The organism is Collinsella sp. UBA1693 (assembly GCF_002320115.1).
GTDB lineage: Bacteria > Actinomycetota > Coriobacteriia > Coriobacteriales > Coriobacteriaceae > Collinsella > Collinsella tanakaei.
The window spans coordinates 14,037-244,722 of sequence record NZ_DCJT01000002.1 but is presented as its reverse complement, the minus strand read 5'-3'; the positions used below and the strand labels follow the sequence as shown (position 1 = coordinate 244,722).

General features: G+C 59.9%; 177 protein-coding genes, 7 tRNA genes, 1 other RNA gene and 2 pseudogenes (1 of these 187 running past the window's edge). 91 read left to right on the top strand and 96 right to left on the bottom strand.

The features are described from left to right. Positions 1-121 precede the first annotated feature (121 nt). The 33 genes from B3H65_RS02155 to acpP all read right to left on the bottom strand — a co-directional run bounded on the left by B3H65_RS02155 (position 122) and on the right by acpP (position 38,322). Positions 122-1,363, bottom strand: a complete 1,242-nt coding sequence (locus B3H65_RS02155) for an Nramp family divalent metal transporter (protein WP_286683946.1) — start codon at positions 1,361-1,363, stop codon at positions 122-124. Between the two features lie 74 nt (positions 1,364-1,437). Further along, a complete protein-coding gene (locus B3H65_RS02150; protein ID WP_286683945.1) occupies positions 1,438-3,291 on the bottom strand; it encodes a magnesium transporter in 1,854 nt (617 codons plus the stop codon). 930 nt (positions 3,292-4,221) lie between these two features. After that, positions 4,222-5,658 carry a polysaccharide deacetylase family protein gene (locus B3H65_RS02145; RefSeq protein ID WP_286683944.1) on the bottom strand — a complete coding sequence of 479 codons (1,437 nt, stop codon included), beginning with the start codon at positions 5,656-5,658 and terminating at the stop codon, positions 4,222-4,224. A 272-nt stretch (positions 5,659-5,930) separates the two neighbouring features. Further along, positions 5,931-7,328 carry a polysaccharide deacetylase family protein gene (locus tag B3H65_RS02140; protein ID WP_286683943.1) on the bottom strand — a complete coding sequence of 466 codons (1,398 nt, stop codon included), beginning with the start codon at positions 7,326-7,328 and terminating at the stop codon, positions 5,931-5,933. A gap of 60 nt (positions 7,329-7,388) precedes the next feature. Beyond that, the gene (locus tag B3H65_RS02135) at positions 7,389-8,378 is read right to left on the bottom strand and encodes a PRC-barrel domain containing protein (RefSeq protein WP_286683942.1); all 990 of its coding nucleotides are present in this window, start codon (positions 8,376-8,378) and stop codon (positions 7,389-7,391) included. Further along, the gene (locus tag B3H65_RS02130) at positions 8,379-8,765 is read right to left on the bottom strand and encodes a YtxH domain-containing protein (protein ID WP_117680402.1); all 387 of its coding nucleotides are present in this window, start codon (positions 8,763-8,765) and stop codon (positions 8,379-8,381) included. It abuts the gene before it with no gap. A 476-nt stretch (positions 8,766-9,241) separates the two neighbouring features. Continuing rightward, the gene (locus B3H65_RS02125) at positions 9,242-9,910 is read right to left on the bottom strand and encodes a hypothetical protein (RefSeq protein WP_286683941.1); all 669 of its coding nucleotides are present in this window, start codon (positions 9,908-9,910) and stop codon (positions 9,242-9,244) included. 15 nt (positions 9,911-9,925) lie between these two features. Further along, positions 9,926-11,359, bottom strand: coding sequence for a hemolysin family protein (locus B3H65_RS02120; RefSeq protein ID WP_286683940.1), 1,434 nt, complete (start codon positions 11,357-11,359; stop codon positions 9,926-9,928). Between the two features lie 156 nt (positions 11,360-11,515). Further along, entirely contained in the window at positions 11,516-12,565 is a 1,050-nt protein-coding gene (trhA, locus tag B3H65_RS02115; protein ID WP_286683939.1) for a PAQR family membrane homeostasis protein TrhA, read from the bottom strand. A 259-nt stretch (positions 12,566-12,824) separates the two neighbouring features. Then, the gene (locus B3H65_RS02110) at positions 12,825-13,325 is read right to left on the bottom strand and encodes a hypothetical protein (protein WP_286683938.1); all 501 of its coding nucleotides are present in this window, start codon (positions 13,323-13,325) and stop codon (positions 12,825-12,827) included. Continuing rightward, positions 13,322-14,182 (bottom strand): DUF3990 domain-containing protein, encoded by an 861-nt coding sequence (locus tag B3H65_RS02105; RefSeq protein WP_286683937.1) that lies wholly within the window; start codon positions 14,180-14,182, stop codon positions 13,322-13,324. The genes B3H65_RS02110 and B3H65_RS02105 overlap by 4 nt, the downstream gene beginning before the upstream one ends. A gap of 441 nt (positions 14,183-14,623) precedes the next feature. Beyond that, on the bottom strand, positions 14,624-15,847 hold the full coding sequence (locus tag B3H65_RS02100; protein ID WP_286683936.1) for a DUF362 domain-containing protein: 1,224 nt from the start codon (positions 15,845-15,847) through the stop codon (positions 14,624-14,626). A 620-nt stretch (positions 15,848-16,467) separates the two neighbouring features. Further along, the gene (locus B3H65_RS02095; protein ID WP_286683935.1) at positions 16,468-17,040 is read right to left on the bottom strand and encodes a 4Fe-4S binding protein; all 573 of its coding nucleotides are present in this window, start codon (positions 17,038-17,040) and stop codon (positions 16,468-16,470) included. A gap of 6 nt (positions 17,041-17,046) precedes the next feature. Continuing rightward, complete coding sequence (locus B3H65_RS02090; protein ID WP_286683934.1) at positions 17,047-18,141, bottom strand: nickel-dependent hydrogenase large subunit; 1,095 nt, start codon at positions 18,139-18,141, stop codon at positions 17,047-17,049. A gap of 2 nt (positions 18,142-18,143) precedes the next feature. Beyond that, positions 18,144-18,881 (bottom strand): NADH-quinone oxidoreductase subunit C, encoded by a 738-nt coding sequence (locus tag B3H65_RS02085; RefSeq protein WP_286683933.1) that lies wholly within the window; start codon positions 18,879-18,881, stop codon positions 18,144-18,146. 10 nt (positions 18,882-18,891) lie between these two features. Next, the gene (locus tag B3H65_RS02080; RefSeq protein ID WP_286683932.1) at positions 18,892-19,401 is read right to left on the bottom strand and encodes an NADH-quinone oxidoreductase subunit B family protein; all 510 of its coding nucleotides are present in this window, start codon (positions 19,399-19,401) and stop codon (positions 18,892-18,894) included. A gap of 27 nt (positions 19,402-19,428) precedes the next feature. Then, a complete protein-coding gene (locus B3H65_RS02075; RefSeq protein ID WP_286683931.1) occupies positions 19,429-22,305 on the bottom strand; it encodes a proton-conducting transporter membrane subunit in 2,877 nt (958 codons plus the stop codon). Between the two features lie 230 nt (positions 22,306-22,535). Then, the gene (locus B3H65_RS02070) at positions 22,536-22,889 is read right to left on the bottom strand and encodes a hypothetical protein (RefSeq protein WP_286683930.1); all 354 of its coding nucleotides are present in this window, start codon (positions 22,887-22,889) and stop codon (positions 22,536-22,538) included. 330 nt (positions 22,890-23,219) lie between these two features. Beyond that, positions 23,220-24,404 carry an FprA family A-type flavoprotein gene (locus tag B3H65_RS02065; protein WP_286683929.1) on the bottom strand — a complete coding sequence of 395 codons (1,185 nt, stop codon included), beginning with the start codon at positions 24,402-24,404 and terminating at the stop codon, positions 23,220-23,222. 280 nt (positions 24,405-24,684) lie between these two features. Further along, entirely contained in the window at positions 24,685-26,751 is a 2,067-nt protein-coding gene (locus tag B3H65_RS02060) for an elongation factor G (RefSeq protein ID WP_270242984.1), read from the bottom strand. A 973-nt stretch (positions 26,752-27,724) separates the two neighbouring features. Next, positions 27,725-28,498 (bottom strand): GNAT family N-acetyltransferase, encoded by a 774-nt coding sequence (locus tag B3H65_RS02055; RefSeq protein WP_286683928.1) that lies wholly within the window; start codon positions 28,496-28,498, stop codon positions 27,725-27,727. Beyond that, on the bottom strand, positions 28,491-28,970 hold the full coding sequence (locus tag B3H65_RS02050) for a MarR family winged helix-turn-helix transcriptional regulator (protein ID WP_009142069.1): 480 nt from the start codon (positions 28,968-28,970) through the stop codon (positions 28,491-28,493). The genes B3H65_RS02055 and B3H65_RS02050 overlap by 8 nt, the downstream gene beginning before the upstream one ends. Positions 28,971-29,026: 56 nt before the next feature. After that, positions 29,027-29,467, bottom strand: a complete 441-nt coding sequence (gene fabZ / locus B3H65_RS02045; protein WP_286683927.1) for a 3-hydroxyacyl-ACP dehydratase FabZ — start codon at positions 29,465-29,467, stop codon at positions 29,027-29,029. A gap of 1 nt (position 29,468) precedes the next feature. Further along, a complete protein-coding gene (gene fabF, locus B3H65_RS02040) occupies positions 29,469-30,707 on the bottom strand; it encodes a beta-ketoacyl-ACP synthase II (RefSeq protein ID WP_286683926.1) in 1,239 nt (412 codons plus the stop codon). 25 nt (positions 30,708-30,732) lie between these two features. After that, complete coding sequence (gene fabG, locus B3H65_RS02035; RefSeq protein WP_286683925.1) at positions 30,733-31,491, bottom strand: 3-oxoacyl-[acyl-carrier-protein] reductase; 759 nt, start codon at positions 31,489-31,491, stop codon at positions 30,733-30,735. Next, the gene (locus B3H65_RS02030; protein WP_286683924.1) at positions 31,484-32,431 is read right to left on the bottom strand and encodes an ACP S-malonyltransferase; all 948 of its coding nucleotides are present in this window, start codon (positions 32,429-32,431) and stop codon (positions 31,484-31,486) included. The genes fabG and B3H65_RS02030 overlap by 8 nt, the downstream gene beginning before the upstream one ends. Continuing rightward, positions 32,432-33,457 carry a nitronate monooxygenase gene (locus B3H65_RS02025; protein WP_286683923.1) on the bottom strand — a complete coding sequence of 342 codons (1,026 nt, stop codon included), beginning with the start codon at positions 33,455-33,457 and terminating at the stop codon, positions 32,432-32,434. A gap of 16 nt (positions 33,458-33,473) precedes the next feature. Next, positions 33,474-34,430, bottom strand: coding sequence for a beta-ketoacyl-ACP synthase III (locus tag B3H65_RS02020; protein ID WP_286683922.1), 957 nt, complete (start codon positions 34,428-34,430; stop codon positions 33,474-33,476). Further along, positions 34,427-35,281 carry an acetyl-CoA carboxylase carboxyltransferase subunit alpha gene (locus tag B3H65_RS02015; protein WP_286683921.1) on the bottom strand — a complete coding sequence of 285 codons (855 nt, stop codon included), beginning with the start codon at positions 35,279-35,281 and terminating at the stop codon, positions 34,427-34,429. Before B3H65_RS02015 ends, B3H65_RS02020 begins: the two co-directional genes overlap by 4 nt. Further along, on the bottom strand, positions 35,274-36,194 hold the full coding sequence (gene accD / locus B3H65_RS02010) for an acetyl-CoA carboxylase, carboxyltransferase subunit beta (protein WP_286683920.1): 921 nt from the start codon (positions 36,192-36,194) through the stop codon (positions 35,274-35,276). Before accD ends, B3H65_RS02015 begins: the two co-directional genes overlap by 8 nt. A 6-nt stretch (positions 36,195-36,200) precedes the next feature. Continuing rightward, positions 36,201-37,577 carry an acetyl-CoA carboxylase biotin carboxylase subunit gene (gene accC, locus B3H65_RS02005; protein WP_286683919.1) on the bottom strand — a complete coding sequence of 459 codons (1,377 nt, stop codon included), beginning with the start codon at positions 37,575-37,577 and terminating at the stop codon, positions 36,201-36,203. An 8-nt stretch (positions 37,578-37,585) separates the two neighbouring features. After that, positions 37,586-38,047, bottom strand: coding sequence for an acetyl-CoA carboxylase biotin carboxyl carrier protein (gene accB, locus B3H65_RS02000; RefSeq protein ID WP_286683918.1), 462 nt, complete (start codon positions 38,045-38,047; stop codon positions 37,586-37,588). Positions 38,048-38,088: 41 nt separating this feature from the next. Then, complete coding sequence (acpP, locus tag B3H65_RS01995; RefSeq protein ID WP_286683917.1) at positions 38,089-38,322, bottom strand: acyl carrier protein; 234 nt, start codon at positions 38,320-38,322, stop codon at positions 38,089-38,091. 409 nt (positions 38,323-38,731) lie between these two features. Here acpP and rlmD point away from each other — a divergent pair, with 409 nt between their 5' ends. Further along, positions 38,732-40,096, top strand: coding sequence for a 23S rRNA (uracil(1939)-C(5))-methyltransferase RlmD (rlmD, locus tag B3H65_RS01990; protein WP_286683916.1), 1,365 nt, complete (start codon positions 38,732-38,734; stop codon positions 40,094-40,096). A gap of 247 nt (positions 40,097-40,343) precedes the next feature. Here the strand turns inward: rlmD and B3H65_RS01985 are convergent, their stop codons facing one another. From B3H65_RS01985 to tilS, 8 genes are all read right to left on the bottom strand, one after another. Further along, positions 40,344-41,717: a lipase family protein gene (locus B3H65_RS01985; RefSeq protein WP_286683915.1), complete on the bottom strand. Its 1,374-nt coding sequence runs from the start codon at positions 41,715-41,717 to the stop codon at positions 40,344-40,346. A 400-nt stretch (positions 41,718-42,117) separates the two neighbouring features. Then, complete coding sequence (locus B3H65_RS01980; protein ID WP_286683914.1) at positions 42,118-42,714, bottom strand: FmdE family protein; 597 nt, start codon at positions 42,712-42,714, stop codon at positions 42,118-42,120. Between the two features lie 171 nt (positions 42,715-42,885). Continuing rightward, positions 42,886-43,707, bottom strand: a complete 822-nt coding sequence (locus B3H65_RS01975; protein WP_286683913.1) for a phosphatase — start codon at positions 43,705-43,707, stop codon at positions 42,886-42,888. A 157-nt stretch (positions 43,708-43,864) separates the two neighbouring features. Next, positions 43,865-45,046: a pyridoxal phosphate-dependent aminotransferase gene (locus B3H65_RS01970; protein ID WP_286683912.1), complete on the bottom strand. Its 1,182-nt coding sequence runs from the start codon at positions 45,044-45,046 to the stop codon at positions 43,865-43,867. Between the two features lie 27 nt (positions 45,047-45,073). Continuing rightward, positions 45,074-45,898 carry a hypothetical protein gene (locus B3H65_RS01965; RefSeq protein ID WP_286683911.1) on the bottom strand — a complete coding sequence of 275 codons (825 nt, stop codon included), beginning with the start codon at positions 45,896-45,898 and terminating at the stop codon, positions 45,074-45,076. A gap of 123 nt (positions 45,899-46,021) precedes the next feature. Then, positions 46,022-48,355 (bottom strand): ATP-dependent zinc metalloprotease FtsH, encoded by a 2,334-nt coding sequence (gene ftsH, locus B3H65_RS01960; protein ID WP_286683910.1) that lies wholly within the window; start codon positions 48,353-48,355, stop codon positions 46,022-46,024. A gap of 1 nt (position 48,356) precedes the next feature. Further along, positions 48,357-48,905, bottom strand: coding sequence for a hypoxanthine phosphoribosyltransferase (hpt, locus tag B3H65_RS01955; RefSeq protein ID WP_009142050.1), 549 nt, complete (start codon positions 48,903-48,905; stop codon positions 48,357-48,359). A gap of 174 nt (positions 48,906-49,079) precedes the next feature. Beyond that, on the bottom strand, positions 49,080-50,630 hold the full coding sequence (gene tilS, locus B3H65_RS01950) for a tRNA lysidine(34) synthetase TilS (RefSeq protein ID WP_286683909.1): 1,551 nt from the start codon (positions 50,628-50,630) through the stop codon (positions 49,080-49,082). A gap of 48 nt (positions 50,631-50,678) precedes the next feature. Between tilS and B3H65_RS01945 the strand changes: the two genes are divergently transcribed. Further along, positions 50,679-51,617, top strand: a complete 939-nt coding sequence (locus tag B3H65_RS01945; protein WP_286683908.1) for an MBL fold metallo-hydrolase — start codon at positions 50,679-50,681, stop codon at positions 51,615-51,617. A 513-nt stretch (positions 51,618-52,130) separates the two neighbouring features. Here the strand turns inward: B3H65_RS01945 and B3H65_RS01940 are convergent. Further along, positions 52,131-52,565, bottom strand: a complete 435-nt coding sequence (locus tag B3H65_RS01940) for an Hsp20 family protein (protein WP_009142047.1) — start codon at positions 52,563-52,565, stop codon at positions 52,131-52,133. A gap of 316 nt (positions 52,566-52,881) precedes the next feature. Here B3H65_RS01940 and B3H65_RS01935 point away from each other — a divergent pair, with 316 nt between their 5' ends. Together B3H65_RS01935 and B3H65_RS01930 are read left to right on the top strand one after the other, a co-directional pair. After that, on the top strand, positions 52,882-53,343 hold the full coding sequence (locus tag B3H65_RS01935; protein ID WP_286683907.1) for a hypothetical protein: 462 nt from the start codon (positions 52,882-52,884) through the stop codon (positions 53,341-53,343). Between the two features lie 53 nt (positions 53,344-53,396). Then, a complete protein-coding gene (locus B3H65_RS01930; RefSeq protein WP_286683906.1) occupies positions 53,397-54,644 on the top strand; it encodes a cysteine desulfurase family protein in 1,248 nt (415 codons plus the stop codon). A gap of 141 nt (positions 54,645-54,785) precedes the next feature. Here the strand turns inward: B3H65_RS01930 and B3H65_RS01925 are convergent, their stop codons facing one another. The 7 genes from B3H65_RS01925 to B3H65_RS01895 form a co-directional block, all read right to left on the bottom strand. Further along, on the bottom strand, positions 54,786-56,480 hold the full coding sequence (locus B3H65_RS01925; RefSeq protein WP_286683905.1) for a phospho-sugar mutase: 1,695 nt from the start codon (positions 56,478-56,480) through the stop codon (positions 54,786-54,788). A gap of 260 nt (positions 56,481-56,740) precedes the next feature. Then, a tRNA-Lys gene (locus B3H65_RS01920) sits at positions 56,741-56,816 on the bottom strand. Between the two features lie 99 nt (positions 56,817-56,915). Further along, positions 56,916-58,196, bottom strand: coding sequence for an aminopeptidase (locus tag B3H65_RS01915; RefSeq protein WP_286683904.1), 1,281 nt, complete (start codon positions 58,194-58,196; stop codon positions 56,916-56,918). 165 nt (positions 58,197-58,361) lie between these two features. Next, complete coding sequence (locus tag B3H65_RS01910; protein ID WP_117680317.1) at positions 58,362-58,946, bottom strand: hypothetical protein; 585 nt, start codon at positions 58,944-58,946, stop codon at positions 58,362-58,364. Beyond that, entirely contained in the window at positions 58,947-59,834 is an 888-nt protein-coding gene (locus B3H65_RS01905; RefSeq protein ID WP_009142041.1) for a phosphoribosylaminoimidazolesuccinocarboxamide synthase, read from the bottom strand. A gap of 76 nt (positions 59,835-59,910) precedes the next feature. Beyond that, entirely contained in the window at positions 59,911-61,578 is a 1,668-nt protein-coding gene (locus tag B3H65_RS01900) for a sensor histidine kinase (RefSeq protein WP_286683903.1), read from the bottom strand. Beyond that, a complete protein-coding gene (locus tag B3H65_RS01895; RefSeq protein WP_009142039.1) occupies positions 61,578-62,309 on the bottom strand; it encodes a response regulator transcription factor in 732 nt (243 codons plus the stop codon). Before B3H65_RS01895 ends, B3H65_RS01900 begins: the two co-directional genes overlap by 1 nt. 255 nt (positions 62,310-62,564) lie before the next feature. On the opposite strand from B3H65_RS01895, the gene B3H65_RS01890 reads away from it, so the two are divergent. Then, positions 62,565-63,191 (top strand): GNAT family N-acetyltransferase, encoded by a 627-nt coding sequence (locus B3H65_RS01890; RefSeq protein WP_286683902.1) that lies wholly within the window; start codon positions 62,565-62,567, stop codon positions 63,189-63,191. A 6-nt stretch (positions 63,192-63,197) separates the two neighbouring features. Here the strand turns inward: B3H65_RS01890 and B3H65_RS01885 are convergent, their stop codons facing one another. The 5 genes from B3H65_RS01885 to B3H65_RS01865 all read right to left on the bottom strand — a co-directional run bounded on the left by B3H65_RS01885 (position 63,198) and on the right by B3H65_RS01865 (position 68,635). Beyond that, a complete protein-coding gene (locus B3H65_RS01885) occupies positions 63,198-64,415 on the bottom strand; it encodes a hypothetical protein (RefSeq protein WP_286683901.1) in 1,218 nt (405 codons plus the stop codon). A 4-nt stretch (positions 64,416-64,419) separates the two neighbouring features. Next, a complete protein-coding gene (locus B3H65_RS01880) occupies positions 64,420-64,680 on the bottom strand; it encodes a TIGR03905 family TSCPD domain-containing protein (protein WP_009142036.1) in 261 nt (86 codons plus the stop codon). 268 nt (positions 64,681-64,948) lie between these two features. After that, positions 64,949-65,626, bottom strand: a complete 678-nt coding sequence (locus B3H65_RS01875; protein ID WP_009142035.1) for a cytochrome c3 family protein — start codon at positions 65,624-65,626, stop codon at positions 64,949-64,951. Positions 65,627-65,647: 21 nt separating this feature from the next. Further along, positions 65,648-67,897: an aldehyde ferredoxin oxidoreductase gene (locus B3H65_RS01870; protein ID WP_117680320.1), complete on the bottom strand. Its 2,250-nt coding sequence runs from the start codon at positions 67,895-67,897 to the stop codon at positions 65,648-65,650. A 15-nt stretch (positions 67,898-67,912) separates the two neighbouring features. Continuing rightward, positions 67,913-68,635 (bottom strand): 4Fe-4S binding protein, encoded by a 723-nt coding sequence (locus tag B3H65_RS01865; protein WP_009142033.1) that lies wholly within the window; start codon positions 68,633-68,635, stop codon positions 67,913-67,915. A 455-nt stretch (positions 68,636-69,090) separates the two neighbouring features. Between B3H65_RS01865 and B3H65_RS01860 the strand changes: the two genes are divergently transcribed. Further along, on the top strand, positions 69,091-70,455 hold the full coding sequence (locus B3H65_RS01860; RefSeq protein WP_286683900.1) for a coproporphyrinogen III oxidase family protein: 1,365 nt from the start codon (positions 69,091-69,093) through the stop codon (positions 70,453-70,455). An 85-nt stretch (positions 70,456-70,540) separates the two neighbouring features. Here the strand turns inward: B3H65_RS01860 and B3H65_RS01855 are convergent, their stop codons facing one another. Further along, entirely contained in the window at positions 70,541-72,097 is a 1,557-nt protein-coding gene (locus B3H65_RS01855) for a helix-turn-helix transcriptional regulator (RefSeq protein ID WP_286683899.1), read from the bottom strand. A 164-nt stretch (positions 72,098-72,261) separates the two neighbouring features. On the opposite strand from B3H65_RS01855, the gene B3H65_RS01850 reads away from it, so the two are divergent. From B3H65_RS01850 to purB, 3 genes are all read left to right on the top strand, one after another. Then, on the top strand, positions 72,262-73,053 hold the full coding sequence (locus B3H65_RS01850; protein ID WP_286683898.1) for a hypothetical protein: 792 nt from the start codon (positions 72,262-72,264) through the stop codon (positions 73,051-73,053). A gap of 122 nt (positions 73,054-73,175) precedes the next feature. Further along, complete coding sequence (locus tag B3H65_RS01845) at positions 73,176-73,769, top strand: iron-sulfur cluster assembly scaffold protein (protein ID WP_286683897.1); 594 nt, start codon at positions 73,176-73,178, stop codon at positions 73,767-73,769. Positions 73,770-73,854: 85 nt separating this feature from the next. Beyond that, a complete protein-coding gene (purB, locus tag B3H65_RS01840; protein ID WP_286683896.1) occupies positions 73,855-75,204 on the top strand; it encodes an adenylosuccinate lyase in 1,350 nt (449 codons plus the stop codon). Between the two features lie 183 nt (positions 75,205-75,387). On the opposite strand, the gene B3H65_RS01835 is transcribed toward purB, so the two are convergent. Continuing rightward, positions 75,388-75,462 (bottom strand) — tRNA-Gly (locus tag B3H65_RS01835). Between the two features lie 348 nt (positions 75,463-75,810). Here B3H65_RS01835 and B3H65_RS01830 point away from each other — a divergent pair. Together B3H65_RS01830 and B3H65_RS01825 are read left to right on the top strand one after the other, a co-directional pair. Beyond that, complete coding sequence (locus tag B3H65_RS01830; RefSeq protein WP_286683895.1) at positions 75,811-79,809, top strand: isopeptide-forming domain-containing fimbrial protein; 3,999 nt, start codon at positions 75,811-75,813, stop codon at positions 79,807-79,809. A gap of 54 nt (positions 79,810-79,863) precedes the next feature. Next, positions 79,864-80,751 carry a class B sortase gene (locus tag B3H65_RS01825; protein WP_286683894.1) on the top strand — a complete coding sequence of 296 codons (888 nt, stop codon included), beginning with the start codon at positions 79,864-79,866 and terminating at the stop codon, positions 80,749-80,751. On the opposite strand, the gene B3H65_RS01820 is transcribed toward B3H65_RS01825, so the two are convergent. After that, the gene (locus B3H65_RS01820) at positions 80,718-80,984 is read right to left on the bottom strand and encodes a hypothetical protein (protein WP_009142024.1); all 267 of its coding nucleotides are present in this window, start codon (positions 80,982-80,984) and stop codon (positions 80,718-80,720) included. The genes B3H65_RS01825 and B3H65_RS01820 overlap by 34 nt on opposite strands. A gap of 182 nt (positions 80,985-81,166) precedes the next feature. Here B3H65_RS01820 and B3H65_RS01815 point away from each other — a divergent pair, with 182 nt between their 5' ends. Next, positions 81,167-81,406 carry a glutaredoxin family protein gene (locus tag B3H65_RS01815; RefSeq protein ID WP_286683893.1) on the top strand — a complete coding sequence of 80 codons (240 nt, stop codon included), beginning with the start codon at positions 81,167-81,169 and terminating at the stop codon, positions 81,404-81,406. A 76-nt stretch (positions 81,407-81,482) separates the two neighbouring features. Here B3H65_RS01815 and B3H65_RS01810 read toward each other — a convergent pair whose 3' ends face one another. Then, the gene (locus B3H65_RS01810; RefSeq protein WP_286683892.1) at positions 81,483-85,007 is read right to left on the bottom strand and encodes a M28 family peptidase; all 3,525 of its coding nucleotides are present in this window, start codon (positions 85,005-85,007) and stop codon (positions 81,483-81,485) included. A 139-nt stretch (positions 85,008-85,146) separates the two neighbouring features. On the opposite strand from B3H65_RS01810, the gene B3H65_RS01805 reads away from it, so the two are divergent. Further along, positions 85,147-86,181 carry a helix-turn-helix transcriptional regulator gene (locus tag B3H65_RS01805; protein WP_286683891.1) on the top strand — a complete coding sequence of 345 codons (1,035 nt, stop codon included), beginning with the start codon at positions 85,147-85,149 and terminating at the stop codon, positions 86,179-86,181. Next, positions 86,174-87,118, top strand: a complete 945-nt coding sequence (locus B3H65_RS01800) for a helix-turn-helix transcriptional regulator (protein WP_286683890.1) — start codon at positions 86,174-86,176, stop codon at positions 87,116-87,118. The genes B3H65_RS01805 and B3H65_RS01800 overlap by 8 nt, the downstream gene beginning before the upstream one ends. A 187-nt stretch (positions 87,119-87,305) precedes the next feature. Here B3H65_RS01800 and B3H65_RS01795 read toward each other — a convergent pair whose 3' ends face one another. Continuing rightward, complete coding sequence (locus B3H65_RS01795; protein WP_286683962.1) at positions 87,306-90,182, bottom strand: helicase C-terminal domain-containing protein; 2,877 nt, start codon at positions 90,180-90,182, stop codon at positions 87,306-87,308. 29 nt (positions 90,183-90,211) lie between these two features. Then, on the bottom strand, positions 90,212-91,171 hold the full coding sequence (locus B3H65_RS01790) for a D-alanine--D-alanine ligase family protein (protein WP_286683889.1): 960 nt from the start codon (positions 91,169-91,171) through the stop codon (positions 90,212-90,214). A 145-nt stretch (positions 91,172-91,316) separates the two neighbouring features. Between B3H65_RS01790 and rlmN the strand changes: the two genes are divergently transcribed. Further along, on the top strand, positions 91,317-92,375 hold the full coding sequence (rlmN, locus tag B3H65_RS01785; RefSeq protein ID WP_009142017.1) for a 23S rRNA (adenine(2503)-C(2))-methyltransferase RlmN: 1,059 nt from the start codon (positions 91,317-91,319) through the stop codon (positions 92,373-92,375). Between the two features lie 165 nt (positions 92,376-92,540). Here rlmN and B3H65_RS01780 read toward each other — a convergent pair whose 3' ends face one another. The 9 genes from B3H65_RS01780 to rpmH form a co-directional block, all read right to left on the bottom strand. Next, positions 92,541-92,795: a hypothetical protein gene (locus B3H65_RS01780; RefSeq protein WP_286683888.1), complete on the bottom strand. Its 255-nt coding sequence runs from the start codon at positions 92,793-92,795 to the stop codon at positions 92,541-92,543. Then, the gene (locus tag B3H65_RS01775) at positions 92,788-93,615 is read right to left on the bottom strand and encodes a ParB/RepB/Spo0J family partition protein (protein ID WP_286683887.1); all 828 of its coding nucleotides are present in this window, start codon (positions 93,613-93,615) and stop codon (positions 92,788-92,790) included. Before B3H65_RS01775 ends, B3H65_RS01780 begins: the two co-directional genes overlap by 8 nt. Before the next feature lie 43 nt (positions 93,616-93,658). Then, positions 93,659-94,459 (bottom strand): ParA family protein, encoded by an 801-nt coding sequence (locus tag B3H65_RS01770; RefSeq protein ID WP_286683886.1) that lies wholly within the window; start codon positions 94,457-94,459, stop codon positions 93,659-93,661. 1,409 nt (positions 94,460-95,868) lie between these two features. After that, the gene (gene rsmG, locus B3H65_RS01765) at positions 95,869-96,642 is read right to left on the bottom strand and encodes a 16S rRNA (guanine(527)-N(7))-methyltransferase RsmG (RefSeq protein ID WP_286683885.1); all 774 of its coding nucleotides are present in this window, start codon (positions 96,640-96,642) and stop codon (positions 95,869-95,871) included. A 106-nt stretch (positions 96,643-96,748) separates the two neighbouring features. Further along, a complete protein-coding gene (locus tag B3H65_RS01760) occupies positions 96,749-97,315 on the bottom strand; it encodes a protein jag (RefSeq protein ID WP_117680446.1) in 567 nt (188 codons plus the stop codon). Between the two features lie 30 nt (positions 97,316-97,345). Next, the gene (locus B3H65_RS01755; RefSeq protein WP_286683884.1) at positions 97,346-98,122 is read right to left on the bottom strand and encodes a YidC/Oxa1 family membrane protein insertase; all 777 of its coding nucleotides are present in this window, start codon (positions 98,120-98,122) and stop codon (positions 97,346-97,348) included. Between the two features lie 3 nt (positions 98,123-98,125). Further along, positions 98,126-98,353, bottom strand: a complete 228-nt coding sequence (gene yidD, locus B3H65_RS01750; RefSeq protein WP_232205058.1) for a membrane protein insertion efficiency factor YidD — start codon at positions 98,351-98,353, stop codon at positions 98,126-98,128. A 22-nt stretch (positions 98,354-98,375) separates the two neighbouring features. Further along, the gene (gene rnpA / locus B3H65_RS01745) at positions 98,376-98,714 is read right to left on the bottom strand and encodes a ribonuclease P protein component (RefSeq protein WP_009142010.1); all 339 of its coding nucleotides are present in this window, start codon (positions 98,712-98,714) and stop codon (positions 98,376-98,378) included. A gap of 14 nt (positions 98,715-98,728) precedes the next feature. Then, a complete protein-coding gene (gene rpmH, locus B3H65_RS01740) occupies positions 98,729-98,872 on the bottom strand; it encodes a 50S ribosomal protein L34 (protein ID WP_009142009.1) in 144 nt (47 codons plus the stop codon). Positions 98,873-99,204: 332 nt separating this feature from the next. On the opposite strand from rpmH, the gene B3H65_RS01735 reads away from it, so the two are divergent. The 8 genes from B3H65_RS01735 (at position 99,205) to B3H65_RS01700 (ending at position 113,354) form a co-directional block, all read left to right on the top strand. Then, entirely contained in the window at positions 99,205-100,629 is a 1,425-nt protein-coding gene (locus B3H65_RS01735; protein ID WP_286683883.1) for an ATP-binding protein, read from the top strand. A 25-nt stretch (positions 100,630-100,654) separates the two neighbouring features. Then, positions 100,655-102,517: a chromosomal replication initiator protein DnaA gene (locus B3H65_RS01730; RefSeq protein ID WP_286683882.1), complete on the top strand. Its 1,863-nt coding sequence runs from the start codon at positions 100,655-100,657 to the stop codon at positions 102,515-102,517. Between the two features lie 279 nt (positions 102,518-102,796). After that, positions 102,797-103,900 carry a DNA polymerase III subunit beta gene (gene dnaN, locus B3H65_RS01725; protein ID WP_270480786.1) on the top strand — a complete coding sequence of 368 codons (1,104 nt, stop codon included), beginning with the start codon at positions 102,797-102,799 and terminating at the stop codon, positions 103,898-103,900. 6 nt (positions 103,901-103,906) lie between these two features. Then, positions 103,907-105,010 (top strand): DNA replication/repair protein RecF, encoded by a 1,104-nt coding sequence (gene recF, locus B3H65_RS01720; RefSeq protein ID WP_286683881.1) that lies wholly within the window; start codon positions 103,907-103,909, stop codon positions 105,008-105,010. Next, a complete protein-coding gene (locus B3H65_RS01715) occupies positions 104,994-105,626 on the top strand; it encodes a DciA family protein (RefSeq protein WP_286683880.1) in 633 nt (210 codons plus the stop codon). The genes recF and B3H65_RS01715 overlap by 17 nt, the downstream gene beginning before the upstream one ends. A 106-nt stretch (positions 105,627-105,732) precedes the next feature. Beyond that, a complete protein-coding gene (gyrB, locus tag B3H65_RS01710) occupies positions 105,733-107,754 on the top strand; it encodes a DNA topoisomerase (ATP-hydrolyzing) subunit B (protein WP_286683879.1) in 2,022 nt (673 codons plus the stop codon). 91 nt (positions 107,755-107,845) lie between these two features. Then, positions 107,846-110,599: a DNA gyrase subunit A gene (gene gyrA / locus B3H65_RS01705; RefSeq protein ID WP_286683961.1), complete on the top strand. Its 2,754-nt coding sequence runs from the start codon at positions 107,846-107,848 to the stop codon at positions 110,597-110,599. A 214-nt stretch (positions 110,600-110,813) separates the two neighbouring features. Then, on the top strand, positions 110,814-113,354 hold the full coding sequence (locus B3H65_RS01700; RefSeq protein ID WP_286683878.1) for a glycoside hydrolase family 3 C-terminal domain-containing protein: 2,541 nt from the start codon (positions 110,814-110,816) through the stop codon (positions 113,352-113,354). 148 nt (positions 113,355-113,502) lie between these two features. Here B3H65_RS01700 and B3H65_RS01695 read toward each other — a convergent pair whose 3' ends face one another. After that, positions 113,503-114,003: a bifunctional nuclease family protein gene (locus B3H65_RS01695; RefSeq protein ID WP_286683877.1), complete on the bottom strand. Its 501-nt coding sequence runs from the start codon at positions 114,001-114,003 to the stop codon at positions 113,503-113,505. Between the two features lie 354 nt (positions 114,004-114,357). Here B3H65_RS01695 and B3H65_RS01690 point away from each other — a divergent pair. The 4 genes from B3H65_RS01690 (at position 114,358) to typA (ending at position 117,177) form a co-directional block, all read left to right on the top strand. Continuing rightward, positions 114,358-114,434 (top strand) — tRNA-Ile (locus B3H65_RS01690). A gap of 60 nt (positions 114,435-114,494) precedes the next feature. Beyond that, positions 114,495-114,570, top strand: a tRNA-Ala gene (locus tag B3H65_RS01685). Positions 114,571-114,789: 219 nt separating this feature from the next. Next, on the top strand, positions 114,790-115,257 hold the full coding sequence (locus tag B3H65_RS01680; RefSeq protein WP_286683876.1) for a hypothetical protein: 468 nt from the start codon (positions 114,790-114,792) through the stop codon (positions 115,255-115,257). 90 nt (positions 115,258-115,347) lie between these two features. Beyond that, positions 115,348-117,177 (top strand): translational GTPase TypA, encoded by a 1,830-nt coding sequence (gene typA, locus B3H65_RS01675; protein ID WP_286683875.1) that lies wholly within the window; start codon positions 115,348-115,350, stop codon positions 117,175-117,177. Positions 117,178-117,366: 189 nt separating this feature from the next. On the opposite strand, the gene B3H65_RS01670 is transcribed toward typA, so the two are convergent. After that, entirely contained in the window at positions 117,367-118,254 is an 888-nt protein-coding gene (locus tag B3H65_RS01670) for a trimeric intracellular cation channel family protein (protein WP_286683874.1), read from the bottom strand. Between the two features lie 220 nt (positions 118,255-118,474). Here B3H65_RS01670 and B3H65_RS01665 point away from each other — a divergent pair. The 15 genes from B3H65_RS01665 (at position 118,475) to B3H65_RS01595 (ending at position 132,495) form a co-directional block, all read left to right on the top strand. Further along, positions 118,475-118,565 (top strand) — tRNA-Ser (locus B3H65_RS01665). A 52-nt stretch (positions 118,566-118,617) separates the two neighbouring features. Further along, positions 118,618-118,710, top strand: a tRNA-Ser gene (locus B3H65_RS01660). Positions 118,711-118,902: 192 nt separating this feature from the next. After that, entirely contained in the window at positions 118,903-119,442 is a 540-nt protein-coding gene (locus B3H65_RS01655; protein ID WP_286683873.1) for a hypothetical protein, read from the top strand. An 8-nt stretch (positions 119,443-119,450) separates the two neighbouring features. Then, complete coding sequence (locus tag B3H65_RS01650) at positions 119,451-120,686, top strand: DUF4013 domain-containing protein (protein ID WP_286683872.1); 1,236 nt, start codon at positions 119,451-119,453, stop codon at positions 120,684-120,686. Between the two features lie 373 nt (positions 120,687-121,059). Next, the gene (rpsF, locus tag B3H65_RS01645; RefSeq protein ID WP_009141869.1) at positions 121,060-121,353 is read left to right on the top strand and encodes a 30S ribosomal protein S6; all 294 of its coding nucleotides are present in this window, start codon (positions 121,060-121,062) and stop codon (positions 121,351-121,353) included. Positions 121,354-121,416: 63 nt separating this feature from the next. Then, positions 121,417-121,890 carry a single-stranded DNA-binding protein gene (locus B3H65_RS01640; RefSeq protein WP_286683871.1) on the top strand — a complete coding sequence of 158 codons (474 nt, stop codon included), beginning with the start codon at positions 121,417-121,419 and terminating at the stop codon, positions 121,888-121,890. An 89-nt stretch (positions 121,891-121,979) separates the two neighbouring features. Further along, positions 121,980-122,246, top strand: coding sequence for a 30S ribosomal protein S18 (rpsR, locus tag B3H65_RS01635; protein ID WP_009141867.1), 267 nt, complete (start codon positions 121,980-121,982; stop codon positions 122,244-122,246). Between the two features lie 22 nt (positions 122,247-122,268). Continuing rightward, a complete protein-coding gene (locus tag B3H65_RS01630) occupies positions 122,269-123,246 on the top strand; it encodes a DUF2232 domain-containing protein (RefSeq protein ID WP_286683870.1) in 978 nt (325 codons plus the stop codon). 53 nt (positions 123,247-123,299) lie between these two features. Further along, positions 123,300-123,815 carry a 50S ribosomal protein L9 gene (rplI, locus tag B3H65_RS01625; RefSeq protein WP_286683869.1) on the top strand — a complete coding sequence of 172 codons (516 nt, stop codon included), beginning with the start codon at positions 123,300-123,302 and terminating at the stop codon, positions 123,813-123,815. Positions 123,816-124,556: 741 nt separating this feature from the next. Next, positions 124,557-125,942 carry a replicative DNA helicase gene (dnaB, locus tag B3H65_RS01620; protein WP_009141863.1) on the top strand — a complete coding sequence of 462 codons (1,386 nt, stop codon included), beginning with the start codon at positions 124,557-124,559 and terminating at the stop codon, positions 125,940-125,942. Between the two features lie 229 nt (positions 125,943-126,171). Then, complete coding sequence (locus tag B3H65_RS01615; protein WP_286683868.1) at positions 126,172-127,455, top strand: adenylosuccinate synthase; 1,284 nt, start codon at positions 126,172-126,174, stop codon at positions 127,453-127,455. A 121-nt stretch (positions 127,456-127,576) separates the two neighbouring features. Beyond that, positions 127,577-128,881 carry a phosphoribosylamine--glycine ligase gene (gene purD / locus B3H65_RS01610; RefSeq protein ID WP_286683867.1) on the top strand — a complete coding sequence of 435 codons (1,305 nt, stop codon included), beginning with the start codon at positions 127,577-127,579 and terminating at the stop codon, positions 128,879-128,881. Positions 128,882-128,908: 27 nt separating this feature from the next. Next, positions 128,909-129,553, top strand: a complete 645-nt coding sequence (locus tag B3H65_RS01605) for an NUDIX domain-containing protein (protein WP_286683866.1) — start codon at positions 128,909-128,911, stop codon at positions 129,551-129,553. A 136-nt stretch (positions 129,554-129,689) separates the two neighbouring features. Further along, on the top strand, positions 129,690-131,462 hold the full coding sequence (locus B3H65_RS01600) for an ABC transporter ATP-binding protein (RefSeq protein WP_286683865.1): 1,773 nt from the start codon (positions 129,690-129,692) through the stop codon (positions 131,460-131,462). Positions 131,463-131,586: 124 nt separating this feature from the next. Further along, the gene (locus B3H65_RS01595; RefSeq protein ID WP_009141858.1) at positions 131,587-132,495 is read left to right on the top strand and encodes a hypothetical protein; all 909 of its coding nucleotides are present in this window, start codon (positions 131,587-131,589) and stop codon (positions 132,493-132,495) included. A 331-nt stretch (positions 132,496-132,826) separates the two neighbouring features. Here the strand turns inward: B3H65_RS01595 and B3H65_RS01590 are convergent, their stop codons facing one another. Then, positions 132,827-133,720, bottom strand: a complete 894-nt coding sequence (locus tag B3H65_RS01590) for a pyridoxamine kinase (protein WP_286683864.1) — start codon at positions 133,718-133,720, stop codon at positions 132,827-132,829. A gap of 327 nt (positions 133,721-134,047) precedes the next feature. Here B3H65_RS01590 and carA point away from each other — a divergent pair, with 327 nt between their 5' ends. The 4 genes from carA to B3H65_RS01570 all read left to right on the top strand — a co-directional run bounded on the left by carA (position 134,048) and on the right by B3H65_RS01570 (position 145,386). Beyond that, entirely contained in the window at positions 134,048-135,457 is a 1,410-nt protein-coding gene (carA, locus tag B3H65_RS01585) for a glutamine-hydrolyzing carbamoyl-phosphate synthase small subunit (RefSeq protein ID WP_286683863.1), read from the top strand. After that, entirely contained in the window at positions 135,450-138,746 is a 3,297-nt protein-coding gene (carB, locus tag B3H65_RS01580; RefSeq protein WP_286683862.1) for a carbamoyl-phosphate synthase large subunit, read from the top strand. Before carA ends, carB begins: the two co-directional genes overlap by 8 nt. Before the next feature lie 724 nt (positions 138,747-139,470). Next, positions 139,471-142,734, top strand: coding sequence for a TIM-barrel domain-containing protein (locus B3H65_RS01575; protein WP_286683861.1), 3,264 nt, complete (start codon positions 139,471-139,473; stop codon positions 142,732-142,734). A gap of 18 nt (positions 142,735-142,752) precedes the next feature. Further along, positions 142,753-145,386 carry a discoidin domain-containing protein gene (locus B3H65_RS01570; protein ID WP_286683860.1) on the top strand — a complete coding sequence of 878 codons (2,634 nt, stop codon included), beginning with the start codon at positions 142,753-142,755 and terminating at the stop codon, positions 145,384-145,386. 206 nt (positions 145,387-145,592) lie between these two features. Here the strand turns inward: B3H65_RS01570 and B3H65_RS01565 are convergent, their stop codons facing one another. After that, positions 145,593-146,897, bottom strand: a complete 1,305-nt coding sequence (locus B3H65_RS01565) for a putative ABC transporter permease (RefSeq protein ID WP_117679706.1) — start codon at positions 146,895-146,897, stop codon at positions 145,593-145,595. Positions 146,898-147,086: 189 nt separating this feature from the next. Between B3H65_RS01565 and purE the strand changes: the two genes are divergently transcribed. The 3 genes from purE (at position 147,087) to B3H65_RS01550 (ending at position 149,642) form a co-directional block, all read left to right on the top strand. Beyond that, positions 147,087-147,560 carry a 5-(carboxyamino)imidazole ribonucleotide mutase gene (gene purE / locus B3H65_RS01560; protein ID WP_009141851.1) on the top strand — a complete coding sequence of 158 codons (474 nt, stop codon included), beginning with the start codon at positions 147,087-147,089 and terminating at the stop codon, positions 147,558-147,560. Positions 147,561-147,635: 75 nt separating this feature from the next. After that, positions 147,636-149,174, top strand: coding sequence for a class B sortase (locus B3H65_RS01555; RefSeq protein WP_286683859.1), 1,539 nt, complete (start codon positions 147,636-147,638; stop codon positions 149,172-149,174). Between the two features lie 63 nt (positions 149,175-149,237). After that, entirely contained in the window at positions 149,238-149,642 is a 405-nt protein-coding gene (locus B3H65_RS01550) for a molybdenum cofactor biosynthesis protein MoaE (RefSeq protein ID WP_286683858.1), read from the top strand. Between the two features lie 79 nt (positions 149,643-149,721). Here the strand turns inward: B3H65_RS01550 and B3H65_RS01545 are convergent, their stop codons facing one another. Then, on the bottom strand, positions 149,722-152,004 hold the full coding sequence (locus tag B3H65_RS01545; protein ID WP_286683857.1) for a hydratase: 2,283 nt from the start codon (positions 152,002-152,004) through the stop codon (positions 149,722-149,724). Between the two features lie 260 nt (positions 152,005-152,264). Here B3H65_RS01545 and B3H65_RS01540 point away from each other — a divergent pair, with 260 nt between their 5' ends. The 15 genes and pseudogenes from B3H65_RS01540 (at position 152,265) to B3H65_RS01470 (ending at position 170,316) form a co-directional block, all read left to right on the top strand. After that, positions 152,265-153,911 carry an amidophosphoribosyltransferase gene (locus tag B3H65_RS01540; RefSeq protein ID WP_286683960.1) on the top strand — a complete coding sequence of 549 codons (1,647 nt, stop codon included), beginning with the start codon at positions 152,265-152,267 and terminating at the stop codon, positions 153,909-153,911. Positions 153,912-154,495: 584 nt separating this feature from the next. Beyond that, positions 154,496-154,909, top strand: a pseudogene (locus B3H65_RS01535) (ATP-binding protein); the annotation flags it as partial. Positions 154,910-155,014: 105 nt separating this feature from the next. After that, positions 155,015-155,281, top strand: a complete 267-nt coding sequence (locus B3H65_RS01530; protein WP_286683963.1) for a GntR family transcriptional regulator — start codon at positions 155,015-155,017, stop codon at positions 155,279-155,281. Positions 155,282-155,328: 47 nt separating this feature from the next. After that, on the top strand, positions 155,329-156,435 hold the full coding sequence (purM, locus tag B3H65_RS01525; protein WP_286683856.1) for a phosphoribosylformylglycinamidine cyclo-ligase: 1,107 nt from the start codon (positions 155,329-155,331) through the stop codon (positions 156,433-156,435). After that, entirely contained in the window at positions 156,425-157,192 is a 768-nt protein-coding gene (purN, locus tag B3H65_RS01520; RefSeq protein WP_286683855.1) for a phosphoribosylglycinamide formyltransferase, read from the top strand. Before purM ends, purN begins: the two co-directional genes overlap by 11 nt. Positions 157,193-157,556: 364 nt before the next feature. Next, positions 157,557-158,807: a peptidylprolyl isomerase gene (locus B3H65_RS01515; RefSeq protein WP_286683854.1), complete on the top strand. Its 1,251-nt coding sequence runs from the start codon at positions 157,557-157,559 to the stop codon at positions 158,805-158,807. A gap of 124 nt (positions 158,808-158,931) precedes the next feature. Then, positions 158,932-159,375 (top strand): GatB/YqeY domain-containing protein, encoded by a 444-nt coding sequence (locus B3H65_RS01510; RefSeq protein WP_286683853.1) that lies wholly within the window; start codon positions 158,932-158,934, stop codon positions 159,373-159,375. A 473-nt stretch (positions 159,376-159,848) separates the two neighbouring features. Next, positions 159,849-160,571, top strand: coding sequence for an amino acid ABC transporter ATP-binding protein (locus B3H65_RS01505; protein WP_181973347.1), 723 nt, complete (start codon positions 159,849-159,851; stop codon positions 160,569-160,571). Between the two features lie 103 nt (positions 160,572-160,674). Next, the gene (locus B3H65_RS01500; protein WP_286683852.1) at positions 160,675-161,529 is read left to right on the top strand and encodes a transporter substrate-binding domain-containing protein; all 855 of its coding nucleotides are present in this window, start codon (positions 160,675-160,677) and stop codon (positions 161,527-161,529) included. 162 nt (positions 161,530-161,691) lie between these two features. Beyond that, the gene (locus B3H65_RS01495) at positions 161,692-162,438 is read left to right on the top strand and encodes an amino acid ABC transporter permease (protein WP_009141839.1); all 747 of its coding nucleotides are present in this window, start codon (positions 161,692-161,694) and stop codon (positions 162,436-162,438) included. Between the two features lie 3 nt (positions 162,439-162,441). Next, entirely contained in the window at positions 162,442-163,089 is a 648-nt protein-coding gene (locus tag B3H65_RS01490) for an amino acid ABC transporter permease (RefSeq protein WP_009141838.1), read from the top strand. Positions 163,090-163,251: 162 nt separating this feature from the next. After that, positions 163,252-163,998, top strand: coding sequence for an AAA family ATPase (locus tag B3H65_RS01485; protein WP_286683851.1), 747 nt, complete (start codon positions 163,252-163,254; stop codon positions 163,996-163,998). A gap of 683 nt (positions 163,999-164,681) precedes the next feature. Further along, a complete protein-coding gene (locus tag B3H65_RS01480) occupies positions 164,682-164,930 on the top strand; it encodes a hypothetical protein (protein WP_286683850.1) in 249 nt (82 codons plus the stop codon). Between the two features lie 147 nt (positions 164,931-165,077). After that, complete coding sequence (locus B3H65_RS01475) at positions 165,078-167,369, top strand: SpaA isopeptide-forming pilin-related protein (RefSeq protein ID WP_286683849.1); 2,292 nt, start codon at positions 165,078-165,080, stop codon at positions 167,367-167,369. A 55-nt stretch (positions 167,370-167,424) separates the two neighbouring features. Next, positions 167,425-170,316 (top strand): Spy0128 family protein, encoded by a 2,892-nt coding sequence (locus tag B3H65_RS01470; protein WP_286683848.1) that lies wholly within the window; start codon positions 167,425-167,427, stop codon positions 170,314-170,316. 360 nt (positions 170,317-170,676) lie between these two features. On the opposite strand, the gene gltA is transcribed toward B3H65_RS01470, so the two are convergent. Together gltA and B3H65_RS01460 are read right to left on the bottom strand one after the other, a co-directional pair. Next, a complete protein-coding gene (gltA, locus tag B3H65_RS01465) occupies positions 170,677-172,083 on the bottom strand; it encodes an NADPH-dependent glutamate synthase (RefSeq protein ID WP_009141835.1) in 1,407 nt (468 codons plus the stop codon). Beyond that, on the bottom strand, positions 172,068-172,907 hold the full coding sequence (locus B3H65_RS01460; RefSeq protein WP_117679718.1) for a sulfide/dihydroorotate dehydrogenase-like FAD/NAD-binding protein: 840 nt from the start codon (positions 172,905-172,907) through the stop codon (positions 172,068-172,070). Before B3H65_RS01460 ends, gltA begins: the two co-directional genes overlap by 16 nt. Positions 172,908-173,288: 381 nt before the next feature. On the opposite strand from B3H65_RS01460, the gene B3H65_RS01455 reads away from it, so the two are divergent. Continuing rightward, positions 173,289-174,368 (top strand): Gfo/Idh/MocA family protein, encoded by a 1,080-nt coding sequence (locus B3H65_RS01455; protein ID WP_286683847.1) that lies wholly within the window; start codon positions 173,289-173,291, stop codon positions 174,366-174,368. A 3-nt stretch (positions 174,369-174,371) separates the two neighbouring features. Next, a complete protein-coding gene (locus tag B3H65_RS01450) occupies positions 174,372-175,112 on the top strand; it encodes a DeoR/GlpR family DNA-binding transcription regulator (RefSeq protein WP_117679720.1) in 741 nt (246 codons plus the stop codon). Positions 175,113-175,129: 17 nt separating this feature from the next. Here B3H65_RS01450 and pth read toward each other — a convergent pair whose 3' ends face one another. Then, complete coding sequence (gene pth, locus B3H65_RS01445) at positions 175,130-175,759, bottom strand: aminoacyl-tRNA hydrolase (RefSeq protein WP_009141831.1); 630 nt, start codon at positions 175,757-175,759, stop codon at positions 175,130-175,132. 235 nt (positions 175,760-175,994) lie between these two features. On the opposite strand from pth, the gene B3H65_RS01440 reads away from it, so the two are divergent. Further along, positions 175,995-176,525, top strand: a complete 531-nt coding sequence (locus B3H65_RS01440; RefSeq protein WP_270480817.1) for a GNAT family N-acetyltransferase — start codon at positions 175,995-175,997, stop codon at positions 176,523-176,525. Positions 176,526-176,978: 453 nt separating this feature from the next. On the opposite strand, the gene B3H65_RS01435 is transcribed toward B3H65_RS01440, so the two are convergent. Next, positions 176,979-177,965 (bottom strand): ribose-phosphate diphosphokinase, encoded by a 987-nt coding sequence (locus B3H65_RS01435; protein WP_286683846.1) that lies wholly within the window; start codon positions 177,963-177,965, stop codon positions 176,979-176,981. Positions 177,966-178,026: 61 nt separating this feature from the next. Beyond that, positions 178,027-179,421 carry a bifunctional UDP-N-acetylglucosamine diphosphorylase/glucosamine-1-phosphate N-acetyltransferase GlmU gene (glmU, locus tag B3H65_RS01430; RefSeq protein WP_286683845.1) on the bottom strand — a complete coding sequence of 465 codons (1,395 nt, stop codon included), beginning with the start codon at positions 179,419-179,421 and terminating at the stop codon, positions 178,027-178,029. A 262-nt stretch (positions 179,422-179,683) separates the two neighbouring features. Between glmU and B3H65_RS01425 the strand changes: the two genes are divergently transcribed. Continuing rightward, the gene (locus B3H65_RS01425) at positions 179,684-181,531 is read left to right on the top strand and encodes a hypothetical protein (RefSeq protein WP_286683844.1); all 1,848 of its coding nucleotides are present in this window, start codon (positions 179,684-179,686) and stop codon (positions 181,529-181,531) included. On the opposite strand, the gene B3H65_RS01420 is transcribed toward B3H65_RS01425, so the two are convergent. Beyond that, entirely contained in the window at positions 181,528-182,361 is an 834-nt protein-coding gene (locus tag B3H65_RS01420) for an exodeoxyribonuclease III (RefSeq protein ID WP_286683843.1), read from the bottom strand. The two genes, B3H65_RS01425 and B3H65_RS01420, sit on opposite strands and share 4 nt — an antisense overlap. 134 nt (positions 182,362-182,495) lie before the next feature. Between B3H65_RS01420 and B3H65_RS01415 the strand changes: the two genes are divergently transcribed. Both B3H65_RS01415 and B3H65_RS01410 read left to right on the top strand, forming a co-directional pair. Beyond that, complete coding sequence (locus B3H65_RS01415) at positions 182,496-183,380, top strand: hypothetical protein (RefSeq protein WP_286683842.1); 885 nt, start codon at positions 182,496-182,498, stop codon at positions 183,378-183,380. A 72-nt stretch (positions 183,381-183,452) separates the two neighbouring features. Next, complete coding sequence (locus B3H65_RS01410; RefSeq protein ID WP_286683841.1) at positions 183,453-184,205, top strand: NAD-dependent protein deacylase; 753 nt, start codon at positions 183,453-183,455, stop codon at positions 184,203-184,205. On the opposite strand, the gene B3H65_RS01405 is transcribed toward B3H65_RS01410, so the two are convergent. Then, positions 184,202-185,254, bottom strand: coding sequence for a LacI family DNA-binding transcriptional regulator (locus B3H65_RS01405; RefSeq protein WP_286683840.1), 1,053 nt, complete (start codon positions 185,252-185,254; stop codon positions 184,202-184,204). The two genes, B3H65_RS01410 and B3H65_RS01405, sit on opposite strands and share 4 nt — an antisense overlap. A 192-nt stretch (positions 185,255-185,446) precedes the next feature. On the opposite strand from B3H65_RS01405, the gene B3H65_RS01400 reads away from it, so the two are divergent. Both B3H65_RS01400 and eda read left to right on the top strand, forming a co-directional pair. Then, positions 185,447-186,520: a sugar kinase gene (locus B3H65_RS01400; protein ID WP_286683839.1), complete on the top strand. Its 1,074-nt coding sequence runs from the start codon at positions 185,447-185,449 to the stop codon at positions 186,518-186,520. 74 nt (positions 186,521-186,594) lie between these two features. Continuing rightward, on the top strand, positions 186,595-187,236 hold the full coding sequence (gene eda / locus B3H65_RS01395) for a bifunctional 4-hydroxy-2-oxoglutarate aldolase/2-dehydro-3-deoxy-phosphogluconate aldolase (protein WP_281694836.1): 642 nt from the start codon (positions 186,595-186,597) through the stop codon (positions 187,234-187,236). A 266-nt stretch (positions 187,237-187,502) separates the two neighbouring features. Here the strand turns inward: eda and B3H65_RS01390 are convergent, their stop codons facing one another. Next, a complete protein-coding gene (locus tag B3H65_RS01390; RefSeq protein WP_286683838.1) occupies positions 187,503-188,531 on the bottom strand; it encodes a LacI family DNA-binding transcriptional regulator in 1,029 nt (342 codons plus the stop codon). Positions 188,532-188,661: 130 nt separating this feature from the next. Then, on the bottom strand, positions 188,662-189,303 hold the full coding sequence (locus tag B3H65_RS01385; RefSeq protein ID WP_270242556.1) for an RpiB/LacA/LacB family sugar-phosphate isomerase: 642 nt from the start codon (positions 189,301-189,303) through the stop codon (positions 188,662-188,664). A gap of 317 nt (positions 189,304-189,620) precedes the next feature. Here B3H65_RS01385 and B3H65_RS01380 point away from each other — a divergent pair, with 317 nt between their 5' ends. The 5 genes from B3H65_RS01380 (at position 189,621) to B3H65_RS01360 (ending at position 195,249) form a co-directional block, all read left to right on the top strand. Further along, complete coding sequence (locus tag B3H65_RS01380) at positions 189,621-190,808, top strand: glycoside hydrolase family 88 protein (protein ID WP_286683837.1); 1,188 nt, start codon at positions 189,621-189,623, stop codon at positions 190,806-190,808. A 14-nt stretch (positions 190,809-190,822) separates the two neighbouring features. Continuing rightward, positions 190,823-191,326, top strand: a complete 504-nt coding sequence (locus B3H65_RS01375; RefSeq protein ID WP_286683836.1) for a PTS sugar transporter subunit IIB — start codon at positions 190,823-190,825, stop codon at positions 191,324-191,326. Positions 191,327-191,384: 58 nt separating this feature from the next. After that, on the top strand, positions 191,385-192,170 hold the full coding sequence (locus tag B3H65_RS01370) for a PTS mannose/fructose/sorbose/N-acetylgalactosamine transporter subunit IIC (RefSeq protein ID WP_286683835.1): 786 nt from the start codon (positions 191,385-191,387) through the stop codon (positions 192,168-192,170). Then, the gene (locus B3H65_RS01365) at positions 192,157-192,996 is read left to right on the top strand and encodes a PTS system mannose/fructose/sorbose family transporter subunit IID (RefSeq protein WP_278563142.1); all 840 of its coding nucleotides are present in this window, start codon (positions 192,157-192,159) and stop codon (positions 192,994-192,996) included. The genes B3H65_RS01370 and B3H65_RS01365 overlap by 14 nt, the downstream gene beginning before the upstream one ends. A 153-nt stretch (positions 192,997-193,149) precedes the next feature. After that, the gene (locus B3H65_RS01360; RefSeq protein ID WP_286683834.1) at positions 193,150-195,249 is read left to right on the top strand and encodes a heparinase II/III family protein; all 2,100 of its coding nucleotides are present in this window, start codon (positions 193,150-193,152) and stop codon (positions 195,247-195,249) included. Between the two features lie 152 nt (positions 195,250-195,401). On the opposite strand, the gene B3H65_RS01355 is transcribed toward B3H65_RS01360, so the two are convergent. The 4 genes from B3H65_RS01355 to B3H65_RS01340 all read right to left on the bottom strand — a co-directional run bounded on the left by B3H65_RS01355 (position 195,402) and on the right by B3H65_RS01340 (position 200,393). Continuing rightward, the gene (locus B3H65_RS01355) at positions 195,402-196,193 is read right to left on the bottom strand and encodes a hypothetical protein (RefSeq protein ID WP_286683833.1); all 792 of its coding nucleotides are present in this window, start codon (positions 196,191-196,193) and stop codon (positions 195,402-195,404) included. 144 nt (positions 196,194-196,337) lie between these two features. After that, positions 196,338-197,162, bottom strand: coding sequence for a gluconate 5-dehydrogenase (locus tag B3H65_RS01350; RefSeq protein WP_286683832.1), 825 nt, complete (start codon positions 197,160-197,162; stop codon positions 196,338-196,340). A gap of 240 nt (positions 197,163-197,402) precedes the next feature. After that, complete coding sequence (locus tag B3H65_RS01345) at positions 197,403-199,502, bottom strand: acyltransferase family protein (RefSeq protein ID WP_286683831.1); 2,100 nt, start codon at positions 199,500-199,502, stop codon at positions 197,403-197,405. Between the two features lie 342 nt (positions 199,503-199,844). Beyond that, entirely contained in the window at positions 199,845-200,393 is a 549-nt protein-coding gene (locus B3H65_RS01340; RefSeq protein ID WP_009141808.1) for a LemA family protein, read from the bottom strand. Positions 200,394-200,696: 303 nt separating this feature from the next. Here B3H65_RS01340 and B3H65_RS01335 point away from each other — a divergent pair, with 303 nt between their 5' ends. After that, positions 200,697-201,281: a TetR/AcrR family transcriptional regulator gene (locus tag B3H65_RS01335; RefSeq protein ID WP_286683830.1), complete on the top strand. Its 585-nt coding sequence runs from the start codon at positions 200,697-200,699 to the stop codon at positions 201,279-201,281. Positions 201,282-201,332: 51 nt separating this feature from the next. Here the strand turns inward: B3H65_RS01335 and B3H65_RS01330 are convergent. Then, positions 201,333-201,422, bottom strand: a tRNA-Ser gene (locus B3H65_RS01330). Positions 201,423-201,473: 51 nt separating this feature from the next. On the opposite strand from B3H65_RS01330, the gene tadA reads away from it, so the two are divergent. Both tadA and B3H65_RS01320 read left to right on the top strand, forming a co-directional pair. After that, positions 201,474-203,273 (top strand): tRNA adenosine(34) deaminase TadA, encoded by a 1,800-nt coding sequence (gene tadA, locus B3H65_RS01325; protein WP_286683829.1) that lies wholly within the window; start codon positions 201,474-201,476, stop codon positions 203,271-203,273. Positions 203,274-203,359: 86 nt separating this feature from the next. Beyond that, positions 203,360-204,601, top strand: coding sequence for a MalY/PatB family protein (locus B3H65_RS01320; protein ID WP_286683828.1), 1,242 nt, complete (start codon positions 203,360-203,362; stop codon positions 204,599-204,601). A 167-nt stretch (positions 204,602-204,768) separates the two neighbouring features. Here the strand turns inward: B3H65_RS01320 and B3H65_RS01315 are convergent, their stop codons facing one another. Continuing rightward, positions 204,769-206,055, bottom strand: coding sequence for an MFS transporter (locus tag B3H65_RS01315; RefSeq protein WP_286683827.1), 1,287 nt, complete (start codon positions 206,053-206,055; stop codon positions 204,769-204,771). Between B3H65_RS01315 and B3H65_RS01310 the strand changes: the two genes are divergently transcribed. Together B3H65_RS01310 and ffs are read left to right on the top strand one after the other, a co-directional pair. Next, positions 206,054-206,224, top strand: coding sequence for a hypothetical protein (locus B3H65_RS01310; RefSeq protein ID WP_286683826.1), 171 nt, complete (start codon positions 206,054-206,056; stop codon positions 206,222-206,224). The genes B3H65_RS01315 and B3H65_RS01310 overlap by 2 nt on opposite strands. Before the next feature lie 278 nt (positions 206,225-206,502). Then, an RNA gene (ffs, locus tag B3H65_RS01305) (signal recognition particle sRNA small type) lies at positions 206,503-206,596 on the top strand. 54 nt (positions 206,597-206,650) lie between these two features. Here the strand turns inward: ffs and B3H65_RS01300 are convergent. Next, entirely contained in the window at positions 206,651-207,961 is a 1,311-nt protein-coding gene (locus B3H65_RS01300) for a helix-turn-helix domain-containing protein (protein WP_286683825.1), read from the bottom strand. A gap of 169 nt (positions 207,962-208,130) precedes the next feature. On the opposite strand from B3H65_RS01300, the gene B3H65_RS01295 reads away from it, so the two are divergent. Both B3H65_RS01295 and B3H65_RS01290 read left to right on the top strand, forming a co-directional pair. Next, positions 208,131-209,918 carry an ABC transporter ATP-binding protein gene (locus B3H65_RS01295; RefSeq protein ID WP_286683824.1) on the top strand — a complete coding sequence of 596 codons (1,788 nt, stop codon included), beginning with the start codon at positions 208,131-208,133 and terminating at the stop codon, positions 209,916-209,918. A 1-nt stretch (position 209,919) separates the two neighbouring features. Continuing rightward, positions 209,920-211,860, top strand: a complete 1,941-nt coding sequence (locus tag B3H65_RS01290) for an ABC transporter ATP-binding protein (protein WP_286683823.1) — start codon at positions 209,920-209,922, stop codon at positions 211,858-211,860. 569 nt (positions 211,861-212,429) lie between these two features. Here B3H65_RS01290 and B3H65_RS01285 read toward each other — a convergent pair. Beyond that, positions 212,430-213,050, bottom strand: a complete 621-nt coding sequence (locus B3H65_RS01285; protein WP_286683822.1) for a helix-turn-helix domain-containing protein — start codon at positions 213,048-213,050, stop codon at positions 212,430-212,432. A 430-nt stretch (positions 213,051-213,480) separates the two neighbouring features. Between B3H65_RS01285 and B3H65_RS01280 the strand changes: the two genes are divergently transcribed. The 6 genes from B3H65_RS01280 (at position 213,481) to B3H65_RS01255 (ending at position 220,214) form a co-directional block, all read left to right on the top strand. Then, positions 213,481-213,858 (top strand): GntR family transcriptional regulator, encoded by a 378-nt coding sequence (locus tag B3H65_RS01280; protein ID WP_286683821.1) that lies wholly within the window; start codon positions 213,481-213,483, stop codon positions 213,856-213,858. Between the two features lie 84 nt (positions 213,859-213,942). Continuing rightward, positions 213,943-214,869, top strand: a complete 927-nt coding sequence (locus tag B3H65_RS01275) for an ABC transporter ATP-binding protein (protein ID WP_286683820.1) — start codon at positions 213,943-213,945, stop codon at positions 214,867-214,869. Between the two features lie 83 nt (positions 214,870-214,952). Continuing rightward, positions 214,953-215,669: an ABC-2 transporter permease gene (locus tag B3H65_RS01270; protein WP_286683819.1), complete on the top strand. Its 717-nt coding sequence runs from the start codon at positions 214,953-214,955 to the stop codon at positions 215,667-215,669. A gap of 271 nt (positions 215,670-215,940) precedes the next feature. Next, complete coding sequence (locus tag B3H65_RS01265) at positions 215,941-216,711, top strand: tyrosine-protein phosphatase (protein ID WP_286683818.1); 771 nt, start codon at positions 215,941-215,943, stop codon at positions 216,709-216,711. A 322-nt stretch (positions 216,712-217,033) separates the two neighbouring features. Further along, a complete protein-coding gene (locus B3H65_RS01260) occupies positions 217,034-219,253 on the top strand; it encodes an LTA synthase family protein (RefSeq protein ID WP_286683817.1) in 2,220 nt (739 codons plus the stop codon). A gap of 157 nt (positions 219,254-219,410) precedes the next feature. Beyond that, positions 219,411-220,214: a nitroreductase family protein gene (locus B3H65_RS01255; RefSeq protein WP_286683816.1), complete on the top strand. Its 804-nt coding sequence runs from the start codon at positions 219,411-219,413 to the stop codon at positions 220,212-220,214. A gap of 770 nt (positions 220,215-220,984) precedes the next feature. Here the strand turns inward: B3H65_RS01255 and B3H65_RS01250 are convergent. Together B3H65_RS01250 and rlmKL are read right to left on the bottom strand one after the other, a co-directional pair. Continuing rightward, complete coding sequence (locus tag B3H65_RS01250) at positions 220,985-223,120, bottom strand: KUP/HAK/KT family potassium transporter (RefSeq protein ID WP_286683815.1); 2,136 nt, start codon at positions 223,118-223,120, stop codon at positions 220,985-220,987. 283 nt (positions 223,121-223,403) lie between these two features. Beyond that, positions 223,404-225,794 carry a bifunctional 23S rRNA (guanine(2069)-N(7))-methyltransferase RlmK/23S rRNA (guanine(2445)-N(2))-methyltransferase RlmL gene (gene rlmKL, locus B3H65_RS01245; RefSeq protein WP_286683814.1) on the bottom strand — a complete coding sequence of 797 codons (2,391 nt, stop codon included), beginning with the start codon at positions 225,792-225,794 and terminating at the stop codon, positions 223,404-223,406. A 177-nt stretch (positions 225,795-225,971) separates the two neighbouring features. Here rlmKL and B3H65_RS01240 point away from each other — a divergent pair, with 177 nt between their 5' ends. Further along, positions 225,972-226,844 carry an HAD family hydrolase gene (locus B3H65_RS01240; protein WP_286683813.1) on the top strand — a complete coding sequence of 291 codons (873 nt, stop codon included), beginning with the start codon at positions 225,972-225,974 and terminating at the stop codon, positions 226,842-226,844. A gap of 212 nt (positions 226,845-227,056) precedes the next feature. On the opposite strand, the gene B3H65_RS01235 is transcribed toward B3H65_RS01240, so the two are convergent. The 3 genes and pseudogenes from B3H65_RS01235 to B3H65_RS01225 form a co-directional block, all read right to left on the bottom strand. Continuing rightward, positions 227,057-227,434 (bottom strand): DUF4143 domain-containing protein, encoded by a 378-nt coding sequence (locus B3H65_RS01235; RefSeq protein WP_286683959.1) that lies wholly within the window; start codon positions 227,432-227,434, stop codon positions 227,057-227,059. Between the two features lie 243 nt (positions 227,435-227,677). Further along, positions 227,678-229,591, bottom strand: coding sequence for an ABC transporter ATP-binding protein (locus B3H65_RS01230; protein WP_286683812.1), 1,914 nt, complete (start codon positions 229,589-229,591; stop codon positions 227,678-227,680). Next, positions 229,584-230,686, bottom strand: a pseudogene (locus B3H65_RS01225) (ABC transporter ATP-binding protein) (it continues 781 nt past the right edge of the window). Before B3H65_RS01225 ends, B3H65_RS01230 begins: the two are co-directional and overlap by 8 nt.

Sequence of the window (230,686 nt, the reverse complement as noted above, 5' to 3'; positions counted from 1 at the left end):
CCGCACGTTAATCTATCTCGCGGCGCGCAAAACCTGCCGCAAAGGCGTCGATGCGAAATGAGGGGCAGATGGGAGCATGAGCCCTCCGCAGGGTCAGCACCCCAGAACCAGCGCCCCGGGGCTAGTATCCCAGCGCCTGCAGGCCAAACATCACCGCGGTAAGCACGGTAATGAGGACGATGGTGCCCCAGGTAAGGATGTTCCACACGCGTCCGTTGCGATATTTGCCCATGATGTGCTTGTCCTGGGCAATGAAGACCAGGAACACCAGCAGGATGGGAAGCAGCACGCCGTTGATGACCTGCGCGCTCATCATGATCTGGAACAAATCCACGCCGGGCATGATGACCAGCAGCGCGGAAGCCGCGATGATCGCCGTGATGAGACCGCGATAGATGGGAGCCTCCTCCCAGTTGCGGTCCGCACCGCGCTCCCAGCCAAACGCCTCGCAGATGGCGCTGGAGGTGACTCCCGGCAGCACGCAGGCCGCCAGGAAGCTCGCCGCTACCAGGCCGGAGGCGAACAGGATGGTTGAGAACTCGCCGGCGATGGGCTCCAGGGCCAGAGCGGCATCGGCGGCGTCCGCCACCTCGATGCCGGCGGGATGCAGCACGGCACCGGTGGTGACGATGATGAACCAAGCGATGGCGCAGGCGATGACGGAGCCGGTGGTGGTATCGATGCGCTGGAGGATGATGCCGTCCTCCCTGATGTTCTTATCGACCACGTTGTTTTGCGCCAAGAAGATCATCCACGGAGCGATGGTGGTACCAATGGTCGCCACCAGCAGCGACACGTAGCGCGGGTCGCTGGCGATATGCGGGGTCACCGTAGCGAGAGCGACCTCGCCCCAGTTGGGGCCCGCCAGAAACGCCGCGACTATGTAGGTGACAAAAACGCAGCTGACCAGCAGCAAGATCTTCTCGATGCGGCGGAAGCTGCCAGACATGGTAAGCATCCACACCAACAGCGCCACCAGCGGCACGGAGATGGTCTTGGGCACGCCGAACAGCGCAAGGCCGGACGCAATGCCTGCGAACTCGGAGATGGTGACGGCGGTGTTGGCGATGAGCAGGGCCATCATGGCGAATGCGCTCTTGCGCACGCCGTACTTCTCTCGGATGAGCGACGCGAAGCCCTTGCCCGTAACGCAGCCGCAGCGTGCGGCGGTCTCCTGCACCACGATGAGCAGCAGCGCCATGACGGGCAGCATCCACAGGGTGCCGTATCCGTAGCTGGCGCCGGCGCTGGAATAGGTGGCGATGCCGCCGGCGTCGTTGCCGGAGAGCGCCGCCAGCAGGCCGGGGCCCATGGCTCCCAGCACCGCGGCGACAGTGAGTTTTTGCTTGGTTTCTTGTTGCATGCCTTACAACCCTTAGGTACTACACTTAGGTACTACAGCTTGGTATACGCTGCCTATAAGTTACCGACGAGGCGTTACAGAAGCGGAATGGAGCCAACCACCGTGTAGGCCAGCGCCGCCAGCAGCACAGCGGCGAAGGTGAGCGAGGTACCCGAGGCGACGTTGTCGCGCTCCTCGCCCCGCACCAGCACGGCGAAGTAGATCACCGCGGACGCGTAGGTTGCCGCGATGACGGCCGCCGCACCTTGGAAGCACGCCAAGAAGGTGGGCACCACCCAGGGCTGGGCCGCGGCGAAGATGGTGGTGGCCATGAGCTCGCCGCACAGGTAGACCACGGCGGCCAGCACGACGCCGATGAAGGTGGACTTGATGAAGAAGCCCAGATACGGCTTGGCATCGTCCTCGCGCTCGTCGTACTCAAGGAAGCTGTTCTTCACAAAGGCGGTCATGCGCATGGCCGCAAGCAGCACCACCGGCATGATGGCGATGGGCATGAGGGCCGACAGGCCCTGGGCGGTGATGGCCTGCGCGGTGCCTTGCGGCTCGACCGCGATGGCGCCGATGGCGCACGCAGCGATGGCCCACACCACGATCCAGTACTGGCGCTGGGCGAACCAGGTGAAGGTGTGCACCGACTCGCCCGAGCCGCTCTCGCCCGAGCTGAGGCCGGCGATCTGCAGGTCCTCCTGGTGCTCCTCGGCGATAACGTCCATGGCGTCGTCAAAGGTAACGATGCCCAGGATGTGGCGGTTCTCATCGCAAACGGGAATCGCGACCAGGTCGTACTTGGTCATCTCCTGGGTAACCTGCTCCTGGTCCAAATCCGGGGCAACCCAGACCACGTCCTTGTAGGCAAGGTCGCGCAGGCGAGTATCGTGCTCGGCGACAATAAGGGTGCGCAGCGACAACACGCCGGTGAGCACGCCCGCGGGGTCGGTGGTGTAGACGTAGTAGACGCTCTCGAAATCCTCGTCCAACTTGCGGATCGCATCGATGGCGTCGCCCACGGTAGCCGTGGAGGGCAGGGCGACGAACTCCGAGGTCATGATGCGGCCAGCGGTGTCCTCTTCGAAGCCCAGCAGCTTGCGGATCGCCTTTTCCTCTTTGACGCCCATGAGGCGCAGGAGCTTCTCGGCCTTCTCGTAATCGAGCTCCTCGATAAGGGCGGCGGCGTCGTCCGGGTCCATCATGGCGAGCATGGAAGATGCGTCGCGGTCGGACAGGCCCTCGAGCATCTCGGTCATGAGCTCGTCGTCGTCCAGCTCGGTGATGGCCTCGGCCGCCTGAGCGGTATCCAGCTGCGCGAAGACCTGGCTGCGCAGGCGCGGATCCAGCTGCTCGATGATATCCGCGATGTCCGCCGGGTGCAGCTCGCCCAGCGTCTTGTGCGATACGGAGAGCTTGATCTGCTGGGTGGAGCGCTCGAGCAGGTCCATGTAGGACCATGCGATGATGTCCTCAGCCAGGGGCTTGCCTACCGCCTTGCACACTGCGGCAGCGGCGCGCTCGACCATGGGGTGCACGGCGCGAAGCAGACCGCGGGCGCCCACGTCCGCGCCCAGCAAGCGCAGCTGGTTCTCGCCCGAGCTTGAAAGCTTGATGTCGTTTACGCGCACAACCTTGAGGCCTTGCGTATCGACGATCTGCTTGTTGAGGATGTCGCGCGCCAGCAGGACCTCGTCCGGCTGAAGGTAGGAAAAGCGGATGTCCGTAGCGGGGACGGCCAGGCGCACCGCGTCATTATCGACGCTCTCGACGTACTTGCGCCAGCTGATCATGAAGGGCGTCTTGCCCGGACCCTGGAACGCCAGGGACGTGACGTGCGGAAAGACCTCGCCGGTGGCGATGCCCATATCATTTACAACACCGATCTTCTCGCCAGTCGAATCGATGACGGGAATGCCGAGCATCTCGGACAGATAGTTCATACTGCTCCTTCGCTCACTCGCTCTTATATGTATAGGGGTACGCGACCCCGGAGCGACGGCAAAGGACGCACCCAGGGTCAGCAGCTACTGTGTGGTCGGGGTTTGGATTTCACCATTGGCCTTTCTCTTGACCCTGTGTGCAGATACATGCGCTTGCGCGGGTTGCCCGGGCGGCGCATCAGTAACAAAAAAGACGGCTGCAGCACAAATGTCCGCAACCGCCCCTTACTATAGCATCCCCTTTAGCGTGAAGGCTGATTTTTTATACAGTCATGACAGCTTGCTGACACTTTCGATACGCGGTGGAGTGGCTTCTTGTGCCGAACTTCGCCGCGACGGTGGGGTTTTCCCGCGCCATCGAGGCGCTTGTAAAGGCGCTCCCGTTTGGGATGGTCAATGAGTGCCACGAGGCGGGCGCCTTGATTTTATGCACCCGGAAATGACGGTGGCTGGAGCACCGATTAATCCCTGTTCGGCGACAGCTGACGCGCAATCTTTGGCGTGGAGTGTTTCTCCAACGGGCTTTCACGCCCCTTCAGGGCAAATGCTCCACTTTGAAACTCCAAGTTCGTTGCCTAAGGACCCTTATGAGGCCGTGCTTTACCCGCCTCGTGGCCCCCATTGACCACCTCAAGCGGGGACGGTTTTTGACCTCTCAAATTGCGTGGATAACCCTCTGCGTTTTCGCAGGTAATTGAAGAGGCGGTTGCATACCGCGTCTTCCTTGAACTTCTCAAGTCCCGCAACTACCGGCATGCTTCCTCCCTAAGCTGTGAAACGGCATCGAGCAGGCAGACGCGAAGCAGCAGGAGCTCAGAAAGGCAAAAAAGCCGGCAGTTGACGCAACTTGTCAACGGCCGGCACTAATAAGCCCTCTTCTGGGAACCTTACCCTTCGACTTTCCCACTCCTTGGCCAAAGGGGTTTTACGCTACACCTGCGGCAGCTGCGCATCCTTTGGCATGGTCACGGTACCTTCGACCACCTCTTTGGGGAACTGATCATCATGGCTTAGCAACTCGCTCACGGTAACCAACTCATAGCCAGCGGCCTTAAGGCCGTCGATGATGCCGGGAAGGGCCTCAACGTCTTGCTGTCGGTTTCCGCCGCCGTCATGCATGAGGACAATGGCGCCGCTGAAGGCGTTGTTGAGCACCGCGGCCTTGATGGCGTCCGCGCCCGGGCGCTTCCAGTCCAGCGTATCGATGTTCCACAAGACGTTGCAGCTGATGATGTCGCCCGCACGGCCCCACTCCGTCGACGTGAAGGCGCCGTACGGAGCGCGGATCATCTGGGGGCGCACCCCCGCCGCGCTCTCCAGTGCATCCGCCGCGGACGAGATTTCTGCCCGCAGCGCATTTGCATCAAGGTTGGGCAGGTACTGGTGCGCATTGGTATGGCTTGCCAGCTCATGCCCATCCTCGACCAGCTGCTTTGCGTACTTGCCGTAGTTGGCCTCTTGCGAACCCAGGTTATAGAAGGTCGCCTTGGCGCCCTTGTCTTTGAGGATCTTCAAGATGTCCGGCGTGTAGCCGCTGGGGCCGTCGTCAAAGGTAAGGGCGATGTACTTGCCGCCCGCCGGCTTGACGTTGCGCGACGCGATCACCATGTCCTGGGCGGGATCCACAACTTCCTTGTCCACTTCCTCGCCCGACTCATCGCCCACGGTCACAACCTTTTTGCCGGCGCGCCCCCATTGCGAGACAAACTGGACCGCGCCGCCGGACTCCATCTGCACTGCCGGAGCCAGGGGCACGGTCTTCTCCGTGGAGCCCTCCGTTACGTCCGTGCCGTCAGACACCACGAAGCTGGAGCCGTCCACCACGTTGACGCCCTCCATGTCCTGGGGCGTTTTTTGGTTGCCGTCCAGCGCGACCGAGTAGCGCGTGCCGCCATCCTCGGAAATCACGTTGCCGCCTATGGACAGCTTGCGGCCGGCCTTGGCGCCAAAGTAATCGTTGTCGCGAATGAACTCCGCCGCGGAGGTTCCCACGCGCACCTGCACGTCCCTACCGTTCACCTGTACGTTAAGCGGGCGAAGCATAGTCCAATAGCAGCTAAAAAGAGCCACGCCCAGCATGGCGAGGCCAAGGACCGCAGCGATTATGGCGGTCTTGCCGGATGCCGCGCCCTCCCCTGCCGCGTGATCCGACGCCGCACCAGCAGCATTGGCCGCGGCGCGCCGACGTGTGGTCGCGGGGCGCGGCGGCGTCACATGCGGGGGCTGTGCTGCCCGCTGATGCGCGGCCGGACGCGGAGCCTGCTGCGCCTGATGTGGCTTGTGCTGTTGATGTTGCTGATGGGGAGCCGGCCTAAAATGCGGATGCTGGCCGGTAGTTCCTGGCTTGTTCTGCTGTCCCTGTTCCACGATGATCGCCTCTCGATGGAGCCGTGCGTTTGAGTTTCATTTCGCATTCATCTTGACCCATCGCGCGGACACAATGGGCCTCAGGGGTGATTATGACTAAAGAGTCAAGTTGTTGTGTAACCAATGTCATTTTGCGCGGATGCAGTCGGCAGACGGCGGCAGGCAGGCGATCGCGCGCCTAGGACATTCACCCAAGGTATGGACTCAGGGCACGCACTCGACCCGCGGCGGCCCGTATTGCCTCCCGCACCGCAGCGACAGCCTGCCCGCCGCTACTCGCTGTCACCGCCATCGGCGGCAATCTGCGGCAGCGCAGCGCCCTTGGGCATGTTCACCTTGGTAAGGCTCTTAAGCTCCTCGGCCAAATCCTCGTCCGTCTTAATGAGATCGCTCAGCGATAGCAGCTCATAGCCCGCGGCCTGCAGCTGGTCGATGATCAGCGGCAGCGCCTCGACCGTTTGGGCAGACGTGGACGCGTTGTCGGTCAGCAGCACGATGTTGCCGTTGGAGACGCTGCCCACCACCGTGTCCGCCACGGCCTGCGCGCCGGGCAGCGTCCAGTCGCCGGAATCGATGTTCCATGTCACCACCGCGCTCACCAGGTCCATGGCCTGGGTCCAATTCTCCTGGGTAAAGGATCCGTAGGGCGGGCGCAGCAGCGCGGTCGATGTATCCGACGCCTTGGAGATGGCATCGAAACCGCGGCTGATCTGGCTGCGCAAATCATCGCCCGTAAGAGTAGAGAGGTCCGTGTCGCTGTAGGTGTTGGAGCCAATATCAAACCCGGCCTGCGCGATCGCCTTAACCGCGTCCGGGTACTTTTTAACCATGTCGCCAGAGAGGAAGAACGTGGCGCCCACGCCCTTTTCCTGCAGGATCTTAACGATCTGCTGGGTGTTCTCGCTGGGCCCCTCGTCAAATGTGAGCGCGACATACTTCTTGCCCTTGGCATCCGGGGAAACGGAGCGGCACACCACCTCGCAGTTCACCACTTCTTGCACCACGCCCTTGTCCGCCGTGATGCCGGATTGCTTGCCCACCCAGATCTCGCTGCGACCGGGCACGCCCCACGTCTTGACGTACTTGATGGCACCGCGGCCCTCTACGGTCAGCGTGGGCGCGATCTCCGTTGCCTGCACATCGTGCTCCTCATAGAGGTCGCGGCCGTTATCGACCTCTACCTTGTCACCCGGCTGCAGCTTGGTCTGCTCCAGGTCATTTGCGCTGACACGCTTGCCGTTGAGCTTGACCGACACGCGCTCGCCGCCCTCTTTTTTAAGCACGGAATCGTCCACCGCCAGCAAATTGCCCGGCGTGGGCTCAAGCTGCTGATCTTCTATAAGCTGCTCTATGGACGAGTTGATGCGCGCTTTGGCGTCCGCACCGTTGAGCGTGATGTCGACCTCGCGGTTGGCGTACCAGATGATGCTGGCCACAAAGAACAAAAACGCGCAGCCCACCGCGATGAACGCGTACGGCTTGCGCGAGTTGTTGGTACCCATACCGCGCCCGCCTCGGCCACCGCGCCTGCCAAACCCTTGCGAATGGTTGAGGTACTGCACCCCCGGCTTGCGCTGCTGGCGACGGCGGCCGCCCGGCAAAAAGTCTGTGTTGTTGCGCCGATAATGCGGCTTCTTTTTGGTGGAGTAGGAGATGGTGTAGTTAAGCAATGGTGTTCCCTATTCCGTCCCGCGGCCGCACGCGGCCCCGTGATTATTACGTGCCGGCGCCTATTTGCCGGTGCTCGGCTTCTTCTTGGCGCCCGTTTTAGAGCTGGATTTTGAGCCCGTGTCCGTACCGGCCGCTTTTTTGAACTCGCTAGCAAACGCGGAGAACATACCGCCCGCGCGACCCAGCTGCTTGCCCACGGCGCGCGCTCCGGATCCGGACGATGCCTTCTTGGCCGGCTTGCCGGACGCAGCGCCAGCCTTGGCACCGGTCTTGGCGCTCGCCGCGGAGCTCGCAGACGCCTTCTTGTCCGGGGTCCCCGCCGCCTTCTTGTATTCGGACGAGAACTCCTTGAACGCGCCCGCGGTCTTGCCGATCTGGCGGCCCAGGGCATGGCTGCCCTTCTCGACCGCCTCCGAGCCTTTCTCGTCCAAAACCTTAGCTCCCTTTTTGACGCCCTCGCTTGCCTTGACCGAAGCCTCTGCGGCCTTGGCCGCCGCGCCGCCGGAAAACTCCAGCTGCGAGGCCTCGTCCCTAACCACCATAGCGCCCTTGGCGTAACCCACCAGGTAGCTGGCGGGCATCTCAAGGTAGCCGATCAGCGCGCTGGAGGCTCCGCTGGGCGTGAGCTTGAACATGTCGACCGTGCCGGTGCGGTAGTTGAACGAGGCGTCCGCGCAGTAGCCCAGCTTGGTGCCGGACTTGGTCTGCACGTCCATGCCGGTCCAGATGATGCAGGCGTCCAGGTCGATGCCCAAACGCTTTACCGCCGCGGCGTCAAAAGACTCGCGAACGTCTGCGACCAGCAGGTCGCCGCCATCGTCCACCGCGAACGCATCAAGGGCGACAAAGCGGTCGGGCTGTTTGATCATGCCGGCGATATCCGGCTGCTTGACCATGAAGCCGACGATCCGCTGCCCGTTGGGCGTGAACACCGGAAGGTGGACCTTGCCAAGATATTTTGAGCTAGTTGGGCGCCCATCCTTCTTGTCCTGCTTGCCCTTGGGCTTTGCAAGCCAAACGCGGACGCCCTGAAGGGTTCCTACCAGCATTTACGCCTCTGCAGGAGCCTCAGCTGCCGGAGCCACGCCAGCGGCGGTCTCGACCACAACATCGGCGGCGGGGGTAACGTTGCCGCCGGCGATGGCCTCGTTGAGGGACTCGCGGAGCTGATCCATGCGCTCGCGGGCAAGGTCAACCTTGGCGCGCAGCTCGTCGGTCTTGGCGTCCATCATGGGGCCAAAGTCCGTGGCGGCGGCGCGAGCCTGGTCGACGCCCTGCTCATACATGTCGCGCGCGGAATCCCACGCGTCGTTAGCCATATCCGCTGCCATGGCGCGCGTCTCCGCACCGGAGCGCGGGGCGACCAGGATGCCGATGATCGTACCGGCGGCGGCGCCAAAGACGGCACCTGCTACAAATCCAAGACCTTTACCCATGTTAGGTTCCCTCCCAAGAGTCGAGCGGTATGCACAAATATGTGTTGGTACGCAATTCGCGTAGTTAATCGTCCATTATACCCGCTTGCCGTTGTCTTCACCCATATGGACGCAGGTTGGGTTGCGGGGGCGGGACACAGCGCGGGATGGCGCGGGCGGACGCGTGCGCATTTCATATAAAAAGAAGCAAGAATTGCCAGTTCAAAGGGTGCAATCAGAATAGTACCAGCGAAGCCCGCACTAGGTTAAAACGTCACGGGCGGCGCAAGGTATTATTGGTTAGAGGGGCCGGTTGCCGTCGGCCCCTTCTTTATGCGCAAACAAAAAACGACTGGCAAAAACGGCTGGCGATCGCGAGCTGCTGCGGACATCTGCCCGCCGCCGCACGCAACCGCCAGCCGCGTTATTCTGCTATTGGACCGCCGCTGCCGCAGATACTGCCGCCATCCCGCTGACGACTGCCTCGGCCAGCGAAACTACTGCTGCTGATCGCCGCCCTGCCACATGTCCTCGGCGGCTCCTCCAAACAGCACCTCGCTGCCCAGCTCGTTCACCGCGGCGCGGGCGCCCTCGGTGTCGACCACGGCGGACTCGGCCTCATACGGCAGCTCGTCGCCCACGTACTGCGCGCCCCCATCTGCCTGAGGCGAAAACTCGTCCGGCTCCTCGCCGCGCAGGCGCAGCATAAGATTGCGCAGGGCGACCACGGTACCGGGGAAGTCCGGGGCCACCTGATCCGGGTGCAAGAACGCCCACTGCATCATAAACGTTGCAGAAGACAGGGCGCCCACGGTAAGGGCATCGTCCACGCAAGAGAGCTCGATATCGAACAGGCGCGGGTCATCCGGATTGGGCTTGGTGCGTCCGCTTACCACGTCGCCGGCAAGGCCCGTCTCGTTCAGAATCTCAACCGTAAGGTGCTCCAACAGGTGGGCCACCTCGGTGTCGCTCATGCAATCCTGAAAATGCTCGCCCGCATCGCCCAGGCAGGTGTGCATGGCGATAGCCGGAGCCAGATAGTACACGCGGGCGGTCGCCTCGATGTCCTCAGACGTGCGAACGGGCATGCCCGGGTTTACCAGCACGCGCGCGGTAAGCTTGTCCGCGCCCACCGTGATCTTCATGATGTTGAACAGGTCTGCCATGCTCTTTTTCCGTTTCTACTCGTCCTCGTGCTTATCCTGCTTGGAGCGCAGAACGTATTTGATGGGCGTGGAAGCTTTCTCGGGTTTATCGCCCTTGGCGGCGCCCTTCTTGTCAGCCCTCTTGTCCTTCTCCTCGTCCTGCAGCTCCTCCGGCTTGGGTTCCGGCGCCGGAGCGATAACGCGAATCAGCGAGATGCGCTGGCCGCGCATGGACTGCACTTTGAACTTGTACCCATCGACCTCAAAGACCTCACCGATATCAGGCACGGAATCACACAGATCCAAAATCCAGCCGGCGACGGTCTCGTAGTCGTCGCTCTCCTCGATGGGCCAGCCCAGCTCCTGCGCGTCATCGCAAGAGAAGCGGCCGTCCACCAGCCACTCGCGGCGGGACAGGCGCGTGAGGTACTTGTTATCCGGGTCAAACTCGTCCTCGATCTCGCCCACGATTTCCTCGACGATGTCCTCGACCGTGATGATGCCGGCGGTGCCGCCGTACTCGTCCACAACAACCACAATCTGGTCATGGGCGGTCTGCATCTCGGAAAGCAGGGGCAGGATGTCCTTGGTGTCCGGAACAAAGGTCGCGTCGCGCAGGTGCTCGCGGACGGGCTCGTCGCCCTTGCCGTCCAGGGCCAGGCCAATAAGATCCTTGATGTGGGCGATGCCGGCGATGTCGTCCGGGTCGTCCTTGTAGACGGGCATGCGGCTAAAGCCGGTCTGGCGCATGAGGGTCAGCACGTCGGCGATGGTACGGTCGTCTTCCACCATGGTGACGTCGACGCGGGGCACCATGACCTCGCGGGCCACGGCGTCGCCCAGGTCCATAACCTCGTGGATGATGCGCTTCTCCTCGTCCAACAGCGTGTCCTGCTCGTTGATCATGTACTTGATCTCTTCTTCGGACACGTTCTGACGGTCGTCGCCGCTCTTGATGCGCATAAGGCGGGCCAAGCCGTTAGCGGAAGCCTGGGTGAACCACACCAGGGGGCGGGCGATCTTTTGGAACACGGTCAGCGGCTGGGCCACGCGCTTTGCCATGCCCTCGGCGTCTGCCAGGGCGATGCGCTTGGGCACCAGCTCGCCCACCACAATGGACAGGTAGGAGACCGCCAGCGTGATCAGCACGGGCGAAAGGCCGCGCGCAACCATGCTGAGCGGCTCGATGCCAAAGCTGCACAGCCAGTCTGCCAGCGGGTCGGACAGGTTGGTAGACGCCACCGCGGACGATGCGAAGCCCACCAGCGTGATAGCCACCTGGATGGTCGCCAGGAAGTTGCCCGAGTCAGCCGCGAGCTCGCTGGCGCGCTTGGCGCGGCGGTCGCCCTCTTCCGCCTCATGGTCCAGCACGGCGCGCTTTGCCGTGGTGAGCGCCATCTCCGACATGGAGAAGAAGCCGTTGACTACGGTAAGGACGATGGTGGTGAGAATGCTGATGGTTATGTCCATGGGGACGATTTAAACCTCCAAAAGAGCGGTTGCAAACAAGGGGTGCGCCGGACGCTGTTCGCGGGGGCGCATCGAAACAAGTGCGGACACGGGGTGCCGGAGCCCGTCGCCGGTTGCGCGGCGGCGCGGCCGAGGCGAAACGTAACGGCAGAGTCGCTAGATAACGAAGAGAATCACCGCCATAAAATGAAGCACGCTTCCCGCCAGCACCCACAGGTGCCATACGCTATGCATGTAGCGGATGCGTTTGGCCACGTAGAACGCAGTGCCCGCGGTATAGCACAGGCCGCCGGCGAGCAGCAGGCCAATGCCAATGGGGTTGAGCGCGTGCAGCAGCTGCGGCAAGCGGAACACCACCAGCCACCCCATGATGAGGTAAATGAGGATGGTGACCCATTTGGGCTGGCGTTCGCGCCCAATGAGCTCGAACAGGATGCCGGCGATGGCGAGAGCCCATATCGCCACAAACATGGGGAAGCCGCCGTAATCCGCCAGCGTCACCAGCAAAAACGGCGTGTAGCTACCAGCAATGAGCAGGTAGATGCCGCTGTGATCGAACACGCGGAACACCAGCTTGGCTCCGCGCGCAGGGATTGCATGGTACAGGGTGGAGAACAGGTACTCCAAGATGATGGTGATGCCGTAGACAATGCCCGCCGCCATCGAAGCGGAGTGCGCGGGCGCCACGGCCGCCTTGACTATCAGCAGCACCAGCGCGGCGATGCCCAGCAGCACGCCCACGCCGTGCGTAACGGAGTTGAAGATCTCCTCGCCCACGGTGTAGTGTGGAATGCCGTCGTGCGCCTTTGCCTTCTCGAGCTCGCGTGCCGCGGCGGTCTTGGCTGCCTTGGACGCGGCTTTTGCGGCGGCTGCCATGGCGGCGTCGCGCACGTCTTGGGACACGCCCTGGTCGCGGGCGGCGTTAAGCAGGTCGCGAGTGTCTGCGAGGACGTCTGGGGCAGCGATGTCGTTGCAGGCGGCATCGTCGCAGGAGGCACTGTCAAGCTCATTGGCGTTGCTGGTAGCGGCGAGCTGCGAGGGGCCCTCGTCCAAAGACGCACCGTTTTCGCTGGTATTCAGTTCATCAATGCAGGGGTCTGCACAGCCATCGCTGCAGGCCGGACCCGCCGCTGCGGACCCGGATGATGATACGGGGGACGCCGCGGTATTTGCCCGCGGCTTGGGACTGTCACTCGAATCTGGCATGTGAGCTGTGATTCCTCCAAAAATCGTTTTTGCATACTATAGCAGAACTGCCTAAAAAGGCAGAATGATGCACCGTTTCTGCGTCCATTTGGGCGCGTTCTTTACCTGCCGTTTACCCTGGCGCTTACATCGAGAGTGGCGACGCCCAGCTTGGAAAGCTTGAAAAGCTAAATAATGCTTGAACTTCTAAAACGCAATTGGAGCTTGCCCCGTCGCCAGGATATGCACGATTTCAGCCGGCCAATGAGGCGACGACGTTCTAAGCGGTCCTGCGTTTGGCGTGTTTCGCGCGGATTCGCCTTAGCAACTCCACTTGCTCGTCCAACGTTAAGGGGGCCAGCGAGAACCCCCTTGCCTCCGCAATACGCTCAATCGCCTGTGCAGGATCCAACTTGTGATAAGCAGGATATAGGGTCCGCAGGTCCCGCGCACCAATCTTCTTGTAGATGTTAGAGCTCCTGGTTCCGTAGACATACGCCCAGTAGCGGTACAGATAGCCCATCCAATAGAGCTCGTCCGCCGAGTATCGTTCACTGCCATATGTCGAGGGCCCGTATTGTTTGTCGATCAAATCGAATGCCTCATCGGGTGCCGTCGCCTCATTGGCAAACGTAGACGTATCAAGGTGGGCAGCCACGTCCGAATTCATGAACCTACGAATAAATACCGCGGATCCGCATTCCGTTTTTATGAGCGACCGCTCAAATATGGATGCCTGGTACCTGCAAACCAAAAGGCCGTCTGCGTCAAATTCCCTCATCCCAGCAGCTCCTCTATATACATTCCTTCATTTCTATACTGCCTACGTGCTGCCTTTACTTTGTCCCTGCCGATACGTGAGACGTTCGACTTCTCCGTTAAATAGTCGCGCTTCTCTTGCGAACTCAAGTAACAATGCTCGACGACCTCTAGCGCCCTAAGCGCCTCGTCTGTTTTGATGACGTATTGGCTTCCCAGGTCTGTTGCCGACAGGCAATGTCTGCATTGAACATCTGTCATTTCCCCTTCAGCGAAGCTGTCGATGATTTCAAACATCCGGTTGTCAGCTATTGGCGCAATAACGCAATCAGCCCGCTCGATCCTCGACCTCAAGCTCTCTACGATCGCATGTCCACAATAATCAGCGAGCTTTCCCCTGAACAAAGAAACTGCCAGCATCCAATCACGCTCAACTTTAAACTCGACAATATTGAGGCCTATAGGATTGAAATCGCACATATACAGTGATGCGCCCTCAAACTCCGACACAAACATCGCCGGTTTCTCGAGACGGGTGCCACAATAAAACCCACGACCGAAGTCGCAATTGTCTCTTCCATACTTAAGAGACGGCTTGCCAATCAGACCGTTTTTTGAGCCGTGAAAAAGCGCGACGTGTCCTTGCGCGTCATGCTCTTCACAATAGAGTTGAGCTTTGATTTTATTAAGGCGTATGCCCTTGCTGTATGCGAAATCATACAACGCAGCCAAGCTTTCTTCATTGGGAACAGATTCGCCAGAAGCCCAGCGATAAAGAGCCATACGCGTGACGCCCGTTGCTTTTTCAAACTGGTTGGCAGTTAATCCCAGCAGCTCGCGAATTAGTTCAGCATCCTCAACAACATGATACTCATCCATCACTCTCACCAAACTTCTCTGTAACGCGTGTTATAGAGAAGTTTTACTGCACTTGAATCCAAGTGAAATGCCAGCTTCCGCAGCTTCAATGATTGACGCGCTCCTTTGTACACTTCGGCATCCAAAGGCGTACTCGGTGCCGGAGCGTACATCTGTGACGGTGCGTATGCACGCCGGGGCACCGAGCGTTTATCTGGGTGCCGCTACGTACACATGCGGCAGCTTATCTGTACGCGTGGGCACCCAATATCAAACCGGGTGCCCACGCGTGCAAAAGAAGACAAGAAGGTGTACGTTGCGGCACCTAAATTGCAGGCGGAGGCCCTTTCGGACAAACAGCCGGCCCACCTTCTCTTGGCAGCAAAAAGAGCGAGCGCCGGTTAAGACGCCCGCCCTTGAAAGATTTATAAACACGTCGCCGCTGCGCGGGAGGGCGCGTGGCTACTTGACCTCGATCAGCTCATACTTGCTGGTACCAAGGCCAATCTTCTCGCCATGCTCGATCATGGAACGCCAGTTGGTGTCCGGATGCGTCATGTTGAAGTGGTCGTGCTGGCAACGCTCGGGCACGCCGCCGGCAGCCTCCAGGCGCTCGCGCATCTCCGTGAGCTCGGTGTTGGGCATAGCGGGCATCTGCAGTGCCATGTCGATGCACGCCTGGTCGATAGCGACGGGGTCGAAACTTGCGAACATGCCCATGTCCGGCACGATGGGCGTATCGTTCTCCGCGTGGCAATCGCAGTTGGGGCTTACGTCCATGGCCAGCGAGATGTGGAACTGCGGACGATCCTGAACGATGGCCTGCGTGTACTCGGCGATCTTGTAGTTGAGCACGTCGACCGCGGCATCGTAATCCGGCTTGACGGCGTCCTGGTTGCACGCGCCCACGCAGCGGCCGCAGCCTAGGCAGCGATCATGATCGATGCGGGCGACGGGCGTCTCGACAACCTTACCGTTCTTAAGCGTGCGCTCGCGAGTGGTGGGGAAGCTCACGGCGCCATGCGCGCAGATGCGCTCGCAGGCGCGGCAACCGATGCACTTGTCCTCGTCCACACTAGGCTTACCGGCTGCATGCTGCTCCATCTTGCCGGCGCGGCTGCCGCCACCCATGCCAAGGTTTTTCATGCAGCCGCCAAAACCCGCCTGCTCATGACCCTTGAAGTGGGTGAGCGAGATGACGATGTCGGCATCCATGAGGGCGTGGCCAATCTTGGCCTCCTGCACGTACTCGCCGTTTTTGACCGGGACCAGGGTCTCGTCCGTGCCCTTGAGGCCGTCGGCGATGATGACGTGGCAGCCGGTGGCATACGGGGTGAAGCCGTTTTGGTACGCGCAATCGATATGCTCAAGCGCGTTTTTGCGGCTGCCTACGTAAAGCGTGTTGCAGTCCGTGAGGAAGGGCTTGCCGCCCAGCTCCTTGACCACGTCTACCACGGCGCGCGCGTAATTGGGGCGCAGGAAGGACAGGTTGCCCAGCTCGCCAAAGTGAATCTTGATGGCAACGAACTTGTTCTCGAAGTCGATCTGCTCTATGCCGGCGCGCTTGATGAGGCGCTTGAGCTTGTCGAGCTGGCTCTCGCGACCGTGCGTGCGCAGGTTGGTGAAGTAAACCTTAGCAGGAGCGTCGACGTTGGTTGCAGTGTCAGTTGCGGTGGCATTGGCCATGAGGCCCTCCCTTTCACACAGGCGTTCAATGGTGTATCTAGATTGTACGACTTGAAGTCCGCTCAAACGCAAATGCCGTAGTGGGGTTTTGGGAGCTCCGCGCGATGCTGGTGGCGCGGCCGAGCCTTCAAAGGGCCTTTTGTTGGCGCTCAAATGCAGTCGCGCCCGTTCGGGATGGTCAATGAGGGCCACGAGGCGGGTACGCCGCGGCTTATACATTGGCCAAGGCACGCTGAACGACTTTCTGCGAGCCCTCAACAAGACCTTCGCGACTTCATTTTGTGGACACTCGTTAGCTAACCAACAGTTATTTCCCCGCTGGATCGCTGCGCAGGTGGGCAAATCGCCCACTACGACGCTACTTGGGCGCCGCAGAAGGTGCTTTGGGAGCCGCCCAGCCATTTCGAAAGCGGGCCTTTACCCGCCTCGTGGCCCTCATTGACCATCCCGAACGGGCTCGGTTTTTCGAACCCCAAAACGCGTGCATAAAGTTATCTAAAAACCGCAGGTCAAAGAAAAAGGGAATGGTTCAACGTGAAACCATCCCCTTCCAAAGTTCTTACGCGCGGGCAAAGCGCGTGCCGGCAGCTCGCCAATCCAAGCCAAAGCGCGCCGACAGGCTACTCCGCTGCATCGCCCGCAGCGGCAGCGCCATCGCTCGCGGCAGCGGCGGCCTCCGCCTCAGCTTTCTTCTTGGCTTCCTTGGCAGCGCGGGCAGCAGCCACGCGGGCCTCCTGCTCGGGCGTCAACTTCACCTTGGGCCGCGCAGGCGCGCCCGTGCCTTTTTCTGCCTTGATGGCCCTCTCGCCATCGGCTGCCTTCGCGGCACCCTTGGCGGGAGCAGGCGCCTCGTCCATTTCCTTATGCATCACAATCGCCTCGACATGCGCGGACGCCTCAGGCGGGGTCAGGCCCATGGATAGAGAATCGCGCGGGCATTCTCTAATGCAGTAGCCGCATTGGATGCAGCGGTACGGGTTGATGGTCCACGTGCCCTCTTTACGGTTCACCGCCAACGCCTGAACCGGGCAGGCACGCGTGCACAAACCGCACAGGATGCACTCGTCTATGTCGTTCACCACGTGTCCGCGCATAGCGGGATACGGCTCGCGCTTCTCGAACGGATACTGAACGGTCGCAGGCTTGCTAAACAGCGAGCGCAGCGTCATCTTTCCCAGTTTGAATCCACCCACGTCGTCCTACCTTTCCGTGCAGCTGATGCAGGGGTCGATGGTCAGAATGATCATGGGCACGTCGGCCACATCCACGCCCTGCAGCGCGCGCACCATGCCGCCCAGGTTCTGCGACGTGGGCGTGCGCAGGCGGAAACGCTCCAGGTACTTGGTGCCGTTGCCGGCAACGTAATAGAACGCCTCGCCGCGGGGCTGCTCGATCAGCACGTGCGCGCGGGTTCCCTCGCCGGGCTTCACTTTGGCAAGCGGCGCCTCGCCAATGCCATCGTGCGGGATCTTGGCCACCAGCTCCTTGATGATCTCGATGGACTGGAAAACCTCCTCGCAACGGACCTTGCAACGCGCGTAGCAATCGCCCTCGGTGGCGATAATGGGCTCAAAGTGTTCCAGGTCGCCGTAGGCGCCAAACCCCGTGGTGCGCATATCGTGCTCGATGCCGGAGCCCTTGGCGAACGGACCCACCATAGACAGGTCCAGCGCGTCCTCAAAGCTGATATGGCCAACGCCGCACAAACGGCTGCGCACCGAATCGTCGTGCAGCATGGTGTTGACCACCTCGCGGTACTCGACCTTAAGCTCGTCCAGCTTCTCGCACACACGGCGAAGCAGCGCGTCATCGATATCGTGCGACATGCCTCCCACCATGCAGATGGAAAGGATGATGCGGCCGCCGCACGTCTCCTGGAAGATATCCAAGATGGTCTCGCGCAGGCGCCAGCAATGGTTGAACAAGCTCTCAAAGCCAAAGCCGTCCGCCAGCAGGCCCAGCCACAGCAGATGGGAGTGGATGCGCGACAGCTCCTGCAAAATGCCACGCAGGTACTCCGCGCGGCGCGGGATCTCTATGCCAAGCAACTTCTCCGTGGCGCTGGCGTAGCCGTAGCCGTGGCCAAAGCTGCAGATGCCGCACACGCGCTCGGCAACGTAGATGAACTGGTTGTAGTCTCGCTTCTCAACCAGCTTCTCAAGTCCGCGGTGCACAAAACCAATCTGGGGAATCGCCTCCACCACGTGCTCGTCCTCGACCACCAGGTCAAGATGCACGGGCTCGGGCAGCACGGGGTGCTGGGGGCCAAAGGGCAAAATGGTACGTGTCGCCATGCTTACTCCCCCTCCTTCTTATTGTCTTTGGACGAGGAATCTGCGGGCGCGGCCTTAACGCCCTTGGCAGCCAACGCGGCGCGAATCTTCGCGGCTTTCTCGGGATCCATAGCGGCGAGCTTTGCCTCCATCTTCGCGGCGCGGTCCTCGGGCGATGCCGGGGCGGCGGCGCGCTCGGCAGCGCGCGGTTCGCCAGACGCCGCGACAGGCACGGTGGCGTTCACGGCGGCGACTGCAGCGGCATCCGCTTGGGCCGCGGACGTGTTCAGCGCGCGCTCGGCGCTCGCGGCCTCGGCGGCCTCGCGGGCGGCAGCGGCGGCCTTGGCGGCCTTGGCTTCCTGTGCTGCCTTGAGTTTGGCAGCCTTCTCACGGGCGGCGCGCTGCTCGGGCGAGATGATGGTCATGGGCGATTCCGCGGCCAAGTTGAAGAAGTGCCCGCCAAAGTCCAGCTTCATGTTGATGAAGCGCACGCCGTACAGGTCATGCGTCTCATTCTCATACGAGAACGCGGCGAAGTACATCTCCTGGATCGACGGCACCTTGTCACCCGGCTTCAGCGGCACCACCAGGTTAAGCGCGTTCTCCATGGTCTCGTCGTAGAAGGTGTAGAGCAGGTCGATGTTATCCTGCGAATCCTTCTCGGCGCACATCTGCACAAAGCGAATGCCGTCGTGCTTGAGCGTCTGCACGCGCGTCAGCAGGTCAGACAGCGGCGTCTCCACAAACGTAGTGGTATACATCTACACTCCCCTACTCTTTCGCACCGGACGCGGCGGCGTCTGCAGCGGCAGCGCACGCATCGGCCGCGGCGTCGACCCCGTTGACGGGAAGCCCTTGGCGCATACGTTCGGCCTTCTCGTCCAGAATCTTCACGCCCTGCAGCACCGCGTCGATGATGGTCTCCGGGCGAACGGCGCAACCCGGGGCGTACACGTCCACGGGAATCGCCTTGTCCACGCCGCCCAGCACGTTGTAGCACTCGCGGAACACGCCGCCGGTGCAGGCGCACGCTCCGCACGCCACAACCACCTTGGGCTCGAGCATCTGCTCGTAGATGTGCTTGACCACGTTGATGTTCTGATGGTTCACGGACCCGGTCACCAAGAAGATGTCCGCGTGCTTGGGATTACCGGTGTTGATGATGCCAAAGCGCTCGATGTCATAGAGCGGCGTCAGCGAATCGAGCACCTCGATGTCACAGCCGTTGCAGCTCGATCCATCGTAATGGATCAGCCATGGCGATTTGGATGAGTAGCCCATAGTTGGCACCTCCTTTTAGATGTCTTCTTAGATAAACGGGGTGATAAGGACGTAGAACAGGTTGACCACGCCCATAACCAGCGCCACCAGCCAAGCGGACTTAAGGCACGCCTGCCACTTGACGCGAGCGAAGTTGTTGTCGATCCACACCTCGAAGAACCAGGTGAGCGCCACCACGGCAACCGCGACCGCGATGGAAACCGGAGAGTTCCAGATGAAGAACATGCCCACCCACATGAGGAACAGGATGCTCTCGCACCAGTGCAGGATCTCGATCTTTGCCAAGGTGCGGCCGCTCATCTCCGTAGTGATGCCCTTGACCAGCTCCTGGTGAGCATGATGGCTATAGGACAGATCGAACGGCGACTTGCGAAGCTTGATGGTAAGGATGAACAGCAGGCCTATAAAGATGGGCACCAGCGAGAGGATGATGGGCGCGTCCAGGCGCGTAAGCTGCGCGGTATCGAACGACTGCGTGGCGGTAAAGAAGCCCACCGTCATGATGAGCAGCATGGGCTCGTAGCTCATGACTTGCAGGCACTCGCGGTCGGCGCCGGTGTCCGCATAGGGGGAACGCGCGGAGTACGCAGCGATGATGACAAAGAGCGTGGCGAGCGTTACCAGGAACACGCACATAAGCAGGTTGGAGCCGCTGATGAACATGCCGCCGGCGATGGCGCAGAAGATGAGCGCGCAGGTGATGTACGCCTCATCGATGGCGTTGACGCTGGCCTGCTCCTTTCGCAGCAGCTTGCGAACGTCGTAATAGGGCTGCAGCAGACGCGGGCCCACGCGGCCCTGCATGCGCGCCGATACCTTGCGGTCAAGGCCGTCCAGCAGGCAGCCGGCAACGGGCGCTACCACGGCGAAGACCACGATGCCCAGCAGAATACCCGGCAGCCCCGGTCCCACCAGCTGCACGGTGCGCTCCACAAAGAACGCGCCGCCGGCCAGGAATGAGACATCGAAGATAAAGCATGCGGCAAAGCTCATGAGCATCAAGGCGGCGGTGATCACGGTGCCGGCGGGCGACAGCTTGTCCTCGCCAAAGATATCCGTCATGTACCAGTTGCGCTTGGACGAGGTCATGGTGCGGCCCATGGAGCCGTGGTACTGGCGACCGTCCGGATCCGTGCATGTGCCGCCCAGGTAGACGGCAATGCGCTTCTTCTTGCTGTCGCGGCCCCACGGGGTGAGCAGGACGATGGCGATAAACAGGACAATAGCGACCATGATAACCAGATTGTCCACGTCGATCAGGCGCGGCACCATCTGGAAGACCTCTTGCAGGTAGGGCCCAATCACGTATTGGGAGATCACCGGCAGCAGCAAACAGCAGCCAATGAGCAGGGCGGAGATGGTACCCACGGCAAACCACTCGGTGCGGTGCACGCCGCCCTCGGCGTTCTCAGCCCTCTGCGGCACGCCGGCCAGCTTGCCCAGCCACTTTGCCCAGAAGAAGAACGTGGCGGCAGAGCCAAACGCCAGGAAGATCAAGAAGATGACGTTGCCGGTCTCCGCAAAGGAAACCAGCGTCGCCCACTTGGAGATGAGCATGCCAAACGGCGCGACGAACATGCCCATGATGCCCAGCATCATCAGGCGGGTAAGGCGCGGCAGGCGGGCGAAGAGCCCGTCCATGTCCTCGATGTTGCGGCTGCCGATGCGATGCTCGACCGTGCCCACGCACAGGAACAGCAGCGACTTGGACACGGTATGGAAGATGATGAGGAAGATGGCCGCCCACACGGCCTCGGAGGTGCCCACGCCCGCGCACGCGGAGATAAGGCCCAGGTTGGCGATGGTGGAGTACGCCAGCACGCGCTTGGCGTTGCTCTGCGAGATGGCCATGAAGCTGCACAGCACAAAGGTGATGCCGCCCACGCCCACCACCATAAAGGACGCCACGGGATAGATAAGGTACAGCGGAGCCAGCTTGACCAGCAGGAACACGCCCGCCTTGACCATGGTGGACGAGTGCAAAAGCGCGCTGGTGGGAGTGGGCGCGACCATGGCGCCCAGCAGCCACTTGTGGAACGGCATCTGCGCCGCCTTGGTGAGGCCAGCGACGGAGAGAAGCATCAACGGGATGATCATCGCCCACGAATCCGCGCTTTGGGCAATGGCGGGCATGGCGTTGATGGACAGCGGCACGTGGATGGTGTGCAGGTAGATCACGGCGATGTGGAACGCCAGGCCGCCCACCATGTTGAGGTTGATCTGCAGCAGGGCGTTCTTCTTAGCCTCGGGCGTTTGCGTGTAGCCGATCATAAGAAACGAGCAGACCGTGGTGATCTCCCAGCCGGCGAGGATCCAGTCCATGTTGTCGGAGAGGACGATGACGAACATCGCAGACAGAAAGAGAAACATAAGCGCCAGGAACTTGTTGCGGCGATCATGCGGCTCGCGGCCCTCGCGCGCAGCTGCCGCGTCCTCATGATGCTGGAAATCCTTCATGTAGCCCAGGGCGTAAACGCAGATGACGCTGCCCACGATGCCGACGATGAGCACCATGATGACCGACAGGTTGTCGATGTACATGGGGGCCGCGAATGCGTCCTCCGGCGCCATCGCCAAAGACCCGCACCAGATGGAAGCGACCATCTGCACCGCGCCGATCGCCATGGCGAATGGGTTGCGCCAACGAACCGCGTACACCAGCACCACCGCGCAAAGCAACAGGTCGATGGCGACCGCCACGTAGTTGCCCGTGAGCGACAAGCCCGGAGACATCACGAAAAACTGCGGATTGTTCATATAGAGCACGCCCGTTGCGATAGCCGCAAGCGCCGTCGCGCCCGCGCCCGCAATCGCAACCGGATCGCGTTGGCTGTCCTGCTTGAGAAACAGCATGAGTGCCGCGACCACCAGCGGGATCGCGATCAATACGCCAAGCAAAGCCATAGGGACCCCTCAATCACCCGGTCTTTGAGCCATATGGAGTTATGGTACACCTGTGGAGAGATATCATTTGCCTATCTTTCCGCTTGGGTAACATTTTTCGCTAAGCGGTAGCGCGCCTCCCCAGGCATGCCCCCGCGTGTGCGCTTCGCGGAGGACGGCGGCAGGGTGCGGCAGCGGCGGCGGCGCGAAAGGGGGTCATTTTCTTGAAAACGCCATTTGGACGCTTTTTTCTAAGATTTGCCCCTGAAAAAACGTCCAAATGGCGTTCTCATCAAATGGAGACCGCCCAAGGCGGAGCTCTTCCACAGATGCTTGAGATACCGCACCCCCATATGCAACGCAAACGCGAGAACAAAGCCCATGAGACCAACGAGCAGCGAGCCGCCCAGGACCTCGAGCGCGCCGCATTGCTCCCACAGCGATGGCGCAGCGTTTCCGTAGTCGTCAACCCGCGGGCGGACGCTGGTCCACAGCGCAAAGATGGTTCCCGCCACACCAAAGGCTATGTCGATGAAGAGGGCGATCTTTGCACCGCCGCGCAGGGATCTGCCAAACAAGCGCTCAAACTTATACCTGATTCCCATGGCGACCCTCCGATAACTAGGCGCTATACGCATCTCCTATCCTGGGTTTTCGCAAAGCGGGCGATCCGGGTCAACGGCAGCAGGATGGTTTTTCGGCCGTTGGAAATATCCTGACAGCGCGCTGACCGCCAGCTGGCAAGCGGCTAACAGGACGCGCGGTCGCTCGCAGGCAAACGGTGGACGAAGGCCTCCCTTGCCGCAGGCATGGCGCGCGGTCGCCGCGGCATTTGAGCAAGCGGCATAAAAAACGCGCCGGTCCGTACTCGAACCGACGCGTAGCGACAAGACTTTGGATAAGGGCCTTTAGCCTGCCATCAGGGACGACACGCGCTAAGCGCGGGCATCCTCGATGATCTTCTTGACGGTGGCCTGCAGCTCGGCAAGGTTCTCCTCGCTGGGGATCCACTGCTGGGTGATAACCGGCACGGGCAGGTTGAACTTAGCCTTCTCAAGCTCGTCGTACACCTGCTTGGGACCAAGCGGGGCCCAACCATAGGAGCCAAATGCCAGACCGATGCGCTGGTCGTTCTTGGGCGACAGGCCGCGCATGTAGGTAAGGAAGCTGGCGACGGTGGGCAGCATGTTGGAATTGAGGGTAGGCGAGCCAACGGCAACGTAGCGAGCATCGCACAGATCGGTCATGATATCGGAGATATGAGAGGCCTTGACGTCGATCAGCTTGGCGGAGATGCCCTCGGCAATGAAGGAGTCGCAGATCTCGCGAGCCATCATCTCGGTGGAGTGCCACATGGAGTCAAAGACCACCACGGCCTTCTCCTCGGTCTGGTACGTGGTCCAAGCCTCGTACTTCTCCAGAATCTTGTCGATGTGGGAGCGCCAGATGCAGCCGTGGCTGGGGGCGATCATCTTGAGCTCAAGACCCTTGACCGCCTCGAGCGCCTTGTGCGCCTGCATGCCGTACGGCCACACGATGTTGGCGTAGTACTTCTTGGCCTGCTTCATGATCTCGCACAGGTCGTTCTCGTCATCAAAGCGCTTGGTGGTGGCGTAGTGCTGACCAAAGGCGTCGTTGGAGAACAGAATCTGGTCGACGTCGGAATAGGTGACCATGTTGTCCGGCCAGTGGACCATGGGGGTGGTCACAAAGGTGAGGGTGCGCTCGCCGATGTTCAGGGTATCGCCGCTCTTGACGGGCGTTGCCTCGATGCCAAAGTGGGCCTTGACCTCGTTGACGCCCGCGCCGGCGCTAGCGTAGATCTGCGCGTTGGGAGCGATCTTGTGGATTACGGGCAGGGAGCCGGAGTGGTCCATCTCGACATGGTTGGTGATAACCACGTCGATCTTGGCGGGGTCGACAACCTGGGAGATGCGCTGGACCAGCTCGTTGGAGAAGGTCGCCTTGCAGGTGTCGATCAGCGTGATCTTCTCGTCCATGATCAGATACGCGTTGTAAGTGATGCCGGCCTCGGTGGTGTAGCCGTGGAACAGGCGCTCATTCCAGTCGATGCCGCCAACCCACCAGACCTTGGGCGAAATCTCGATCGCATTCAGCATGTCGTTTCCTCTCTCATGCCTAAACTCAAGCCTAAACTCATACCTTGGGGCAAAGGACGCTCACGGGCGGCCCAAGCCGTTTGAACTGCACACATAATAGCACGTTGATATGGACGCGCTGATGGCTCCTCCATATGCTACTTACGCCATATCCATTTACCATGAATGCGGACGAGAAAGGGGCGGACCCACCAGGGCCCACCCCATCGAGTTGCGAAAACATCTAACGGGACGGCAACGCCATCCAAGCGGAGCGCGACCGGACCGTCCGCCCTGAAACCTAGCGACCCTGCGCGCGGGAGTGCTCGTAGAACTCGACCAGGCGCTTCTGCACGTCATAGGGCACCTGCTCGTAGCCGGCGGGCTCCATGGTGAAGTCGCCGGTGCCGCGGGTGAGCGAGCGCAGGCGGGTTGCGTAGTCAACCAGCTCGGCGTAGGGCACGGTAGCGTTGACCACGGTGTCGCCCTGCTTGTTGGTGTCCATGCCGGTTACGCGGCCGCGGGAGGCGGATACGTCGCCCATCACGGCGCCGGCGTAGCTCTCCGGAATGGTGACCGTGATGTCCATCATGGGCTCGAGGATCACGGGGTCGGCGTCGGCGCAGGCCTTCTTGAGACCAATTCGTGCGGCGGTACGGAACGCCATCTCGTTGGAGTCGACGGGGTGATAGGAGCCGTCGTAGCAGGCGACGCGAATACCCGTGAGCGGGTAGCCGGCGATGATGCCGTCCTTCATGGTCTCCTGGACGCCGCGATCGACTGCGGGGATCAGCGAGCGCGGAATGCGTCCGCCCACAACCTCGTCCACAAACTCATAGTCGGTACCGTCGACAAGCGGCTCGACGCGCAGGTAGCAATCGCCAAACTGGCCGGCGCCGCCGGTCTGCTTCTTGTGGCGACCCTGGGCGCTGGCGACGCGGCGGATGGTCTCGCGATACGGGATGCGGATGGGGACTATGTGGGCCTCGACCTTGGTGCGCTCCTCCAAGCGATTGAGCAGGACGGAAACCTGGGCCTCGCCCACGGCGGAGATGATGGTCTGGCCGGTCTCCTCGTCGCGGTCGATGCTCATGGTGGGATCGGCATCGCACGCCTTCTCGATAAACGTGAAGAGCTTCTCCTCGTCCCCACGGTTCTCCGCCTCGATGGCGATGCGGTACTGGGAGTTGGGGAACTTGAAGGCGGCGGCCTCCACCTTGCCGGAGACGGACAGGGTATCGCCGGTCTCCGCGTTCATCTTGGGAACGACAACGATATCGCCCGCGTAGGCGTGGCCGACCTCGGTCATCTCGCGGCCGCACATAACGTAGAGGTGCGACATGCGGTCGCCCTTGCGGGTGCGGGCGTTGACCAGCTCCATGCCGGGCTCGATGGTGCCGGTGAGGACCTTGATAAAGGACAGTCGACCCTGGCCGGGGTCGTTCAAGGTCTTGAAGACAAAGACGACGGGGCGCTCGTCCTCAGAGGAGATCTTGAGCTTGTCGCCGTCGATAAGGGGCATCTCGCCGTAGTCGGTGGGCGCGGGGAAGTACGACGCGATGTCATCCATAAGGGAGTTGACACCCTGTTCCTTGATGCAGCTGCCGGCAAAGACCGGGACGAAGATGCGCTCGGCGATCGCCTTGGAGAGCAGTCCCTCGACCTCGTCCTGGGTCAGGGCCTCGCCCTCAAGGTACTTCTCCATCAGCTCGTCATCGGCCTCGGCGACCAGCTCGCACAGAGTCTCGTGCGCGGCCTCGGCCTGGGCGCGGTACTCCTCCGGAATCTCGGACTCGGTCTGCTTGGTGCCCTCGCACTGGCGGGCCTTCATGCGGACCAGGTCGATAATGCCGTGGAAGTCATCGCCCACGCCCCAAGGCAGGGTGACGGCGCCAAGACGCATGCCAAAGCGCTCGCGCAGGAGCTCCATGCACGCCTCGTAATCGGCGTTTTCCTTGTCGACGCGATTCACAAAGACGGCGCGCGCCAGGCGAAGATCCTCGGCCGCGTACCAAAGCTTGACGGTAGTGGGCTGCGGGCCGGCGGCGGCGTCGACCACAAACAGGGCGCTTTCAGAAACGCTCATGGCCGCGTAGGCGTCGCCGATGAAGTCGGGATAGCAGGGGGCGTCCAAAACGTTGATGCGGACGTCTTTCCAGTCGATCGGCGCGATAGCGGTCGAGATTGAGAACTCGCGCTTGACCTCTTCAGCGTCGTAATCGAGGGTAGGCTTGGTGCCTGCGTGGCCGCCCAGACGGGCGGTCTTGCCAGAAAGGTGAAGCATGGCCTCCGCGAGCGAGGTCTTGCCCACCCCGCCTTGGCCTACGAGCACCACGTTCCTCACGTTGTCGGTCTTGGGCGCGCCCATAATAACCTCCCTTTCGCCCCGCGCGGCCGCACAAGTGCCCGCGCCAGAGCTGGTCGCGAACGTGCGTGGACGCGGGTGATGGGCGGCTCATGCGCGAAGCCAGGGTCGATTGGGTCTTTAGGGGCACCGGGTCGCCGTCCCCAAGCTCTCCGCGCACGGACGGCGCGTGGGCGGGTCGCCCTGCCGTACCGCGCGGAGCGGGTAAACGCGGATGTACAGGCACCGCGCTGCCAAAAAGCCCAAAAGCCAAGGCCTCGAACGTGCGCCGCTTAACGCCGCGAGCGCACCGTCCTTTTGTCCTATGTGCCCCAGCCTACCCTTATGAGGGCGAGCGCAACCCGTACTTTCGCCAAGCGGTGCGCAGGACGGGCTCTGACGGAAAGCCCTAAGCGCCTTTCGCCAGACATGCATCATGCTAGGCAACCTTCAGCCAAGCTCATTTTGATGAAAAAAGTAGGTGCTCTTTTCATCAATGAAGAGAGCGGGGGCGCCCTTGGTCGCCATCCCCCAGCTCGCGGACCAGGCTCAACAGCCTGCTTGCCCATAGCATGTCGCGCGCTCCAAGGATCGCCCGCGCGCGCCGCATGCTGGACCAAATAATGCGTTAGTGCGATGCGGCCGGTGTGCCAAATAATCGCTTAGTGCGGAGGTTGGGACAAATAGTCGCTTAGTGCGGTTCAAATCGTGTCAAATAATGCCTTAGTGCGGTCCGGACGAGAGATAGCAATGGTACCCTATGAATAGGGCGTCCGCATCGCCCAAGCTAGAAGAATCGGGCGATGCTGCTCGATGTATAAGGCAGGTCCGTCAGATCGCCTTCAATCCGCACTAACGCGCTATTTGACCAAATCTCCGCACTAACGCACTTTTTGACATTCCGCCTTCCCGCACTAAGACGTTATTTTGCACCTCTCCTCTCGCACCGCTTTCAAGCAGCTCGCACCTTGGTCATGAGGCGTATAACTCGCTCCGGTCAGCACACCCAGCACTGCACGCCGGGCAGCACCGTCATCCCCAGCGAGCGCTGCAAGGCAAACGAGGGCTCGTTCCCCAGCACCACCTGCCCCTGGGGCACGCGGCCCGCGGCGAGCATGCGCGCAATCGCCTCGCCCTCCAGCTCGCGGGCGTAGCCGCGCCGGCGATACCGTGCGAGAACCTCGAGCATGCCTATGGTCCCCTCATCATGCTCGCCAATAAATCCCACCAGATCGCCGGCGACGTCGAAGCCTCCGTACACCCAGCCGTCCGCCAGGTGCCGCAGAATATCCTCTCTTGGCAGTCCATCGTACTGGGTGGCGACCGCATCCAGCCACTCCACGCCCAAGCGCTCGATGCGAAGCGACCCCTGCACGGAAGGAGGCTCCGTGCCCTCGTACACGCACACCCGGTAGCGCGTGATCGATTCCTCCGCATAGCCGCACGCGACCGCGTGGTCGGCGTCCGCAAACAGCACCACAGAATCGCCCAGCTCACGGGCCGCGCCAGCAAGCACGCGCCGTGCGGCGGCATCATCCACCGCGGCGTGCAGATAGTTTTGGGACGAGGGCAGGTAGAGCAACACGCCGTCCGCAGACACATGGTCCACGCGCGCACGGCCAAGCCGCAGCGACTCCGTCATGGACACCACCTCGCGCGGGTCCGTCCACGCGGCCAGCCGTTCAAGCGCCTCGCGTACCGCGGGCGCTGCGGGCATCCCGTTCTCGTCGCCCACGCAGCGCGCCGGCGAGCCGGCATCCACCCTACTCATCGCCCTCAGCGCCCTCGCCCTCTCCGGGCAACGCCACCTCGGTCATAAGGTCGCTCATCATCTTGAGCAGGTCGCTTAGGCCATCTAGCTGGTCGGGCGTGAGCCGCTCGCGAAGGCGGCCCATGACCGTGCGCATGTAGTCGCTGCTGATGTTGTAGTAGTCCAGGTATTTCTGGGTGGGCATAAGGTGGTACTCGCGGCCGTCCTCCTCGGACTGGACCTTTTCCACATACCCTTTGCGCACCAAGCTTGCGATCTTGTACGCCGCGTTGGACGAGGACACGCGCATGAAGTCGGCGAACTCCTTCACCGTGGGCGACCCCAGCGCATAGATCGCCTCCATGGCGAACGCCTCCACCGTGGTAAGGCTCGCCTCGCGATTTTGAAACCGCGCGAACGTCTCTTGGTAAAAGTGCAGCTTAAACTTAGAGTACACCACGGCGAACCGCTTCTCCAACTCGTTTTCTGCCATGATGCGCAACCTCGTTTCCGCTTCAACAACTCCCATCGCTTGCAAGGTTTCGCGCGCTACTCCGGCACGGGGCCAAGCGCCAGCGCAAGCTCAACGGTGGCAGCCACCTCATCGTCCACGCGGGCGACACCCTCCACAAAGGCGAAGTCACCGCGTACGCGCGTGATGCGGCTCTCAAGTGTAAGCACGTCGCCGGGGGTGACCTGGCGGCGGAAGCGCGCCTTGTTTACCGAGCCCAGAAAACCAATGCGACCGCTGTTCTGCGGAAGCGAGAGCATCGCCACGGCCGCAACCTGTGCAAGCGCCTCAATTATAAGCACGCCCGGCATTACGTGGTACTGCGGAAAATGCCCCATGAACGCGGGGTCGGCCACGCTGACGCACTTGATGCCGCGCGCCCACTCGCCCGCCTCCCCGTCCACGATGCGGTCGACCATGGCAAGCGGAAACCGATGCGGCAAAACGCTGGCGATCTGGTTGGAGTCGAGTTTGAGCATCTTAGCCCTCCCATTTCTTAAACAGCAGGCAGGCGTTGTGGCCGCCAAACCCCAGCGAGTTGGACAGCGCGTAGCGCACAGGCATGCGGCGCGCGCCCTCCGTCACGTAGTCAAGGTCGCAGGCGGGATCCGCCTCACGGTAGTTGATGGTGGGCGGCACCGCGCCGTCGCGCAGGGCCTGGGCGCACAGCACGGCCTCCACCGCGCCCGCGGCTCCCAGCAGGTGCCCGGTCATGGATTTGGTGGAGCTCACTGCTATCTCGTAGGCGCGCGGACCAAAAAGCGTCTTGATGGCAGCGGTCTCGCAGCTATCGTTGAGCGAGGTGGAGGTGCCGTGCGCGTTGATGTAATCAACTTGATCGGGGGTCACGCCGGCATCGTCCAAAGCCTGCGCCATGGCGCGCGCACCGCCCTCGCCCTGTGGAGCGGGCGAGGTGATGTGATGGGCGTCGCATGTCACGCCGTAGCCCGCAACCTCCGCGATGATTCCGGCGCCGCGTGCCCGGGCGTGCTCCAGCTCCTCCAGCACCAGCATGCCGGCACCCTCGCCCATAACAAACCCGCTGCGTCGGGCGTCAAAGGGAATGGAGGCGCAGGAGGGGTCGTCGCCCACGTGCAGCGCGCGCATGGTGGTGAAGCCGCCCACGCTCAACGGCGTGATCGCTGCCTCCGTGCCTCCGGCGACCATAACCTCGGCGTAGCCGTCGCGAATATGGCGAAACGCATCGCCCACCGCGTTGGAGCCGCCGGCGCACGCAGCCACGGGACAGGTGCACATGCCTTGCAAGCCAAAGGCGATGGCGATGTTGCCGGCGGCCATATTGGAGATGCCCATGGGGATGTAGAAGGGCGAGCAGCGGTCGAAGCCGCGGGCCAAGCAGCGCGTCTGCTGGTTCTCGGTCTCTTCCACGCCGCCGATGCCGCTGGATACAGAGACGCCGGCGCGCGTGCGGTCCACAGCATCCAGATCAAGGCCGCTCGCCTCCACCGCCTCGCGCGCGGCGGCCAGGGCAAGCTGGGTAAAGCGCGCCAGGTGCTTGGACTCCTGCGCGCCCAGGGCGTCGGCCGCGCTCCAGTCTTTCACCTCTGCGGCCAGGTGCACCCTCTGCGCGCTCGCATCGTAGCGGGTGATGGGGCCGATGCCGCACGTTCCCCGCAGCGCCGCGGCCCACGTGTCCTCGGCGGAGTTGCCCAAGGGCGTGATGGCGCCCATGCCGGTGATAACTACCCTGCGTTTCATGGTTGTTCCCTTCTGCCCAGATCGCCTACATCGCCATGCCGCCGTCGACACAAAGCACCTGGCCGGTGATGTACGACGCTTCGTCCGATGCCAAAAACGCCACGGCGCGCGCCACGTCCTGCGGCGTCCCCGCGCGCCCCGCCGGAATGCCCGAGCACATGAAGTCCCTTGCCGCCTGCGGCATGGCCGCGGTCATATCCGTCTCGATAAAGCCCGGCGCCACGGCGTTGACCGTGATGCCGCGAGACGCCACCTCGCGCGCCAGCGACTTGGTCATACCGATGAGGCCCGCCTTACTCGCCGCGTAGTTCACCTGGCCGGCGTTGCCGCGCAGGGCAACTACGCTGCTCAGGTTGATGATGCGGCCCCAGCGAGCGCGCATCATGGGGCGAAGTGCCTCGTGCGCGCACAGAAACGCGCCCGTGAGATTGGTCGCCACCACCTGTTCGAACTCGTCCGCCCCCATACGCGCCGCCAATTTGTCGCGGGTGATGCCGGCGTTGTTCACCAGCACGTCCACCCCGCCAAACGCCTCGCGCGCGGATGCGATCAGCCGCGACGCCGCTTGGGCGCTCACCACATCCGCCTGCACGGCCACGGCGCCGGCGCCCGCCGCCTGGACCAGCTCCACGGTCTGCTGCGCCGCCTGCTTGTTGCCCGCAAAGGAGAACACCACGTTCATGCCGCGCGACGCCAGCTCAACGCAGATCGCTCGTCCAATGCCGCGGCTGCCACCGGTTACCACGGCGGTCCTAGCGCCGGTCTCCTTCATCTCATCAGCCATTGTTGGCTCCCTTCAACTGGACGAGGAGACCCTCCACGTCCTCGCACGTCTCAACCGCTATCGCGCGCATCTGCGGCGCGACCCGGCGCACCAGGCCGCTCAGCACGCGACCCGGACCAATCTCAACCACCGTGTCCACGCCCAACTGCGCCAGGCGCTCGATGGTCTCTTGCATGCGCACCGCGGTTTGCACCTGACGCTCGAGCAGCTCCGGTACCGTGTCGCGCGGGCCCATCTCGCGACCAAGGCAGTTGAACAGCACGGGGATACGCATGGGCCCAAGCTCCATGCCCGCCAACCGCTCGCGAAGCTCGTCGCCCGCAGGTGCCAGAAGCGAGGTATGGAAGGGGCCGCTCACCTTAAGCGGCACGCAACGGCGGGCGCCGGCGGCACGCAGCAGCTCCACCGCGCACGCGACCGCCGAGGCATCGCCAGCGATCACGGTCTGGCCGGGGCAGTTGTAGTTGGAGACCTCTACCACCGCCGGCGCCGCCTGCTCCCCAGCCGCGGCCACGCAGCGCTCTACGTCTGCACGATCGAGCCCGAGGACAGAGACCATGGCCGTATCGCGCCCGGCGGCGGCGCGCTCCATGGCCGCCCCGCGAAACGCCGCGAGCTCCACCGCCTGCGCCCCATCGAACACGCCGGCGCAAGCCAGCGCGGAGTACTCGCCCAGGCTGAGACCTGCCACATAATCCGGTCGCACGCCCAGGCCGTTGAGCACGCGCGCAAGGCCCACGGCAAACGCCACCATGCAGGGCTGGGTGAACTCGGTTTGGGCGAGCGTCGCCTCGTCCCCATCAAACATGAGCGCCTTCAGGTCAAAGGACAGCCGCGGCTCATCCAGCGCGGCGCGAAACTCCGGGTAGGCCTGGTACAGGTCGCGACCCATGCCCGCATGCTGCGAGCCCTGGCCGGCAAAGAGAAACGCGAGGCTCATCTACTCCCCCTCCTCGTTCACATGCGCGGCGGCCGCGGCACCGGCGGCTGGCGCGACACCGACAGCAGGCCCGCAGGCAGCGGCGACGCCCGCGCCCGCAAGCCGCCCAAGCGATGCGCACACGCGACAGCACTCGTCCACCATCTGCTGAAAGATCTCGCGGGCGGGACGAACGCCGTGTACCATGGCCGCCACCTGGCCCGCCATAAAGCTGCCGGTATCTAAGTCGCCATCTGCCACCGCGCGGCGCAACGACCCCAACGTCATCGCCTCGAGCTCGTCACGCGAAGGATTGGCCTGCTCCAGCGCCAGGTACTCGCGGGCCATCTTGTTCTTGAGCACGCGCACCGGCGCGCCAGACGAGCGGCCCGTCACCACGGTGTCGTTTGAGCCCGCCTTGATGACCAGCTGCTTGTAGTTGTCATGCACCGGGCACTCCTCGCTAGCCAGCAGGCAGGTGCCCACCTGCACGCCGCACGCGCCCAGGGCAAGGGCCGCCGCCATCTGGCGACCGTCTGCGATGCCACCCGCCGCGATCACGGGCACGTCGACCGCGTCGACCACCTGCGGCACCAGCGCCATGGTGGTGGTCTCGCCCACGTGTCCGCCGCTCTCCGTTCCCTCCGCGATCACGCCGTCGATGCTATAACGCGCCAGTCGACGGGCCAAGACGGGCGCCGCCACCACGGGGAACACCTTGATGCCCGCCTCTTTCCAGGCGTCCATGTACTTGCCGGGGTTGCCGGCGCCGGTGGTCACCACGCTTACGCCCTCTTCCACCACCACGCGGGCGAGCTCGTCGACGTGCGGGTTCATGAGCATGAGGTTCACGCCAACGGGCCGCGTAGTGAGCGCGCGGGCCTGGCGAATCTGCCGGCGCAGCGCGGGGGCGTCCATGCCGCCGGCTGCCACCAGACCCAGCGCTCCCGCGTTGGACATAGCCGCGGCGAACGCACCGGTGGCGACGTTGGCCATGCCACCTTGGATGATGGGGAACTCGGTTCCCAGCAGCTCGTTGAGCTTCATTGCTATCTCCATTCGTCTAAGCAAGCTCTATCAAGGCGCCCGCCCATGTAAGGCCAGCGCCAAACCCCAGGCACATCGCGCGCTGGCCACCCGCCAGCTCGCCGGAACGCACCAGCTGATCAAGCAGCAGAGGCACGCTGGCGGCAGACGTGTTGCCCACGTCCGCGATGTTGCCCCGGCACCTGGCGGGATCCGCTCCCAGCTTTTTGACAACAACGTCGATGATGCGCTGGTTTGCCTGGTGGAACACATAGCGGTCCACCTGGTCGACGTCCAGCCCCGCGCGGTCAAGCACCTCTTGTGCGCACGCCGGCAGAACGCTGGTGGCAAAGCGAAAGACCGCTCGTCCATCCATATGCAGGTAAGAAGGCGCGGACGAGGACACGCCCGGTACCCACAGCGACTCCGCGTCGCCGCGCGACCCCCACACGCAGCCGAGCGAGGGAGCATCTTCCTGATAGCGCAGCACCGCCGCACCGGCGCCGTCGCCAAAGAGCACGCAGGTGGTACGGTCGGTAAAATCAAGCACGCGGCTCAAGGCCTCCGCACCAACAACCAGCGCATAGGGAGAGCGCGCCGTGGGCAGCAGGCACTGGGCAACGTGCATGCCGTAAACAAAGCCCGCGCACGCCGCATTGATATCTAGGCAAAACGCGTCTTGCGGCAGGCCCAGATCCGCCTGCAGGCGACACGCTACGGACGGCGTTGCCGTCTGCGCGGTAAACGTGGCCACCAGGCACACGCCCACCTGCTGCGGATCGATCCCCGCAGCGTCCAGCGCGCGACGGGCCGCGGTCGCCGCCAGATCAAAATGACCGTCGAGCGAATCCTCGTCCAAAAACCGGCGCTCGCGAATACCCGTGCGCTCAGAAATCCACTCATCAGAAGTGTCGACCATGCGCGCCATGTCATCGTTGGTGACCCTGCGCGCGGGCAGCGCCGACCCCGTGCCCACCAGCTTGACGCCGCTCATACGCGCCCCCTTCTCACCGCGGACGAGCCTATGGCGCGAAACCGCTCCGCGCGCTCGCGAGCCACAGCCGCAGCGCCCTTCTTCTCAAACGCCGCCAGCTCGCGCGTCAACACCGCGTCCAACGTCTGCATAAGCGCCTGGGGGTTGAGGTGCGCGCCGCCGGCGGGCTCGGGTATCACGCCATCGACTACGCCCAGCTCAAGCAGATCGGCGGCGGTAAGCTTCATGACCTCGCACGCCTCATCCGCGCGCGAGGCGTCCTTCCACAGAATGCTCGCGAACCCCTCCGGCGACAGCACGGAATACACCGCGTTCTCCAGCATGAGCACGCGATTGCCCACCGCCAGCGCCAGAGCGCCGCCGCTGCCGCCCTCGCCCATGACCACGCTGATCACGGGCACGCGCAGACCGCTCATCACGCTGATGGTGCGGGCGATGGCCTCGCCCTGGCCGCGCGCCTCCGCCTCTAGACCGGGGTAGGCGCCCGGGGTATCGACAAACGTCAGCACCGGGCGGGCGAACTTCTCTGCATCGAGCATGACTCGCTGGGCCTTGCGATAGCCCTCCGGCGTCGCCATGCCAAAATTGAAGCGCACGCGGTCCTCCACCGTGGACCCCTTGCGGTTGCCCAAGACCGTGACGGGACGGCCGTGGAACAGGGCGATGCCTCCCATGATGCTGGGGTCGTCCGCGCACAGGCGGTCGCCGCGCTGCTCGAAAAAGTCCTCGAATAGGGCATCGACCACTTCGGCCACCCCCGGGCGCTGCGGTTCTCGGGCAAGCGCCACGCGCTGTGCGGCCGTGAGGGGCGCGCCCGGCTGCATCGCGGGCTCGACATTCTCGCTATCCAACGCGTTCAACCTCCCTTCCGTACAGTGCCAGCAGGCGCGCCAGCGTCGCCCTCATGCGGGCGCGGGGCACCACCTGGTCAATAAAGCCGTGCTCTAGCAGGTACTCCGCCGTTTGAAAGCCATCGGGCAACTTCTCACCAATGGTCTGCTCGATCACGCGCGGCCCGGCAAAACCAATGAGCGCTCCGGGCTCCGCCAGCGTCACATCGCCCAAGCTTGCAAAGCTCGCCGTGACGCCACCCGTGGTGGGATTGGTCATAACAGAGATGAACAGCCCGCCGCGCTGGGAAAACTCGCGCAGCGCAACCGTGGTCTTGGCCATCTGCATCAGCGAGACGGCGCCCTCTTGCATGCGCGCCCCACCGCTTGCGCAAAAGACCACCAGCGGCAGGCGCCCCTTGGCGGCGCGCTCAACCAGCCGGACAAGCTTCTCGCCCACCGCAGCACCCATGCTGCCCATCAAAAAGCGCGTATCCATCGCCGCTATGGCGACCTTGCATCCACCAATGCGCGCCGTGCCCGCTACCAGCGCATCTGCCAGGTGCGTCTTTCGCGAAAGCCCGCGAACCTTGTCCACGTACCCGGGAAACTCCAGCGGATCCGTAGTCGCCAGGGCGCGGTCTGCCTCTTTAAACGAGCCCGTATCCACCACCAGCGCGATGCGCTCGCGGGCGGCCAGGGCAAAGTGGTGGCCGCAATAAGGGCACACCAGCCGGTTCTGCGCAAGATCCGCCGCCGCTATATCGCGCGAGCATGCAGGGCAGGCGGTGGACGATGACAAGGACGGCGCCCCGCCCGCAACAGCGCCCGACGGCCCCGCGGCGAGCTCGGCCATACCGCGCGCCGGAATACCCCGACGGAGCCCCTTTAAGGCCACCATCCTGCGACGGCGCTCCTCCAAAAAGCCAGCCATGCGCCTTTACGCCTCCTTGCCATACGAGCTCCACGCAAGCAACTCGTCCAAGTTTTGATCCAAAAACGATGTGTTGTAGCTACCGCGCACAAACTGGGGGTGATACATAATCTGATGCAGCACGTCCACCGTCGTTGCGGGGCCCTGCACCGTGAACTCCTCGAGCGCTCGGCGCATGCGGCGGATCGCCTGAAGGCGCGTTGGCGCGTGGACAATCACCTTAGCCGCCAGCGAGTCGTAATAGGGCGACAGCTCGCAGCCGCTGTACAGCAGCGAATCCGTGCGCACCCCGCAGCCCGACGGCATGTGCACCAGGCCCACATGCCCGGGGCTGGGCGCGAACCCGCGCGCCGGATCCTCCGCGTTGATGCGGCACTCGATGGCGTGGCCGCGCAGCTCAACCTGCTCCTGCGTCACACTGAGCGGCAGGCCCTGGGCGATGCGAATCTGCTCGCGCACCAAATCGATGCCGCTCACCATCTCGGTCACGGGATGCTCCACCTGGATGCGCGTATTCATCTCGATGAAGTAGTACGCACCGGAAGGATCGAGCACAAACTCGATGGTGCCCGCGTTGACATAGCCCGCAGCTCGCGCGGCCGCCACCGCAGAGACCGCCATGCGCTGGCGCAGGTCTTGATCCAGCGCGTGCGAGGGCGACTCCTCTACCATCTTTTGGCTTCTGCGCTGCACGCTGCAATCGCGCTCGCCCAAGTGGACGATGTTGCCCTGCGTGTCCGCAATGATCTGGAACTCGATATGCCGTGGGTTGAGCACCAGCTTCTCCAGGTACATCTCATCGTCCCCAAAACACGCCCGGGCCTCCGCGCGCGCCTCTTCAAAGAGCTGCTCGAGCTGGGCGGGATCGAACACGCGACGCATGCCGCGTCCGCCTCCGCCCGCCGCCGCCTTGATGAGCACGGGGTATCCGATGGCGTCCGCGACGCGCGCCGCCTCCGCCGCCGTGGCAATGCCGCCCTCAGAACCCGGCACCACGGGCACGCCCGCTTGCTGCATGAGCTCGCGAGCCGCAGCCTTGTTGCCCATGGCGCGCATCACGTCGCCGGAAGGCCCCACAAACACCAGGTCCTCGCGCGCGCAGGCATCTGCAAAGTCGGCGTTCTCGGACAAAAAGCCATACCCCGGGTGCACCGCCTCGCAGCCCGTCGCCTTGGCGACCGTGAGCAGCGCATCTTGGTTAAGGTAACTATCCTGCGCGCGGGCGGGTCCAATGCACCAAGAATGCTCGGCCAGCTGCACGGCCAGCGAATCCTTATCCGCTTGGGAATAGACCACTACAGGGTCGATATCAAGCTCTCGGCAGGCGCGCAGGATGCGCACGGCGATCTCTCCGCGGTTGGCGATCAACATTCGCTTGAACATGGGCTCCCCTATACCGTGCGGTAGCGGATGAGCGGCGCTTCATATGAGACCAGCTCGCCATCCGCAACCAGGATCTCTTCTATTACGCAATCGCAGGGGGCCGTGACCTCGCTCATCATCTTCATGGCCTCAAGCAGGCAGACGGTTTGCCCGGCGACCACGCGATCGCCCACGGCAACATACGGAGCCTTGTCCGGGGCGGGGGCGGCGTAAAACGTGCCCACCAACGGCGCGGTGATGCACGGGCCCTGGGGTTCCGGCGAGGGCGGCGCGGCCTCTGCAATGACGGGCGCGGGCTCGGCAGGCACGGGACCGCCCGGCGTCGCGACCGCGACCGTCGCGCCCGGCGCTGCAGCCGCGGCGGCGCAGCGATCCAGCTCGACCGTGGTGCCGCCCGTCTGAACCCTCATATGCGCAAGACCACTTGCGGCAAAGCGCTCGATCAGCTCGATTACCTCTTTGTTGTTCATTTCTCGCCCCCTGAACCACGCCCGCTGCGCACGTGCGCGACTTAAAGCTGGGCCTCTACGTAGTCGGCAAGGTCGGCCACGGTCTTGAACTGGTCAAGCTGGGTATCGGTGATCTCGATGTCAAAAGCCTCCTCAACGGCCATGACCAGCTCCATAGCCGCCAGGGAGTCGGCGCCCAGGTCCTCGTCCAGCTTGGCCTCGCGCACCACCTTGTCGGGAGCGCAGCCCAGGGTCTCGGAAATGATAGAAGCCAGCTTGTCGAAATCGAATGCCATGGTTGGTCCTCTCTCTTGCTCCGGCGCGGTGTCGCCGGCGTCACGGGTCTTCGTTCAAACTTTTTAGTTAAGTATTTTTATCTAAAATATTTGAACTATTGGTTTGGCATGATGCACTTGCTCGCCACCAGTGTCAAGAATCTTTTTTCGTTGCCCTCTCGCCCGCAAGCTCTTTGATGTCCACCCAGCCCACGGTCAAGCCGTGTGACGCCGGGCTGTTTGGGCGGGGCGCCGCGCACCAAAGCCCTTGCTGAAGCTCGCCCAAATCCTGCACCGGCATGCGGCAAGAGCATGGAGCGACGCCACGCGCGCACGCGGCAGCGCGCCCTTTGCTATGCTTAATAAACGCACGTCACACCAGTACCGGGGGCATATTCCCCTTGCAAACACATGAAAGCCGAGGGCACCCATGCCATCCACTAAGCACCCGCACAACGGATCCGGTGCGCGCCACGCATCACGCAAGCCCGCGGATGGTCGCGCACGCGGGCGAGGCGGCAACCCCAAGCATCGCCCCGGCAATCACGCCGCGCAAAAGAACTCCACGCCCTGCCCACAATCCGATGGCCCCTGCCCGCTCATGCGCGCGTGCGGAGGCTGCGAATGGCTGGGCCTTCCCTACCGCAAGCAACTCGCCCGCAAGCAGACCGCTATGCAGGAGCTGTTCCAGCCCGTCCTCGATTCCAGCCGCAGCGATGTTCGCGAGCTGGAACCCATCTTTGGCATGGGCGGACGAGCGGGGGACGGCAAGATCGCGTCACCGCGCGCGTTCCGGTACAAAGCGGCAACGCCCTTCGCGCCCGGCGAGCACGGCGAGGTGCGATGCGGTTTCTTCGCCCGCGGAACGCATCGCATCATCGAAGTTCCCAACTGCATAGTCGAGGCGCCGGGCGCCAGAGAGATCCTCAACGGCGTTGCCCGTATAGCCCAAGAGCTTGGTATTCCGGCATATGACGAGGACAGTCACCAGGGCATCTTGCGCTACGCGGTGCTGCGGCTGGGCTGGAAGACAGACCAGGGCGTACTCACGCTGGTCACCAGCCGCCGCGATGTGCCGCATTTGGACGAGTTGGCGCTTCGCGCTATGCAGCTCGATCCGCGCATCACCTGCGTAGCGCAAAACATAAACCCGCGCGTCACCAACGCCATCCTGGGCGGCGAGACGCGCGTGATAGCGGGCTCCCCCCGCATGCGGGACAAGCTGCTGGGATGCACCTTCGAGATCTCCCCCACCGCGTTCTACCAGACAAACCCACAGCAGACAGAGCTGCTCTACCAATTGGCCATCGATGGTATGGCGCTAACAGAGGGCGATGTCCTCATGGACGCCTATTGCGGCAGCGGAACCATAGGATTGTGCGCCGCTGCAGACGCTCGCGAGCGCGGCGCGTCCATCTCCCTGTTGGGCGTTGAGCGCAACGCCGCCGGCATCATCGATGCGAAGGCGAACGCCGAGCTCAACGGTCTGGCCAACTCGTGCGAGTTCGTCGCCAAAGACGCCACGGAGTTCATGCTGGAGGCCGCGCGGGAGGAGCGCCGCATCGATGTGCTCTCCATCGACCCGCCCAGAGCCGGCTCTACGCCGGAGTTCCTCGACGCGGCCATAAGCCTCGCCCCCCGGCGCATCACGTACATAAGCTGCAACCCCCAAACGCAATGCCGCGACCTGCAGCACCTTATGCAGGGCAGCTATCACTTGGAGCGCCTGTCGCTTGTCGACATGTTCCCGCATACGACGCACGTGGAAACGGTGGCGGTGCTGAGACGCGAGTAATAAAGCCAGCCGGCCGTCTGCGGTAAAGCTATTCGATTATATAGGCAGCGACGACCTATCGGCTACCGACCTCGCTGAGGCAACTGGAAATAGCCGGTCGATTCGAAAGAACGGCCGCCCCGCCTGTGGGGTGTATGCGCTGTCGTACACAAAGACCGGCTCGATGAGGAGTCCTGGCGGGGTGGCCGAGAAGCATTGTCTCGCTACGCGGGAACCGGATTGTTATCATCTGTTTGAGCAGGCAACTTTACCAGTCGACCGTTTGCATCCACGCCATGTAGACGCTGGGATAGTGTCCCAGCAGAAGCGTCGTTGGATCGAGTCTGAGCGCGCAGGTTCCCGCCAGCGTGGCGACGCCCACCGGCGTCATAAGCGCATCCGCCGTGGGGATGGAGCGCCCCAGCTCTTCAACAAGATCATCCATAACGGTCTCTACCTGCGGATCATATGTGCTCTTGTCGCCCGTCAGCTTTGTGAACGCACTCCGCATGGCGGCGTGGCGCTCCTCAAACCCTTCCTCGTCCACAGATGGAAGCCAGACGTCGACGCCGTAGCGCTGGTAGCCCCAGGCCTCCAAGGGCAACTTGGTGACGGGATCGGCGGGGTTCAAGATGTTGAAGATATTGGCGTAGCGCAGAGCCGAATTGCTGGCGCTAACCGTGGTTCTAGGTGACGCGAAGGTATAGGCATAGATATTGTCCCCCTCGCCCGCCAAGAATCCGGCAGCCGCCGCATCGCTTGCGGACTCCTGCTGGTCATCGAGCATGGCGGCGAGCACGCCTGCCGCCGCGCCGCCGCGACTGTGACCGCACAGAAGGATCGATACCTTATGGCCGCGCGCATACGCCTCGCGGCGCCACAACTCGAGCTCGTCCGCAATCTCCATCGCAGCGGCAAGGTAGCCGCTGTGGTCGCCTTCGCGCTCTGCCGCGAGCGATGCTGCCGCGCTTGAAGCCTGAGCGTCAGTGAGGTTGAAGTTGCTGAGCCACTCAGAGCCATAACTGCCGCGTATCGCCACGGCGATTAGCTCGCGCTCGTTACCGTCGCCATCCATGACCTGCTTGCGAGCAAGCGTGTAGGCGATGCCGTCCGACTGCTGGGTCACCACGTCGAGCAGCTCGTCCACCACCTGGCTGCGATATCTGTACGACTCGGTTGACACTTCAAAGAACCCAAGCTCATGAAGGGCGTTTTCCATGTAGGGCAGATTGTTGTCCGCGTCTTGGTAGTAGGCGGATTCCGAGTACGCCAGCGTCGAGAGCGTCAACGCCGCGCGCGCCAGCTCATGGTTGTATTGGGCGGGATCGTTAAAGAACCAGGAATCGTCCCACAGCAGGTCGCTGGTCACCTCTGTGTCGCGATCCGTAGTGCCCGTTGCGCCAAAGCACGTTAACGCGATCTGCTTGGTAAAGCGCCCGGACGCCGGAACGCTGTCTGCATAGACGGTCTCAAGCGCCGACGGAGAATCGATCGCACCCTCGCCCCGGGTCTCTTGCACATGGCGATACATGAGCATGAACGCGAAAGCCGATACGCCCACGGCGAGCATGAGCAACGCCACCAACGGAAGCCGGCGCAAACCGGCTCGCACCGCCGCGAGCGCCGTGTGGTGTTCTGCCATGTTCGCCTCCCCTCGCGCACATGCGCAGGCGCAACAACGCCGGCGCCGCATCAGCGCAATCTTACCTGCAGGCTTCTTGTCCTACCGTTAGTGCTGAGGATATCAAGCGGTCATGGAGCGAGCGTGGGCAGACGCTTACATTTTCATAAGGTTTCGCAGTGCAAGGCGGCTTGCGGGGGCGAGGCGTGCGGGCGGCGTGTGTGAGCGGCGTGCGAGAAGGCAGGGCGGAGGGCAGTACGGGATGGCAGATGGGAAGGCGGCCCGGAGGACGGGCGTGTCAAAAAAATGAGTTAGTGCGGAGGTTTGGTCAAATAATGCGTTAGTGCGGTTCGAAGAGGGGCCGCGCCGACGCCGCGACCGCTCGCTTGCAAACCGTATGGCTAGTTTGGAAATAGTGCGGCTACACGCCCGCGGCGATCTGCTCGGCGGTAAGCTCGGCGCCCTCTACGTAGTAGACGTGCTCGCCGGCGCAGCGCTTGCAGTACACGTGGCCATCCTTCTCGATACCGCGACCGTCATGCACGCGCTCGCCGCACGTCTCGCAGATCTGGGTTTTGCGGGGCTTGCCCGGCAGGTCGTACTCCATGAAGTCGGGCAGCTCGACCTCGTGCACGTGAAACAGCTCGGTATCGCTGAACTGATTGAAAAACGCAACCACGTCCTCGCCCTTAGGGCAGCGGGGAACGTCTTGACGCTGGGAGACGCGAATGGCCTTGCCGCTGGCGATATCGTAGAAGCTCGCCGACATGATGCCGTAGTCATACCACTTGAGGCGGCGCTTGCCCAGGTGGCAGTGAGCGACGGACACCACGGCGTCTGCCAGGCAGCGGTCGCATTCCACAAATGCGATAAGGTCGCGATACGTGTCCGCATCCTCAATGTGGAAGTACTCCAGCGCAAGGCGGGCCATGCGGGTGCCAATCATCTGGCCTCCGCACAGATGACCGTGAAAGGCCACGGCGCGGTCGAGGTCTTCTTGCAGGGTTCGCTTGAGCATTTGGACGAGTCCTTTCGCAAACGGCAGCAGGGGCAGCGTCGGTGACGGTTGCAGTCAATCGGTTGCAACCGCCAAGCGCCGCTGACCGCCTGCTGTTAAAACACTTGTTAAACCCCTTGATAATACGCGAGCGCCGCTTGGGGCGAAACCCTCTTTATTCTCGTCCAAACATTAATTGAGCAGGGCGCGCAGGTCGCAGACACCTGCGAGGGCCATGTGCTCGAGCAGGGATTCGGCACTGCGGTTCGCAATGAGCTCCTGCGGAAAACCTATCTCCTCCAACATAGCGGTCGCTTGTGAGAAACGGCCGATATCGGAAGAGATGTGCGCGTCGGTCGAAACCGTGATGCCAACGCCCAGATCCGCGCAGCGTCGGGCGATATCGCGGCAGGACTGGGTGATCTTGCCGGACCGATCAACCTCTAAGCTGTGCTCGTTGATCTCGATCAGCTTATGGGAATCGCGCGCGGCGGTAAGCACGGCATCCAAGTCAAACGGCACGCCCGCCCGGCCCACATGCCCCAACACGAACACCTTGGGCTGCGCCAACACGTTGAGATACATCTGCGTGGCCTGCTCTATGGTTGCGCCTTTGGCAAACGCGCGGCTGTGCACGCTGGCGACAATGTAATCCAACCCACCCGTCACGCGCTTAAAGAGGTTGGCCGTAGGCTCGCCCTTGGTATCGGCGATACTGTGGTGGCACGGGATATCCATTCCAAACAGATGTCCGTCAAGCGACACGATGTCAGCCTCTGCGCCGCGGAGCAGCACCACGCCATCCTTTTTACGCGGCCAGACGTCCACGTTGAGAAAATACTGGAAGTTGCGGATGTCCTGCTGGGTAAAAAGCATGTCGCTAAAGTGATCGGCAGACCCCAGCACCTGCAGGCCCGCATCGCGCGCGGCTACCAGGTTTTCCATAATGGTCGAGTACGCATGGCGCGAAAACAACGTATGGGTATGGATGTCGCACGTTATCTGGTAGGGCATTCTTCCTCCTTCTTCACCCTTGATACCTTATCTCATAGTCGGCACATGCTCAAAGCAGATGCAGCCCCAAAGCCAAGCGGCGGCCAAGCACCAAAAAAGCGCGGGAACCTTGATTCAAGATCTCCCGCGCTTCACTGCGCTACCGCAGGCATGCGGTCTATTTGTATGTATCCGCCAGGGCCTTCCACGCGGGCAGGGAGCGCTCGATGGTCTCATGGCTCACGCAGTAGCCAATGCGAATCCAGCCCGGAACACCAAAGCTATTAGACGGAACGGGCAGCAGCTCAAACGTGCGCGCACGCTCGCAGAAGGCCTCCGCGTCGTCCTCGAGCGCGCGAACCCACAAGTAGAACGCGCCGTCCGGCTCAACGTAGGTGTAGCCGTACTCGGTAAGCGCGCGGGTGAGGGTCTCGCGGTTGCGCGCGTAGGCCTCAACGTCTGCCGGCTCGTCCACGCAGTCCGTCACAACGCGCTGGAACAGGGCCGGTGCGCAAACAAAGCCAAGGCAGCGGGCGGCGCCGGCGACAGCAGGCATAATCTGATCCGCCAGCGGCATAGTGTTTGGCACCAAGATCCAGCCAACGCGCTCGCCCGGCAACGAGAGCGACTTTGAGTAGGAATAGCACACCACCGTATGCTCGTAGATGGACGGAACCCAGGGAACCTCCGCGCCGTACACCACCTCGCGGTACGGCTCGTCCGAAATCAAAAAGATAGGCTGCTCACGCGCGCCGTTAGCCTGGGACAGCGCCATGGCGAGCGCCTCCAGGTTCTCACGGGTGTAGACGGCGCCGGTGGGGTTGTTGGGCGAGTCGATAATGACCGCCGCGGTATTGGGGGTAATCGCGTCGCGCACGGCCGCTACGTCGATCTGGAAGGTCTCCTGATCCGCCAGGACCTCGCGGCAGACAGCGCCGGCGTTTTCAATCCACACGCGGTACTCGGGAAAGAACGGGGCGATCACAATGACCTCCTCGCCCGGATTCACCAGAGCGTGAAGCGAGCAGGAAACAGACGCCGCAGCGCCCACGGTCATAAAGACGTCCTTAGCCGCATACGCAGTTCCAAAACGGCGGTTGAGCGATGCCGCGACGGCCGCGCGCGTGGCCGGCAGGCCGGGGGCAGGCGTATAACCGTGAAGCTGCTCGCTGGTAAGTTGAGTCAAAGAGCCCTCAATGGAATCGCGCACGGCGGCGGGCGCCGGAACAGACGGGTTGCCCAGGCTAAAGTCAAATACGTTCTGGGCACCAATCTGCTCTTTGCGCTCGCAAGCATAGGTAAAGATCTCGCGGATCACCGAGCTTTCGGCGCCGCGCTGGTACATGGTCTGGTTGATCATGATTCCCCCTTTCGCATACGGGAAAAATCATACCTGTTTGCGGTCGCGCGATCCGCGAACCCGCGGAATGAAACGCGCTGCTAACGAGTTGCTGTCGCGCGTCTTAACGTAGGCGAATCCAATGACGGCAAACACCAGCGCGCCAATAAGGTTGACAATAAGATCCGCCATGGAATCGTGGATGCCAATGTCCAGGTAACCGCCGGGAATCTGGATAACCTCGCCGGACGCCAGCGTAATCTGAGTTGAGACGATATCGCGCACCGGTATGGTGACGTTGGAGTTGGTAGGGTCGAGCCACACCGTGTTGATGGTCTGCACCAGCGTGTCCTTCTGCATGTCCACGCCAATGAAGGAGTCAGCCAGGTACTCAAAGATCTCCCAGCACGCGCCAATGCACATAGAGAACGCCACTGCGGATACGGCCATATACAGAGGCGTCAATTTGATTTTGGACGAGTCGCTACGATTGAGAATATCGAACAACGCAAAGCCAATACCCGCGCACAGGAACCCCCACGTGGTGTGCAGGATGGTATCCCAAAACGGAATGCGAATGTAGAACGCGTCGATCTCGCCCAAAATCTCCGCCGCAAAGATGAACAGCAAGATGATCGACTCAAGCAAGTCTGGCAGCTCGATGTCCAGTGTGTGCTCGATCAGCGATGGCACCAACAATAGCACCAGGGTAAGCACGCACAGCATCATGTGCTCGTAGTGACCCAAAAACGCCGAGCGAACAAGTGTGACAAGCACCAGCGCGCGCAACACAAAGTACAGCACAAAGACCACAGGCTGCTCCGCGCGCTTGCTGCGCATGGTCTCCTTAGCGCGAGAGATAAATCCAGCCATGCGGCCCCTTCCCTTCAGTACAAGCGCCCCACCATAGAGACTCCCTCAATATAGCAAAAGCGGGTCCACATCTGCGAACCCGCTCTGATTGCCCCGCATAGGGGGAAGTATTATTTTTCACCGCTACGCGCGATCCGTCTTCTCAACGTCATCGGTCGCATCGACGGCGGCCATATTCTCTACGGCGCGCTCGCTCTGGTCGCGAGCCTCCTCGGCCTCGTGCTCAAGCTCGGCCGCAACAGCCGCCTCCGCGAAAGCCGCAGCGTCCGCCGCGATCTCCTCGTCGCTCTGACGGGGGCGGCGACGGGGTGCGGGCTTACCGGCGGCACGGGCGTTACGCTCCTCCTTGGCGGCCTTGATATCTCCCTCGCGCTCAAGGTAGGCATCCCACTCGTTATCAAGCAGGGCCGTCACGGCATCGCCCTCGACCGTCTCGCGCTCAAGCAGCACCTGGGCCATCAGGTCCAGCTGGTCGCGGCGGGCGGCGAGGATCTTCTCCGCTCGCTCATGGGCTTCGCGCATGATGCGCTGGACCTCGACATCGATGCGACGGGCCGTCTCCTCGGAGTAGTCCTGGTGGTCGGCGTAGTCGCGACCCAGGAACACCTGATGCTGGGCCTCGCCAAAGACCATGGTGCCAAGCTCCGTGCTCATGCCCAAGCGGGTAACCATTTCGCGGGCCATCTTGGTGGCGCGCTCAAGATCGTTGCTCGCGCCGGAGGTGATGTCGTCGCACATCAGCTCCTCGGCCACGCGACCGCCCAAGAAGACCGCGAGCTCGTCAAGCATCTCGTTCTTGGTCTTCAAGAAGTGGTCCTCGCTAGGAAGCTGCAGCGTGTAGCCAAGCGCCTGACCGCGGCTGATGATCGAGATCTTGTGCACGGGATCGGCGTTGTCCAGCACATGACCAACAAGGGCGTGACCGCTCTCGTGATAGGCGATGGTGGTGCGCTCCTTCTGGCTCATCACGCGCGCCTTGCGCTCCGGACCGGCGATGACGCGCTCCATCGACTCTTCAATCTCGTCCATAGAAACCAGCGAACGGCGGCGGCGCGCCGCAAGCAGCGCGGCCTCGTTCAGCAGGTTCGCCAAGTCGGCGCCGGTAAAGCCCACGGTAAGCTGGGCGAGCTTATCAAAGCGCACGTCCTCGTCCAACGGCTTGTTCTCCGCATGGACGCGCAGGATCTGCTCGCGGCCCTTAACGTCGGGGCGGTCCACGGTGATCTGGCGATCGAAGCGTCCGGGACGCAGCAGGGCGGGGTCAAGGATGTCGGGGCGGTTGGTGGCGGCGATCAAGATGACCGACTCGGTCTCCTCAAAACCATCCATCTCAACCAGTAGCTGGTTCAGGGTCTGCTCGCGCTCGTCATGACCGCCGCCCAAACCAGCGCCGCGCTGGCGACCAACGGCGTCGATCTCATCGATAAAGATAATCGAGGGCGACTGCGCCTTGGCCTCGGCAAACAGGTCGCGCACACGGCTTGCGCCCACGCCCACAAACATTTCGACAAAGTCCGAACCGGAAATGCTAAAGAACGGTACGCCCGCCTCGCCGGCAACCGCTTTGGCAAGCAGCGTCTTACCGGTACCCGGAGGGCCAACCAGCAGCACGCCGCGCGGAATCTTGGCGCCCAACTTGCGGAATCGCTCCGGCTCGCTCAGGAAGTCGCGGATCTCCTCAAGCTCTTCGACCGCCTCATCGATGCCGGCAACGTCCTTGAACTTCACCTTGGGCCGCGTGGCCTCGTTGGTCTTGGCGTTGGTCTTGCCAAACTGCATGGCCTTGTTGTTGGCGCCCATCATCTGCCTCATGAAATAGAACATAAGGAAGACCAGGACCACCGTGGGAAGCAGGCCCAGCAGCATGTTCATAAGCGCATCCGGGTCGTGCGTGTCCACCACATACGTGGTCTCCGGGTGCTTGGCCATAAGCTCGGCCAGGGAATCCGATCCAACGTATGTGGACGAGAACTCCTCGAGCTTGTCTTTGTCGCCAACCTCTTTTTCAGAGGTCCAATAGGTGCCGTTCACCGTGCCGTCAACCACCGTATACGTGGCGCTCGCCACGCGGTCGTCCTTGACGGCGCTTACAAAGTCGCTGGTAGCGAGCTCGCTCGGCTTACCGCCTCCACCCATGGCGTTGCCCATGTTGAAGAACACGTAGGCAAGCAGGGCGCACATCAGCAGCATATAGAGCCAATTAGTACGCGACGGGCCGCGCCCCGGGCGCTTGGGTCCGCCTGAACCCGCGCCACCGGGCTTCTCGCCAAGGAACATGCGGTCAAAGCGACCCATCAAATCATCGTCTTTGGAAAGGCCCTGGTTGGGAGCCTTTTCCCGCTGGTTGCCCCGCTGCGGCGCGGGGTTAGTCTTGTTGTTCTCGTCCCTCTTTGAGCCGTTGCCCTCGGCAAGGAGGGCAACGGAAGGAGCGGCGATGTAGTTGTGTTTGAACGACATCCTAGGCGTAAACCTCCGGCTTGAGCACGCCCACATAGGGAAGGTTGCGATAGCGCTCGGCAAAGTCGAGACCGTAACCCACAACAAACTCGTCGGGGCAGTGCGTTCCTACATACTTGGGATCAATCGCCGTGGTGCGGCCCTCGACGTCCTTCCACAGGAAGGTAGCGACCTCAAGGGAGGCGGGGTGGCGACTGGAAAGGTTCTTCATGAGGTACTTGAGCGTGAGGCCAGAGTCCAGGATATCCTCGACGATCAGGACGTCGCGTCCCTTGATGTCGATATCCAGATCCTTGACGATGCGCACGATGCCCGAAGACTTGGCGCCGTCGCCATAGCTGGAAACGGCCATGAAGTCGATGGCGAGCGGGCAGTCGATGGCGCGCATCAAATCGCCCATGAAAACCACGGCGCCGCGCAGAACCGCGATGAGAACCAGGTCCTTGCCCTCGTAATCCTTGCTGATCTGAGCGCCCATGCGCTTGACCATATCAGCGATGTCCTCTTTGCTGAACAGGACCCTATCGACATCCGGATGCATTGCTTCCATGACAACCCTTTCTTTGGTAGCTGCGCGTGCTTACCGCGTACCCACTTTTGCGGACACCCGAACACGGGGGCGCCGTGGTTACGCGAATAGTTCATTTTACCAGCATAGTTCTCTTTTGCACCCCTCAGTGTGGCGCAATGGCGTCTTTTGAAACCATGCAACACAAGCCCCGCGCTACACCACCCGGCGCATCTCGAGCTTGATCGCGAAGCGCGTTGCAGGCGTGCACTTAAAACGCTCGTCCAAACGAACGCCCGCCACCCACACGATCGTGCCCGCCGGGGCCGTGCGGACCACGGGTACCAAGGAGCGCTCAGCCACTGGGATGCGCGCCGCGCCCAAGATATCCGATACCTTTTTGGTGCGCCCATGCATTCCCAGCGGACACATGATGTCGCCTGGAACAGCGGAATCAACCCAAAGCCTGGGACCTCGTCCGTCCGCCGCATTTCTGGACGATGCCTTGTCGCAACACGCCATCTCCAAATCGCGCGCCGCATAACCCAAAGACTCGGCATCAAGCAGCACCGCGCGCCGGTGTGACCCGCCATCTATATCGCGCGCCATAGCGAGCGGGTCCTCGCCGGAGAGAACGCGCACCAAAGACGCCTCCAGAATGCTCTCGTTCGCAGTGGGAATCATGCCGGGCACGTGCAGCCACGTGGCGACAAGCTCCTCGCGCGCAGATGCGGTCCTAAACGAGAGCGCGCCAAATTCCATGCGAGCATCGATGCCGCCCGGCAACGTGAGCGACCCCTCGCCCGCGCCCACGCGAGCAAGAACGCTCTCGACGTGACGCATCTCCAACCGCACCTCTGGATCGACCATCTTGACGGCAAGTCGCACTATGCGGCGGGCGATCGCGATCTCGCTGGCGGCAACCCTGCGCGCATCCAGCACCACCAGCCCGTCTTGCTGCCTACGCACGCAAGACCTAAACGCCTGGGACGCCAACTGGGACATGAACGCATCCTCGTCCCCTAAAATGTCGCACGCGGCGCCCACCGTCTTTTCAAGATTCCCGTTGCGCTGGGCCGCCACCGGAACCACCTTATGGCGAATGAAATTTCGCAGATACGACGTATCGCTGTTCGACTCGTCCTCGCGCCATGGCTGACCGACCACCTGGAGGTAATGGACCAAATCCGCATGCATCATATCGATAAGGGGGCGGACGATGATGTTGCGGCGGCGCGGAATGCTGGAGAGGCCCGCCGGCCCCGATCCCTTGATCGCGTTCATAAAGAAGGTCTCCGTGCGGTCGCTCGCTGTATGCGCTGTCAGAATCCTTGCAGCCGAGCGAGGTGTCCCGGCCTCTCGGGACAGATCGCGTACGTAGCGGCGGGCGGCGGCGTAGCGCACCTCGCGGGCGGCAGCCTCTAAGTTTAGCCCATCGAGCTGGGTGAATGTTGCATGCTCCACGCAAAGGGGAAGGCCGTAGCGCGCGCAAAGGTCACGCACAAACGCCTCGTCCCCATCCGACGCGTCGCCGCGCAGATGATGGTTGACGTGCAGCACATGCAGGCGCTCCCGCGCGATGCGAGCTCGGCCGCGGCCATCTGCCACATCCAGTTTCGATGTGCAGGCCATAAGCAACAGCGCAGTTGAGTCCGCACCGCCTGATACCATGAGCACCACGGGAGCATTGAGCTCCTCGGCGCCAACAGAGGCAAGCGGCGCCCCCTGCGGGCGATGCGACAGATAATGTTGTGCGACCGTGGGCATACATCCTCCTCCTTGAATCCAGTTGTCATTGTATCCATTGGGAGCCATATGGAACCGCTCGAAACAATCAACGCAGGTGCTAGCACCCTTAAGCAAAACGCCAATGGCTGTAGCGCCGGCGCGCCGGCGCCCGCACGGCTGCACCTGCACATCCTGGGAAGCGGCTCCAAAGGCAGCTGCGCCCTTATCGAGGGGCCGCAGGGCCTCATCATGATCGATAACGGATTTTCCCGCCGTGAAGCGCTGGGCCGCATGCACCAACTGGGACTTAGCGAGCGCAACGTCCACGCCCTCATCATCACGCATGAGCACAGCGACCATGTTAAGGGCGTGGGCGTGTGGACTCGCGCCTTTTCCACTCCAGTCTTCGCCGGGCGCGGCACCATGGCGGCACGGGCCAGCCTTAAGGATATCGACGCGGAAGAATTCGATCCCGGCGACGAGCTTGTTATCGCGGGCGTCCGCGTGCAGACCTTTTCGACCTCGCACGATGTTACCAACCCATGTGGCATGACGTTTTCCCTGGATAGCATCGGCACCCGCTCCGCAGTAAACAGCGCTGGAATCTCCGCAGCCGATTCCATTGGCTTTGTTACCGACACCGGCGTGTTAGGCCAGGACGCCATCTCACTGCTGCACGGATCGCGCATCCTTGCGCTTGAAAGCAACCACGACGTATCCATGCTGCGATGCGGTCCCTACCCGCGCCAGCTGCAGGACCGCATCCTCTCTGACTACGGCCACCTCTCAAACGAGCAGGCCGCCGATGTCGCGACAAAGCTGATTAATGAAAACACGCAGTCGCTGGTAGCCATGCATATTTCCCAGGAGAACAACCGCCCCAGCCTGGCCGTCCGCGCTCTAGCCCATGCGGTCGGGGCACAGCTTGATAACGAGCTTGGTTCTTCCGCCACCCTTGAGCGAGACCGCGGCGAGTGCCTACACGTCCGCGCGGCCGGGCAAAACCGGCCCTTTTCCCTGTTGTAGGAGCGATAACGAAGCTCGCCGGAAGGCCTTATAAGGTCGTACCTATTTGGGATGGCAATTGAAACGCTTCAGGCGGGGATCAATTTCTTTATACATTTCCATATCAAGCGCTATTGGCCAAAATGCTCCGCACATCGTGCTCGCGCGCTCAGTCTAGCGGGAAACAATCGTTAGATAGATTACATATTCGCATTTATCGTCCCGTTGAATGCGCGCCAATTGACCCTCAAAGTCCCTCCTCGGGCATGCAGACGGCCTCTCGGCTATCAATTCCCCTCCAAACGCCCGCTTCCGGAAGCCTCTTTACCCACCTCGTGGCACTCATTGACCACGACGACTCGGGACGGTTTTTTCGGGCACTATTCTCGTGAATACACCAATAGAGAAAGCCCAGCTTTCTAGAAAATGAAATGTATAACGCCTCTCGCCATAAAAATGGGGAGGCAACCCACCCGGGTCGCCTCCCCATTAGGCGTATTTCGCAACCGCGAATACCACACGCGCGGCAATACGCTAATCGATCGCCACCTTGGTGACGTTCTTCTTTTCTACAAACTTGGGCACGCCAACCGTCAGCACGCCATCAGCGTAGCGAGCAGTCAAGCCCTCGCAGGCGGCATCCTTCAGATACACGCCGCGCGTGGCGGAATAGGACACAAACTCCTTCTGCAGGAAGTTCTTATCCTTGTCCTCTTCCTTCTCCTCGACGTTGACGGAAATGGAGAGACGGCCCTCGTTGAGCTCGACGTCAATGTCGTCTTTGCTGACGCCGGTGAGGTACGCCTTCACCTCATAAGCATCGCCCTTATCCTCAACGTCGATAGGGAACGCCTTGGACGCCAGCGGCGAGCTCGCGATATCCATCATGTCATCGAACGCGTCAAAGAGCGAAGCGGGGACAACGGGACGAACACCAAAAACAGAACGATACGGAACCATGCTAGCCATACCTGGTCACTCCTTAGTAATGCCACGTCCCACCTGTGGGGACGCTGGACTTCGTTGACGCTGTTGTTATTCCCGCGCCGCCAAAGCTTAAACGTATCTAGAAAGATTTTTTAAGCGTCACATAGTCATCAAATCTAAGTGTGTATGACTAAGGTTTAAGCTACTACCGATTTGGCGCCTCCATCAAACGATGCGGGGCTGCTGTGGAGAGCGTCGTCCGCTCGCTGCCGCGGCGCCACGGGATGACCGAACAGCGTACAATCTATCTATTCGTAATCGACTGAAGGAACACATGGTCGAACAGGATAGAGCGCAGATGAGCCGGAGCGCAGAAAAACCCGGCACGACCACGGCGGCCAACGTGCCCATGAGGCGCGATGCCGCCCCCTCCCCCAACGCATTCCGCGCAGAGGCACCGCGCGGCAGCCGCCGTCATATGGGCGTCGCCTCTTCCGACCCGCAATACCTCCCGCTCACTCCCCAAGAGCAAGCTCGCGAACGCGCCATGGCGCGCGAACACCAGCGCTCCCAAAACGCAGGCCAGCAGCCCGATGCTCACAACGCCGCCCCTCGTCCCGCCCACCCCATGCAAACCATCCAGCCCGGAACTCACCGCAGCTTGCAGCATTCGGCGCGCTATCTCTCCACCCCAAAGCCCGGCAAGACTATCTTCAAGTCTCGCTATGAGAAGCAGCACCGCCATGCCAAAGCCGTCTTGCTAGCCTTGCTGCTCCTCGCAGCCATTCTCGGCCTTGTCTGGTTCTTTTTCCTGCGCTAAATCGCGTATGCTAGCCACAACTCCATAACGCCCGCCATCAAGGAGGCCCCATCATGGCGCAAGACGCCCACCCCTACATCTATGCCGATAACGCGGCGACCACACCGCTCTCACCCGTCGCCCTCGATGCCATGATGCCCTACCTTACCAGCGAGTTTGGCAATCCCAGTGGCATTCATCGCGTTGCGAGCACAGCAGCTCGCGCACTGGCGGACGCACGCGAGCACTTGGCGGCACTGCTGGGCGCGGCGCACCCAGAGGAGATGTACTTCACCAGCGGCGGCTCGGAGTCTGACAACTGGATCCTACGCGGAGCGGTCCGGCGATTCCGCGACATAAACGGCCCGAACGTGACGCCTCGCGTGATCACCAGCGCCATCGAACACCACGCTATCCTTCATTGCTGCGAGGCGCTCGAGCGCGAGGGCGTGGGCGTTACCTATCTACCCGTTGATGCATGCGGACGAGTTCAACCCGCAGATCTTGAACAAGCCCTCGCCCACAATGAAAACGCAGCGGGCATGGATTCCGGCGCGACCGCGCTTGTCTCCATCATGCTCGCCAACAACGAGGTAGGCACCCTCGAACCCATCGCCGACCTCGCCCGCATAGCCCACGCGCATGGCGTGCCCTTCCATACCGACGCGGTCCAGGCAGTGGGCCATGTACCCGTTAACGTTGCGGACCTCGCCGTCGACGCGCTCTCCCTTTCTGCCCACAAGTTCCACGGCCCCCGCGGCGTTGGCGCCCTCTACCTGCGAGAGGGCTTCTCCATCCCGCCACTCATCGCCGGCGGGGCGCAAGAACGCGGCGAACGCGCGGGTACGGAGAACCTAGCGGGCATCGTGGGGATGGTGGCCGCGCTTCAGCAGCAGGTGGACTCACTCGACCATGTGGACGATGGTCCTTCGCAGCGCATCGCCTCTATGAGAGACGAGCTCATCGACCATATATGCGCCTCCTGCACAGACGTTCATCCCACCGGCGACCCCGACCGCAGGCTCCCCTCTATCGCATCGTTCACCTGCGAGGGCGTTGACGGCGAGTTGTTGGTAGTCCTTCTCGACCGCGCAGGCGTCGCCGCCGCAACCGGGTCCGCGTGCTCAACCGGATCGACCGCCCCCTCGCATGTCCTCACCGCCATGGGCATCGACCCCCTGCGAGCAAAGGGTGCGCTGCGCCTTTCGCTTGCTGATGACATCACGCGCGAAGACCTCGACCTTCTTAAAGACCGTGTTCCCGCAGCGATTGAACGCGCGCGCCTCATGAGCGGCATCACGGGTTCCTGCGCGCGCTATTAAGCATCTACCCGCCAGCGTCTCAAGACTACGCACAAAAGAAGGGTCCACCATCGCTGATGGACCCCTCTTGATTATCGCGTTACATCGCGCCAGCTAGCATCTGCAAGCGCGGCACCTGCGACCGCGGCGCGGCGACGCAAGCTAGGACAGCAGTTTGCGGCCGTCTTCCTCAATAGCGGCGATCAGCGCATCGGCAGCAGCAGCGTCCTCGCCCTTGGCGAAGATATACAGCTTGATCTTGGGCTCGGTGCCAGACGGGCGGACAATCGCCTTGTTACCGCCCTCCAAGTCAAACTCGATGACGTCCGCCGCAGGCAAGCCGTTTACGCACGTAGCGTAATCGACAACGGCCTCGACCTTGGAACCGGCGATCTCGGCAGGAGCCTCGGAGCGCAGGGACTTCATGATGCCAGCCATCTTGGCGGCGCCATCGGCGCCGGGATAGCTCAGAGAAACGGTCTTGTTGTGATAGTAGCCGTGCTTCTCGTACAGGTCGCGCATGGCCTCGACCAGATTCTTTCCCTGCAGCTTGTAGTACTGGGCCATCTGGCAAATCAGCATGGAAGCGTTGACGGCATCCTTGTCACGCACGTGGTCGCCGGACAGGTAGCCGTAGCTCTCCTCAAAGCCAAAGATGAAGCGGTCCACTTCGCCAGCGTCGGAGAGGCCGGTAATGATGTCGCCAATGTACTTAAAGCCAGTCAAGCAGCGGCGCAGCTCAAAGCCGTACTCGGCAGCCAAAGCGTCGACCATAGCGGAGGAGACGATAGTGGTGACGGCAACCTTGTTGGAAAGGTCCTCGCCGCGCTCGGCACGCATCTTGCAGATGTAGTCAAGCAGCAGCACGCCCATCTCGTTGCCGGTCAGCAGCGTATAGTCATCGCCGTCGGCGCAGGCAACGCCCACGCGGTCGGCGTCCGGATCGGTCGCCAGCAACAGATCGGGCTTGACCTCCTGGCAAAGGTCGATGCCCTTCTGCATGGCTTCGCGAATCTCCGGGTTGGGATACGGGCAGGTGGGGAAGTCGCCGTCGGGGTCGCGCTGCTCGGGTACAACGGTAATGTCTGTTATGCCCACCTTATTCAGAACGGTGGTAACGGGAATCAAGCCGGTACCGTTGAGCGGAGTATAGACCAGCTTCAACGGGGCGTTGGCGATCTGCTCATCGGTAAGGTTGTTCACGGACTTATCGGCGACGGCGTCGTAGTAAGCATCCAGCACCTCGTCGTCGATCCACTTGACCAGACCCTGCTCAACAGCGGCGTCGAAATCCATGGTCTTGATGTCCTTAAACGGATCGCACGCATTCATAGCCGCAGAGATGGCGTCGGCGGCCTCGCTGGTGATCTGGCAGCCATCGGGGCCGTAGGCTTTGTAGCCGTTGTAGGGCGCCGGGTTATGGCTCGCGGTCATGCAGATGCCGCCGGAGCACTTAAGATAGCGGGTAGCCCAGGACAGGGTGGGTACCGGGGAGATCTTGGGATATACGTAGGATGTCACGCCGTTCGCAGCAAGAATCGCGGCGGTAGTCTTAACAAACAGCTCGCCCTTGTTGCGGCTATCACGCGCGATAGCGACCGTGGGGTTCTCAAACGCCTTGTTTAGATAATCGGCAAAACCCTGGGTGGCGCGGCCGACCGTGTAGATGTTCATGCGGTTGGTGCCGGCGCCAATGGTGCCGCGCAGGCCAGCGGTACCAAAAGCCAGGTCTTGGAAGAACGCATCGGTAATGGCGTCCTCGTCCCCTGCCTCCTGCATTGCCTTGAGCTCCGCCAGAAGCTCTTCATCCGTAACGTTTTCAAGCCACGTATTCAAAAGCTCGTGCACATCTACCATGGTTGCAGCCTTTCCCTTGTACTCCCAATTGATATGACGCGCCGCCATATTGGCGGTTGATAGGTGGACGAATATTCTTTTGGACGAGAATTACGCCTACCTTTTTGCATCATACGGCAATTGCCCGTAGGTGATAGGGAAATATTGGCAGGCGTTCACGTTTGAGCGGTGAACCAGCGAAGCCCTTGCACAGGGTTAACGCGCTGTAAACGGAAATGGCCCCGCGCAATGCGGAGCCATATCTTTTCCGTTCCAATGGATGGTGGGCCGTCAGGGGTTCGAACCCTGGGCCTTGGGATTAAAAGTCCCCTGCTCTGCCAACTGAGCTAACGGCCCGCAGAGGCATTGTAACACGGTTGGGGACAACTTGGTTTCTCAACACATTCCCCATTTAGCAAGTGAGGCGCCCTTACGTGATCCATCACCGCCTAGCGGCTACTCCCAAGCCCACTGACCGTTAACGAATACGGGGACCTCGGTGCCGTCTTCGCAGATGCCGGTGATATCCATATCATCGGTGCCGATCATGAAGTCCACGTGGGTGGCAGAGGTGTTGACGCCGGCTTCGCGCAGCTCATCAGAAGACATCTCATAGCCGCCCTCGTAGCACTCGGGGAAACCAACGCCCAACGCCAGGTGGCAGCTTGCGTTTTCATCGTACAGCGTATCGTAGAACAAGATCTCGCTCTCGCGGATGGGCGTGTTCTTGGAAATAAGCGCCACCTCGCCCAAGCGACGGGCGCCCTCGTCCGTATCAAGAATGCTCGCCAGCGTATCCTTGCCAATAGCGGCATCAAAGTCGACTACGCGGCCGTTCTCAAAACGCAACCAGAATCGGTCGATCTTGTTGCCGTGACGCACCAGGGGCAGCGCGGAGTACACCACGCCGTTCACCTGGTCGCAATGGGGAGAGGTAAAGACTTCCTCCGTAGGGATGTTGGGGAAGAACGGATGGCCCTCGGGTGTCTCGCACTTTCCTCCCGCCCACAAATGGCCGGCGGGCAATCCAACGGCAAGATCGGTTCCATTGTCAGAGCGGTAATGAAGCGCCTTGAACCGACGCTCGTTTAGCAGGCGAAGGTTCTTCTCAAAGGTAGCGTCATGCAGCTCCCAATCGCTCTCGGGATCCTCTCCGTCAGCACGGGCGACAGAGAGAATCGCGCACCACAAGCGATAGATTGCCACCTCGTCCGCAACACCGGGAAACACGGTACGTGCCCATGCCGCCACCGGCGCGCCGGCGATGCACCAGGGATTGATATTGAAGTCCAAGCCGTGGCGAAAAGAGCTGCACTGGGTGTTGCGCGCCTTGCTCGCAGCGGCGGGCTTAGCGGGGTCGATACCCTTGAGCGCCTCCGGATCGGCTCCTTCGACAAAAATAAAGCAGGCGCCGTCCTCTGCCAGCGAATTAAGCTGGAGTTTCTGCCATTCGGGAACATTCTCAAACCAAGCGGTCTCAACATTCTCATATGTCAGACGAGAAACCTCGTCATCGCCCCAAATCACCGTCACGTGGCCAGCGCCCGCGGCATACGCGCGCTTGACCAGCAAGCGGGCAAACTCCGCGCATTCAACGGGACTTTGCACAACCACTTCTTGACCGGGCTTTACGTTAACGCCCTTGCGCACAACCAGGTTTGCATAGCGCTCGATCGCCGGCGCAAGCTTCTGCATGCCCATACGAGCGTCTTCGCAGGTGTACTCAAGCAGAGACATAGACGGTTCCTTTCCTTCGCGCGCAATCCATGCAAAGCGCGCGGCACGTCAAAAAAACGGGCACGCCCCAAGCCGGTGGCGTGCCCGTCTTTTCATCACTACCAAACAGCGGACTTGAGTTATACCCTCTTTTGTCCGCCGCGTTACATCGCAGCAATGGTGCGATTACTTGCCCTTGCGAGCCTTGCGCTCCGCGTCTTTTGCCATGGCGCGCTCAATAACATCGTTGAGCTTGGCCTCGCTCATGCCCTCAGCGGTAGCACGAGCCTGGTTGCGAATAGGACGGATACGAACCATGTCATAGATAAAGCCGCCAATGATGCACACGTACGCCATCGCGATCGCAGCAAACTCGATCTTCTGGTACATACCGCCGCTATCCTCGCCGTATACCATGAGAAGCGCCCAGCCAATAAGGATGAACACCAAACCAAGGGCCATCACGATCCAAAACTTGGTGCGACGCGGCTTGTACTCGGGATCTTCTTTCATCAGCACGTTGGATGCGCTGTAGATAAGATCTTCCTGGCGACGGAGCTCTGCCTTGCGGGCCTTCTTCTCCTCGCGAGACAAACCAGAGAGGTCCTCGCCGCGCTCAAGCTGCTTGCGCTTGTCCTTGGCGCTCGCCGGAACCACGCGGACGGAAGCCGCGGCGGCGCGGGCGGGCTTGGCGGAACCCGCCGACTTGCGGGTCATACCGCTGCCAGCGTGCTCTTGGTTACGCTTGTTCATGGGACTACGGGTGCTCACTTACGCTTGCTCCTTCATGGATTCGAACTTCTCGCCGGTAATGATCTCATATGCCTCGCGGTAACGGGCGGACGTTCCCTCGATAACCTCTGCGGGCAGATGCGGCGCATCGCCGGTCATGTCCCAGTTGGCCTTCAGCCAATTGCGGACATACTGCTTATCATAGCTGGGCTGGACCTTGCCCTCTTCATAGGTGTCGGCAGGCCAGAAGCGGCTGGAGTCCGGGGTGAGGCACTCGTCGATCAGGGTCACCTTACCGTCGATGATGCCAAACTCAAACTTGGTGTCCGCGATGATGATGCCACGGGTTGCGGCATACTCGGCGGCAGCCGTGTAGATCTTCAGCGACAGGTCACGCAGCTGGCTCGCGATGTCCTCGCCCACAAGCTCAACGCAGCGCTCATAGGAGATATTCTCATCATGGTCGCCAATAGCAGCCTTGGTGGAAGGAGTAAACAGCGGCTCGGGCAGCTTGGAAGCCTCGACCAGGCCCTCGGGCAGCTTGATGCCGCACACGGTGCCGTCCTCGTCATAGGTCTTCTTGCCAGAACCGGTCAGGTACCCGCGGACGATGCACTCGACCATAATGGGCTCGGCCTTCTTGACCAGCATGGAACGGCCCGCCAGGTAGTCGGCGTACTCGGCATACTCCGCAGGGAAATCTGCCGTGTCGATGGAAACCAGGTGATTGGGGACAATGTCCGCAAACTTCTTGAACCAGAACTCGGAGATACGGTTCAGGATCTCGCCCTTGAACGGAATCTCGTCCGGAAGGATGTAGTCAAACGCGGAGATGCGGTCGGTTGCAACCATCAACAGGTTGTCGCCGGTATCGTAGATATCGCGAACCTTGCCGCGGGAATCGGGACGACGCTCCATTGTCGACACAGAGATCAACTCCTTTTATATATGTTGCCACGTAACGCTGCCGCGGCCCCAGCCCGTGCGGGCTGGCCCTTCGCAGCTAATCCACCATTGTAGTTGATGCGCTATCACCTGTGTGCTCGCGCGGCAGATGAATCGTAAAAGTTGTACCCTTTCCAAGTTCAGACTCCACGGAGATGAATCCATGGTGGCGCTCGACAATCTGCTTGGTGACCGCCAAGCCTACGCCCAGGCCCCCCGCTTCGCGCGCGCGGCTGGCGTCTGCGCGCCAGAAGCGGCCGAAGATACGCGACAGGTCCTCTTTTGCAATGCCGATGCCGGTGTCCGAAACCGAGATCATCACGTGACGGCGATCTGCGCGCACCGTCACCACTACCCAACCGTCCTCCGGCGTGTAGCGCATGGCGTTACTCATGATATTGATGACGGCCTGCGTGATCATGTCGGAATCCACCTCTATGGTCACCTGCTTGCCAGCGGTCTCATCCGCAAAGCGCAGGTGCAGGTCGCGCTCGTGGAACAGCGGATGCTGCGCGTCCACAACGTTGCGCACCAGGTTAGAGATATCCACGGGCCGTAGGTTCATGGGGGCCGTACGGTTCTCCATACGCGACAGGTCCAGCATCTGCTGCACCAGGCGAGACAGACGACGGGTTTCGGACGCCACGGTCTCAAGGTGCTCGTCATCGGTGGGCAGCACGCCGTCCTGCATGGCCTCGACCGTAGCGAGCATCGCCATCAAGGGCGTGCGCAGCTCGTGGGCAACGTCGCTGGTTAGGCGCCGCTCATGCTTAAGGTCCTTCTCAAGCGAGGTCGCCATCTCATCAAACGTCTCACCCAACTGGTCGATCTCATCGTCCCCGCGCATGTTGGTGCGGGCGGATAGGTCGCCGTCGCGAATCTGCTTTGCCGTCGACGTGATGCGGCGAATGGGGTTGGTGAGCATGCTGGATACAAAGAAGCCAATAAGCAGGGCGATGGCGATAGCGATAAACGACGCCAAGCCCATGGCGTTAAACGTCTTCTCCCTAAACGCCGTATCCGCCTTGGTAAGCAAAGCGTCGCTGCCCAGAACCCATAGGCGCACGGTGCCGATCTTGACGCCATCGCCGGTAACCACGGGTTCGGACACCGCGCCCTCTTGATCGGTGGGAGCGGTTGAAACCAAACTATGCGGCTTTTCGGACGATGACCCCGCGCTTGCGGAAACCTGTTGCGCATTCGCCGCGGAGGCGTCGGTGGCGCTCGCGGCGCCCTGAGCGGAGGCCTGGTTCTGGGCGGCGGCCTGCGCCTGCTCTGCGGCCTCGCGCTCTTGCTCGCGCTTTATCTCGGCCGCCAGCGAAGCCGCAGGCCAGGTGTCGTCATACACCACGTTTCCAGCAGCGTCCACCACCTGCATACCGATATCGTCTGAAACAAGATTGGACTCGGCGATCGACGCCAAGTCACCGGTAAACCATCCGCCGCTCTCCTCGTATACAGCGGCGATTTTCTGCGCGGTTATCTGAGCGATCTCAACAACGTTAGCGCGCGTGTAGTCCGAAAACGCGCCACCCCACACCACGGTGACAACGCATACCAACACAAGCACCGTCATGAACGACGTCAGCGCAAAAGACAGGGCCATGCGCATACCGTAGCTCATCACGGTGCGAGAATCGGAACGAGGCGTGTTCCAGCTTGCGCGGGAACCCGCCTCGTCGGACTGTTTATGTTTTTGATCGAGGACGAGTCGAGCCGGCAGCATTACTTCGCGCCGTCTTGCTTATCGTCCGCGGGCTTGGCCGGAGCCTCGAAGCGGTAGCCCACACCGTGTACCGTGTAGAGCCACTTGGGGTGCTTGGGGTCATCACCCAGCTTGGCGCGCAGGTTCTTCACGTGGCTATCGATGGTGCGCTCGTAGCCCTCAAAATCGTAACCCAGTACCTTCTCGACCAGCTCCATACGGTTGTACACACGCCCGGGATGGCGCGCCAGGGTGGTCAGCAGCTTAAACTCGGAAGCGGTGAGGTCGACCTCTTTGCCATCGACCAAAATCTTGTGGCCGGAGATGTCGATAACCAGGTCGCCAAAGTCCAGAACCTCGACCTGCGGCTCATCTGCCAAATGGGTACGGCGGAACAGCGCGCGGACGCGGGCAACAAGCTCGCGGGGAGAGAACGGCTTGATCAGGTAATCGTCCGCACCAAGCTCCAGGCCGATGATGCGGTCCTCGACCTCGCCCTTGGCGGTCAGCATGATGATGGGCACGTCCGAGGTATCGCGAATGGCACGGCACACGCGCTCGCCGGAAAGCTTGGGAAGCATGAGATCGAGAACAATGAGGTCAAACTGATGCTTTTCAAATTCCTCAACGGCGGATTGGCCGTCACCTACGCCAACAACCCAATATCCCTCGCGCTCGAGGTAGGCCGCAACGGCATCACGAATCGCCTTCTCGTCTTCAACGAGCAGAATTTTCCTTGCGTCCGAAGCCATATTGAAGCCTCCTTATCTCATAAGATGCGAACCCTACACATTTTATCGTAGAGAGCGGCGCACGGGTTGCCCGGTTGCACATCGCATCGCCAAGCGGCCTTTTACGCGTTGCGGCGCCAAAGCCCCTGCCGACTGTTTCAATATGCGCTCCAAAAACCCATGAAGCGTCTCTAGCGTATTATTATGCCCAACTTTACCAGTTGCGTATCAGTCGCGCATAACATGAGGGGGCATTCTGCGTTGTATAGGATTCGATTGGCAAGCCGTAAAGACGCTGCAGCCGTTCTTGATTTGTACGCGCCCTATGTGACCTCGACCACCGTGAGCTTTGAGGTCGAGCCCCCTTCCGTGGACGAATATGCCGATCGCATTCAGTCCGCCCTCGATCGCTACACGTTCTTGGTATTGGAGCGCCTGGACAATGAGGACGAGGAGGGCCTGGGCACCGCAGGCGAAGCGGCGCCAGCCGGCGCAGGCATTGTTGGGTTCGCCTCGTACGGACCCTTTGGCCACCGCGTGGCATACCAATGGTCGGCAGAAATATCCATCTACCTTAAGCAGGGTCTCACCGGAAACGGACTGGGCGCCCATTTGCTAGACGCCCTCGAGAAGATTATGGCGAGCGCGGGCATCACCAATAGCGAGTCTTGCATTTGCAGCGAAAACACCGGGTCAATTGAGTTCCACCGCCGCCACGGCTACCGAACCTGCGCCGAATTTACCGATTGCGCATCTAAATTTGGACGATGGCTGGGCATACAGTGGCTCGAAAAGCACCTGGCCCCGCATCCCGCAAACCCCCAGCCGCCCCATGCACCCGCACCCCAAGACTGCGAGCGCATCCTTGCCGCGGTCAACGCGCGCCTGGCGAGCAAGAGCTAATTCCATCTAGATCGCAAACAGGCGCGCCGTCACGCTCTGGGGTATGCCCTGGGTGTCGCGCACCGTTGAGTACACCAAAAACTGCGTGGTATGACCCTCGCTCGCCGGGTAATCGCCAAAGCTCAGGGAATGGTCCGGACTCGAGATCGCGTCATACGTGTTCTCAGCCGTATCGACAATGTAGTGTGCGGACTGTGTCTTGATGTAGAAGCGATTTCCGTTAAACGACGTCCACGCGGCGGGCTCGCGGCTAAAGTAAACGTACGGCTCGCCTTCTCGTCCAATATAGGTGCCCATGTTGCCCAAGCTGCCACCGTAGTTGTAGCTTGCCTCAATAGAGAAGACAAACTGCTCGCCCGTGTACACCGCGTCAAACGGCCTGATAGAGGCGGGCAGCACCAGCTGGTCCATCTGCTTGTGCTTGTCATCGTCCAACTCTATGGCCGTCATTCCGTAATACGTGCCCTCTTCATTGAGCACGCGCGGAACAATGGTGAGTATGTTGTCGGAAACGCGCGGGTGCGTGGCGAACCTACCAATGGACTCCCAGATCTCCGAGTCCTCCTTATCCCCCACGTGCCACCGCAAGCAATGGGAGGCGGACGATGATTTTGAACCGGACGCCAAGGGCATCTTTTGCCAAATCACGGAATCGCCCGTAACCGTAAACATGGGAGGCTCCCAGTCCGCGTTACCGGAATCGAGCTCTGCAGGCTCCCCGGTCAGCGTGCCCTCGGAGAAGCCCTGGCCGTACAGCTTCCAGTCGCGCGTGTTGTAGTCGATCTCTACCCATGCAAACGCCGAGCTACCGCAGCGCGCATCAAAAAAGGTGTAAAGCCTACCGTTGATTGCGTCCTCTCGGACCGTGGTGAGCGCTCCGGATGCCAGCGAAAGAACGCCCAGGGTATTGGGATGCAGGGCGCTTTCCGGTGTGAGCATGGCCGCGGCCCAAGAGCCCTCGCAGTGGAACAGCACGGTTCCCAAGGGTAGGGTCCATGTTTGGGCAGCGGCAAGGCCAAAGTCTTGCGCCTTGTAATCATCCAAAACAGAGACAATCGACTCGTCATCGATCTCCTGGGGCTCGCCCGTAGACTTTTTCTTATCCTCATCGCCACCGCAGGCAGAAAGGCCCGTTGCGGCAGCGACCGCGCCCGCGGCGGCTACGCTACCCAATGCAAAACGCCTGCGGCTAAACCCCTTATACTCCCCGTTGAGCAGGCCCATGGACCTACGCCTCCGCAGCGGCTTCGCGCAGCGCCAGGGTCAGCTGGTCCGCGCAGGACGTGGAACGAGGTCCGCAGGTATTGCCCTGCAGCAGCTCGACAACCCTGTTAACCGGCATGCCGGCGACAAGCTTGCCGATAGCCTTAAGGTTGCCGTTGCAACCGCCAACAAAAGACACGCTCTCAACAACCTTGCCGTCATCAGAAAGATCAACGTGAATGGAGCGAGCGCAGACGCCGCGCGGCGTGAAGTCATGGGAAATCATGATGGTCTCCTTGTAAAGGTATTCCAATTTGTTTTGCCTATTATCCCCGCTCGCGCGCCCAAAGGAGAACCTTCTTAAGCAGAGTACACATATATATAAGAGTTAGAAATAAGAAATGGACCTGGCAGCGAATGCTGTGGACGAGGATGCGGCCAAGGTTATCGTCCACGCCCTTTCCATCCAACCATGCGCAACCCATAGCAAAAGAGGCCCCCGGCGGCGCCGGAGACCTCTTTGCAAGCAAGTTTGCTATGCGCGCAAGCGCGAACTACTTGGAGCTGCTGGCCTCGAAGGTGAAGGGGGTTGCCCAACCCTCGGGGACGGCGCCGGTCTTGCCGTTGCCCAGATCCTGGACAACCCAGCCCTCGGGCACGCCGCCCTCGCCTTCCCAAGCGCCAACCTGGTGGCAGGAAGCGCAGGTGAAGACGGACTGATCGTGCATGAGGTGGCAGGAGTTGCACTGCTGCACGCCATGGTAATCGCTATGCGGGTCAAAGCTGAAGTCCTTGGTGGAGGACTCGGTAGCGCCCGGCATCACGCCAGCGCCCAGGTGGCAACCGCTCTGCAGGCAGAAGTCGTTCGAGAAGGTGACCTTGTCGAACGGCTGGGTGTAGTCGCCGGACAGCTGGATCTGGACCTCGTGCACCATCTGGGGCAGGGTTGCCTCATGGCAGCCCAGACACTGGTTGTTGGTAGCAGCGCGGTGCTTGTAAGCCAGGGTGGTGGTGTCCTGGGTGTAGGTCTGGTAGTACTTGCCCATGGTGCTGTGGCAGATAACGTCGCAGCACTCAGGCGTTGCATGCCAGGCCCAACCGGCAACGCCGATGACGGTCACAACGACCACAGCGGCGATGATGATCGGGAGGCGCTTGCCCTTCCAATCAAACTTCTTCTTAGGAGTTGCCTCGGGCGTACCCTCGGTGCTCTCCTTGATCTCGTCAGCCATTGTTTTCTCCTCTCGAGACCACTAGGCGTTCGCGGGGTTATCGCCGCAGTACTTCTTCAGCAGGCCGTCGTACTTGCGCGTACGCTCGTCATAGGCGACTCCGCCGTCGACCAGCAGGCCAAGCTCCTCAAGGTCCTTGGACTCCTGCTCAAGACCCAGGTCTGCCAGGCACTGCTTAGTGGGGCAGCCCAGCTCCTCGTCCCAACCAAAGCGCTTGTAGAACATGGTGAGGGACTTCTTCCAGTCCTCTCGATCCATCTTGTCGGTACCAGCGGTGAAGGGCTTGATGTCGGGATCCTTGGTGAAGACCCACTCGGTGATGACGTCATGGATGTTGCGCATGTCGTTGCAGCCCATCTTGCCGTCCTTGTCCTTCATGCCGCGGACGGTGTTGACGCGCTGGAGGGTCATGATACGCTCGCCGGCCTTGTACAGGTCGTCGATGGTGACCTCCTGGCCGGTGACGGCGGTGTAGAACTGGGCCTCGAGGTCCAGGTCGCCGCGGTAGCTGCGCTCCTTAGCGGGAGCCATGGCCATGGGCCACACCCAGTTGCACAGCGTCAGGGAGTCATGCAGGACGTCGGTGACGATGCTCCACCAAGCGAACTCGACCTTGTGCTCGTTGATGGGGGTGTAGTTCTTGTCCGGATCCATGGCGTCCTCGCCGCCGAACATCTCCTTTGCCATTTCCTTCTTGAGCTCGATGGGAAGACCGCAGCCCTGGAGGTTAACGGCGGAGTGGATCATGTCATCGCGGTTGAAGACCATGTTGTACAGGCCGCCAACCTGGGCGAAGCACTCGATGGCGTGGTGAACCGGCCAGCCGCGGTAGTTGATCAGCGCGGAGGTCTTGTTCTCGAACCAGTCGGGACGGTTCCAGTGATCCTTGTCAGCCCAAACGTACGGACCGTGACCAAGCCAGGAAATGGGCTTGTTCTTGGTGTCGTTGGATGCGATATCGAGGAGGATCTTGATGAACGACGTGGGATCGCCGGACATAATGCCCTCGAAGTTGTACTCAGCCATCTGCTCGGGAGTGCAGTGCTCGGCGAGGATGCCCTCCTTGTAGGTCCAGGCAAGGTCGCGATAGAGCTGAGCATAGTTGCACCACAGGCCAAGGTCGTCGACCGTGACGGAGATCAGCTGGTTGTAGAAGACGGACAGGTCGGTGAGCGTCTTGTTCTCGCCCTCCTGGATGCCCGGAACCTGCATGATGGGCTGCATGTACGCGGAGAACGGGAAGTTGGGAACGCAGGTGTTACCCGAGGACTCGTAGCCGGTGGCTTCCTGAACCTGAGGGACCTTCACCTGGGCGTAGCAACGCACGGGGCAGCCGTGGCAGCCGGCCATCTTCACGGTGTACTTCTCAGCTGCGGGGCCAAGGTCCTTGGTGGACTTCATGCAGCGATAACCCATGGTGTTGGGCTCGAAGGGCTTGGGCTCGCCGGTCTCGATGGGGCCGCCCTCGGCAGCTGCCCAGTAGAGGCCCTTCTTGGCGGTCCAACGAGAACCCTTGTCGTAGTACTCGGCCCAGGACTGCTGGGTGGAGGGGACGACATGGTTGTTGTTGGAGCCAAGGACCTGGGCGATCATGTAGTCGGACAGGTCGGCAACCATCTGCGGGTCGGCAACGTTAACGGCCTTGGTGCCCTTGACGACGACTGCCTTGACCTTCTTGGAGCCCAAAACGGCGCCCAGGCCAGCGCCCGCGGAGTGGGAGCGGCTGTTCATGACGCACGCATAAGGGAGCAGGTTCTCGCCTGCGGGACCGATGGCGGCGACGCAGCACTCAAGGCCGTGCTTCTTGCACAGGGCCTCGGTGGTCTCGCGAGTGCCCTTGCCCCAGAGAGCGGAGGCATCCTCGATGCTGATCTTGTCATCGTTAATGAAGATGTAGACCGGGGTATCGGCCTTGCCCTCGATGATCAGGCCGTCGTGACCGGAATACTTGAGCATGGCGCCCAGCTGACCGCCGCAGTGGCAGTCGACAACCAGGTGGTCCTGGGTAAAAGTGGACAGGGTAGCCCACGTAGAACGACCGGCCAGGGGAACGCCGGCGCCGGTGAGGGGGCCAACGGCGAGAACGGCCTTGTTCTCCTCGTCCATCCAGTCGACACCTGCGGGGACCTCGTCGTACATGATCTTGTTAGCAAAGCCCATGCCGCCGATGTAGTCCTTCTGCATCTCGACATCGGACTCTTCGGTGATAGCACCGCTCGTAAGGTTGACGCGGGCGATCCAGCCAGCCCAACCGTAAGAGGTATCAGCCATTTACTTCTCCTATCCTTAACCGATCTTGCCGCCGGCGACGAAGTCCTGCTTCTCGGAGACGAGCGGCCAGGGGTTCTCCTGCTTGGTCGGGCCGGAGGAGTGGCTCACGTCCTCCCACTCGATAAGCTCGATCGCGCCGTTGGGGCACTGCTCGGCGCAGCGGCCGCACGCGATGCACTTAGAGGACTTGCCGGTGACGGTGTTCACCACGGGCATGTGATAGGGGCACGCGGCGACGCAGGTGCCGCAACCAACGCACTTCTCGGCGTCGACGTAGCGGATGCCGTTGTCGTCAGTGAGGATGGCGCCCTGCGGGCATGCGGTCTGGCACAGGGCCGTCTTGCACATGTGGCAGGCGCGGACATTCCACTCGCAAGAGTAGTAGATACCGTCGCCGGACCCAAGCTCCTTACCAAACTGGTAGCCGTCGTGCACGTGGATGCGGGCGGCTGCGGGCTGGGACACGCCATCGTTCTGAAGCGTGCAGCTCATCTCGCAGCGCTGGCAACCGGTGCAACGGGCGCGGTTTACCTTGAGCACGTGGGACGGGGTCGCATAGTAGTCGACCTTACCCTTCGAGCTCGTGGGAGCCGCTGCGGCGGTGTCCGGCAGAAGACCCAGGGCCACCATGCTCGCGACGAACGCGCCAGAAACCTTCACAAACCCGCGACGGGTGAAGAAGGAGTCGAGGCGATCCGCGCCGGAGCCAACCTGCTCCAAAGCGGTGTTCTCTTTCATAGTTCCCTCCCCTTACTGCATTACGCGATACGCCCAAGGGACGGCGCATCGCACCTTTACTTTGGCGGGACCGTTGGCGATACAGTCTCCGCCGTTAGTATGCATTGTGGGTCAAGGCGCGATCTTCGACTCACCTTGTTATGGGTATCTTTGAAAAATAGTCCGCGATTGGCCTAAAACCTTGTCACCTGTTATAGGGTATACGCTGTACCTGCGGGTTTACATTTGATAACCAGTGTCGTTGAACCACTGCAAACGCTTTATTTTGCTAGAGTTTCTATATTCCCCATTGTATTTATAGGTTGATTTTCTCGTCCACTATATTCATATGGGAGCGCTCTTCATAACGTTTTGCTTGTGTTGCAAACAAACCTTGTGGCAGCGAGGCGCCAATCGATGCACAATAGACTGGTTCAACAGTCACTCAAGAAACGCGACACCCACGGAGGTCGTCCATGCTATCCGAACGCCTACTTTCCAAAACCGTTGGCATAGGAGCCCGTCAGCTCTTCCGCTCTAAGGACGAGTGCGCCCGCACGCTGCCCGCGCCGGAGGCGGGGCACGAGTACCTGCTCTACGTTCACATCCCATTCTGCGACGTGTTGTGCCCGTATTGCTCCTTCACACGCTTCCCCTTCCGCGAGGAGGCGGCGCGCCGCTACTTCGAAGCGCTGAGGCGCGAGCTCAAGATAATCCATGACCTTGGCTATCAACCGCCCAGCGCCTACATTGGCGGCGGCACGCCTACCATTATGATGGACGAGCTCGAGCGCACCATCGATTACATGCGCGAGCTGTTCCCCACCATTAAAGAGGTTTCCAGCGAAACCAATCCGCCGCACCTTGACCGCGAGCGCCTCAAGCGACTGAGCAATATGGTCCAGCGATTCTCCGTTGGCGTGCAGAGCTTTGACAACACCTTGCTCAAGCGAATGGACCGCTACAACAAGTACGGCAGCGCCGAGGAGATTGTCGAGCGTATCCAAAGCGTGCACGACATGTTCGACACCTTCAATGTGGACATGATCTTCAACTTCCCGGGCCAGACCCCCGAGATGGTCTCGCGCGATATCGACGTGTTCCGCACCACCGGCGCCAACCAGATCACCTACTATCCGCTGATGGCCTCGCCGGGGTCCGAGAAGCTCATGCAAACTTGCTTCCACGGACAGGTCGATTACAACCTGGAAAAGGATCTGTACAACACGCTGTTTGACAAGATGACCGCACCGGTTGAGAAGGGCGGCGTGGGCTTCTACGCTACGGACGTCTACACCTTCGCCAAGGACCGCGACGCCATGATCGACGAGTACGTGGTCGATTACGGCGAGTACGTGGCGGCAGGCTGCGGCGGCTACTCCTTCTTGGGCGATGACATCTACACCAACGACTCCTCGCTGGATGGATACTGCCGCCGTATCGAAGAGGGAACCATGAGCGTTGCCTCCCATATCTCCATGGGCCACGCCAACGGCAAGCGCTATCGCATGGGTCGCGAGCTGTTTGGCCTGCGCCTGGACAACCGCGCTTGGAGGCGCGACTTTGGCAAGTACATTCAGTACGACATGCCCGTCGAATACGGCTACCTAGCCGCCAACGGCGCCTTTGATAAGAATAATGCGGACGAGCTGACCCTTACCCGCAAGGGCCGCTACCTTGTCTTGGTTATGATGCGCCAGATCTTTATTGGCATGAATACGGAACGCGATCGCCTGCGCACCTTGCTGCCCGAGTGCGAGCGCAAGATGTTCGCCGACTCCGCCGCAAAGCAGATCGCGGCGGCGAAGGCTGCCGACGAAGCGGCGGGCGCGGACCAATAAGCGGCCGTCAGCCTACAGGGCAGCCCATTCTAGGTGACTAAAAAACGGAGGCGGACAAGCGCGGTCTGCCTCCGTTTTTGTTTCTTTACGCTCCGTGCGTGCCGTATTCGGCAATATAGTCCAGAATCTCTTGGCGAGAATGCAGGTCCGTCTTGTCGTAGATGCGCTTGATATGCGTATGCACCGTGTTGGGCGACAACTTAAGCTCCTCGCTTACGCGCGCTTGGGTGTGACCCAGGGTGTAGAGCGTGAGCACCTCTACCTCGCGGCCCGTAAGTCCAAAGGTCTGTGCCATCTCCATGACCGACGTCGCAATGTGCACGTTGGGCTTTTGGTTCACCATGGGAGCCTGGGCCTGCGGAGAGATGGCAAGCACGCCCATCAGGGGGATGCGACGCACGTCCGCCTCTGTAATGGGCCCCTCGGCGCGGCTGCTCTCCGTTTGCTCGGACGGCGCTGCCAGCAACTTGGTAAACACCACCTGCGTGGCCACCAGCACAAAAAAGCTCATGATCGATATGATGACCGGCGCGTTGCTGGGCATCACGCGAGTGATAGCCGTATCGAATTTCATACCTGCGACGGCCAGCATATTGCTCGCCACCCACGCCGCAGATGCGTAATAGAACGAATCTCGCCAGCCAAAGCTAATGAACGCAATGGTCAAATACCAGATAAACGCGTTGAGCACCAGCGAGGCCGCCATGACAAACGAGGCGCCGATGCTGATGGTCTTGGGCCAGATCGCAAAAAAGATGGCGCCCAGCGCGATGAGGATCTCCATAACAACCCAAATGCTGGTGGTCAGCGCGCGCATGCGCGACTTAAGGCCGTTTCGCACCCACAGTGCGGCGACCACCCATACAAAGATCATGATGAGAAAGCGCGGCACCGTGCTCATGTAGATAGGGTCGCCAGCGGGAAATCCTCGTCCCATACCAATGGGGATGGAGATGAACCATATGCCCACGGCGGCCACCACAAGAAAGCTGCGGTTAGAAAAGCGATTCTCGTCCGTACCAAAATACGATTCGGACACAGCGGGAAACGAGTCGCTAGGCGCATCCATGGTGCGCGAGATCTTGATGGCGATCATTTGGGCCGCCGTAAACAGGGCGCCCGCGGCATACCACACAAGCTCGCTGGAGAAGCTCAGCATAAACGTGGCGGTCTCGGAAAGGGCCAAAGCGGCAAACACTACAACCACCGCGGCCTGGGCGGAAACCCCGCGCAGCTTTCGCAACCAGTAAAACTCAAGGTAGGTGCTGCCCACAGTAATACCAACGCCCAGCAGCAGAACCATCCAGGGCAAGGGCGCCACGCCAAGCACCTCGAGCACCGCAGACGCCAGCGAGCACGCACCGGCGAGCACCACCGCACCGGCCGTAGTGGACGAGATAAAACGCTTATCAAAGCGCTTGACCACCAACGTCGACAAAAAGAGCAGCGAGATTATCACAGCGGAGATAAACATGGTGAAGCCGGAGAACGTAGAGGTGCCCGTGGTGGCGTGCGCAACCTGAATGCAGATATTGACCACGGTCGAGCTCAGCGCAAGGCCGAATATCGAAGGTAGCAGCACCTTGTAGGCATCAAAGCCCAATGGCGGCATAACCGTCTGGTCCGCTTTTTCCTGCGACACGCTCTCTCCCCTTTTTGTTCCTTTGGAGCCGTTGGCGCGACTACGCTTCTACGCTGCCATAACGTTTGCTCCAAAACCATCTCTGGCGATGGTTTAGTATACCTTGTACTACACTGGTTTGCATGGACCTAACAACATATGAGCCACACATTGAAAGGCGCGCAATGACCGACACTTCCGATCAGCAGCCAACAATTCCACCCGCCGCGCTGGAAAGCGACACCTCGCCCGCCGAGGATGCGGAAAAAGACGCCCCCCAGCTCACGGATGAGCAGCGGGCGGAAATTCACCAGCGCAACGCCCTTGTTCGCGCATGGGATAAAGCCCTTACCGACATGCGACAGCGCTCTTATGAGGGCAAGCTCACCACGCCCGCGCGCTGGAAGCGCCTTGCCATCGCCCCGCAGGAGATGGATGCCGCGGCGTTCGAGGCGGGCCTTATGGACTACATCGAGAGCAACCCTCATGCCGATGATTCCCCCGCTATCGGCCACATGGAGGCTCCCAAGCCCTTGGATGTGCTGCTAGAAGGCCAGGATGTGGACGAGGACACGCCCCTGCCCAATCCGGACGTGTCCGATGTGGTGCTTCTCTACGGCAAGAAATCCGTCTACCTCTATTCCAAGCCGCTTCTCTCTAGCAGCTTTGCCCACGCACTGTTCATCACCACGGAAAACGACGACTTCTCGACGTTTATCGACGTAGTGCGCACCGAGTCGCGCGTGTACCCCCGCCCTGTATCCATCCTCGACTTCATGAACCCACCCTACCTGTGGTCTATCGAGAAAACCCGCAGCCTTTTTGAGAGCATTGGGGACGAGGAGGCTTTTGCAGACATCCATTCCTGTAAGACCAGCTTGGATGAGACCTTCTTCTACTCCACCAGATTCCTCAGCGACGCCCAAGGCAAAGCCCTGGCGGAATTCTATGGCGTTGAGAAGGGCCGCAACCCCTAAAGACCGGGTGCGCGGCGATTACTTGCCCAGCCCGCCTTATCCACACCGCTCTTACCGCCCGAGCTTGCCGTAACGTCTCACGTACCGCAACGCCTACGCACCACCCACCCGGAAGGAATACCATGGCCAAACAGCGCCTTACCCAAGACACCCCGTTCCTGCGCACGCCGGACATGTACCAAATTGAGAACGACGCCCCCATCACCGAGTACGCCGACGCCACCCTTGACCTTATTGCGGATGCTGCCAACTGCGGCATCCCCGATGGCGCCAACGCCTTTTGCAGCGTGGGCAAGGAGAAGCGCGGCACGGTTCAAATGCAGCTCTTCGCCCGCATTGATCCGGATACCGAGACTTTTGAAGAGGTGGGCTTTCGCAGCCACGGATGCCTAGCCGCCATTGGCTGCGCGGCCCTGCTGGCAAACAAGCTGCCCGGTAAAACCTTTGAGCAAGCGCTCTCCATCACCAAGGAAGAACTTGATGAGGAGCTGGGAGGGCTTCCCAAGAGCCGCATCTACACGCTGGTATTTGGCATCGAGGCGGTTCGCGCGCTCATTGGCGACTACTGCCTGCGCATCAAGGGCTACTCCCTGGCACAGCTCACCCAGGAGATTCCCTGCGATTATATGTGCGTCAACTGCCTGCTCACGGAAAACTGCTCCCTGCGCGACGAGCGCGTTGACCAAGAGATGCGCGAGCTGGGCGAAATCGAGTAGCGCAAGGGTTGCCAACACCCCGTCACGCTACAATGAATGTATCTGACCTGCGCGGCGCGCGCCGCTTGTACAGAAGGAGTCGCCGGTGATCGACCGCTACACTCGCCCCGAAATGGGACACATCTTCTCCCTTGAGAACAAGTACGCCATCTGGCAGGAGATCGAGGTGCTCGCCTGCGAGGCCCATGCCGAGATGGGCAAGATTGGCATCACGCGCGAAGAGGCCGCGTGGATTCGCGAGCACGCCAAGTTCAACAAAGAAGAGGTTGACGCCATCGAGGCCGTCACCAACCATGACGTCATCGCGTTCCTCACCAATATGGGCGAGTATATCGACGCCGAGGTGCCCGAGGGCGAGCCCAAGCCAAGCCGCTGGGTGCACTACGGCATGACCAGCTCCGATCTGGGCGACACCGCCCTGTGCTATCAGCTGGTCCAGGCTACCGATATCATTATCGAAGACGTTCGCAAGCTGGGCGAGATCTGCCGCCGCCGCGCCTTTGAAGAGCGCGAGACCCTGTGCGTTGGCCGCACCCACGGCATCCACGCCGAGCCCATGACCTTTGGCATGAAGTTTGGCAGCTGGGCATGGGAGCTCAAGCGCGACCTGGATCGCCTGCTCGATGCACGCAAGAACGTCGCCTTCGGTGCGATCTCCGGTGCGGTGGGCACGTACAGCTCCATCGACCCGTTTGTTGAGGAGTACGTCTGCGAGCGCCTGGGCCTGGCCCACGACCCGCTGTCCACCCAGGTCATCTCGCGCGACCACCACGCCTATCTGGCCGGCGTTCTGGCAACCACCGCTGCAACCTGCGACCGTATCGCCACGGAAATTCGCAACCTGCAGAAGACCGATACCCTTGAGGCCGAAGAGCCGTTCAAGAAGGGTCAAAAGGGCAGCTCTGCCATGCCCCACAAGCGCAACCCCATCACCCTGGAGAAGGTCTGCGGCCTGTCTCGCGTGGTGAAGGCGAACGCCCAGGTCGCCTTTGACAACGTCGCCCTGTGGCACGAGCGCGACATCTCGCACAGCTCCGCCGAGCGCGTGGCCCAGGCAGACAGCTTTATCGCCCTTGACCACATGCTCAACTGCCTTATCCGCATCGTCGACGGACTCATCCTGTACCCCGCGCGCATGCAGGCGAACCTCAACCTCACCCGCGGCCTCATCTTCTCTTCCAAGGTCCTGCTGGCCCTGGTCGACACCGGCATCACCCGCGAGGACGCCTACAAGATCGTCCAGCGCAACTCCATGGCGGTCTGGGACGATGTCCACGCCGCGGTCGACGGCCCCAACCTGCGCGAGCGCCTGGAAGCAGACCCCGAATGCACTGTTTCTTCCGAGAAGCTGGATGAGATTTTCGATCCCTGGGATTTCCTCACCCGCATCGACGTGGTGTTCAAGCGCCTGGAAACGCTCTCCTTTGAGGAGTAAAGCCTCCCTTATATGCATCTGCCAAGGCCTCGGGGCACATCCCGGGGCCTTTTTCATGCCCCGCTCCTCGCATTTGAATCGATCTTATAACCCTGGTAGAGCATGCCGGCGCGCCCTATACGCCCAGCACGCTGACCGCGCATGAAAAACCCGGCACCTTGCGATACCGGGTTAAACAATCTCTGGAGCGGGCAACGGGACTCGAACCCGCGAGTGTCAGCTTGGGAAGCTGATGCCTTACCACTTGGCGATGCCCGCAAAATGAAAGCCATCTCTGGCCGTTTGATAAGTATATCCCGCACCACCTGAGGCGGCAAGACTTCATTTCCCGACCGCGGAGTTCCTTTATTTCTCCGGGTTGGAACATACAAAGCATACTTTTGAACTACCGGCGTGCGCTTTTGATGATAAACCGCACCCCTTGATAACGGATATAGAATCCAAGCACCGTGCTCGGCAGGCATCGACCTGCACGTTCGTTATACCTGTAAGAATCTTCGATACGCACGCCTACACATTTGGAACGTTCCATATCACCTTGGGGTGCAAAGACGCGCTTAGGCTCCTTTCTCATCCGCACACTATACGCGCGAGAAAGGACATGCCATGAACCACCACCCACCCAGCTGCAGACAATCGCTTCTCACCCTCATGCCTTCCTTTAATCCGCCCGCAGCGATTCTAGGCCTTGTCATCTTTGCCGCAGCCATTGTGGGTAGCCTTACACCCATTTTCCACCTTGTGGCTGCAGACACCGGTAAGGCAAAGATCATTGAAGTTGCCGAAAATGAATTTGAGGACGAGGGCTACGCCCCATCTATCGACTTCGACACCATAACAATCGAAAACGGCTGGGTGGAAGAGACCGATGTTTCCAAGTACTACAGCACGTCTGGAGGCACGGAACCCAACCCTGACGGCTCCAGACCGGTTGTGGCACCACGCGGAAAAGGCTATGCCTTCTTTATCGATGAGAGCACACCGAAGGATTCTCGTCCAACCCTGCGCTATTCCGGCGGATCATACGGAAAAGACAACGTAGACGCGCTTGTTACGCTGGTAGATTGGGATTATCTAGAACCAACCTGCGGTTGGGACGAGTTTCCCGAGGTTAAGGATCAGTGGTTTGAGGAATTCCGCACTGGCGTCTTTGTAAGCGACCTCTGGCGCTCTGGTGCAGACGATGAGACCGGTTATCAGAATTTCAACTTCTACACCGTGGGACTCGCCAACATTCGCGTCGATGTCTCCTGGGTCTACGCGGGAACCAATACGCCTATTGAGCTCAAGGGGCATATGACCTGCATGGATCTGGACGTTAGTCAGTCGTTTGGATTTGGCGGATCCGTTACCCAGGCGCGCGTTGTCTCCAACAACGACCATCTGTCGATCACCGATGACCAAACGCGCGTTCAGAGCGAGAACACCGCGCTTGATGATCAATACAAGCGCAACCCAGAAGAATATCGCATGGGTCTAGTGGGTGCGTATTACGACACCACGGCGGAAGGAAAGCTCAAGACACCCACCGAGCTCTACTTTGGTGCCAGCTGGCGGGGCCTGGGAACAACCTGCGTCTCCTTCTTCGCCATGACCTCGGAGTTCCTCACACTGCCCAACCCAGAAGACGACATACCGGAGAATCCGCCCGCACCCGTGAAATCCGCCGACAAGACCAGCGGCGTCTCCCTTGGCGACCAAGTCATCTACACCATCGATTTCACCGCGCACGAGCAGGGCGTTAATTGTCGTGGCGGATACCGATATACCAATCTCGACATCATCGATGTCTTGCCGGATGAGATGCGCTACGTCGACGGCTCCGGCTACCTCACCGATGAAAGCGGCGCCCGCATAGAGAATGCCGGTCGCGTCATCTACGAAGGCGATAACGAGAACCCAGTGGAAAACACGGTTCGCTTCGAGTTCTACCCCGATTACCTGCAGACTATGAAGATGGAGGGCGAGCATTACTTCTTTATCTTCAAAGCGGAACTGACCGAATACCCAAAAGGCGGCAAGCGGCTGGACGGCCACCTCTTTGTTCGCAACTCCAGCTATGCGCTCATCAACCAAAGCGGCAAGCTTCCCTCGAACAACGTGAACACGCTGTTGGTAGAACCCGTGCTCTCCGTCGACAAAACCGCAGACAAGTATGAATACCAGGTGGACGATACCATCACATACACCGTTGTGTACAAGCAGACCGCCAAGAACGCCCAGGCGCGAGAAGCCATCATCTCTGACAACCTCCCTGAAGGCCTTGAACTTATAGCCGACTCTGTCAAGGCAACCGGCTTGAAAGACCTGCCCGATCCAGATATCAACGAGAACAAATGGTCCTACTCGTTTGACAAGTTCAACTATGGCGACACCATCACCGTTACCTATCAGGCACGGGCGACAAGCCACGGCAACGGGCAGGAGATTGTCAACAACGCCTCGATCCACGCGAACAACGCTGCCGACCAAGATGATCCAGCCGAAGTATGGATCAACTCCGCCGCCCTCGACATAACAAAGGAAGTCGATAGATACGAAGGCTATGTTGGCTCGTCAGATATCGACCCGGGATTTTTCGAATACACCGTGACCCTTAAGAACGCCAAGCGCGGAACCATCGCGAACGATGTTGTGATAAGCGATGATTCGCTTCCTAAAGAGATGCCGGTAGGTAGAAATAACGACGGAGCGCTGCGCGTCGAGGTGAAGGTGGACGATGGCTCTGACAACACCATGACATGGGTTGGAGATAGGGCCGAAGGAAGCTTTGCCGACGTAGCATATCCCATAGGCGACGATGATACCGTCCACAACCAAACGGCGCCCCAACCCGTTACCTGGAACCTCGACCCATCGGGCACCGGATGGAAGCTGTCCTTTGACCATCTGAACGATACAACCACTGTGACGGTCACTTACCGTGCCTACCCGCAAGACGCCGCGTCTGGCTGGGAGGTTGAAAACAAAGCTATCGCCCAGGCGGATAACTCAAGCAAGGATGAGGATACCGCGCTGATCTGGATCAACCAGCCCCACCTCGCTGTTGATAAGGAAGCTAACCTTGAGTCCTTCTCCGTTGGCGACCATATTGTCTACCACGTGACGGTAACCAATGAGACACCCGGTACCCTTGGTCGCGACCTGGTGATTTCAGACCTTGCCCACACCGAGGGCGTCGAGTTGATTCGCGGATCGATACGCGTATACGACTCACGCAATGAGGACATCACCGATGAGTGCACCATTTCTAACAAACACGGCCAGGAAACCTTTATTGTCCAGACGCATCGCGACATCATCAACAAGTCGGACTCCAGAAGTCTATGGAAGGAGGGCGAGCTGCAAAACGCAAAGGGGCGCAATCCCCTCGACGGTGATGGAGAGACCTCTATAACGGTCGAGTACCAAGTTGCAATATCGGACGCTAAGCTTGCAGGCAAGGCCATCGACAACACCGCGCTCGCCGTCACCGATGAGCCCAACACGCAGACAACGGATGACGAAGTGGTGAACGTTGATGGCGCCAGGCTGATTGTTGAGAAGTCATCCGACAAGCCAACTTATCACGTTGGAGATGTGGCTGAATACACCCTGGTGATTCGCCAAACGCGTGAAGCGGGAATCGCACGGAAGGTTGTGATACATGATGCTTTTGACCAGGTAGATCTTGCATCTATTGTTGAGGGCAGCATTGTGGTCACCGGCCCAGACGGCAACGCGGTTGATGTTGAGCCGGAGTTTATCGTCCAAAAAGATGAGCGAATCACCGGATTCGAAATACCCACCGGCATTGATCTGGAGGACGAGCAAGCAATCACGGTCTCTTACCAAGTCAACATGGAGGCTCCCGCCCAGATGCTCGACAACAAGGTGAGAGCCCAAGCGGAAGGATCATTGGAAGGCGTAGACCAACACAGCGTAGAAATTCTTGAAGCAAAGCCTCAGGCCTCAATCTCCAAGACCGTACAAAACGAAAATCTCGCACTTAATGAAACCGCACGTTATACGGTAAAGGCAACGCTGAGCTCCGCCAAAGCTGATAACGCCGTCATCTCTGACACAAGCCTGCCAAAAACGACCCCTATCGATTTCGATAGCATCACGGTTACCAAGAACGGGACCCTGCTTGAGGACGAGGTCAAGCATGCTGACAATGGATTCAGCATCGCATGCGGAAGCCTGGCGGCAGGGGATGAGATCGCGATATCCTACAACGCAACGCCATCCGACCCTTCGCTCAAGGGTGCCTCCATTGTCAACGTGGCCACCTTGGACTTTGATGGTCTTGATGAGCCGCTAGCAGACGACGCCGTTATTCATATCGAAGACGATACGGACGATGAGCCGGGAGATCCGGACACCCCGGATAACCCGGCTCCCGACCGCCCAGACAATCCTAATGGCCCGAACGATGTCGATGAGCCCAGTAATCCCGATCAGCCTGACACGCCGGGAACCGATGATCCGGATAAGGACCTTGGTAAAGACCTTGGCAAAACCGGTGATTGGCTCATGAGCAATCTACCCACGGTAACGGTTCTTGGCGTTGCGATATGCATATGCCTCGCCGCCATCATCACCCACAAACGTCCCCGTCACTAATCAAAGGGTGCGCCTGGCAACCGCTGGGCGCACCCCGCTTGGATAAGGGAACCTATGCATTCAGTAACCCATAGAGCGCTTCGATTCTTGATATCAGCATGCGCTGGCTGCGCCGTTATGGTATCGGGCTTTTTCGGATGGTACCTGCAACCGCTCATCTCAGCCGACATAGAATATGAACGCTTGAGAGCGTTCTCCAAACCGATGGACCCAAACGCAATCGATAATCGATCGAACTCACGCGAGAACGGTCACGATGCCAAGGACACGGGTGCCCCTCCGCGTCCAAGCGCTGAGTTATTGGAGAACAGCAGGCACATTGATTGGGATGCGCTCTCGGCTATAAACAAAGACGTTATCGGCTGGATCTACGTCCCCAATACGCCAATCGACTACCCTATAGTGCAAGCACCCGTGAACGATTCGGAAAAGTACCTGCGAACCACCTTTGAAGGCTCCGTAGCCTACCCCAACAACCAGGGAGCAATTTATCTGGACTCAGACAACGCTGACGATGGTCTCTCCTCTTCCGCCCCCGTCATATACGGCCACTACCAGCTCAACGGCTCGATGCTCTCATCCTTCTCAAAGAATGATTCGGTCGACGAGCTTTCAAGACATGACCAGGTATTTCTCTATACTCCTACCACCATGTTTCACGTAGAACTATTTGCGGGAAATATCGTTGACGCATCGACGGAGAAGATTAAGACATCATTCACCAGTCGGCAGGCACTTGCTTCATGGATAAAGGAAAAGCTGGACGAATCGGAGGCCGTTCTATATCGGCCATCCTCAATCGACCAGCTCTTCACGTTTGTAACGTGCTCATATAGCAGATGGAAGGATCAGCGAACGTTAACGTACGGCATGGTTATAGAGTCAGCATCAGCAGAGGCCGTTGAATACTACTCTGCGGATGAACCGGCGTCGGTTGATTGAGCGTCAGCCGCCTGGTCCGCATCCAATGAATCGTCAACGTTTTGACTCTCGTCGCCAGCCATCTCATTGCGCTCCGCGGCATCCTCTGCATACGCCTCCTGCCGTTCCGCGCGAACGTCCTCTGGAGTGGACCATTTAACGCCAAGAACATAGGAAACACCAAAGCCCAGGGCAACGGCTGTGGCCGCCCCTATAAGATATGCAACCCAATGTTTACGGATAAAGGCGAACACGGTACCTCCTGCCTTCGGACTTCCTCTATGCTATCAGCTTTTGCTGACATGGTAGCAATTACTCGCAGTGGACACACAAGCCAAAATATAGATGTGCTCAATCAGAAAAGTGGGTAGACGGCTTTCAATACATGTTGAACGGGATGAGTGCCTGTCACCTCTCACTACCGAAAGGATCCGCCATGAATCAGCCCTCCTACGAGCTCTTCATCATGCCTACCTGCCCATTTTGCCTTAAGGTTCTTTCGTTCATGAAGTCCAGGGGGATCGAGCTGCCACTCAAAGACACCACGGCCGACCCCGTCGCCCGCCAGAGACTTCTTGATGTTGGAGGCAAGACCCAGGTCCCCTGTCTCTTTATCGATGGTAAGCCCTTGTATGAATCGAACGATATCATCGACTACCTCGACAACGCCTTTTAACAGATGATCTTGATAGCAAAGGACCCCACTTGCGAGCGGGGTCCTTTTTCTCGGCGCAAATGCGATGGAGCGCTAGTTAGGAACGCCTGATGACCTCGGTCACCACATCGGCAACCTTGTTGATGTTCTCATCGTTCACGTTGTAAGGCATGTCTTCCTCACTGTGAGAACAGGCGAAATGCGCGCCCTCGATACCGGCGATGGTCAAAGAGCGCAGGCTCATATTCATCGCCGCATGTGCGTCCGTATTCACATACGGCATATCGACGGCGCCGATTTCATGATGGAAATCGCTAGAAACCTGCTGAACGAGCTTCATGATGCGCTTATCACCCTTGAGAGCTCGGGAATCGCCTTCGGATGCAAGCATTGCAACCTGGCCGGCGCCGACGCTCTCGAGGTTAATCAGAAAAACGCCGCGCAGCTTATCGCGATGAGTCTCAAGGAACGCCTTGAGACCGGCGTTGCCGCACTCGGAGGCGCCAGTGGCAACAAACCAAATGTCATGGCCAAGCAGCTCATCATCACCCATGGAGGTGATAGCGTCGCGAAGCTCAAGCTCAGTTACGCCGTCGACGCCCGTCGCGCCGCCCTTCCAGCCGTTATCATCTCCGTCGAAGTTGTCCCAAGAGCCAATTTCACCGCCGCTGCGCTTAGCGTCGAAGTCATCATCGACTCCAAGCCACTCGCTCATGCTTTCCTGCTGCTTCTTCTTGCGACCAAACAGGCCGCCCAGGCCGCGGCGCTGCTTCTTGGGCTGCGGGGCGGGGGCCTTAATAGTCTCAAAGACCTGCTGTTCTTGTACGGGAGCGGGAGCGGGCGTGGGCTGGGGAGCTGAGCTCACAACGGAGAAGCCCCTGCTGGCTGCAGACGTGGTGGAGGGGGAAGCCGACGCAAAGGGATCGGCGGGCTTCACCGAGGGGTCGGGCAAATCAAACAGCGGAGACCTGTTCTGCGACGCATTCTGTTGCTGGAACGCCTCGATGCCGGGAACCGCGGGGATACGGCGGGCGTTCGCGGGAACAGAGATATCCGGCACGTTGATTGAGCGCGGCGGAACATGAACCGCGGGCTGCGGCTGTGCGATCTGGGCCATAAGGGAATCCACCGTCTCCACGGGGCGACGAGGCATCGTGTGCTTGGTGGCAGTCGGCATGGGCATAGCTTGAGTCGCACCCGGCTTCATGACGTTTTGCGGCATCTGGAACAGCTGGGTGTCAGCCGTCACGTCAACCATGGGCTGCTCGACAGGCTGAGCCTCGCTCTGACCATCGACCGTAGAATCACTCGGCTCGACCGATTCGGCATCCCCATCGGACCCTACGCTCGACTCGTCTGCAGAATCGCCTTCCTCGACAGCGTCGATGGAGACAGACTCAGCAACTTCCTCTTCCATATCCACAAGCTCGGACTCGGATACAACGCCCTCGCCATTGAAGGAGTTTTCGCCCTCCACTTCATCGCCATCGCAAGCTTCAGCTTCCTCTGCAGGCTCCTCCTCAGAAGCGCCCTCGGTATCAGCGTCCTCATCATCGATGTCGAAATCACTTGCATCGGCGTCATCGACGGCGTCAATTACCTCATCGATATCAGAGGCTGCCTCGTCGTCATCAACGATTTCGTCGTCCTGCAAGACCTCCTCAGACGCCTCTTCAGCGGCGACGTCCTCAACACTTTCATCGATCTCGTCATACATGCCGTCGTCGATGATTTCGTATTCAGCTTCAAGAATATAGTCATCCGCATCATCGGCGTAATCAAGGTACGCGCTATGCATGGACTGGTCGGACTCATCTTCATACCCATCAAACGAGTCCTCGTCGTCCTGCTGCCCCGTCGCCTCATCCTCTGCGTAAGCGGAGGAGCCGCCAAACTCTGCCGGAACCGCCCACATGGACGTTTGGTCGACGCGCTGGGGTTCAAGGTCCTCCTCGATGGGCGCCTCTTCATAAGCAGCGGATTCAACCGTCTGAGACTCATAGCTCTCATCCGTAAGAGGCGTGTAGGCCTCATCGTCCTCATACTCAGAAGCGGGATTATGGGAAGCGGGCACGCCATCGCCGTCCACCGGCGTCGGCGCAACCTCATGGTAGCCAGCAACGGGCGCGGGCACATCTTCTACTTGACGCGCGGAGCTCTCGACCGGCTGAAGCACAGGCTGAACAGCAGCCGGCACCGCGGGCTGGACAGCCGGCTGGACAACGGGCTGGGGCTCCGGCTTCACGGGAGGAACAGCGGAAGCTCCCGCCTCGTACTCGATTGCGCACGCGGACGAAACCATGCCAAGGGCGCGAAGAACCTCAACGCCATAGCGAATATTGCCCGATGCGTTGATGGGGAGAGCGGGGCCCTCGGGCTCGGCAGATACTGCGGGTGCAGCGGACTGCGCCTCGGGCGCAACCTCAAACGCAACGGTTTTATCAGCGGAAGCGGCCTGCGCAGAGCCCTCCACTTGGACGTCGGTATTAAGCAGAGCCGCGGCAAACTGCTCGGAGGTCATGGCGACGGTGGAGCCCGGGTCAGCCACGGGCTGAGATACGGGCTGCACGGCAGCGGCGGCTTGGTTCGCACGGCGGGCGGCCTCGACGCCCGCAGCTACCATGGTCTCGGCATCAAGTGCGGACCACATGGCGGTGGCGGCAGCGTCGGAAGACTCCTCGTCCTCATCATAAGCAGCGACGGACGGGGTAGACGCATCAACGGCGCTTGCCTCATCCTGCTCCTCAACCTGCTCGTCCGCAGGGGCGGCCGCGCCATACTCATCCTCAAAGTCCGCATCCACGGCGTCTTGGTCAACCAGCTCCATAACGGGGGCGTAAGAGCGCTGCTCTTCCATGTACTGGTCAAACGGAACGTCGCCGGGGAACTCGTTGACACCCTGGTACGGGGAGACCGCATCCATAACGCCAAGCATGGCGGCAACGGAAGACTTGTTGCAGACGGAACCGGACGTGTACGGAAGCACAAACTTGTTGGCTATGATCGCCACGGCGTTGGCAAGGGGAACCAGCGCGACAATGATGGCGAGGATCCAAAGCACGATCTTTGCCGGGGCGGGCACTGGCAGAAGGCGCACCACAGCCAAAATCGCGGGGGCGATCATGGCGAAGGGCAGCAGCTTCACCAACATGGGCCGATAAGAAGCATAGGGCTCCTGCGACAAAAGGTCCGCGCGCGGGGAATCGTAGTGGGCGACCACCACAACCGGGCGGTTACGCGGAGACGCCAGGGGGCCAGAGGCCTTGTGGTATGCGATAACGTTTTGACTCAAGCCGCCGGCTCCCATGTTGGAGAGCACGGGATGGCCGGAGCGCTCCATGACAAACAGCACCGCGCCGGCGAGCGCGATGATGACGCCCACAATGCCGACGGCGCCGCCGATGCCCATAAGGACCGCGCCCACAAAGACCATGATGCCCATAGCTGCTTGGGCAACCTTTTCGCTGGAAGAAGCGCTAAATTCCTGAATCTCGGGCTGAAAGCCATGGTCTCTGAAGATATCGGCAACGATGTCAGCGGCTGCACGCTCCTCCTCGCTGCATGCCGGCGTGATGCCGGTGTTCTGCAGCAGGTGGTTGAGATACTTTTGGGTATTCGCCATGAGGGCTCCACATCATCTTATAGTTACATGTAGGCACACCGCTCCCACGGTAAGCCTGTATATAGTCGAAAGTATACCCTTACTTATTGGTAGCTGCAGCAATTCGCAAGAACGCTTGATTCTGTAGAAAGGTCCTCCTATGACAAAAACGCCCACGCCCCCAGCCGGGCGCGAAGTGCAGCAATCCGCCCGCGAGAACGACCGGCAGGACGCCGTCCACCGCATTCTCAACCTGCTCTTTATCCTCAATGCTTCGCGCATACCCCTTACCACCAGCCAGATTTTGGACGATGAGGAGCTTGGATACTCGGCCGCAAAGCGCGAGTCCGCCATGAAGCAGTTCAAACGCGACCGGCAAAAACTTGAAAGCCTTGGCATTGTAGTCGCCGAGGTCAAAGAGCGGGGAGCGTCTGAACGCGAAGAAAGTTCTTGGGCGATCGACCAGGAACGCACGCACGCCGTGCCGCGCCTTATCACCGCGGACGATGCCGACCTGCTTGCAAAGGCGCTGACAGACCATCTCTTAAGCCCCGGCCTGCCCTACAGGCGCCCGCTCGAGCACATTGTCGCAAAACTCACCTCTGCGCGCGGACTCACGCCGCCGGACCTTCCGGGGCTGCTGGACGCCTCGCAGGACAACGTGCTCGAAGCAGTGTGGACCGCCTTTTCGCTGCGCCTTAAGCTCACCTTTGAATATGAAAACGCGCGCGGCGAGGCGACCAAGCGCACCGTATGCGTCTACGGGCTCTTCTCCGTTAAGGGCGTGTCGTACCTCGCGGGCTTGGACGAGAAGAGCTCGCAGGTGCGCACCTTTAGAATCGACCGCATCCAGCGCGTATGGAAACCAAAGGGCACCTACTCCGTCCCCGCGGACTTCGATGTCACGGATTTCCTCTTCTTCACGTTTGACTTCGAGGGAGCCTCGTCCACACCCGCCGCGCTCAGTTTCCCCGCCTCTGTTCCCCGGGCAGAAATCGAAGCGGTCACCCATGGCAGGGGAACGCTCGCACCCCATGCCGACGGCGTGCGCTGGGACATCGACGTGCGCGACCTCGACGCTGCCGCAGGCTTTTGCCTGGAACACTCTCAGATGGGCATGACGCCCCTGGAGCCACCGCTCCTTATCGACTGTTGGCGAAATCGTATCTCAAAGGCGGTGCAAGCCCATGCCTAGAAAACCAGCTCTACACGGCGATGCCCTTATTGGCACCTGCATCGAGTTGCTGCAGGTGCTGAGCGACTCGCCCACCCAAACCGCGCCGTTTGCACAGACGGCGATGTTGCTGCAGGTCAGCGAAGACCAGCTCACCTCTGCCGTGGACACCCTCTGCGGCCTGGCCCACCGTCAATCCGGTGCGCGCGTGGCCGTCTTCATCGAGGACGATACCATCTCTTTGCTGGGCGATGTTGCGACCTTCCATGCCATCCGCCTGTCGCTGCAAGAGGGCATGGTTCTCGCACATGTGCTCAACCTCCTCAACATCGACGCCAGCGTGCGCGAGCGCGTTGAGCGGGCCATGCTCCCCCTTGAAACCGTCGATGCGACGCCCCAGCCCGACACCATCGGCTCCGTCTCCATCTACGGGCGCTTCTACCAGCAAATCGAAATCGCTATCCAAGACTGCGTCCGCCTTATCCTCACCTATAGAAGCTCGAACGATACCGCGCCGCGCCCCAGAACGGTCGACCCCCTCGCTATCAAGCAGGACCGCGATGCCGCTTACTTGATTGGCTGGGATGTGGAGAAGGACGCGCAACGTCTCTACCGCCTGGATCGCATCGATAACGTTGCCTACACCGATGACTCCGTAGAGATTCATCCTTGGGAGAACGCCAGCATCCAGCAGAGCCTTACCGCCGGTGCGCTCAAAGCGACCGTCTCATTCCCCAGCAAAGAAACCCTCGAACAGGCCGGATGGGCAGGCATAGCGGATACAGACGGCGATGCCGATCAAAACGGCAGGGCACGGGCGACCGTTTACATCGCGGACGAGGAATGGCTGTTTGACCGCGTGCTTGGCTCCGGAGGTCAAATCATCATCGAATCGCCTTCAGACCTGCGCCAGCGCCTGGTAGAGTACGCGCATCGCTTGGCGTCGAGAATCTCTTAAAGCCATATTTTGACGAACGACCGCAAGGGACAAGTAACCCAGGAAGTACCGCCCATGCAAAGAGGGGCCCGGCCGGACCCCTCTTTTTGCTAGCCATCTTGCCCGCTATCCAGCTGTTCCTCGTCCGCACCCGCAAGCAACGCGAGCGAGAGGCGCGACCTTACCCTAGACTTGCCGCGCGCTGCGCCTATTCGTGTGAGGCGCGCCACAGCTTGATGTAGTGACCAACCTGCTCCGCATCAATCCGCTGGAATTGGGACGGAAGCGAAGAGAGAAACTTCTTGCCGTACCCCTTGCTCAGCAAGCGCGAGTCCGCCAGAACCAAGACGCCGCGGTCGGTCGAGGTCCTAATCAACCGGCCTGCCGCCTGCTTAACCTCAAGCACGGCGTCCGGAAGCGAATACTTGGCCCACGCCCGCTCCTCGCGAACGTTGCGCTCGCAAGACAGCGGTTCCGTAGGGTTGGCGAACGGCAGCTTGGGGATCACCACGCAACGCAACGTATCGCCGGAAGCGTCAAAGCCCTCCCAAAATGCCTTGAGGGCGAAGAGGGACGATGACTCCTCGGAAAGGAATCGGTCGCGCAGGCGCTTCACACTTGTTCCGCGCAGCTGGCAGGCAAGCTCCAGCCCCTGGCGCGACAGGCGAGGCTCCACACGGCCATAGAGATCCTCCATGTCGCGGCGATTGGTGAAAAGGGTGAGCGTTGAGCCACCCATCGCCATATGCACATCCACCAGCAAATTCTCCATCGCCGCAAGATACGCATCGCGATCTCTCGGATCCGGGATATCGCCCGCCACCACAACTGCCATGTTCTCCTGGAAGTTATAGCTCGACTCCAGCTGGACGCATGAGAAGCTCCCTTTGGGAAGGCGATCCAGACCAACGGAGTGATTGAAGTGGTCAAACGAGTTGGAGACCGTCACGGTTGCAGACGTAAACACCACGCTGTGCATCTCGGGCAGCCATTGCTCCGCCAGCGCCTCGCCAATGTCCATGCGCTCCGCCGTAAGGGCTTCTCCACCCGCACGGCGAGCCTTGTTGACCTGCAGGGAATAGACGTAATGCTCGTCCGCTCCCTCGAGAACAAGCGATAGCGTGGCCTTCATCTCTTTGATGCGTCGAGCTCCGTCAGCCACCTCTATGACCATCTCCGGATTCTCCGCCCCAACCGACTCCGCAAGCGAGGAAAGGTTCTTTCCCGCCTCGTCCAGCGCATCGATAGCGGTGCGCGCCGTCGGCTCAAAGTACTCCCAGCCACGGTGCTCCCTCAACTCGGGCCCTATCCAGATGTTGGCGTCCGCATAGCCATCCGCCTTGCCGTTTCGGGATAGCTCTCGCACGGCCTCGAAGAGCTCCGCCATTGCAAGCGACGCCCTTGAGGCGCTGCTCGTCGCCTTGGCACCCAGGCCCAGAAACAAGGTGGCGGCGTCGGAGGAGGCCAGAGCATGCGTCAGCCTTCCCAGTGCACCCGACTGAGCCCCGCCCAAGCGCTCGAACACCATGCGCGACTCATCTGCCGAAACGCTTAGCGCCCACTGGCGACGGGCCTCCTTCTCAACCGAATGGGCCTCGTCGATAATCCAATGGCGAATGGGCGGCAAAATCTTGCCATCAGCTGCAACGTTTCTAAACAGCAGTGAGTGATTCGTAACAACAATGTCCGCCTTTGCAGCACGCCGGCGAGCGCAGCGCACAAAGCAGCCCCTGTTAAAGAAGCGGCAATTCCCGCGGGCACATTCCCTTGATGAGGTGGTGAGATCAGCCCTGTTGACGCTCCTCCACCTAATGCCAAGCGAATCCAAGTCACCCGTGGGGGATTGGCAGGCAAATGCATACAGCACCGCTATGGCGGTCAGCGTATCCGCCGGATCTCGGCTTGTAGTGATCTCCCTGCCAGCAGCCAGGGACTCGAGTTTGAGCAGGCACGGGTAATGATCAAAGCCCTTAAGCGCGCAAAACGAGAGCCCGCCATCTAGCTCACGAGCAAGTTTTGGCAGCTCTTGATACATAAGCTGGTCGGTAAGGTTGTTCGATTTGGTCGCGATGCCAACTGTGATCTTGTTCCTTTTCGCCGCCTCTGCAGCTGGGACTAGATAGGCGATTGATTTTCCAACGCCCGTTCCCGCCTCGATGACCCGGTGCGTCGACGTTGCGAACGCATCGCGCACCTCAGACGCCATCACAATCTGCTCCGCGCGGGGCTCGTACGAGGAGTACATGTCGTTCACCAGGCCGCCGGGGGCGTACCTCAGCTCGATCTCATCGCGTCGAGGCATGGTAAGACCCGGAAGCTCGTCCGCATCGATGTGGTCCGGCTCAGCATCCGCCTGCATAACCTGCGCCCTCGCCGCCTCTAGAGAGAACGTCTCGCCCTGCCGCTCGCCAGCAAGGAACGAGAAGATGGGTCGATACGGCCAGCGCACGTCAGGATGCATATCGGCCAGCAGCCTCATCAGACCTCCGGGAAGATCCGTGAGGGCGCACAGCAAGATGCGCCAGACTCCGCAAAGAGCCTCGACATCATCTGATGCGCGGTGAGATACGGCCGAACACCCAAACAGCTCGGCCATGGTTGCCAGCTTATGCGAACTCAAACGGGGCAAAGCGATGCGCGAAAGCGCCAGCGAGTCAATCCAGATATCGCTCACCCTCACGCCGCCCTTGACCGACTCGATAAACGAGCGGTCAAACGTGGCGTTGTGGGCGATAACCGGGCATCCTTGGACAAACTCCTCAAGCGCGGCAACGGCCTCTTCCGCGCGCGGGGCGTGCGCCACGTCAGCGTTGGTAATACTAGTGAGCTCGGTAATCTCCGGCGGGATTAGACCGTTGGGATGCACAAAGGTGTCAAAGCGATCCACCACTTCGCGGCCGCGCAGACGCGCTGCGGAAATCTCTATGAGCTCGTTTTCCGCGCATGAAAGCCCCGTGGTCTCCGTATCAAGAACGATCACATCGTCCTCGATAAGGCCAAAGGAGCGATTCTTGGCGCGCTCGGCAAGCGTTGCGTACTGCTCGATAACAAAGCCGGGGGTGCCCGGAAGCACCACCGCGGCCATGTTGTTGTAGGTGTTGGCGTTCAGATGTATCACTTCTCAGCGCGGTCGATGGCCATCTGGATAAAGGAGGCGCAGACTTCAGGGAACGTCAGATCGTCCGTATGGCGAATCTCATCAGGATAAAGCGACGTATCCGTCATGCCGGGGATGGTGTTGGTCTCAAGGATAACCGGGCCCTCCTCAGACACAATAAAGTCGCTTCGCGATACGCTCATGCAGCCCAGCGCGCGATGCGCGGCGCACGCGAGTTCCTGTGCGCGGGCGTAATCCTCCTTAGAGATCTGAGCGGGAATACGGTGGATTTTATCGGGCGAGATATACTTCACGCGAAGGTCGAAGAAGTCTGCGTCCTCCTGCTTGAGGATCTCGACAATGGGCAGGGCGCGCAGGTTATCGCCGCCGTATACGCCCACGGTGATCTCGGTGCCCTCTATGCGCTTCTCTATAAGAACCTTGTCGCCAAAGCCAAAGGCCACATCGATTGCCGCCTGCAGGTCTTGGGCCTTCTTCACATAGGTGATGCCATAGCTCGAGCCGTTAACAGCCGGCTTCACAAAGCAGTGGTCGCTCACCATCGACAGAATCTCGTCCAAATCATACGACTGGCCGCGGACCAGCGAAACTCCAGGCGCAACGGGAATCCCCGCGCGCTCGTACATCACCTTGGAAAGGTCCTTATCTGCCGCAAGGGCGCTCGACGTCACGTCAGATCCGGTGTAGGGGATTCCGCAGAAGTCCAAAACGCTCTGGATCTTACCGTCTTCTCCACCCTCGCCATGCAGCGCGATAAAGGCCACGTCAAACGAACCACCCGTCAGGTCGCTCAAAAACGTCTCAGAAGCGGGGTCGAGCATCTCAACCTCGCCAAAGCCGGCGGTGCGCAACGCATCGACCACGTTTTTTCCGGACGAGAACGAGATCTCTCGCTCGCTCGAACGTCCTCCAGCAAGCACTGCTACGCGCATCTCGGCACGATTGATCTCTGCCATGAGAGCACCCTCCACCTTTCTTGATAGATAGCATGCGTCCAATCTAGGCGTTTTCGCTGTTTTACACGATACGCAGGCGCATCTTTATTTCGCATCCCTTATTGTATAAGCATCTTTACCTATTACCCCCTTTGAAAGGCCGCTAATGGAACGTACAAAACCCCTGCGCGACATTCGATCCCTTTCCGAAGATGACCTGGTCGCCCTCACTAAGGAACTTGGCCAGCCTGCTTTCCGTGCTAAGCAGCTTCGCGAATGGATCTTCGATAAGAACGTATGTTCGTTTGATGATATGACCAATCTGCCTAAAGTCTTTAGGGAGAAGCTGGCTGAATCCTATGGCTTCAACATCCCCGTCGAACGCGCCAAGCAGGTTTCACGTGACGGTTCCCGCAAATACCTGCTCCAATTCAGTGACGGCGTCTCCGTTGAGACCGTTGGCATGCCCAGCAAGAACAAGCTCGCTGTCTGCATTTCTTCTCAAGCTGGCTGTGCTATGGGATGCGCATTTTGCGCTACCGGCATGAACGGCCTCACCAGATCTCTCACCGATCAAGAAATGGTCGATCAAGTCCTTCACGTCTCCCGCGACTTTGGTGAACGAGTGACCAGCGTCGTCTTCATGGGCCAAGGCGAGCCCTTTGCAAACTTCGACAACGTTGTATCTGCACTTCGCAAGCTCAATGCCCCAGGCGGCCTTGAGATCGGTGCTCGCCATCTCACCGTTTCCACCTGCGGTGTCATCCCTGGTATCAAGCGTTTTGCCGAGCTACCCGAGCAGTTCACTCTGGCAATCTCCCTGCATTCCGCCGTGCAGTCCACCCGCAATAAGCTTATGCCGGGTGTAAAGAAGCACACGCTCCTGCGCCTCCACGAAGCTATTCAGGACTACGTCGAGAAGACCGGTCGCCGCCCCACGTACGAATACGCCATGATCGACGGCGTAAACGACAACAACCCCGAGATGCAGGCTCTCATAGACTTCTGTCAGGGCACGCTATGCCACGTCAACTTGATCCAGCTAAACGATGTCCCCGACAGCCCCCTCAAGCCGTCGCCCATGGAGAAGGTCGAGACCCTTCAGCGCCGCCTCACCATGCACGGCGTCGAGACGACCATCCGCAATTCTCGCGGCAATGACATCGACGCCGCCTGCGGTCAGCTTAAGCAACGTTTCGCAGTTAAAAAATCCTCCGACCAGTAGGGGACTCAACATAGAACTGCTCTAAGGACCTGGAGTTTCTCTCCGGGTCCTTTTTCGTTAACTCTACATCAAGCTCGTTGAAAGCAGTGTCACGTATGCGTACTAAAAAGCGGGGACCCTCTTCAAGAGATTCCCCGCAAAGCAATCTGATAATTAGGTACCTAATTAAATCATATCCCATTGTCTCTCAACCCACTCTTGGTTGATTTTAGGATTATGAGTGAGTTTAGCGGTCTTCATCGCCACTTCTTCCGTCATTCCACCCATACGGCTACGAGAACCGGCGAGAAGGTCGCTTTTTATCTCGGTGAGCCTCTCATGAATCTCATCCTTATTTAATGCAACCAGAATGGCAATGCCCGCAGATACCAATGCACTTACTGAGAACACTGCCAATGCAAGCTTCTGATCCCTATTCATCGTCATCACCAGATACCATTGAAGACAATATTCTCGTAAGCTCTTCCTCGTCCTTGAACTCTATCTCAATCTTATTCTTACCACGTGAAGACTTTACCTTGACGTTGGTATTCAATGCCTGACGCAGAACCCTTGCAGCTCTCTTATACGATTGCGGCATAACAGGACGAGGAGTCCTTGGCGTTTCTCCGACCGAAAACAACGGAGCAAGGTTTTCAGTCGCTCGAACCGACAATCCTTCCGCGACCACCTTATCGGCCAACTTGATTCGCTGCTCTTCATATGGGACGGCGAGAATTGCGCGTGCATGTCCGGCAGTAAGCCTTCCATCAAACAAATACTGTTGCACTGGCTCTGGCAAATCCAAAAGTCTCAGGGAGTTTGTGATGCTCGAGCGCGACTTTGAAACTGCCTTTGATAATGCCTCCTGGGTCATGCCGCTCGCTTTAATGAGCTGCCTATAACCCTTAGCTTCTTCAATCGGATTAAGATCGGACCTCTGAAGATTCTCGATCAAAGCAAGCTCGAGCATCTTCTGATCATCGACTTCTTTGACGATCACGGGAAGCTCTTCAAGGCCGGCTATCTTAGAGGCTTGATATCTACGTTCACCTGCAATGATTTCATAACCCTTACCCTTCCTCCTCACCAGAAGAGGTTGAAGGACACCGTTCTCACGAATAGAATCCGCAAGCTCATTCAAGAGCGTTTCATTGAAATGCGTTCTTGGCTGATTTGGATTAGGATTAATCCTATCAATGGGAACCTTGGTTCCTTCCTTCTGCTCAACAAAGCCAGTCTCAGACTGGGCTTCACCCATAAGGGATCCAAGACCTCTTCCCAATGCAGGTTTTTTCTTAGGGCTAGGCACGACGAATCACCTCTCTTGCAAGGTTCATATATGCACGGGCTCCCTTATTGCTGGGAGAATACTTAATAATCGGTAATCCATATGACGGAGCTTCAGAAACCTTCACAGAACGAGGAATCAATGTCTTAAATGCGAGATTCCCGAAGTAACGCCTCACTTCCTCAACAACCTGATTAGAAAGCGATGTACGCGAATCGTACATCGTAAGAAGAACACCAAAGGTATCAAGATCCTTGTTGATGCGGCCCTTAACCATTCTCATCGACTCAAGAAGCTTTGTAACGCCTTCAAGGGCATAGTACTCACATTGAATTGGAATGAGCACGCTATCAGCAGCAGCGAGCGCATTAATGGTAAGCAATCCAAGAGAAGGTGGACAATCGATAAAGATGAAGTCAAATTCACCCTTGATAGGGTCGATCATGTCTTTCAATCGAGTTTCACGCGCCATTGCAGAAACAAGTTCTATTTCAGCCCCAGCAAGCTGTATTGTTGCAGGGACAACGAACACTTTTTTGCAAGATGTTTCCTGGATAATCTCTTCTGCCGGCACATCATGCAAGATAGCGTCATATACGCACTGGGTAAGCTCCTCTTTATCAATTCCAAAGCCACTCGTAGAGTTTCCCTGCGGGTCAAAATCTACAATAAGAACCTTGCGGTTCTGCTCACCAAGCGCTGCAGCAAGATTTACTGCAGTGGTAGACTTTCCAACACCGCCCTTCTGGTTGATAATCGCGATTACGCGCGTATCTTTTTCACTTTTCGAACGGCTAATGTCGCGAAACCCCACGTTGTCCTCCTATTATTCATTACTGCATTTGGCCCCATGGAATATGTTTCACGTGAAACATGCTCAGGTTTAACTCCTATAGAATACAACGTTTCACGTGAAACATTCAATCAAAACTGACTGCTCTTTCGTGAAGTAGGTCCAGATTGGCAATTACAGATAATCGACTAGGTCGATATGAGCAAGCAGAATCCATTCGATAGTCAGTTAACGAACAACGTTCGATGAATTCAGTTATTGAGCAAAGCTATTCAGAGCATAAATAAGTGAAGTACAAAACGAAATCACACTACAAAAGCTATCGACATTCTTTTGCGTAAGATTAACCGCGGTATATTGAACGTCAACTAAATAATCAGCGCATATTTCTTCAAGCTGAAATCGTACAATCTAACTTCTTACTACGATTCATTATAGCAATGTTGCCAAAAATAGAACCATAAATATCGTATCCAACCGATTATAGCTAATGGATTGCAAAGTAATTGACAAATACGGGCAACAAAATTATATAAATGCGCAAGTAGCTTACAACATACAGTTATCATGAGTTGATACTATTGATCTTAAGATTCAACAGTAAAATATAGCGAGTGATAAATTGTATGAAACTTCGCAATGCACATATAGAGTCCTAATCAAACAACAATTCATCTATATGCGATTTACCTTAAGACAAAATCGAATACGCCAAATCAAACATCTATATAATAGCTATACCATTTTTAGTAAATCAATCATCAGCAAATTGGTTATTTCTTAAATCATTAAAACGCGACCGGAAATAACAGTGTGACGTATAGCTGCTAATACAAATCACAGCGCATCTAGTCATCGTCCATACTTAAACTAAGTAAATACATGGAATCAAAACACTCTGCGATAGATATTTACGCGAATATTCATTTTATCTGGCTAGACAAGACGCTGCCATTCAACTCAGTGAAATGATTGGTCTCTTCTTACGATCTAAAATTTGAGATGAGACAGAGATATCGCGTTGCAAACTGAATAGATTAGATAACAATCTTCAATTTAATACATAGTGCTATTAATGATATTAAGTTGTTCAATACCGGAGTAAACAATCCAGCAAACATGATTTAAGCCGTTAACAGGAATCTCAGTAATTGGTTCTTTGATTACTATGAATAAGATAAATATCTATTCATTTACATAGATACAATCATGATCAATTCCATACAAATAAGCATTACCTCGATGCATCGATTCAAACAGGAATCAATGAAGGATCGTCCAGATTATAGTTAATTTGCCGATTTACAAGAGCTGAGAGCATCGAGGTTTAAGAGGAAACAAATCTAAGCAGGCGATCAAAGACACATCCTTTGATTGATAATAAATAAGCCGGCAAGATGCCGGCTATTGGAAGCGTTTCACGTGAAACATTATGCAAGCGGGGCCTTTCGAGCTAGGCCGTTCTGCCTAGGAAGTTTAACCTTGGATTTAGAAACCACTTTAAAAGAGAAAATAACTCGGTGACCAAGATCATGAGGAAGATCAAACTCCTGGCGGTCAACGAGTTTGAAGCCGCATATGGAACAAGCTTTCAAGCCAGACGAGACTTCAGATTCATCAGGAAGACCCTTGCTGACGAGAAGAGTACCACCCATTTTTAAGAATGGTCGAGCATACTCAATCAGAACCGGAAGAGAAGCGAGCGCTCTAGCTGTAACAACATCAAACTGACCAGCTTTATCTTTCGCATAGGTCTCAAGCCTATCAGATACACAAGTAATATCTGAAACAAGAAGAGCGTCAGCGATTGCAGAGACTACATTCATCTTCTTGGACACTGAATCCAGTAGAGTAGCCGAAACGTTAGAGCAAGCATGAAGAGGAAGGCCAGGGTATCCAGGGCCCGAACCCATATCAAGAAGCGTATCTGATCCTTCAGGTATAAAAGGTAGGAACAGCAAAGAATCGAGAATATGAAGGACAAGAGCATCGTCAAGATTTGTAATGCGAGTGAGATTGATATAGTGATTAACCTGTTCAACATACAGAAGATGAAGAACACAAAGGCACAGGCGATCCTCATCAATATCAATACCAAAAGAAGGGAGGTAAGAAGAAAGCTTGAACACAAGCTGATCTACAAACTCGGAGCTGGGGTCGATGGTTTCCAGTTCAATAGAACGTGCACCAGAAAAATCGGACATTGAAATCCTTTCAGAGACTTAATGACTGAAATCAGTGTAACAAGAATTTGAGTCAAAAAAAGGGGACGCACAAAGTGCATCCCCTTAAGAGGCTATAAACAACCAGTTAAAGCGCATTGATAACAACACGACGCTCGGGATCGACACCCTCAGAGTGAGTCTCAACAGCATCGTTCTCCCTCAAAGCAATATGAACAAGGCGGCGCTCATAAGCATTCATAGGAGGAAGAGAAACGGAGCCATGCTGACGAACAGCACGAGATGCAGCAGAGTGAGCCATAGAAACAACCTTGTCATGGCGGCGACTCTTGTAGCCTTCCACGTCAACAACAACTGGATACCTGAAACCAAGCTTACGGCTAACCAGGAGAGAAACGAGAACCTGCAAGGATTCGAGAGTACGTCCATGACGTCCAATTAGGACAGCAAGATCAGGAGCAGTAACATCAAGAATAAGCTCGCCGTCATCACCATCGTACTCATCAATAGGAGAGGATTCGGCATCGAAATGAGTAAGGATAGAGCGGAGGACAGACACGGCAACGTCCGCAACAGTATCGAGTTCCTCGTCCGTAAGCTGCTCACCAGCCTTATAACGCTGAGCGATCTCCGGATACTCACCGGAAGTAACGGAAGAATCCTCGGCAAGAACCTCAGTAATTTCCTCAGACATCATAAACTCCCTTATAAGTAAGGTACCTTATTAGCTCTTCTTGTGCGGGCGGGGCTTGCGCTCACGGCGAACAACGTCTACTTGAATGGGAGCATTCGCCATGCGCTCCTCTTCTTCGGCCTTCGCCTTCTCAATAACCTTCTGCGTGACGAAAAGCTGCTGGACAACCTGCCAGAGCGTGGAAACGTCGTAGTACAGAAGAACACCGGCGGGCAGGCCCCAACCAACAAACAGCATCATGAGGGTCATGACGACGGACATCATCCTCATGCTCTGCGCCTGAGCGCCGGTCTGGTTGCGAGACTGCATAAGCTGAGGAATCAGGGTCAGAACAGAGAACAGAATAAGCGCGATGAGATACGGGAGGCCCGCGGTGAAGCCCTCTGCAAGGCTTGTCGCAGGAGACGCCGTAAGGTCAGGCAGGATGTTGAAGAACGAGAAGACGCCTTCATGATCCGGGAAGTACTTGGGCAGGTCACGAAGAAGCGTGAAGAGCGCAAGAAGGATGGGCATCTGGATCAGCAGGGGCAAGCAACCGCCAAAGGGATTGAACTTGTTCTCGCTGTAGAACTTCTGAAGCTCTTCAGCCTGACGCTGGGGGTCGTCCGCGTACTTCTCCTGGATCTCCATCATCTTGGGCTGGAGAACCTGCATGCGCGCAGTTGCTTTAGTCGACTTAAGCAGCAGCGGCGTAAGGATAATACGGACGATCAGCACCAAGATGATGATCGAAAGGCCCCAGTCAACAGCAAACTGCTGAATGAACTGCAGGACCACAAATAGAATGTTGACGATCCAATCCCACATGTTTTAGTTCCTCCGATACGGATGCGGCCTCGAGGGCACGGGGTCGTAGCCGCCGACATGCAAGGGATTGCAGCGCAGAATCCTTTTTGCAGCAAGCCAACAGCCACGCATAACACCATATGATTCAATAGCTTCAACAGCATACTGTGAACAAGTCGGGAAGTATATACACGAGTCAGGTAGAAGGGGCGATATGCCCTTTTGATACACGTGTATGAGGGCGACCGCCATCCCCTTCAGAAGTCTTTTGATACTACCGAACAGAGACATGCAGATCGGCCCTCTCACAGAGCTTGCAAAGCGCTTCAATCATTTGTTGCGGCGAAGAGTCGCGAGTGCGAGGGGTAGCGAACAAGATAATGTCGTATCCATCGACGGGAAGCTTCACGGCGCGGGCGGCCTCGCGGAGCACGCGCTTGGACCGGTTGCGTACAACGGCGCAACCAAGCCTTTTTGCAGCAACGAAGGCGACCCTACCCGGATCGCCTTCGTTAACTGCATCACATATAACCATTCTAATCAGGGGATGGTTATAGCGCCTTCCCTGAGTGAACGCACGCTCGAACTCCAGCCGAGACTTCAATGTTCTCATGCGAGTTGCGTGAGTTATTTGTCGCTCACCGTGAGACGCTTGCGGCCCTTGGCGCGGCGACGGGCGAGAACGGCACGGCCGCCCTTGGTCGCCATACGGGAACGGAAGCCGTGGGTCTTGGCGCGCTTGCGCTTGTTAGGCTGGTAGGTACGCTTCATGGTTAATATCCTCCTGCTGCATTTCGTCTGCTCACATAGACACGTGAGCTTAGAGATTGTATGGAATAAGGTGCAAGAATGTCAATGTATCTTGCCTGAAAGATTGGCAAGAAACCAGTGATTTTCACTGTTCGTCCAACTCTCACCATTTCTTCAAGAAGCGTTTCATGTTCTTCCACGGACTTTTCCACAGGTTGTTGGCATGTTGTTAATAACTTTTCGGTTCTTTTCTTCACTTTTCAACCGATTGGGAAAAGTTGTTGAAAGGTGCGGAACCTTTCGCAACAAGCTGATATTCTTGAGAGACGTCACGAAAGATTGAGAAACGCACCATGGCAGATGACTTCTATCCCTTTGTGGATTCGGGCGATCCGGCACCGGACAACGCCCATTTAAATGGAATAACCTCACCGGCGGGGACCCAGGTTGGAGCTCCCGCTGCCGAGTCGTATACCACTCGGATCGCGGTATACGACGACATGCTCTCCACGCCGCGCGTGGTAGTCATCACTCAAAACGACGTGAGGGCATATCTGGAGGAGGTTACCAACACCGTATATAGATGTATGAAAGAGCAGGGTGGAAACATCTCCCTCATGGTGATCCGCGAGATTGTGGAGAACTTTATCCATGCTCGCTTCATGGAGCCGATCATCTCCGTGCTTGATGGAGGCTCCACCATCCGCTTTGCAGACCAAGGTCCCGGCATCGCCGACAAAGAGCGGGCGTTTGACTTTGGAGTGACCTCGGCGGACAGGGAACAGAAGCGCTATATCAGGGGGACCGGAGCTGGGTTCCCTATGGTCCAGCAATACCTGGAAAACGTTGGCGGAGCCATCTCGATAGAGGACAACCTTAATAAGGGGACCGTCATCACCGTAAGCGTTGACCCCGCACGGGTCGCCGAGATCGAAGCGGCGAGCGCGAGGGGAGCGGCGGTGCGCAGCGGACACCCGGCGGTAAACGCCAACGTGGGGCAGCACGTCCAGCCCGCCCCCTTTAACCAGCAGGCCGCGCCGCAGCAGCCAGTACAACCCTATGGAGCAATGCCCCAAGGTCAGATAGCGCCCGAAAGCGGCGCAGGCGCTCAAGACGCCATGCAACGCGCCGTGGATGCGACAGGCGTGCAACATGACGCATCGTCCGCCTACCAAGACTACGGCGAACCCGCGCAGCAAAACCCCTATGGCGTCGCATGGCAAAACGGACAGACGACGGGGGGCTACCAACAACAGGGCTGGGGAGCCGCTGCAGGCGAGCCCGGAACGGCAGGAGCAGGGATGCCGGCAGCGGGACCCAGCCCGTGGGGGCAACAGCACCCGCAGCAGATGCCGCAGCAGCCGCCCCAGCAATATGCAAACCAGTACCCGCCGCAATTCCAACAACCCTACGCGCCGGGATACCCCTATCCGGGGTATCCCCCGCAAATGGGACAAGTTCCCCCCATGGGAATGGGGTATATGTCCGCGCAGACGCCCTACCCGACATATCCGCAAGGTATGGGTCAAATGGGGCGGCCCCAGCCGCAGGTAAACGGCGGCATGCCGTATATAAACGAGCGAGGGCGAGAGGCGTTGCAGTACCTGGCGACATATGAGATGTGCGGCCCTACGGACCTCACCACGGCGTACGGACACTCCAATGCAACATGGTCGCGCGAGCTCAACGCGCTTACGGCGGCCGGACTCGTGGCAAAGCACGGCCAGAAGCGAATCCTCACCGACATGGGGCGCTACTGGCTACAGGAAAACCAATAGGTCGGATAGCTGATACAGGAGACTCATGGAAAGCGAAGCTCAGATACTTCTTGATGACGCCATCGCGTTCTGTCAGCGCGACGGCCAAAGCGATCGGCTTGTCAACATGCTCAGCCAGTCAACACCGGTGGAGCTGGACGATGAATCGCTCTATATAGAAGCGCCCAGCAGGTTTGCGGTGGCGTTTCTTGAAAAGAACCGCTCAGTTGTCGAAGCCTACCTGGAAGAGATAGCGTTTATGCCCATCTCTCTGGTGGTGCAGGCTCCCGCCGGCTCGCATACCGGTGCGGTGAGGCCGACCATACCGGCAGCACCAGCGGCGGCGTCGCAGGACACGTCTGTGATGGCCACGACGGAGGTTCCTCGTCCACATCAAAACAATGCGATGCCGGAGGCGAGCGCTGCAAACGCGGCGATTGCCGCCAACGCGGCCGGGGTGGATATGCCCCAAATGGCGGCGCCGCACATGGCGGTCGAGCCGGTTGAGAAGCCAATTGAAAACCCCTTTGACCTGGAAGCCGTCTTTGCAAAGCCTAGGGTAACTGTGGAAAGCGACGCTGCGGGATTCGCCACGGCACCAGGTCCCATGTCATTCGCCCCCGCAGGGGAGCATGGCGGCGTAAACGTGACCAATACCATGTCACGCGACCAATTCAACAGAATGTTCGCCCAGATGAAGGGCGTCGAGACCGGACAGACGGTGCAGAAGAAATCGATCGAGCCAGCAGGAAGCGGCGCTCCGATGGCGGGCGCAAGCGATCAGCCCGTCGCCAACCCCATAGGATCCAAGTTCACGTTCGACAACTTTGTCTACGGAGACGAGAACAAGCTCGCGTACCACTCCGCCATGCGGTTCGCGGCGTTTGCGGACGAGCCCGGCCAGTACAACTCGCTATTCATCTACGGGGGAAGCGGGTTGGGTAAAACGCACCTGCTCCTGGCCATCAAGAACCACCTTGCCGCCAACAAGCCGCATATCAAGGTAAAGTACGCCAATTCGCAGGCCTACATCGACGACTTCATCAACGAGATCGCCCGCCAAAAGACCGAGGGCCGCGCGATACTGCGCGAGTACCACGAGGCAAACGTCCTGATTATCGACGATATCCAAAACATCATTGGTAAGCAGGCGAGCATCGAGTACTTCTTCAGCCTCATGGACGAGTTCATCCGCGAGAACAAGAAGGTTGTCATCGCATCGGATCGCGCGCCCAAGAATCTTGGTATGGACGAGCGCCTGACTAGCCGCTTTAACGCGGGCATGCTGTGCCTGGTGTCCGAACCGGGCTTTGAGATGAAGTACATGATCTTGAAACGCTACTACGAGAACACCATCAAGGGCGGAGACGACCTCAACGGCATGAACGTGGACCCGTCGCTTTTGGGCGCATTCCAAACAAACGACGGCACGCTCACCGACGAGCAGCTGCGCCATATGGCAGAGATCTCCGGCAACAACATCCGTGAGCTGGAAAGCTACTGCGAACGATGCGCGAGCCTCTCATTTGAGCGCGAGCAGCAGGGAGGCGAGCTCACCACCGAGGATATCGAGAAGGTTGCCAACGAGTACTTCGATACCGCGCGCAAGATCATCCGCATCGACACCGTCCAAAAGGTGGTGGCGGACTTCTATCACCTGCAGCCGGAGGATCTCAAGGGCACCAGGCGCACCAAGGAGATCGCGTTCGCGCGCCATGTGGCCGTCTACCTGTCGAACTCCCTGTGCGAAATGACCTCGTCCGCTATTGGCGCGGAATTTGGCGGGCGCGACCATTCGACCGTACTCAACAGCCTTAAGGTAGTCGAAAGCAAGATCAAGGAAGATCGCCGCATTTGCGACGACCTACAGAAGCTAAAGAATAAGATTGTCCTTCAGTCTCAGTCATAAACAGGCAGGAGTATCCAAACTCACCGCCGCAAAAGCGCCTGAAAGCCCGTGAAAGGCGGTGAAAAGCTTGTGCAAACCCGCGGGAAAGGATGTGAAAGAAACGGCCTACTCGGTGGGAAAAGAACCCACACCCTTTGACCTGTTGATAACTGACTGAGTTTTCAACAGGTCAAAGCGCACTGTTTTTCAGTCCCCTACCTGCAGAAATATTAGTAATCCACAGCGTCCACCGACTTATTACTATTATTAGATATATATCTATATAGAGAGGAATAAAAGATGAAGTTCACCGTTAGCCAATCCGCTCTCTCCGAGGCACTGGCAACCGTAATGAAAGGCATAGCCGGAACCTCTACGCTTCCCATCCTCTCGGGTGTGCTCATCAAGGCGGTGGACGGAGTCTTGGAGTTCCAGACTTCTAACTACACCATCGCCATTCGTCATCGCATCGCCGCGCGTGTGGACGAGGAGGGGGCAATGGTGGTTCCGTGCAAGATGCTCTCTAACATCACCAAGACCCTGCCGGATGCGGCGGTGACGTTTGAGGTCGAGGAGCGACAGGTAAGCATCACGTGCGAGAAAAGTTCCTTTAGGCTCAACACGCTTGATGTGGGAGACTTCCCGGAGTTTCCTACCTATGCGCTTGAGAGCACGGTGGAGCTGCCGGCGAACATCTTGTCCGAGATGGTGAGTCGCGTGTGGCGCGTGACGTCCACGGATAAGAACCGTCCCGTCCTCAACGGAGTCTATATGACGGTCGAGAACAACACCATTCGCCTGGTGGCTACGGACTCCTACCGTCTGGCGGTGTGCGACACGCAGGTGGAGACGTCCTCGCTTGAGGGCAGCTTCGAGCTCAACGTGCCCGCGGAGGCGTTCAACGACGCCCTTTCGATCACCGGCGGCCAAGGCACCATCATGATTGGCTCGACCGACACCCAAGTTGTCTTTGAGGCGGGCAACACCACGTACGTGTCGCGCCGCATCGAGGGCATGTATCCCAACTACAAGGCGCTGCTGCCCCAGACGTGCACCACGACGGTCAAGATCGACGTCGACGCATTCTCGTCCGCATTGAAGCGCGTGGCCGTCATCGCCCAAAACAACTCCGCCGTCAAATTCGACATCAACGTCGAGGACGGTACCCTGGGTCTCTCCGCCATCTCCAACGACCAAGACGTTGCACGTGAAACCGTGGACGTGGAGGTCGAGGGCGACAGCGGCGTCATCGCGTTCAACTACCACTACATCTTTGGCTGCCTCAACGTGCTGTCGCGTGAAAAGGAGATCACGCTCGAGCTTCAGTCTTACGCGCAGGCGGGCGTCTTCAAGAGCTACGACAAGATTAACTACCTCTATCTGGTCATGCCGGTTCGCATCTAGTCGCCCATGAGCATTCGCGTCTCCAGTTTGTCGGTATACAACTTTCGCAGTTTCGCCGCGTACGACCTGTCGCTCGGCGAAGCCGTTAACGTGCTTGTTGGTCGTAACGCCGCGGGCAAGACCAACCTTGTCGAGTGCCTGCAGCTGCTGACGTCCGGCCAGTCGTTCAGAAGACCCTCGCCCCGCGACCTGGTCCGACAGGGCGCCGAGTCGTGCCGCGCGCAGTGCACGCTTGAGGGCGAGGGACGCTTGCTTGAGATGGGGCTGGCGGTGGCGGGGTCGCGCCGCACGTTTTCGCGCAACGGCAAGAAGGTGACCGCGGCTGGTGTGCGCGGCGTTCTGCCCAGCGTGCTGTTCTGCCCCGACCACCTTGACATGGTGAAGCGCTCTGCCAGCGTGCGCCGTGCCGCTCTTGATGACTTTGGCGTTCAGCTCAACGAGCAGTATGCGCGCTTGGTCTCGACGTATGAGCGCACAGTCGAGCAGCGAAACAACCTGTTGAAAGAGCCCTACGTGGATCGGGGCCTGCTGGCGGCGTGGGACGAATCGATCTCTGCGACCGGCGCCGCCCTCACGGTGCACCGCATGTCGCTTTTGGCCCGCATCCGCGAACATGCCGCCCGTGCATATGGCGCCATCGCCCCGGGCGAGCTGCTGGGCATCTCCTACTCCCCTTCGATATACGGGGACGAATATACGGCGGGGGACAAGATCCCGCAGCGCGGGGAGGTACAGGAGCAGTTCTTGCGCGCGCTTGATGAGCGGCGGGACGAGGAGCTTCGCCGCGGCATCACCCTGACCGGCCCCCATCGCGATGAGATCCTATTCACCATAGACGGGCGCGACGCTCGGTCGTTCGCCTCGCAGGGTCAACAGCGCTCCGTGGTGCTGGCGTGGAAGATCGCCGAGGTCGCCGTCACGCGCGATATCCTGGGCCGTCCGCCCTTGCTGCTGTTGGACGATGTGATGAGCGAGCTTGACGCATCGCGCCGCGAGTCGATCATGCATTTCATAGAGGATGGCGTTCAGACCGTTATCACCACTACAAACCTGGGTTACTTTAGCGATTTGGTGATGGAGGAGGCGAAAGTCGTTGAGGTTGGCGAATAGGGACGAGATGAGCGGCGAGACCCGCGGCCTGGGTGGATACCTGGCGGAGGAGCGCAGCCGTTTGTTTGACGGCGCCTCGCCAAAAAAGCGCGAGCAGATGCTTGCCGCAGAACGGACGCGCGAAGTCTACCGGGCGTGGAACGCGGTGTGCGCCCACACGCGCGAGGGGTCGCATGCGACCGGCTTGCACTACAGGCCGGAGACAAACGAGCTGATTGTTTACATGGATTCCGCGGCGTGGACGCAGGAGATGACCATGTTGCGTGAGATTATCCGTGCGCGCATGGCTGCCACGGGTGTAGACGTGGCGGGTCTGGTGTTCATGACGTCCAAGGAGGGCTACGCGAGCCGCGCTTCGTCCGCCGCCGCTGCAGGGACGGCCGCAGGGACGAGCGGTTCGGCAGATTCGCCCGCAAAAGGCACCGCGGGCTCATCGTCCGCACGCAGGGCTGCAAAGACTCCGCCCCCGCATAAGGACCTCACCCCGGCGGAGAGCGCCGTGATTGACCGCGAGGTCTCTGGGATCAAAGACCAAAGATTGCAGGAGGCGCTCAAATCGGCCATGAAAGCGAGCTTTGAGTGGAGGAAGGGCTTGGATGCCCAAAACAAGGCGTAAATGGGCGCTGATGGGCTTGTAGAGCTATTTGGTAGTTACGTAGGCTCCCATTTCAAGCGTGTATCATAGTGACGTTAGTCTTTTATTTGAATGAGAGGGAGTTCGCGTGGCGAAAGAGGAAGAATACGGTGGAGGCGAGATCAAGGTCCTTGAGGGTCTTGAGGCCGTCCGCGTCCGTCCCGGCATGTACATCGGTTCGACCAGCTCGACGGGCCTGCACCACCTGGTGTGGGAGATCGTCGACAACGCGGTCGACGAGGCCATGGCTGGCTTCTGCTCCAAAATCGAAGTCACCGTTCATGGTGACAATTCCATTACCGTCGTCGATAACGGCCGAGGCATTCCGGTCGACATGCACCCTGTGAAGAAGATCCCCACGCTTGAGGTCGTCATGACCATCCTGCACGCCGGCGGCAAGTTCGATAACTCTGCATATAAGGTTTCCGGCGGCCTGCATGGCGTTGGCGTCTCCGTTGTAAACGCGCTGTCCAAGAAGATGGTTGTCCAGGTTGCTCGCGACGGCAAGATTTACGAGATGCAGTTTAGCCGCGGCAAGACCACTCAGAAGATGGAGGAAGTCGGCACTTCCGACCATACGGGCACTACCGTCACCTTTTGGCCGGACGAGGAGATCTTCGAGACCACGGTCTACGACTACGACATCTTGCACGACCGCCTGCAGCAGACGGCGTTTTTGAACAAGAACCTCAAGATCGTCCTGACCGACGAGCGCGAACTTTCTCCCCACGCGGAAGAGTTCTGCTACGCCGGCGGCATCATCGACTTTGTGAAATTCCTCAACCAGGGCAAGGACATCCCCGACGGCCTCAAGGACCCCATCTACCTGTCCGGTGCCTCCGAGCCGGATGCCCCCGTCGAGCGCACCGGCGAAGTCGAGGTCGCCATTCAGTGGAACTCTTCCTACTCTGAGACTGTGATGAGCTTTGCCAACGATATTCGCACCATCGAGGGCGGCATGCACATGGAGGGTTTCCGCACGGCGCTTACCAGCGTGATCAACGATTACGCCCGCAAGAACAGTATTTTGAAGGAAAAGGATGGCAACCTCACCGGCGATGATGTGCGCGAGGGCCTCACCGCCGTTGTGTCCGTCAAGCTGGCCGACCCGCAGTTCGAAGGCCAGACCAAAGCCAAGCTCGGCAGCTCCTTCATGCGCGGACTGGTCCGCAAAATCGTCTCCGACGGCTTGGCCGATTACCTGGAAGAGCATCCCAAGCAGGCGCGTGAGATTATCAAGAAGGCCCAGCAGGCGTCCAAGGCTCGCAACGCCGCTCGCAAGGCCCGCGAGGCGACCCGCCGCAAGAGCCTGTTGGAGACCGCGAGCCTTCCGGGCAAGCTGGCCGACTGCTCGGTTCGCGACGCCGAGATGACCGAGCTCTTCATTGTCGAGGGCGACTCGGCAGGCGGTTCTGCTAAGGACGGCCGCCGCCGAGACATCCAGGCGATTCTGCCCCTGCGCGGTAAGATCTTGAACGTTGAGCGCGTGGGAGACCACCGCGCGTTTTCCAGCGATACCATCCAGTCTCTGATCACCGCCATTGGCACCGGCGTCACCAACGGCACCGGCGACGGCGGAGACTTCGATATCACCAAGGCCCGCTACCACAAGATCATCATCATGACCGATGCAGACGTCGACGGCGCGCACATCCGCATCCTGCTGCTGACGTTCTTCTACAAGTACATGCGTCCGCTGATCGACGCCGGCTACGTCTACGTCGCCTGCCCGCCCATCTTCGGCATCAAGGTACGCAACAAGATTCACTACGTGTACCCCAACGGTCGCCAGCCCGAAGAGGAGATCTTGCGCGATACCATCGTTGAGCTTGGCCTCAATCCGGACGACGACGGCGATGACGCTTCCGGCAAGGTGACCAAGAAGCGGCGCGGATATACCGTCCAGCGCTACAAGGGTCTGGGTGAAATGGACCCCAAGCAGCTGGCGAGCACCACCATGGATCCCAAGACGCGCATTCTGCAGCGCGTGACCATCGAGGATGCCGCTATTGCCGATCGCGCGGTCCGCGAGCTGATGGGAAATCAGGTCGAGTTCCGCCGCGCCTACATCGAGAAGCACGCGCACGACGCCCGCTTCCTCGATGCCTAGGGCAACTGCTTTTGGCAATCCCCTGCGCGACATACGCGCGCTGAGCACTGAATGACCACGAGAAACCAGGAGGTCTTACGTGGCAGACGATATGAACAACGAGATTGGCGGCGACGAGACCGCGGGCCTGCCCGACGATCTGAAGCGCTTGCTGGCCCGTGCCGAGGATGATGGCGACGCTGCGGCCTACGACCCAGACGTCGATTCGGACGAGGAAGAAGATGACGAGGAGCTGGAGGAGAGCTTTGGCGCGGTAGATCGCGGCGAGGCCGCTGGCGAAGACGTTAACGGCGGCTCCCTGCAGATCAGCGAGTTCGGCCGCGAGATGAAGCAGTCCTTCATCGAGTACTCCATGTCGGTCATCACCGCGCGCGCCCTTCCGGACGTTCGCGACGGTTTGAAGCCCGTTCACCGCCGTATCCTCTACGCAATGAACGAGAGCGGCATCTTCCCCAACCGCCCGCATAAGAAGTCCGCTTGGACGGTCGGCGAAGTTATCGGTAAGTACCATCCCCACGGCGACTCCGCGGTGTACGACACCATGGTCCGCCTGGCGCAGTGGTTCTCCATGCGCACCCCGCTCATCGACGGCCACGGTAACTTTGGCAACATCGACGGCGACTCCGCCGCGGCCATGCGCTACACCGAGAGCCGCCTGGCCAAGCCTGCCATGGAGCTGCTTCGCGACCTGCAGAAGGACACGGTTGACTGGGGTCCCAACTACGACGAGTCCCTGGCAGAGCCCAAGGTCCTGCCCGCCCGCTTCCCCAACCTGCTGGTCAACGGCTCTTCCGGCATCGCGGTTGGCATGGCTACCAATATTCCGCCCCATAACCTTTCCGAGGTTATCGAGGCCACCTGTATGCTTATCGACAACCCGGACGCCACCTGCGAGGAGCTCATGACGGTCCTGCCGGGACCGGACTTCCCCACCGGCGCCCTCATCATGGGTACCTCCGGCATCCGTCAGGCTTACGAGACCGGTCGCGGCTCCATCACCGTGCGCGCCAAGGCCCATGTTGAGTCCACCAAGACTGGTCGCAGCCGTCTGGTCTTTACCGAGATCCCCTATCAGGTCAACAAAGGAACCCTGCAGGAGAAGATCGCCCAACTGGTGAATGAGAAGCGCATCGAGGGAATCTCGGATATGCGCGACGAGTCTACCCAGAAGGGCATCCGCCTGGTTATCGAGCTCAAAAAGGGCGTTATTCCGCAGGTGGTTCTCAACAACCTGTACAAGTACACCTCGCTGCAGAACACCTTTGGCGTGAACAACCTCGCCTTGGTCAACGGCGTGCCCAAGTGCCTGTCGTTGCGCGAGATTCTTTCCCACTACATCGACCACCAGGTCGACGTGGTTACCCGCCGCACCCGCTTTGACCTCAAGAAGGCGCAGGCCCGTGCACATATCCTCGAGGGCTACCTTATGGCTCTCGACCATATCGACGAGGTCATCTCGATCATCCGCTCCTCCCAGACGGACGCCGAGGCCAGTTCTCGCCTGATCGAGCGCTTTGGCTTCAGCCCCGAGCAGACCACCGCGATTCTCGAGATGAAGCTGCGCCGCTTGACCGGCCTCGAGCGCGACAAGATCGAGGACGAGTTGGCCGGCCTGCGCCGCGCGATCGCCTACTACGAGGACCTTCTCGCCAACGAGCACAAGATCCTGGGCGTCATCAAAGAGGAGATGCGCGAGATCTCCAAGAAATTTGGGGATAAGCGCCGCACCGAGATCACCCGGGCGGAGAGGGACCTGGACGTCGAGGATCTCATCGCGGACGAGGACATGGTCGTCACCATCACCCATACCGGCTACGTCAAGCGCATTCCCGTCGAGACCTACCGCTCGCAGAAGCGCGGCGGCAAGGGCGTGACCGGCGTCAACCTCAAAGAGGACGACGTCATCGCTGAGATGTTTATCGCCAGCACCCACGAGTACGTGCTGTTCTTCTCCAACAAGGGCAAGGTCTACCGTTTGAAGGTCCATGAGCTGCCCGTTGGCAGCCGTCAGGCGCGCGGTACCGCAATCGTCAACCTGCTCCCCTTTGAGGAGGGCGAGAAGATCGCCAGCGTCATCTCCTGCCGCGAGTTCCCGGGCAACGAGTACCTCATGTTTGCCACCGCCAATGGCATGGTGAAGAAGACGGTCATGAGCGCTTACGACCGCAGCCGCCGAGACGGCATCATCGCCATCAACCTCAAGAACGGTGACCGCTTGCTTGATGTTCGCCGCGTGCGCGAGGGCGATAAGGTCATCATGGCCACCACGTCGGGCAAGGCGATTGTGTTTGCCGAGGACCAGGTGCGCGCCACCGGCCGCGATACCAGCGGCGTTCGTGGCATCACTATGAAGGATGGTGCCGAGGTGCTGGGCATGGAGATCTCCAACGGTACCGGCGACCTGTTCGTCATCACCGAGCGCGGCTACGGTAAGCGCACTCCCGTTGCGGACTATCCCGAGCAGAACCGCGGTGGGCAGGGCGTTTATACCATCCAGATGACCGACCACAAGGGCAGCCTCGCCGCCATGAAGACGGTGGGACCGCAGCACGAGCTGTTCATCATCACCGAGGGCGCCACGGTTATTCGCGTGAAGACCGAGGACGTGTCTCAGACCGGTCGTGCCACGCAGGGCGTCAAGATGATGAGCGTTATCGATGGCGACCGCGTTACGGCCGTGGCCCGCATGACCAGTTCGGAGGAGAAGGACAAGACTCCCGCCGAAGCGGACGACCAAGTTGACCTTGATTCCAGCGATGCCGATGACGAGATGCCCGCGTCCGATGACGAGCGCGTGGATGTTGACGCCGCCGACGAGGCTCCGGAGGGCCCGCTCGAGGAGTAGGGGTTCCAGAGGGATATATCGCGCGGGCGCATTTGAGCGATTGGCCGCGACGCCGCCGCAGGGAAAAACGAGTGACGGGAGGGGTGCTTCGGCGCCCCTCCTTTTGCGTTTGGCGACAATTGTGTATGCGCGCGCCCGCCGCCAGGGGTATAAAAGCTCAATGTGACGGCCAATGCGATGGCGGCTCACGGCAAGAAATCAAAAAGGGGGCTGCATGGATAGTTCTTCGATGCTTCAGCAGATGACCCTGCAGCAAAAGGCCTCCTTATTGGCGGGAGCGTCCCATTGGGACACCGTGCGAGTGGACGAGGTCGGGCTTGAGTCTATCGCGCTGTCCGACGGCCCCCACGGCCTGCGCCATCAGTTGGGCGCCGCGGATCATCTTGGTATCAACCAGAGCGTTCCGTCAACCTGCTTTCCCTCTGCCTCGGCCCTCGCCTGCTCTTTTGATCCCAATCTGGTTTTATCTGTGGGCGCCGCTATTGCAGATGAGGCGGTCGACCAGGGCGTATCGGTTGTGCTGGGGCCCGGTGTCAATATAAAGCGCAGCCCTTTATGCGGGCGTAACTTTGAATATTTCAGCGAGGACCCCCTGCTTTCCGGCGAGCTGGGTGCCGCCATGGTCCAAGGCATCCAGTCGCGCGGCGTCGCGGCGTGCCTCAAACATTTCGCATGTAACAACCAAGAGCTCGCCCGCCTGGTAAGCGATTCGGTTGTGGACGAGCGGACCCTGCGCGAAATCTACCTCCAGCCCTTTGAGCGTGTGGTCAAAAAGGCACGTCCGTGGTCGATTATGACGGCGTACAACAAGCTTAACGGCACGTATTGCTCGCAAAATGCTTGGTTGTTGCAAACCGTGCTGCGCGAAGAATGGGGCTTTGACGGCGCCGTGATAAGCGACTGGGGCGCCGTGAGCGGCGTGGCCGAGTCCATCGCCGCCGGTCTAGACCTCTGCATGCCCGGCCCTCGTCCAGATTACGCCCCTACAGCCCTGGCGGCCGTGCGCGACGGAGCGCTGGATGAAAGGTGCGTGGACCGCGCCGCAGGCCGCGTGATCGATCTTGTGGAGCGCACGCGCCCGTCGCGCCGCCCTCGAGCTTCCTCGTCCGCAACGACTGACGGCGACCCTGCGGCGGGCGAGTCGGTCTACAAGAGGAGCGCCCGCCTCGCCGCCCGCGCCGCGCGTGAAAGCGCGGTATTACTTGAAAACAACGGTATCTTGCCGCTTGACCCAACCAAGACGGTCGCCGTTATAGGCGCCTTTGCAAGGGAGCCGCGCTTCCAAGGTGCTGGCTCGTCCAAAATCAATCCCCGTGAGCTCGATTGTGCGCTGGACGAGTTCAAACGCCGCGGTATCTTGGTCTCGTTCTCCCCTGGATATGATGCGTATTCTGGCGAGGCGTCCGACATTCAAGTTGAGCAGGCGGTCGAGGCGGCGCGCACGTATGACGTCGCCGTGGTGTTCGCCGGCTTGCCGGATAGGTTCGAGTCCGAAGGATTTGATCGCAAGCTCATGGTGATGCCGCGCGGCCACTGCAGCTTGATCGAGCGCGTGTGCCGTGAAAACCCCAACACCGTGGTGGTTCTGCAAGGTGGTGCCCCCATGGAAGCGCCCTGGAGACGCATGTCCGCCGCGATTATGGCGATGTACCTGTCAGGATGTCATGGCGGCTCCGCAACGGTTGATTTGCTATACGGCGATGCGAATCCGTGTGGAAAGCTTGCCGAAACGTGGCCGGAGCGGCTGGGGGATACCGCTTTGGGTGCGAGCTATCCCGACTTTGACCGCGAGGTTCTCTATCGCGAGGGCATCTACGTGGGGTATCGCTATTTTGATGCGGTCGGCGCGCGACCGGCATGGCCGTTTGGCCATGGTTTGTCCTATACCGCGTTTGCCTACGGCCGGCCAAAGCTTGCCATGCCCCTTCCCCGTGGTGGATCTGCCCGCCCGGCCGTCTTCCGCGTTGAGGTTGATGTGGAAAACGCTGGTTCCATCGCCGGCGCCGAAGTGGTGCAGCTCTATGTTTGCCCGCCTTGCGAGTGTGCCTTCCATGAGCCGCGCCGCCTTGCCGCGTTTGCCAAGGTGCGCCTTGCGCCTGGCGAGCGCTCTCGCGTGACGCTTGAGTTTGGCGAGATGGAGCTTCGATATTGGGACGCCGCGCGTCACGCGTGGCGCGTGGATCAGGGCGACTACGAGCTTTTGGTTGGCTCTTCAAGTCGCGATATCCGAGGGAACTGCTCCCTTCACCTCGCAGCCGATACAGCGCCGTTTCCCGTGTCTGCCTGCCGTCCTGTCCTCCTCGCCGACCGCTCGGCGCTCGCGGCGTACTGGTGCCCCGATGCCACTCGGTTTGATGAGGAGTCTTTCAAGGCGCTTTACGCGGGTCCTCTTCCCGCTCGCACGCCCATCGCGCCGTTCACCATCGACTCGTCCGTGTCAGAGATGGCCTCCACGCCTTTTGGTCGACTAATGGTTCGCGTGGTGGAGCATGTTATGGATGAGCCCGTGAAAAAGATGGACGAGGACACCAGGCGCATGATGCATGAAATTGTCTCTGATCTGCCTTTGCGCCAGCTCATCTCAAGCGGATTTTCAATGCGGACCGTCCATGGCTTGGTCGATATGCTCAACGGTAGGTATATTCGCGGCTTTACGCGCGCGGTGGGTACGTACAGGCGCATCAAGAAGGCCCTGCGAGAGCATGCGCCCGCCTTGAGCGCGCACTTCGACCGCTCGGGCGATAGCGAGGAGTGAGCTCCGCGAGGCTCCCGGGTCCGCGCGTGCAAAAGAGAAAGCCCCGCGACTGCATGGTTGCGATCGCGGGGCTTGATGGCGGCCGGCATGTGGGTGGCCGATGCGTCGATAATGAGGTGCGAAGAGCAGCGTGCGGATTTTCGTCCGCTTAGAAATCATCCGGAGAAAGCGTCTGGACAAATTCGTCGAATCGCTCGATCTCTTCTTCGGCGTTGTCGTCCGAGCGGGCCGAGATGCTGCCGGCGCGGTTCATGACATCGTCCTCAACGTAGATGGGGGCGTTGACGCGCACCGCCAATGCGAGCGCATCGCTTGGCCGCGCGTCGATAGAGAGTTCCTTGCCGTCTTTGTCGAGAACCACCAGGTCCGCAAAGAATACGGGAAGGTCGACGCGGTTGATCTCCACGCGCTCGACCTTGGCGTCGAGTGCCGTAAGGGCGGCATTCATAAGATCGTGCGTGATGGGGCGCGGCTCCTCCGTGCGGTCAATTCCACGGCTGATGGCCGCCGCCTCGAATGATCCGGTTTGAATGGAGAGCGCGCGCGGCGCTGCTCCGGCACCCACGGACTCGTTGCGCTCGCGCAGCACGATAACCGAGGGGACGGGGCCGGCGGCCATAATAATGGTTTCGATATCAACGCGAATCATTATGGCACCTCCTCCAGGTTAGAAATCATAAGGGTTGGCTGGGTCTCCCATCCCAAGCCGGGTAGTAATAGTACCCAATTCCAACGTGGATGCTATGGGAAACATGGCAACGACACGCGACGGCAAGCTTTCTGCTAAACGGATGGGCGGGGCTTGGCTTTGCGGGTGTCGAGGGACCGCGATGGAGCGAGGCGGGCCTTGCGTTGGGCGACATTTAGCTGCCGCATGCGAAATTTGAAAAGAAAAATGCCTTGTGAACTGGGAGAATAAGAGAGTTGGAAAAAGATTCCAACTTTTTTGGAAAAAGTCGTTGACTCTGATTCCAACAAAGGGTTATTATACCACTCGTGCGATGGACCTGTAGCTCAGTTGGTTAGAGCGTCCGGCTGATAACCGGGAGGTCACAAGTTCGAATCTTGTCAGGTCCACCATTTTTCTTTCGCAATAAACACCCCAGCGAGAGCCGAGTCGCCGCTGGGGTGTTTATTAATGGGGGTTTAGCTCAGCTGGGAGAGCGCGGGCTTTGCAAGCCTGAGGTCAGGGGTTCGATCCCCCTAACCTCCACCATTGAATGTATGAGGGCATCCGTAAGGGTGCCCTTTTTTCATGCACGTCGCACATGCTTGAATATCGGCATCGAGTGACTATGGCGATGGCTGTTTGGGCTGTGCTTTCTAAAAAGGCGCATGTAAACGAGCCCAAGTGGTGCTACATGCACTATAGTTTGCGATGGATATATAGAGTGCGCCGCTGGGAACCGCCGGCGCAAAATGTGCAGGGAGCGACATGACCGCGAACAGCCAGCAGCAAGAAAACCAGCCCGGATACGTTTCTCCCGAGCTCGACCGCATGTCCTGCGACATGATGAGCGAGTTTCTGGACGCCCTCGCCGAGGGGGACGTGCCGGGCGTAGTGGCGTGTGTGGAGGACGCGGGCGGCAACCGCGCCGCCGTGGCTTTCTCTGAGGACGGCGACGAGGCGTGCTTGAACGCCGCAGACGACTTTGTAGTTTCCGCAGGCCGCAATGGTTCTCCTGAGGACGGGGTTGGCCCCGCTGTGCGCTATGCGATTTTGTACCTGGGCTGCATCCAGGAGATGGATGGCGCTTACAACGATGCCATGATTACCGTGTTTGGCGAGAAGGGCTCCGCGAGCGCGTATTCCGCCTTCACATTGGTGAAAGGCATGGGCCAAGGCGAGAACTTCATGTGGAGTGACCCTGAACCTGCAGGAGAAGAGCAACTTTTGTTGTAACACTCGCTAAAATTGAGCGGTTACGGTGAAAAACCGACCGTACGCCTAATTCTCATCACGTAACCGTTTCAAGGGAACGAGGACCCATATATGCGCGTTGATAACCTAAGGAACATCGCCATCATCGCCCACGTCGACCACGGCAAGACTACCCTGGTTGACAAGCTCCTTCGCGCCACGGATGCTTTCCGTGCGAACCAGCAGGTGGAGGAGCGCGTGCTCGACTCCAACGATCAGGAGCGCGAGCGCGGCATTACCATTTTGGCTAAGAACATCTCCATCGAGTACAAGGGCGTGAAAATCAACGTCCTCGATACCCCCGGCCATGCCGACTTTGGCGGCGAGGTCGAGCGCGTTTTGCGCATGGCGGACGGCGCCCTGCTTTTGGTCGATGCGTTCGAGGGCCCCATGCCCCAGACCCGCTTCGTTTTGCGCCACGCCATCGACACCGGTCTTTCGATCATGGTTGTCATCAACAAGATCGATCGTCCCGGCGCCGAGCCCGAGCGCGCGTTCAACGACTGCCTCGACCTCATGGCTGACCTGGGTGCCACCGACGAGCAGCTTGAGTTTGCGATGGAGCACGTGGTCTATGCGAGCGCTGTGAACGGCTTTGCCCGCCTCGACCCCGAGGACGGCAACATGGATATGTTCCCGCTGCTCGACATGGTCGTTGACGACATGCCCGCCCCCGACGTCGACGTGGACGGTCCGTTGGCGATGCAGTGCGTCACCATCGACCACTCCAACTTCGTCGGCCGCATCGGCATTGGTCGCGTCTACTCCGGTACCATTCACCAGGGCGAGCAGATTTTGGTTGTAAAGAATGGCGGCGAGCGCGCCATGGCCACCGTCAAGCAGCTCTTCACCTTTGACTACCTGGGTCGCACCGAGTGCAGCGAGGTTGGCGCGGGCGATATCGCCGCCGTGGTCGGTGTCGACTCCACCGACATCGGCGACGTCTACACCGATCCCGAGAACCCCGTCGAGCTCGATCCCATCGAGATCGATCCTCCCACCCTGTCCATTGTCTTCGAGGCGTCCACGTCTCCGCTGGTCGGCCGTGACGGCGACATCGTTGGCGCCCGCCAGCTCAAGGAGCGTCTGTTCACCGAGCGTGAGAACAACGTGACCATGCGCATCGAGGAGCTTGCCGACAAGAGCGGTGTCGAGGTCTCCGGCCGCGGCATCCTGCATCTCTCCGTTCTTATGGAAACCCTGCGTCGCGAGGGCTATGAGTTCCAGGTTGGTCGTCCGCGCGTTCTGTTCAAGAAGGACGAGAACGGCAACACCGTCGAGCCCATCGAGCAGGCCGTCGTCGAGTGCCCGGACGAGTACGCCGGCAAGGTTATCGAGGTCTTCGGCAATGCCGGTGGCACCATGACCAACATGCAGGCCGGCTCCACCGTCACCCATGTCGAGTTCCGCATCCCTACTCGCGGCATCATGGGTCTTAAGAACCGCGTGCTCAACGTCACTCATGGCGAGGGCGTTTTCTACCACACCTTCTTGGAGTACGGACCCTATGCTGGCGAGATTGGCGGCCGCAACAACGGCGCCATGATCTCCATGACGACTGAGAAGGCCGTCGCCTACGCTTTGGGTACCCTGCAGGAGCGCGGCGCTCTGTTTGTCGAGCCCGGCACCGAGTGCTACGAGGGCATGCTGGTTGGCGAGCGCAACAAGCCCGGCGACATGGTGGTCAACATTGCCCGTACCAAGAACCTGGGCAACCAGCGTTCTTCGACCTCCGATATCTCCGTCCAGCTGGTTCCGCCTCGCGTCTTCTCCCTTGAGGAGGCTCTTGAGTACATTGCGGATGACGAGCTGGTTGAGATCACGCCCAAGAACATTCGCCTGCGCAAGCGCCTTCTGAACGCGATCGACCGCAAGAAGGCCGCCGCCCGCGCGATGAAGTAGCGCTTTGGGCATCACTGTCTTAAGAACGAAGAAGAGGCTCCAGAGGATTGCTCCTTTGGAGCCTCTTCTTTCAGTGGTTGAAGGCGCGGATTGGCTGGTTCGGGTTGCCTTGCCGCCGAGTTCAGAGACGCCCGACATCCCGTAAGATTTGCATTCAAGGTGGCGCGATGCGCGCGCCCTGAGGATTTCCTAGCGGTGTTTCTCCCAGAAAGCGCGGCGCTTTTGGGCAACTTGCTGCTTGCGCTCCTTGCGGCGGCGTTGCTTGATATCTGCCTGCACGCGTTCGCGGCGCTCGTCCAGGGCGCGCTCCGATGGCACCCGGTGCACGGGTTTTGAGACGGCTTCAACGGCCTTGTTGCCGAACTGCCTGATGGGCCGCGCGACACGGTCAAGATTGACCTCTGTTGGCGTGAGGATGTTGTAGTGCAGCGAGATCCACCGCAGCGCCATGGTGATGATTACGCAAACCACCAGAGCAAAGATATTGGGGGCGTGGAAGTTCTCGACAAGGGCGACGTAGGATGTTGCTCCCGCGATGGCGGTGATGGCGTAGAAGTTGCCCCGCTGGAAGATGCCGGGCGTCTGCCCCAAGAAGACATCGCGCAGCATGCCGCCGCCGACGGCTGTAAAGAAGCCCATCATTACGCAGACCATAGGCGAAAGCTCGTACACCATCGCTTTGTCCGCGCCGACGGCGGCGTAAAGGCCCACGGCGAAGATGTCGAGAATGGCGATGAGGCGATCGGGTTTCTCGAAGATAACGGGGAAGACAAAGGCGATGGCGGCGGTGGCGACGGACATGGGCAGCGCGAGCGGCTGGTCGAGAATGTAGACGGCGCCTTTCTGCAAGATGACGTCGCGGATGATACCGCCGCCGAGTCCGCAAGCGACGGCGAGACCGATAGCGCCAATGAAATCGAGTTTGTGCTCGCGGGCGGTAAGCACGCCCGACACGGATGCAACTACAACAGCGAGCATCTCAAGCCAGATGGGGATGGAGACCTGTTCGCCCGCGGCTCCCCCCGCGGTCGTCATGGCTGCGACCACCGGTGCGAGCAATATAGTAGTAAGCGTCACGGACCCCTCCAAACAATGCGTTGATTGGCCTTATCTTACCTATCTACAGACGTCTGGCTTTCGGTAAATAAGGCCAAAATGAAGCACCTTTAAGGTCGGGATGAGTGAGAAAAGAATTAATTTAAGCCTTCTACCTGCATAAACGAGATTATCGAAAAAAAGTTTAAGAAAAAGCTTTGCGAGTACGGAAGTCTGGGTTACAATTTCTCCTGCATTCGTTGGAGAGTTGTCCGAGTGGCCGAAGGAGCACGATTGGAAATCGTGTAGGCGCCAAAAGCGTCTCCAGGGTTCAAATCCCTGACTCTCCGCCAGTTAACTCTCATGGCGCGTCCTCAATTGGGTGCGCCATGTTTCACTTCAAACGGAGGAGTGGCAGAGTGGTTGAATGCGGCGGTCTCGAAAACCGTTTACCCGGTGTTCCCGGGTACGAGGGTTCGAATCCCTCCTCCTCCGCCATTTGACTTGCTGGGCCCGTAAGGGCTTTTTTCATATATAGATACTAATGGAATAGCGCGGTAGGGCGACGGCGAGCGTTTCGTAATGTGTCCTTAAGAGCACTTAAGGGCCGCTTAAAACGCGATTACGAGGATGCTCGCCGCGTGCCGTGCGGATACACTGCTAAAAGAAGGCCTACCAAGAGGAGTGGATATGAACAAAGGGATCGCATCGGGATCGTTTGAGCTCATGCTGACGGATTCCATGCGGGTGGCGCTTGACCATGCTTTTGCGGACGCCCGCGAATGTCTGGAGGCAGACGGCGGGATGGTGCCGTTTAGCGTTTTGTGCACGTCTGACGGGTTCGATGTATCGGAGCATCCTGGCGAGACGGTGGACGATGTCTACGCCTCGATGAAGGCGCTGGTTGCCCGCGAGATGCCCGAGGCATATGTCTTTTCCTACGATGGCTTTGTTGAAGTTGTTGGTGGACGTGAAGAGGCGATAATTTGCGAGGTCGCTCGCCGCGGTGATGAGCAGGCGACTATTCTTGCTCAAACCTATACGGTGAGTGATGGGTCGTACGAGTTCGCACCTTCCTTTGCGTATGCGGGCGAGACCCCTCAGCTGTATCCAAGCGGTACAAAGCCCATTGTGTCTGGCCTGGTCGCCCTTGCTGCCGAGCGAGAGGCGGCGGCCAAGGGGGATGCTGCGAACGAGGTTGTTGAAGCGATTGTCGAGGTTGCTGAATAGGAGTGCTCATGCTTTCAAATGAATTGGGGTTTACCACCTCATGGAAGATGTTGACCAGGGATAAAGGGTGGATCAAGCCGATACTGGTGCTGACGCTAGTGGGCTGGGTGCCCATTTTGGGTCAGATCGCCGTACTGGGTTACGGGTTGGAATGGGCGCGCCTAACCGCATGGGGAATCGATGCGGCGCCCAAGCAGCGCGGAGTCGATTACGGCAAGGTTCTCACCACGGGCGGCATCGCGTTTCTGGTGAACCTGAGCATGTCTGTCATCGTTGCAATTCTTGGCAGCATGATCTTTGGAACCACGTTTGGCATCGCTAGCATTTTTGGCCCCATTGGGTCGTTATTCTCCAATGTCGTGTCGTTGACGGCTGTGGCCGGCGGCGCTGCTTTTAGTCTTATCGCAGCGGTAGTAAACATCTTTATGAGCACGTTTATCCTTGCGGCGTGCATGCGCTCGACTATCTACGACGGATTTACCGCGGGTTGGCGTGTGGACCGTTTGTTCCAGATGATCATGAAGGACCCGGGCGGCTTTTTCCACGCATACGCCGTGAAGCTCATTGGCGACATTGTGGTCGGAGCGTACTCGGCGATTGTCAGCCTGTTTGGTACGCTGTTTCTGCTGGGCGGCGTGGCGGGCATGATGGCGTACGGATATAGCACCAGCCACTATAGGTATGATCTCGCCGCGCACATCATCAATTCCTTGGTCGCTATGGGCCCGGGGCTGGTCATGGTGATCGTGCTGCTGGTGATTGCAGCCCTATTCGTTGGCGGAGTGATCACCGTCGCCATGCAGTTGGTATCCATTAACGCTATGGGGCAGTGGTTCTGCCGGTTTGACGTCAACCGCTGGGGAACCTCGTCCGCTCCTTTGCCTGATGGAGTCCCGGCGCGCCCGCAGTCTTCCGTGTACGGCGATGGCTCCATTCCGCAGCAGCCCTCCGATGCCTCGCAGCAGCCAGCACAGCCTGCTCAACAGCCTGTGCGCTCTTCTGGGGGCGATCAGGTCCAGCAATCTTCTTCCCAGTCGGTCGAGGAAGTTGCAGGCGAGGCGAAGGACGGGTCCGATGATGTCGCCAAGCTGATTGACGTTGCGCCGGAGCAGTCCGTCGAAGATGGAGAAGAGACGCCTCACCAGGCGATTCCGTTGCCGCCGATTTCAGAAGATTCTCCCGTAGCCGATGATGCCGGCAAAGACGATGAGGGGTCGAGTGGAACCCCCATTGTGGAAGGATAGATGCAGCATAGAGCGACCCTCGATTGTCGGGGGTCGTTTTTTTGTAGAGGTTTGCTGGCGGTTAAACGTATCTAGGCGCGGGTGCGGGCGCTATGAAGGGAAGTGGCACCAACCGTGGTCTGCGCGAACGCCAGGTGTGGAAGATAAGGCGCTATCGGCGGAGATGCTTTGGGGAGAAACGGAGGGTTAAAAGCGAAGAGATGATGTGAAACGCTGGGTCGAGAAAGCTATCTGCGAGGGATTTATGGAGGTAGTGCGTGGTGTGGGCTCGCCGCTTGAGGATGCGGATGATCGCAGCTATAGTTATCCAGTCCTTTCCTGCTTCGGGCGCACCTTCACGACCCGGAGCCTTATGCCCAGAGGAGGTGACCAAATGAAGGCTTATGAACTGCTGTTCTTTGTTGACCCCGCTCTCGATCCCGAGACCCGTCTCGCTGTGATGAAGCGCATCGATAACACGATCGCCGAGGGTAACGGCAAGGTCGACAACGTTGACGAGTGGGGCAAGCGCAAGCTCGCCTACGAGATCAACAAGCTCACCGAAGGTGACTACACCCTCATCAATTTCCATGCAGATCCCACCCAGATCGCCGAGCTCGACCGCGTTCTGCGCATCACCGATGCCGTGGTTCGTCACATGATCGTTCGTCGTGACGACCAGGAGTAGAAACTGTTTTGGAAGCCGGGCGGCATAGAGCCGTAATCGGCAATGAGAGGTAGTGAGTTAAGCATGAGCATCAACCGCGTTAATATTTCCGGAAACCTCACCCGCGATCCCGAGCTGCGCGCAACCGCCGGCGGTACCCAGGTTCTTTCCTTTGGCGTCGCCGTTAACGATCGTCGTCGCAACCCTCAGAATGGCGAATGGGAGGATTACCCCAACTTCGTGGATTGCACGATGTTTGGCACCCGCGCCGAGGCCGTGAGCCGCTATCTCTCCAAGGGGTCGAAGGTCGCGATCGAAGGTAAGCTGCGTTACAGCTCCTGGGAGCGCGACGGCCAGCGTAGGAGCAAGCTCGAGGTCATCGTCGATGAGATCGAGTTCCTCTCTCGCGGTCAGCAGGGTGGCGGCCAGGGCGGCTACGGCCAGCCCGCATACGGCCAGGGCGGCTACGATGCCGCTCTTATGCCCGCTCCTGCCCCGCAGGCGCCCGCTCCGGTTCCGCCTGCAGGCGACGTCTTTGATGAGGACATCCCGTTCTAATCGTCCAAAGACGAGAGATGTTCACCTGATTTAGTGAGAGGCATGCGAGTCTACTAGTGCTTCGCGTGCCAAATGAAAGGTATTTTGACATGGCTAATGATTACTCTGCACGTCAGCCGCGTCGTAAGTACTGCCAGTTCTGCAAGGAGAACACTGAGTACATCGATTACAAGGATACTCAGCTCCTCCGTAAGTACATGACCGATCGTGGCAAGATCAAGCCCCGTCGCGTCACTGGCGCTTGCACGCAGCATCAGCACGACATCGCGAACGCTATTAAGCGCGCCCGCGAGATGGCTCTCCTGCCGTACACCGTTCCCGTGGTTTCCTCCCGTGGTAACCGCGACCGCGGCTAGGAAAGCGAGTTCGATCAGATAGATGGAGAATGGTGTTTCAAACGGCGGACCCCAGACGGATTTAACCAGCAGGGTTTTGGGACGTCCTCCTAAGGAGATGTCCGGCGCCCTGTGGTTTGCGCTTGGATCGTTCGCCAGCTTTGTGATTCCGTTCTTTGGCGTTGTCATGATGGGCTACGGCGCCCGCGAACTTCTAGAAGCACGCGGATCTCGAGGCTTTCTCTTTGCCGTAGCCGAAGGCATCGTCATTACGGCAGTCGCCCTATTTGCCAATTCGGGCATGGGCATGCTGCTTGTTGGTGAAGTTCTTTGTGTTCTTGGCGTTGTGTGGTGCATGCGCAACCACGCCGCAACGTTGGCTGGCATCTGTGCCGTTGTCGTTGCGACCGCGCTTGTGAACATTGGGATCGAGGCTGCTGTTGCAACGGCGGCCGGCTCTTCGCTTTCGCAGGTTGTCGACGGACTACTTGCCTATATGGTTTCCGTGGCTCAAGACGCCGCTGGAACTGGCATACAGGCAGAGCTGATTGTCCGGCAGATCGCGCCCGTGCTTAAAGCGCTTTGGCCGTTCACGTATGTTGCGTCAGCAGGCATGGATGCACTGGCCGCGGGAATTGGATCGTATCTCATGTACGTCCGGACCAGCGGAATCCCCAGGGTTCCCGCTATTGCTGCCTTCGATATGCCTATGTGGCCCGTTGGCGTGCTGATAGCGTCGATTCTTGGCTTGAGTGCCTCGCTCTCTGGTTTTCCGGGAGCAGAGGTTCTGCTTAGCGTTAGCGTTACAGCCCTCATGAGCGTGCGCTTCATCTTCGCCATTCAGGGTTTTGCCGTCGTTCTCACGTTTGCGAATCGTTTTCGATTCGGCTGCTTGGGTAGGACGCTTCTCCTGGTTCTGTCTATCTGGCTCGAGACTATGTTCTTCATTGTGAGCATAGTCGGCCTGATTGATGTCTGGGCAAACTTCCGTAAACTTACGCGGGGTTTCCAGGAATCTTAGGCAAACACGTAAGAAATGCACTGCCAGCGCGGTGCAAGTAGCAAGGAGATCTCATGAAAGTCGTTCTTCTGGGTGAGATCAAGGGCAAGGGTGGCGAGGGTGACGTCGTAGACGTCGCTCAGGGTTACGCCGAGAACTACCTCTTCCCTAAGAAGCTCGCCGTTGCGGCGACCAAGGGCAACCTGAAGCAGCTCGAGGAGCGTCGCAGCAACATTGAGAAGCGTGAGGCCGTCCGCATCGCCGACGCCAACACGCTTAAGGAGACCCTCGAGGGCAAGTCCGTCGTTGTCGACGCCAAGGTTGGCGACGAGGGCGTCCTGTTTGGTTCCGTCACCTCTGCCATGATCGCCGATGCGGTCAAGGCCCAGCTTGGCGTCGAGCTCGATCGCAAGCGCATCGAGCTTGGTAAGCCCATCAAGATGGCTGGTTCTCACGAGGTTGCCGTCTCGCTCTACCGCGAGATCCGTGCCACCCTCACCGTTCTCGTTGGCGTCACCGCTGACGAGGAGGTCGAGGAGGAGGCTGTCGAGGAGACCGCCGAGGCCGAGACCGAGGCTGCCGCTGAGTAGCTTCGCGACTCAAATCGCTCGAACAACCCGGTTACCGCAAGGTGCCGGGTTTTTTTATTGCTCTTTCGCTGCTCGTCCTGGCAACTTGTCCTCCGCTTAGTGCGTTTGAGTGGCCATGTGTTTGTTCACAGGCGCTTTTTGCAATCACGGGAATGTTTATAAGTTTAGACAGATATCAACAGGGTGCATTCGGGCGATTGTGAAGAAGCTGGTTTCTGATTATAGTGACCAATTATGAAATTGCATTTAACCCTCAAGTGCTAGTTGCACCTTTTACCTGCGTAATGTATAAAGCTCATCTGTCTACCTGCACATTCACTAAATCATCACATTAAGAATGTGTAAGAATCCAACAAAACTAGGCTAAATAATGAATATCTGCAGGTGAGCTAAGGTATGTGGATAACTCAAATAATTGTTCTCACCAAATTGTTGATAACGTGGAAAACTACCGTTTTCGCAGGGTGGGACGGCTGCAGTTATACCCAAGATTCTGTGGACGAATAAAAGCGCACGTAGACGCTTTACGGCCCGACTTGACAGATATCTCAGTATCCGATTGACGTTGAGCACTGTCCGTACCGGAGGTTCGCGCCATTCATGGCCCGCGGCTCGATCAAGTTAGTTGTGGACTATATTGGCACCCTGTCGGCCAACCTCTGTTCTGCGCCCATCGGGCCACCCACTGGCTTTAATATTGAATATTCAGCAAGATTCAACGAGAGGGGGCCGTGGTAAACCGTGAGCGATAACGCATGGGAGCCCACCGGGGTTGTTGAGCGAGGTGCTCAGTTGACCCTTCCAAACAACATAGAGGCAGAGGCAAATGTTTTGGCCGCCATGTTGCTTTCTAGCGAGGTGGTCGAGGAAGCGCTTGTTGAATTGCTTCCCGACGACTTTTATCGTCCTGCGCACAAAACGCTGTTCCTCGCTATGCATGACATGTACGATCGCAACCTGCCGATCGACTCCATCTCGCTTATCGACTATCTCAGCTCCATCGACAAGCTTGAGGCCGTTGGCGGTGAGGCGTATATCCTCGAGCTCATGGGCCGCACGCTTTCTTTGGTGAGCTGGCAGTACCATGCGGGAATTGTTCGTCGCGACGCTATGCTTCGTGAAATCATCGGGGCAACCAACCAGATCAACGCGTTGGCATACAATGCCCCCACCGATACCAAAGAGGTTATCGAGCGCGCGGAAAGCATGCTGTTGTCCGTCACCGGTCGCGAGGTGAAAAGCTCGTACAAGCCGCTGACCGACTTTATGGTCGAGGCGTATAAGGAGGCGGAGGCGGTTGCCGCCGCAGGTGGCGAAACTCAGGGCGTTCCCACGGGATATCCCACCTTGGACAAGATGCTCATGGGTTTCCGCGAGGGCCAGCTCATCATCATTGGCGCGCGTCCTGCAGTCGGTAAGACATCGTTCGCATTGAATCTGGCGCTGAATGCCGCTGCGGCGGGTTTTACCGTGGGTTTCTTCTCGCTCGAGATGTCGGGCAAGGAAATCGCCCAGCGCTTCATCTGCGCTCATGCCCAGGTGAACATGTCGAACTTCCGTACCGGCCGCATCTCCGCGCAGGAATGGGCGAATATCAACGAGGCCACGCAGGAGCTTTCCAAGCTCGATATTCTCATTGACGATACGCCCGGCACCACGGTAACCGAAATTCGCGCGAAGGCGCGCCGAATGCTTCACAACAAAGAGCACGCTATCGTTATTTTGGACTACTTGCAGCTGGTCAATCCCCCCGCGGGCCGCCGCGCGGAGAGCCGCGCCGTCGAGGTTTCCGAGATGTCGCGTGCCCTTAAGATCATGGCCAAGGAGCTTAAGATCCCCCTTATCGCCCTGTCGCAGCTGTCCCGTCAGGTCGAAAGCCGCACCGGTAAGCGCCCGCAGCTGTCCGACCTGCGCGAATCGGGCTCCATCGAGCAGGATGCCGACATCGTTATGTTCCTGGACCGTTCAAGCTCGGAGCAGGAGGCCGCTCGGGACGATCGTCCGGACGAGGGCATCACGCGTATTGTTCTGGCGAAGAACCGTTCCGGCCCTATCGGTGATGTCGACCTGGTCTTCCTGCCTTCCTCCACAAAATTCTACGAGCTCAACGAGCATATGGAAGACTAGCGCGCGTCGGTTGCAGAAGACAGCGGAGACGTGGACGCGCCGCGGGTCAACGCCCAAATCAAGTGTGAGCCGCCCGACGGTTTGCCGAGCGGCTCGTAACGATTATGGAAGATTGCGCCCGCCGCGACCAAACGCCTTGCCCACCCGCCTATAATAGGAACGTTTTGGGGGCACGAGCACCCAGGAGTCCTTTTGGGCTCTCAACAGTTGAAACACATGAGGAGAAGACATGACGTCGGCAGTGTTGGTTGGTACCCAATGGGGCGATGAGGGCAAGGGCAAGATTTGCGACCTTATCGCGCCTGATTTTGACTGCGTCGTCCGCTACCAGGGCGGAAACAACGCGGGTCATACCATTGTGGTGGGTGACAAGAAGTACGGCCTGCACCAGGTTCCGTCTGGCATCATGTATCCCAATTGCGTGTCGGTCATTGGCAACGGCTGCGTGGTGAACCCGCAGGTACTGCTTGAAGAGATCGATATGTTCGAGCGTGACGGAATCTCTACCGCCAATCTTAAGGTGTCCGGCAACGCCCATGTGATCATGCCCTACCACATGGATCTCGACGGCGCTTTCGAGGAGCAGCTCGGCGGCAAGAATATCGGCACCACCAAGCGCGGCATCGGCCCGTGCTACCAGGACAAGATGGCCCGCATTGGCATTCGTATGCAGGACCTTTTGGACGAGGATACCTTCCGCGACAAGCTCGCAACGGCTCTTGATCGCGTAAACCCCCAGCTTGAGAAGCTGTTTGACCTTCCCACCTATACCGTTGAGCAGATTTGCGAGACCTACCTTGGTTACGCTGAGCGTCTGCGACCTTATATCTGCGAGACCGGCCTTTTGCTTAACGGCATGGTTGAAGAGGGCAAGTCGATCCTCTTCGAGGGTGCCCAGGCGACCCTGCTCGATATCGACCACGGTACCTATCCGTTTGTCACCTCGTCCAACTGCACCGCCGGCGGCGCCGTGACAGGCTCCGGCGTCGGCATGAAGAACATCGGCCGCGTGCTGGGCATTATGAAGGCCTATATCACCCGTGTTGGCTCCGGCCCCATGCCCACCGAGCTTTCATATGAGGACGAGGCGGGCCACACGCTGACCGAGGTTGGCGCTGAATACGGCGTCACCACCGGTCGTCGCCGTCGCTGCGGCTGGTTCGATGGCGTTATCGCCAACTATGCAGCTCGCGTGAACGGCCTGACGGACATCGCTCTTACCAAGCTGGACGTTCTGTCCGAGTTCGAGACCATCAAGGTCTGCGTTGCCTACGATGTTGACGGCGAGCGCTACACCACCGTGCCCGAGCACTCCGCGCGCTTTGCCAACGCCAAGCCCGTCTATGAGGAGCTGCCTGGTTGGAAGTGCGACATCTCCGGTTGCCGCACCTTTGATGAGCTGCCGCAGAACGCTAAGGACTACGTGGCCTACATCGAGAAGCTCGCCCACACGCGCATCTCGATTGTCGCCGTCGGTCCCGACCGCGAGCAGACCATCATGCGCAGCTGGTAGCGAAGAGCAAAGATATATGGATGAGCCAATTTGGACCGAGTCTGGATTGGCTCATTTTTAGCACGTACGCCCGCGCGGGCGCCATGAAAGTGGAGTCACCCTTTAGTTCCAAGGAGGAACCATGAACGCAGAGACCCAGGTTATCGACATCTTGCTGCTGGGCAGCGGCGGTCGCGAGCACGCCCTGGCAAAGAAGCTCTCCGAGTCTCCCCGCTGCGGCAAGCTCTATATCGCTCCGGGCAACGGCGGTACGCTCAGCGTGGGCGAAAACGTTGCCATAGACGAGGCGGACCCCGAGGTTGTCGCTGACTTTGTAAAGGGCGCGGGCATTGGCCTGGTAGTTATTGGCCCCGAGGCCCCGCTGGTCGCGGGCGTCGCCGATGCTGTGCGCGCTCTGGGCGTGCCCTGCTTTGGCCCGGGTGCCGCGGGCGCCCAACTTGAGGGCTCCAAGCGCTTTTCCAAGGAGCTCATGGACCGCGCCGGCATCCCCACCGCCGCTTACGGCAGCTTTGATAACGAGGAGGATGCGCTCGCCTATGTTCGCGAGCAGGGCGCGCCGCTGGTAGTTAAGGCCGACGGTCTGGCTGCCGGAAAGGGCGTTATCGTCGCCACCGAGCTTGCGGAGGCAGAGAACGCGGTGCACGAGTGCTTCTCTGGTGCGTTTGGTGCCGCGGGTGCCACCGTGGTTATTGAGGAGATGCTGGTCGGCCCGGAGTGCAGCCTGCTCGCCTTTACTGATGGCATCACCGTTTGCCCCATGTCCACCTCGCAGGATCACAAGCGCGCCCTTGAGGGCGATCGCGGCCCCAACACCGGTGGCATGGGCGCTTATTCTCCGGTACCTATCGTTACCCCCGAGGAGCATGCCGAGATGGAGCGCATCATGCGCGTCACCGTTGACCAGCTGCGTTCCGAGGGCATCGACTACCGCGGCTGCCTGTACGGCGGCTTTATGCTGACCGCCCAGGGTCCCAAGGTGCTTGAGTACAACGCCCGCTTTGGCGATCCGGAGACCCAGGTGGTTCTGCCTCGCCTTGAAAATGATCTGGTCGAGGTCATGCTCGCCGTAGCGGAGCAGCGCCTGGCTGACGTTGAGCTGTCCTGGTGCGACGAGTGGGCGGTCACCGTTGTGCTTACCTCCGCCGGTTATCCCGGCTCTTATGAGAAGGGCAAGGTGATAACGGGCACGGACGAGGCCGACGCCATGGACGGCGTTACCGTCTACCACGCCGGCACCACGCAGGAGGGTGACGAGCTGCTGACCTCTGGCGGCCGCGTGATTGCCGTGACCGCTCTGGGAGAGACCTTCGAGGCCGCTCGCGACCTATCCTATGCAGCTTGCGACAAGATTGAATTCGAGGGCAAGACGCTGCGCCATGACATTGGCCTGCGCGCCCTTCGCGGCCGTGAGGCATGGGAGCAGTAAGAGATTCTAGAAGCTGGGTGATGCGATATGACAGAGCTTGATGCGCAGATCGTCGAGGACAATGATGTAGTGGACGAGCAGCCCATGGATGAGGAGCCGTCGCTGGTGTTGGGCGACGAGGACCCCCGCGACGCCGAGCTGCACGAGAAGATCTTGTCTGAGGAGACCGCGTGGCGTGGCAAGATCCTGGACGTTCGCTCTCTTGAGGTTGAGTTGCCCAATGGTCGCCGCACCGGTCGCGACATCGTCCGCCATCCCGGCGCTGCCGCTGTTGTGGCCCTGACGGAGTCTGGCAAGATCGTCCTCGTCCGCCAATACCGCACCGCGCTTGATAGGGTGACGGTGGAGATTCCCGCCGGCAAGCTCGATCCGGGCGAGGATCCTCTGGATTGCGCCCGCCGCGAGCTGCATGAGGAGACGGGCTTTACTCCTCGTCGTATTCGGTATCTCACCACCATAGCCACTACCTGCGGTTTTTGTGATGAGATGATTCATATCTACTTGGCGACCCAGCTGGAGTTCGATGGGGCTAATCCGGACGATGACGAGTTTGTAAACGTTGATCTTGTGCCGCTGCAAGAGCTGATCGACGCGGTTCTTGACGGTAAGATCGAGGATGCGAAAACCGTGGTCGGCGCGCTGGCGCTGGACGCGATCGGTCATCGCCTGTAACGTTACAAAGGGCATTGAGTGAGGGTCGGGGTGCGCTGCGCTGTAAAAGCGGGCCCCGACCCTTTATGTTGGAGCGTCGCACCGCTGCGGGAAGAGGCGGGGCGCGCAAGCATGCGAGGGGGAGAAGAACGCCTAGATGTTCAAGAGATTTATTTCCTATTACGGTCCGCAGAAGGGTCTGTTTATCGCGGATACCATCTGCGCGCTGGTTTACGCGGGCATTGACCTTGCGTTTCCCATTTTGCTGCGCTTTTTGACGGGGGGATTTTTCGCCGAGGGTTCGTCGGCCATCATGGACGGCTTGCTTTGCATAGCGCTTGGCCTGGTGATTATGTATGCCGTCCGCACGGCTTGCGTCTACTTTGTATCTGCCCAGGGCCACATCATGGGCGCGCGCATGGAGTCCAAGATGCGCGAGGATCTTTTTGACCAGTACGAGCGCTTCAGCTTTGCGTATTTCGACGCGCACAGCTCGGGCGATATGATGAGTCGCGTGGTCAACGACCTTTTTGACATCTGCGAGGGCGCACACCATCTGCCCGAGTGGATCATCATCTGCAGCATCAAGATCATCGGCGCGCTTGTAATCCTGTTTACTATATCGCCCGCCCTGGCCGCCGCTCTTACTGCGGTGACGGTGGTCTTTATGGGCATCATGGTGCGCCAGAACCTGCATATGCGCGCGGTGTTTGCTGATAACCGCAAAAAGATTTCTGGCGTAAACTCGCAGTTGCAGGATTCGCTGGGTGGCATCCGCGTAGTGAAATCCTTTGCCGGCGAGGACGTGGAGCGCGAGAAGTTCCGCGTAGCCAATGGCCGCTACCTGCGGTCTAAAGAGGATCAATACCACGTCATGGGCGGTTACCAAGCGACCAGCGCACTTATGACCGGCATGCATTACCTTACCATTGTGGTATTTGGCGGCTATCTGGTGGCAACCGGGCGCATGGCGGCGCTCGATCTGGCAACGTTCGCTCTTTATATCAGCTTATTTACCAGCCCTATCGAGACGCTGGTGAACTCAACCGAGACTTTCCAGAAGGCCATCGCTGGCTTCAGGCGCATGGACGAGGTCATGCGAACGGTCCCCGATATCCAGGACAAGAAGGACGCGCGTCCGCTGGTTGTGACCGAGGGGGCTATCGAGTACAGCAACGTGTGCTTTACCTACCCAGATACGGAGACCTCCGATGATGGGACGGCGCTGGAGCGTCCGGTTATCGACCATATGAACCTGTCCATTCGTCCCGGCGAGACCATTGCGTTGGTTGGACCCTCGGGCGGCGGCAAGTCGACCACGTGCTCGCTGTTGCCGCGTTTCTATGATGTGGCATCCGGCAGCATCACTATCGATGGGCAGGACGTGCGCGATGTGACGCAGGATAGCTTGCGCCGAGCGATCGGCCTGGTTCAGCAGGATGTTTACCTATTTGATGGCACCCTGCGCGATAACATCGCATATGGACGACCTGGCGCTACGGATGAAGAGATCGAGCACGCGGCTCGTCAGGCGAATATCCATGAGTTCATATCCAGCTTGCCCGAGGGGTATGACACGGTTGTGGGCGAGCGCGGTAGCCGTCTTTCCGGTGGGCAAAAACAGCGCGTCGCCATCGCCCGCGTGTTCTTGAAAAATCCGGCGATCCTTATCTTGGATGAGGCTACCAGCGCGCTGGACAACGAAAGCGAAGAGGCCGTGCAGGAATCGCTGGAGCGCTTGGCGCAGGACCGCACCACCATCATCATTGCGCACCGTCTCTCGACCATCAAGAATGCGGACGAGATCGCGACGGTGGAACGTGGCAAGGTGATGGAGCGTGGTACCCACGAGGAGCTTCTCGCTCGCGGCGGCACCTACGCCCGTTACTATCGAATGCAGTTTGAGGGAGCGCGCTCGCACGAGCTTTAAGGTTGTGGCGCCGCCCACACGCGCATGCGTCGGCACGCCGCCAGCTGCCCTCGTCCATATTGTATAAGCGAAGCGCCTCCGCCCTTCAGGGGTGGGGGCGTGAAGTACCACGTTAGGCGAAGCGATGGCTAAGAACCAACCGTTGACATCAGAAGAGGCGTCGAGGCTTTTTAGCGAGATCGATGAGTCGGGCGTTGTCGACCCCGACCGCGCGCGAGAAATTAGTTCTGGCAAAAGGCCGTCGCCGCGCCCTTCGCGTCGTCTTAAAGTGGATCCTTTGAGTGAGGATGACCCGTCTGGATCCAAGGTTGGTCAGACTATCTCCCGTACGGCGATTTTGGTTATTACCCTAGTTTTGCTGGGTATCCTGGGCATGCAGATTTGGTACGGCGTGTCGAGACGTCTTAACACGGCAAACCTGTCCGAGAACGTCGATCGCGATACGGTGGAGCACGCCATGGAATCAGGCGTGGAATGGGGAAACGGCTTTACGCAGTTCCCCGCCACCTTTACGGTCGACGAGGCGGATCAGCGTACGGGTGTGGTAGAGGTTACGGTTGTGGACACCGACTCGCGAAACGAGCTGGAGATGCTTTCGAACTCGCAGATCCAGGCCGCGGCGCTGGCGACCAACGCCCTGCTCAACGATAAGATCGACCGCGTGGTGTATAACGTGTGCGCGCTGGTGAATCGTGCGGGTGATTTCCAGCATGATTCTTTCTTTGGGTTTCTCCCGGCCAAGGGAACGCGCCGCGCAGTGCTGACTTTCATTTGGACCAAGAGCGTCTCGAGCTATTCCAACTACATTGACTGGGAACTCAAGATTGTGGGCATGGATGATCAGACCGCTCAGAAGATTCAGGAGCAGGTCAATTCTGTCAGCGCGTTGATTGAGAGCTCTGAGATCGCGCAGAACAAAGTCGAGGAGGAGCGCGAGGAGATGCAGCGCGAAAAGATGCTGCATGGCTCTGAGATCTTTACCGGCGGCAAACGCGAGAAGAGCATCGAGAGCGTTTTGCCGCCTGAGCAGTAAGGTTTTGCCCGCCATATCGCCGCTGCTTTGCGGGTGCTGCGCGCAGTTGTGAAGGTAAATTGCATCACTTTTGATTATTGTTTTGTATACCAATCTGGTAGCAAATAAGAGACCAGTGGATTTTTCGATTGAAAAATGCGGTCTACTGCGGCTTTTTCAAAATCGATGCAATTATCCTTAAGAATTGCGTGCGGGGACCATTGTAAGGTTGCTTACGACCCGGTCTCAGACAACGGGAGCATCGGCGCTGAGTCAACCCGATGGAAAGTCATAGGTAACGAGAAGGGCCCGCTAGTGCGGGCCCTTTGCAGTAATCGATGCGCAATAAGCTCTATGCGAGAAGGTTCGCCACTTTGCCCAGCGTGGGCTCGAAGGAGACGCCGCGCACCTCAAAGTCAGGCTGCTCGCGGGTGACGCGCATTGCGTCGCGAACAAGCTCGCCTGCGAAGTCGACGGCGTCGTGGAGGCTGCGGCCGGTGTAGATGGCGGCGCATAGAGCGCTCGCGAACAGGTCTCCGGTGCCATGCAACATATATGGAAGCAGCTCGCTTTGCACCTCTTCGATCTTGCCGCCGTCCTGAGCGCTTGCCAGGTAGTTGCGGATAATGCCTTCACCCTCATGGACTACGCCCTTGATGACCACGCTCTTTGCACCCATCTCAAGCAGGGCGTCGACGTTTTTCTGAACAAACGTCTCGTCGACATCCTGACCCTGATAGGGAATACCGGTAAGAATGGAGGCCTCGGTAAGGTTGGGCGTCAGCACATCGGCGCCGTCGACTAGGCTTGCCATGGCTTCGCAGAGTTCGTCGGTGTACGTGGGGTACCTGACGCCGCCGTCGCCCATGACCGGGTCGACAATGCGCAGGGCGCCTGGATATTCCTTGTACAGGCGCTGAATCACCGCAACCTGATCGGCGGAGCCCAAAAAGCCGGAGTACACGCCGTCAAGGTCGATGCCCTCCTGCTTCCAAGCGTCCAGATAGTCATTGAGGATTTCCGTGGTGTCATGCATGTAGAACACGGGAAACTTGGTGTGCGCGGAGAACAGGGCCGTTGGGACGGGGCACACATCGATGCCTGCGGCCGAAAGCACGGGAATGGCAACGCCAAGAGAGCATTTGCCATAGCCGCACATGTCGTGCACAGCGGCAACGCGCGGAATGTAGCTTCCGCTTCGCGTATACAGGATTGCAGATGTGGAGCTGGGAGTGGATTGAGACATAATCATGCCTTCTTTCTTTTCCGCGGACTTATGGACCAGCGTACAAAGCGACAAGATAGCACGATTGAGAAAAAAAGAAACCGTTTCACCCGACTGAAACAAAACGCAGCCGCCTGTCATGGATTTTGTATAGATCGTATCGATGGATGGCGGGTGCGCGGACGCGGCGCAAGCGTCGTTGCGTTTGGTAATACGTATAAATGTTTCAGATATATATCAAAATTTGGATAATCTTACATGTCCTCTCTTTTGGACGAGAAAAGATTTAAAATACCCCAGACCTTATAGGCCTTTAAGCCGGTACAGAGAGACCGAAAAGGAGTGGAAATGAGGGTGAACAACGCTTCCGCGGCGGCAGAATCTGCCACCCCGCTTGCCCAGCGTATGCTCGCGTCGACGAGCAAGGGAGAGTCCGTCCCCGCCGTTCTCATGCTCGAGGACGGTACCGTCTTTTATGGACGAGGCTGCGGTGCCAAGGGTTCCGCGGTGGGCGAGGTATGCTTCAATACATCGCTCGAGGGTTACTTCGAGGTATTGACAGACCCTTCCTACGCCGGTCAGATTATCACCATGACCTATCCCCAAATTGGTAACTACGGCATTGATTTGGACGATGCCCAGCTTTCGTGCGCTCCCGGCGCGTCTTCTCGCCCCGCGTTGCGCGGTATGGTGGTTCGCGACATGTGCCACACGCCGTCCAACTGGCGCTCTTCCGTAAGCGTGCCGGATTACCTCAAGCAGCACAACATCGTTGCCATCGAGGGTGTCGATACGCGCGCGCTGGTGCGCCACCTGCGCGATAACGGCTCTCAAAAGGGCATTGTTTCTACAGAGACCCTTGATTTGGACGAGCTCCGCGCGCAGCTTGACGAGGCACCCGGCCTGGTTGGCCAGAACTTTGTAGAGAGCGTAAGCTGCAACGGCACCTACAGCTTCGGCGTCGCCAACCTGCCCGCGGCCCACTCTTTCGCAGACGCTCCCGCCCCGGCTTCCCGCCATCGCGTGGTCGCCTACGACTGCGGCATCAAGCGCGGCATTCTTGAGGGCCTGGTGCGTGCCGGCTGCGACCTCACCGTGGTTCCGTGGGACACCCCGGCTGAGGACGTGCTCGCCCAAAACCCGGACGGCGTCTTTCTTTCCAACGGCCCCGGCGACCCCGATGCGGTCGAGGGCACTTACACGCAAGTAAAGAAGCTGCTTGGCAAGGTGCCGGTGTTCGGCATCTGCCTGGGCCACCAAATGATTAGCCTGGCTTGCGGCGCTCAGATCGAAAAGCTCAAGTTTGGTCACCGCGGCGGCAACCAGCCCGTTATGAACCTGGTGAGCGGTCGCGTTGAGATCACCGCGCAAAACCACGGCTTCGGCCTGGTATGGGATAGCCTGGGCGAAATAGTGCCGGAGCTTTCCGGTGGCTATGATCAGCATCCGGAAGACGGCGATCTGCGCTTCTGGGTCCGCGCCGGCGTGGCTCCCGCGGTGCGCAATGAGCATTTTGGCCTCATTCGCCTTACGCATGTGAACCTCAATGATGGAACGGCGGAGGGCATCCAGTTGCTGGACGTCCCGGCGTTCTGCGTGCAGTACCACCCCGAGGCCGCACCCGGACCCACCGATGCCCACTACCTGTTCACCGCGTTCGCCCACCTTATGGATGGCGATCAGGATTACCTGAATATCGATATCGCTGCCGACCGCCTCGCTGGTTGGAACTTCGCCGAGGAGGTCTCCCATGCCTAAACGTACCGACATCAAGCGCATCCTGGTCATCGGCTCCGGCCCCATCGTCATCGGCCAGGCATGCGAGTTCGACTACTCCGGCGCTCAGGCATGCAAGGTGCTCAAAGAGGAGGGCTACGAGGTTATCCTCGTCAACTCCAACCCCGCCACCATCATGACCGACCCCGGTTTGGCGGACCGCACCTATGTTGAACCCATCACCCCGGAGTTTATCGAGCGCGTCATCGAGCACGAGCACCCGGACGCCCTGCTGCCCACGCTGGGCGGTCAAACCGGCCTTAACGCTGCCGTCGACCTGGCGAAATCCGGTGCGCTCGAGCGCCACGGCGTCGAGATGATCGGCTGCGACCTTGCCGCTATCGAGCGCGGCGAGGACCGCAAGCTCTTCAACGAGGCTATGGACGAGATCGGCCTGGAGGTCGCTCGTTCCGGCTACGCTTATTCGGTCGAGGATGCGCTGGCCATCGTCGAGCGAGTCGGCTACCCCTGTGTGCTGCGCCCCAGCTTCACCCTGGGCGGCGCCGGCGGCGGTATCGCGCATGACGAGGCAGAGCTCATCGAGATCGTGAGCCAGGGCCTGGAGCTCTCTCCTGCGGGCGAGGTGCTGGTCGAGGAATCCATCATCGGCTGGAAAGAGTACGAGATGGAGGTCATGCGCGATCACGCCGGCAACGGCATCATCGTGTGCTCCATCGAGAACCTGGATCCCATGGGCGTGCATACCGGTGACTCCATCACCGTCGCTCCCGCGCAGACCCTTTCGGACCTCGAGTACCAGCGCATGCGCGTCGCATCGCTCGCTATCCTGGAGAAGGTCGGTGTCGAGACCGGCGGCTCCAACGTTCAGTTTGCCGTCAACCCTGAAAACGGCCGCCTCATCGTCATCGAGATGAATCCCCGCGTAAGCCGCAGTTCCGCGCTTGCCTCCAAGGCCACTGGCTTCCCCATCGCCAAGGCCGCCGCGCGCCTGGCCGTGGGCTATTCGCTGGACGAGATCGTCAACGACATCACCCGTGCCACCCCGGCTTGCTTCGAGCCCTCCATCGATTACTGCGTGGTCAAGGTCCCGCGTTTTGCCTTTGAGAAGTTCAAGGGCACCGATACCACGTTGACCACCCGCATGAAGGCGGTTGGCGAGGTCATGGCTATCGGCCGTACCTTCGAGGAGTCCTTTGGCAAGGCCATGCGCTCGCTTGAGGACGGACACGTGGGCCTTCTTTCCTCTGGTCGCGATGATCTGTCTGCTGTGGTGGACGAGGAGATCGAGCAGGGCGCCGCAACCCCTACCGAGCACCGCATCTTCTACGTGGCCGAGGCGCTCCGCCGCGGCTGGACCACGGAGCGCGTGCATGGCATCACCGGCATCGACCCGTGGTTTATCGACCGCATCGCCGACATGATGGCCGTGCGCGAGCAGATCCGCGGCCTTCGCGTGGAGGACATCGATGCCGACTCCATGCGCCTGCTCAAGCAGTACGGCACGTCCGATGCGGAAATAGCCATGCTCACCGGCAGCGATGAGCGCTTTGTTCGCGCGTACCGCAAGGGGCAGGGCGTAGTGCCTAGCATGAAGACCGTCGATACCTGCGCGGCGGAGTTTTCCAGCGCTACCCAGTACCACTACAAAATCTATGAGAACCTGGTCCGCCCCGGTATGGATGCCAAGAAGGGCGTTGCCGCCGACGAGGTAGCTCCCTGCGACAAGCCCAAGGCGATGATTCTGGGCGCCGGTCCCAACCGCATTGGTCAGGGCATCGAGTTCGATTACTGCTGCGTGCACGCGAGCTACGCGCTGGCGGCCCAGGGGTATGAGACCATCATGGTCAACTGCAATCCGGAGACCGTCTCCACCGACTACGACACGTCTGATCGCTTGTACTTCGAGCCGCTCACCTACGAGGACGTTATGGACGTCATCGACGTGGAGCGCCCGGACGGCGTGGTGGTGACCCTGGGCGGACAGACGCCGCTCAAGCTTGCCCGCCTGCTGGTCGAGTCCGGCGTCAAGGTAATGGGGACCCAGCCCGACGCCATCGATTTGGCCGAGGATCGCGAGCGCTTCAGCGCCGTGCTGGATAACCTTGGCATCATGTACCCGCCCGCGGGCATGGCGACCTCGTTTGAGGAGGCGGAGCAGGTCGCGGCGCGCATTGGCTACCCGCTGCTGGTGCGTCCCAGCTACGTGCTGGGCGGCCGCGGCATGATGATCGCCTACGATTCGACCCATCTGCGCGAGTACATGGCGGAGGCCGCGCGCATCTCGCCTGACTATCCGGTCTACCTGGACCGCTTCTTGGAGGGCGCCATCGAATCCGACGTCGACGCCCTGTGCGACGGCGAAGAGGTCTACATCGGTGGCATTCTGGAGCACATCGAGGAGGCGGGCATCCACTCCGGCGACTCGGCTACGTGCATCCCTCCCTTCTCGTTCTCCCGCTCCCTTCAGGACAAGCTGCGCGACACCACGCGCCGCATCGCCCTCGCCCTGGGCGTGCGCGGCCTGGTAAACGTGCAGTACGCCATCAAGGGCGAGACCGTCTACGTTATCGAGGCCAATCCCCGTGCCAGCCGCACGGTGCCCTTTATCTCCAAGGCTACCGGCGTGCCGCTGGCCAAGGCCGCCGCGCGCATTATGGCGGGCGAGAAGATCGCAGATCTCAACCTGCCGTCTGATGAGCGCGATATGGACTGGTTCTGCATGAAGGAAGCCGTCATGCCCTGGGGCCGTTTCCCCGGCGCCGAGGTCGTGCTCGGCCCGGAGATGAAGTCCACGGGCGAGGTCATGGGTATCTCCCGCAGCTACCCGCAGGCATATGCCAAGACGCAGCTCGCTATCGACTACCGCCTGCCCACGCCAAAGGACGGTAAGGTCTTTATCTCCGTATGCGACCGCGACAAGCGCCACATCCTGTCCATGGCTCGTATCCTGCACTATCTGGGCTTCAAGATCTGCTCCACGGAGGGTACGGCGCGCGTGCTTCGCGGCGGAAACGTCCGTTGCGAGGTTGTCGAGAAGATCAGCGGTGCTCATCCCAACGTGGGCGACATGGTCGCCAACGGCGAGATCGCGTTCATGATCAACATCCCTTACGGACCCGGCTCGCGCGGCGATGGCTATTTGCTGCGCACCGAGGCGGTTCGCCGCGGCGTCACCTGCGTGACCGCGCTTTCCGCCGCCAATGCCTTCGTCGCCGCGCTCGAGGCTGATCGCGAGAGCCGTCTGGGCGAGGTCGAGGACGACGGCATGAACGTCATCGCGCTACAGGATTTGCCCCAGCACGAACTGTAAAGTACCTCAAGATCCACAAGTGTTTTCAAAGGTCCAGTCCCGGTTTTGGGATTGGGCCTTTTTTCGCGGACTGCAAAGCGTCATACGGGTGCTTGGGCACTGAGTATGTGCTGCTGGTTTGTCGTTTAAAAACTTTTGCTCTAGAAAAAAAGAGTAGGCAGTCATCCTGTCATGCGATGGCGGGACGATTTCTCTATTGGGTGCACGGCGCAAACTGCATGTTTTTATTCAGCGCTAGGATGATTGTATTTTCGCGTCTTATCCGTAAAAACCATCCATAGTGCCTCTACCTGCGTGTATTGTGAGATTGATATCACACTAAACCAATTGGTATTGATAAAAGCAACCTCATGGTATGCATAATAGGGAGCCAGTACGATGGCTGTCCATCACGTATGCCGCTCGCAGAAATATGTATATCTCTTACGGATGTACGATAAATAACACATGTCCAAAACAATACTATCCTCTGGCTTTCTCTTTGCTTTAGCGCAATGGATTGCATACCTCTTATCGCTTGGAAACAGGCGCCCAAATCATGTCGCCAATCAGGGCGCAACGTCAGGAAGGAGCCCGACGGGTGAGAAGTAGATGGTATCTCAGCGGTAGAACATGGGGTAGCGCGCTTGCGATTGCGGCAGCGCTTTCCGGGGCGGTAGCCGTTGCACCCCATGTGTATGCGGACAATGCGGCAAAAGCCAGCTTTCAGGGGTCTCTAACCCAGGTGAAGTCCGCGCAGGTTGACTTCAAAAACAAAAACGTGGTCAACATCACGTTCAACAATGACGTTCAGGGAAAGGTCACCTTTCTAGAGGAAGACATCTTCCGCTATAACGTTGATCCTAAAGGTGAGTTCAGCGAGTATGCCGCGCCGCGCAATGAGGCTCACAAGGCCCGTATTCCCCAGCAGCCAGATTCCTCGTCAAATTATAAAAAGCCGCAGGTAACGGTTGAGGATAAGGATGGATCGTTCCTTATCAGCGCGGGGTCGACCACCATTGTGCTGGACAAGGCGACGGCCAAGATGAGCGTTAAGTCCGGCGGCAACGTGGTGATGGCCGAGAAAGAGCCGCTGTCCATTGGTGGTTCTACAACGCAAACCGTTGAGGCCCAAGATGGCGAGATGTTTTTTGGCGGCGGCACGCAGAACGGCCGCTTTACGCACCGCGGTTCGGCGGTGAAGATCTACAACGACGGATGGGTTGATGGCGGCGTTGCTTCACCTAGTCCGTTTTACTGGAGCTCTAAGGGCTATGGCGTGCTGCGCAACACGTTTAGCGACGGCATGTATGATTTTGCCAAGACGGACTCCAAGGCCGTTAGCGCCACGCAGAGCGAATCTGAATATGATGCCTACTACTTTGTGGCGGATGCCAAGGGTAACGAGGCTGTGGCGCAAGATCTCTTAGGCGATTACTTTGAAGTGACGGGCAATCCGGTGTTGCTGCCCGAGTATGGTTTCTATCTTGGACACCTTAACGCGTACAACCGCGACGGCTGGTCGAGCGAAAAGCAGGACGGTGGCAAAGCCTGGACCACCAAGAACGGGGCCCCTGCAGCTGAGGCCGGCTCCACCAAGTACGAGTACGGCATGAGTGCCGGCTATGTGGTTCCCGGCAACCTTACGGCCGAGACCCTCAACGGCACCGGCCCCACCGACGGCGGCCAGAACATGCAGACCAAGAACTTCAGTGAGGAGTTCTCCGCCCGTCAGGTTATCAAGGACTACGAGGCTGCGGATATGCCCCTTGGATGGTTCCTGCCTAACGACGGATACGGCGCAGGCTACGGCCAGAACGGTTTCAACAAGACCGGTGGTGTGAACGAGCAGGGCAAGAGCTCTGCGGAGCGCATCGCCGCGGTGGACGCCAACGTGGAGAACCTTAAGCAGTTCACCCAGTTCGCCAACAGCCATGGCGTGGCAACCGGCTTGTGGACGCAGTCCTACCTCACCCCGGATTCAAACAACGACACCAAGTGGCACCTGCTGCGCGACTTTGAAAAAGAGGTCAAGACCGGCGGCATCTCCACTCTTAAGACCGACGTGGCCTGGGTTGGCCCCGGTTTCTCCATGGCGCTGGACGGTACCAAAACGGCGTACGACACCGCGACCACGGCGGGCGACGTGCGCCCCAACATCGTGACCCTATGCGGTTGGGCCGGCACGCAGCGCTTCGGCGGCATCTGGACCGGCGACCAGACCGGTGGCAACTGGGAGTACATCCGCTTCCACATCCCCACCTACATCGGCCAGTCGCTTTCCGGCAACCCCAACATCGGATCGGATATGGATGGCATCTTTGGCGGTGCGCCCATTATCGCCACGCGCGACTACCAGTGGAAGACCTTTACCCCCATCATGTTGGACATGGATGGCTGGGGGTCATTCCGCAAATCTCCCATGACGCACGGCGACCCTTATACCGGCATCTCGCGCATGTACCTCAAGCTTAAAAGTCAGCTGATGCCCTATATCTACACCTTTGCAGCATCTGCGGCCAACATCAATACCGGCAACGGCGATACCGGCCTGCCCATGATTCGCGCCATGCTACTGAGCGATGACAGCGCTTACGCCGCTAGCACGGATACGCAGTACCAGTACACCTTTGGCGACGCGTTCTTGGTGGCGCCCGTGTACAAGGATACCCGCGCGACCGAGTCTGGCGATGACGTGCGCGACAAGATCTATCTGCCCAACTATGGGGACCAGGACAACCCGACCATCTGGATCGACTACTTCACCGGCAAGCAGTACCGCGGCGGCCAGGTGCTCAACAACTTTGACGCGCCCTTGTGGAAGTTGCCGCTCTTTGTGAAGGCCGGCGCAATCGTCCCCATGTACCATCCCAACAACAACCCGCAAGACGTCAGCGAGACCAATACCAAGGGTCTGGACAAGACGCAGCGCATCGTTGAGTTTTGGCCTGCTGGTAAGACCGAGTACACGCTGTTTGAGGATGATGGCGAGACTATCAAGAACAATCTGACCGAGGTCGAGGGCTACGGTAAGGTGGCCGAGGTTTCCTACGGCGGTCACGTCTCTACCAAGATCACCTCTGAGGTAAAAGACGGCTCCGCTACGCTGGTCATCGGCAAGTCGGAAGGCAGCTATACCGGCTACGATTCCAACCGAACCACCACGGTGGTGGTCAACGTGTCTAAGCTTCCCTCTGGCATCACCTACAACGGCGCCCAGGTGGAGAGGGTGGACGATAAGGCAGCGCTTGATGCGGCGACGGACAAGGCGGTGTGGTGCTACGGTGAGTCGCCTGATCTTAACACCACCACCGAGGACGAGGCTTTTGGCAAGGTTGAGATCAAGACCACGCCCAAGGTGTACGTGAAGCTGCCCAAGACCGATGTCGCCGCCAACGAGCAGAAGGTCGTCGTCAAAGGCTTTGAGAACGACGGGCATTTGGACAAGGATCAGGAGAACGCCGGCCTGGAGGCTCCCTCCCTGCAGGTTCCCGAGGACGGCAAGACGCCTACCAGCCTGAAGCTTACGTGGAGCAAGGTTGCCGATGCCGCGTCGTACGACATCGAGGTCGACGGCCAGGTGTTCTCCATGGGCGATGCCGAGAGCTACGTGCTGACCGACTTGGAGTACCACTCTCAACACGTCTTCAAGATTCGCTCGCGAAACGCAGAGGGCTATTCAAAGTGGAGCGAAGAGGTGAGCGGCCAGACGCTGGAGGATCCGTGGCGCAACGCGCCCACGCCGCAGGCGACTACCTGGACCGGTGACTACTATGCCGGTATGACCGAGGCGCGCGCCCTTGATCACAACCTGGATGCCGACCACTTCCATTCCTCCGAGGGCGCGTTGGGCAAGACGTTGACGCTCGATTACGGCTCGGCGTTCAAGCTGGACAAGTTCGAGTACTATCCGCGCGAGGACGCGGCCAACGGCACCGTGACCAAGATGCGCGTCGAGACCTCCCTGGACGGTCAGCACTGGACGTCCGAAGAAGTTTCTTGGCGCTAGGATAACAGCGTCAAGACCGTGTCTTTGGCAGGTCGGGCCGCCCGCTACGTGCGCTTGACCCCGCTTGAGAGCGTCGGCGGCTTCTTCTCGGCTCGCGAGCTGGCGGTATACAAGGTCGACGGCTCCGCCCCTTGGGCGGTTGGGTCGAGCACCATGTCCGAGTCCGTTTCCGAGGGCGACTACACCAACATGATGAACTACCTGGCGCTCGACGCTAAGGACAGCGATTTCGCCAAGCAGATCAAGGAGCGCTACGCCGACCTCAACGGCAACGATGCCTACGATGTGTACGATCACTCCTTTACCATGGCGGCGCTCGACGGCGGAACCAAGAAGGAAGGCGCCGTGTCCGGCGATCTGCTGGTTGCTCCGGGCAAGACCCATGTCGCCGCCGGCGAGGAGGTTTCGGTAGACCTGATCGCAAGCGATATGGCAAACGCCAACGCGCTGGGCGCTCTCGTGAGCTTCGACTCGTCCAAATTCGAGTTGGTCGACAACAGCATCACCAAGTCCGCCGATCTGCTCGAGATGGAGAATCTCTCCAAGCTCAACAAGAGTAAGGACACGGTGAACCTGGCGTTTGCCAACCGTGGCGACAAGCCGCTCTTCAACGGTTCCGGCGTGGTGGCCAACTTCAAGCTGCGTGCTAAGGCGGAGACCGATGTCAATCTGGGCGCAATATCCATCGCGGTGGGCCCCGCGGGCGACTTTGTCCAGATCGAGAACACGGGCGAGATCACGTTCCCCGAGAAGCCCACGCAGTCTTCCGGCGAGCTTGGTCAGGATTCGTTCAACATCACCATGACCAACGAAGCCCTGCCCTCCGATTCCGGTGACAACGTGAAGGAGCTGGTGCAACAGGGTAGCTGTGCCGCGCTGTTCAACGGGCAGAACGATCGAGGCTTCGAGCTCAAGTACTACTATGCCGACAAACCCTTCGACGAGCGCGTGGGTCTGCCGGTCAATCTCGGCTTCACGCTCAAGGAGCCTCGAGCACCGAATGAGATCGCACTTACCAACGGAGCTGCCGCGGCAAACGGTTCCATCACCAGCCTCAAGGCCATCGTAACCTTTGAGGACGATACCGTTCAGGAGTTCAAGGACGGTGCCTTCTCCTCGCCTGCGGAGGTTTATACCTTCGCTATTTCCGAGGCCAATGCCGCCAAAAAGGTGAAAAGCGTGGTCATCACCCCGCTGACATCCACGGGTAAGGCGACTGGGCTTGAGAGGCCCGACAACCGCATGCTGACCATCGGTGAGATCGACTTCAAGTACACCGACGCCGCTCCCAAGGTGGACGAGGTGAAGCTGGACGATTCCAATGCCAAGGTGTTGTATGAGAACGAGCTGACAAAGGTCGGGGCGACCATACTGCCTGATGTTGGCTACCCGTTCTTCACCGTGGAGAGCGATGAGCCCGACGTCGCAGGCGTGGTGCCTGTTCAGTCCGGCGATTCGGTGACCTGGTATCTGCGCGGCAACGCGCCGGGTACCGCTCGGATTACGGTGAAGTCCGTGCTGGATGAGACCAAGACCGCCAGCTATACCGTGGAGGTCAAGAAGGGCGTGGACGCGTCCGCGCTGGTAGACGCCGTGGAGGCTGGTAAGAAGGTCAAGGCAGACCTATGCGAGGAGCAGAGCTACAAGGCTTTGGACAACGCTGTGAAGGCTGGCGAGTCCATCTTGAAGAAGGAGGGTGCTACCAAGCAGGAGGTGGCAGACGCCGCCAAGGCTATCAACGATGCGCTGGCCGCCCTGGTGTTCCGACCGGTGGACGAGAGCAAGAAGATCGACCTGAAAGCGGACGCCGTCAGTGCATCGAGCTCTGCGTCGGAGTCTCCCGTAGAGGGCGCCGTGGATGGAAATCCCAAAACCTTGTGGCATTCGAGCTATGCCGCCGACGTAACCCTGCCTCAGTTCCTTGTGTTCGATCTTGGCAAGGAGACCTGGGTGAGCGACATCACCTTCCTTCCGCGGCAAGACGTCGGCGTGAACGGCGACATCTTCGAGGCGAAGGTGTATGCGCGCAAGCCGGCCGGGACGCCCGAGGTCCGTACGCTCGATGCCGATGCTGCGTCGGGGGACGACGGGTATGCAAAGGTGGGGACCTTCACATTCAAGAACAACGGGTCTGTGCTCGATAAGCGCGACGAGTACAAGCAGATGACGTTCGAACCCGTGAAGACGTCTGCCATCAAGCTGGTGATCACCAAAGCTGGATCTTCTAACCCAGCGGAGCTCAACAAGTATGCGTCGGCGGCAGAGGTGAAGCTGTATAGCGCAGATGAGCCCACTACCGAGACCCCGGATCCCAATCCTCCGGTTGATCCGGATCCCAATCCGCCCGTGGACCCGGACAAGCCGGGCAATCCCGATCCGGAGAACCCGGACCCCGACAAGCCTGTTGATCCCGATGTGCCCGGCCAGGGCGGTGACCAAGATTCAAACCAAGGTGGACAGCCTGGCGAGCAGGGAGGACAGACCGGTCAGAGCGGTTCTAACCAGGGCGGTTCTGCAAAGCCCAACGGCAAGCCTTCCGGCGGCGCGCTCGCCCAGACCGGAGACCCCGCATTGATGGTTGCGGTTCCGGTCGCTGCGGGCGGCGGCATCCTTGCAGCTATTGGCGCATGGCTGCGTCGCAAGCGCAAGTAGCCGGTTGTTGATGGCGGTGCTATAACAAGCAGCAAGTAATAAGCAAGGGCGGCGCCTCGGTATCGGGGCGCCGTTTGTTTATGGAGATGGGTGGCGGAGCGATGTCCATGTGAGCTGGTCGCCCTTGTCTGTCGGACGGAACGGATGAAAAAAGCCCGGCCACCCCATGTCGAGGGATGGCCGGGCCTAGTTATCGTCCAAAAACGCTACTGAGCGTCTTGCGGCACAGGTGAATCCACGCGGCTGGAGGAATCCGGGTGGATGGTCATGGTCTGGAAACGGTGCGCCATGTACTCGTTATCAAAGTGCTGGGCGTAGAACTCTTCAACGGGGGAGCTGGGCGCCAGTCCGCTTTCGCGGCAGAACCAGCAGTCCAGCGACTGCAGCGTCATAACGCCGTTGACCAGCATAAGGACGGTGACAACGGTGGTAAGCGAGTAGCGCATCTTCCAGGGGATGAGGTTGATGACCTTGAGCAGGCGCGGCAGGCACAGCTTGATCCAGAACAGGCCCAGTATGCCCCACATAATCATGAAGGGGGTAGAGGTGCGCCCGTGGAAGAAGATCGCCATGGGGTCTGGTATGCCGGGCAAGAGCTCGTAGGAGTAACTCCATGCGATGGCGCCAAAAGAGGTTTGCATCCACCAGCTCACCGCGGCTTCGAACACGCCGCCAATGACGGCGCTAACCAAGAAGATGATGAGGAAGTTCTTTTTATAGAAGCGGTTGAGGGCCACCGTAAGAAGTACGGCGCCAAAGCCGTAGATGGGGCTAAAGGGACCAAAGAGCAGGCCCGCGCGGTCCTGGTAGACGCCGGGGTCAACCCAAACCATATGGAAGATGATCTCGATAATAAGGCCTAGCACGCAGCAGACCATAAAGACCCAAAAGAGGTTGAAGAAGTTGAGTTTGATGTAGCCCCCGCCAGTGAGGTCTCGACCAAGCATGCCTTTTTCTGCTGCCTCGCGGTCTTCAAGGTCGCGCAGGCGGCGCTGTAGGTCGCGCTCTTCGTGCAGGGTGGGGTCGATGGTGGCCGACAGGGCCGTGAGGATGGCGAGCTGGATGGCGGGACGAATAAGGTGCACGCCGATACCCTGCAGCATGACGTCGATAAGAATCTGGCCGATGGTCATGACGATGAGCGCATACGCCCAGCGTCCCGCATCACGGCGGTAGCTCTTGATGAGCGTCCAACCAAAAAGGATGAGGGCGACCGAGGCGACGAAAGCCAAGATGGAGCCTATGACCGTCATGCTCACCGTAAGCGTGAGGTCCGTGCCCATGAGAACGTCTTCTTGGCCGATGACCAGGCGATAGACCATGATGCCAAAGTAGGCACCCATAAGCGGTAGCGAAATGATGCCGTCCAGCGCGCACAGGGCACCGTAGACACGGACGATGAGGGGAATGGTTTTTAGCTGCTCGGCGGTAGGGGTCTTGGGGTTGAGATCGTTGCCCGGCAGGCCGTAGTCTGTCCGCGCGGCTTCGATGGAGTCGCTCGAGGTGCTCACAGAGGTGCTCCTTGTTTTGATGCGATGATTGATAACTCGAGGGATTTTACCCGTTTTGCATAGCGCGTACTCTACATTTGGCCTTGCCTGTGGGGTGGAATGCATCCCGTACGCTGTTGGAAGGGTGCTAGTCGGTATACTGAAGGGGTTGAAGAAGCTGTCTATCGACACCGTCTATTGGGAGGCACCATGGCCGAGAATACCGAGAAGACCCCGCTTGTTGGAATCATCATGGGCTCTAAGTCCGATCTGCCCGTTATGGAGGGCTGCACCGCTGAGCTGGAGCGCCTGGGCGTTCCCTACGAGCTGGTCATCGCCAGCGCGCACCGCACGCCGGACAAAGTTCACGAATGGGCGGAGACCGCGGCCGACCGCGGCATCAAGGTGATTGTCGCCGCCGCCGGCAAGGCCGCGCATCTGGGCGGCGTGGTCGCCGCCTTTACCCCGCTACCGGTTGTGGGCGTTCCCATGAAGACGAGCGATTTGGGCGGCATGGACTCCCTGCTCTCCATGGTGCAGATGCCCTCCGGCGTGCCCGTCGCCTGCGTTGCCATCAATGGAGCCAAGAACGCGGCCATCTACGCCACGCAGATTCTGGGTGCTACCATGCCCGAGTATCGCGAGGCGATCGTTAACCTCAAAAACGAGATGGCTCAGGCCTAGCATTCTCGCCCTCTGTAAGCGCGGTGCATCAGCGATGGTGCGCTGCGCTTTTTGCATGATAGGGAGACCTTACGTATGGCAGAAAACAACCAGCGCGACGTCGACCGCCTTGTTGCGGATCTTAGCGTATCGAGCACCCGCTCCAGCCGTGTCCGCATGGTTCCTGCAGGCGGGCACTTTGCCCAGGGCGATGGGGCCGCTGCGCCCGCGCCCACCACGGTTGGCGGCGCCGCAGCCGGTAGGCGTTTTCGCCAGCGCACCGCTATGGACGAGGAAGAGCCGCGGCCTGCCGGTGCGCGTTTTGCCGATTCACGGCCTGCTGGCGCCCGTTTTGCATCCGCCCATGTGGACGAGGGCCATGTGGACGATGGCCGGCCGCAGGTTACCCGTCCTGCCGGTAGCAGGTTCTCATCTTCAAGCGGCGCATTCGGTCCCGTGTCTTCGCGCGTGCCCGCTGTCCCCAAGCACGGTGCCCCTGAAAAGCCGGACGCCGCCTCCGTCACCACCGCGGCGATCGACATCTCCGACTCCCATGCGGCGACCGAGCCTTTGTCCCATGGATCAGAGGTCCTTGCCGCGCCCAAGCCCGCCGACACCGCAGAGTTCACCGCGGCCGCAACCGCGGCCGCTGCCACGCGTTCGCAAGCTCCCGCAGCGGAGCCTTCCGCGCGCGCCCTGGGCGGTGCGGCGACGCTTGCAAGCGGGGCGACGCCGTTGGCACCGGCGTATTCCAAGCGATCCTCGTTCCATGCGCCTGCAGTCAAAGGGGCCCGGCGGCAAGAAAAGAGGGGCGCGAAGGGCGCTGCGAACAATGGCGTGGCCGATAGGCGGGCCTCGTCCAAAAAGAAGGCGCCGCGCGGCTGGCGCGATGTGCTGCCCGTGGTGCTGATTGTTGTCGGTGTGGTCCTGTTGCTGGCCGCCGCCTTTATCTTTGTGCGCGCACAACTGGGGTATCGCGAGGCACAGGCAACGTATGACCAGCTAGAGACCTATGTGGTGACCGATACCGCCGGTGATGACCTGCCAAGCGTGGATTTTGATGAGCTTGAGGCGATCAATCCTGATGTGGTGGGATGGATTTACGTGCCGGGCACGCCCATCAACTACCCGGTGGTGCAGACCACGGATAACACCACCTACCTGCGCAAGCTGTTCGACGGTACGCCCAATGGGTCTGGCACCGTATTCATGGACTGCGATGACACCGCGCCGGGCGGCATCGACCAGCAGACCACGCTGTATGGACACCATACGCAGGACGGCAAGATGTTCCGCGCCATCGATTACGCACTTGACCAGGATAAATTCGACCAGATCGATGCGGTCTACTACATGACGCGCGATGCCACCTACGTGTGCCGACCTCTCATGGATTGCTTGGTGGAGGACACCTTTACGGATGCGCGCATCGCTACGTTTGAGGACGAGGGTGCGTTCTCGAGCCATCTGACGACGATGCGGGGCATGGCTAAGGCCGTGGCGGAAGATGTGGACGAGCGTCAGGCGAGTGCGGAAAACGTGCTGACCCTGGTGACGTGTTCTGGAGAAATCATCCCCCGTACCACCCGCGCCGCCATGGTGTGCACCATCGAGAAGCGGATTGATAGACTATAGCCAGTCAATAAAACTACTAACTCAATAGGTATATATCTGTTGGGAGAAACAGAAGGGAGACCCATGGCTACCATGCCCTCGATCGATGAATGGTTGCGCGAGGCTAAGCAGGACCCTGGATTTCGCAACTGCGGCATGTACCTTGTGCATAACGGAACGGTGCGCGAGACGCCAAAAGCCCAGGCGCGCGGCATCGAGACCGACGGCGTCGCTGCGGGCGAGAAGGTTGCCGGCATGCATTTTGACTACGACGAGCAGCGCGTGCAGGCGGCCGTCGAGGAGGCGCGCGCCCTGCCCGGCATTGAATACGTGCGCGTGTGGCTGAACCGTGGCGAGCTTGAGCTGGGCGACGACATTATGCTGGTGCTCATTGGCGGCGATATTCGTCCCCGCGTGATCGATGCCCTGCAGTCGCTGGTGGGCACCATCAAGAACGAATGCGTGAGCGAGGTCGAGAAGCCCGCGTAGGCTTTAAGGCAACGGCGACGCCACCGAATAGGATGACGTCGCCGTTTTGGTTGCGCGATTAGGCGGGTTGGGCACCGCTCTACTTCTTGTTGCGGTTGAAGTTGATGAGGCAGCCGTCGAGGATGATCTGGCGCTCGTCCGCGGTAAGCGGGGCCATGTACAGGTCGATGGTGCCGCTTACCTGGCCGTTGCGGATGATGTGGCCCGCGAAGCGCTCCTCGCCCGCTTCTACGGCTTTGCGCACGCCGGGGATGAAGACGTAGTCGCCCACCTCGAACTGAGGGGCGTCATCGGACTGCAGCGGCAGCATGCCCCAGTTGATGACGTTGGAGCGATAGCGCTTGGTGGCGTACTGCTCAACGATGTTGGCCACGCCGCCCAGCACGCGCTGGCAGCTGGCAGCCTGCTCGCGGGCGGAGCCATCGCCGGGTTTCACGGCGTAGATCATGCTGCCCATCTCGGTGTTCCCAAGCGATGCCGCGGGCTCGACCTGCTGGGCTGCCGAAAACGCGTCGGCAACCTCGGCGGCAAGCTCGCCCTCAAGACGCTGCGACTCCACGGCGGCGAACGCCTTGGCGCGGCCCACGTACTCCGGGTCGCGGCGGGAGAGCGTGAACTCGGCCAAGCCAAGCGGGTTGGAGCGATAGGACGAGGTCTCGCCGGATGGGATGAGCTCGTCGGTGGTGGTGACGGGGTCCATGATCTTGGAGCAGACTTGCATCAGCAGGTTTTCGCCCAAGGGCTCCATCTGCGGCCAGTCCTTGATGTTGGGGCCGTAGACCAGGGGGTCTTCCTTCTTGCCGCAGCCAAAGCCGCAGAACACGCGGTTGTTGTAAGAGGTGGCATCGAACTCGTGCTCGGGAACGTCGCCCCAGCAATCCAGCGCGTCGGCCCCGGTGAGAACGCCGCCTGCGGCAGCGGTGGCGGCGATGGAGCGGGCGTCCATCAGCGCCACGCCGGACATCTGGCCGTTACCGGGCTTGGAACCCTCGCGGTTGGGGAAGTTGCGGGTGGTGTGACGCACGGACAGGCAGTTGTTTGCCGGCGTGTCGCCCGCGCCAAAGCAGGGGCCGCAGAACGCGGTGCGAACGATGGCGCCTGCCTGCATGAGGTCGTAGACGGCGCCCTTCTTGACCAGGTCCGCGAAGACCGGCTGGGACGAGGGGTAGACGGAGAGCGCGAACTCGCCGGAGCCGCAGCTCTTGCCGCGCAGCGCGTTGGCCGCCTCCATGACGTTGGTGTAGTTGCCGCCCGCGCAGCCGGCGATTACGCCCTGCTGCACGTGGATGCCGGCGGAGTTGACCTTGCTCATAAGATCCAGCGAACCTTCGCGGCCGGCGATCTTGTCCGCCGCGCGCTCGACCTCCGCCAAGATGTCGCGCGGGTTGGCGTTGAGCTCGTCGATGGTGTAGACGTTGCTGGGGTGGAAGGGCAGGGCGATCATGGGGCGGATCTTGGAGAGGTCCACGCGCACGCAGCCGTCGTAGTAGGCGACGTGTGCCGGATCAAGCTGGCGGTAATCGTCCGCGCGTCCGTGGTCGGCAAGGTAGCGACGCGTGTCATCGTCCGTACGCCAAATGGAGGAGAGGCAGGTGGTCTCCGTGGTCATGACGTCCACGCCGTTGCGGAAGTCCGTGGTCATGGTCGCGACGCCGGGGCCCACAAACTCCATCACCTTGTTCTTGACGTAGCCGCAAGAGAAGACGGCGCCAATGATGGCGAGCGCCACGTCCTGCGGGCCAACAAAGGGCTGGCAGGAGCCCTCAAGGTAGACGGCGACTACATCCGGGGTGGCAACGTCGTAGGTTTGACCCAGCAGCTGCTTTACCAGCTCGCCGCCGCCCTCGCCAATCGCCATGGTGCCCAGGGCGCCGTAGCGCGTGTGGGAGTCCGATCCCAGGATCATCTTGCCGCAGCCGGCCATCATCTCACGCATGTACTGGTGGATAACGGCCATGTGCGGGGGTACGTAGATACCGCCGTAGTGCTTTGCGGCGGAGAGGCCAAAGAGGTGGTCGTCCTCGTTGATGGTGCCGCCGACGGCGCACAGGGTGTTGTGGCAGGTGGTGAGCACGTAGGGCATGGGGAACTTCTCAAGACCGCTCGCCTTGGCGGTTTGGACAATGCCCACGTAGGTGATGTCATGGCTGGTGAGGCAGTCGAAGGTGACCTTGAGGCGCGACTCGTCCCCGGAGGCGTTGTGGGCCTGCATGATACCGTGGGCGATGGTGCCGCGGCGTGCTTCCTCGCGGTTGGGCACGCCGCCCGTAAGACCAATCAGTGCCTCATGGTCGTTCTGGGGTACAACGGTGGTGCCTTGTAGCAGGTAGACGCCGCCGTCATAAAGGGTTACGCCGTCCATGTCATCTCCTTGCGCATATCCTCGTCCGCACTTTATGCCGTATGCGTGCGGTCCGAAACGACAAAACAGTTGGTAGTCAATCATATAGCGCATTTTCGCAGCTCTTAAGCAGCCTTATGCGAATTAACGAAGATGAGCGTTTTTAGGCATGCGAGTTGCAGGGGGTACCTAAGGGACGGGTGCGTATAATAAATGGGTATTTCTCGTCCAAGAGGCAGACAGGGGAAGATATGTCTCAAGAAACCGTCCGCGCGGCCAATATGGCCGGGACCGTTACGAGTTGCGAAGTCGACGAGCAGCTTACCGATGAATTGAATGAGGAGTGCGGCATCTTTGGCGTATGGGCGCCCGATCGCGACGTCGCCCGCCTTACGTACTTTGGTCTTCGCGCTCTGCAGCACCGCGGCCAGGAATCCGCCGGTATCGCTTCCGGCGACGGCGGCACGGTGATGGTGCGTAAGGACCTGGGCCTGGTGAGCCATGTGTTCTCCAACGCCGATATCGACGCGCTTTCCGGCCAGCTTGCAATTGGTCACGTGCGCTACGGTACCGCCGGCGCCAAGAGCTGGGAAGCCTCGCAGCCCCACCTCTCCACCATTGGCGACGTCATTGTCGCGCTTGCCCACAACGGCACGCTGGTTAACACGGACGAGCTTCGTCGCCAGTTGATTGAGCTGGGCGTTCCCTTTAACTCCAATTCTGACTCCGAGGTAGCGGTCAAGTTGATCGGCTACTTTACCCAGGAGACCCACCACCTGCGCGAGGGCATTCGCAAGACCATGGAGCTCATCCGCGGTGGTTACGCCATGGCGCTGATCAACGAGGAGGCGCTCTACGCGTTCCGCGACCCCCATGGTATCCGCCCGTTGGTGCTGGGCCGTCTTACCAGCGACGAGGGCGTGGCCGCCGCCGACGCCGCCGCTGCAGCGTCCGCTCTGCCCAGCGACGCCAAATCTGCCGACGACCTGGTTGGTGACGAGGTCGTCGCCAGCGCCGCCGGTTGGGTTGTGACGTCTGAGACTTGTGCGCTCGATATCATTGGCGCCGAGTACGTGCGCGACATCCGTCCTGGCGAGATCCTGCGCATTTCCAAGGAGGGCCTGGTCTCCGAGCAGGGCGTGCCCGCGGCCGAGAAGACCGCTCATTGCATCTTCGAGCAGGTGTACTTTGCTCGCCCGGACTCCATCATGGACGGCAAGTCCATCTACGCCTGCCGCTATGATATGGGTCGCAAGCTGGCGCTCGAGTGCCCGGTCGAGGCGGACATGGTTATCGGTACGCCGGACTCCGGCCTGCCGTCTGCCGAGGGCTACGCCTTTGAGAGCGGCATCCCCTACGGCACTGGCCTGATCAAGAACCGCTACGTCGCCCGCACGTTCATCGAGCCCACGCAGGAGCTGCGCGCCATGGGCGTGCGCCTCAAGCTCAACCCGCTCAAAGACGTTATCGAGGGCAAGCGCATTGTGGTTGTGGACGATTCCATTGTCCGCGGCACCACTATGGTGCAGCTGGTTCGCATGCTGCGCCAGGCGGGCGCCAAAGAGATCCACGTGCGCATCAACAGCCCGGAGGATATCTGGCCGTGCTTCTACGGTGTGGACACCGGCGAGCAGAGTCAGCTGATCTCCGCCACCAAGACCGTGGACGAGATCTGCGAGTTCATCGGTGCGGATACCCTGGCGTTCCTCTCCGTTGACGCGCTGCTTGAGTGCGTACCCAAGGCGGGTTACTGCACCGCGTGCTTCACGGGCGAGTACCCCGTGGCTATTCCGGAGAGCTTTGGCCGCGACAAGTTTATCGAGGGCTACGAGCCCCGTCTGCTGTCCAAGCCCGAGGCCGTCACCGGCCACTGCGTTGTCGATAAGGCGGATGACCGCAGCTGGGAAGAGGAGCATCCCGAGGCGTAGGCGCGGCTAAACTGACTTTTAGGGCGTGGGCAAGATATGTTGTCCACGCCCTTTTTGTTTTTGGCGAGGGCTGGGGCTACGAATATGCATCGAGCCCTTTTGCGACCTGCGTGTTCTTGGGGGAGTATCCACGTGAAAACGAAGGTGAAAAACCGTCTCTTGTCGGGATGGTCAATGAGTGCCACGAGGTGGGTAAGGACGGGCTTGATCGCGGTTCAAACTGGTGTCTTGGTTTCCTCCAAGCGCTGCGCGATTGGTGGTCAGGTAGCTTAAGAGATCTCGGCGGGCTATTCCCGCACGCAATCACTTCGCTTGCATGGATACAAAACGCTATAAACTGTTTGTTAGGCGACATTTGTTGATAGCTGTAGGTCCTCCCACGGTATTTTTCATTGCGAGCTTCGTCCCAAATAAGTCATGTATAAAAATCTGATCCCCACCCCGTGGCCCTCATTGACCAACCCGAAGCGGGACGACTTGTTTTTGGCGTACAGAAAGCTCGATTCCTTCTTCATTTTGAATGAGGGCCGGTCTGCAATTCGAAAAGCGGCGATTGTTCGTGCAGCTATCTATGTAATTAAGTAATGGGTTGCGAACTGGATGGCCCCCGCTTGCCGTTTACTCTCAAATCTGAGAGATATTCTGAGAGTGGAAGGTCGATTCCGAGTGTTCTAAGAGAGGCGCTGGTAAATGCTGTTGTACACAGAGAGTATTCGCCCATGTTCGCTGGTGAGGCGGTGAGTGTCGATATTTATCCGAATAGGATAGAGGTGACAAATCCCGGAGGACTGTGGGGTGGAAAAACGCTAGAGACCCTGGCGGACGGCAGCTCACGGTGTCGAAACGCAAGGCTTATGAGCTTGATGGGCGCTGCTTCTTTGCGGCACGGTGCGGGCTATCTGGTGGAAAGCCAGGGCTCGGGTATCATCACCATGCTTCGAGAAATGGAAGAACATGGCTTGGATGTGCCTATATTTGTGGCGAAGTCGGATTCGTTCAAAGTCATTTTCAAGCGTCAGGAGATGCAGGTTTCCGCAAAACCATGTGAGCCGGCGGGGGCTTCGGGGTTTCCGCAGGGGTGCAAAGAACGGAATAGGGGACAGATGCAGCGTGCGCAAATGGATGTCGACGTGCAGGCGGACATGGAGATTGATTCTTGCGAAGCCATGCGTCCACGCGAGTTGCGCCAGCAGATTGTTGCTTCCATGTCTGACGGCGAGACGCGCGGAGCTCGGGAGTTGGCGAGCATGATGGGCGTTTCGCTGCCCAAGATTCGCTACGCGTTGGCACGGTTGGTGGACGAGGGCGAGTTGATGCCAACCGCTGCAACCACTAATAGAAATAGAAAGTACAAGAAGGTAGAGGTCTAGCTGTTATCATGCTGAAGTAGGAATCCCTGGGTTGAAAGGAACCTGACATGGCCGACACATCCAAGCACGTTACCTACGAGGACGCCGGCGTCGACACCGCCGAGGGCGCACGCGCCGTCGACGCGATCAAGCAGATGGTCGCGGAGACCAATCGCTCCGAGGTAGTCGGCGGCATCGGCGGCTTTGGAGGACTGTTCTCCGCCGCAGCCTTGAAGGACATGGAGGACCCCATCCTCATCAGCGGTACCGACGGCGTAGGCACCAAGTTGGTCCTCGCCCAGCTGCTCGACCGTCACGAAACCGTGGGTCAGGACCTGGTCGCCATGTGCGTAAACGACATTCTCGCTTCCGGCGCCGAGCCCCTGTTCTTCCTCGATTACGTGGCGATCGGCCACATCGAGGCTTCCCAGATGGCCAAGATCGTCAAGGGCGTGGCAGACGGTTGCAAGCTCGCCGGCTGCGCGCTGGTGGGCGGCGAGATGGCCGAGCACCCCGGTGTCATGCGCCCCGATGACTACGATCTGGCGGGCTTTGCCGTGGGCGTTGTCGACCGACCCAAGATGATCGACCCCGCCAACGTACAAGCCGGCGACGTGATCTTGGGCCTGCCCTCCACGGGTGTCCACTCCAACGGCTATTCGCTGGTTCGCAAGGTCATTGGTGTCGACGGCATGGTTCCGGGCACCCCCGAGGCCGAAGCCAAGCGTGCCGAGCTCGAAGTGGTCCGCGAGGACCTGGGCGGCGTTTCTTTGGCAGACGCCTTGTTGGCTCCCACCCGCATCTACGTCAAGCCCGTTTTGGAGCTGCTGCGCGGCGGCGCTCCGGTGCACGCGCTCGCGCACATCACCGGCGGCGGCATCACCGAGAATCTCGACCGCGCCCTGCCCAAGAACGTAGACGCTTTGGTGACGCGCGACGGGGACAAGATGGGCTGGTCCGTTCCCCCCGTCATCACCTACATCTCCCAGCAGGCTCAGCTCGCTCCCAACGAGGCGTGCAAGACCTTCAACATGGGCGTCGGCCTGTGCATCATCTGCGCTCCCGAGGATGAGGCGAATATCGTCGCCGCCCTCGAGACCGTGGGCGAGCGCCCGTTCCGCGTCGGTACCTGCGTTGAGGGCACCGGCAAGGTGGTGTACACGGATGAGCAGTAACGAGCTCATCGGCGCCGAGCTTGAGGCTGCCGGCCTGCGTGAGATCGATAGCGCTGTCGCTACATCGCGCGCCGCGCAGGACGCCTTGGATAACAATGCCCTTCAGCAGGCTATTCGCGAGCGCCGTGCAGCGGGCGACGCCGCTCCTCTCAAGCTGGGCGTGCTTATCTCCGGATCCGGCACCAACCTGCAGGCTATCATCGACCGCATTGCCGACGGAACGCTCAACGCGAGCGTGGAGCTGGTGGTTTCCAGCCGTCCGTCCGCCAAGGGTTTGCAGCGCGCCGAGAAGGCGGGCATCCAAACGCTGACGCTTTCTAAGGACGTCTACGCCGACCCGTTGGCAGCCGATGAGGTTATCGCCTTCGAGCTGTTAAAGCACCAGGTCGATTACGTTGTTATGGCGGGTTACATGCGCATGGTGCACGCACCTTTGCTCCAGCTGTTCAAGAACCGCGTGGTCAACATACACCCCGCGCTGCTGCCTAGCTTCCAGGGCGCCCACGGCATCCAGGATGCATACGATCGCGGCGTTAAGGTGACGGGCGTGACCGTGCACTTCGCCAACGAGGTTTACGATCAGGGCCCCATTATCGCCCAGGAGACCGTGCGCATCGAGGAAGGCATGAGCGTGGATGAGCTCGAGGCCAATATCCATGCTGTGGAGCACGTGTTGTATCCGCAGGTAGTGGACTTGCTTTCTGCGGGCCGCGTACATGTCGATGAGGACAACCGCGTTCAGATTCTGCCCGAGTAGCTTCTCCTGTTTCTTGCGCGCCCCGAGCGATAACAAAAAAGCGATTTTTCTGCGCCCCGTTCAATTAGGATGGGGCGCATTGTTGTTCAAGGTGCATCCATCTTTCCATACAACGCAAAACGCCGTCTGTCAGGGTTTTCGGGATGTGGGGACGGGTGGATTTCTGCCGATAGCCAAGAGAAAATGAGAAACCTCGGTGGTGCTCTGTAGAAATACTGCAGAAATAGCGCTTGCGCAGGATGGATATGCGACAATCTCTGTTTACGTGCGTCGCTAAAAAAGGCGATTCCATGCGAACCGTTTAATCGACTGTGGCGCATTGGCAGGTAATCGCGTATTCCGCCCTTAGGAAAGGGATTCGCCCATGGTGATGAAGAAGAACATGAAGATCAAGCGCGAGGAGAAGGAAGCTCCCAAGCCCACCAAGGCCGAGCGCAAGAAAGAGGCCAAGTCCAAGCTTACCAAGACCGGTAAGATCATCCTGGTCGCGATCGGCGTCGCAGCCATGCTGCTCTCCGTGACCGCCATGGCCTGCTCCGGCATCCTCAACCAGGCAAATTCGACTGAAGAGTATCATCTCACCGGTGGCGTTGCCGCCACAATCGATGGCACCAACATTACCGAGGACACCGTCACCAAGCAGATCATGAGCACTCGCACCTCCGGCGGCTATGACGATGATGCTGCATGGGCAAGCTATCTCAAGGGCCAGGGTAAGACGCCCGAGTCCCTGCGCGAGGAGACCATTCGCTCGCTGGCTGGCAACTACCTGCTGTCCAAGGCGGTCAAGGAGTACAACATCACCGTCTCTGACGACGACGTGAACGAGTCCTTCGAGAACGCCGCCTCCAGCTACGGTGGCACCGAGGCTATGATGAGCATGCTGAGCCAGCTGGGCTACACCGAGGATTCCTACAAGGAGCAGATCAAGAGTAGCCTTGAGCAGCAGAAGCTGAAAGAGGAGGTTGCTCCCGAGAAGGAGCCCACGGACGATGAGGTCTTGACCTACTTCAACGACAACGTCTCCACCTACAACGACGCCCGTCGTTCCTCCAACCTCCTGATCAAGGTTGATTCGGACGCTTCTGATGAGGATAAGGAGAAGGCAAAGGCCACCGCGCAGGAGGCTCTGGACAAGATCAACTCTGGCGAGCTCTCCTTCGAGGATGCTGTCGAGGAGTATTCCGAGGACACCGGTTCCAAGGACGATGGCGGTGACGTGGGCTGGGACAAGCTCACCAGCTTTGTCACCGAGTATCAGGATGCTCTGAGCGCCCTGTCCAAGGATCAGATCAGCGGCATCGTCGAGACCACCTACGGCTATCACATCATCAAGTGCACCGACTACTTCCATGTGGACGAGAAGGCCGATTCCATCGACCAGATTCCCACCGAGATCAAGGACGCGATCGTCTCGAGCCTCAAGAGCTCCCAGGTCGACGAGGACTACAACGCTTGGTTTGAGGAGTACATCGACAAGAACGATCTCAAGATCAACGCCATGCCGGCAGACGTTCCCTATAATGTGGACATGAACGCTGCTGATTCAAGCGACGCCGACAGCAGCTATGACTCCAGCAGCGATGCTGATGCCAATAGCGGTTCGGCCGAGTAAGAACCGCTTACGTCGTCGAGCCTTGTTGCACAAGATCGGTTGATGCGTAGAACGTGCGCCGCGTCCTGCTCAGTGCGGGCCGCGGCGTTTTTACAAGCGCCTCCGCGCGCGAGATTGGAGAGACATGACTAACGAAGAGCTGCATGCGCAGATGGTCGCGGCGATGAAGGCCAAGGACAAGACCCGTCTGTCCATCATTCGCCAGGTTATGACCGAGGTTAAGAACATCGAGGTCAACGAGCGTCGCGATGTTACCGAGGAAGACGTCAACAGCATGATCAAGCGCCTGATCAAGCAGACCAGCGAGACGCTCGAGATGTCCAAGCAGGCCGGCAACAACCAGGAGCGCACCGATGTCCTGACCCAGCAGGTCGAGATCCTCGAGTCCTTGCTGCCCGAGCAGATAAGCGGCGATGCCCTGGTTGCCCTGATCGAAAAGACCATCGTCGAGGTCGGTGCCGAGTCCCGCAAGGACATGGGTCGCGTCATGGGCGCCCTTAACGCTGCTACCGGCGGAAACTTCGACAAGGCTGCTGCTGCCAAGGAGGTTGGCGCTCGCTTGTCCTAAGCGTTTCTTGGACGAGGAAACGGGGCCGTTCGCATTTCAAGCCCAGGTGTGTTCGGTGCGCATCGCGCACTTCGAGGCATCGGAGCTTGAGGGCGGACGGCCCTTTCTTGTTGGGGCTCGGTTGCGGGGGCTGCAAGGTTTTAGGGTTGTTCACAGAGCCATATGAGGTGTCGGCGCCAAGGCCATCTGTAGTGAAACCTGCGGTTTCTTCGTGGGGCTGCTGGCGCAGTATGGATAATGCACCCTACAATAGGGAATAGAATATGGACAAATCCAACTAATTGCCTGATTAGTATTGGATAATCTACGCGCTGTACTCTAAAGGGCTTTCGTAAAGGATAGGTTACCAGGCCGTTGCAAAGCCTTAACCGCACTAAACGTGCAGGAGATACATTAGTAGAATAAAGCACAGCCAAACGCTCGGTCCTCGAGCGTTGCATTGGCAGTATGGAGGGGAAACATCTATGGCCGATATGATTCAGATCAAAGGCTTGAACAAGTACTTTGGCGACCTGCATGTCCTCAAGGACGTTAACCTCAACGTCAAGGAGGGCGAGAAGCTGGTCATCATCGGTCCGTCCGGCTCCGGCAAGTCCACGCTCATCCGTTGCGTCGACTTCCTTGAGGAGCCTACCACCGGCGAGGTGGTCATCGACGGCACCGTGCTTACCAAGAAGAACCACCTGGAGATGGCTCGTAAGTACAGCTCCATGGTATTCCAGCAGTTCAACCTGTATCCCAACATGACCGTGCTGGGCAATCTCACGCTGGCACCCATCAAGCTCCAAAAGAAGAGCAAGGAGGAGGCAAACAAGATCGCCATGGCCGCCCTCGAGCGCGTCGGCCTGGCAAACAAGGCCGGTGAGTACCCCCAGAACCTCTCCGGCGGCCAGCAGCAGCGCGTAGCCATCGCCCGCGCCCTTTGCACCAAGCAGCCCATCATCCTCTTCGACGAGCCCACCTCCGCTCTGGACCCCGAGATGGTCCAGGAGGTCCTCGACGTTATGATCGAGCTGGCGCAGGAGAACATCACCATGATGTGCGTCACGCATGAGATGGGCTTTGCCCGCCAGGTGGCAGACCGCGTCATCTTTATGGACGATGGTCAGATCCTGGAAGAGGGCACGCCCGATCACTTCTTCGAGAATCCGCAGAACCCTCGCTGCAAGGACTTCCTCGCCAAGATCCTGCACTAACCCGTGCAAGGGGATCTCACTCGATTTCCATCAATAGTTATCAGTCGCATGCCGCCCGCGCGGCCGGCACGCGAGCGTAGTACCAAATGGAAGGGGTACCACCATGGATATGAATCGTCGTCAGTTTATTCAGGTATTTGGTCTCGCCGCCCTGGGCATCGCCGGTGCCGGCTCCCTTGCCGGTTGCGGCGGCAACGCAGGCTCCGGTTCCTCTGACACGTCCTCCAAGCTCGAGGCGATCAAGAGCCGCGGCAAGCTTAAGGCCGGCGTTAAGAAGGACGTTATCGGCTACGGTTACCTCAATACCGCTACCAACGAGTACGAGGGTCTCGAGATCGACCTGTGCTACCAGATCGCCGCTGCCGTCTTGGGCGTCTCCTATGATGAGGCCAAGGAGCAGAAGCTGGTCGAGTTCACCGACGTCACGCCTAAGACCCGCGGCCCGCTGATCGACAACGACCAGCTCGACATTATTTGTGCTACCTACACCATCACCGACGAGCGTAAGAAGAGCTGGGACTTCTCCACGCCCTACCGCACCGACCACGTGGGCATCCTGGTCAAGAAGGCCGCTGGCATGAAGTCCATGGCCGACCTCGACGGCAAGGTCATCGGCGTCTCCCAGGGTTCTACCACCAAGGACCTTGTCAGCGAGATGCTCAAGGACCAGGGGGTCGACGCCACCCCCAGCTTCCAGGAGTTCCCGGATTACCCGTCCATCAAGAGCGCCCTGGACGCCGGCAACATCGATGCGTTCGCCATGGACCGCTCCACCCTTAAGGGCTACACCACCGATGACTGCGAGCTGCTCCAGCCCGAGATCGAGTTTGGCGCTCAGGATTACGGCATCGCTACCAAGAAGGGTTCCGACCTTTCCAAGACCGTCGACGATACCGTCAACGAGCTGCTTGAGAACGGCTGGCTGGACGAAGAGATCAAGGCTTGGGACCTGCTCTAATTAGATTTTTTGGACGATGGACCCTTGCCGCGCATCGCATGTGGCGGCGCGTCTGCCGTGATCGCGGTGCACCCGCGGGTTCTCGTCCGCAAACACTGTGCGTCCGGGCGGAGCCATCTGCCCGGACGCTCAGTACGATAATGGCACGTTGGAAGGATCTATATGCTAGAGGGACTCCTCGATCCCGCGCGATGGGAGTTGACGCTGGCCGAAAGCGGTCCGCTGTGGGAGGGCTTTGCCTTTACCCTGCAGGTGGTCATCGCCGGCCTGCTGCTCTCCCTTGTGTTGGGAACCATCTTGGGCGTGTTCTCCACCACGCGCTCGCGCATCCTGCGCGCAATCAGCCGCGTGTACGTTGAGTTCTACCAGAACACCCCGCTGCCGGTGCAGGTGTTCTTCATGTACATGGCCGGCCCGCAGATTCTGCAGGCCATCACCGGCGCCGCCATGCCCGTGCGCATTCCCGCGTTTGTCCTGGGCTTCATGGGCGTGGGCCTGTACCACGCGGCATACATCGCCGAGGTCATCCGCACCGGTATCGAAGCAGTTCCGCGCGGACAGATGGAAGCGGCACTGTCGCAGGGCTTCACCCGCGTGCAGGCGTACCGCTACGTGATCTTGCCCCAGACGTTCAAGATCATCCTGCCGCCGCTATGCAACCAGGCGCTCAACCTGGTTAAGAACAGCTCCGTCCTGGCGCTCATCGCCGGCGGCGACCTTATGTACAACGCGGACAACTTTGTTTCCACGTACGGCTACCTGCAGGGCTACATCCTGTGCTGCTTCATGTACTTCATCATCTGCTTCCCGCTGGCAATTCTTGTCCAGTACCTGGAGCGCCGCTCCAAGCAGCGTCCGCGCGCCAAGGTGATTCCCGGCATTACGCCCGATCCCGCAAAGGAGGCGTAATCCATGGAACTGTTCAACGCCGCCAACATGACGTTTATCATGAACGGCTTCTTCAAGACCATTCAGATATCCGTTCTCGCTATTATTTTCTCGCTCATCCTGGGCACCATCCTGGCCATGGTCAAGCAGTACTGCACCGGCAAGCTGCGTCCCTTGTCTTGGATAGTCAGCGCCTACATCGAGCTGTTCCGCTGCACCCCCAACCTGCTGTGGATCCTCTTTATCTACTTCACGGTCAAGGGCTCAGACGTCTTCATCTCCGTTTTGGCATTCACCATCTTCACCTCTGCCGTCATGGCAGAGATCGTCCGCGGTGGATTCAACTCCATCCCCGCCAGCCAGTTTGAGGCAGCGCGCAGCCAGGGTTTTGGCTTCTTCGCCACCATGCGCTACATCATCTTGCCTCAGACGTTCAAGACCATCATCCCGGCGCTCTTCAGCCAGTGCACCACGGTGATCAAGGACAGCTCGTACCTGGCCGGTGTCAACGTGGCCGAGTTCATGTACACCACCAAGGTTGTTATGGCGCAGACCACCAACTTGGGTCAGGTGCTCATGCTCTACGGTTTTGTATTCGCGCTGTACTTCGCCCTCAACTTCAGCATCTCGCTGCTGGTGCGCGCATACCAGCGTCGCGTGGTCGCTGCATAGCCGCTGAATCGGCATAGTTCTCTTCACGGGCGCGGACGATGAGCCACTGGGCAATCGCTTCGCGCCCGCTGCGTAAAATGCGCTAGACTCGATGTGGACGAGAAGCCATTCAGGCAAGCGTCCAGCAGGGTACTTGTACGCTCACTATCTAAGGAGCTTTCCATGGGACTCATCAAGCAGGCAATCGAGGCGCGCGTGGCCGCTGAGGCTGCAGAGCGCGCGGGCCAGCCCGTCGTTATCACCATCGCTCGCGACTTTGGCGCAGAGGGACATGAGATAGGTAAGATGCTGTCCACCCTGCTGGGCATTCCGCTGTATGACAACGAGCTGCTGGTGCGTTCCGCCATGCGCACGGGCGAGTCCGTTGATAAGATGGCCGCTTATGACGAGCGCATGGCTGCCGAGTTCATGGCGTTTCTGCCCGATCGTGTGGATTCGCGCACGCTGTCCGACAAGCTGTTCCGCAGCATGTCACAGGTAATCTTGGATTTGGGCGCCACCCAAAGCTGCATTATCGAGGGCCGTCTGTCCGACTACCTGCTGCGCAACAACCCCAACCACATCGCCGTGCTGGTGACCGCTCCGTTCGACGAGCGCGTGGAGATCGTCCGCAAAAAGCGCGGCCTCAACAAGCGCGAGGGCGCCAAGCTGGTGCGTGAGATGCAGAAGGCGCGCGAGACCTTTTACAAGCGCTACTCTGCCGGCAAGTGGAAGATGACCGACGGCAAGGACATTGTGGTCAACCGCGCCAAGCTGGGCCGCCAGGGTTGCGTGGACGTGATCGCCGCTGCCTACAACGCCAAGCTGCGCGAGCTGGGCATCTATGAGGAGGAGGTCGCCCGCGTTGCCGAGGAGGCCGCTGCGGACGCTCCCATTACGGTCAACGCCACCGTAGAGACCAGGGCCTAAAGGCAGCCACGTATCGCCGCGCCGGTGTTTATTCATCCATCGTTTTGCGATAGCGCTGGCGCTCCTAAATTGCGGTATATGCATCCCAGACACACTGAATGCGCGTCCACATTATGTGGGCGCGTTTTTTTGACGAGGACTGTAAAGGGAGTGCCGTCCGCATCGCGCCGCCGCCTATCGTCGATATCGCGCGGATTAAAAAAGCGTTGCTGCCCGCCTTGGACCGCAAGGCTTATGCCCCATTGTACCCTTCATTCCTACAGGGGGTATAACAATGCGTCAGCGCATATTATTTGGACGAAAATGAATAGCGTGTCAAATGTGGTCGCACAGTTGCAATACCTGTGCCTAACACCTTGGCCGTTGGCGTCAAAAATGATACTTCCTGCTGGTCAGAGCGATAAATGTAAACGTTCCCATATGCTAATGTCCCTCACTATCTAGTAGTTTCTATCCCAACCGCAGCTTAAAAGTACTTAGCGGGTAGATATGGAGAATTGCATATGGCTTCCGATGGCAATCGAACCTTTACCGCACGCCGGCGTCAAAAGGGGTCCACGCTTGGATCCAGTCGCAGGTTCAAAGCAATCACGGCCGCCGTGGCTATCGCCGCTGCCGTTCTGCCGCTAGCGCCTTTTGTTAAGGTGTGAGCGGACGGCGCTGCTAACGATCAAGCGGAAGACGTGTTCAAGCAGCATGAGGTAGCGGATACGGTGTCGCCCCGCGGCGTCCGTCTCGACCTGTTTGATTACTGGCTTGTCAGCGAGACTGCGAAGGATGATACCGATGGGGGCCTCATCGGATATCGGGGTATGGGTATCAATGCTGCGCAAGGGACAGATCGCTACCTTAAATTCGGTAAAAACGTCAACGGCTCCCACATCAATGGCTGGACGGGGTCGTCGAAGGGGCCGTGCGCTGGTATTGTCTAAAACACGCTGGGAGAGGATGGCTATCCGCATATCACCGCTGGTAGGGACTACGGCGTCGCTGGAAAGAAAACGGAGGACCAATCTCTCAACTACCTGTTCGACGGCTCCAGCTTCGATGGCAAGCGCGCCTATCTAAATACCTCCGGTTTGCTTCAGCTTGATGAAAAGGGCTATTACTACTACAACAGCAAGCAGAACTATGCCGCGTATAACAAAGAGGCCAACTCATTTGTGCTCTACGACGCCCCGGCGGTCCATTCTCCCGCTCTGGGCGATAAGCAGCTTGGACAGTTCTTTCCTTTTAACGGTCCGGGCGATGTGTTTACCAAGGGTGTAACGGCTGACGGCAAGCTAGCGTTTAACAAAGATGTGGGCTCGTACAATCCCGTCATGCACCATTACTTTGGCACGCAACTCACTACAAACTTTATGCAGCCGACTGATGGCAAAACTTCCAACGGCGAAGACATGAAGTTCCAGTTCACCGGTGATGATGATGTGTGGGTCTTTATCGACGGCGTGCTGGTGGGCGATGTGGGTGGCATCCATGATCGCGTAGGCCTTAGCATTGACTTCCATACCGGTAGGGTCTACACGTACGACGGCAGCAGCGGTGCAAGCGCCGCCAGTCCTACGATTTATTCTGACACCACCATAAAGGAAATGTTTAAGAAAGCACTGGTCGGCAAGTTCGCAGAGGGTGATTTCTCGGGCGATACGTTTCGCGATGGAACGTACCACACGCTGCAGTTCTACTATTTGGAGCGTGGAAACAACAACTCGAATATGGCCCTTAAGTTCAACCTGGTGAGCGTGCCGGAGAGCACCATGACCAAGGTCGACCAGATGGGTAGGCCGGTAGAGGGCGCGGTATTTGATCTGTACGCAACGGACACTAACTACTCGCTGACGCCTGACGCCGCACCCCTGGCTACGGGTCGCACAGATGCCGCGGGTCGCTTTACGTTCACGCTGGGCGATGGCAGCCCCTTGAGCTTCATGAAGCTCAATGCAGACAAGGGATACGTACGCTACGTACTGCGCGAGCGCGTGGCGCCCGCGGGTCACAGGCCAAGCCCTGATGGCAGGCTGAAGTACCAGGTAAGCGCTACTGATAAAACGTTAGGCTTCATCCTTTCGGATAATTACTGGGACTCCGGCGTCTACGCACGTGCAGAGCAGACACTGGGCATAGAGGGTGACTACGTATATGGAGCCGCGACCACGTCTGCGGGTCAGGGTCCTCAGTATAAGGTGGACGATGGTTCGGTGTTTGCGGTTATATACCGCCGTTCTGGCGCGGACCAGGGTGAAGTGGACTCGCTGTGGCATAGCCTGTCTGGCGATAACTACAAGGGCTGGAAGATGTCCGCCGATCCCGTTACCAACGTGTCGCAGCTGCGCGATGCTCAGATCTACACGTTTGAGGACGATGATAAGGACGGAACCTACGCGCTTACCATCGATGACATGCCGGGCAATCCAGAGTATTACTACCTTATGAAGGGCGATGCCAGCAGCGCTAAGTACACAGTGGGCTTTTACTACACCACGGCCGTCTCTGGCGGCAAGGTCGATCAAAGCAAGATCAGCACGAGCAACACGCATCGTCTGCCGCGCGCGCAGTTTAAGCGCCAGACGGCAGCGAATCTCTATGTGACGGATATCGTCAACGTGTTTGCAGTGCAAAAGGTGGACGAGCGCGAGCGCCCAGTTAACGGAGCCGAGTTCTCCCTCTATAGGGCGCAGGACATGCAGGGTGAGGGCTCTGCTGTGCAGCCCAAGCCAACGGCTCAGCCCGTGCAAAGGAAAACAACGGAAACAATGGGCGATGATCAGCCCGTTCAAGGCAAGGGCTTGTGTTACATGGGGCCTCTCGACCCTGGTATCTACTATCTTGTTGAGACCAAGGCCCCGGCGGGATACGTGAAAAATGAAACGGCAACGCGCGTGCTGGTCGACGCCCAGGGCGTGCACGTTGACGCTGGTACAAAGACCGACGGAGTCACCGCAATGGTGAGTACGGGCTCGCTGGTTGATTCTATGTCTCAGTTTGCTGCGGCGGACGACATCGACATGACGCTGTACGACGTCCTCGCATCGTGCGACACCGCTGCGTCCAGTTCTGTGACGGTGAATTCTGACGGCACGTTTGAAATTCCGTGGCAGCCGGATACGAATTCAAGCGACGACCTGTGGCTTACGTATGGAGCAACGGACAAGGTGCTGGATTACGGTGCGGACCCCAACATGCCCAACAGTGCAAGCCAAATCGCATACATTGTGCCGGAGGGCCTTGCTATGTGCCGCGTCCGCCAGAACGGCGCCTATATGGCTGGCGTTGATCCAGGTTTTACCCGGCGCTACGGCAATGCAAATTGGGCCGACTTGGGCGACAAGGACCTTACATCGCTCTACACCGGGGCAACAGGAGATTGATTTTGATCCCGCGGGAACCAATGGGCAGGAGAGCGAAATCGCTCTTGCTGAGCCTTTGGGCTTTAAGCAGATCGCGAGTTCAAATGTAAAGGGAACCATCGGTGCGGTTGGTGTTCGGGCGTCATTTACCAACGAGTACCGTGCAGCCGGCAGCTATCAGATTCCCGTTGAGAAGACCTTTAGCGAATGGGGTATAGCGAAGGACGGATTTACCTTTGAGCTTTACGGTTGGGATAACGCTCCCATGCCTAGCGATGCCATCGACGGGGTGTCCACGCTCGCCATCAAGCCTTCGTCGTCCGCAGCTGCGTCGAATGTGGCAGAGAGGTTAGAAGGTGCGTTTGGCAGCATATCGTTTAACCTGCCCGGTACGTATACGTATGGTGTAAGGGAACTTCGTCCAGATAGTCCGCTGCCAGGCGTGACGTATTCGGTTGCGTATTACAAAGTGGAGCTGACCGTTACGGATAGCGGCAACGGTCAGCTGGCTGTCACCCCAGCGATCCAGCAGCTGGTGGACGATGCGGGCTTCGCGCCCGAGCAGCCCCAGACGGTCGATAAAGCACGGTTTGTCAATACGTTTGATCAGCAGGTGGTCGGGTATGCACCGTCTGCGCGGAAGGACTATATCGACCATTCCGGCGTGAATCCTTTGGAAGACAACATGTTTTCCTTTACGGTTGAAGTGCCGAAGGGCAATCCAATTCCAAGTGAAGACGGTGCACCTGCCGTGGCAACGGAGGACATGACCTTTAAGATTGAAAACAAGGGCACTGCTATAGAGGCTCGCCAGGCGCTGTTCTCTAACGCCATGGTTGGCAAGTCGTTTGACTATAAGTTCTACGAGAATCTTCCGGCTGAGGCGACAAGGGAGAACAACTACACGCTTGATGGCATGACCTATGACCCTACGTGCTATATTGCGCGCGCAACGGTTGGATCGGAAACCGTAGACGGGGAACCGCACGTTAAGGTGGACGTTGCCTATTACAAGATGGATAGCCGTGACGATGCCAGTCTGACGGATGACAAGAAGGTGTCCGAGGCGGTGTTCCGCAACGAGTTTCGCGCGAACCCCGTTGAGGTTGGGCTGTCCGGCGCCAAGGTGTTGCGTGGCCGCGACTTGCTTGAAGGTGAGAGCTATCAATTTAGCCTCGCTGCTGCGGATGAGGTAACTGCCAAGGCTATCGTGAGAGGAGCGATCACCTTGACCTCGTCCAATTCTTCTGCAAGCGTTTCCGGTGCAGATTGGAAGCTGCGGGCGCAGGTGACTGGTCTTGATCAAGAGGGTGACTCGCCAACCTACATAGGAGACTTCGCATTCCCTAACCTGGCGTTCTCTCGCGCTGGTGAGTACCTGTTTGCAATCAACGAGGTTATTCCATCTGCAGACGATGCTAAGCCGGGTATGACGTACGATGCGCACACAACGTATGTCAAGGTGAGCATCGAGGCTGAATCTAGTGACAACCAGAGCGCACCAACGTTGAAGGCGACGGTTGTGTACGACAACGGTTCCTCGTCCACAGACGCAGAGCGTGCGGTATTCACCAATGTGTACCAGTCATTTTGCACTAGTGATGGCTTGGGCCTTACGGTGAAGAAGACGCTTGATGGGCGCGGTCTCCATCCGGGCGAGTTCACGTTTGAGATTGCCGGCGCACTGGGCGAGGGCACCCAGCAAGATGCAGACGCCGCGCAGGCCAAGCTTTTGAACGAGTCTGACAAGACGTTTACCAACCCTAGAGCCACGGATGGCGTCGCTCTTATGGAAGGCAAGCTCGAGGACCTGGTCTTTACGCAGGACGACGCGGGTCGTACGTTCGCCTATCGAATTCGCGAGCGCGTGCCGAGTCCTGAAAGCGATGCTTCCGCGCTGCCGGGTGTGGTGTATGACCGTACGGAGTATGAGTATCGCTTGACTCCCGTCGACAACGGCATGGGTACGCTCGCGCTTAAGGCGGAGCTTTACAAGGTGCGCGAGTCTGATGGGTCGGCGTGCAAGACGCTGCTGTACAGCCATGACCCTGCCAATGGCGAACCAGAGGCGGGCGACGATGTGCGCGTTGCCGCGTTTGCCAACAGCTACTCGCCCGCGCCGGTTACTCTGACGGACGAGTGGTGCACGCTCACAAAGCACCTTAAGGGCCGGGCGTGGCAGGAGGGCGACAAGTTCGACTTTGTGATGGAGCGCATCTCCTGCCAGGGGCAAGATGACCGGCGGCCGCAGACTTCCGGCGCTGCTTTTGATGCGATGCCCTTGCCGCAGCCTACCGACGTGACCGATGCCTCCCCTGATTATCTGGACGATGATGGGACGGTTGTTGCCGGTGTAAAGCGCTTTGGGTTTGAGCCGGTGACGTTCTACGCGCCCGGTACGTATATCTACCGCGTGCGTGAGGTGAAGCCCGTCAACGCGCTGGAAGACGTGACGTATTCAACTCGGGAGGTCGCGGTTAAGGTTGAGGTAAAGGAGCTGGGCGTGGGCGAGTTAATCGCTTACGTTGAGGTGGATGATATCCCGCAGGGTGACCTGGCGCACTTCACCAACGTGTACGGTACGGGCGAGGTGCCGGGCCCTCCGGTCGATCCCGACCCCGACAAGCCGGTCGATCCGAGCCCAGATCCCGACCCGGATCCAGACCCTGACAAACCTGTCGATCCCGAACCTGATCCCGACCCAGCGCCAGATCCCGACAACCCCGACAACCCCGATACGCCTCTCGATCCCGACAAGCCCATCGACCCGGAAACGCCTGCCAACCCAGAGAGGCCGTGCGAGGGCGATGTGGAGGAGGGCGAGGGCGGCTGCAAGCCCGGGCTGCCTGGAACCGGTGACATCGCTATGGCAGTTGTGCTGGGAGTGGCCGCACTTGGCGTTGCCGGCATCGCGGCGGGCGTTTGGCTCACGGTGCGAAAGCGCGGGCAAGGTCGTGGCGGCCAGTAGTGCGACGCTAGGGGCCATTAGCGGGTCGCGGCACACGCAAACAAACTAATTGATCTCAAGGGGAGCCGTGGAGACATGGCTCCCTTTCTGTACGAGTGCACAGCCCCATTTTTTCGCGTTATCCCAAGAGGAGTAGGAAGGGGTCTTCGTCCACGCCTTTGTGGCGTCAACTGTTTGACGTTAGCGGGGCTTGAGTGATTCTAACGTCAAAGAACGGCCGATAATTGACGTTAGAAGAAAACGCCCACTGGCTCGATTGTGAACCAGCGGGCGTTATGCGTTGGCGGCTAGCGTGTGGCAGGTGAGTCGCAGGTGCCTGGCGCTAGCCGTTGCATGCGGACGCGAAGGGGCGCGCGGCGATTACTCGCCCAGCAGCTCCTTCTTGATGGAGGCAGCGGCCTTCTTGCCAGCGCCCATGGCGAGGATGACGGTTGCGGCACCGGTGACGATGTCGCCGCCAGCCCAAACCTTGGGGTTGGAGGTGCGGCCGTCCTCGTCCGCCTCGATGAGACCCCAGCGGTTGAGCTTGACGTCAGCGCACAGCTCGGCGAAGGGGTTGGCGCGCGTACCGATAGCGGTGATAGCGACGTCGCAGGGGATGGCGAACTCGGAGTTCTGAACGGGGATGGGGCGGCGGCGACCGGAGGCGTCGGGCTCGCCCAGCTCCATGCGCTCGAGCTCGATGGTGGAAACAAAGCCATCGGGGCCGGGCAGGAAGCGCAGCGGGCTCGAGAGCTCGAGGATCTTGACGCCCTCTTCCTTAGCATGGTGCACCTCGGCCAGGCGCGCGGGCATCTCGGCCTCGGTACGGCGGTAGGCCAGGGTAACGCTCTGGGCGCCCAGGCGCAGGGCGGTACGGGCGGCGTCCATAGCGACGTTGCCGCCACCGAAGACTACTACGTCGCGGCCGTGGCGAATGGGCGTGTCATAGACCGGGAAGTCATAGGCATGCATAAGGTTGGTACGGGTGAGGTACTCGTTTGCGCAGTACACGCCGGGCAGGTTCTCGCCCGGAACGTGCAGGAAGCGCGGCAGGCCAGCGCCCACAGCGAGGTACAGGGCGTCAAAGCCCTCTTCCTCGAACAGCTCGTCGGCGTCGAACAGGCGGCCGGCGACGGAGTTGTACTCGAACTTTACGCCCAGCTGCTCCAGACCGTCGATCTCACGCTTAACGATCTTCTTGGGCAGACGGAACTCGGGGATGCCGTAGGTAAGCACGCCGCCGCCGGTGAAGAACGCCTCGAAGACGGTGACGTCGAAGCCCTCGCGAGCAAGCTCGCCGGCGCAGGCGATGCCGGACGGGCCGGAGCCAACAATGGCGACCTTCTTGCCGCATTTGGGCTTGCAGACGGGCGCGCGGCCAACCTCGGAGGCCATGTCGCCAACCATGCGCTCCAGCTGGCCGATGGCGACTGCCTCGCCCTTACGGCCCAGGATGCACTTACCCTCGCACTGGTTCTCCTGCGGGCACACGCGGCCGCAGACGGACGGCAGCAGGTTGTCGCCCTTGATGGTCTCGAGCGCGCCGCCCCAGTCCTCTTCGCGGATCTTGCGGATGAAGCCCGGGATGTTGACGCCTACGGGGCAGCCCTCCATGCACAGGGGCTTCTTGCAGTCGAGGCAGCGGTTGGCCTCGGCGATGGCGTCTTCCTTGGTAAAGCCCGTGTCGACGGGGCGGAAATCGCACGCGCGCTCAGCGGCCGGCTCCTCGTTGGGGGCGGTACGGGGGGCGCCGATGTTGGGGCGATACTTTACTTCCTGTGGCATGCGCAGTCCTCCTTGTGACGCGTAGTGGACTCGGCCTCTTCGGTGCGGTAGCTGGCCTGGCGATGAGCAAGGTCATCCCAGTCAACGGCGCTTGCATCGAAGTCGGGGCCGTCGACGCAGGCGAACTTGGTCTCGCCGTTGACCTCGACGCGGCAGCAGCCGCACATGCCGGTGCCGTCGACCATGATGGGGTTGAGGCTGGCGATGATGGGAATCTTGTGCTCGCGGCAGGTCTTGGCGGAGAACTTCATCATGGGAACGGGGCCAACGCAGAAGGCGTGGTCGATGGCATCGGTCTCGCACAGGCGTGCCAGGGGCAGGGTTACTACGCCCTTCTCGCCCATGGTGCCGTCATCCGTGGTGACGTACAGACCAGCCAGCGGCAGCGCGTCGAACTGCTCGTGCAGGATGACCAGGTCCTTGGTGCGGGCACCCATGATGACGTAGACGTTCTTGCCCTGCTCGCACAGCATGCGGGCAACGGGGTAGGCGATGGCCAGGCCAACGCCGCCGCCCACGACGGCAACGGAATCGCCCTCGATCTCGGTGGGCTTGCCCAGCGGTCCGGTGACATCCTGGATGTAGTCGCCTTCATTGAGCTGAGAGAGGCACTCGGTGGTCTTTCCAACTACCATGAAGATGAACTCGATCCAGCCCTCCTCAGCGTTCCAGTTGGCGAACGTGAACGGCACGCGCTCGCCCGTCTCGTCGATGCGCACCATGAGGAACTGGCCGGCGTGAGCCTTCTTAGCCATCCTCGGGGCGTGGACGCGGAACTCGAAGACCTTCTCCGAGAACTGCGTCTTCTTCAGGATTTGAAACATAGAACCCCTCTCTACCTTCTGGAGATGCGAAAACAAGCGTTGCCGCATGCTCCAAATTGCAAACGAATGCATGGCTATGCGTGCTAGACGACAAACACGCATACAGTGTTTAGTATACCCCCTGGCGTAAGGGGGTTTGTATAGACCGTACAGACAAACCCGCCAACGCGACCACGCGAATCGGTGGGTGATGCTGCTGGCGGCATGCTGATCGGAGATGATGAAAATTGGAAGAACATGCCATATCTACCAAATTCCTCCCTCCAAAAAACGTCATAAATAAGCAATAATGAGCACAGAATATGTGGGCGAACAGAAGTGATTGGGATTCTCGTCCACAGGGGGAGCCTGAAAAGGAGCCCATGGGAGAGAGGATGCAGTATGGACCAGACTACCGCCGCGCCGCTTGATTCCGCGGCAGCCGCCAAGGCGGCGTTTGCAAGCGTGGCTGACAAGCCGTTCCCAGATGACGTGTTTTGCGCGCCCCAGCTGCGCTGGGCCGTTATTGGTTGCGGCGTGATCGCCAACCAGATGGCGCAGTCGCTGGCGCTTGCCAGCCGCAAACTGGCGGGTGTTGCCAACCGCACGCAGGAGAAGGCTATGGCTTTTGCCGAGCGCTATGGTGTTGAGCGCGTATACGAGTCGTGCGAAGAGCTTTACGCTGACCCTGATATCGACGCCATCTATATCACCACGCCGCACAACACGCATATCACCTACCTGCGCGATGCCTTGGCCGCGGGCAAGCACGTGCTGTGCGAGAAGTCTATCACGCTGAACTCCGCCGAGCTGGACGAGGCCCGCGCCATCGCCCGCGAGCACAATGTGGTGCTGATGGACGCTACCACCATTTTGCACATGCCTCTGTACCAGGAGCTGGTGCGCCGCGCTGACAGCGGCGAGTTTGGCGCCATGAACCTGGCGCAGATCAACTTTGGCAGCTACAAGGAGTACGGCGACCTCACCAACCGCTTCTACAACATCAACCTTGCCGGCGGCGCCATGCTGGATATTGGTGTGTACGCGCTCTCGATCGCCCGTCTGTTTATGGCCAGCGCGCCCACCGAGGTTGTGTCGCTGGCAAACCTTGCCTCAACCGGCGTGGACCAGACCAGCGGTTTTGTGACCCGTAACGCGGAGGGCCAGCTGGGCGTGTTTAGCCTGAGCCTGCACTCCAAGCAGCCCAAGCGCTCCGTCATCAGCTTTGACAAGTGCTATATCGAGGTGAGCGAGTACCCGCGCGCCGATACCGCGACCATTGTGTGGACGGAAGACGGTCGCCGCGAGACTGTGCAGGCGGGCGAGGAGGCCTACGCGCTGTGCTATGAGATGGCCGATCTTGAGGCCGCCGTTGCGGGTGACACCTCCAAGGCGGGGCTGATAGACATTGCCGCCGACGTGATGGACGTCATGACGCGTTTGCGCGCAGACTGGGGCGTTGTGTACCCGGAGGAGCGCTAGGCCATGCTTGCGGAGGAGCGCTTTGCGCGCATAGTTGAGAAGGTCAACGCATCTGGCACGGTGACGGTGGCGCAGCTTGCCTGCGACTTGGGGATTTCTGAGTCTACGGTGCGCCGCGACCTGGATAAGCTGGACAGCCTCAACAAGCTTACCAAGGTGCACGGCGGCGCGGTGTGCTTGGAGGACGCGCACGTGAGCTATGACCTTACCCTGCAGCAACGCTCTGAATTGCATGCGGATCAAAAACAGCTGCTGGCGCGCTACGCCGCGTCGCTGGTGGGGCCGCGCGACTGCGTGTATGTGGACTCTGGCTCAACCACCAAGGTGCTGGTCGATTGCCTTACGGAGAAGGGCGCGCTCTACGTGACCAATTCCGCCGTGCACGGCCTCACCTTGGCGCAGCGCGGCTTTACGGTGGTGCTGCTGGGCGGCGAGCTAAAGGGGTCCACGTCTGCCATGGTGGGGCCGGAGGCGCTTGAAGCCTTGGAGCGCTATAACTTTACGCTTGGATTTTGGGGTGCCAACGGCATTGACCTGCGGGCGGGGTGCACCAGTCCGGAGCGCGAGGAGTCGCAGGTGAAGCGCGCGTCGCTGGCCCGTAGCGCACGCCGGTTGGTGTTGGCGGATACGAGTAAGTTTGGACGCGTGGCGCCCGTGAGCTTTGCGTCTTTGGGCCAGGTTGAAGTGCTGACCACCAGCGTGCCCGAGGGGTACGAGGACGTGGCGAGCGTTCGCTGCGTTTAGCGCGGGCGCGCGGCGGATTAGTGCTTGCCGTTGCTGGCAGCTCCGCCGTTGACGTGGTCACGCGCGTAGACAACGCCCTGGGTAAGGGCTAGGCCTGCGGCGTCCGCAGCGCGAGCGCAGGTGTTCTCGAAGTCTTCCAGCTCTTTGGGGCGGAACTGCTTGAGAACAAAGTCCGCAACCGCCATGCGGCCCGGAGGGTTGCCAATGCCCGTGCGGATGCGGCTGAAGTCGCGGCTGCCCATCTTATCGATGATGGAGCGCAGGCCGTTGTGCCCGGCATGCCCGCCGCCAACCTTTACGCGCACGTCGCCCTCGGGAATGTCCAGCTCATCATGGATAACCAGCAGCTCCTCGACCGTGATCTTGTTCTGAGCGCACAGCTTGGAGATGGGGCCTCCGCTGGTGTTCATGAAGGACTGCGGCTTGACCAGCAAAACCTCGCGTCGCCCGCCCTCTGCCTCTGGATCGTGCACCTGGATGGTAGCGACTTCCGCACCCAGCTGGTTTTTCCAATACGTGACGCCAGCCTGTCTAGCAAGCTCGTCAATTGCTTTGAATCCGGCGTTGTGGCGCGTATCCTTGTATTCCTCGCCCGGATTGCCCAGGCCCGCGACCATACGAATCTTTTTGGGCGTGGCTGCTGCCATGCTGCCTCCTATATGCGTTGCTTAGAGTGTTCATGCTTTCCATGTTGTGCAGTCTATGTTGCCCGTGGCGCTACGGGCTGTCAAAGGGTGGCGGTGCGATTACATGCAAAATCGCTCCCGTCGACGGTTGTGCTGAAAACTGTTAGGAGCCTAAACACGTGCAGTTTTGTCGAATTTGCCTATTGCACGATACTATTGTGAACATAAGATAATTTACTTGGAAAGGATCCGCACCATGCCGCAGTACCGCGAGCTCACCAACAGCGAGCTTGGCGTAGAGTTGTTCGACCACTTTGAACGCAAGCAGGTTGTAACCGATTGCAAGCGCAAGGTCGACGGTGAGTGGACGGTGCTTGCCGATCCGTTTATTGATGATTGGTCTGATAGCGACTATTCCTACCTGGTCGAATGTCTTAAGAACACGCTCGCCGGCGGTGGCGTTGTGTGGGGTGCGTTTGTGGACGATGAGCTGAAGGGATTTGCATCCGTCGAGCGCAAGACCTTTGGTAGCGAGGACCAGTATATGGAGCTCACCAGCCTGCACGTGTCGAGCGACGCGCGCCGTCATGGTATGGGCGCGGTGCTCTTTTTGCTCGCTGCGGATTTCGCGCGCAATCTGGGCGTGAAGAAGCTCTACATCTCGTCGCACTCCGCTGTTGAAACCCAGGCGTTTTACGAGCACATGGGCTGCGTCGAGGCGGAGGAGTACAACGAGGCCGCTGTTCAGCGAGAGCCAATGGATTGCCAGTTGGAGTACGTGCTGTAACGCTTGCGGTGCGGGTTTCGGATTGCGCGCCGCAAAATGAAGCGATGAGGGGGCCATAGACGAGAACGTGTCTTGTCTAGGGCCTTTCACTATATCGACAAGGTGCGAATCATGGCTTTTGGCCTTCTTCCGAGAAGCTCTCTGCGCAGTTCTTAAGGATAATTGCACTATTATCAAGAAAGGCTTTGTATAGCAAACTTGTAGCAATTAGTAAAAACGATAGAGGGCGCTCGAAAAAAGCGTCCTGCTTGGCATGTTCCAAAATCGATGCAATTATCCTCTACTTTTGCACATATCGTTGGTGCGAGAAGGGCGCGCAGCAGAAGAAACGGGCTTTCTTGCGCCAAGAGAGCCGCTAAAAAGAAGGAAGCCCCAGCCGTAAAGCTGGGACCTCCTGTAAATGCTTGTATGCGCGCGGACAAGCTGCCGCGTAAGCCATTCGACGCTGTTTGATTACAGCGCGAAGTCGCCGCCCACCAGGCAGGAGACGGAGCGCTCGTGATACACGGCCTTGATGGTGTCGGCGAACTCGCCGGCAACGGAGATGGTCTTGATCTTGCCGCCGGTCTCGACGGGAATGGCGTCGGTGACCACGCACTCCACGATGGGGGCGTTGTTAAGACGCTCGATGGCGGGGCCGGAGAAGATGCCGTGGGTGGCGCATACGTAGATGTCGCCGGCGCCCAGGGCCTTGAGCTCGGTAACGTTGGCGCACAGGGTGCCAGCGGTATCGATCATGTCATCGTTGATGATGCAGGTCTTGCCCTTGATATCGCCGATGATGCCCATGACCTCGGCGGCGTTGTGACGAGGACGGCCCTTGTGGGCGATGGCGAGGCTGCAGCCCAGCATGTCGGAGAGCTTCTTGGCGGCCTTGGCGCGGCCCACGTCGGGGGAGACAACGACCAGGTTGTCGGTGTCGAAGTTCATCTCGTTGTAGTAGCCGGCAAACAGCGGCAGCGCGGAGAGGTGGTTCACCGGGATGTCGAAGAAGCCCTGGATCTGACCCTGGTGCAGGTCAAGGGTGATGATGCGGTCGACGCCTGCGGTCTCGAGCAGGTTGGCGACCAGGCGGGCGGTGATGGGCTCGCGCGGGCCGGCCTTGCGGTCCTGACGGGCGTAGCCGTAGTGGGTGATGACCGCGGTGATGGAGCGAGCGGAAGCGCGCTTGGCGGCATCGGTGGCGATGAGGAGCTCCATCAGCATGTCGTTGACGTTCGCGCCCGCAACGGACTGGATCAGGAACACGTCGGCGCCGCGGACGGTCTCATCGTAGCGAGCGTAGATCTCGCCGTTGGCGAACTGCTTCAGCGTAAGGCCGGAGAGCTCCACCCCCAGCAGGCCCGCGATCTTCTCTGCCAGCGGACGGTTGGAAGAACCCGAATAGACGCGGAGGATCTTGTTCATATCCACCGTCTTCTTGGGATCGGTTGTCGGCATTTCCCTTGCTCCTTTGTTCGTTGCTACTTTGGCTGCCTGTGCCGGTACGCTTCTTACTATATTACAGTCGAGCCCTTCTGAGCTCGGTGTAACCCTCTATGATGCGCTGATCGGTGCGCTCGATGGCAAGTGCGCCGTCAGGGACATCCTTGGTGATGGTGCCGCCCGCGCCAGTGATGGCGTCGGACCCAATGTTAACGGGTGCGACCATCATGGTATCCGAGCCGATGAAGGTGCGGTCGCCAATGGTGGTTGCGTGCTTATTTTTACCATCATAGTTGCACGTGATGGAACCAGCGCCGACATTTACGCCAGCGCCCATGGTTGTGTCGCCAATGTAGGAGAGATGCGGCACCTTTGAGCCCTCGCCAATGGTGGATTTCTTGATCTCCACGTGTGTGCCCACGTGCGCGCGGTCGAGCAGATGGGTTCCGGGGCGCAGGTAGCAGCGCGGTCCGCAGGTGACGTCGTTTTCGATAACGGTGTCGATGCCTACGGTCTCGTCAAGCGAGCAGCGATCGCCGGCGACCACGTTGGTGAGGCGCGTGTTGGGGCCAAGCTGGCAGTCTTCGCCCACATGCGTGTTGCCAATCAGGTGGGTCTGGGGCCATACCACGGTGTCGCGTCCAACGGTGGCGTCCGGGCCAATCCAAGCCTGGGCGGGGTCGATGAAGGTGACGCCCTGAGCCATGAGCTGGTTGTTGATGCGGTCGCGGGCGATGGCGGTGAGCTGAGCCAGCTGGGCGCGCGAGTTGACGCCAAGGCCGTCGCGGTAGTCTTCGCAGTGGTAGATGCCCACGGCATGGCCGGCGGATTTAAGGATCTCGAGCATGTCGGGCAGGTAATACTCGCCCTGGGCGTTATCGCAGGTGATGTCGCCAATGTGGGTGGCAAGCAGCGCTCCGTCAAAGGCGTAGCAGCCGGCGTTGCATTCGAGCAGCTCCGCGGCCTGTTGCGGCGTGCAGTCCTTTTGCTCGATGATGCGGGCGATGACGCCGTCGGCATCAAGTTCGATGCGGCCGTACCCAAAGGGGTCGGGCGGGGTCATGGTGAGCACGGTGGCCGCCAATTTGCCGTCTGCCACGGTCTGGGCAAACATGCGCACGGTTTCGGCCTGGATAAGGGGTAGGTCGCCGTTGAGGACCACTACAGGGCCGGACGTAACGTTGCAAGCCTCAAGCGCTACGCGCACGGCGTGCCCGGTGCCCAGGCGCTCCGTCTGCTCGACGGTTTCTACCTGCACGGAAGATTGCGCGTACGTCTGGTCAAGAATCGAGCGGACCTCGTCCGCGTGACTGCCCACTACAACAATGACGCGCTCGCACCCTGCCTGGATGGTTGCGTCGACAACCCACTGGATCATGGGTTTGCCCAAGATCTTGTGACTTACCTTTGCATGGTTTGATTTCATGCGAGTGCCCTCGCCCGCAGCGAGAATGATTGCGGTTGCGTTCATGCATGCCCCCGATTGATAGGTTGAGCGCCCGGGCACGGCCTGGGCGCGGTGCCATACGATGATACCGCAGCTCTACGGCCTGATTTGGCTTCTCACATATTGTGTACGCGGATTGCAACATGCGCAGGAGCGCTGCTCGCATACTACAATGAAGAGGCTATTGCGCATTTGAGGAGCCATTCCGGCTCGTTGACAACTGCTTGTCGATACTGATTTGCTGCTGGTGGCTTGTCGCAGGTTGCCGCCGGATTGTGAGGGAGACATGAAAACGCATCGCAAAGGCGCCGGCCGCATTTTGTCCACCGCTGCATTGGCTTTCGCTCTGTGCGTGGTCCCTGCTTGCGCCCTGTCCGCTGTGGCGTTTCCGGTGATGGCCTCGCCCTTCCAGGCGGCAGCAGACAACGCTCCCGCGACGCAAGATGCGGCGTTCCATGGTGCGTACACGGCATGGTCGGGATACTCGTCCACAGTTGAGGGCAGCATTGTGCCCGGCGCCGTTCCCGTGAGCGCCCCCGTGTCCGCCCAGGCGAGCGGCCTTGCCACGGGTAGCGCGGCGAGCGTTCTGCTGCGCCAGGCCGGCCAGACGGATTACGTGTACGCGATGGCTGGCGATTCCGTTGCAAAGTACGCAGCCGGCAGCTGGGATAAGGTGGACGAGGTCTCGCTGCCCGCCGCCGCGTGCAGCGGGTCTTCGCTTGCGGTGGTCGATAACGCCCTGGTGGCAGTTCTGCAAACGGGCCAGATAGCCATGATGAGCGAGGATTTGGACATCGCGTGGGTGAGCGATGCGCCGGTGCTGCCGCAGGGCGCGGCTGCTTGGGGCGCGGCATCGCAGGTGGTTGCCGATGGCGGCAGCGTCTACGTGGCGCTGCTTGTGCTGGATCAGCAAGGTGCTCCCGTAGGCTGCGAAGTCATCTCTGCAGCATCCATCGATGGCGGGTTGTTTTGGCAGACGGGCTTGGGCGTGGACGGCGCGGCCGCTATGATCGGCGGCGTGTGCGCCGGTGGATCCGGTAAGGCGGCGTCTCCGTCTTTGATGTATGTGGACAATACGCTGGTGGTCGCTCCCGGCGACTCGACGTTGAGCGCAATTGACCCTGCAAGCGCGAAAGCTACATCATCCCTGCAGCTTGACGGCGCGATTCTGGGCAGGATGGCCTTGGCGCCCGCCGCGATGACGGGATTGGCTGACGGGGGTCCCGTGCTTGTTGTCGGAACGTCGGCGCCCACCGTGTACATGGTTACATTTGAGCAGGGAAAGCTTGCGGTGGCGTCGGAGTGCTCGCTTGGCAGCGCCGGCGGCCAGGCGCTGCAGCTGGCTCCCGCGGCCCCGGTGGTGCTGGGAGGCCGCGCGTACTTCTCCGCGACGTCTGCATTTGAGGGCGAAGGCTCCGGTTATGGCGCCGCGCTGGGGGTGCAGGGTGGTTTTTGCGCGGTCGACCTGGTTGATGAGCAGGGGGCTCCCGCCGTTGCGTATGCCGACTGCGCGCTGGATCCGCGCTGCATACCCGCCGCGCCCGTAGCCGTGGCGTACGGCGCCAACGCGCGCGAGGCAACCGTCGAGCTCTACGCCGTTACCTTTGAGGGCGAGCTGTACCGATGCCAGGTGGCAACCGATGGTTCGAGCAGTGCGTTGGGCAAGGTGGAGCTTGCTTGGACCTCGGCGAGCGATGAGGCGTTTGGCGAATCGGAGAGCGCGGAATCGGGGGCCTCGTCCCTTGCCTGCTATGCCGCGCAGGCTCCCGCGAGCTCGGCGGCGCCGGTTGTGGCGCGCGACGGCTCGGTCTATTTTTGCCTTGCAAATTCGGGCGAGAACGGAAACCCCTCTGCGGGCACGGCGCGCCTGATTGCCGTTTCGCCCGACAGCTCCCGAGCGGTGTCCACGCCGGTTGGCGGTAGCGAGGGCCTGGACACGTTGGCGAGCAGCCTTGCCGGCATCACGCTGCCCAACGGTGCCGGCCTTGGCGTGGGCGTGCTGGTGTTTGTTGTGGGGTTCGCGGCGTATGCATACATTCGCAATCGGGGCGGTCGCAGCGCGCAGGATGAGGGTCTGGACGAGTGGCGCTCGCAGCATAGAGACGAGCGCCACGGCGGGGGTGCCGAGCGTTAGAGCTCGATTTCCAGTTCGACGGGGCAGTGGTCGCTGCCAAAGATATCGTTACGGATGCGCGCGTCGCGGACGTTGCTCGCGATGGCATCGCTCACCAAGAAGTAGTCGATACGCCAGCCCGCGTTGTTCTTGCGGGCGTTGAAGCGGTAGCTCCACCAGCTGTAGACGCCCTCCACATCGGGATTGAGGCTGCGCCACGTGTCGGTGAAACCCGCGTCGAGCAGTTCGGTGAACTTGCCGCGCTCCTCGTCCGAAAAACCAGCGTTGCCGCGGTTGCTCTTGGGATTCTTGAGGTCGATCTCATTGTGGGCCACGTTGAAGTCGCCGCAGGTGATGACGGGCTTTCCGGTCTCGTCCTCAAGGCTTTTAAGGAAGGCGCGGTAGGCGTCGTCCCACGCCATGCGCGTGTCGATGCGGGCGAGTTCGTTTTGCGCGTTGGGCGTATAGACGCCCACAAACCAGAAGCGGTCGAACTCGAGCGCGCAGACGCGGCCCTCGGTCACGGCTACGGCTAAGAGCTCTGCCGCCTCGCCTTCGCCCGCAAAGGGCAGCAGGCTGTCTGCGTGGCGAACGGACAGGGGCTCCTCGCGCGTAAAGACCGCGGTGCCGGAGTAGCCCTTGCGCTGGGCATAGCTCCATACCTGGTGGTAACCCGGCAGGTCGATTTCTACCTGGCCCTCCTGCAGCTTGGTTTCTTGCAGGGCGATTACGTCGGCATCAAGCTGGTGGACGATGTCGGTAAAGCTGGGGTCCTTCTTTAGGACGGCGCGCAGGCCGTTGACGTTCCAAGAGGCGAGCTTCCAGGTGCGCGCGGCGTTGCTATTTGTCATGGTTCCTCCGAATATAATTGCAGGAAAATACGCAGTTTCTCATGGTTTACCAATTGTGGCTCACACTATACTAGAACATCACCGAGCGCTATTTCCCAACCCGGCGGTTGCTAGCCGGAGAGGAAGGAACAAGGATGGATATCTTTGAATCCCCTGCGGTCGATGTTGATGATGCGACCGTTGTGAATGATATCGAGCCGGACGAGTCCGGGGCTGCCGCCCCTGCGGTGGCGGCGGGCGTTGGGGTTGCGGGCGCCATCGCCGACCATGCGCGCGCCGATGCGCCCCATACGGCCCTTGCCGGCGTGCTGCGTACGTTGTTTTGCGTCCTGTGCTGGTTCATGTTGGCTGCCGCGGTGGTGTATCTGGGCGTGGCGGGCATGAACTACGCGCTGATTAGCGGCGCGCAGATTCCAGAGGAGCTGCGCGGCACTAGGATTTTGCTTATCTATTCGGCGGTGCAAGCGGTGCTGTTCGCCGCTGCCGGCGTGATGGGCCTTGTGGGCGTTGCGCGCACGGATAACCAGCGCTATCTGCGACTGGCCCCCTGCGCGCCCGCCGTGTTGACAATCGCCGCAGAGGCAACGCAGATGTTCAATATGGGCGACCACATTCTGGATAACAGGTTTATCTTTGGTGCCAATTTCTTCTTTGGCATCCTTGCCATACTGGCCGTGGTGCTGGCCGCCGCTGGCCTGTATCTGTTTGGCAAACATGATGATGGGCATATGACTCGGTATGGAGCGGTCGTTACGTTTGATACGGACCCCGTAGTGGCATCGCAGGCGCCCTTGTTTGCAGTTTCTGCCGCCGTTGACCCCCTGCATGGATCTGCGCAGGGCCTTATGCAGAATGCCGCCTTGGATGATGAGGCCGAAGCCTTGCCGGCGCTCGGTGGTATGGCGACCGCTGATGTCGAGCCGGACGTCGCGGATGAAGGTGCGGCCGATGACGCGGCAGGTGGCGGCTATGAAGACGATGATGAAGAAGTGGCGCGTCCCCACGGCGCCCATTTCTAGCAAGCTGTTTGTAGACGGTCTGCAGGCGGTTTGCAGGCGAAAAGCAACAGACGGATAGGGGAGAGACCATACATGGCAGAGGCTATCACCGAAGAGAAGCTGGCATCACGGGAGCTGTCCAAGCTGTTCGAGAAGCATTCGCGCGTGGTGTTCTTTGGTGGCGCGGGCGTGTCGACGGCGAGCGGCATTCCGGATTTCCGCAGCCAGGACGGCCTGTACCACCAGCAGTTCTCCTATCCTCCCGAGACCATCTTGTCCCATAGCTTCTACGTTGCCAATCGCGGCGAGTTCTATGAGTTCTACCGCACCAAGATGATCGCGCTGGACGCCAAGCCCAACCAGTGCCACCTTAAGCTTGCCCAGCTGGAGCGCGAAGGCGTGCTGGATGCGGTGGTGACGCAGAATATCGATGGCCTGCACCAGATGGCGGGATCGAAGCGCGTGTTTGAGCTGCACGGATCCGTTCACAGGAATATTTGTCAGCGCTGCGGCGCCACCTTTGACGCGGAGTGGGTGATGGCTCGCGAGCATGAGGATTACCAGGGAGCTCCCGTATGCCCGCATTGCCGCGGCGAGATCAAGCCGGACGTTGTTTTATACGAAGAGCCTTTGGATGAGAAGGTCATGATCGGCGCGATTGAGGCAATCTCTCAGGCAGACGCCCTTATTGTGGGAGGAACGTCGCTGGTGGTCTATCCCGCAGCGGGCCTTACCCGCTACTTCAACGGCGACTCGCTGGTTATTGTGAACCGCGACCCAACGCCGCAGGACTCACGTGCGGACCTGCTGATATCTTGTGATATCGCGAGGGCGTTCGATTTCTAGCGCGGATGGCTTGAAGCGCGGGGGATGATGGCGCCGGGAACCTCGACGTGCCGAGGCGCTGGCATGCACCCGCCACGCCGGCTCAGCTGGTCGATCGCGGTGAATAGCTGCTCCAACGCTGCCGTAGCGAGACCTGCGGTGTCCTGCATGGCCGTGGTTACGCCGCCAAAAAGCACGTGGTTCCAGGGGTATTCGTCGAACGTGGCTACAAGTGCATCGCGCGGAACCACGGTATCCGTAAGGCCAAGGGCCTCAACAAAGCGCAGGAAAACAAGACCGTTGATGGCGATGAATCCCGTAATGGGCTTGCAGCTTGTCGCGCCGGCGCTGTCGCCGGGAATTTCGGCAGGCTCTAAGCATGCGCTGATCTGCGCGGCGGCGCGATTGGCATCAGGATCGAGGGCCAGCATGCATCCCGTAAGGCCTCGACGACGGATTTCATGCTCGAATCTATCCGCGCGACCTCGGCGTACGGAGCTGGTTTCGTCATGTTCTGTAAGCAAGTAGTAGCGCGTGCACCCTGCCTGCTGGAGCTCGTCCAAAAGCTCGTCGATAAGCGCAGCGTTGTTGGAGGTAACCAGTGAGAGGTCAACGCCTTCGACATCGCGGTCGAGCAGCACCACGGGTTTGGTGGCAGATATCGCCCTCAGCGCCGCGGGGTCGTTGGAGCAGGCGTTGACGATGATGCCGTCAACCCCCGCGTCGACCAGGCGTTCAAGGGCTTCGGCTTCCACCTTGGCATCATTTGAGCTGATGGCGGTAACTATGGAACAACCGCGCTGCGCCGCCTGCCGGGAGAGCTCCTCGAGCATGGCGCTTGAGAAGGGGTTTCCTATGTCTGCAAGAATAACCCCTATGGTGTTGGTGCGGTCTAGGCGCAGGCTCCGCGCGGCGTTATTGGGTTTGTAGCCCGTGCGCTCGATAACCCGGGCAATGCGATCGCGCGTCTCTGGCGACATGGAGCCGTAGCGCTTGTTAAGGAAGCGCGAGACGGTAGCCGGGCTAACGTCTGCCTGTTCTGCGATGTCTTTGATGGTGACGCGTGCCATGGATCCTCCGCATTGTCTCCACTTTTTTATGAAAGAGAAAATTCCCCTTGCAACTGTGTTTCCAAACACTATACTACGAATCAGTTAGGAAAACGATTTCCCAATGGTAGATGCAATAGGAAATCGATTTACAAATAAGAGGTTCCCACGGGCCTCGCACGTGCACGTTCCAAGAAGAAAGGGAGCGCGACCATGGATAAGAAGAGCTGTGTTCTGACGTTTGGCGAAATCATGATGCGCCTGTCGCCCAAGAACAACCTGCGTATCGAGCAGGCCGTTGAGTTTGATGTGCGCTATGGCGGCGCTGAGGCCAACACCGCGCTGTCCCTTGCTTATCAGGGCGATAATGCGGCTTACATTTCCGTTGTGCCCGCCAACCGTTTGGGCGATTGCGCGCTGCGCTCGCTGGTGGCCTACGGCGTCGATACCTCTCGCGTGGTGCGCGACGGCGACCGCCTGGGCAGCTATGTGTTCGAGGTCGGCGCGTCCGTCCGTGGCAATGGTTGCGTATACGACCGCAAGTACTCCGCCATCAACATGGCTTCCCACACCGTTCTCAATTGGGATTCCATCTTTGAGGGCGTCGACGTGTTCTACTTCTCCGGCGTGACCCCCGCCGTGTCCCAGGAGATGGCGATTGCGTGCAAGGAAGCTCTGGCCTGCGCCCGCGAGCGCGGCATTCTGACCGTGTGCGACCTTAACTACCGCGGCAAGATGTGGAGCCCCGAGCGCGCCCAGCAGGTGATGCGCGAGCTTCTGCCGCTGGTGGACGTTTGCATCGCTAACGATGAGGATGCTCCCTCCGCTCTGGGTATGACCTGCGTGTCCGGTTCTCTGGATAACGGCATCGATGAGCGCATGGATTACGTTGAGATGGCCCGCCAGATCTGCGAGGAGTTTGGCTGCAAAGAGGTTCTCTCTGTCATCCGCAACATTAAGTCGGTCGAGGATTCCCAGTGGATGGGCATGCTCTACCGTGCCGGTAACGATAACCTGCTGCCCGCTCCGGCCGATTCCGCGGGCGAGTATTTCTTCAGCCCCGTGTACGACATGCACGTGCTCGAGGGCGTGGCAGCGGGCGACGCGTTCTCCGGCGCCTATTTGCACGCGCTGCTGCACGGCTATGATCCGCAGGATGTTATCGATTACGCCATCGCGGGCTCTGTGCTCAAGCTGACCGTGCGCGGCGACTCCAATCTGGTCACCGAGGCGGAAATCAAGGCCGTGGCAGCCTCTGCCGGCGGCGGCACCCGCGTTGCGCGCTAGATTATCTCGTCCAAAAACTGCTGCCAACTGCTGGTAACTGTTGATATACGCTCGTGTGAGAGAGGGAGCCTGTAATGTTTGAATCCTTTTACAAGAAGCTTGAGGGTCTGGGAATTGTTCCGGTTGTGGTTCTGGACGATGTCGCTCAGGCTGTTCCCATGGCAGATGCCCTGATGGCTGCGGGTATGTGCTCCGCTGAGGTCACGTTCCGCACCGATGCCGCCGCGGATTGCATTCGCGCCATGCGCGAGGCATATCCGGAGATGGCCGTGGGCGCCGGCACCGTTTTGACGGTTGAGCAGGTCGACCAGGCCGTCGCCGCTGGCGCCGAGTTCATTGTCGCCCCCAACTTTGATCCCGAGGTTGTCCAGCACTGCATCGACATCGACGTGCCCGTGCTGCCCGGTACCGTCACCCCGTCCGAGGTTGGCGCGGCCGAGAAGATGGGCCTTATGGTTACCAAGTTCTTCCCCGCAGCGCAGTACGGCGGCCTTAACACCATCAAGGCCATCTGCGCTCCGTTTACCCGCCACCGTTTCATGCCCACCGGCGGCGTGAGCCTGGCAAATGTGGAGGAGTATCTCTCTTGCGACAAGATCATCGCGTGCGGCGGCACCTGGATGGTCAAGGCTTCTATGTTCGCCGATGGCGATTTCTCCCAGGTCCAGCAGCAGGCTGCTGAGGCCATGAACATGGTGAAAAAGATCCGCGGCTAAACTAATCCCGGGGGTGGTTGCGTCGGGCTTCCGCTCTCGCCGCGGTTCTTTTCACGATATAAGATGCGAACGCGCGCTGCCGAAAACTCCCTGGTCGGCAGTGCGCGTTCGTTTGTATTGGGCTGTGCTGATGATTTATGCGAACGCATAAAAAGAGGGAGATGACCATGCGCCGCCTTTTGACCACGGCTGATATTGGAAAGCTGGTCCGCAAGGAGCGCCGCAGGCAGGACGCAACGCAGGCGGAGCGGGACATCGTCCAAAAACTAGAGCGTGGTGGCACCCCACAAAACGGAGCAGTCCAGCACCTGGTGCGGGTCGACCTCGCCCTTTTGACGGATCTGGTCGAGAAGCACCTTCGCCGCGAGCTCGCCCTCCTCATGGGCGGGCTGCACCACAACGGATACGGAAGGGGAGGCGACCTCGGCCCATTCGGTGTTGTCGAAGCCCAGAAGGCCCATGCGGTCCGGCATGAGCGGGTAGAAGTCCTTGCAGGCGCGGTAGATGTCCGGCAGGGCCCAGCAGTTGGGCGCGAAGACCAGGGTAGGGGTCTCGCCGTCGACATGCTCGGCCAGGTACGCCTTGAGCGCCTCTGGATCAACTCGGTCGTTTTCGAGAATGAACTGCGAGAAACCAAGGCCGTGGGCTTCGAGCGCGTCGACAAAGCCGCTGAAGCGCTCGATACGGCTAGAGATCAGGCCGGGTTCTGCCGTCACCACGATAAACCGCTCGTAGCCCTTGTGGATGCACTGGTCCACCGCTTGGTAGGAAGACTCGTAGTTGTCAGTCTTGACCCAGCTCGATGCATGGTCGTATAGCTTGGAATCGATGAACACCAACTGCTTGCCGGCGTCGAGAATCGATTTGCTGACCTCTCTGAACTGCGCGGTCGGCTGGACGATGAATCCGTCGACGCCAATTGCGAGCAGGCGGTCGATATAGGCGAGCTCGTTTTTCTTATCGAAGTTCGAGCTGCAGACCAGCATGCGGTAGCCCTCGTCATCGATAACGCTTTCGATACCCTTGACGATGAGGTTGGAGAAAGTGTTGGTGATGTCGCCGATGATGACGCCGATGAGGTTGCTCTGCTTGGCATTCATGCCGCGCGCCAACGGGCTGGGCTGGTAGCCGGTCTCATCGATTGCGAGTCGAATGCGCTTTTGGGTCTCTTCTGACATGCGGTCCGTCTTGCCATTGAGAAAGAAGGAGACGGTGGTCTTGGAAGTGCCCGCCATCTGGGCGATATCGTTGATGGTGATTCGCTTTTTACCAGCGGCGGTCTTGCTGTTTGCCATAGGGAACTCCAAGGTTAGACACGGTTATACAAACCAGTTTAGCACCGAGTAATGAAAAACACCGGGCACGGCGGTGTTGAATGCCGTGCCCGGTGCAGGAAAAGGGGGCGAATGGAAGCAAAGTGTTGCTTTAGAGGCCCAAGATCTCCTTGACCTTGGCGATAACGACCTCGTTGGTGGCGTTCTCAAAGAAGAGCTCCTGGAAGTGCTCGCCTGCGAGGGCGCCCTTGACCAGGTCGGCGTCCAGGCCGTCGAGGAGCTCGGGGAAGGACTTGAAGTTGTTCTCGCGAACGACGTCCAGGATCTTCTTGTTGCGCTGCTCGGGAACAACGCGGTCCTTGGGGTAGCCCTTGCCGGACTCCTCGCAGAAGAGCTTCTCGAAGGTGTACTGGAGGTTCAGCTCGTTACCCCAGCCGTTCTTGAGGGCGAAGGGCATGGAGATGGCGTTGCCATCGTTGATCTGGGCGAAGGTGTAGGCGTCCAGGGGGTCGGCGACGTGGCCGCAGATGACGCCGGGGAAGCTGTTGAGCGCGAGCATGGCGCCCTCGCCGGTGCCGCAGCCGGTGATGACGTAGTCGACGGCGCCACCGTTGAGCAGGACGGCGGCGAGGATGCCGTTCTGGACGTAGGTGAGCTGGGCGGCGTCCTCAGCGGTGTACATACCATAGTTGTAGACGGTGTGGCCCATGGGCTCGACGACCTTCTTGAGCGCCTCCTCGATGACGGCGTTCTTGGCTGCCTGGCTGTTCTCGTTGATGAGGGCGATCTTCATGATGTTTAGTACTCCTAACTGAAGACTCGGTTTACCCGCGTTTACTTGGTAACTACAGCATCTTATTAGTAAAACGGTTTGTCAAGTAAAGGAATGTAAGTATAGAAGAAACACCACGTTCTTACCGTTTGTTGACCAAATACTACCGTTCACAGTTTAGTAAACTCCATTTCTATTGCGCTAATAGGTGGTGATTGGCAATATACAAACCAGCAAACCGGTTTTGCAAAACACAAACTGGTTTGCTCACCCACATGGAAGCAAGTACGGTTAGGAGGAAGCCGTAGCTGCTTTCAGGAGCGAAAGGAATCTGCACTATGGGTCGTGTGAACACGGAAAAGATCGCAGATCGCGAGCGTTGGTTATCCGCTGCACCACTCACCAAAGAAGAAATCGACCGCGGCCTGGCATGCTGCATCGCCCAAATCGATGCCAACATGGATGCCTTTGGCGTCAAGTTCCCTTGGTCCGCCACCAAGGGCCTGGAGTACCCTATTATCGAGAACATCGAATGGACCGACGGCTTTTGGACCGGCCTGCTGTGGCTCGCCTACGAGGTAACCGGGGACGAGAAGTACCGTGCGCGTGCCATGGAGAACGTTTCGAGTTTCACCAACCGCGTTGAGAACAAGATCGAGCTGGACCACCACGACCTCGGTTTCCTGTACACGCCCTCCTGCGTCGCCGCATACAAGCTCACCGGTGATCAGGGTGCCCGCCGCGCTGCGATCATGGCTGCCGACCAGCTGCTTACCCGCTGGCAGCCCAAGGGGAAGTTCCTGCAGGCATGGGGTCCCACCGACAGCGCCGAGCATTACCGCTTCATTATCGATTGCATGCTGAACGTCCCGCTGCTCTACTGGGCTAGCGAGGAGACTGGCGACCCCAAGTACCGCGACATTGCCGCTATGCACTTCAAGACCACCTGCGACAACATCATTCGCGAGGACGGCAGCGCCTTCCACACCTACTACATGAACCCTGAGACCGGTGGCCCCGATCACGGCGCGACGCGTCAGGGCTACTCCGATGATTCGGCGTGGGCCCGTGGTCAGGCGTGGGGTATGTACGGAATTCCGCTGAATATGCGCTATCTGGGCGATAGGTCCTACCTGGAGACCTGGCGAGCGATGAGCAACTACTTCCTCAATCGCCTGCCCGAGGATTCCGTCTGCTACTGGGACCTCATCTTTGGCGACGGCTCCGGTCAGTCCCGCGACTCCAGTGCTGCCGCCGCGGCGGTCTGCGGCATGATGGAGATGGCTCCCATGCTGGACGCCGATGACGCCGACGCGCCGGTATACGCTGGCGCCCGCGCCGCCATCATGCGCTCGCTGATCAACGGCTACACGTCTGATGATCACGCTCCTCTTCGTCCGATCCTGTACCACGGCGTCTATAGCTGGCATTCCGGCAAGGGTGTGGACGAGGGCAACATCTGGGGCGACTACTACTTTATGGAAGCTTTGGTTCGCAGCAGCAAGCGCTGGAACCCGTACTGGTAGGAGAGGAATTAGCTATGAGCACTCCCAATATCGTTATGGCTCGCGTCGACGAGCGTCTGGTTCACGGCCAGGGTCAGCTTTGGATCAAGGCCCTCGGCGTCAACACCGTTATCGTCGCCGATGACGAGGCTGCAGCCGATCCCATGGCGCAGACCCTGATGAAGACGGTTATCCCCAACAACATCGCGATGCGCTTCTTCACCGTTCAGAAGGTTATCGACATCATCCACAAGGCAGCTCCCGCCCAGACTATCTTCCTGATCGTCAAGAACCCGGCCAACGCTTTGCGCCTGGTCGAAGGAGGCGTGCCCATCACCGAGCTCAACGTTGGCAACATCCACAACGCCGACGGCAAGGAGAAGGTTACCCGCTCCATCTTCGTTGGTCCCGAGGACAAGGCAGCCATCATCGAGATGGCTGACAAGTACGGTGTGACCTTCAACACCAAGACCACTCCCAGCGGCGCCGATGGCACCGTCGAGGTCGATCTGGTTGCTTTCTGCAAGCAGTCCGCGTAGCGCGAAAAAGCCTGCAGTCGCATATATGTACGTGAGATTCAACCTATAAGGAGGAAAGGTGGAAATCTCCCTCATTCAGGCCGTGCTGGTCGGCCTCTGGACCGCGGTATGCTGGTCGGGCATGCTGTTTGGTATCTACTCCAACCGTTGCTTGGTGCTTTCGTTTGGCGTCGGTGTCATTCTTGGCGACATTCCCACGGCCTTGGCCGTCGGTGCGGTTGGCGAGCTTGCATTCATGGGCTTCGGCGTTGGCGCGGGCGGTACGGTTCCCCCCAATCCCATCGGCCCGGGTATCGTCGGTACCCTGCTTGCTATCACGTCTGCTGACGTGACCCCGGAGAGCGCCCTCGCCCTCTCCATCCCCTTCGCCGTGGCGATCCAGTTCCTGCAGACGGCCATCTACACCGCCTGCGCCGGCAACCCCGAGGCCGCCAAGCGCGCCCTCGAGAGCGGCAACCTCGGTAAGTGGCACACCATCGCCAACATCACCGTCGTTCTGTTCGCTATCGGCGGCTTCGCCCTGGGCTTCCTCGCCGCCTATGCCATGCCCCTGCTCCAGACCCTCGTCGGCATGATCCCGGAATGGCTCACCAAGGGCCTGTCCGTCGCAGGCGGAATGCTGCCCGCCATCGGCTTCGCCATGATCATGAGCGTCATGCTCTCCAAGGAGTTCATCCCCTTCGCGCTGCTCGGTTACATCGCCGCCGCCTACCTCAAGCTTCCCGTCGTGGGCATCGCTATGGTCGGCCTTGTCTTTGCCCTCAAGCACTACTTCGATGTTAAGAAGCAGGAGGAGAACGCGCCCGTCGCTGCTCAGGAGGTAAACCACGATGACTGGATCTAACACCGGCGCGGCTCAGACTCCCGTGCTGACCAACCGCGATTACACCAAGACCATGCTGCGCTCCTACTTCCTGCAGAATGGCTTCAACTACAGCAATTACCAGGGCCTTGGCTATGCAAACGTCATCTACCCCGCGCTGAAGAAGATTCACGGCGATGACAAGCAGGCTCTCTGCGAGGACCTGGAGAAGAACAGCGAGTTCTACAACACCAACCCCGTCCTGCTGCCGTTCATCACCTCGCTGCACATTGCGATGGCCGACCAGGGCATGGATTACGACGAGGTCCGCGGCCTCAAGATGGCCCTCATGGGTCCGCTGGCCGGCATCGGCGACTCCCTGTCCCAGTTCTGCATCGCCCCGCTGTACTCCACCATCTTCGCGTCCCTGGCCACTAGCGGCCTGGCCTTTGCGCCCGTCGCCTTCTTCCTGGCCATCAACGCGACCCTGCTTGCCATCAAGACCGTCATGTGCAACCTTGGCCACAAGCTGGGCGCCGCGGTCGTCGACAAGCTCAGCAAGTCGATGAGCCTGATTTCCGAGACCGCGAGCATGGTCGGCGTCACCGTTATCGCTGGTCTGTCCGCTACCTTTGTCAAGATCAACATCGGCGTCGAGTTCGCTGCCGGTGCGGTCGAGGAGGGCGTCAAGCAGTCCACCGTCAACATTCAGGGCATGATGGACAACATCGCTCCGTCGCTGCTGCCCATGTTGTACATGCTCCTCATGTACTACCTCATCAAGAAGCGCGGCTGGAATACCTACAAGCTGGTAATCCTCACGGTTATCATCGGTGTCGCGCTGTCTTGCGCCGGCGTTCTTATCTAAAAGAGCCCACCCCCTTCAAAGCGCCGTTCCAGTTGCACTGGGCGGCGCTTTTTTCTTAGAGTTGTTCGTGCGGTATCCTCGTCCGCACCGTTTCGCATGGGGCGCCAGGCGATGGCGTCGACCGGCGGAACCGAGACAGAAATGGTGAGACCTATGGAACAAACCCAGCAGCCCACTTTGCGCGGAGCCCTTACCGGCCTGGTTCGCCACGCGGGGAGACCCGCTTTTGCCCATGTGGGGGCGGATGCCGCGTTGGGACATGTTCGCGCCGCCGCTGCGACCCTGCGCGTAGGGGAGATGCCCGCTCGCTTGGCGCTGATGGACACGGCTTCGATTGTGAGCCGTGCTGACGACGTGATGCGCGGCGTCTTCTACTTCACCAAACCATGGGACATGGAGCGCTGTGCCACGCCGTTCGAGCTGCCCGCCAATCCGTATGAGATCGACTGGTGCGTGGTGAACAACGACGACGAGGAATGGTGCTTCATGCTCAATCGCATGGACTACCTTGAGGACCTTGCCGCCGCGTTCTTGGTGACCGGAGACGTTGAATACGCCCGCCATGCCCTCGACCTTGTGCTCGCTTGGGTGGCGGCGCATCCGGCGATCGAACCGCGCCTTTCGACCCGCACGCTCGACACGGGCATTCGCCTTCGTAGCTGGGCGCGCGTGCTGCCTGTGCTTGAGTTTGCCGGCGTGCTGGGACTTGATTCCATGGCTCGCATCCTGCGCAGCGCCGGCGACCAGATTGATTACCTGGGGGAGCGCTACCTGCCCAAGTACGAGACCAGCAATTGGGGCAGCATCCAGACCTGCGCCATCGTGGAGACCGTTCTGATGTTGGCGGGCGCCGGCAATGACGAGGGCTGCTACGCGTGGGCCCTGGAGCGCCTGGCGTCCCAGCTGCCCGCACAGGTATACCCGGATGGCGTGGACTGGGAGCTTTCTCCCATGTACCACATCGAGGTCATGCTCTATGTGCTCGGAACCCGCGCCGCTTTGGAGCGCTGCGGTCTTGAGGTCCCCTCTTCGATCGACAACGCCTCGCGCGGGTTGTCCCGGGGCCTGGCCATGCAGACCATGCCCGGCTGCGCCATCGATGCCGTGGGCGATTCCGACCGCCTGGCGGTCAACGGCGTGGTGGCCCTTTCCGCCGCGTTGTTGCGCTCAGGCGAGCTCAAGTACATTTCCGGGGTGGAAACCTTGGACGCCCTTGACCTTATGGCCTACGGCTGCGGTGTGGCGGACGCGCTTTGCGGCGTACCCGCCGTGGTGCCGCAGCAACGCGCCTTTGATGGCGAGGATTCCGGCACGTACACGGCTCGTGGATCGTGGGGACAGCAAGCCAGCGCGGCACTGTTCCTTAACGGCCCCCTTGGCAGCGGACACGGACATAGCGATAACCTGCATGTTTCCTTGTGGGTCGACGGTCTACCCGTGCTGGTGGATTCCGGCCGTTATACCTACCGTGAGGACGTGGATATGCGCCCGTGGCTTAAAGGGCCGTACGCCCACAACGGGCTCATGGTCGATGAATCCTCGTCCAGCACTCCTAAGGGCAGCTGGGGTTATAGCGATTTTTGTCAGCCGCTCAAGACTTATGCGCGCCATAACGGTCGATTCCACTACTGGGAAGGTGCCGTGGTGGAGCACGATCCTTGCGCCGTGCTGGTGCGTAAGGCCCTTTTTATCGACGAGGGCATTTTGGTGGGTTGTGACGAGGCGCATTGCACGGGCAGCCATCAGCTAACGTCTTTGTTCCATTTCGATCCGCAGCTTGAATTGGAGGCGCTTGCTGAAGGAGGTGCGGACGACGCCTACGGGGATTTGGGCGTCCGCTACTCCGTTCGCCATGCGGGCGAAGAGGTCGCCGTGTTCTGTGCCGAGGGCGATTGCACGGTGGAGGAGGGCGAGTGCTCGCTTGATTACAACCAGCTCTCGACTCAGCGGGTCGCAAAGGTGGCGTCCGGGTTTATCGATAGTGCGGTGCGGCTGTGGTGCGTGGTGCCCGCGGGGGTGCGCGTGGAGGACGCGCTGGTGTGGCGTAATGCGGACGAGGCGGTAGGGCGCGACTTGGCAAGCGCCTTGCGCATCACAACGCGCGACGGATCCGTTTACACCGTGGCGCTCTTCCACCGCGAGGCGTATAGCGGCGTCAAGGCGTTTGCGCTGGAGGGCGTCTCCTTCCATGGCAAGGCGGCGGTTGTCTCAGAGCGCGATGGCAACCGAGCGCTTCATCTGATGCGCGCTTAAGATTAAAAATGGTCCGTTGCAATACCCGCCGCGGGAAGGTGCGGGGGTGTTGCAGCGGACAATTCTACAAGGCTAAAACGGTACGCTTCGATACACGTTTGAAAATCGGTATCGGAGCGTGCCGTTCTTTTCTAAAAAGCGGCTCGATGCGTCTACAGCAGATACCCCAACACCATCAGCTGGGTAAGCCCCGGCCAGGGCGAGGGATCGTCGGCGCGAATCAAGTCGCATAGGCGGATCCATTCGATGTCGATGCTGCCCAAATCGACCAGCTGCGGCATGCCGGTCTTCTCGAGGCGCGCGGTGATGTCGGTTCCGTCGGAGCAGACAAGACGTACCTGCTGCCACCAGGAATCGTGCGGAAAGTCCGCACGCAGCACAATGGCAGCCTGCTCAGCGTGGACCGTGCGGCCAAACTGAATCTCAAGATAGGCGTCGTCGCGACCGTTGATGCCCCAGCTCTCATAGGGCCATCGTCCGTGATGGATGCTCTGGAAAGTGCCGTCGATGGCGTTGCGCGCGATGAAGCGCGGGTTGGTGGCGCCCGTATTGGTCACCGCGTGCGGATAGATGGCGGCCTGGTCCATCAGGTCGTGGGAATTAAGGGCGAGGTTGCGGAAGTTGGAGCGCTCGCGCGGATCGAGCGCGCGCGCGTAGCCCCAGTGGCAGTCGCCGGTAAAGGCCTGGATGGGATAACCATCGCGATCGGCTCCAAAGGGGATGGGGAACTCGAAGCGTCCGCCTTTGAGGACGATGACACTTGGCGGCAGGCTCTCGTCCAGCTGAACTTCAAGTTCGATGGAGTCTTGGTCGCTTTCAAGGACGAGGATGTCGCCCGGTTGGTATTCGGAGTAGCGGGTGTCGAGATGCACCAGCGTATCACCGGTGGATGTTCCCAAAACGTCGCCGTCTTTATTGACGAGGCTCAGGGTGATGGTTGCCATGGGGAGTCCTTAGAACGAAGCTGCTTGAGTAAGAACTCGGGCTAGCGAATGCTTGCAGAAGGATGAGGCGCTAAAAAGAGAGCCACGGCGGATAAGGTCGCGCGTGGCTTTGGGTACAGGCGTGGCGGGCGTGTCGGCGCCGCGTTATGCAGGCTGCTTACCGATGTAGGCGAGGATGCCGCCGTCGACGTACAGGATGTGGCCGTTAACGAAGTTGGATGCATCGGAGGCCAGGAAGACCGCGGGGCCCTTGAGGTCCTCGGGGGTGCCCCAGCGGGCAGCGGGGGTCTTGGAGACGATGAACTGGTCGAACGGGTGACGGGAACCATCGGCCTGGCGCTCGCGCAAAGGAGCGGTCTGCGGGGTGGCGATGTAGCCCGGCCCAATGCCGTTGCACTGGATGTTGGCCTCGCCAAACTCAGAGCAGATATTGCGGGTCAGCATCTTGAGTCCGCCCTTGGCTGCGGCGTAGCCGGCGACGGTCTCGCGGCCAAGCTCGCTCATCATGGAACAGATGTTGATGATCTTGCCGTGACCGCGCTCGATCATGCCGGGCAGAACGGCCTTGGCGACGATGAAGGGGGCGTTGAGGTCGACGTCGACAACCTGGCGGAAGTCCTCGACGCTCATCTCGAGCATGGGGATGCGCTTGATGATGCCGGCGTTGTTGACCAGAATGTCGACGCCGCCAAGGTCGCGCTCGATGTTGGAGACAAGCTCGGCAACCTGGGCCTCGTCGGTGACGTCGGCGATATAGCCGCGGGCATCGATGCCGGCCTCGGCGTAGTTGGCCAGGCCTGCCTCGAGTTTCTGCTGGTCGCGATCGTTGAAAGCGATCTTGGCGCCAGCCTGGGCGAGGGCGGTGGCGATGGCGAAGCCAATGCCGTAGCTACCGCCGGTTACCAGGGCGACTTTACCGTCGAGTCGGAAACTGTCCATAGAGAATGCAAAACCGGTTTCTTCTGCCATAATAATGAACCTCCAAGCCGGATTATCGAAAAGTGGGCAGCGTGTAACTGGGGACTGCTGTCCAATACATAGTCAAACTTAGTAAACCGGTTTTGTCAAGCGAGGATTTTGAACTTCCGGCGTGCGGCGCGCAATTCACAAGGTGCACACCGTACGGGTAAAAAACGCGCGTCGTCCCCCAAAGGAAGGGTCGGCGCGCGATTGCGTTTCGGATGAATGAAGGCGGGTGCTGCCGTCGGCCTAGTCCTTCGCGGGCTCCTGTCCGGCTCCCGCCTTGGCGGCTGCGGTGACGGAGGACGTGGCGCTGTTAGCCAGTTGATTGACCTTATCGATCACCTGCTGTTCGGGGTGGTCCTCGGCGTGCAGCGGCAGATCGGGGCGAACCGCGTCGTAGACCAGTTGGATAAACTGGGCAGCGCCGTCGGATGAGAGATGGGTGCCGTCGCCGTCGAACAGATCGTTGCGTCCCTCGCTATAGCCGTACCAATCGATGATGCGAACGTTGGGGTAGCGCTCAGCGGCACGGGCGATGGCCTCGTTGGTTGGCCCAACCCAGGGCTGAGGGCTGCGCGTTGTTATGAAAACCACCACGCGCTTGTCGCCCAGCAGGCTCATCATCTGGTCGATATTCTCGTCCGTAACCAGACCGTTGGTGCCCAGCGCAATAACTACGATCTTGCCCGCTTGATTGCCGGCGATGTACTGCGTTGCCAGGTCAACGCCCGTGGTGAACTGTCGGTTCTTGGCGGCGTCAATGTGGCCGTGGGGAAAGGTCTGCTCAAAATTGGGGATGGTGCGCAGCGACACGGAGTCGCCAATCATCAGCACGTCATACGCGCCGGTGGGAAAACCGTTTTTATCCGTTTCCACTTCGCCTTCGTCCGCGGCGGCGTCCGCAGTTGCGGACGGCTGCTGAGACCCGTCTCCGGCGTTGCCCTCAAGCAGCGCGGCGCCCTCTTCGCTTAGCGCCGAGGTGTCGGGAACAAATACCAGTCCGCCCAGCGCAAGCAGCAGCGTGGTGCCGGCGATGCCAAAGGGAATAACGTGCTTTTGAATGATTTGCAGCGGCTCCTCGCCCTGCCGGACGTGGCGGAAAAACGCTCCAAGCGCTCCGTGCCTAAACGGCGTCTCGATGAAGCGATAGGAGCATTCGGCCACCGCAAGGACAACGGCCAGCTGAATCGCCGTCATCCACCAAGGGGTCTGGCGAATGTCGGCAACGGGGTTCATAAGGAGCAGCAAGGGGTAGTGCCACAGGTAGATGCTATAGGAGCGCTTGCCAATCCAAATGAAGGGCTTGAGTGAGAACAAGCGCACCAACAGGCCATCGTCCTGAACGCAGGAGGCGATAAGCATCATGGTGAAGACGGAGCACAGCAGCATTCCGCCACGGTATTGAAAGGCCGAGTAGCCGTTGCTCATGGTAAATAGGGCAAGCAGGCCGACAAGCCCCGCGGCGCCAACAAGGTCGATGGAAGTGAGGGCGATGGTACCGCGCGCGGGCGTATTGGTGAGAGATTCGGCCATGGTTGCGTCATCGGCGGTGTTTGCCACGGTAGCGTCCGCGCCCTTGAGTGCGCTTTCCTTTCCCGCGGTGGCCTTGACCTTGTTCGCAAGCGAATCCAGGCCCAAGGCGTGCGCCAAGCGTGCGGGAGACATGTCGCGCGGCGGAATAAAGGCAAGCCAAACGCCCAAAAGCAGCGAGAAAACGCGCGTGTCCGTGCCGTAGTAGATGCGGCTGGGGTCAACGGCGGGGTTGTACAGCAGCGTCATGGCGAGCGCGGATGCAGCGGCCAAGCCCAGGACCATGCGGCGGACGGTCGGCTTCTTCACATGCATTGAGAGCAGGCCCAAAAGCAAGGGCGGCCAGATAAGGTAGAACTGCTCCTCGATGGCGAGCGACCAAAAATGCGTAAGCGGAGAGGGGTCGCCCAGGGCGTCGAAGTACGAGACGTTCTGCGCGATCTGCCACCAGTTGTTCACAAAGAAAAGCGAGGGCAGTATGTCCGGCCGCATCTTGGTGAGCATCACGTGATTAAAAAACGTGCACAGCACAATGGTGACCACCATAAGGACGCCAATTGCCGGCAGCAGGCGCCGTGCGCGGCGAATCCAGAAGGACTTAAGGTCAATGCGCCCACTCTGCTCGAATTCGTTCAAAAGAAGGCGCGTGATAATGTAGCCGGAGATCACAAAGAACATGGTGACGCCAAGTAGGCCGCCTTGAATCCACGTGAAGTTAAGGTGGTACAGAACCACGGCAGCAACCGCCAGCGCACGGATGCCGTCGAGTGCCGGCAGGTAGCGCGATCTGCTGCCTTGCGGCTTTCCTTTTGGCATCCTTGACGCCTGCGCGTGTGCGTGTTCGGTTTTTGGACGATGCCCGGCGTGTCGCCCTGCCTGCGCAGCCGGCCTGGTTTGCGACGCGGTCGGCCTGGTTTGCGATGCGTGAGGACGGGAGGCGTGATGGGCGGCCCGGGCGGCTTGGGGCGCCGCCTGAGGCGTTGGCCGGGGCTCGGGCTGGTCCGCGGAGGTATGGGGTTCTAGCTGCTGTTCATTCATATGCTGTCCATTGGGTGTGGCGGGGTGCGGTTTTGGTACGGATTGGGTGCGAGTCGACGGTGTAAAAACGCCCCCTTGCGCAGGCTTGCGGCAAAGGGGCGTCCCGGGTTTTCGTGTGCGTTAGAACTTGACCTTGGGCGCCTCGCGAGCGGCCTCGGCGGCTTCAAATCCAGAGCGCTCCTTAAACTGGAAGACACCGGCGAAGATGTTTCCAGGGAAGGTCTGGATTGCGTTGTTGTAGTTCAGCACACAGTCGTTGTAGCTCTGGCGGGCGTAGGAAATCTTGTTCTCGGTATCTTCAAGAGAGCTCTGCAGCTGGGCGAAGTTGGCGTTTGCCTTAAGGTCGGGGTAGGCCTCGGCGACGGCAAAGAGCTGGCGAAGCGCGCCGGAGAGGACGTTGTCCGCGGCGATCTTGTCATCGGGGCTCGAGGCGGATACGGCGGCGTTGCGCGCGGAGACCACGGCGCCAAGCGCCTCCTTCTCGTGCGCGGCATAGCCCTTGACGGTCTCTACTAAGTTAGGGATAAGGTCGTTGCGGCGCTGCAGCTGCGTATCGATGTTCTGCCATGCGTTATCGATGCGATTGCGCAAGGTGACCATGTTGTTGTAGATGCCGGCGACGGCGATGCCGATCGCAACAAGGACGATGATTCCAATAATCCAGCCCATGAGTTACCCCTGTCCTGCTCACGCGGTCGATAGTGCGCGATATATAGATGCTTCATAGTATAACCGCGTGCGCAAAAGGCGCCAGACGGTGGGGTCGAAAGCGCGGTCGCGCCACACTCGAGACCGGCGTTCCCCTCACGCCGCGCGAAGCACTGCTCGCCGCAGCCGTTCCGGGAGAGCCAAAAGATTATTCTCGTTAGAAAAATCTTTTATCACACAGAAATTGTTCGTTGACAATTGTTTTCTAAAATACAAAATCTATGAATAGCTGCATATGTTTCCATAAAGATCGGGGAATACGATATGGATCTTCGCGTGCGTAAGACGTATAGCGCGCTCATTGCCGCATGCACGGACCTTATGTCTGACATGCGCTTTGAGGACATTACTGTTGCCATGCTGTGCGACAGGGCAATGATTAGGCGCACCACCTTCTACAAGCACTTTGCTGACAAATCGGAGTTCTTCTCCTTCTACGTCGACAGCCTGCGCGGCGATATGGTCGAGCGCGGTCGCCTTGCCGTCGACGAGCTCGAACCCGGCGTCGCCCACACCGCTTTTGCGGAGCGCGCTGCCATTCTGGACGCCATGGCAGATTACTTCCTTGAGCATGAGACGCTCATGGACAACATCCTTAGCAGCTCTACCTGCGGCATGATGCTTGTGGTGATTTGTGAAAAGATGGCCCAGTCCTTTAGTGAGAAGGCCGCTCGCGACTTGAGGATAGAGGCTCCCGGCCCGGATGACTTGATCTGCCGTTGCGAATTCGCTGCCGGCGGCATCATCCGCCTATTGCTTTTGTGGTGGGACCAAGAGGACCGTCGCTCTGGTAAAGATGAGTTTGTGCGCACGTGCAACCAGCTTGCCGAGCGCCTGCTGGGCGAATAGGTAAAAAGCGCGCCGGGCTTGAGAACGGGCCCGGCGCGCTTGATTTTTACATGGCGGAGAGAGGGGGATTCGAACCCCCGGAACGCTTGCGCGCCCAACGGTTTTCAAGACCGCCGCATTCAACCGCTCTGCCATCTCTCCGTGTTTGGTAATGATAGCATCGAATCATAGAAAATGACGAGAAGGGGTTCGATGCTTCAACAAGATACACGCGGTGCCGCAGCGGGCGGCCAGCGCGCCGCAGACGAACGCTTTATGCAAGAGGCCCTGGAGCAGGCGCGAGCCGCTGCGCGCGCGGGCGAGGTACCCATTGGCGCCGTGGTGGTTTACAACGGCGAGGTTATCGCCCGCGCTCACAACCTGCGCGAATGCAATGAGGACCCATCTGCCCATGCGGAGTTTTCGGCCATGGTGGAAGCTTCGCGAGTACTGGGCCGCTGGCGCCTGGCGGGCTGCACGGTTTACGTGACGCTGGAGCCGTGCCTCATGTGCGCGGGCCTTATGGTCAACGCGCGCATAGACCGGTGCGTCTATGGAGCAGCGGACCCCAAGGGCGGTGCGCTGGGGAGCCTTTATAACCTCAATAGCGACCAGCGCCTCAACCATGCGTTCTCGGTAACCAAAGGTGTGCTTGAAAATGAGTGCGCAGCCCAGTTGAGCCGGTTTTTCTCCCAAGTTCGCGCCCAGCGCGCGCAGGGCGAGCGCGACCTTGTTGTTCCGGATGATTACCCCCGGCGCCAGCAGGGAGCATCCATGGCCGCCGCGGACCCAGGCGTTCTGGAGCCAGCCATTGTTGTGGCGAGTGATTCGTTTAAAGGCTCTGCTACCAGCGAGGAGGCGGAGCGCTGGATTGCCACGGGCGTGCGCCGCGTATTCCCCAATGCCAATATCACGTGTATTCCCTTGGGCGATGGCGGCGAGGGCACGGTTGACGCCGCGTGCGCGGCGCTGGATGGAACCTATCGCGTTGTCCAGGTTGCGGACCCCATGGGCAATCCCGTAAAAGCGCGCTACCTGATGACGGCGGCAGGCCAGGCGGTTCTCGAGATGTCGTCTGCCGCAGGCATAGAGTTTTCCGATTGCACGCATGATGCCGCCCTGCGAGCTTCCACCTATGGAGTGGGCCAGCTGGTCATGGATGCCATAGGCGCCGGCGCGAACGCTATCTACCTGGGGTTGGGGGGCAGCGCCACCACGGACGGCGGACAGGGCTTTTTGCGCGCTCTGGGCGCCCGCGTCCTGGACAAGGAAGGGCGAGACGTGCCGTGGGGGCTCGCGGGCTTGGAGCGCGCCGCAGCCTTGGATTTGGAGCCCGCGCTACGCGCGCTCGCGGGTGTAGAGCTTGTGGCCCTTACCGACGTGAGCAACCCGCTGGTGGGGCGCCGCGGCGCGGTGCGCGTCTTTGGCGAGCAAAAAGGTTTGGCAGACCTGCCCACCCCGCGCGGGGCGGATCCAACCACCTATGCATCCTACGATCGCTGGATGATCGCCTTTGCCCGCCTGCTTGATGATGCGCGCGAGCGCCATGCCCACCTGCTGCCCGAACCTTTGTCCAAAGCAAGGCGCTTTGGCAGCGTGGCGGGGGTTCCTGGGGCGGGCGCCGCGGGCGGCATGGGCGCAGCGGTGCTTGCGTGCGGAGGCTCCCTTACCTCTGGGGTCGAGGCCATGCTCGATCTGCTCGATTTTGACAACCTTATTCGCGATGCAGACCTGATCATTACGGGCGAGGGCGCCGTGGACGGCCAAACGGCTGACGGGAAGGCCCCCGTGGGCGTGGCGAGGCGGGCGAAACGCCAGCACAAGCCGGTGGCCCTGATCGCGGCGTCGCGAGCCTATGAGCTGGACCCGGTGTACAAGCGCGGCGTCGATGTGGTGGTGACGGCGCTGCGCAGGCCCATGCCGCTTGATCGCGCCATGCAGCCTCGCGAGACGCGCCATAACCTGGTGTGTGCGGGCGAGACGGCGGCGCGAGCGCTGCTGCTGGGGCGCTAGGCCGCGTTACCGTTTGCCGTGGCGGTGCGGTATGGCGCGCCGAGCGTGATACCATGCAGTACGCAAGCGTTAAAAAGGGGGGCAACATGACTCAAGAGAAATGCATCGACTTTGACCAGGTCATTGATCGCAGGCACGACGCATGCAGCTACTCCAGCAAATGGAGCACGTCTCGAGAGATCGCGGAGCACTGCGGCTTGCGCGAGATTACCGATGACCATATTGCTCTTTTTACGGCAGACATGGACTTTCGCTGCGCTCCCGCCATTTTGGATGCGCTGCACGCGACGGTTGACCATGGCATTTTTGGCTACAGCACCATCGATGGCTGCCCGGCCTATGCGGACGCCGTGCGTGATTGGTTTGCGCGTCGTGACCAATGGACCATCAACACGGATTTGATGCTGTATTGCCCGGGCACCGTCCGAGCGCTGGAGTATGCTGTCGAAGCTTTTACCGAACCGGGTGATGGCGTTATTATCCAGCGTCCCGTCTACCCGCCCTTTACTCACAGCGTTGAGGAGCTTGGGCGCAACGTACTCAACAACCAGCTTATTCGCCACACTAATCAAGATGAGTGCGGCGACTTGTACTACGCCATGGACTTTGACGGCCTGGAGGAGCTGGCCCAGCGAGATGACGCCAAGCTCATGATTTTGTGCAATCCCCACAACCCCGTGGGCCGCGTTTGGAGCGTGGACGAGCTTGTTCGCGTGGCGGATATCTGCACGCGCAACGGGGTGATGATCATCGCGGACGAGATTCACGGCGACCTGTTGCGCGCCGGCGTGAAGGTGCATCATTTGGCTCAGGTGGTGCCCCACGCTCGCGTGATGACGTGCACCGCGGTGAACAAGACGTTTAACTTGGCGGGTCTTGCTGCCACCAACCTGGTGTTCAGCGATGCAAAGGACAAGGCTTTGTTCAGCCGCGTTTTGGGCCATGCCGATCCCAGCCCCTTTGCCATCAGCGCGGTGATCGCTGCGTATAACCAGGGCGAGGAGTGGGTTGACCGGTGTTGCGCATATATTGACCGGAATATCGACGACGTGATTGATTTCTTTGGGCGCGAGTTGCCGGACGTGGGCGTGCGTTGCCCCGAGGGCACCTATATTTTGTGGTTTGACTTTACCCAGCGTTGCCGCGCGCTGGGCATTGATGGGGACGAGTTGCATCGTCGTATCTACGAGGAGGCAAAGGTCATCTTGCAAGACGGCCTTAATTTTGATCCGGATGGCGGCGAATTCTTCCAGCGCATGTGCGTGCCCAGCCCGCGTTCCGTGTTGATGGAAGCTTGCGAGCGCATTGCCGCCGTGCTGGCGGAATAGGGCCTTGTGCCAAGCGAGGGGGCGGTGCTTGCATCCGAGCGTGTTCGGCGCGTTGCGCCTCAGAACGCTCTGATGCAAGCACCGCCCCCTCTTTGCGTAGCCGCGGCTCCGTTCGCCGCGGCTATCGCGGGATGGGCCACGTGGCGATGTTGCGTGGCGGGCCTGTGCTATGCCGCAGCCTTTTCGCGGGTGCGGAGGTTGGTGATGAAGAGCAATACCATCAGCAGGATGGAGATGCCAAGCGATGTCGCTATGCCCAGGCTCATGGTGGCCATCACGGATGTGAGCGTGCCGAAAACAGCGATGCCAATGGCGCCGCCAACCTGGCGCATGGCGTTGAAGACGGCGCTGGCGATGCCGCTGTGCTGGGCATCCGTGCTTTTAAGTACCAGGTTTGCCAAACAGGGCGTGTTGATGCCGCCGCCCATGCCCGCCAGGCACACGGCCAGGGCGATTAGAGGGGCATCGAGCACGTCTAGGCCCGCAAATACTATGATGAGGCCGTAGCCCAGCGTGAGGAGCGCCGTGCCCACCATAAGGGCGAAGCGCGAACCGCGCGCACCCGCCAAACGGTCTGACATAAGGTTGCCAAAGGCGCCGGAAAACGCGCTGGGAATAAAGGACAGGCCGCATACAAGCGGGGATAGAGAGAGCTCTTGCTGCAAGAAGAGCGTGCTAAGGAAGACACATCCGTTCCAGCTGAGGATCATCGAGAAACCGCCCAGCAGCGCCAAGCGAATTCCCGCGGAACTGAATAGCGACAAGGGCATCAGAGGTGATGCGACGCGCGACTGCGAGAAGATGAACAGGGCGAGTCCGACCGCGCCCGCAATGAGCAGGGCCATGGGGATAGTTTGGGTAAAGCCCTGCGCCCCGCTCTCGATAATGCCGCCCACAAGACAGGTGAGCGCCACAATCGCCAGGATTTGGCCGATTAAATCCACTGGCTGCGGTACGCGCGGCGAGGTGGCAAGCTTGCCGCTCATAAGAAGAATAGCCAGGCAGATGGGGATGTTGACGGAAAAGACCAAGCTCCAGTGAATAGGGACCAAAAGGCCTCCCAGCAGAGGTCCCACCGCGGTGGCGGCAGATCCGCCAATGCCCCATGTGGCGAGCGCACGCCTACGATGGTCCTCTGTGAGGTACGCCTCATTGATGAGCGACATGGAGCTGGGCAGGATCAGCGCTGCGGCGACGCCCATGAGGGCGCGGCCGAGGACAAGCATCTCTACCGAGTTGGCGAGCGCGCAGATGGCGGAGCTAAGGGCGAACCCGGCGGTCCCGCAGATAAACGCACGCTTGGCTCCAAAACGATCTGACAGGTTGCCGGCGAGTAGCAGAAGCGTTGCGAACGGCAGAGTGTAACCGTCTACAATCCACTGCTGCGCGGCCAGGCTGGCACCAAGCTCCTCTTGGATGGAGGGCAGCGCCAGGTTGGTGATAAGAGTGTCCATGCAGGCGAGAAACATCGCGGAGGATGCGACGATGGTCGCCGTTGGATTGTACGGCGTCGCTGCCGGCGTTTTGGTTTTGGCTGCGGGCGTGGTTGCGGTTTGGGCTGTCGTGCTGGATGTGCTTGAAAGAGTTGATGTGCTCATGCTGCGTGTTCGCTCCCGAATGTAGTGCTGGTGGCCGTCGCCGACGCCAATTGGGCGGACTTTGGCCAAGGTTAATCCAGCGCTCTATTGTGGCGCTTGTGCTTGTGGCGAAGGCTGTTGTGAGCGAGCGTTTATCAAACGATAACGCGGGGCATGTGAAAGGACTCGTCCATACTATTGCGGGCGACTTACAAGGATGGGTCGCAGGCTCGGCGGTTGCGATGATGATGTGCCCGCGCGGAATTGCATCTCGACTTATGCACCCCAAATAGGGTAGGATAGCTTTTGCACGCCTCGCGCGTTCAATGGGTTCGGGTGACGATATGTTCCGAATCTGGTCAGGTCCGGAAGGAAGCAGCCATAAGGAGCCTCTGCCGGGCACCCGTTCCCATTGAGCACACGGGGCGTTTTTGCGTTAAGGGGTGTCTTGCGCTCAATTCCGGCGCGGTCGCTATCCCTTGAGCGTAGCTTGGGGGCTGGTGCTAAGCAAGGCGTCTACCAGCGCGTTATCCTCGTCATCGTCCGATCCTAAGGGCAGGCCGCACGCTTCGAAGAAATGACTGCCCGCAAACTGCCGAGCGCGAAAGGATTCGTGCTCGCCATCGTCCAAGTAGCGAATGCGGCTGCGACAATCCGTGGTGCCGCAAAAGAGGGCGCCGCGCTTGGCGACGTAATCCAGGTAGAGGGGCGAGTCGCTCCACAGCATTACGCCGGCCATGTTCTCAAGTTCGTAGGCCACGGCGTACTGCTGCCAGGCGATGCCGCGCTCGCGTACGTATTTATCGAGCACGGTGGCCATGCGGGTGACGCGGCGCAGGGTGTCGCGCGCGTCTATCAACCGGTTCTCATCGTCCACGGCAAGCCCTGCGGCGCGCAGGCGCATGTTGGCGCGTTCAAGTTCCCTGCCATCCAACAGCACGGCGGGCACGGTGAGCTTGATTGACTCGTCCCCAAACAGCTCGATAGCGGAGTGGACGTCCAAGGCGCCCGCCAGGGCGGACGCGCGGATAATACGTGAGTCATGCGCGTGCTGCACGTGGCAGCCCATGCCGCGATCGGTAAAGACCTTGCGCATGGTGGCGACGTGCTGGTTGATGTCGCTGCGTGACGGGGCCTCTGCGGCGTGCTTGCTCATGCGGTAGAAATAAAGGTCGAAAAGGGGTGTTGGGTTGGAAGGCTTGGGCGCGGCGGGCGCGTGGCCCTGTGCGGCAAAGAAGCGGTCTGCCGTTGGATAGTAGACGGATCGCTGGCAGAACCCCGCGATCTCGCCACGGCGCTTGGTAGCCTTGCCGTAGAGCTCTACCAGCGCGGGGCTTTGGGCCGGCCCGGAAGTGGAACCCTCGCGGACCTCTACAATGCCGTTGGCGATATAGGGAGGGAAGTTTCCCTCTGCAACTTGCATGACCAGCACGCCTTGCGAGGCGTTGGCGGGGTCGCAGATAAAGCGTGCGTCAAAGTGGGGTATGGGCGAGACGTGGCGCCGGCACAGCTCGCCGATGATCTGGCTAAAGTCCGCATTGGGCTTGGGGATGGGGCAGATGGACTTGTCATCGTCCGCAATGCCCACTACCAGCCAGCCACCGCGCGAGTTGGCGAACGACGCGATGATCTTGGGGATCTTCTTTTGCACGGATGCGTTGTAGGAGCGCTTGAACTCCAGCGCGAAGCCTTCGTCCAAATCTGCAAGCTGGGCAAGGTCATCCCACGTAACTTGGGCGAGCGTTTTGGGCTTGCCGCTGGCGGTGCGAAACGGACTGAACATGGCGGCCCCTTTGAGCGTGACGGCGCATTTGAGGATATGGTACCCGCGTCAGGGCGATGCGTTTCTCATTGGTTTCCAAGGCACGGGCACCGTGTTTTACCGGATGGGTGCCTGCGCGCTGGCATATCATTGATGGGTCCGTGAATTCCAATGAGCAGCGAGGCGTTTGATGCTGAACCTGTTGAGGCGTTTTTCCGGCGCGTACCGCCGGTATTTCATCATAGGGCCCCTGGCCAAGCTGGTAGAGGCGTGCTTTGACCTTATTACGCCGCTGGTGGTGGCAAGCATGATCGACAACGGCGTGGGCGCGCGCGACATGGATTCTGTGGTGCGCCACGGGTTGGTGCTGGTGGCGATGGCCGTGGTGGGCATCTCGGTCACGCTGGTTTGCCAAAAGGTGGCCGCGCTGACGTCGCAGGGTATGGGTACGGACATGCGCCGCGAGCTTTATGCGCACATCAACTGTTTGTCCTTTGCGGACCTTGATCGCTTTGGCACGCCGTCCCTCATCACCCGCATCACCAACGACGTCAACCAGGTGCAGCTGGCCATTGCCATGACTATACGCATGTTGATTCGCTGGCCGTTCTTGGCGGTGGGCTCCATGGCGGCCGCGCTGTTGATCGATGTCCGCCTGGGGCTGATCTTTTTGGTGACCACCCCGCTTATCGCCGTGGTGTTCTGGCTGGTCATGGCTAAGAGCGTGCCGTATTTTAAGAGCATGCAGGCAAAGCTCGACCACGTTGGCCTGGTGCAGCGCGAAGGGCTTTCCGGCGTCCGCGTGATTCGCGCGTTCTCCCGCGAGCAGCACGAGCGCGAGCGTTTCGCCGCCGCCGCTGCCGACCAGGCGCAGACCGCCATCGCGGTGGGCAAGCTGTCGAGCGTGCTTAATCCCGTGACCTTTTTGGTCATGAACCTGGGGGTGTGCGCCATTTTGTGGAGCGGCGGCGCGGCGGTGAACGTGGGCGACCTTACCCAGGGCCAGGTGATCGCGTTTGTGAACTACATGACCCAGACGTTGCTCTCTATTGTGTACGTGGCCAATATGGTGGTGATCTTTACCAAGGCAAGCGCCAGTGCGTCGCGTATCAACCAGGTGCTGGCGTGCGAGCCGTCCATCACGGATACCGCTTCCGCCCCGGTTGCGCTCCCCGCGTGCGCGCTCGAGGCCGCCGCGGTGTCGGCGCTGCGTTTTGACCACGTGGGTTTTCGCTACGGCTCCGCCTCTGCAGATGCGCTGGACGATATCACCCTGCAGCTGCCCGTTGGCGGAACGCTGGGCATCATCGGCGGTACGGGCTCTGGCAAATCCACGTTGGTATCGTTGCTGCCGCGCCTGTATGACGTGGCCCGCGGTGGCGTGGAGGTATTTGGCACGGACGTGCGCGCCTGGCCGCTGCACCAGCTACGCGGCGTTATAGGCATGGTGCCCCAGACGGCGCAGCTGGTCTCCGGCACGGTGCGCTCAAACCTGTGCTGGCGCAAAGCGAATGCGGATGATCGCGAGCTCTGGCGTGCCCTCGAGGTTGCCCAGGCGGCCGATTTTGTTCGTGCGCTCGAGGCCGGCTTGGATGCCCCGGTAGAGGCGGGCGGCAAGAACTTCTCCGGAGGCCAGCGCCAGCGCCTCACCATCGCCCGCGCTCTTGTGGGCGACCCCAAGATCTTGGTGCTTGATGATTCGTCCTCCGCGCTCGACCTGCAAACGGACGCCCGCTTGCGCCGTGCCTTGCGCGAGCTTGCCGCGAGCTCCGCGAAGGATCCTCGTCCAGATGCGCCCGTGCCCCTTACCACGGTGATCGTGTCGCAGCGCGTGTCTTCCGTGCGCGACGCGGACCTTATCTGCGTTATGCGCCGTGGCTGTGCGGTGGGTCTGGGTACGCATGCCCAGCTGCTTAGCACCTGCGACGTCTACCGCGAGATCTGCGAGTCCCAGCTTGAGCGCGAGGAGGTGGCGTAGCATGAACCCGTATACATCTACCGGATCGGTGTCGACTGTCGCGTCGAACATCGCGGGTGGGTCATCGTCCAAAAACAACGTCCGCGCCGCCGGCGTGCTCGCGCCCGCCGTGCCCCTTACCACCAAGCAGGTGACGCGGCGCCTCATGGCCTACGTGCGCCCACATGCGGCGTCGTTCGCAACGTCGTTTGTATCCGCCGGCCTCTCCGTGGTACTGCAGCTTTACGTGCCCATTGTGGTAGGGCGCGCCATCGACCTCATCATAGGCATGGGCCGCGTTGACTTTGCCGCCTTGGCACCGCTGCTGGTCCAGCTTGCCCTGGTGGTGCTTGCTGCCTCTGCCCTGCAATGGGTGCAGGGGTATTGCGTCAACCTGCTTACGTACCGCTGCGTGCGCGATATGCGCGTGGACGCCAGCGAGAAGATCGGTCGCATGCCCATCAGTTTCATCGATGCGCATCCGCACGGTGATTTGATCTCGCGTGTGGTCAACGACGTCGACCAAATTGGCGACGGCCTGCTGCAGGGGTTCAACCAGCTGTTCACCGGCGTGGTGACCATTGTGGGAACGTTGCTGTTCATGCTCTCCATCTCCGTGCCCATGGCCGTGGTGGTTGTGTTGGTAACCCCGCTTTCTATAATGGCGGCCACGCTGATCGCCAAGTTCTCCAACAAGAGCTTTGCGGCACAGCAGCGTATCCAGGGTCAGCTGGGCGCCCATATCGAGGAATACGTGGGAAGCCAGCGCTTGGTGAGCACGTTTTGCTACGGCGACCGCGCACAGGAGCGCTTTGACACCATGAACGGCGAGCTGTACACGGCGGGCGAGCGCGCGCAGTTTCTAAGCTCGCTTTCCAACCCCGGTACGCGCTTTATCAACAACCTTATCTACGCGGCGGTCGCGGTTATTGGCTGCATGTGCGTCATCACCGGATGGCCGGCCCCGCTCACGGTGGGCGGCGTGCAGACCTTCTTGTCATACGCCAACCAGTACACCAAGCCGTTTAACGAGGTCACCAACGTCATCACCCAGCTGCAGACCGCCTATGCTTCCGCCCGTCGCCTGTTTGCACTGCTCGATGCGGACGAGGAATCGCCGGAGAAGGCTGATCGGGAGGCTCTGGCAGCTCCTGCCGTTCCGTCTGTCGGTTCCGCCCTGCCTGCCGAGTTTGCCAGGCCTGCCCAGCTTGCCGGCCCTGCCAGTTCTGCCCGCGGCGAGGTGGTTTTTGACCACGTCAATTTCAGCTATACGCCGGAGCGCCCGCTGCTGCAAGACATCTGCATCCACGCCGCCCCCGGCCAGCGCATTGCCCTGGTGGGACCCACTGGCTGCGGCAAGACCACCCTTATCAACCTACTGCTTCGCTTCTACGATGTGCAAGGGGGGCGCATAGAGCTCGACGGCGTCGACATCGCCTCCTACGCTCGTGCGGACCTGCGTTCGCGCTTTGGCATGGTCTTGCAAGATACCTGGCTGTTCGAAGGCACCGTGCACGACAACATCGCCTACGGCCGCCCGGGCGCAACGCGCGAGCAGGTTGAGCGGGCGGCTGTCCGGGCGCATGCGGACGGTTTCATCAGCGCACTGCCCCGGGGGTTCGACACGGTGATAGGCGAGGGCGGAGGCACGTTGTCGCAAGGCCAGCGGCAGCTGCTGTGCATCGCCCGCGTCATGCTCTGCGACCCAGAGATCCTGCTGCTTGATGAAGCGACCAGCTCTATTGACACCCGTACGGAGGTGCAGGTGCAGGCGGCCTTTGACGAGCTTATGCACGGTCGCACCAGCTTTGTGGTGGCGCATCGCCTCTCCACCATCCGCGAGGCTGACTGCATCTTGGTCATGCGCGATGGTCGAATCGTCGAGCGCGGTACCCACGAGCAGCTGCTTTCCCAGGGCGGGTTCTACGCGGAGCTCTATAACAGCCAGTGGGTGGACGAGTAAGGACTGCGGGGTTTAATGGAGGGCCGCAGCCGTTTCACGGGATGCGCACCGGCGCCTCGCGCCTCGGGGCATCCCTTGGAAAGCAGCTGCGGCCCTGTTGATAGCGGCCTCAACACGCGGCTTCAATGCGCGGTCGCCAGCGCTGTGGGCAGGCACGGCTGGGGTGCCGCTGCTGCCTTGCTGAAAACGGCCTCCGTTCGCGTTCGCTTGCTGGTTTTGGCCTTCAGTTGGAGTTGGTGCTGCTGAAATCGCCCTTCAGTTGGACTTGGCGTGGTCTCTTGCGAGGCTGTCTTTGAAGAAGTCGCAGGTAGGAGCGGTGCGTCTTCAGATACTTCGATGCCGCAAGTCCAACTGGACCTCGTTTTTAGAGCTACGGGTGAAACGGAGCTCGATTTCAGCAGAGTCCAAGTCCAACTGGACCTCGTTTTTAGCAGCAGTTCCAACTGAAGATCGTTTTTAGCGTGCTCGGCCGGAGGGCAACTCTAACTGAAGGCTGTTTTTAGCAAGGGCGCGGATCAGCGGAATCCCAAACCCCGCGCACTGTCTTTGCGCTGTGCATGCATGGCAACTTAGGCCAGCATCTTGATGAGCATGCCGATGCCGATGCCGATAGCACCGCCCACAGCGGCGCCGAGGGTGATCTTCAGGCCGTTGATCACGCCCTTCTTCCACGGCTTCATCTCGCGCGCGTGCTGTCCGGCAGGCGTGTCGCGGTCCACGTGTTCACCGCGGCTGAATGCCAAAACCTCGCGATAGGTGGCCAGGTCATGCTGCTTCTTCAAGCGCTCTAGGTTGGCGAACGCAATCAACATCACAAACAGGGACGCAAGCGCGAACACCACCGTGGGGATCGTGTGCTCGCCCCATCCCCATTCGTATTGGAAAGCGCCCCAGATTCCCAGCAGCAAAAAGGCCGCTGCGCTCACTACCGCCACCGTCGAGAGGTTGTTGTACTTCTTGACCGCTGCATCCATTACCTGTGCCATGGTTTCCACGTCTCCTTTGATGAGGGAGTCTACGGTCACCCCAAACACGTTCGAGAGCAGAAGCAGGCTCTGGACGTCCGGATACGTGCGCCCGCACTCCCAGTTGCTGATGGTCTGGCGCGACACGTAGATGCGCTCCGCCAGATCGTCTTGGGAGAGGCCCAGCTCCTTGCGGTGCTCCTTGATGTGCGAGCCCAGCTCCATGCTCCTGCTCCTTGGGGGTCGGGGTGACCCCTGTCGAGAGTCACCATGGCATTGACGGGGGAATCGTACCATCAAAGGTGTTTATAGCGCCTTCTCACAAGGATGAAAAACCTCGTCAAAATGCTTTATACATGCCTCTGAGCTGCAGACTTTCTGCAGCGCCGCATCTTTTCTCGCGCGCGAGGGTCGGTGGGTCCGGACCCTGGCAGCACGCCCTTTACCCTATGAGCCGGCGCGGCAAAATCCCAAAAAATCTCTTGCACTGTGTATGCGTGTGTATATACTGTACTTAACGAGTATATACACTATGCTCAGTAGCGGGCGGTGCCGACGGGCGCCAACCGCGAGTCGCTCGAGACGTCGGGCGGCGGGCCGCCACCGACTGGGGGACGCCCCGCGGCGGCGGTATGTAGGGAAAGGGACCAACAACGTGGAACTCATCATTTCAAACTCCAGCAGCAAGCCCATCTACGAGCAGATCACCAGCCAGATCAAGGCGCAGGTCATCGCGGGCCAGCTGGCGGAGGGCGAGCAGCTTCCGTCTATCCGCGCGCTGGCAAACAGCCTACGGGTGAGCGCCATCACCACCAAGCGTGCCTATGCGGACCTGGAAAGCCAGGGCTTCATCGAGACCGTTCAGGGCAAAGGCAGCTTTGTCGCCGGTGGCAACAAAGAGCTCATCCGCGAGGAGCATCTGCGCGAGATCGAGGGGTATCTCTCCCGCGCGGTCGAAGCCGGGCGCGACCTGGGCCTTGAGCCGGTGGAGCTGCGCGAGATGCTCGACCTCCTGCTCGATCAGGACGAGTAGCCCTCGCTGTGAGCGCAAGCCCACCTCGTCCACCTTGTCCAAGCCAAACCAACACGTAATCCAGCCATACCAAGGATGGAGACCATGAACCAAGTAACTGCTGCCGCGCCCCTTATCCAGGCAAGCGGCCTTACCAAGCACTATCCCGGCTTCTCGCTCGCGGGCGTCAACGTCACGGTCGAGCCCGGCCAGGTGGTGGGCTTTGTCGGCAAGAACGGCTCCGGCAAGTCGACCACCATCAAAGCCCTGTTGGGCCTCATCTCGCTGGACGCCGGCCAGGCAAGCGTCCTGGGCTACTCGCCCCGCGATCTTGCGAACACGGCATCTGCCAGGGCGAAAGAGCAGGTGGGTGTGGTGTTCGACACCATCTCCCTGCCGGGTCACCTTAAAATCGAAGAGGTGGGCAAGCTTATGGCCCGCGCGTATTCAACCTGGGATGCCGCCGGCTTTCAGCAGCGCCTTCGCGCCGCGGACCTCGACCCCAAAAAAGCCGTCAAGGACCTATCCCGCGGCATGGGCATGAAGCTCTCTCTTGCCTGCGCGCTGTCGCACAACCCTCGCCTGCTCATTTTGGACGAGGCGACGGCGGGCCTTGATCCCATGGCACGCGATGAGGTGCTCGATGCACTGCGCGATTTCGTGGCGGTCGAGGATGCCCAGGGCAACCCCGTGAACGGCATCCTCATGTCCAGCCATATCACCAGCGACCTGGATAAGATTGCGGACACGGTGCTTTGCATCGACGCCGGGCGTCCCGTCTTCAACATCGCTAAGGACGAGGTCTGCGACCTCATGGGCGTCGCCCGCTGCCGCGCCGCGGAACTTGAGCAGATCGCTCGTTCCGGTGTCATCGCCCCTGGGGCCATGCGCATCATGCGGCAGGATTACGGCATCGACCTGTTGGTGCCCGATCGCTTCGCGTTTGCGGAAAGCTTTCCGTCCATCCCGTGCGACCGCATGGGCATCGACGAGTACATGGTGCTCATGATCAAGGGCGAGCGCTACTACTAGCCACGTTGTGCTTGCGGCTTCTTATCTGCGCTTCTTTGGACGATGTCCTTGTCCGCTCTCGCTTCCTTTTGAAGGGACTCACTATGAAAAAGGCTTTTTTGGTCGAGCTGACGGTGCTCACCGGTTACATCAAGCAGCTTTTGCCTATTGCGGCGATTACGGGCGTTTTCGTTGCGGCGGGCATGGGCACCACGGTCGCGCTCGCCGGTATCTTTGTATGCATGTTCTGCATGATGGGATCGATGGCTGCCAGCGCGTACGATGACGCGAGCAACTGGGGTGCCTATCGCCTTACGCTACCTTTGTCCCGCCGCGACGTGGTGCTTGGCCGCTACGCCGCCGTGGTGGTTATGGGTGTCCTCGGCATCGCGATGGGCGCGCTGGTACAGCTGCTGGCGGCAACGGTGGGTGCCCTTGGCATCTTACCGTCTGAAATCGGCGGCATGTTCGTCATGTCTCCCGATGATGTCCTTGCAAGCATATTTGGAGTGTTCTTCTGCTTGTTGATGGGCATGACCGCGGCCTCGCTTGCCATTCCCTTCTACTTTAAATTCGGCAATACCAAGGCGACGCAGTTCCTGCCGATGGCGGTGATGCTTCTCTACGCTTTGGTCATCTTCATTTTTGCTCAGATGTCGGACCGCATCGATGTGGTGCCCATGCTCTCCCAGTTCCTCGCGTGGGTCGAGACCCCGGCTGGCGTTGCCACGTGCGCCGTGGTGATGGCTGCGGTCGCCGTGCTCATCCTTTTCGTCAGCGCTGCGGTCTCTATGCGTATCTACGCTCGTCGCGACCTGTAGGCCCCAGCCGCTCGATTACGGCTTTCGCGGTGCCTTTGAGTTGCTGCGCCCCGCGCTCGCTCGGTCTGTTCCCGCCGGGCCTTTGATGGATCCGCAGCCGCCCCGTCCTCGTCCAGATGACCGTTCGCGTAAAGGGACGGTAAGCCCGCGTAGCGGGGGAGGCACACGCAAAATCAATTCGACTATAGTAAGAGCGTTCCGGCATGGCGCCGGGGCGCTTTTGTTTTCACGCGCGGCGTTACTCGTGCCGCGCCCTGTTCGGTGAGGCTTTATGGCAGGCGACAAACCCTTTGCATCGATTCCGTTGCCCCTCAAGGGGGCCCATAACGTGCGCGATCTTGGAGGATATCCATATACGCGCCAAGCGGGCGAGTGCGGAACCACGGCGTTTGGCGCCTTCTTGCGCTCGGGCACGCTGGGCAGGCTCACTTTGGGCGACCGCGAGGCGCTGCGGTGCTACGGCCTGCGCCGCGTCATAGACCTGCGCAGCAACTTCGAACTCAAGCATTGGCCAGATCCGTACGCCAAGCGTCCGGAAGAAGGCGTCTCCTACACGCATATCCCCATGCTCGATCAGCTCAACTCAAGCGGCTTTCGCGGCGCGCTGCCCGCCTGCATGTTCGACGTCTACCAGTCGCTTTTGGATAACGACGCCTCCAGCATCCGCTCCGTTATGGAAGCGCTCGACGGCCCCGGCTGCTCGCTGTTCCATTGCCGTGCAGGCAAAGACCGCACCGGTGTGATCGCCATGCTTTTGCTTGGCCTGGCGGGCGTGGACGATGAATTTATAGTTGCGGACTATCGTGTGACGCAGGACTACATGGGTCGCGGCCTGCGAGCCCAGCGTGCCGGCGTCTCGATTCTGCTGCTCAAAAAGGCGCCTCGCTGCCTGTTCGAGTCTGCCCCCGTAGAGATGGAGCGCACGCTTGAGCATCTGCATGCTCGTTATGGCACCGCGCGCGAGTATCTGAAGGATTATGCGGGGTGCGATCCCGCCCTTCTCGACCGCCTTACCGCAAAGCTGCGTGGCGAAGGGCTTTAGACCGGGTTGGGAGCGGGCTGCGGCGCTGCTACAGACGCCGTGCGCGCCGGGACATCATGCCCGCGTAAGTGGTGTGCAAGCATAACGTTAGGCGCCGCGGGCTCCCGTGGTGCGACGCTTGGGTGTCACACAAATGTTTCCCCTTGTGTACATTCGTTGGATTAGGCTCGCTACATGCGGTCCGTCTCCACACATTGACAAAAACTCGATAATCGGGCGCTAGTATGGTGGGCTGCAAACCTATAGGGCAAACCTAACAGGTTCTTAACAGAGATCGCCCGCAAGCAGCCGCTCGCGGCATCCCAAGTAAAGAAGGATCCGTATGCTCGTAGCCATCATCTCCCTTGTTGCCTTTGCGGCAACGGTCGCCTTGACCATCCGCAAGGTACGCACCTTGGACCAGGACGCGCGCTCCGCACGGCGATCGACCGTGCTTTCGGTTGTGTTTTTCGCCGTGCTGCAGCTTGCTGTAGGGCTCTACGCGGCAATGGGCGGCGTCGCCAACGACGTGTTGTCGCCGCTTGTCCTCAACGCGGTTCTTACGGGTTGCGCCTGGCTTAATCTTGAGCGCGATCTGGTGCGCGAGCGCCTGCTTAAGATCGCGGGTCCTGCCGGCCGCTTCGCCCATCCGCTCATCGCGTGCGTGATCCTGTTGTTTTTGGCGGGCGTGGGCGCCACACTGGGCCTGGAGATTCCCAGCAACCACAACTTGCTGTGGATGTATCCGCTCTGCCTGCTGCTCGAGTGGGCGATTATCACCGCTATCATGGCTGGCGTGTTCTTCATCTCCCAGCGCCGTCATACCCCGCCCGCGGTCGTCGCCGTGCTCATGAGCATTTTGGGCATCGTCGAGTATTTCATCATCACTTTCAAGTCCATGCCCATCGCTCCGGGTGACATTTCCGCCCTGTCTACCGCGATGGCCGTTGCCGGCACTGGCTACTCCTACATCCTGTCGCCCTTCTGTCTGTATGGCATGGCGTTTATGTCCGTCTCCGTGCAGCTGTGTCGCATGGCCGCTATGCTTCGTCCCCAGCGCGATCGCGGCAATCGCCGCGCGCTGCTCATCAACCTTATGGTGGGCATCGCATGCTTGGCGGGCGTGGGTGCCCACGTGACGCTGGTCGATTATTACAACACGCTTAGCATTCAGGTTTATACCTGGCGCCCGCTTGAGAGCTACTACCGTCAGGGTTTCTTGCCCAGCTTTATCTCTGGCGCCCAGACCATCAAGCCTCCCGTGCCCGAGGATTATGACATGGACCAGGCTAAGGAGCTCATTTCTGACTACGCGGACCAGTATGATGCCAACCAGGCTGCAAGCGTTGAGCGCACGCAGGCCGCCGCGCAGTTTGATGAGGAAAAGCCCACGGTCATCACCATCATGAACGAGACCTTCTCGGATCTCTCCATCTACCAGAACCTGCATGCGAACTATCAGGGCCCGCAGTTCTTCAAGAATCTGTCCGACACTCTGCAGCGCGGCGTGCTCTACGTTTCCGCGTTTGGCGGCGGCACCTGCAACACCGAATTCGAATACCTCACCGGAAACTCCATGGCGTTCTTGGGCACGGGCACCTATCCGTACACCATCTACGACCTCACCCGCACCGAGACCCTGTCCCAGCAGTTCAAGGACCTTGGTTACGACACCACGGCCATCCATCCCAACCATGGCACTAACTGGAACCGCGAGAACGTCTACAGCGCGTTTGGCTTTGACAACTTCCTTACCATCCAGGACTTCCAGGACGCCGAGAAGCTTCGCGGCATGGTGACGGACGCAGCGACCTATGACAAGATCCTGCAGATGCTGGACGAGAATTCCAATCCGCAGTTCATCTTCGACGTGACCATGCAGAACCATTCCGGTTACGACACCGGCTTGATTCCCGTCGATAAGCAAGTCAACTACGTTATCGATGGCGTGAGTGATCCGGAGGTCAATGAGTACCTGGCCCTAATCGAGGAGTCCGACCGTGCGCTGGAAGACTTTGTGAACCAGCTGCGCAAGCTCGACCGCAAGGTGATCCTGGTCTTCTTTGGCGATCATCAGCCGTTCTTCCCGGACGAGTTCAACGACGCCTGGTTTACAGGCGAGAGCGATGCGGTCCATAATGAGCGCCTGTGGCAGACCGACTACTTCATCTGGGCCAACTACGACGTCGCCGGCCGCGACCAGGAAAGCGTTCAAGACGATCTCTCCGTCAACTACCTCAGCAGCGTCTTGATGGATCTCATCGGTGCGCCGCTGACCAGCTACCAGAAGGCGCATATTACCCTGCGTGAGGCCCTGCCCGCCATCAACGCCACCGGCTATGAGGACAAGAGCCTGCAATGGTACCTCTCTAGCGCCGCGACGTACGACGGATATCCCGCGGGGAGCGCGGCGGCGGATGCCGTCCAGGCTCGCAGCGATTACGCTAAGATGCAGTACTACGAGCTGTTCCGCGATGGCAAGGACATTTACACCAAGATGTATCAATCCGCCGCGAACGAGACCGACCCCAACCTGGCGCCCGGCACAACGCAGATCAAGTAGTTCCGTCACCGCGCGCCGGTCAGGCTTGTCCTACTCGCGAGCCGGGGCAATGGGTCCGGTATCCGCGTGTCCGCTTGGCGGCAAGACACGTAAAGCATCAGCCCTCCTGCGGTAAGATGCTCGGTGTACCCGAGACATCCCGTAGGAGGGTTTTTCTATGGCTGAAATCGCTGCCGCCGCGCCCGAATCCGTTCTCGACCTTATCGATCGGCGCTCGTCCACACGCAAATTCGCCGACGTGGCCATCATCGATGAACAGCGCGCTGCGGTGCTCCATGCCGCCACGCGAGCCCCATCTGCCGGCGCCATGATGATGTATTCGATTATCGATATCCAGAGGCAGGAGACCCTCGATCGCCTATCTGTGCTCTGCGATAATCAGCCCTTCATTGCCAAGGCCAAATGGTCCCTTGTTTTTGTGGTCGATTATTGCAAGTGGATCGATCTTTTTGAGCACGCGGGATGCTTCGCGGACGAGTTTGTACAGAAGACGGGCCGCCCTGCCCGTCGCACGTGCGGTCTTGGCGACTTTGCGATCGCTGCACAGGATGCCGTTATCGCGGCGCAGACCGCTGTGATAGCCGCGGAGGCCGTGGGTCTGGGCAGCTGCTATATCGGCGACATTGTGGAGAACGCTGAAGAGGTTGGCGAGTTGCTGGGGTTGCCCGCGCACACCATGCCCCTCAGCATGCTGGTTTTTGGCGTGCCGCACAAGGAGCGCCCTGCCACGCCGCATCCGGTTGAGAACCTGGTCATGAGCGAGCGCTATCGCCGTGCGGACGCCGCGATTATGGATGCCCAGATAGCGGAAATGGATGCCATGTTCCGTCCGCACGCAACTGAGGCGGGCGCGCGCGTGGTCGATATCTACACTCGTAAACATACAAGCGATTTTATGGCTGAGATGAATCGCTCTATGGAACAGTGGTTTGCCAATTGGAGCGCTGAGGAGAAGGCGTAGCCCTCGCTCCTCATTCATGCTTGATACTGGCGTTTGCTTAAGTTGCTCTGTAGGGGGCGGCTCTTCTTTCTTTGCAGATTGCGCCTCGCTCAATTGCCGTGAAGGCCCTTCGAAGGGTTCTTCACGGTGATTTCTCGTAGATGGGCTTGGCGGTCACGTAGTTACGCGCCCGCGGGGCAAATATAGAGCCGCTGCGAAAAGGACGACAGGCTCGCGCGTGTCAAAAAACACCTTAGTGCGGAGGTTAGGACAAATAGTGCGTTAGTGCGGTTTGGAGGCGCTTTGGTTGCGTATCTTTATGCATCGAGCGTAATCACTTAAGTCTTCTACCATGCGTTAAGAGAATACTTTATTCACAAGGTACCCTTACTATCCTCTTCTCGTTCCGCACTAACGCACTATTTGACACTCTAGGGACCGCACTAAGGCATTATTTGACCTGACTTCCGCACTAACTCGATATTTGTCCCAGCTCGCCTTCCGCACTAAGGCTCTTTTTGACATCGTCCGCGCGCGGGGTCTTGAGAGGCGCCCACGCGGCCTGCGAACGGCAGGTGCGCGGTGGGCACGTGGTGCGTGCGGCACGTTTGGTAAGCAAAAACCCGCCGATCTCTTGCAGATCGACGGGTCTTTTTGCGCCGCCAGCTTGTGGGCGGCAAGGCTATACGCAAGGTGCAGCCCTGGCGCAGGATGCAACCCGGAGTGGCTCACGAACGCGCGCGTTGCGCCGGGTTGCTGGAAGCGCGATAGAAGCGCGATAGAAGCAAGCGCTACGGACGCGTGTTGGGGTCGATGCGCATCATGCGGTCGACTTCCTTGAACTTGGTGAACAAGGGCACGTACTCGTAGAACACGCTGGAGCTCTCAAGGCCAAACCAGCGAGCCGGAGAGCCGGCAAAGCGGCGGATGGTGTACTTGAGGGCGATGGCGGAACGCTCGCGGCTGTCCACGTCGCTCTCGGGCGCCAGCATCTTGCGGAGCATGCAGAAGCGGAACGAGCCGATGGGGCCGGGCTTCTTGTACACGGAGTACTCATGCGTCTGCGGCGGCAGCTCGCCGGAGGCGGACAGGTCGGAGACCACCTGGCGCAGGTAGGCGTTCACGCGCTGGTTAACCTTGTAACCAAGGTAGAGATGGACGCGGAAGACGTAGTCGGTACCAAAGGTCTCGACCGAGTAGGAGAACGTGTGCGGCTCGTCCATTACCTCTACGTTTAGGAACCAATAGGCGCGGGCACGCTTGGGGTGCTTGTCCAAGATGGAGTAGAGGATGTCGCGGTCAAGGTAGTTGGTGTTGGTCTCGTTGGTGAGGTACACCAGGTTGTCGCTCATGAGCTCATAGGTCTCGTCGTTGCGAAGACTGTCAAGTTGGCCCAGATAGGAGCGGATGGGCAGCAAGGTTGCCTGACGGCGCTCGACGGAGGTGCCGTTGTACCAGCTGACCATGATGCCCATGATGAGGGCAGCCATGAGGATGGTGAAGTAGCCGCCGTGGAAGAACTTGGTGAGCGATGCACCAAAGAAGAAGCCTTCCAGAGCGACGAAGAAGATGACGAAGATCCAGGCTGCGATCTTGCGCTTGCGAATGTTATGCAGGAAGAAGAACAACAGGATCGATGTGCAGATCATGGTGATGGTGATCGCCAGGCCGTACGCCGCCTCCATGTGCGCGGAGGACTGGAACAGCAGGACGACGGCGATGCAGCCAACCCACATGACGTTGTTCACCATGGGGATATAGAGCTGGCCCTTGGTCTCGGCGGGATAGAAGATCTGCATATGGGGCATGAGGTCCAGGCGGCTCGCCTCGGAGACCAGCGAGAAGGCTCCGGTAACAAGCGCCTGAGAGGCGATGATGGCCGCGCAAGTGGACAGTCCGACGGCGAACGGTCGCATGCCCTCTCCCAGCATCTCAAAGAACGGGTTGAGGTCCTGAATGGCGGCAAGCTCGGGGTTGCCGGCGTTGGCGAGCAGCCAAGCGCCCTGGCCCAGATAGGACAAAAGCAGGCAGATCTTGACGAACGGCCAGGTGGCGTAGATGTTGCCGCGGCCAACGTGGCCCATGTCGGAATACAGGGCTTCCGCGCCGGTGGTGGCGAGGAAGCAGCTGCCCAAGATCATGACGCCGGCGTGGTTGTTGGGCGAGAGCAAAAACGCGATACCGCGCAGCGGGTTGAAAGCCAGCAGGATAGCGGGGTTGCCCAGTACGTAGACCAAGCCGTTAGCGCCCAGGAACAAGAACCAGAAGGTCATGACGGGGCCGAAGGCGCGGCCGATCTTGCTGGTGCCCGCGCGCTGCACGGCGAACAGCAGGCTGACGATGATAAGGGTGATGATGACCACGTTGGTCTGCCCATCGCCGATCAACGACCGCATGGCGGGAATGGTCCTCAGGCCCTCGACGGCCGTGGTGATGGTGACGGCGGGAGTGAGAATGCCGTCAGCCAACAGCGCGGAGCCGCCCAGCATCGCAGGGATGATGAGCCATTTTCCATATTTTCGGACGATGCTGTACAGAGCGAAGATGCCGCCCTCGCCATGGTTTCCGGCTTTGAGCGAGATCAACACGTACTTTACCGTGGTCAGCAGGGTGACCGTCCAGATAACCAGCGACAAGGCTCCCAGGATGAACTCCTCGGTAACCTGCATGATGCCACCCTGGCCGGCGAGCAGCGCCTTGGTGACGTACATGGGCGAGGTGCCGATATCGCCGTAAACGACGCCCAGCGTTACCAACATGGCGGCGATGCTTACCGGAATGTTGTGGCTTTTGTCATCCCCATCCCCGTGTTTTGATTCATTTTTAGATTTTCTTTTAATTGCGGCTGCGCCGTGGTCATCGGGCTTGCGCGTGCCCTGCGTGCCGCTCGTTTGCTCCTTTTGATCGGAGGCAGTCGATTGCGTCATCGGTTCTATGCTCCTTGATGAAACGGGCCCCGTCCGGTTGGACGTGGGGCGAATCGATACCAAGGTCGCGCGTCGTGGGTTGCACGCCTTGGTGGCACGAGATTATAGCCTTATTGGAAGTAGTTCGCCATTCATTGGATGCCGATGCTATGCAGGTTAATTGCGCCTTGCCATGCGGTATGAAAAACGCCGCTGCCCGCACATGGAAAAGGGCGGGCAGCGGCGTTGGATGGGTTTATATCGACGGGCGAAGCCTTCCGTCTGGCGGTCGTGGTCAGAGCGCTTAGCGGGGGTCCGCCTCGATGCCCGCGCGTTGCATGGCCTCTTCAACCGTGTAGCGCTTGACCAGGTAGCACTTGTGGATGCGCGGGTTGCGGGCAAAGTCCTCTGGGATCGTCTGCGCGGTGATATCCGTCAAGACCACGCCTGCGCGCGCCAGGCCCTCGATATCGGGCTTGAAGGTGCGGAGGTTGCACGAGAAGATCGCCTCGCCTTGGCGGGTGAGCAGGCGCGACAGGCCGATGATGAGCTCGGTGTGGTCGCGCTGCACGTCGAAGGTGCGGTTGCCCATCTTGGACGAGTTGGAGAACGTGGGCGGGTCGCAGAAGATGAGGTCCCAGCGGTTGCGGGTCTCCCGCTGCTCCGAGATCCAGCGGCGCACGTCCGCGCGGACAAATTCATGGTTGCGGCCCGTAAAGCCGTTGAGCCGCATGTTGCGGTCGGCCCAATCAAGATACGTGTTGGAGAGGTCGACGGTAACCGTTTCCTCAACGCCTCCGTCCGCTGCATAGCAGGTGGCGGTGCCGGTGTAGGCGAATAGGTTGAGGAAGCGCTTCTTGCCGCGAGCGTGCTCGCGCACCAGGTCGCGCGTGACGCGGTGGTCCAAGAAAATGCCCGTATCCAAGTAGTCGTCAAAGTTGACCAGGAACGTAAGGCCGCCCTCCTGGATGCGGGGCAGCCTGCGACGCGGGCCCTCGTCGACGGCATCTTGCGGCCCGCGACCGCTTCGAGACATGGAGCTGCGGCCGGCGTCGGCATATTGCGAGCCGCCGCGCGAGCGCGTGCGCGCCTTGGCGTAGACGTGGTCGGGGTCAACGTCTAGGACGATAGGAGCGATGGTGAGGATATCGAGCAGACGCGCGCGGGCCAGCGAGGGGTCTACCGTTTTGGGCGCGGCGTACTCGGCGATTACCAGCCATCGGCCGGGCGTGGCGTCGCTGCCCTGGTACAGGTCGATTGCCGCGGCGTAATCCGGAAGGTCTGCGTCGTAGACGCGGTAGCAGGTGACGCCGGCGCGCTTGGCCCATTTGCGGCGCAGCCTGGCAACCTTTTTCAGGCGCGCGGCGAATTGGTCGGATTCGGGCACCAAAACGGCGACTTGCTTGCCATCGCCCAAATCTACGGTATGCGTGACGGGTTGGACAAGCTTTTCGTTCGCCCCCTCCTCGTCCAATGATTCTGCGGACGAGAATACGGTGATGTGGGCCTCTTCATTGTTGGGCTTCACCAAAATGGACGCACTGGGCTCAAGGTTGAGGCTGCGCGAAAGGAAATCGTCGCGGGTGAGCGCGACCAGCTGAGAGCAACCGCATGCGGCACGGACCTTGGTGATAAGGGAGAGGATGCCCGCTGTTTGGGTGAAGGGGGCCTCGGTGGTGTCGGCGAGCAGCGAGATGGCGTCGGCGTCCTCGCTTTTTAGGGCGGCGAGCACGTCTTCCGCCCGGGCGGCGACCAGGGTGGCGTGCTTGGCCATGCCGGCGGAGCGCAGCACGCGGGCGGCGTAGCTTACGGACGCCGGGTCTGCATCCGTGGCGATTATAACGGCTCGACGGTTTCTGCCCGCCTCTGCGCGCCCGTCCGCCTCCGCGATAAGCGCGTTCCATGCGCCCTCGTCATGGCGCTGCCAACCGGTGAAGCCCCATTGTTGGCGCAATAAGCCGGGTGCGCGGTCGATAAGCTGGCTGATGGCTTCGAGCTCCAGCCCGCCGCCGGCGCAGGAGAGGTCCACCAGGGCGGGCGCCGCGGGGGAGTCCTGATCCCTATCAAGCGATGACACCGTCTGCGACCAGCCGGTTTGGGCGAGCATAAGGGCGGCGTAGTCCGGGCGGAGCACGTGCGCCTTGGCGCCGGATCGGGTGGCTTCGCGCGGCAGGCGCTTGAAAAGGGGCTCGCCGGAGAGGTCGAGGTGGATGCTGGCGCGTTCGCCGCGGATGGAGAGGGCGATGCGCGCGTCCGGATGCTCGGTGTCGACGTTGGCGCGGGCGCCGGCCTCGTCTGCCAGGCGGTCGCAGATAGCGTCTTTCACGCACAGCGCGGCGTAGTGCGAGTTGCGCAGTTCTTTGTTGGAGCCACGGGCGGTCACGGCGATGCTGGCGCCTCGGACCAGGATAGATTCCCAGGGCATGTCGTAGGCGCCGTCATACAGGGCGTTGGCGTCCCAGCAATCAAAGCGGCCAAGGACCACAAAGACGCGGCTGGCCAGGCGCGACCACAGGCAGGCGCGGTAGGCGTCGGCAACCGTACCGGTAAAGGTGACGCGGCCCTTAAGGCGGCGGGTCTTGCGCAGGCCCATGGCGCGCAGCTCCGCGTCAAGCGCGCTTTCGAACCCCTCCGGGCAGCTGGCGTAGAACTCCAGGTATGTCGCGGTGAGCGCGGCTTGCGTTGCTTCGTTCATGGTGCTGCCTTTCATAAGGGCGCCGCGATGATGCAGATGCTGCGAGGTCTGCTCGATGGCATCGGCGCGGGCGCGTACGTGTTCAAGGTGCCATTATCGCATAGTGGCGCGCGGGGCAGCTCGCCCCCACCTGACCGCTACAATATGGGAGGATAACTGCGTTATAAGGGGGGCTACATGACCGCGTTTGGATCAAAACCTGCCGACCTGGCTATGCCGGCGGCGCTGTTCTTTGATGTGGATGGTACGTTGGTGTGGCATGATCCGGATGCCGCGACGGGCGAGAACATCGTTAGCAATCCTCCGTCGGCCGAGGTATACAAGGCGTTTCACGCGCTGGCGGACAACGGGCACAAGGCGTTTATCTGTACGGGGCGCCCGTTGAGCCTGGTGGCACAGGATCTGCTCGACCTTAAGCCCGCGGGCCTTATCACCGGCGCGGGGGCAACTATTGTTATAGATGGAAAGATCGTCTACCAAAACGGCATCGCGCGCGAGTTGTTGGACCAAACCCTCAGGGCGATCTTCGAGGCGGGCGCGGGCGTGATGTATGAAGGCGCGAACCTGTGCGTGAGCCTTGTGCCCGCGGGCGTGCCCTATGATGATTTTCCCGGCGTGGCGACCGTGCACACCGTCGAGGATTTCTATGCGTTGGCGGGCGATGAGGTGTTCGACAAGATCTCGTTCATGAACAGCGAGGTCCCGGCGCTGCGGAGCGCGTGGGATTTTCTGGGCAAGCACTACACCATCTGCGATTTGGGCGTAGGCGTGGGCGAGATGAGCGTGATCGGCACCGATAAGGGATCCGGCATTCACCATGCGCTCGAGGCGTTAGCGAAGCTGGATGGCACGGATGCCGCTGCAGATGCGGCGTACCGCACCTTTGCGTTTGGCGACTCCGAGAACGATCTGCCCATGATGCGCGTGGTGGACCATCCCGTGGCGATGGGCAACGCGTTGGATTCGGTCAAGCAAGCTGCGAGCTACGTAACGGCCTCGGTCCAAGAGGACGGCGTTCCGGCGGCCCTGCGCCACTTTGGACTGATCTAGCGCGTGGACGAGGAGGGGTGACCGTAGTGGTGGGCTTGTTTGACAAGTGGCCCCGATCTTCCATAATGGAGTCAGACAGAATAACCTTTGGGTTTTGTAAGGCGGGGTCGCGCAAGCGGTTCCGCCTAGTTTTTTCAAGATGAAGAAAGCGCGACTCGGCGCTATCCACTGTCTGCTGGGGATTGGTTGCAACTCATCCGTTTTACCTCTTGTCAGCTGGTTAGCCCTATGGCCTCCTCGCCAATGAGTAGCGCAGCATATAGAGGTACGCTCTTGATTCCCTCGTCCATTCCATAGTTCTTCTCAGTCACGCGAATGACGCGCGGGCAGTTATATTTGTCTGCAAACTTTTTAGCGATTGGACTTGAGACGCGTTTGCCAGATTTGACCTCGATGGGAGCGATGCCGTTGGGGAATTTGAGAACAAACTCGACCTCCTGGACGCTCTGCATGCCCCAGTAGTATGGCTTTGCGCCGGTGGATACTAGCTGCTGCATGACGTAGTTCTCCGCCATGCCCCCGCGAAAGCGCGCGCTGCGGTGGTTTTTGCCGTCGAAGTCGCTGGGAGATGCATCGTTTCGAGAAAAAATCTCCCAATACGGAGATTATTTCTGGAATCACGCTTAAGGCCAGAGGCTCTGTTCGCCGTGGCCAACAAAAAGAACCCCGCAGGCGGCTGGTGCAAGCCATCCTGCGGGGTTCTTCAATCAAGGTATCAACTAAAGCGCTTCGAGAGGGGGCGCTTTGCGGCATCGAGGTCCCCGGCGATGTTCCCGAAAAGCTCCGCGAAGCGCGCGTGCGGGGACATCGGTCGGGGTCTCGCGCCCAGGTGCCTACTCCAGCTCGAACGCTCCCGTGTAGAGCTGATAGTAGTACCCCTTCTTAGCGATGAGCTCATCGTGGTTGCCGCGCTCGATCACGCGTCCGTGGTCAAGGCAGATGATGACGTCGGAGTTACGGACCGTGGACAGACGGTGCGCGATGACAAAGGTGGTGCGGCCCTGCATGAGGGCGTCCATGCCGTGCTGGACAATGGCCTCGGTGCGGGTGTCGATGCTCGAGGTCGCCTCGTCCAGAATCATGGCCGGGGGGTCCGCGACGGCGGCGCGAGCGATGGAGATTAGCTGGCGCTGGCCCTGGGAGAGCTGCGATCCGTTGCCGGTGAGCATGGTGTTGTAGCCTTCGGGCAGGCGGCAGATGAAGTCGTCCGCGCCGGCGAGTTTGGCCGCCTTGATGCACTCCTCGTCCGTGGCATCCAGCTTGCCGTAGCGGATGTTGTCCATTACGGTGCCGGTGAACAAGTTGACATCTTGCAGGACAACGCCCAGCGAGCGGCGCAGGTCCGCCTTCTTGATCTTATTGACGTTGATGCCGTCGTAGCGGATCTTGCCGTCGGCGATGTCGTAGAAGCGGTTGATGAGGTTGGTGATGGTGGTCTTGCCGGCACCCGTGGCTCCGACGAAGGCGACCTTCTGACCGGGCTTGGCGTAGACGGAGACGCCGTGCAGGACGTCGTGGTCCGGCGTGTATCCAAAGTCGACGTCTACCATGCGTACGTCTCCACGCAGGGGCTCGTAGGTGACGGTGCCGTCGGCCTTGTGCGGATGCTTCCAGGCCCACATGCCCGTGCGCTCATCAGTCTCCTCGAGCTCCCAGGTGTCGGGGTTCACGCGGGCGTTCACCAGGGTGACGTAGCCCTCGTCCGCCTCAGGCTCCTGGTCGAGGAGCTCGAAGATGCGGCTGGCGCCGGCAAGTCCCATGACCACGGCGTTGATCTGCTGGGAGACCTGGCCAATCTGTCCGCAGAACTGCTTGGTCATGTTGAGGAAGGGCACCACTACGGCGATGGTGAGCGGCATGCCGGAGAAGGAGAGGTTGGGCACCTTCAACGCAAGGAAGATGCCGCCTGCCAGCGCGACCACCACGTAGATAAGATTGCCCAGGTTCATGAGGACGGGCATGAGGATGTTGGCGTACATGTTGGCCTTCTGCGAGACCTCGAAGAGCTTCTCATTGCGCTCGTCGAAATCCGCCTCGGCCGCGGCCTCGTGGCAGAACGCCTTGACTACCTTCTGGCCGTTCATGACCTCTTCGATGTGGCCCTCGACCACGCCCAGCTCGCGCTGCTGCGCGATGAAGAAGCGCGCCGAGTTGGAGCCCAAAAGCTTGGTGAGCGCGACCATGCAGGCGATGCCGGTGATGATGACCAGGCACATCCATACGGAGAAGTACAGCATGATGCACAGCACGGTGGTGAGGACGATGACGGTCTGCAGCAGGTTGGGCAGAGACTGCGAGATCATCTGGCGCAGCGTATCGATATCGTTGGTGTAATGCGACATGATATCGCCGCGCTGGTTGGTGTCGAAGTAGCGGATCGGCAGGTCCTGCATGCGGTTGAACATCTTCTCGCGCAGCTTCTCAAGCGAGCCTTGGGTGATGACCGCCATGTAGCGGTTCCAGAACAGCGAGGAGAGGTTGCCCACAAGGTAGATGGCGCCCAGGGTGAGGACGATCTTCAAGATCTTGGGCTGTGCGGCAGCCCAGTCGCCGGTCTGCCAAGAGGTGGAGATGACCTCCAGCGCGCTTTGCAGGAACACGGCGCCGATGGAGTTGATCAGGCCGCAGAGGATGACTCCGGCCATGACCAAGGGCAGCAGCACGGGGAAGAACGAGAACAGCATCTTGATAAGGCGCGCCATGGTGCCGGGCATGCTGGATTTGGCGCTTGCAGCGGGCTTACTCATTTGCCTCGCCTCCCTTCTGGTCGATGTCTTGCGACGTGGTTGCCTTGTCTACTGGAGCCTGGCCTGCGACGGGCGCGTCCTGGGCCATCTCGGCAACGGCTTCAGCGGCCGCCTCCTCGATCTCTTGCGCCTCTTCGCTCATCTTGTTTTGCGAGGTGTAGGTTTCGCGGTAGATGTTCGAGGTCTCGAGCAGCTCTTCATGCGTGCCGATCTGCGCGATGCGTCCGCCTTCCATGACGATGATGCGGTCGGCGTCCTGCACGCTGGAGATGCGCTGGGCGATGATGATCTTGGTGGTCTGGGGCAGGTAAGTGGCCAGCCCGGCGCGGATCTTGGCATCGGTCTTGGTGTCGACGGCGCTGGTGGAGTCGTCCAAGATCAAGATCTTGGGTCGGCGTAGCAGGGCGCGGGCGATGCAGAGGCGCTGTTTCTGACCGCCGGAGACGTTGGAACCTCCCTGCTCGATCCAGGTGTCGTAGCCCTTGGGGAAGCCGTCGACAAATTCGTCCGCGCAGGCGAGATGTGCCGCCTCGCGAATCTCTTCGTCCGTGGCATTCGCATCGCCCCAGCGCAGGTTGTCGGCGATGGTGCCGCTGAACAGCACGTTCTTTTGCAGCACCATGGCTACCTGATGGCGCAGGGCGTCCAGGTCGTAGTCGCGGACGTCGATGCCGCCTACGCGGACGGTGCCGGAGGTGGCGTCATAAAGGCGGGCGATAAGGTTGACCAGCGTGGACTTTGCCGAGCCGGTACCGCCGATGATGNNATGATGCCGATGGTCTCGCCGCTCTTGATGTGCAGGTCGATGCTATCAAGGGCCTGGCGCTCGGCATTCTTGGAGTATTTAAAGCTCACGTTGTCGAAATCGATGGAGCCGTCGGCAACCTGGGTGACGGGCTGGCCGGGGTTAGCGATGGTGGGAGTTGCATGCAAGACCTCGTTGATGCGGTGCGCGCTTTCCTCCGCCATGGTGACCATGACAAAGATCATGGAGAGCTGCATGAGGCTCATCAGGATCTGGAAGCCGTACGTAAACGTAGAGGAGAGCTGGCCCACGTCGAAGGCGGTGGCTTGGCTGGTGATGATGAGCTTGGA

What these genes read in the sequence shown, in the direction of transcription:
- yidD (WP_232205058.1), bottom strand. Translation starts at nt 98,353, where the DNA reads ATGGCGGTCGCCCTCATACACGTGTATCAAAAGGGCATATCGCCCCTT.
- B3H65_RS01255 (WP_286683816.1), top strand. Translation starts at nt 219,411, where the DNA reads ATGGCTGAAATCGCTGCCGCCGCGCCCGAATCCGTTCTCGACCTTATC.
- B3H65_RS01930 (WP_286683906.1), top strand. Translation starts at nt 53,397, where the DNA reads ATGGCGCAAGACGCCCACCCCTACATCTATGCCGATAACGCGGCGACC.
- B3H65_RS02075 (WP_286683931.1), bottom strand. Translation starts at nt 22,305, where the DNA reads ATGGCTTTGCTTGGCGTATTGATCGCGATCCCGCTGGTGGTCGCGGCA.
- B3H65_RS02055 (WP_286683928.1), bottom strand. Translation starts at nt 28,498, where the DNA reads ATGAGTAGGGTGGATGCCGGCTCGCCGGCGCGCTGCGTGGGCGACGAG.
- B3H65_RS01385 (WP_270242556.1), bottom strand. Translation starts at nt 189,303, where the DNA reads ATGAAGATCGCCCTCATCAACGAGAACAGCCAGGCAGCCAAGAACGCC.
- B3H65_RS01925 (WP_286683905.1), bottom strand. Translation starts at nt 56,480, where the DNA reads ATGGTAGATGTGCACGAGCTTTTGAATACGTGGCTTGAAAACGTTACG.
- B3H65_RS01250 (WP_286683815.1), bottom strand. Translation starts at nt 223,120, where the DNA reads ATGACGCAATCGACTGCCTCCGATCAAAAGGAGCAAACGAGCGGCACG.
- B3H65_RS01605 (WP_286683866.1), top strand. Translation starts at nt 128,909, where the DNA reads ATGACAGAGCTTGATGCGCAGATCGTCGAGGACAATGATGTAGTGGAC.
- hpt (WP_009142050.1), bottom strand. Translation starts at nt 48,905, where the DNA reads ATGGAAGCAATGCATCCGGATGTCGATAGGGTCCTGTTCAGCAAAGAG.
- carB (WP_286683862.1), top strand. Translation starts at nt 135,450, where the DNA reads ATGCCTAAACGTACCGACATCAAGCGCATCCTGGTCATCGGCTCCGGC.
- B3H65_RS02150 (WP_286683945.1), bottom strand. Translation starts at nt 3,291, where the DNA reads ATGAACTATCTGTCCGAGATGCTCGGCATTCCCGTCATCGATTCGACT.
- B3H65_RS01975 (WP_286683913.1), bottom strand. Translation starts at nt 43,707, where the DNA reads ATGCCCTACCAGATAACGTGCGACATCCATACCCATACGTTGTTTTCG.
- B3H65_RS01300 (WP_286683825.1), bottom strand. Translation starts at nt 207,961, where the DNA reads ATGTTCAGTCCGTTTCGCACCGCCAGCGGCAAGCCCAAAACGCTCGCC.
- B3H65_RS01850 (WP_286683898.1), top strand. Translation starts at nt 72,262, where the DNA reads ATGACCGACACTTCCGATCAGCAGCCAACAATTCCACCCGCCGCGCTG.
- eda (WP_281694836.1), top strand. Translation starts at nt 186,595, where the DNA reads ATGTTTGAATCCTTTTACAAGAAGCTTGAGGGTCTGGGAATTGTTCCG.
- B3H65_RS01515 (WP_286683854.1), top strand. Translation starts at nt 157,557, where the DNA reads ATGGTGATGAAGAAGAACATGAAGATCAAGCGCGAGGAGAAGGAAGCT.
- B3H65_RS01885 (WP_286683901.1), bottom strand. Translation starts at nt 64,415, where the DNA reads ATGGGCCTGCTCAACGGGGAGTATAAGGGGTTTAGCCGCAGGCGTTTT.
- B3H65_RS01870 (WP_117680320.1), bottom strand. Translation starts at nt 67,897, where the DNA reads ATGGCTGATACCTCTTACGGTTGGGCTGGCTGGATCGCCCGCGTCAAC.
- B3H65_RS01240 (WP_286683813.1), top strand. Translation starts at nt 225,972, where the DNA reads ATGACCGCGTTTGGATCAAAACCTGCCGACCTGGCTATGCCGGCGGCG.
- B3H65_RS01285 (WP_286683822.1), bottom strand. Translation starts at nt 213,050, where the DNA reads ATGGAGCTGGGCTCGCACATCAAGGAGCACCGCAAGGAGCTGGGCCTC.
- B3H65_RS01860 (WP_286683900.1), top strand. Translation starts at nt 69,091, where the DNA reads ATGCTATCCGAACGCCTACTTTCCAAAACCGTTGGCATAGGAGCCCGT.
- B3H65_RS01810 (WP_286683892.1), bottom strand. Translation starts at nt 85,007, where the DNA reads ATGGCGAATACCCAAAAGTATCTCAACCACCTGCTGCAGAACACCGGC.
- B3H65_RS01985 (WP_286683915.1), bottom strand. Translation starts at nt 41,717, where the DNA reads ATGGCAGAACACCACACGGCGCTCGCGGCGGTGCGAGCCGGTTTGCGC.
- rplI (WP_286683869.1), top strand. Translation starts at nt 123,300, where the DNA reads ATGAAAGTCGTTCTTCTGGGTGAGATCAAGGGCAAGGGTGGCGAGGGT.
- B3H65_RS01290 (WP_286683823.1), top strand. Translation starts at nt 209,920, where the DNA reads ATGAACCCGTATACATCTACCGGATCGGTGTCGACTGTCGCGTCGAAC.
- B3H65_RS01895 (WP_009142039.1), bottom strand. Translation starts at nt 62,309, where the DNA reads ATGGCTTCGGACGCAAGGAAAATTCTGCTCGTTGAAGACGAGAAGGCG.
- B3H65_RS01595 (WP_009141858.1), top strand. Translation starts at nt 131,587, where the DNA reads ATGGCTAAGAACCAACCGTTGACATCAGAAGAGGCGTCGAGGCTTTTT.
- B3H65_RS01945 (WP_286683908.1), top strand. Translation starts at nt 50,679, where the DNA reads ATGGAACCGCTCGAAACAATCAACGCAGGTGCTAGCACCCTTAAGCAA.
- B3H65_RS01340 (WP_009141808.1), bottom strand. Translation starts at nt 200,393, where the DNA reads ATGGGCTGGATTATTGGAATCATCGTCCTTGTTGCGATCGGCATCGCC.
- B3H65_RS01365 (WP_278563142.1), top strand. Translation starts at nt 192,157, where the DNA reads ATGACTGGATCTAACACCGGCGCGGCTCAGACTCCCGTGCTGACCAAC.
- B3H65_RS01800 (WP_286683890.1), top strand. Translation starts at nt 86,174, where the DNA reads ATGCCTAGAAAACCAGCTCTACACGGCGATGCCCTTATTGGCACCTGC.
- B3H65_RS01940 (WP_009142047.1), bottom strand. Translation starts at nt 52,565, where the DNA reads ATGGCTAGCATGGTTCCGTATCGTTCTGTTTTTGGTGTTCGTCCCGTT.
- B3H65_RS01495 (WP_009141839.1), top strand. Translation starts at nt 161,692, where the DNA reads ATGCTAGAGGGACTCCTCGATCCCGCGCGATGGGAGTTGACGCTGGCC.
- B3H65_RS02125 (WP_286683941.1), bottom strand. Translation starts at nt 9,910, where the DNA reads ATGGCAGACCTGTTCAACATCATGAAGATCACGGTGGGCGCGGACAAG.
- B3H65_RS02050 (WP_009142069.1), bottom strand. Translation starts at nt 28,970, where the DNA reads ATGGCAGAAAACGAGTTGGAGAAGCGGTTCGCCGTGGTGTACTCTAAG.
- B3H65_RS01405 (WP_286683840.1), bottom strand. Translation starts at nt 185,254, where the DNA reads ATGGCACGCGTCACCATCAAAGACATCGCAGAACAGGCAGACGTTAGC.
- B3H65_RS01490 (WP_009141838.1), top strand. Translation starts at nt 162,442, where the DNA reads ATGGAACTGTTCAACGCCGCCAACATGACGTTTATCATGAACGGCTTC.
- B3H65_RS01615 (WP_286683868.1), top strand. Translation starts at nt 126,172, where the DNA reads ATGACGTCGGCAGTGTTGGTTGGTACCCAATGGGGCGATGAGGGCAAG.
- B3H65_RS01265 (WP_286683818.1), top strand. Translation starts at nt 215,941, where the DNA reads ATGGCAGGCGACAAACCCTTTGCATCGATTCCGTTGCCCCTCAAGGGG.
- B3H65_RS01590 (WP_286683864.1), bottom strand. Translation starts at nt 133,720, where the DNA reads ATGTCTCAATCCACTCCCAGCTCCACATCTGCAATCCTGTATACGCGA.
- rpsR (WP_009141867.1), top strand. Translation starts at nt 121,980, where the DNA reads ATGGCTAATGATTACTCTGCACGTCAGCCGCGTCGTAAGTACTGCCAG.
- B3H65_RS01825 (WP_286683894.1), top strand. Translation starts at nt 79,864, where the DNA reads ATGCATTCAGTAACCCATAGAGCGCTTCGATTCTTGATATCAGCATGC.
- rnpA (WP_009142010.1), bottom strand. Translation starts at nt 98,714, where the DNA reads ATGAGAACATTGAAGTCTCGGCTGGAGTTCGAGCGTGCGTTCACTCAG.
- glmU (WP_286683845.1), bottom strand. Translation starts at nt 179,421, where the DNA reads ATGAACGCAACCGCAATCATTCTCGCTGCGGGCGAGGGCACTCGCATG.
- tilS (WP_286683909.1), bottom strand. Translation starts at nt 50,630, where the DNA reads ATGCCCACGGTCGCACAACATTATCTGTCGCATCGCCCGCAGGGGGCG.
- B3H65_RS02135 (WP_286683942.1), bottom strand. Translation starts at nt 8,378, where the DNA reads ATGCTGGTAGGAACCCTTCAGGGCGTCCGCGTTTGGCTTGCAAAGCCC.
- B3H65_RS01600 (WP_286683865.1), top strand. Translation starts at nt 129,690, where the DNA reads ATGTTCAAGAGATTTATTTCCTATTACGGTCCGCAGAAGGGTCTGTTT.
- rlmD (WP_286683916.1), top strand. Translation starts at nt 38,732, where the DNA reads ATGCCATCCACTAAGCACCCGCACAACGGATCCGGTGCGCGCCACGCA.
- B3H65_RS01390 (WP_286683838.1), bottom strand. Translation starts at nt 188,531, where the DNA reads ATGGCAAACAGCAAGACCGCCGCTGGTAAAAAGCGAATCACCATCAAC.
- B3H65_RS01380 (WP_286683837.1), top strand. Translation starts at nt 189,621, where the DNA reads ATGGGTCGTGTGAACACGGAAAAGATCGCAGATCGCGAGCGTTGGTTA.
- B3H65_RS01355 (WP_286683833.1), bottom strand. Translation starts at nt 196,193, where the DNA reads ATGGCAACCATCACCCTGAGCCTCGTCAATAAAGACGGCGACGTTTTG.
- B3H65_RS01640 (WP_286683871.1), top strand. Translation starts at nt 121,417, where the DNA reads ATGAGCATCAACCGCGTTAATATTTCCGGAAACCTCACCCGCGATCCC.
- B3H65_RS01700 (WP_286683878.1), top strand. Translation starts at nt 110,814, where the DNA reads ATGGATAGTTCTTCGATGCTTCAGCAGATGACCCTGCAGCAAAAGGCC.
- B3H65_RS01510 (WP_286683853.1), top strand. Translation starts at nt 158,932, where the DNA reads ATGACTAACGAAGAGCTGCATGCGCAGATGGTCGCGGCGATGAAGGCC.
- B3H65_RS01320 (WP_286683828.1), top strand. Translation starts at nt 203,360, where the DNA reads ATGACTCAAGAGAAATGCATCGACTTTGACCAGGTCATTGATCGCAGG.
- B3H65_RS01900 (WP_286683903.1), bottom strand. Translation starts at nt 61,578, where the DNA reads ATGCTGCCGGCTCGACTCGTCCTCGATCAAAAACATAAACAGTCCGAC.
- B3H65_RS01545 (WP_286683857.1), bottom strand. Translation starts at nt 152,004, where the DNA reads ATGGACGGCGTAACCCTTTATGACGGCGGCGTCTACCTGCTACAAGGC.
- B3H65_RS02030 (WP_286683924.1), bottom strand. Translation starts at nt 32,431, where the DNA reads ATGAGCCTCGCGTTTCTCTTTGCCGGCCAGGGCTCGCAGCATGCGGGC.
- B3H65_RS01650 (WP_286683872.1), top strand. Translation starts at nt 119,451, where the DNA reads ATGCTTTCAAATGAATTGGGGTTTACCACCTCATGGAAGATGTTGACC.
- accD (WP_286683920.1), bottom strand. Translation starts at nt 36,194, where the DNA reads ATGGCTGGCTTTTTGGAGGAGCGCCGTCGCAGGATGGTGGCCTTAAAG.
- B3H65_RS01555 (WP_286683859.1), top strand. Translation starts at nt 147,636, where the DNA reads ATGGCAGAAAACAACCAGCGCGACGTCGACCGCCTTGTTGCGGATCTT.
- B3H65_RS01310 (WP_286683826.1), top strand. Translation starts at nt 206,054, where the DNA reads ATGCAGGCGAGAAACATCGCGGAGGATGCGACGATGGTCGCCGTTGGA.
- B3H65_RS01865 (WP_009142033.1), bottom strand. Translation starts at nt 68,635, where the DNA reads ATGAAAGAGAACACCGCTTTGGAGCAGGTTGGCTCCGGCGCGGATCGC.
- B3H65_RS01415 (WP_286683842.1), top strand. Translation starts at nt 182,496, where the DNA reads ATGGATATCTTTGAATCCCCTGCGGTCGATGTTGATGATGCGACCGTT.
- B3H65_RS01730 (WP_286683882.1), top strand. Translation starts at nt 100,655, where the DNA reads ATGGAAAGCGAAGCTCAGATACTTCTTGATGACGCCATCGCGTTCTGT.
- B3H65_RS01795 (WP_286683962.1), bottom strand. Translation starts at nt 90,182, where the DNA reads ATGGCCGCGGTGGTGCTTCCGGGCACCCCCGGCTTTGTTATCGAGCAG.
- rsmG (WP_286683885.1), bottom strand. Translation starts at nt 96,642, where the DNA reads ATGTCCGATTTTTCTGGTGCACGTTCTATTGAACTGGAAACCATCGAC.
- B3H65_RS02065 (WP_286683929.1), bottom strand. Translation starts at nt 24,404, where the DNA reads ATGCTGAATGCGATCGAGATTTCGCCCAAGGTCTGGTGGGTTGGCGGC.
- pth (WP_009141831.1), bottom strand. Translation starts at nt 175,759, where the DNA reads ATGGCAGCAGCCACGCCCAAAAAGATTCGTATGGTCGCGGGCCTGGGC.
- B3H65_RS01780 (WP_286683888.1), bottom strand. Translation starts at nt 92,795, where the DNA reads ATGAATAGGGATCAGAAGCTTGCATTGGCAGTGTTCTCAGTAAGTGCA.
- B3H65_RS01655 (WP_286683873.1), top strand. Translation starts at nt 118,903, where the DNA reads ATGAACAAAGGGATCGCATCGGGATCGTTTGAGCTCATGCTGACGGAT.
- B3H65_RS01410 (WP_286683841.1), top strand. Translation starts at nt 183,453, where the DNA reads ATGGCAGAGGCTATCACCGAAGAGAAGCTGGCATCACGGGAGCTGTCC.
- gyrA (WP_286683961.1), top strand. Translation starts at nt 107,846, where the DNA reads ATGAACAACGAGATTGGCGGCGACGAGACCGCGGGCCTGCCCGACGAT.
- gltA (WP_009141835.1), bottom strand. Translation starts at nt 172,083, where the DNA reads ATGCCACAGGAAGTAAAGTATCGCCCCAACATCGGCGCCCCCCGTACC.
- B3H65_RS02130 (WP_117680402.1), bottom strand. Translation starts at nt 8,765, where the DNA reads ATGGGTAAAGGTCTTGGATTTGTAGCAGGTGCCGTCTTTGGCGCCGCC.
- B3H65_RS01815 (WP_286683893.1), top strand. Translation starts at nt 81,167, where the DNA reads ATGAATCAGCCCTCCTACGAGCTCTTCATCATGCCTACCTGCCCATTT.
- carA (WP_286683863.1), top strand. Translation starts at nt 134,048, where the DNA reads ATGAGGGTGAACAACGCTTCCGCGGCGGCAGAATCTGCCACCCCGCTT.
- B3H65_RS01440 (WP_270480817.1), top strand. Translation starts at nt 175,995, where the DNA reads ATGCCGCAGTACCGCGAGCTCACCAACAGCGAGCTTGGCGTAGAGTTG.
- B3H65_RS01630 (WP_286683870.1), top strand. Translation starts at nt 122,269, where the DNA reads ATGGAGAATGGTGTTTCAAACGGCGGACCCCAGACGGATTTAACCAGC.
- B3H65_RS01550 (WP_286683858.1), top strand. Translation starts at nt 149,238, where the DNA reads ATGGCTACCATGCCCTCGATCGATGAATGGTTGCGCGAGGCTAAGCAG.
- B3H65_RS01790 (WP_286683889.1), bottom strand. Translation starts at nt 91,171, where the DNA reads ATGGCAGAGATCAATCGTGCCGAGATGCGCGTAGCAGTGCTTGCTGGA.
- B3H65_RS01400 (WP_286683839.1), top strand. Translation starts at nt 185,447, where the DNA reads ATGGATAAGAAGAGCTGTGTTCTGACGTTTGGCGAAATCATGATGCGC.
- B3H65_RS01760 (WP_117680446.1), bottom strand. Translation starts at nt 97,315, where the DNA reads ATGTCTGAGGAAATTACTGAGGTTCTTGCCGAGGATTCTTCCGTTACT.
- B3H65_RS01345 (WP_286683831.1), bottom strand. Translation starts at nt 199,502, where the DNA reads ATGCCAAAAGGAAAGCCGCAAGGCAGCAGATCGCGCTACCTGCCGGCA.
- B3H65_RS02155 (WP_286683946.1), bottom strand. Translation starts at nt 1,363, where the DNA reads ATGCAACAAGAAACCAAGCAAAAACTCACTGTCGCCGCGGTGCTGGGA.
- fabZ (WP_286683927.1), bottom strand. Translation starts at nt 29,467, where the DNA reads ATGCTCAAACTCGACTCCAACCAGATCGCCAGCGTTTTGCCGCATCGG.
- B3H65_RS02100 (WP_286683936.1), bottom strand. Translation starts at nt 15,847, where the DNA reads ATGGCCAATGCCACCGCAACTGACACTGCAACCAACGTCGACGCTCCT.
- B3H65_RS02085 (WP_286683933.1), bottom strand. Translation starts at nt 18,881, where the DNA reads ATGTATACCACTACGTTTGTGGAGACGCCGCTGTCTGACCTGCTGACG.
- B3H65_RS01875 (WP_009142035.1), bottom strand. Translation starts at nt 65,626, where the DNA reads ATGGCTGACGAGATCAAGGAGAGCACCGAGGGTACGCCCGAGGCAACT.
- B3H65_RS01980 (WP_286683914.1), bottom strand. Translation starts at nt 42,714, where the DNA reads ATGCTCAAGCGAACCCTGCAAGAAGACCTCGACCGCGCCGTGGCCTTT.
- B3H65_RS01485 (WP_286683851.1), top strand. Translation starts at nt 163,252, where the DNA reads ATGGGACTCATCAAGCAGGCAATCGAGGCGCGCGTGGCCGCTGAGGCT.
- B3H65_RS01260 (WP_286683817.1), top strand. Translation starts at nt 217,034, where the DNA reads ATGCTCGTAGCCATCATCTCCCTTGTTGCCTTTGCGGCAACGGTCGCC.
- trhA (WP_286683939.1), bottom strand. Translation starts at nt 12,565, where the DNA reads ATGCCAGATTCGAGTGACAGTCCCAAGCCGCGGGCAAATACCGCGGCG.
- B3H65_RS01775 (WP_286683887.1), bottom strand. Translation starts at nt 93,615, where the DNA reads ATGGGTGAAGCCCAGTCTGAGACTGGCTTTGTTGAGCAGAAGGAAGGA.
- ftsH (WP_286683910.1), bottom strand. Translation starts at nt 48,355, where the DNA reads ATGTCGTTCAAACACAACTACATCGCCGCTCCTTCCGTTGCCCTCCTT.
- rlmN (WP_009142017.1), top strand. Translation starts at nt 91,317, where the DNA reads ATGGAACGTACAAAACCCCTGCGCGACATTCGATCCCTTTCCGAAGAT.
- B3H65_RS02080 (WP_286683932.1), bottom strand. Translation starts at nt 19,401, where the DNA reads ATGGGCTACTCATCCAAATCGCCATGGCTGATCCATTACGATGGATCG.
- B3H65_RS01435 (WP_286683846.1), bottom strand. Translation starts at nt 177,965, where the DNA reads ATGCCGACAACCGATCCCAAGAAGACGGTGGATATGAACAAGATCCTC.
- B3H65_RS01935 (WP_286683907.1), top strand. Translation starts at nt 52,882, where the DNA reads ATGAGCCGGAGCGCAGAAAAACCCGGCACGACCACGGCGGCCAACGTG.
- purE (WP_009141851.1), top strand. Translation starts at nt 147,087, where the DNA reads ATGGCCGAGAATACCGAGAAGACCCCGCTTGTTGGAATCATCATGGGC.
- B3H65_RS01845 (WP_286683897.1), top strand. Translation starts at nt 73,176, where the DNA reads ATGGCCAAACAGCGCCTTACCCAAGACACCCCGTTCCTGCGCACGCCG.
- recF (WP_286683881.1), top strand. Translation starts at nt 103,907, where the DNA reads ATGAGCATTCGCGTCTCCAGTTTGTCGGTATACAACTTTCGCAGTTTC.
- fabF (WP_286683926.1), bottom strand. Translation starts at nt 30,707, where the DNA reads ATGAAACGCAGGGTAGTTATCACCGGCATGGGCGCCATCACGCCCTTG.
- B3H65_RS01335 (WP_286683830.1), top strand. Translation starts at nt 200,697, where the DNA reads ATGGATCTTCGCGTGCGTAAGACGTATAGCGCGCTCATTGCCGCATGC.
- B3H65_RS02025 (WP_286683923.1), bottom strand. Translation starts at nt 33,457, where the DNA reads ATGAAGCTCAACGAGCTGCTGGGAACCGAGTTCCCCATCATCCAAGGT.
- B3H65_RS02090 (WP_286683934.1), bottom strand. Translation starts at nt 18,141, where the DNA reads ATGGCGACACGTACCATTTTGCCCTTTGGCCCCCAGCACCCCGTGCTG.
- accC (WP_286683919.1), bottom strand. Translation starts at nt 37,577, where the DNA reads ATGTTCAAGCGAATGTTGATCGCCAACCGCGGAGAGATCGCCGTGCGC.
- B3H65_RS01420 (WP_286683843.1), bottom strand. Translation starts at nt 182,361, where the DNA reads ATGACAAATAGCAACGCCGCGCGCACCTGGAAGCTCGCCTCTTGGAAC.
- B3H65_RS01880 (WP_009142036.1), bottom strand. Translation starts at nt 64,680, where the DNA reads ATGATTTCCCATGACTTCACGCCGCGCGGCGTCTGCGCTCGCTCCATT.
- B3H65_RS01275 (WP_286683820.1), top strand. Translation starts at nt 213,943, where the DNA reads ATGAACCAAGTAACTGCTGCCGCGCCCCTTATCCAGGCAAGCGGCCTT.
- B3H65_RS01500 (WP_286683852.1), top strand. Translation starts at nt 160,675, where the DNA reads ATGGATATGAATCGTCGTCAGTTTATTCAGGTATTTGGTCTCGCCGCC.
- B3H65_RS02060 (WP_270242984.1), bottom strand. Translation starts at nt 26,751, where the DNA reads ATGGGCGCGCCCAAGACCGACAACGTGAGGAACGTGGTGCTCGTAGGC.
- acpP (WP_286683917.1), bottom strand. Translation starts at nt 38,322, where the DNA reads ATGGCATTCGATTTCGACAAGCTGGCTTCTATCATTTCCGAGACCCTG.
- accB (WP_286683918.1), bottom strand. Translation starts at nt 38,047, where the DNA reads ATGAACAACAAAGAGGTAATCGAGCTGATCGAGCGCTTTGCCGCAAGT.
- B3H65_RS01375 (WP_286683836.1), top strand. Translation starts at nt 190,823, where the DNA reads ATGAGCACTCCCAATATCGTTATGGCTCGCGTCGACGAGCGTCTGGTT.
- B3H65_RS01360 (WP_286683834.1), top strand. Translation starts at nt 193,150, where the DNA reads ATGGAACAAACCCAGCAGCCCACTTTGCGCGGAGCCCTTACCGGCCTG.
- B3H65_RS01735 (WP_286683883.1), top strand. Translation starts at nt 99,205, where the DNA reads ATGGCAGATGACTTCTATCCCTTTGTGGATTCGGGCGATCCGGCACCG.
- purN (WP_286683855.1), top strand. Translation starts at nt 156,425, where the DNA reads ATGAGCAGTAACGAGCTCATCGGCGCCGAGCTTGAGGCTGCCGGCCTG.
- rpmH (WP_009142009.1), bottom strand. Translation starts at nt 98,872, where the DNA reads ATGAAGCGTACCTACCAGCCTAACAAGCGCAAGCGCGCCAAGACCCAC.
- purD (WP_286683867.1), top strand. Translation starts at nt 127,577, where the DNA reads ATGAACGCAGAGACCCAGGTTATCGACATCTTGCTGCTGGGCAGCGGC.
- B3H65_RS01455 (WP_286683847.1), top strand. Translation starts at nt 173,289, where the DNA reads ATGGACCAGACTACCGCCGCGCCGCTTGATTCCGCGGCAGCCGCCAAG.
- B3H65_RS02070 (WP_286683930.1), bottom strand. Translation starts at nt 22,889, where the DNA reads ATGGGAATCAGGTATAAGTTTGAGCGCTTGTTTGGCAGATCCCTGCGC.
- rlmKL (WP_286683814.1), bottom strand. Translation starts at nt 225,794, where the DNA reads ATGAACGAAGCAACGCAAGCCGCGCTCACCGCGACATACCTGGAGTTC.
- B3H65_RS02110 (WP_286683938.1), bottom strand. Translation starts at nt 13,325, where the DNA reads ATGAGGGAATTTGACGCAGACGGCCTTTTGGTTTGCAGGTACCAGGCA.
- B3H65_RS01270 (WP_286683819.1), top strand. Translation starts at nt 214,953, where the DNA reads ATGAAAAAGGCTTTTTTGGTCGAGCTGACGGTGCTCACCGGTTACATC.
- B3H65_RS01695 (WP_286683877.1), bottom strand. Translation starts at nt 114,003, where the DNA reads ATGATTCGCGTTGATATCGAAACCATTATTATGGCCGCCGGCCCCGTC.
- B3H65_RS01295 (WP_286683824.1), top strand. Translation starts at nt 208,131, where the DNA reads ATGCTGAACCTGTTGAGGCGTTTTTCCGGCGCGTACCGCCGGTATTTC.
- B3H65_RS01680 (WP_286683876.1), top strand. Translation starts at nt 114,790, where the DNA reads ATGACCGCGAACAGCCAGCAGCAAGAAAACCAGCCCGGATACGTTTCT.
- B3H65_RS01540 (WP_286683960.1), top strand. Translation starts at nt 152,265, where the DNA reads ATGGCCGGGACCGTTACGAGTTGCGAAGTCGACGAGCAGCTTACCGAT.
- rpsF (WP_009141869.1), top strand. Translation starts at nt 121,060, where the DNA reads ATGAAGGCTTATGAACTGCTGTTCTTTGTTGACCCCGCTCTCGATCCC.
- B3H65_RS01970 (WP_286683912.1), bottom strand. Translation starts at nt 45,046, where the DNA reads ATGATCAACCAGACCATGTACCAGCGCGGCGCCGAAAGCTCGGTGATC.
- fabG (WP_286683925.1), bottom strand. Translation starts at nt 31,491, where the DNA reads ATGGCTGATGAGATGAAGGAGACCGGCGCTAGGACCGCCGTGGTAACC.
- purM (WP_286683856.1), top strand. Translation starts at nt 155,329, where the DNA reads ATGGCCGACACATCCAAGCACGTTACCTACGAGGACGCCGGCGTCGAC.
- B3H65_RS01755 (WP_286683884.1), bottom strand. Translation starts at nt 98,122, where the DNA reads ATGTGGGATTGGATCGTCAACATTCTATTTGTGGTCCTGCAGTTCATT.
- B3H65_RS02120 (WP_286683940.1), bottom strand. Translation starts at nt 11,359, where the DNA reads ATGGACATAACCATCAGCATTCTCACCACCATCGTCCTTACCGTAGTC.
- B3H65_RS01230 (WP_286683812.1), bottom strand. Translation starts at nt 229,591, where the DNA reads ATGAGTAAGCCCGCTGCAAGCGCCAAATCCAGCATGCCCGGCACCATG.
- tadA (WP_286683829.1), top strand. Translation starts at nt 201,474, where the DNA reads ATGCTTCAACAAGATACACGCGGTGCCGCAGCGGGCGGCCAGCGCGCC.
- B3H65_RS01450 (WP_117679720.1), top strand. Translation starts at nt 174,372, where the DNA reads ATGCTTGCGGAGGAGCGCTTTGCGCGCATAGTTGAGAAGGTCAACGCA.
- B3H65_RS02105 (WP_286683937.1), bottom strand. Translation starts at nt 14,182, where the DNA reads ATGGATGAGTATCATGTTGTTGAGGATGCTGAACTAATTCGCGAGCTG.
- B3H65_RS01460 (WP_117679718.1), bottom strand. Translation starts at nt 172,907, where the DNA reads ATGTTTCAAATCCTGAAGAAGACGCAGTTCTCGGAGAAGGTCTTCGAG.
- B3H65_RS01425 (WP_286683844.1), top strand. Translation starts at nt 179,684, where the DNA reads ATGAAAACGCATCGCAAAGGCGCCGGCCGCATTTTGTCCACCGCTGCA.
- B3H65_RS01830 (WP_286683895.1), top strand. Translation starts at nt 75,811, where the DNA reads ATGAACCACCACCCACCCAGCTGCAGACAATCGCTTCTCACCCTCATG.
- dnaN (WP_270480786.1), top strand. Translation starts at nt 102,797, where the DNA reads ATGAAGTTCACCGTTAGCCAATCCGCTCTCTCCGAGGCACTGGCAACC.
- B3H65_RS01350 (WP_286683832.1), bottom strand. Translation starts at nt 197,162, where the DNA reads ATGGCAGAAGAAACCGGTTTTGCATTCTCTATGGACAGTTTCCGACTC.
- B3H65_RS01530 (WP_286683963.1), top strand. Translation starts at nt 155,015, where the DNA reads ATGCAGCGTGCGCAAATGGATGTCGACGTGCAGGCGGACATGGAGATT.
- B3H65_RS01965 (WP_286683911.1), bottom strand. Translation starts at nt 45,898, where the DNA reads ATGGCTGGATTTATCTCTCGCGCTAAGGAGACCATGCGCAGCAAGCGC.
- B3H65_RS01805 (WP_286683891.1), top strand. Translation starts at nt 85,147, where the DNA reads ATGACAAAAACGCCCACGCCCCCAGCCGGGCGCGAAGTGCAGCAATCC.
- typA (WP_286683875.1), top strand. Translation starts at nt 115,348, where the DNA reads ATGCGCGTTGATAACCTAAGGAACATCGCCATCATCGCCCACGTCGAC.
- B3H65_RS01315 (WP_286683827.1), bottom strand. Translation starts at nt 206,055, where the DNA reads ATGGACACTCTTATCACCAACCTGGCGCTGCCCTCCATCCAAGAGGAG.
- B3H65_RS01505 (WP_181973347.1), top strand. Translation starts at nt 159,849, where the DNA reads ATGATTCAGATCAAAGGCTTGAACAAGTACTTTGGCGACCTGCATGTC.
- B3H65_RS02020 (WP_286683922.1), bottom strand. Translation starts at nt 34,430, where the DNA reads ATGAGCGGCGTCAAGCTGGTGGGCACGGGGTCGGCGCTGCCCGCGCGC.
- B3H65_RS01915 (WP_286683904.1), bottom strand. Translation starts at nt 58,196, where the DNA reads ATGTCTCTGCTTGAGTACACCTGCGAAGACGCTCGTATGGGCATGCAG.